This is a genomic window from Enterobacter sp. BIDMC 30, from assembly GCF_000534355.1.
Taxonomy (GTDB): Bacteria; Pseudomonadota; Gammaproteobacteria; order Enterobacterales; family Enterobacteriaceae; genus Enterobacter; species Enterobacter ludwigii.
This window is the reverse complement of the sequence record NZ_KI973169.1, coordinates 1,831,172-2,060,938: the sequence shown is the minus strand read 5'-3', so window position 1 is coordinate 2,060,938 and position 229,767 is coordinate 1,831,172. Positions and strand designations below refer to the sequence as shown.

The following is a 229,767-nucleotide window of genomic DNA, read 5'->3' as shown; positions in this document are numbered from 1 at the left end:
CCCCTGCCATAATCTGCCCGTCAACAAGTAAACCGCCCTGTTGCGATCCGACATTAAGCAGTAAAAGCGTATCAATGTTGCTTTTAAGGTAGTCGACATCCCCCAGACGCAAAAAACGCTGCAGTGCTTTGCGCCAAGCTTCAGGGGTACCTTTCAATAGTCCTTTCGCCTTCAGTGCAGAAAAGCACTCTCGGCTTCTGGCCTGATTCACATCCATGCCGGCAATCGCGAACTCCCGTTCGTCGTCACTGAGGGTCACACGCTCCCCCCAGAGATTAAGCATGATGTCAAAGTCTTGCCCTACCAGAAGAGGAGCAATTAACGTGAGTTCACTTTCAGGCTGAACATTGTAAGGCCCCGGTGAACCCGCCCAGTGGAGCCCCGGAATTTGGTTGAGAAAGAGATCTTTTAGAGATTCAAGTACGCTCTGGGAGACATCCTCCTCTTTTTCGGGAAGACGAGCGTTGCTCACCAGTTGATCAAATGACAGGCTCAGCGGCCATGCGCCGCCAAGCAGATCGAGAATATGCAGCGTCGTGGTATTTTGCGTCGAGAAAAATTTCCCTTCAGCGTTGGTGTGAGCATTGACGATCTCGCCGCGATCGTTGCGGCAACGTCTGAAATCACCGGCCCAGTGCAGCGTGTTTAACCGGGTAAAATCCAGCGCCGCCGCGTTAACAGTATCATCACGGGAAAGCAGGCTGACGCGCTCGCGACGGTTGACGGCAAAATCGAGATATTGCTGCGCGGCAATCGATGCCTGCCCAGATGAGACCAGTGCGTGCAGCTGATGAATTTGCTCGCTAAAGCTCTCACCCGTTTCGTACTGAGGCAGCGCATCCCCCACGTAGCGCAGCCCGCAGGATGAGAGAGTATCGGTGAACTGAAGGAACTGCCCGGAGATGTGCGTGGCGCTTGCCAGGCTCTCAATAAGGGTCGTGTCGTCAACGCGCTCCATCGCGAGCACATAGTCTTTGATCTCCCCTTCCGGCTGGGTCAATGCCAGATAGCTGAGCATACCACGAGCAAAAGCAACCTTCTCATCTGACCGGCCCGCAAGGCGTGCGTGGAAGGCTAACGCATCCTGAACGTATTGTGCCGCGGATTCAGGCGGGGTAAAAATCTGGTGGATGGCAATAATGCCATACGCCGACAGGTGGCGACGACACCACTGCAACAGCGCGTCACGCTCTGGCATGCCTGCAGGAATAAAGTCCCCGCGAATAAGAATGTAATCGAACTCACCCGGTGACACGCTCAGCACATCGTTAAGACCCGCCGCAACCAGTTCAATACTGACGATACCCAGACGCTGCGCCTGCCTCTGCCCCGCTGCAATAGCGTCTTCGTTAATATCAATACCTATCCCGACACAATCAGGCCAGGCCAGCGCAGCGGATAACAACACCTCGCCCTGTCCGCAACCTAAATCCAGGACGCGTGCATTCTCAGGTGCCCCGGCAGGAAACTGATACAGGGCAGCGGCGGCCTGCAGACCCGATAGCGTGAATCGATTATCTGGATACAACATACAGAGAAAGTTCCATGAGTTCAGTGGTTAGCCAAAATAGGTTTGTTGCATCGCAGCTTTATAGTTCTGGTACGCTTCGCCGCCTGATTTTTGCGTGGTCACTGTCCAGCTGAACGTGGCGTCGGTGTAGCGAATATCGATCAGTTTCTCCAGCGGCTCGCGATGAATGGCCATCTGCTCAACAGCAGGCAGTGCATCCAGCGCGACAGAAAGTGCGACCTGGTCGAGGAACCACTCCGCATTGCCGCGGCGTAGATTCCAGTCAATAAATGTCGCAACAAGCGACAGGTATTTACGCGAAAGCATCCCCGGAGCCGTATAGACAAAGCCGGCGGGAACCTGCTCCCATGGCGGTGCGCCGTTACTGTAAGAGAGGACAATTTCCTTATCAGGAAGATGTTGCTTAATATCGGCCCAGTTCTTACGAACGAGACAATCTGCATCAAGAACAATAACTGGAGAGGTGAACACGCTCAGTGCATAGCTGAGGAAAACAAAACGTCTTGAGGCGTACCAGACATTGATACCAAAAACGGGCGCAATCTTTTCGGCTGTCGCCGATATCACCATTCCCGGAAAATGCTGGTGCAGCGAATGAACGTGCGCCTTTGTCTCATCATCAGGGTTATAAAGATGCAGGTGAACGTTAAGCTGGTCGCCGTTGGTATGGAAGATCGAACCTAACAGCGTCAGGGCGTGATCGAAGTAATAGCGTTTGTCGCACGCTACCAGAACCGTTGTTTTTCCGTTTTCCTCTGCCGGAAGAAGCCACTCGTAGTGCGAAAAATCAGGCTCATAATCAGGCATATTCAGGGCGGAGAAATCGATGAACGTTTCAGGGCAGCCACCAAGTTTATGAATCCCCGTGACGATCATTAGCATCGTTAACGCGTCTTCACCAATATGTTCAGGATCGGCGGTCAGCTGCTGGATAAGCGTCTGCATCTGATTAAAATCATCTTCCATCAGGCACACTAACAGCAATATTTTCATCACGGTTGGGGATGGACTCACCACCGCGTAGTAGTTTGAAATCAGGAATAAGGCGGCGTCAATTTCGTTAATACGGAAGAAAACCTGAATACCCGCCACCAGAAGATTTATGCTGTCGTCATGCTGAAGCGCCTCTACGACCCAACCGGTAATGGTTTCACTCAGCTCTTGCGAAAAGGGTGTTGGCTTGCCCTGGTTTTTAAAATCAAACGCGGCGTTTGCTGCAGCGATCGCGCACAGCATGCGCTTAACAGCGAGTTCTTTTTGTGCATCCAGATCGGTCGTTGCGTCCATGATCTGGGGTTCGAGCGTGGCAATATCAGAATTTTTATAGTGCAGGATTTCAGTTACAACATGCGCAGGCAATGCATCCGTTTCTGGCAAAAAGATTAGCCGTGAAAATTCATCACGGTAATACTGATGCAGCGATCGTGTACGCTCGAACTTGTTCATCCCGATTCTCTTAGTAAGATTGCGATTCTTACCCATCGTACAAGGGAATATTCGAGATAATGGAAGGAACACCCCCGGTAATAATGGCTTATTTCGGAGATTGTCTGGCGGGCAAAAAAAAAGGTTGCTGTCTCCAGCAACCTTTATGAAACAGACGCGGCGATTAACGCAGCAGAGACAGCATAGCCTGAGGAACCTGGTTTGCCTGAGACAGTACAGAAGTACCAGCCTGCTGCAGGATCTGCGCGCGAGACATGTTGGAAACTTCGGTAGCGTAGTCAGCGTCCTGGATACGGGACTGAGCAGCAGACAGGTTATTGATAGAGTTGTTCAGGTTGTTGATGGTAGATTCAAAACGGTTCTGAATCGCACCCATGTTAGAACGCGCGGTATCAATTTTCGCGATTGCAGCATCAGCAGCAGAGATAACAGCCTGTGCAGAGGCGTTATCGGAGATTGCAGTGCTCAGACCAGCGCTCAGGGTACCAGAGGTCGCGTTGATCAGCGCGTTGCTGTCTACAGAGATGGTGTCGTTAGCAGAAGTACCAGCACCAACCTGAATTTTCAGCGCGGTAGATACAGAGCCGTCCAGCAGTTTTTTACCGTTGAAGTTAGCTGAGCCCGCGATACGGTCGATTTCAGCCAGACGCTGTTTGATTTCAGTGTTGACGGAAGTCAGGTCAGAAGAACCGTTGGTGTCGGTAGCAGCCTGAACAGACAGCTCACGAATACGCTGTAAGTTGGTGTTGATTTCGTTCAGGTTACCTTCAGCAGTCTGAACCAGGGAGATGCCGTCGTTGGCGTTACGCGCCGCCTGGGTCATACCTTTAATCTGGGAGGTCATGCGGTTAGCAATCGCCTGGCCAGCAGCGTCATCTTTCGCGCTGTTGATACGCAGACCAGAGGACAGACGCTCGATAGCAGTGCCCAGAGAAGACTGAGATTTGTTCAGGTTGTTCTGAGTGGTCAGGGACAACAGGTTAGTATTGATAACTGCCATAATTTTAATTCCTTCAAAAATGGTTTCTAGGGTCGGTGCCTAACACTCACGGCGTCTCTCACCGTCAACAAGGTTATCGACGCTCGAACAGCAGACTTTAGAAAATATCGAAGAAAATATTTAATTATTTGTTTTATAAAGATTTATTTTGCTCTAAAGCGGCTACAGAGTGCATGATTGATAAAAGATTAACGCAAAAAATCACCGTCTTATTCTCTTCGGTATATTTCTTCGTCATGCACCCTGTTGATTTAAAACCCGTCATTTAGGTCGCTTATTCAGCGATATATTTTTTAAGCTTGCCGTAAACTTTTCGTCGAACGGGCCGATAAACGACTGAAACATCCATTAAGAAGGAACACTACATGGCGACTATCAGTAATCTCGGGGTGGGCATGCCCGGCCTGTCAGATCTGTACGATAAGCTGCAGGCAGCAGAAGAAACAAAATTGACGGCTATTGCCAAGCAAAAAACCACCTACGACGCGCAGATTACCGGTTACGGCAAATTACAAAGCGCCCTGACGAATCTGCAAACCGCAGCTGCTAAGCTCGCAAAAACAGATACGTGGAACTCAACTTCCATTAGCAGCACCAATACTGCTTTTTCGGCTATCAGTACCTCCGGCGCTAACGTTGGTGATGTGACAGTCAACGTCAGCAAGATTGCTAAAGGCCAGGTGCTGACAACCACGCCAGGCACTATCGACAGCAATACTAAGCAGTTAGGTGGCACCACGGGCACCAACAGCCGAACCATTACCATTACCCAGGCAGGCGCTGACAGTAAACCACTGACGGTAACCCTGGCCGATGGCGATACCTCCCTGAACGGGATCGCTAAAGCCATTAATGCTGCCAACGGCAGTGTCTCGGCAAGTGTGGTGAAAGCGGATGATGGCGACTATCGTCTGATGCTGACCTCCAAAACCACCGGTACCGATTCTGATATGACGGTAACAGTGACCGGCGACGATACGCTGAAAGGCATCATTGGCAGTGGCGCACTTACCGAACAGGTAAAATCACAAAATGCCGTCGTTAACGTCAACGGTATCCAGATTGTCCGCCAGACCAATACCATCACTGACGCCATTCCAGGGGTAACATTAACCCTGAAAGCACAGAGCACAGCCGATGAAACCCTGACCGTAACCCGCTCTACAGACGATAACAAAAAAGCCATTACAGAATGGGTAACTGCCTATAACTCTCTGCAGTCCACCATTGCCTCATTGACGAAATATGAGCCACCTGCGGTGGGTGCAACCGCCCAGTCTTCGAATAACGGCGTACTGATGGGTGACAGTACTATCCGCGGAGTACAATCCGATCTGCGTGCTTTATTGACCAATGTGCAGAGCGGTTCCTATGCCATTATGGCCCAACTTGGCATCACACAGGACCCGGTCAAAGGCGCGGACGGCGCGGTTGGCAACCTGAAAATTGATGATAAGAAATTAACCAAGATCCTCACGGACGATCCGGCTGGTGTACAGGCCTATTTTGTGGGTGACGGGAAAACGACCGGTTTCGCTACCCAGATGAATAACAAGCTAACCGATATGCTGAGCACGTCTGTCGGCAAAGAAGGCGTTATTCAAAATGCGAAGGACGGTATTAACGCCACGCTCAAATCCATCGGTAAACGTTATGACGCGATGGAGTTGACGATTGAAGCCACGATGGCGCGCTATAAAAAGCAATTTAACGATTTAGATAAGCTGGTCACAAAATTCAACGGCACGGCCACTTATTTGACCCAACAGTTCAGCAGTAAGTAAGAAAGGAAACGATATGTATAGCAAATCTGGTGTACAAGCCTATCAGCAGGTAGGTCTTGAATCTGCTGTCTTGAGTGCCAGCCCGCACCAGTTGGTTGTCATGTTGTTCGACGGTATCCATAGCGCGCTTATCCGGGCGCGCCTTTTCCTTGAGCAGGGAGACATCCCGGCAAAAGGAGAGGCCCTGTCTAAGGCCATTAATATTATCGAAAATGGCCTTAAGGCTGGGTTAAATATGGATGTGGGAGGCGAACTCCCCCGCAACCTTTCTGCGCTTTACGACTATATGGTACGCCGTTTGTTACATGCCAATCTGCGCAATGACATCGAAGCTATTACCGAAGTCGAGGCTCTGCTGCTCAATATTTCCGACGCCTGGAAGCAAATCGGCCCGGGTTATACTCCCAAGCAGGATTAACTTTAATGAACGACTCCAGCTTATCCCTTAAAAAGTGGCATGCTCTTTATGCGCTTAGCAATACAATGCTGAGCCTTGCTCAATCCGGGAAATGGGATGAGCTCATCGAACAGGAGGTTGCATACGTTTCGCTGGTTGAAGAGATCAGCACGACTCCTTTTCCACCCGACAGCAAACACATCCAGGATCAGGCGATGGTGATACTGAATCAGGTGCTGCAGAATGAACTCCTCCTCAAGGATTTGTTGCAGGAAAGAATGAGTGAGTTGAGCGGTCTTATTGCCCAAACCAACAAGCAAAAAAACGTTAACGTTACCTACGGGAAGTTGTCAGGCAACATATTATTTCCCGGAGAGATGAATCATTAATTCACATTAGCGATTCTTGATCCATACTCCAGAAGTCTGCCAAACGGCTTCTGGAGCACGGACGATGAAAAACCCCACCCTGTTACAATGTTTTCACTGGTATTACCCTGCGGGCGGTGAATTGTGGCGAGAGGTCACGGCGTTAGCCCCCAATCTTAACGAAATCGGCATCAATATGATCTGGTTGCCGCCAGCCTGTAAAGGCGCATCCGGCGGGTACTCGGTCGGATACGATACTTACGATCTCTTCGACCTCGGTGAGTTTGACCAGAAAGGCAGCGTCGCCACCAAGTACGGTGACAAAGCTCAGCTGCTGGAGGCCATCGACGCACTCAAAAGTAATGAGATCGCCGTCCTCCTTGACGTGGTGGTTAACCACAAAATGGGCGCAGACGAGAAAGAACCCGTCCGCGTTCAGCGCGTCAACGAACAGGATCGCACGCAGATCGACGATGAGATCATTGAGTGTGAAGCCTGGACACGCTACACCTTCCCTGCCCGTGCCGGGCAATATTCGCAGTTTATCTGGGATTACAAATGCTTCAGCGGCGTCGACCATATTGAAAACCCCGATGAAGACGGCATTTTTAAAATCGTCAACGACTACACCGGTGAAGGCTGGAACGACCAGGTTGATGATGAGATGGGTAATTTTGATTACCTGATGGGCGAAAACATTGATTTTCGCAACCATGCCGTCACCGAGGAGATCAAATACTGGGCCCGCTGGGTCATGGAACAAACTGGCTGTGACGGTTTTCGTCTGGACGCCGTCAAACACATTCCCGCCTGGTTTTATAAGGAGTGGATTGAGCACGTTCAGGAAGTCGCAACGCAACCGTTGTTTATCGTGGCGGAATACTGGTCCCACGAAGTGGATAAACTGCAGGCCTATATTGACCAGGTCGATGGCAAGACGATGCTGTTCGATGCCCCCCTGCAGATGAAATTCCACGAAGCATCGCGCCAGGGTCGGGAATACGACATGAGCCAAATCTTTACCGGCACCCTGGTCGAAGCCGATCCGTTCCATGCAGTAACTCTGGTTGCCAACCATGACACTCAGCCTTTGCAGGCACTGGAAGCGCCGGTTGAAGCGTGGTTTAAACCGCTGGCCTATGCCCTGATCCTGCTGCGTGAAAACGGAGTGCCCAGCGTCTTTTATCCGGATTTATTCGGTGCCAGCTATGACGATACGGGCGGTGACGGCGAAACCTACCATATTGATATGCCGGTCATCGAGCAGCTTCACGAGCTGATCCTCGCCCGCCAGCGTTTTGCCCACGGCGTGCAGACGCTGTTCTTCGATCACCCAAACTGTATCGCCTTCAGCCGCAGCGGCACCGAAGACGATCCTGGCTGTGTGGTGGTGATGTCGAATGGCGATGACGGCGAGAAAGTGATTTGTCTGGGTGAAAACTACGGCAACAAAACGTGGCGTGATTTTCTCGGCAATCGCGAAGAAACGGTCACTACCGCAGCGGATGGCGAAGGTACCTTTACCTGCAAAGGTGGAAGCGTCAGCGTGTGGGTGATTGAGGATGCGTTGTAGTTGTAAAAGCATCTGACGTGAATTGAATGCCGGGTCAGGCGAAGCTGCCACCCGGCAACATGCACTACGGAAGTTTACTCTCAAGCGGATTTTTGCTCAGATAATCTGCGCACTCTACCGTCGGGCGATCGACCTTCTGTAGCTCCATACCATCATACTCAAGAACAGAGCCATCGCGCTCCAGCGGATAAATATCCAGCTTGCGGGTGACGTTATAATAACTGTCTGAACGCAGCATGATTTTACCCGGTACAGCGATCACGCGCTGCCATTGACGGCAGTCCAGCGTATCGCCCTCCTCCGTCACCACCAGCGTGGCAATCGCCTCTGGACTCACCATTTTGCTCTGCGGCCCTTTTGACTGCCAGTACCCTGCCAGATGCGCCGGGACGGGGTGTTTGATCACTTCCTGATAGTTATCCACCTGAACGCACCCGGTCAGTGCCAGCAGCGCGCCAGCAATTGCTATTTTTTTCATCATCTTTCCTGCATTCGAAGAAAAAAATATTGTGGCATTAAAGCGCTTGGGCTGCCAGCGAAGATCGACGGGGCTTAAACCTGCATCCCCATCACATGAGCATACATTTTTCATAAACGACAAAGATCGTCCAAGAGCGCACTAAATAACAGATGGTTAGAGTCGTCGAAAACATTAGTCGTCTAAGTTCACCTTAGAGCGAGTGCTGTTTTGTGTCCCACCCATGCCCCACTGCCCCCTCTTTTCCTCCCTGCCCTATACTTTCAGTCTGACATTTGGCTGGAGGTTTCTATGTGTGGACGATTTGCACAAGCCCAAACCCGTGAAGAATATCTGGCTTACCTGGCCGACGAAGGCGATCGCGACATCGCATATGACCCGGAACCGATTGGACGTTACAACGTGGCGCCCGGTACCAAAGTCCTGCTGTTGAGCGAACGCGACGAGCAGATGCATCTCGATCCTGTTTTCTGGGGCTACGCGCCCGGGTGGTGGGATAAACCGCCACTGATTAACGCGCGCGTAGAGACGGCAGCCACCAGCAGAATGTTTAAGTCTCTGTGGCAGCATGGCCGGGCGATCTGCTTCGCTGATGGATGGTTCGAATGGAAGAAGGAAGGAGACAAGAAACAGCCATACTTCATTCACCGCGCTGACGGCCAGCCGATTTTTATGGCGGCGATCGGCAGCACACCATTCGAATGCGGTGACGAAGCAGAAGGATTTTTGATTGTGACATCTGCAGCTGATAAAGGCCTGGTCGACATTCACGACCGCCGGCCACTGGTTCTGTCGCCAGAAGCAGCCCGGGAATGGATGCGTCAGGAGGTTGGCGGGAAAGAAGCGGAAGAGATTATCGCCGACGGCTCTGTGCCAGCAGAAAAGTTTATCTGGCACGCCGTGTCGCGTGCCGTTGGGAATGTGAAGAATCAGGGGCCGGAGTTAATCGAACCGGTCACTTAACAACGAGAAGATCCGAATATCTTGTCGTATACCGCGGCGATAGCATTTCTCGCTTCATCTGCCATTGCTGCTGTATGCCCTGCCCGGCAAAGTACAGTGTGCCTTTTCCACCTTTGGCATTAAGGCGGTCCAGTATGTTCATCAGTGGTGCGCTGTCGTTGCGCGGTGCGTTTTCATCAAACAGGTTTAGTTGAGCAACACCCTGACTGAAGAAGTCACCGAGCATAATTCCGGCTTTCTGGTACCGGTGACCTTCCTTCCAGATTGCGTCCAGGCAACGTGTGGCAGCGTTGATAATGTCTCTGCTATCCTGCGTGGGGGTTAGCAGCTTAACCGATGCACTGTTGCCGTAATATTGTTCGTTCAGGGCAAAAGGTGACGTCTTCACAAACGTGGAAATGTACCGGCAATACTGATGCTCACCACGCAATTTCTCAGCGCCGCGGGCAGCATAACTGCAGATAGCCTGCCTCATCTGGTCATAATCGGTAATGCGCTCACCGAAAGACCTGCTGCAGACAATCTCCTGCTTTACCGGAGCAAATTCCTCAAGCTCGAGACACGACTCTCCACGTAACTCCCGGACCGTCCTCTCAAGCACGACATTGAAGTGTTTGCGGATCACTGCGATATGAGTATCAGCGAGGTCAAGCGCAGTCTTGATACCCATCGCCTCGAGTTTTTTACTGATGCGCCGGCCAACACCCCACACCTCGTCGACTGGAAGCAACGCCATGAGCTTTCGCTGGCGATCGACGTTAGACAGGTCCACTACACCACCGGTCGCTTTCCACGTCTTTGCCGCGTGATTGGCGAGCTTGGCCAGCGTCTTCGTCTGAGCTATACCAACACCAACCGCTAGACCTGTGTTGCGATAAACGGCATCCTTCAATTCGCGCCCAAACTCTTCAAGAACGCGACAGTTTCGCACTCCAGTAAGATCACAAAAGGCCTCGTCGATTGAGTAAATTTCGACGCGAGGGCTCATTTCTTCCAGCGTGGTCATCACCCGGTTGCTCATGTCGGCGTAGAGTTCGTAATTGGAGCTGAAGCATACCACCCCCTGCTGTCGGAAATAATCCTTACACTTGAAGTACGGATCGCCCATTTTTATGCCGAGAATTTTTGCCGCGGCCGATCTTGCTATTACGCAGCCGTCATTATTCGAGAGCACGACAACCGGCCTTCCCGACAAATCCGGCCTGAATACCGTCTCGCAACTTGCATAAAACGAGTTCACATCTACCAGGGCAAACATCACATCACCGGATTATCATCAACCCATACCGGGCTAATGGTATGAGTTACCACACCAACAAAGCGAACGTCATCAAGCGCATCACCTTCTATGGCCTCTCCATCGTCGGTAATGAGAGCGTCACCAGCCCAATACGCATGCTGCTGGCGGCCGCAAAACCAGATGAGCAATGTATTTCCGCGCTCAAATTGCTCACCTTTCTCAATGACATCATAACCTTCCAGCGTTTCAACAATGCTTGCAGAAGGAGGAGTGAATGGCTCTGCTACCGCAACTAAGGCGGTGCGCATGTCTGCTGTGCGTGGCATGGCAACCTCACATTTAACTGTATACATATACAGTAAAGCAGGTATATGGCATCGATCAAGTAGTGTTTTGATAACCCATAACTGGTACTATTCTTATTAATATTGTTTTCAGTTACATACACCGTCTTGCAGGACCTTGATGAACAGCCTAACAGAAAATCAACACGTATCACTTGAGTCAATGAGGGGTATTGCGGCAATAACTGTCGCTATAGCCCATGTTGTGCAGTTTTTTATCGTCAGGTTCTACCCTGATGCATTTATCTATATAATTTTTGCAGCGCAATCGAGTGTAATGGTTTTTTTCTCGATGTCTGGTTTTCTTATTGGAAAATCCATACAGAGTAACTCATCTAAAAATGACCGCTTCAAGCTCTCAATTTATGCAGCCAGTAGATTTAAGAGAATCTATCCACCATTAATCCTGTCTATAGCTTTAATAATTGTATTGAACTACATTTCACCGTACGTGTTCGAGGCGACGAATTCTCTGCTATCTTCATCTGGAAATAGTACTATGCATGGAAAATTTGATTACACTCCTGCACAGATACTGTCTGCACTAACGTTTACTAATGGTATATCCACGCCGATAATACAATTCAACCAACCGCTATGGAGTCTCCCGCTTGAGGTTTGGTACTATGCCATAGCTGGGTTGCTATTCACAAAAAAACCATTAACGGCCATTACTGCAATTACTATTTTTATATGTATATCAATGTTTAAGCTTGAATTTTTCATATATTCTTTTGTTTGGTTTTCTGGTTTAATTGTTTCTTACATCCCTGCAGCCAAAGGCAAGTATAAAGTATTGGCGCTATCTATTTTGCTGGCACTTGCTTGCGTTTCACTAAAGGTGGGTTCATTATTTGCAGGAAAAGAGGTAATCTTGGCATATTACAACGCCTCTTTTGGCCTTTTCTTTACTGCGTTCATTTATGTGTTTTTAATTATATATGACAATAGAATTTCAATCCTGAATAATACATCAAAATACTCTTACACGCTGTATATTACACACTACCCTATCCTTTATTTTTTCCTTGGGATGTTTGAGTTAAAGGTGAAGGATGATTTAATCATATCAATACTTATTGGGTTTATTGCAATAACCTCTGCACTTTTGTTTGCCAGTTATTCGTCTAGGTTCGTTGAAAACAGAAAATTTATTAGCAGAATAATGTGATTTTATTTGATGAAAAAAGGCCCCAATGGGGCCTAACTTTTAGTTATGCATTGTCACAACTGCAAGAGCGGCGCCAGCACTTAACGTTATGGTAATGTTGTTTCCAGAAAGCGCCGTGTTCACAGTGATAGCTCCGGCGCTATAGGCTACGTTCTGGCTGGTTACTGTCCTTGTCCTTATGTCAATCTCACACGCTCCATAAACTCCGCTAGACTGAGCTATAACGGTCATCTTGCTGTAGTTCCAGTCAGGGCTCTTGTAATTAATTACAGCAGACGTAGCCCCGGCAGTTATCAGGTTCGCGCTCTGACTTTGAGGTAGTTGGTTAAACTCTACAACGGTCATTGATCCTGGCGATATGTTATCTCTGATGTCCATTTTCGTTGGCATCCCCGCTGGAACTCTGTTGCCATAATAAGCAAAGGATGATGATGCATTACCAAAGAAGTTATCATTAATCTTCAATCTGAAGAACCCGTCAACGTTATTGTTCGAGTAGTAAGGATAACTAAAATTGTTATCGGTATACTTAACATCATGAAACGATGCAGATCTCATTTTGCCAGTTGCAGTGCCAGCCCTCTCAATCCCAATAGGGGTATTATAGATTTGAGAAACTTCTACATCTGAATAAAGCGTCTCATTTTGATAAAGAATTTTTGAAGCCCCATTCACATAGCCAGCTTTTACGTTAACTTGCGTGACTCCATAAGCAGCAACTAAAGATGGCTTGACTACATTATCACCACTAAATGAGCCAATTTCTATGTTAAAAACGTTGGCATTTGTTACCCTTATGCCTATAGGGCTGTTATATCCACCAGAAAGCATTGCACCCAAAAAACCAACCTTTATGGTATGAGTACTTACGCTTGTGTTTTCTCCGAAAATCATCAAATGGTTATCAATAACATTCGCGGAATAACCAACCTCAATACGGCAGTTCACCGAACCACCTCTGTTATCACTTCCATTAGGAGCGTTAGTGTCTATTCCATCGAAGTTTATTCCCCGATGATCAGACCCTGCTACACCTCCGCTACCAGTTACTGAGCAATTGCTTGCTTTTAAAAACCCTATGCAGTTGTTATTATATTTGCTGGCGTGTATAGCGTTGTATTCGGTAGACACTTCACCATCTAAAATAACATGGACGTTATATACTCTTGCGTTTACTCGTGTATCTCCATCGCGCCATGGGATAAAATCACCATTGTCAGGGTCGAAGAATTTAGCAAATCCAAGCATTCCGCCAGACTGAGACTTCAATGAATCTGGAATTGAAGGGTCGTTAAACCTACCAATTATTCTGCATCCTTTCTTTATGTGAACTGAGATGTTGTCACGTCCTACATGAGTGCTTCCCAAATGGTATAGCACGCCCTGAGCTTTTATCTCAAAGTTAGACCAGCGCTCATTGCGTAGCATGGTTTGTATTGCATTGCGGTTGTTCCAGGCTGTGACAGGATCATATGTCGCATTAATAATAACACCATGATTTAGATCGGTAGGCTGGCTGATTAGTCTCAGAAATACGCCATTAGAAGCGACCTGGTCACCAAAGCCATCAGGAGTAGTACCGGTTGTCGCGGCAATGTATAGCGCGCCGCCGCCGTCGCCTGCAGCGTAGTAACCGGCTGTGGAGTATGTATGGCCAGGGGAAATTCCACCAAAAGACTTCATGTCCGCCACTGTCTGGAAGCCGCGAGTTACGCCGCCATTGAGTGCGAAAACCTCACCGCGTAAAGTCGCATCGCCTACGCTCAGCCACGCACCTGGACCAATGCCACCTGTAGTTTCAGGCGTTGAGTTCTCTGGCACGTCCTTAGGGAGCGGCCCGTCCCAGCGGTAGTATTCACCTGTAGCCTCAAGATGCAGAACCTGGTTTGGCAGCGTAAGCGTATTCCCGTCCTCGAAGCTGTCCAGAGTGATGTACCCGAACTGGGAAATAGCCTGCTGCGCCAGCCAGCGCAGGCCCTCGATCGTATAATGCTTATTGCCGAAACGGTCAGTGTAAGTCCATCCCATCGAGGTAACGAACTCGTCAATTTTCCCCGCGTTAAACTTCAAATCGCGCGGTGATTCGCTTGGGACAGGCAAATTGGTAGGTTGCGTAGCCATATTGATTCCATAAAAAAACCCGGCGCTATGGCCGGGTCTGGTTGGTCGGGGAAGGTTCTTATTGGTAGATGGCGTCGCTGTATTCCGCGACGGTCAGAGATACCGTGTTATCTGTGTTCGGTTTAATGCTGTTTACCGTCCATAGCTGACTGTCCAGTTCCTCCACCGTCGCTATGAGATAGCGCGACGGTAGCTGCACAGTTTCACCGTTCCATATGTTGAGCTGAATGTTAGGGATAGCCGCGGTGAATCCGTACTTCGTGTCGCTACGGGCGGTGGCCGGATAACGCAGAGTTGGGTTACCCAGGCTGTCGGTAACCAGCACATACATCGAGCCGGTAAACGTGATCGGCTCGCTGGTATCGAAGTCATTCCCGGAGCGGCCGGTGACGTAACCACCCTGCTGGTTGCTGTCGTAGATGTCTGGCATCTGGATGACGCTACCGACCTGGATAATGCCGTCCTCAAACACTTTCGCGTTCATCTTCACGCGCGAGTAGATCAGGCGCTTGGTTTCGCGTAATGCTCGCTCCCGGGCTTGATATTCATTACGGAAGCCGACGATCTCCAGCTTGTTTGGGTTTTCCGCTTCCTGCTCAACGATGGCACCGTTCAGCACGCGGTAGTTGATGTACGTCTTGTTGTTCGTTGTGGGGTGGACGTATGACACCTGCACGCCGTCATAACCGCCTGGGAGAGTGGCCTCGTACGTCATTTTGTACTCGTCCGTCTTCATGTTGGCTCGGTTGAATACGGCCGCCGGGTAGTCAACTTTCTGATCACGGGTAAACGTCAGCACGCCGTCATCCCAGTACGCCACAACCGACGCCGCATTGCAGATCGCCTGCACGCGGTCGCCCAGTGAGTCGTTCTCGTCGTCAAATGTGTAGTCGAAGTAACCCAGTCGATCATCAGGAAGGCTTTCAGCGATCGAATACAGCCCGTACAGGTCAATGCTGCTTACCGGCTGCTCGCCCATAATCAACCAGGTATGAGCCACCGCATCAGCGAACGAGCGCGACGGCCGCAGCGTGTAATCCACCGTTTGCGTGTCGAGGTCGTATGTGATGGTGTGGCGCGTTACCAGCGCGTTGTATTTGCGCTCACGACTGCCAAGAGCGTTCTCAGTCGCCCGGACTTTTACACGCACCAGCGTATCGGTAGGGTGAACGACGTTTGTCCTGATGTTGATGCTGTGGATTTCTTCGACCTTGAGCAGTGATGCGTCGCCGGAGTTATCCGTGCGCTGGAAGCTGACCGCGTACTTCCCGAACCCGCCGGTCGGTGTGATCTTGTCAGTTCGATAAAACACCTCACTCGTCGACTGATGCGGCGTCGTCTGCCGGTACGTAAACGTCTGCTGCGTTCCCGGCACCTGGTTGTAGTCGTCGTCGATTTTCCAGATGACAACCTTCCAGTTGGTCTCCTTCTTCCCTCCGAGGCTGGACTGCGTATGAAGCCACAACTGGGTTGACTCAACTGGAGAGAAGAACGGCCCCACTACCAGCGCCTCGTTATCGTTGAGGATGAATTTCGTGGTGTTGATCGTGGCGTTCGCCGGGATATCCTGCGGCCCATCCAGTTGGTTCATCGTAAACGTGTACCAGCGAACCGGATTCACCACCGCGCCGTCGTTTGTTTCAACGGCGGAGATCAGCGTGCCGGAGAATGTCGCGTCAGTGGTAACGCTGCCGGAAGCAGTGTTGTACGTAACGTTAATGGTGAAGGTAACCGCGTGCGGCAGCACCAGGCCCATGAAGTAATCGAACTCGGCCTGCTTCACGATTTTCATCGCTATCTGGCCACCGGAATACGTGCCGCTTACCACAGTGGTTGCAGTCGCGCTCTCTACCGGGAAATCGCTGGCTTCGTTCTGCCCGGGGACCTCCTGCCCGTCAACGTCATCGAAGCCGTAGCCCTCGACGATCTGCGGGATTACTTCGCCAGGCTGGAAGAACTGGAATTCGGCACCGGCCAGAGAGCCCAGACTGGATTCTGAGTAGCGCACGGACTCGTAGTCGTACTTGCCGATCCCGATGCACATCCACTCTGTAACGTACTTCAGGCCGCCGTCGGTGGACGTCTGGTGCACGTATTCGAACACCGACTCCTGAATCAGATCCGGGAACGAACGAATCTGCCCGTAAATGTCCGGCTTGGCCTTGTAAACGCGCGCGGTGTTTGTCTGACCGGTCAGGCTATTGTTCGGTGAGTCGACGGTATTACCGCCGTTGTTCGCGATTGCCGGCTTCGGCGCCAGGAACGAAAACACCTGGCCCACCACTTTAAAGATCGGGCTTAGGATGTCGCCGACAATACCCTTTGGCTGGTCGAATATCTGGATATGGTCCAGCTCGCTCAACTCAAACGCCAGCTCATCATCGTCGCCCAGCTTTACGCCGTTGCGGACGATCAGCAGGTCGCGGTGGAAAGTAGCGTCATTGGCCGCCAGCCAGTCATAAAAAAGAGTGCCGTTTGGCACCCTGCAAGGCAGCTTAGGCGTTCCTGGGAAGTTCGATATCTCAACCAGCGCCATACGAAAAATACTCCACTTTGGTGAATGCCCGCTGAATGACCAGCAACGAGTCCATGCGTACGCTTCCGTTCTCGCCGCGTGAATGCAGCGCCTGCCTGTTAAGCACCAGTCCAACGTGTGCCGGCTGCGCGCCTCGGTATCCAACGAATATCCCGCCCTCGACCGGCTTATCGGCCTGGCACCAGAAGACGACGTCGCCCTGATAGCAGGTGAAGAAGTCGGCCCCGGCTTCGTAGTCCGGTGTCTGGTGCAGCTCTATACCGAGAACGTGCCGGTAATACAGCACCACCAGCCCCCAGCAATCCACCTTTTCGAACGAACAGGCCCGGTTAGCCCACGGCACGCCGATCACCTGTCTAACAAAATCAGAGGTATTGCAGGCCGGTATATTCCGTTGGGTCATAGAGCCTTCCGATGTTGTTGTTTAGCGGGTTGGTAACAGACAGAGTGACCGATGCGGCGTCGGCATCAATATCCACCGTCTTGACGTAGAGCTGCCACGACTTAATCGGCACCGACACATCGCCGCTGTCGAAGATCTGCCGCGTGGCCGTGATGGCAGTCAGCCTGGCCGCACCCTTCCACTGTTTCATCAGTGCTTTGATATCCGAAGACAGCCGCCCAAGCTTCACCGTCGCGTCGATAACCGGAGTACCACTCTGCTGACTCTCTTCGATTTCAAAGCGCGCTGGCGTGTACGTCTGGCCGCCGAGCGTCTTCGGGAAGAACTGCTTATCGACCAGGCGGACGTAGCCAAAGGATGGATGGTAGAACGTAATGGTGTCGTACAGTCCGCGCGTCGGGCGCTGCTGCTTGTACTCCCTGAAGCTCGGCATTACGGAACCCTCGGAAGACTTTCCGGATCGCGCCCATCCGGATAACCCGTAACCACGATATCCAGCCGTGAGTCCCAAGGCGGCGGCAGCTCAACAATGATGTCGTCAAACTCGTCGTCGGCGTTGTAGAGGTGGTTTGCGATAACGGTTCCTGTCCATGTCACCACCCCGCCGTCGATACTGGTTTGCACTGGCATCTGCGTGAAGTGAAGCTCCTGCAATTGCAGGCCACTGCCGCCAAGATTGATATTCATCCGGAACCAGTTCAGGCCCCGGTTGAGATAGTTCGGGCTGCGTAGCCACTGCTGGAAAGCGCGCTCCTCAACCAACGTGAAGATCCACGTCAGTGACCAGGTCACTTTCAAGTCATCGGTTTGATTCTCGAAGATAGCCGGGCCGACCGCTGGCTGATCAGTCTGGAACCCGGTATCGAGCGTCATGTTTTTGCTGGCCTTCTGCGCCAGCGGCAGCCAGTCGGGATAGTCGATAATTGGCATCAGCCCTGCCCTCTTGGCGTGCGTTTAACATTGAAGTTACTGGTTATACCGTTGCTGATTGGCCCGCCGTTGTTCAGGTCTGCAACAATGACATCAACGGTAAGCCCACCATTTGCATCAGTGCCAGCCTGTGCATCAACGGACGATGGCGTGTAGTTCTGGATGTTGATAACTACCCCTCCGCCGCCAGCAGTCATCTCCTTGTTGCTGATCACCCTGCCGTTGTCGCCCGGTATCATGTATTGCTTACCGGTGCTGGCCTGGTAAATCTCCGGCATGCCGCCTTCACCGACCTGATACATCCCGCCAGCAGAGACAGGCCCGCCGTTCTTGCGTTTGCCTGACAGTGCCAGGATGCCAGCCATCGCGCCAAGACCAATAGCAACAGCACCACCGAATGAAGCCACGGAGGACATGATGGCCGCCGGAGTCCATGCCGCCGTAGTAGCCGCTGCCGCTGCCGTCGAAGTCGCCGTCGTGGTTGCGATGCCTGCTGCCTGTGCCGTGGTGGATGCTGCAACCGCCGCGGTAGTGGCCGTCTGGCCCATAATGGCCGACTTAACCCACTCAATGCCCATCTGAACGAACGAATTAACAACGCTGTTCAGCACGGTCATGCCGATACTGCGCATAGCATCGCTGGCTGACATACTTCCGGTGACAATGCCGGTCAGCGCATTGCTGGCCACCGAGCCAAGGGAGTCGAAAGCCGCCGCTGCTGCCTGGGTGACCGCGTTCTGTTGCGCCCACTCCTCCCACATCGCAGCGTTACGCTGATCACGGTATTGCTGTTCGATAGCGGCACGCGCTGCCTCAGCCTCCCCGATCTTCTGCGGGTAAAGCTGAGCATAAAGCTGGATGTCAGCAATGTCTTTCTGGTACTGGCTATCCAGCCCAGCTGTTTTGCTGGTTTTACCCTGGATGGTACTGAACTTATTGGCAGCCTCTGTGCGCTCGCGTTCAGCCTTAGCCTGCTCACGCAATGCGTTGGCATTGTCCCAGGCTTTGCCTGCCAATTGCCCGGCCAGCATGAGTTGCTCCTGCGTGGCGGTGTTACCGAGAGACTGCTGTGCATTAAGCACGGCCTGAGCCCTGGACAGTTCACCGACACTGCCAGCTGACAGCTCGGCCTTCTGCCTCAGCTCGTCCAGTTTTTGGTTAACAGTTTCCTGCGCTTTAGCGTACTGATCCGCCTCTTTCTGTGCGGCTGACGCTCCACCCTTCGACTTGCTCCCGGTGGTCGTTGCCGTGGTCTTTATCTCGATCGGCTTTGTGTTAGCCGCGGTCTGCGATTCTTTGGTTACAGCCGCCAGGTCGCCAACCAGAATCGCGGCTTTGTTGCTCAGTCCGGCCAGCGCTTTGTTTTGCGCTTCCCAGCCATCAAGCCCCAGCCATGACCAGGTCCGTGCCCGGCGGGTAAACATTTCTGCCGTGCTGTTCAGATCTGAAATCTGCGCATCCGCTGAGATTGCTTTGCCCGCCAGCCTGTCGAGCGCAGCTGTCATTGAATCGATAACCGCAACCAGACCATTGCTAGCTCCTGTTGCCTGGTTAACGGAATCGATCATCGACAGGAATGAGTTTGTCAGTGCGGTATTAGCCTGTGAAAGCGTGCGCGGGAGTTTCTCGAACTCTGCATTCACTGAGCCGGTTTGCTTCTGAATGGCGTTCAGAGCATCTTCTGCCGTCAGCTTCCCGTCCAGCATCAACTGGCGAAGCTCTCCGATACTTACCCCCATCCCGGCGGCAATCTGGCGCGCCAGTTCCGGCATTTGCTCAAGGATGGAGTTGAACTCCTCCGCACGGACAGTGCCGGATGAAATTGACTGGCCGAACTGACGAAGAGCATTCGCCATTTCTTCTGTTGAGGATCCGCCAATGCGACCTATTTTCTGAAGTGTTTCGGTGAGCTGGATTATCTGGCCGTTGGTCGCGCCGGTATCGCGCAACGCCGTGCTGAGAGTTTCCCACAGCTTCGCAGTGTCCTGAAGAGAACCGCCAGTTGCCGAACTGATACGGATCAGATTCTGCATCGTCTGCGAGGCTGTTGTTGCGCTACCAGTAAGCCTCTCTATACGAGCGTTGAGCTGGCTCATGTTGTCAGCAGCAACAAGAAACGCCTTACCCCAGTCAACAACGAGTGATGCGGCAATAGCCCCGGCGACGCGGTTGATATTCGTCTGCAACTCATCCATCTTTTTGGCTGCATTGGTCGCCGAGTTGCCGATGGAGTCGAGCGACTTATTGGCCTTTCCCTGCGCCTTGAGCAAGCCAGATACATCGGCCTCGATGTCGTAATAAATCTCGCCTGCTTTTTCAGACATCATTTTCTCCGGGCATAAAAAAACCCACCTTGTGGTGGGTTAGTTATTCGTGTCGTTTATTGACATCGTTCGGTATAGTCTGGCGGTGGTGGTGTATCTCTTGAGCTCAGGAAATGATCGCCAAGCGTATAGTCGACACCTTTTGAGAACATACCTTTCGATTTCATGTTCAACTCAACGTAGAACGGGTGAAATCCGGCATATGCACCGAAACCGTTCTTGCCGTTTATCTCGCCACAAACTACAGCGATGACGCCACCATCGTCGGAGTCTGTCATCCTGGCAACCTTCATATTGCGAAACTGAGCACTTGAAGGATCAAGCAGGTTAGCGGACACCTCGGATTGCGCCAGAGAGATTGCCTTTTCCTCTCCAGGCTTACAGGCAGCCAGAAGAAGTGGAATCGCCAATGACAACAGTATTTTTTTCACTCTTATCCCCTGAGTTTTATTTCTGAGCCATCTTACGCCAGGCCTGGCGAGTAAGGTATATCCATTATTAACTCAGGCTGCTGTCTTTGCTGATTTTTCGCGCTCAATCATTTCCTGCCACCGGCGTTCATCATCATCCATAACCGCGTCATACTCTTCCCTGGTGAAGCCTTTCTGGTCCGGGTATTTGGAGTTAAGCATCATGGCGAATTCGGTCATGGTTAGCTCCATCGCCTCTTCCTTGCTGATGCCAAAATGATTGCGGGCGGCCATGATGTATTCGGTCGCATGAAACTCAGAAGTCGTTTCCTTGCTTTCGTTCTTCTGCAACGTCCTGACTCTGGCCCGTCCAATAATTCCATGCATCATCAACGACTGAGCAATGAGAATGAGGTTCTCAGGAGGTAGCGAACCGCGGTGCCATACAAAGGTACGTCGTCCAGTACGGGATAGTTCATGCCATCCAGTAAGTTCAGAAACATCCTCATCGCAGCAAGACTGGATGACATTGATCGCGGAGAGTAAAGTTTTACGTAGAAACGCCGCTGAACCTGCAGCTTCAAGCGCCCATCGAGGATGCGTTACGTCTCCAAAGTAGTGGGCGTAAAATCTGCGCTGATGCTCAGGTATAGCGCTGTGAATTTCTCGCGCTGCCTCAAGCATTTTCGCCACGTCATCATTGAAGAGTGCATAAAACGTGCGAACGATATGCTCTGGCTCGCCTATCCGCGTCATGTTACGGAACGACGGCCGGAAGAAAAACTCACGCTCGCCAGCGCCGATAACGCACTCTCCAATTTCTTTCAAAGGGGTCATATCGCTCTCCATAATCAGTATCAAGGGCAGCACGCCGCCCTTTGTAGTGATTACGGTGCGGCAGTTACGGTAACAGCGCAGGTGTCAGTAAAGTCACCATCAGCTGTAGTAGCCGTAATAGTCGCGGTACCAGCAGCAACGGCAGTAACCAGGCCGGTTGAACTGACTGTCGCGATGGAAGGCGCCGAGGTCGTCCAGGTGATCGCCTTGTTAGTCGCATCGACTGGCTGAACTGCGCCGCTCAATTGTTGGGTTGCGCCAACGACCAGAGATGCAGTTGCTGGGGTAACTTCAACGCCAGTTGCGGCGATAGAGTCAGCGACCTCAAACACAACAGTGTCAGCGTCGTAGACCTTCCACTCGCCAGAGAAAGTGGAGATATCGTTGGTACCGAAGTCACCAGACCATGAGGTGGTGTTCATGTAGCCCTGGATATAAGTGCCAGCGTTCTCACCAGCGAAGTCGAAACGCACCCACAGGTTAGGCTGACGGCCTGCCTGTACTTCGTCAAAGATGTACTTCGACAGACGCCACGCACCGATCTCGTTGTCTTTATCCGATTTGCGAAACTCACCTTCACCGGAGATCGTCAGATCCATATTGTTGACCAGGTTCTCCACCAGCCCTTTAGCATCGTCTGCCTCAGAGTTGATGGTGTTCATCGAATAGTCGATGCCCTTGGTCGTCATAGCGCCGAGACGCTTCCACTCGGAAAGCGCTGGCACTGCGTCGGGGCAGCCAAAGGCCATGCGTAGCACAGCTACTTTCCCGATCAGCTTGCCAAAATCATTAGCACAGCCTTGCATGTGTACCTCTCAAATAAAAAAGGCCGCCGGATGGCAGCCTGATGGGTTGGTGATGGGGTTATTCGCCGTATACGCACATAAACTGAAGCCGGAAGACCAGGCGGCCCTCTTCGGTCGGGATGGGTGCCGGCATGTTGCCGAGGTTTTGAATCAGGCCAAGGCATTCATCAGTAATGTCGTTCTGTTCGACATAATTGATGATTTCCTGAGCCTTCTCTGCGGCTGCGCGTCGCTTGTCCTTGGCGGAGATGATATCCACCAGCACGTAGTGATCAGACCCGAGGTCATTTCGGATGTCGGTACCGCCGTTGGGCCGGAATACGATGAATGCGTCAGTTAACTTCGTTGTATCATCCCACGCCAGTAACTGAACGATGAAGCCAGTGGTAAGCCCGGCATCAACGAAATAGTTACGCACGCGCTCGTACATGGCTGGCGTCATACTGAAAGCTCCTTGCGCATTACGGCATCAATCTGGCTGCGGGTGTCTTCAAAGCCTTTAGTGAGGAATTCTTTCTGCGCGGTAGCGCGGCGGAAGGTTTGAGGAACATTCGGATCGTGAACGAACACAGCGTAGTTCGCGGTGTATCCCACCCGACCTGTCAGCCGAACGCCGTTGTTAATCAACTCCCGATACTGGCTATTAAGCAGCGTTGAGGTGTCGATAGGAGTATAAAGCGCAGCCTGTGAGCTGCCGATTATCATTGCTGACTGCAGCGCCCGGACAACCTTGCGCCCTTTCACGTCGTTGATAATGCGGTTGAGTCCGGCTTTCGACTGCTTAACGCCGCGAACTTTTATGCCCATGGCTACACTCCCGTAATAATCGCCCAGTCATCTTCCAGACCGTCGAGAGTGTCGTTCCAGCGCGTTACGTGACGCACCTCATCGGCACCGGCCACGACCGGGTCCGGTTCTGCACTCACACCAATCAGGATGTAATCGCCCTCATCGGCCAGCGCAAACGCAGTAAAGAAGGTGTTTTTTACAACAACCTCTTTACCGATTGAGCCGAGCTTTGCTGACAGGCCGCCGATGTAGTCGCACATAATGGTTTCAGGCGGTTCGTATGGGTCGACAGGATCGCCCCACTCGTCATTACCGCCCGCGCCCTTACGCCATATCGTGCACGGCTTGTTGTATGACCATGACGCAGTAGACGACATCAGCCCCCCTTCCAGCGCAGCACCTTCGCGCCAGTCGCCCGGATGCGCGGGCAGTTAATGAACCACTCGCCGTCCGATTTCACGTAGCCAGTAGTCTCCCGCCCGGTGTCCGTGATCACCCAGACGCGAGTGAAAGAACGGGGCAGGCCGTGCTTAACGGATTTGTACGTCATCATCAGCCACCGACCACCATGAACAGGCCGACACTGTTACCGGCACTGATCGGCAGCTCGCCTGTGCAGCCGCTGGTATCGAGACGGGCCAGCGAGTCACGCAGCCAGGTAATGCTGTCGTCGCCATATTCAAACGAGCGGGACGCGCCTGACGGCGCACCCTGCGATTTGATGCGGCGCGCACCGGACGACGTAGCCATAAGCGCGGCGGCGTACATCAGGATCAGCTTCGCGGTGCACTCGTCATACCCGGCCCCATCGAGGCATGGGATGATTTTGTTCACCACGCAGAGAATCGGATCCAGCAGCGCGCCCGGGATGGAGTAACCCAATTCACCGAGGAACGCCTGCACGTCTGCCGCTGTGATTGGGTCAGCCATGGTTATTTCGCCTTTTTCGATTTAGCGGTGGTGTCTGCCTGCTCTGCCTGCTCTGCCTGCTCTGCCTGCTCTGCCTGCTCTGCCTGCTCTGCAGGTTTATCGTCGGCACCTGGCGTGGCAACTTCAAGCTCCTGCTCTTCAACTTCGCCAACGACCGATACGCGACCAGTGAAAGCAGGTGGCACACCAACCGCAACGAACTCATGGCCCACCGGCAGTTGCTGGAATACGCCGTTAATTGTTCCCCAGCAACCAGCCTTCTCTACTTTTAACTTTTTCATGCTCTCTCCCGAAGAAAAGAGGCCGAAGCCCCTTAACCCTGTGCGTTGAACACTTTAGAGCGACCGTTGAAATCGCGCTTAATCTGCAGACCGACAGCACTCCAGACCAGGGAGTTGTAGTTGTCGAATGGATTTTGACGCGGGATCATGAAGGTACCCACTGGCGCGGCGATGCGGGTCTTGATGTACTGAGAGTTGCGCACGTAAGCGATGAAGTGGTTACCGGTCAGTTTAAAGGTCTGGTTAAACGACTCGATGCGGCCATAGCGCAGGATGTATTCCAGCACAGTGCCTTCTTTGAATCCGGCTGCATCGGAATACGGTCGGTTCAGGTTGCGCATGATGTCCGGCGACGCCCATGCTTTTACCTTTTCCTGCACATAGTTATCGTCCAGCAGTTTCGCGAATGGACCAGTGAAGAAAGCGACAGTTTCGTCAGGCGTAGAGGTAGTCAGATCAATATTCAGACCGGATGCACTCAGATCCACCTGGTTGGTGTTGGCGTGGTTGGTGATACCAGCACCGACATAACCCTTCACCTTCACTTTCCCGTCACCTGAAAGCATGTAGTCAGCCATGTCTTCACGGATAGCGGCAACGTGCGCTTCCTGATCGTCAGCCATCGCGTCGAGGTTTTCCGACTGCATGCCGTTCCATTCGCGCCATTCACGGCCGTAGCCAGTGTTGAAGATCGGAATTGGGTCACCAGCTTCGTCGTAGATGACTTTATCCAGCTCTTCCGGCACGTGGCCCGTCAGTGAGCGATGAACCTTGCCAGCGTCACTGGAAACGCGGTACAGCGCCGCCGTCTTGCCGATAGAAATCGGCGTCCCCAGACCGAGCAGATCATCCAGCAGGCCGTTGCCTTCGTCATTACGGAAGACTCGGGTGGTGATGTTGTCCACTTCACTCCAGTAGTCTTTGGAGATCAGCGCTGCCTGGTTAACTTCCAGCGCACCGCCGTACTGGGCAGCAATGGTGTTCTGGTTGATGTTGAAGGATTCACGCTGCATCAGCAGCTGATTCCATGCCTGCTTCACCTGGTTGTGCTCGGTGATCAGCTTTTTGTTGAATACGATCATGCTCATGCGGTTGCTTTCCCTGATTTGCGAACTTTCACGAGCTGAGCTTCAGCGCCAACGGTGATTTTTTCGCGTGAATAAAAGAGGACCTGGTCGGTAGCTGGCGTTGTTGCCTTGGCAAGCGTGCCGTCACCGGCAGAAACCAGGCCTTCGTTTTCCAGCAACACTTCGCCTGCTTTGACCAGCATGTGGTAATCCACATCGTCTTCGCACATGATGGCCGCGCCGGTATCACCTGCAGGAACCGAGTCGCGAATGTCACCGCCGCCGATATAGTTGTGCTGAAGAGCCAGAGCAACGCCTGCACCACCAGCGACATTGTGAACAGCCAGTTTTCCGGTGCTGTCGAGCATCACCAGTGAGCCGGGTTTCACGGCCGCCGCCATGATTGCTTCAATGACCTGTGGGTCATTCTTACGGGCCGGGCCCGCGATTACCGTATGGAAACGAGGTGCGAGAGCCATTATTCAGGTGCCTCCATGTTAAGGATTTCACTCTGAGCGCCATTCCCCTGGAATGCAGGGTTCAGACCGGTGCTGGTCTGGCACTGTGAGTACAAGTCGTTCAGCGCGTCGCCAGCCAGTGAGTTGATCGCAGCTTCGGTCATGAACGAGAATTTCGCTTTAACCGCGTCACGCTTGGTTTTCAGTTCGCTTTCAGCGTTAGCCTGCAGCTGAGATTTCAGCGTGCTGATTTCATCGGTAAGCGGTTTCAGAGCCAGATTTACTGCTGCAGCAATCGCGTCAGAGTTAATCTGAGCCTGGCCCGTGTCGCCGCCGCCATCTTTCTTCTGCATCTGCTGGTTGTAGGCATCCCAGACCTGATCGTCGGTCAGCCCCTCGGTTTTAACGCCTGCGGCATTGAGCGCGGCGATCATCTTCTCTTTCATCGGGTTTGTTTCTCCGTTGGTTTTGACTTCGTACTCAGTTGGTTTGCGCACGACTTCTACTGGATCGCCGACAAGCGTTACGACCTTGTCAGAGATGAGGTACTTCTGGTCGAAGAGCTTCGGCTTGGCGTTCTCGCCATCCTCTTCGTAAACGAAATGGTCAGGCCAGACGCTGACGACATAGCGCCACTTTTTGTCGTCCTGCTTGATGGACATGCGCAGCGCCTGGTAGATGTCGTCGAAGGACATCTCTGAAGCGTTGCTGATGAAGAACTTCACTTTGTTCCACCAGCCGTCTTTCATGCTGTTGGCTGCATCGATGAGGCTCGTCGCTTCAACATCAGCCTCTTGCCCGTCAGCGTTGACGAACATGCCGACGCCTTCATCCGGCGTGCCAGCGCCGGGCTCATCGAGCAGGATCGCTGTGTGTTCAAAATCAAGATTGTGAGCAACCCAGGAGTGTTTCTTTCCTTTCGACTCACCAGCGCGCTGCTCTTTGTTGAGCAGCAGCCCAGTCGAGACATGGATTGGGTCGATATTCTCCCCAGACATCATGTCGTCAAGGCGCTGAATAAGGCGCTTCCCGTCAGGCTTGGTATCTGCCACGGCCTTATTGACGTAAACATCCATCACGACCTTGTCGTTGGCCTTGCTGACGTTCTGCGCCCATGCCCCGGCATAGTATGTGTTCAGCGCCTCTGGATCGGTCGAAGGAACATACTTCCCGTTAACCATGGGATGCCCGATCGGCATCAATTTACGCTCCATGGTTTTGAAGCTTTTGTTAATCTCCTCAGCCGGGTACAGCCCGCCATTCATGACGATGTCATCCACGATAGGAACAACACCACGAATGACGTAGTGTTCCTGGCCGTTGATGGTGGTCGTTGAGATGTTGGAGGCGTTGATGGCGAGGGATTTAACGTGGATGCTGGATAGCTTCACGTGTTATCCTCTTAAATGATTTAATAAACTGTTATTTAAGGAGTTATCATGGATTACAAAATTTTATTTAAGGGCACCATTAACGGCAAATCCCACAACCTGGATACCGTTATCAACTCGAATACAGCACCTGAAGCAAACTCACCTGCAGTTCGTGCAGCTGCCATGAGAGCCCTTTCCGAATTAATCGAAGGCGAGGAAAAGGTTGTGACTATTGAAGTAAGCATCACGGCTATCCTCCCGATTTAATCTTCCCCTCGCTATCCCATGCTTTTCTCTCTTGGGATAGCTTGTCCGCCAGCCCTTCATTGAAAATTCTGCCATCATCATTGAGCAGCACCGGGATCTGGCTGCAATAACAGTTGTACCGGTTACCGTTTTCAGCGTAGAAGTCCCGCACCTCTTCCGTGGTGTAGACCTTGCCATGACGGCTGGCGTGCCAGGTGCGCGTCGTTGGTTTGAGCGCTGACAGCCACAGCATGCCGGTATTCAGCCCCAGCCGGTCAGCAGCCCAGTCCGTTTCATTCCATTGCGCCTGTCGCAGCGCGCCGACCTGCTCAGTCTGAGCGATGGTCTTGGCCTTCGACATCGATACATCGAGGCGCTTGCTGATAACGCTGGCCGTCTCACGAGGATTCACCCCACGCGCTACCGCATCGGTGATGATGTTGGTTAAATCGCCGCGGGCGGTATCGCTGATGACCTTCCAGTCGCTGAATGTTGTCAGCCTGGCAGCCGCCACCTGATTAAGATGACCGGGGCTGCTTAAAAGCTGCTGTAGCGTTGTCTGGCTGGCGTACACCTGCGACTGCTGCGAGAGGTTGTTGAATGCCTCCAGCGTGCCGCGCTGCGCTTCTGCGACGACGTAATCCATCGCCCAGAGGTTTTGCTCGCCACCTTCAAGCAGGTAATCGTCGAGAATGCCCTGCACCGCTTCCAGCAGGTCAGCCAGTTCCCGCGCCGACATGTCGTAGATGAACTTGCCGGCGTTGACCTGGTAGAGCCGCATGTCCGCGCCGTTGTCGTGGCAAAGGAAATGCCAGTTATGGCTGTTTACCTCTCGCTCTCTCCCGGTCAGGTGCTGATCGAACAGGGCTTTCAGCGCGCGCTTGATGCCGAGATACCGGTCCTCGATATCCCGGAACATCGCACTGACCTGCTTCGCCGATCGCGTCGGGTCAACCTTACTGCGCGGAACTATCGGCAGCCCCACCTTTGCCGTCTGTTCTGGTGTCATCGGCCAGTGGATCATCTGTAGTCACCTTCTCGTCCGGTTTCGGTGGTTCTTTTTGCTCCGGTAGCGGGTCAAGCCCCACAATCTCGCGCAACTCATTTGCGGTAAACGGCGCGTCTCCACCATAGTAAGGCGTGGTTTTCTGCACGATGTCGGCAAGCTTAGAGGCGTTCTCGATCTTCTCTTTCTCGCCTGGTGCTAGCAGGTCGCTCCACGAGATGGTGACCTCGCCTTTGGTTGGCGGGTCGATAATCCCTAGCGTCCAGAAGCGTTCCAACAGCGCGGTGATTCGGTCCGTAAGGAAGCCATTACGCCGTGTGTTTCGACGGATAGCCCAGTCCGTTTTATCCTCATCGCTCGCCAGGCGTCCGGTCTGTTGACCGAACAGGATGGTGAACGGTATCTGTACGGAGGCGGCCAGTTCGTTCGCAGTAACCTCCCACGTCGGCCCCGGGTCGCCTGGTGTAACGCTGAGAACGCGCATCTGCCCTGCCTGCATAACTGCAGCCGCGTCGGTACCGCGGTTCAGCTTGTTGACCTTATCGCCCATCGCTTCGCCGAGATCGGCATAGCCAGCCTTCATAGCCTGTTCTGCCAGCGTGGCCATGTCGGTTTCTTTGCTGAACTCGACGGCAATCTGACGACTGGCATTCTTCAGGAAGCCCTCAGCACCACCGCCAGAAATTTTCTCGATATCGAGGCCTTTGTTGAAACCAGCCTCCAGCAGCGGGATGCCAGACAGAACGTTGTCGTCTTCAGATCCTTCGCAGAACAGGATAACGCGGCTTGGATGCACCGGCTCGCCGCGCATCGGACCGACAAAAGGCTCATCACCAACCGGCTGCTCGTTGAAGTTGAACATCTTCGGCTGACCAAACGTTTCAGACTGACGGTCGTTATCCCATTCGGCGACGGTTAACTGCGGCTCCCATACCGGGATAAGTTTTACCAGAGCTGACTCGCCCAGGGATTTCACCAGCCTGGTATCTACTGGCTCGTTCCATGGCTTATTATCTTTCACCTGCAGCAGAAGCGCTGAGTAGCGCCCTACCATATTGCGGCGATCGGCATCCTTCACCTTGGGCCACAGCTTCTTCATGAACTTGGCGACTTTCTTTTCCCAGGCGTTTGTTTTCTCCGCCTCCTGAGCTTCATCACCGTCAACTATGACCGGATAGTCCTGCCAGCAACCATCCAGCAGACGATGAACCACAGCGAAGCCAGCGGCGTTGCGGCGGTACATGTTGTAGAAATCGTTGAAGGTGATCTCGCGCGGGTAGCCAAATTCCTGGTAAAGCGTCGGGCGCTTCGTGTTCCCACCACCGATGCCGATGGCATTCAGGTAATTTGCTCGCCTCATTTCAGTGGCGAGGTTGTTCACAGCCAGTTGAAGGCCGTTATCTTGTTCGCTCACTGGCGATGCTCCTTAGAAGAATACTGCGCCGACTTGCGCTTTGTGCTTGATGTACCCATCGAGACCATACCGGACGCCATCCCAGCAGTGGTTATTTTTGTCTTCAATAACCGGCAGGACTTCGCCAGTGATACGGTCTGTTTTGTACGAGTAAAGCCGCGCCTCTTTCGCTGTTTCTTTGCAGCGAGGATGGATGATGATCTTCTTAAATCCACGCAGGCAGGTGATGCCGTCCTCTACGCTACCCTGCCACTTCTGAGCGGCGGAGATATTGAACCCCTGCCCTTTGATGTGGCTGATAGTCTCAGGACGTGAGTTATCGGCTTTGATAGGCCATTTACGCGCTTCAGGGATGCCAGGGAATTTAGCCTCATCTGTAACCTTCCAATCGGCAATTTGCTTCGGCGTGGCGTCGGTTTTCCCGGCGTAGAACTTCCACATGTCGTCGAGCTCGACGCCGTTTCCGTAAGCCTCGTATTCGATGTAGAGGTTGTTATCCAGGATAAACATGCGAATAAGCGTGCTTGGATCCTTTGCGAAACCGAAGTCAGCGCCGAACAACAGGCGCTCTGATTTCTGCCAGAGATCGTCTTCGAAGCTCTGCACAACGTATTTGTTAGCCAGCACCTGTTTATCGGAGTTTTCGAGGTAAGCACCTTCCCAGATCCACGCATAGTCTGCGTAATCCAGGTTTGCCAGGTCTTCCTGCCTCTCCTCCTCGAGCACCGCAGGGAACCATGGATTGTCCTCATAGTTCATCTCGACAATCATTGAGCTTTTTGGCGGGTTCTTTCTGAAGAGCTTATCGGTGGCGCTGCCTTCCTTCTCCGGGTTCCAGGTGACCCAAATCTCTGAGCCTTCTTCTCGAACTGTCGGGCGAAGCTTTTTCCATGCAGTGGCTGATACCGACTCAGCCTCATCAACCCAGGCCACAAGAATTCGTGCTTTGGATTTTATGCTGTCGAGGTTATGGCGAAGACCACAGAATACGTAGCTGACCCTGCGGTTCTTTGTCCGGATGTATTTCTCGCCAATGTCGAAGTAATCATCAAGCCACGGAACGGAGCGAATGGCCTGTTTCACCTCCTCCATGGAGGACTCTTCCAAGGAGTTCATGTATTCGCGGGCACAAAGGATCACGCCGCTGATATTGGCCTCTGCCGCCTGGTACGCTTTAACGGCGGTCATAAGTGCAAACGTGCGCGTCTTAGCGGAACCGCGCCCGCCATGAGCACCACGATATCGGATGCCTTCTGTCGCGAATACGGGTACTAGCTTGGCTGGTATCTGGAGGTCAACTTGGCTTTCCATTGGCTGGGTCAACTCCTACCAGGCGAATCGTCGTCGGTCTCGGTGACATACTGCCGTCCGGGCTGGTGTGCTCGACCTTCTGTTTGTTGCTGTAAGCGTCGCCAACTTCTTTAGCGGCCTGCTCCATCAGCGAGGCAGCCAGCGCCATATTTCGCATGCTCTCGGCCTTTGTCATCATCCGGTCTAGCGCGCGGAGACGATAGGCTTTGTTGGCGATCGGGATGTCGCTTAATTCGGTCTGGAAGCGCTTACGGGTTTCGTGAAATAACTCAACCCATTTCTGCGCCAGCCCCCTGCCGTTTGCTTTCGTCGGGTCGTGGGATTCGACCTGCTGACGAGTGATGCTCAGGCCAAATTCTTTTTTGACCAGCTCAACCACCTGGGATGGAGTATCGAAGCAGGCAAGGGACTGAACGATGAAGGCTTTGACCTCACCTTTCAGTGTCGCCATGGATTACCTGCCTGTCATAATCAGTCATATTGTTAGGCCAGCTTTAGCATGCATGTACCGCATGACCTGGCTATATCGATGTGAGCCACTTCTGCTGGCGCATTGGCCGCATCAACAAGCTCCTGTACTTCTTTGCTGGCACCGTATCGACGTACGACACCAGTGAATTCTTCGACGTCGTGGCCGCGCAGTGTAAGCACTGGCTGCCCGGTCTCTTTGTTGAACTTAGGCGCGCCGAAATCGTCGGTGGCCTGGGCGATGTGGTAAAGCTCATGCTCTACCAGAGCGCAGAATTCAAGGTCGCTGCATTGTGAGCAGTAATCGGCCGCCAGCGTGATGATGAACTTCGGGATGCGCCCGAACCATTCATGCATCTGCTGTTCCATTCTGGCTTTCTGCCAGCCACCGGCGCGGAGCATTACCTGTTCAGCCTGACCGAGAACTAAGCGCCCCTTCTTCGCGAACGAATCGGACGCCCACATGAAGCAGAGATCAGCCTCTAACAGGTGTTCGTGGTCAGGATTATGGATGCTGCCGGTATCGCTGAGGATCTGACGGTTTATCCACTCATGTACTTCATTGGCGGGAATCAACCTGGTGTATGGCTGCCAGCTATCTGAGTCGATGAAGTTAACTGGCGGATATGGCCTGTGCTCATCATCGTTAGCCATGGGTTACTCCGTTTTGTATTTTACCGGGTCCGCCTTCACCTTCTGGCTGATGCCGCGCTTTACGATGAACTCAGCAACCTTTCTGTAATCCGGTTCGCAACGCATCATCATGCAGAACAGTGTCAGCGTCCTTAGATAGACAGGAACCCACCACCTGCTCTTGATTTCAACTGACAGTCTGCACGTCGCCATTGGTTTCTTCCTCTTCCGGTACTGGCGAGAACTGCACGCGCTTCACATCGGCAGGCGCAAAATACAGCCACTCTCCCGTCTCGGTAGCCAGCGGCACAAAGCCGTTAACCAGCTCGGGCTGACGTCGTGACATTTTGCCCGTGAAGGTTTCGCCTGTTTGGGTGGTTAGCGTTATTTGGTAGATGTCGGACATTGAGAGCCTCTTTATTTCCGTAGGCGATGCTTTGTCTCTTACAGGAGACAAACTCTCCAGGGTGAATCGTCACCCAATTTAGGTAACACAATAGAAGCCAATGTCTGGCCTCACGTTCACCTAACAAAGAGAGGTTTTATGAGCATCAAGAAATCACTGAACATCGGAATTAAAATTGCTTCACTTACCACGCGAATCATCATTCTTCTTTACTGGCTGAGTAAGCTGCAGCTCGCGAATCTTCTATTCGCCTAATCCCCGCCTTATCTAGATTGCACTGCCCCAGTGCCGTATAGAGCTGAGCGTTTAACTCCAGACTTGCCTGCCACGTGAACGGAACCACCATTCCTGGGATCGGCGTGTCTGCGGTCAGGTCAGCGCTTATCGGTACCACCGGTGCTGGGACGTAAACTGTCTGCGTATTCCCGCAGGCTGTCAGCAGCGGCAGCAGGAACAAGCTGGTTAGCGCACGGATCTCCTTCAAGCGCCTGCCTGATGTAGACAATGCGCGTCTCGCCCTTTTTAGCCAGTTCGTTCTTTGCATTCTTGGTAGCCTGTGAAATGTCACGGATGAGGTTCATCGTGGTGATCACGTTGTTTGTGATCGCCTCTGATGTGTCAGCCCGGACCTTTGCTTTATCGCGCTGGTCTTTGTAGGTGATGGCGTTGTCGCGGTAGTGGTTCACGAAGAACGCCAGCACGCCGATGAAAGCCACCACCAGCAACTGCAGCCAGTAACGTTTTACCAGCGCGCCAATCACGACAAGAACAGAGCGCGCTCCGCCTCACGCCGACGGGTCAGCCCATTCAGGACTTTTCCACCAGCTTTATTCCAGCGCAGGAACTCATCAGCAGCGCCAGCGTAATCCCCGGCGTTGAGTTTTCGCAGAAGGGTCGATGTCGACAAAGACCGGGCGCCGAGGTTATACGTGAAGGACACCAGAGCATCGAATTGCCCTTGAGTCAGACCGACTTTAACCAGGCGGGACACGTCACTTTCGTAGCTGACCAGTCCGGTTTTCAGCAGTCGCTCCGCAGTTTCCTGCTTAATCGTCATCCCTGCGCGGATAGGTTTGCCGTCGACAGGCTGAGTCCAGCCATAGCCAATCGTCCACACTCCTACGCTGTCCTGGTACGCGGTGAGCTTGCAGCCTTCGAACTGCTTGATCAGGGCAATGCCTTTATCACTGGTTTGCATCACCGCCTCCAAAGCGAGAATTAAACACCCGTGACGCCATAACCTTAACCTGCTCTACCCCAACAAACCCGAGGGCGCCACCTATAGCAATAGACAGGGACTGCGGGAGGTTGAAGTAATCAAGGGCTGACACAGCAGTAAGGGTCAGAGCCCCACAGATCGCCCCCTCAAGGAGCATTTTCTTCCAGCCGCCACCGCCGTAAGCGATTCGCAATGCGGCCATGGCAACCGATAGCAATACGGCACCCATCGGCGTTTCGCCACGCCACCAGCTGTGGAGTAGTTCGATAAACTCCGTCCAGGAGTGGGGATCGTTATGCATTTTCATAGTCTCTAACCTCCGGCTTAAAAGCGGGGGCTGTGTGTTTAAAAGGGGTCAGGCCCTCGGGACGATTTAACAAGAAGGCATGTCGATGATGGTTCCCGGGGCCTGGAATAAAAAACCCGGCGACAGGCCGGGAAGATGAGGGTGTGGCAATGTCGGCTCTTCGGCCTAAGGATCCCAGGTAGTGGGTTTGGTTCGCCTGGCTGGAATCGAACCAGCGTTAATCCAACCATGCGTTGGGAGCTTTACCACTTAGCTACAGGCAATAAAAAAGGCCGCCTGAGCGACTTGTTTAATCTGAATCTTTTTTCACAACCCAAGCCAGCGCAGAAAACCCTTAACGCCTTCCGCTTGTCTTTTGTAATGTGAAACACATTCATCAATAACGTCGTGAGCTGTGACTGAGCGAAGTAGCTTATTACCCACTTCTTTGTGCACTTTATCGATGACATTGAAGATGCGGACACTAAAAGCATCATCTACCTTTTTCACTTCGTAACGATAGGTGATGTTGTTAGTGCCACCAACATAAAGTTGAAAGTCCTGCATGATATCTACCCGTTGATTTTGCCTTGCGATAATTCTACATAGCCGAAATTTAATTCATAGGCGATATCTCAACTGCAATGGCAGATTAGCACGAAAAAATAAAGCCCCGCACGATGGCGAGGCTCTTAATTCTTTGTCGACCTGCGAAGCTATGGCGACGATATCAGATTTATAAGAAATGTATGCTATTTAATTGACTTTTGCAACACCCTGCTGCGAAAAAGTCGCCTTTTGTTGTGATCGTGTTCTCATAGTGGAGAGAAGAGAATCGCCATCAAGTCGCTTAAAGATGGCGCACATGGCACGCCAATAATCGGCGTAGTTATGGCACCAGTTATCAGGCTTAACGCCGCTCAGAGCCGCCAGGTCCTGGTGCTGATACACATCCTTGCCCGCCAGTTCCGCTTTGACGTCCTGTGCCGCCAGCCAGATTAGCTTCTTCAGGCGCTCCATCGTCTTGCCAGCCACCTTCTTCGCGCCGAGCTGCTCCCGGAACTCTGCCCACGCCCACTGGGTTATCGCTACCTGGTACTCGAAGCGGATATTCTCGCTGTAGTTCCAGAGCAGCCATGCTTTCTGGTGGTCTTCCAGTGACAGGACAGCGCGGCGCCACGATGCGGTCACGAACTCAACCGGGCCTACAAGTGCGATGGATGAGCCTTTGGCGCGGGACTGGTTGCCGCTCATCGCCGGGCCTTCCGGGTTGACCATGCGCTGCTTATCCTTGTCGAATACCTTTTTCCGGCCCCGGCTGCGCGCAGTAGCGGTGAATTGTGCGTTCTCGGCAAAAGCTACCAACTGCCCTTTCGTCGCCCCGCTCAAATCTGCGGTCGCCACAATGAGCTGCTGACGTACGTATTCCAGTTGCTGACTGTTCATGCGGCTTCCTTATGTGGCTGGTTGGTTTTGGTCTGGCTGTGCTTTGCTACTGGCGGTAGGTTGGCGCGCTTAACGCTTTCTGCCTGGTACCGCAGGAAGTCGGTTTGGTTCATTCGGCCTCCAGTTCGGTTATGGTCAGTTCAAGCCTGCCGCCTTTGACGATTGGCATCCTCTTCACGCTGTAGTAGTCGACTTGTTGGTCATCGAGCCAGAACCCGGATTTCGTCAGGGCGTCGAACGCGGCCTTTTGCAGATTGTCCAGGTCGCGGCGGCGGCGATCCGGCATATGGCACTCAATGCGTATTTTCACGGGTGTAGCCAGGCCGATATCCAGCATTGAGTCTTTGATGATTCTGGCGACACTGTCGCGGTACGCCTGCCCCTCTGTGCTGATGTGCGTGCGCCCGCGGTTATGCCGGTAGTAGCGGTTGTTGCTCGGCGGCCATGGGAGACTGATGCGATATTCATTCATGCTTTTTCCCCTGCATAAAAATCGCCATGCCTTTCCTTGCAGAAAATTGCATAAGCGTCCGCGGCTTCATCTACCGAATCGAAAACGCCAAGATGGTGATTCTTCCCATTAATTTTCGATTGAGCCTGCCATTTGCCAGCATTTTTATTCCAGGTAACACCCTTACGGCCTGATGTGCCATTCCTGCATCTTGACCTATTGCGTTGGTTTTCAGATTTCGTGCAGGCCCTCAGATTGCAAATTCTGTTATTACCTCTATCCCTGTCGATATGGTCTATTTCCCTAGGAATGAACCCATGTGTTATCAGATAAGCCAATCTATGCGCGGCATATCGTCTACCAAGTATCTTTATGTGAACATATCCGTCTGGACTAACACTCCCTGCTTTGTCACCTGCCTTTACCCCTCCGGTTCTGTCTACCTTCCAGAAGAACTGGCCTGTGTCGCTGACGTAAGAAAGGAAATCATTTACTTCTTCTTTGGTTAGCATTTCACGAGCCCCTCTTTCAGCCAGATAACCTGCGTGCGGGCCATTCCTTCAAGCGCGCACTCCTTTGCATATTCCGCATCGACCAGGCGGGTGCGGCGATCAATCTCGTCGTGGCAACTGCTGCATGCGATGGTGGCGATCAGGTCAGGCGGCTTGATTCCGGTTCCGCACAGCCCCGCCAGGCGGATATGAGCCAGTACAGATGTCTCAGGATTTCCGTTGCATACGCCCGGGATGCGTACCAGGCATTCGCGACCGCGTGCCGCTTTGCATAAATTAGCCATGCGTTCTCCTCGCCGCGAGACGCAGCCATTTCTGATCCACCAGGCGGGCGGTGTAGTCTTTCATAGTCGGGATGTCGGACGGCTTAACCGCGGGCTTAGGCTGGCGGCGCGCCGGAACGCGGAAGATTTCGTTGGTGATGACGCGGGAAAGTGGAGTAGACATCAGGCCTCCTGCTTATCGCGCAACTGCTGGTACTCGCAGCCGTTCGGGATAGTGAGGGCCAGGCCGAACTGAGCGCACCACATTTCAACCTTCACCAGGAAGATATGCATTTCCCCGGTATCGAGATCGGCAGTGTGGCGTGGTTCCCAGGTCGTGGTTTTTTCACCGGTGATGAAATCGGTGTAGGTCACCTCTTCGCAGCCGAGATAGGTCTTTTTGAGGTTGCGCTTAACCCATTCTGGGGTTGCGTCAGTGCGCCCGGATTTAACCAGGTATTCGCTGATTTCACCGAGCCACAAATGAAGAAGTGAATTTTGAGACAGGCTGCGCTTCTCGCGCCACGGCTTAACCTGAAGGCGGAGGCATTGCCCGGCATCCAGCAATGGCTGAATCTGCTGGCCGATGGCCGCGAAGTTACCGCGATGGAGTTTGATTCCGTCTACTGGCAGAGTCATACGGCCTCCTTAACGGAAACCGCAGAATGCAGAAAATCGCAGGTGCATTTCTGCATCTGTGACAGGGTGAGGAGTTCAGATTGTGGTCGCATTTAAGTCCCCTTAAATGCGCAGAAGTCACCGGAGTTGTTCAGGCTCCGATGACATGATTATGGCCTAATGATTTTGCAAAATCAAAATTTAGAATCTCGTTAAAGTGATAATTAATTCCCTGCCGATATGAGATCCGTTAGGCGACAGATTGCTGCTAATTGTTCTTGTGCCAGCTATAGCGCTTTTCTGAAGTTCTTCCAGAAAAATACCATTAACCTGATGGATGTTTAGTTTAGGAGAAACTTCGTACATCCCTTGAATTACACTCATATGCTCAGAACCGGAGGTAAATAGTATTAAAGTGTTTACAACCTCCCTCGCTTCCTCAAGAGTATTTATAACCATCCGATCTTCTCTCATTTATCCCCCATTATTTATTTCTTGTTAGCTTCAGCCATCTCAACATAACGCGGATCGGACGATTTAGGCAATGCAACGCTCTGCTCGCGGTAATACCGCACGCGATCCATGAAATACTCGCGCAGATGCTCTGGCTGCTCACGCGCTACTTGCTCAGCGATAACCGGCATATTCAGGCGTTCTTTGTATGCTACGCCGGAGGCCGCCAGGTCAACGTTAACCTTGTCGCGATCCTCCTGCGGCTTTGCTGCAATGTTCCAGTCGGACATAAAAAATCCCCTCGATGATTTGAGGGGATTATACATTACGCCAGCCGCTGCAGGACACCGATTGCCAGCAGCACGAACATTACTGCGTCGAATGGGTTAGGCATTGATATCAACCCTTATAGCGAATACATTCACGGGGTCGTCACCAAAATGCTGATGAATGATTGACTGCAGTTTGTAGCCTCGATAAGGGACATCAATCCTACGCTCAGCATCATCAGCGCGTGGATATCCGCGAGTAATAATCAACCGGTCATATTCCCTGTTAACCAGTCTCTTGCGCCAGTAATCATTGAGTAGTCGATACTCAAACTTTTTCTCTCCGCGCTTCATCTGGTCGAAGTATTCACCGTTAACTGCCAGCTGGAGGTTAGCCATTCTTCACCTCCTGCTGCGGTGCTGCTGCGAGCATCGTGCGATAAGCAGAAGCATGGTAAATGCCATGTGAAACCCAGGCGGCATTAAGCATCGCTGGCGTTGGCTCCTTCGGAACCAGCACCCAACCATCCGGAATCACCGGAGAGTTGCCACCTTCAGGCATCTCCGGCCCCTTGCGGATCGCCTTAGCTAACTCCAGCGGGTCATCGTAAAGCCAGTCTCCTGTATGCGGATGGTTTGCTTCTGCGAGCTGAGCCGCCCATTCAAGGCCGTCTTTGTGCCCCTGCAGATAATCAAGCGGCAACTCATCACGATTACTTACAGGTTCGGCACCCTGAAGCATGGCGGCGCGTTCACGCAGATCGCTTACATATTCAACCAGTGAACCGCCAAGAGGGATTTCACACTCTTCAACCAACTGGAAATAGATATCGGCTGCAGCACGCGTATTACTGTGCTTCGCGTGTCCCATCACTCCTTCACGAAGAGCATCGCGCTCGACTGTAAGATTGACTATTTGCGCGTCTTTGGCTTCCAGCTCATCCAGCAGTGCTTCCATTTCGTCTGCCGTGATAATCAACTTCCCAAGTCGCCTGGCTCGTGCATCGTCTATCAATTCACGAATGACGGACTTAGCCTGTTTGTCGATGTTGCTCATTGGGCAGCCTCCTGGGTTAACTTTTCGAGAATGGCATCAAGAGCCTTCCGTTTTCCGATATACCCGCCACCAATCCACTCTCCACGAAGCAAGGCGTAATATTTCCCATCGTCTTCATGAAACGGCCCACGGATAGACCAATCGGTTGTGATGGCATCGATCGCCTTTTTAGTTTCTGCGAAATCCATCATGCTCATACCCCTACCCTCCCCCAAACCATCAATACCCGCTTCATAGCCGCGCTGTTGCGGCACTCCTGAAATATTCCGTTGGTGCAGCTGCGCGCTGTACAAGCCTGCTCTTCAGGCGTCGCCAGGCGATAAGTCACCGTTCGCCAGACCTTGCTCACACGCACAATCTTCCGGGCCCGCTCCAGATCGATAGCGTTCTTCGTGATGCAGTTGATGGTCATGCCACACTCTGTGGCCACATCCTTCGCAGTGAAAGTCCGGTGCGTTTCGAGATAACGCAGAATTGCCTGTTTGCCTTTCATGCTGCCCCCTTAGAACGGTATGAATCCCAGGTGAATGAGAGGGTGCATCCGCCGCCGTCGCTCATGCGATCAAGAACGCGCTCGCCGATGAATGCAGCCAGTTCTTCCCGGGTCTGGTTGCTTATCAGAATGGTCGGCTTCATACGCTCATATCGGGTGTTGATGATTTCGAACATGATCAACTTTTCGGCGTCGCTTCCGAACTGCACGCCGACCTCGTCGATAATCAGCAGGTCGGGCTTCGTGAAGTAACGGATCACTTCGTCTTCAGTACGGCTTGACCCCTTCGACCATGTCGACTTGTACTCACGGGCAATTTTCAGCGCGGTGGTGAACACAGCTGAGCTTTGGTGCTCGGTGATCGCATGCCGGGCGATAGCCAACGCGAGGTGGTTCTTACCGGTTCCTGGCTTGCCACACATCACCAGTCCACCACCCTTCTGCAAACGCTCAGGCCAGCGGTTGGCGTATGCCTGGCAGACCCTCAGGGCGCGTTTCGCCTCTTCGTTCACCGGTTCATAATTCTCCAGCGAGCAGGATTCGAACCTCGCCGGGATGCTCAGGCCATCCAGCAGTCGCTCGATGTTTCTTTTTCGGGCTGCTTCGTTGATGCTAATTCTTTCCGCCTGCAAGCGGCCTAACTCCTCTTTGAGGCATTCAGGGCAGCAGCTTGGTCGCGGGGGGATCTTCACGACAGAGTTTAAGAAATGCCTTGTCCTGCATTCAAAGGGGCCATGCGTTTCGCAGTTCTCGGTGCTGATAGTTAGCTCGATATCTTCATGCTGAACTGGCGGCTGGCTCAGCTCAGTAATGCGTTTCTCAAGTTGATTGATTTTTTCATCCAGCGTCATGATCAGTCCCTCGCCCATGCAGGAATTTCAGTCTGGCCGTAGTCTTTGCCAGCAAAGTTCTCAGATACGCGAGACGCAGTGCGCACAGGCTGTTTAGAACCCTTCGGCTCAAACAAGCCCTGCCAGCCGTTTGCGATGCTCTGGTTGATGATTTCTTCAGGCTGATATCCGCTGCACTTGCAACGTTCAAGCAGGTTGATGGCCTGGGTAACCGTCTGCTGAGACTTGATCGGTTTCTTCAGGTCACGACGATAATCGACCCATGACTTCCAGACTGAAACTGACAGCCATTCAGGAAGGTCAACACCAGCCGGATCGAACGAAGCCGGTTTGGGGGATTTAGGGGGTTTATTAATATTGTCTTTATTGTCTTTTGTATGTTTGTCTTTTGTGTTTACCTTATTTGGGTAAGTGTCGTTACCTGATTCGGGTAAACATTCCTTACCTGATTCAGGTAAATTTACCTCTTTCAGGTAACGTTTGTTTTCATTACCGGTTTTGGGTAATTTCACCCATTCACTAACCGTTTTGTTAATGCCGACAGATCTCCCGATTTGGGTAAATACTCCACGCTTCACTAACGAGCTTTTAGCAGCAGAGCATTTGTGAGGAAGAATGCCGGTAAGGGCAGATAACTGATCGTTACTAACCCAGTCAGCTTTTTTGTTGAAACCGTATGTTTTACGCATTACAGCCATGAAGACCAGCAACTGATGCTGAGACAATCCAGCCAGCATGACAGCCTCCAGAAGTTCATTGGCAATACGCGTATAGCCATCATCAAGATCTGCCACGCGCGGCTCCACGACCTGCAAATCAGGCCTGATTGGTGAGATATTGTTAATTGCTAAGTTCATCTGCAGCCTCCCCGCCTTTCTTGAAGATAATTTCGACACAAAGCAGAATGCAGTTATCGCAGATAGCAACGCCTGGACCGGCAACTATGGTTTTCACGTCGCTATCAATATTGCTTCTGTCGCAGAAAGAGCATTTATGAGTTGCGTGCTGATTTGCCTTTTCGTTTATTGCTGGCATACTTACTCCCGTTACTTGGCGTAACACAGTGTCTTGAAAGCCGTTGCTGCTACCAACAGCGCGGCTTTCGCCTTTTCAGAGCAGACCAGGCTGCTGCTGCTCACGCTTAACGCGCTTCTTTTCGAACTTGTCTGACGGAACCTGCTGCTTCTCCGCCCAAAGCTTCGCGTGTCGTAACACATCATCGAAAATCCTCCCCTTGCGACTGGCCTGTGACATACGCTTGTACATGTCTACTGCCTGAAATGCCCCCCCCCTGAGCCACTGCTACGGTGAATCCCTGTTTAATCAGTTCATCGCGCACATGCTTCTCGATAAATTCGATGTGGTTCATGGTGTTCTCCGGTTACATGACGCCGAGCATCGACGTGACCATCGTCATCAGCGGTCCTACCTGCTCCGGCATGAGGCGGAACAGCGACGCTATACCCTCGCTTACCTCTTTCAGCTTCTGATGCTCTGGAGCGTCCAGCAGCACGGCCTGTTTAGCTTCGGCGCACTCTTTCATCGCAGAGGCGATCAGCGACATCGTGTCGTTCTGCGGCGCCAGGCGGTTGCGAAATTCCAGTGGAAGTACCGCCATGATTGCGGGCGTCAGCTGGCGCACGTTCTCGCGGTACTGCTCAGAGTCGAAACGGTTATCCAGAAAGCGGAACAGCTTCTGGCGCGCCCGGCTGATGTCTTCCGGAAAGCTGATGGCGGTCCCGCCCTGCTCCCGGTATTCGTTGATGATCAGCGCCGAAACGACGTCTTGATTGTCCAGCGCCGACGACCATGCCCGGACCGCATCGCGGATTTTTTCGTGGTCTGGCGCCGCCTTAGGTTGAGCGCGGTTTATCATCGCTCCCGGGTGTATTCCGGTATTGTGTTGATACGCAAGTGAATGCATTGCTTTCCCTTTCGTTGTTAGGGCCGCCGTTAAGCGACATGGTTGTCAGGGTGTGGAAAGATGGACGGCAGGTCCGGACGGAATTCGTGAGCCTGGATTTCACCGCCAACTGCTTTCACCAGTTCAGGAACGTGAACCGGGGAGATGCGTTTCTTTCCGTTAAGCCAGTCGCAGATAGTGGACTGGGCTTTACCGCAACGTTTTGCCAGTTCTTTCTGGCTGCCAGCGATGGCGATCGCTTTCTCTACTGCGGAGTTCTTCTCTACTGTTGGGGTCTTCATAATCACCTCAGCTATCAGTTTAAAGCGATTATGGTTATCACTTTAGCGAATGTCAATCGCATAGGCGATTTTTTGCTAAATAATCGCTTGAGCGATAGAGTTAAAGGAGTCATTAACAGAGGTGAATATGGGATTCTCGGAGCGCCTGGCGCAGGCAATGAAACATGCTGGATATACACAGGGCCGATTAGCCAAAGATGTCGGCATGGCTCAGTCCAGCGTTAATAAGCTACTCAAGGAAGCAAACGGCTCCCGTAAAACAGTTGAAATTGCCTCTGTTCTGGGTGTGCGGCCGGAGTGGCTGTCTACTGGTGAAGGGGAAATGGCTTCCAGTAGCGCAAGAGAAACGTCTGCGCTATACCAGGTTAAGCCGTCACTGAATGGGATTTACCGCGTGGATGTACTCGACGTTAAAGCCAGCGCTGGTCCGGGCAGCATTGTCACCAGCGATTTCATTGAAACTATCCGAGCCATTGAATACACGACTGAGCAGGCGCGAGCCTTGTTCGGCAACCGCCCAGCTGCGCACGTCAAAGTGATCACAGTTAATGGCGATAGCATGGACGGCACTATTTCACCTGGTGATCAGATCTTCGTTGATACCGGTGTTACTCACTTTGATGGGGATGGGGTATACGTCTTTGTATTTGGGAAGACACTGCATGTTAAGCGCCTGCAGATGCAGCGCGACCGCCTGGCAGTAATATCCGATAACCCGATTTACGAAAAATGGTACGTCGAGCCTGAAGATGAGGACGCGTTCTACGTCATGGCTAAAGTACTGCTTAGACAGTCAGTCGATTATAAAAGATTCGCATAACAAATTTTACACAGTAATTACTCTGGGATGGGAAGATGAAAAGATTAGCAGCTGTCGTTATCGCCTCTGCATTGCTCAGCGCGTGTGCGCAACCACCTTATGCCCGCATTGCTTCTGATTACGATCAGAAGATGGCTGAGGCTAAAAAACATGATGCAGAATTTGCCGAGAAGGTAAGGAATATCAACCTTGAAACAGCCGATGTCGGTGAAAAGCCTAAGAACTATAAAGAGCTGGTTAAGGCAACAATCAAGGATGCCTTAAAGGATCCTGACTCCGCGAAATTCAGCGACTTCTCTCCACTCCGCAAAGAGGTTATGGTTGAGAACAGGAACTTTGTTTATGGTTACTCGACGTGTGTTTTTGTGAACGCAAAAAATTCTTATGGCGGATACACAGGTAAGCAACGCTATTGGGCTTTTATCCGTAATGGACAGGTTCTTAGATTTAAAAATACCAATGACGAGTACGGAGACTTGATCTTCGTAGGCAGGAAAGTTAACTGCAACTGATTACACAGCCGGCGAAAGCCGGTTTTTTTATACCCCCCCTCAACTACCTTCAATTCTCTCCCATCAAACCGCCTTAAACATCACTTTTTTCTACTTCGCTTAAAAAAAATATCGCTTTAACATTCAATAAATTATCACTTTATCGATGATAAATATCGTTTTGGCGATTGACTGAAATAATCGCTTTAGCTATTGTTAGCTCATCGAAACGAAACATCGACAGCTGAGCGAACTTAGCCAGCGGCGGACAGCAAGTCGCCTGCTTCTTTAACAAATCAGACTGAGTGACAGGCAAGCCGTAGCGCTCCTGGCAAAAAGAAATGGCACCCGATGGGATCGAGGTAAGCACTGAGTCCGTATGCGTACGGTAGGTGTAGAGGACCACGCTGCGATGAGCTGATAAGTCACTCAATTTGAAACGCTCCGATGATGGGGCGCTGATTCAACTTAGAGGAGTGATTCCAATGAAGCATTAAAGCGGAAAGACCGCACCTTGATGCCTTATCAGGCAGCGTGACGACGGCGTTAATACGGTCGGGTTCCCACGGCGGCGTAGTGAGGGAAAGGAGGCGTTAAGCATCACTGAGTTACCGGTTAGCGCCCGGTTAACGCGTAAGCAGCTTAAAAGGTGACCGGGCGACCGGCGCTGGCCACTGCGAGAGTGTGGCGAAGTGCTTTGGGCTGGCAGACGGTTATCAGCTAGTTGGTGAGGTAATGGCTCACCAAGGCGACGACGGCCTTCTCTGCTACTTGAAAGTGGAGAGCCAGCACCAAAACATTTCTCCCGCATCAGCGGATAACGACAGAGGGTAAGGCGATGAAAAGTGCATATCCGATGAAAAAGATTGGTCAGGTTTACGAATGCCCACTCGATGGCACCCTTCTTGAGGTCACTTACGCATGGAAAGATGGTAGCTCAATGATGAGGCACTTAAATGGAAGTCGATCTGGCATGGAAGACTGCATTAACGGTCAAAGCATTTTCAAATTGGTGAAAGATGTCGAATAGCACGCTTAGGCGGCCTTTTTTGCGCGCATCAGTTGGTAACTACAGAGGGCAAGAGTATGGGGAATGTTAAAACATACACCGTCGATTATGACTGGAAGGCTGAGCTAACGGTTGAAATAGACCACGACGTAATTACCGATGAAAAGCTGCATGAGATTAACAATTTCTGGTCGAACGCCGATTACCGGCTTGAGCGCCAGGGATCAGTTTTGAATGCGGTGCTGGTCATGCTGGCGAAAGAGGCTCTGCTCATTGCACTGAGTCAAAACTACAACACTTACGGCGTGGTGAGTGAATTCGACTGGTCAAATAGTCAAGGGGTTGAGGGTTGGCCGCCAATGGACGGCAGCGAGGGCATAAAAATAACCCACGTAGACGTTTCAGGAATACTCGATTCAGATGACATCACCATCAAAGCCGCCTAATCAGCGGCTTTTTTCATACCTCAGTCGCTTCACCGAGGCGGCTTAGTTATGACAACCGGCGGCCATCCACCGCCCATTAGCGCAGAAGTCTTGTATTAACCGTTCCGTTCGCCGCGATAAGGCCAAGAGGATTTATGAGCAACAAAACTGGTGGTCCAGCGTTTCCACAATCAGGCGTGTGCACTCCTGAAATTAACTCATGGGATAGCGAAGATTTTGGTGGTCGTGGAATAAGCATACGTGACTACTTCGCGGCTAAGGCTATGCAGTCTGCATTGTTAACTTCAAAGCCCGAGAACCCGCAGGGACGAATGGATATTTTTGCTCAATCAGTAGCTGAAATCTCTTACGAGATGGCTGACGCCATGCTCCGCGCCCGGGAGGCATCATGACAGTCACCCACAACGGCAAGCAGTACACCGTAAAGCGCTGCGCCCTGAACAATAACGAGTGGCGGTTAACGTCAGTCACCAATCCGCGCGAACAGGTCACGCTGAACCGCTGGCAGATGCACGTTGCTGGCTTACTGGCTCAGGTGGAGGGTAAAAAATGATGCACCACTACGGCACTACCCCGCTCATTCGCCAGTGCGTCACGCCCGGCATGATGGCAATGCATGAAGGCCGCACCTATCGCGTCTCAGCAGTCATTCAGGAGCGCAAATGGGTGTATCTGCACACCGATGCAGAAATTATCCGCCTCAGTGACTGCGTGATTGACGTCCTTCTGGACGGTCACGGCAACCCTATCCAGCACTAACCACCCGAATCAACCGATCGGCCTGGCTTAATGCGGGCGGCATCTGCACATCCAAATTTCAGGAGAAACCATGAGCGAAGTAACGGACTTAGTCGTCATTGAGAAACAGAACGCAATGGCGGTATTCACCACCATAGAGCAGCTCGACCCGATTATTGAGGCGATTGAGAAAGAAGCTCGCAGCCTGGTACCGGATGTGTCGACCCGTAAAGGCCGCGACTCTATCGCATCCATGGCGCACAAGGTTGCCCGTTCCAAAACCTACATCGACAACGCCGGTAAAGATCTGGTTGCCGAGCTTAAAGCCCTACCGAAGCAGATCGACGAAAGCCGCCGCATTGTGCGTGAGCGGCTGGACGCGCTGAAAGATGAAGTGCGTAAACCACTCACCGAATGGGAAGCCGAGCAGGAGCGCATCAAGGCAGAAGAAGCCATGAACGCGATGCACGCCGAAGCGCTGGTGATGAACGAAGAGTTCGACCGCCAGCTTGCCGCGCGGATAGAAGCAGACCACGAAATGGCTCTGCTGATGAATGACGCTTTCGACCGTGACCGCGAAGAGCAGCGCCGCCTGGCGGAACAGGCTCAGCGTGAGCACGAAGAGCGATTGAAGCAAGAAGCTGCAGACAAGGCCAAACGCGAAGCCGAAGAGAAACATAAAGCAGATCTGGAAGCTGCAGCTCGTCGTGAAGCTGATGAGAAGGCTCGCGCTGATGCCGCTGAACGTAAGCGCAAAGAAGACGCTGAACATGCTGAGCGCGAAAAGGAAGAAGCCATCGCAGCAGAGAAGCGTAAAGCACAGGAAGAAGCTGATCGTATCAAGCGCGAGACTGAGCAGAAGGAAGCGGCGCGTCTGGCCGAAGAGAAGCGCAAAGCCGACGAACAGGCAAAACGTGAAGCTGACGTGAAGCACCGCAAGACGGTCGGCACCAACATCGTTAACGCGCTAACCAGCCACACCAGCTTAACCCGCGAACAGGCTATCGAAGTGCTCACCGCCCTGAAAGATGACCTGATCCCCTGCGCGAAAATTCATTACTGAGGTGAATCATGAATATCACATGCGAGTGCGTGGACATGCGCACATCCGTCGGCCCCCACAACACCATCAAAGTTGAGATGGAAGGCGTTGTTCTGGCCGGCACCGTTAAAACCCGTGACGTACTACCCCAGCTCGACGGCGCAGAAGTCATCGAGTGGCTGGCTGAACAGGGATACGTCATCACTCATCAGGAGCGTGCAGCATGACGGCGGCAGAACGGTGGGATGAAGAGTCATTCCTGCGCCTTATGCGCGACGTGCTGCCAGAAAAGCCGGAGGGTGATGACGAGCCAGTTAACCTGGCCGCCGAGCGGCAGAACCCGGTCATTAGCTGGGATGAATTTGCGGGGAATTACACATGAACCTTGATGAATTAGATGCGCCATTTGCCAGCGAGGATATTGAGTGGCGCATTCAGCAGGCGGGAAAAAACAATAACGGCATCTGGGCTAAGGTGCTGGCCTACGTAACCAACCGCGCAATCATGAAGCGGCTTGATGAAGTATGCGGCAAGGCTGGCTGGCGTAACGAGTACCGAGATATTCCGAACAATGGCGGCGTTGAATGCGGTATTTCCATAAAAGTCGAAGGCGAGTGGATCACCAAGTGGGATGCGGCAGAAAACACACAGGTTGAAGCTGTGAAAGGTGGCCGCTCTGGTGCCATGAAACGTGCAGCCGTGCAATGGGGTATCGGTCGATACCTCTACAACCTAGAAGAAGGGTTCGCAGTGGTTTCAGCAACACGTGCGCCCGGTTTCCACTACGCAAAATCAAAAGAAGTTGGCGCGTTCTACTGGAAAGCACCAGCGCTCCCCGGATGGGCATTGCCATCAGGAGCACCGATTGAGAAGAACCAGCAACCTCATGATGGTCAACAGCAGGAAGACCAGGCACCTCAGTCAGTGGATGCGGACAAAATCCTCGCCGAATTCACTGCATACGCCAGTTCGGAAAATGATGGCGATCAGCTAAAGCATCGTTATGAAGATACATGGAAATTACTGAGCGGATTTGCTGAGCACCAGGCCAAATGCAAAGACGTTACTGGCATTCGACTTAAAGAACTTAAACAGGCGGCGTAAATGGCTAGCAAAGGCATAAACAAAGTGATCCTCGTCGGTACCCTCGGTCAAGACCCCGAGGTCCGTTACCTCCCATCCGGCGGCGCAGTGTGCAGCGTGACGCTGGCCACCTCAGAGTCATGGCGAGATAAGGCCACTGGCGAGCAGAAAGAGCAAACGGAATGGCACCGCGTAGTTCTCTTCGGAAAGCTGGCAGAGGTGGCCGGTGAATACCTGCGTAAAGGCTCTCAGGTTTATATCGAGGGTCAGTTGCGAACCCGCAAATGGACAGATCAGGCTGGCGTCGAGAAGTACACCACCGAGGTGGTAGTAAACGTCGGCGGCACAATGCAGATGCTGGGTGGCCGTCAGGGCGGTGGAGCGGCATCGGCAGGTGGCATCCCGGCACAGGGCGGAAATCAGTTCAGCGGCGGCGCACGGCCTCGCGCACAGCAGCAGTCGGCACCCGCCCAATCTAACGAACCGCCAATGGACTTCGACGACGATATACCCTTTTGAAGCATCTCCCGGTCAGGAAAAACCAATGAACAAATTTACCCCCGAGTATCGAAAATATCTTCTCCGGCCAATCCCTGACCGGAAGCTTTCACCCTCCGAGCGAGCCGATCGCAAAGAGCTTTACCAAATCATCCAGCAAGAAAGAGCCAACGACGATTCACCCCCTGCCCCATCCAACTACACGCCAGCTGACCCATACCTAAACGACAACCGCAAAGGCCTCGGCGGCGCTTCAAGGAGTGACTAATGACTCACGCTCACGACGACATCAGGGTTGGCACTCTCTGCCTTCCCTTCATTGGTAACGGCTGGCTAATGCCATGGGGTGAAGTGGTCAGCAATCCATTAAAGGCTCAGCGGCTCGCTGAGGAATATCGGGAAAGGCAGGAGGCGGCATGAAATACGGAAGCGTGTGCAGCGGCATCGAAGCTGCCAGTAAAGCGTGGGAACCTCTCAGCTGGAAACCTGCCTGGTTCTCTGAAATCGAACCCTTCCCCTCTGCTGTCCTCGCCAATCACTGGCCGGAAGTAACAAACCTCGGCGACATGACCAAAATCGCGGACGCGGTGCGCGCTGGTGATATCGAGGCGCCTGATATTCTGGTCGGCGGCACGCCTTGCCAGGCATTCAGCATCGCCGGCTTGCGTGAAGGCCTGTCTGATGAACGCGGGCAATTAACCCTCTCTTACGTGGAATTAGCCAATGCAATCGACGCAAAGCGCCGCGAACGCGGTGAGCCAGAAGCAATCATCGTCTGGGAAAACGTCCCCGGCGTACTCAGCAGCAAAGACAATGCCTTCGGGTGCTTTCTGGCAGGACTTGCCGGAGAAAGCAGTGAGCTGCAGTCAGCAGGGGGAAAATGGACGCACGCAGGTTGTGTGTCTGGACCAGAAAGGGTTATCGCCTGGCGCGTCCTTGACGCTCAATTTTTCGGAGTGGCCCAACGACGCAGACGTGTGTTTGTTGTCGCAAGCTCTCGAACCGATATCGATCCCTGCAAAATACTTTTTGAGCTCGGCGGCGTGCGTCGGGATATTGCGCCGAGCAGAAGTGCGGGGAAGGCAGCTGCCAAAGCTGTTGGAAACGGCGTTAAAGTCGGTAGCCACTGGGATGACCCAGCAAACCCACACCCAACGCTCAACCAATCACACAACATTGGAGGAATAGGCCAAAGCAATCAGGAGCTATTCAGCCAGAGAGGCAGTGGAATTATCGCCCAGACAGTAAACGGCGACATTACTCACACATTGAAAGCCGAAGGTTTCGACGGCAGCGAGAACGGCACTGGTCGCGGAACACCGATTATCGCTATGGCTCACGGTCAGGGTGGCGCTGAAATCAAAACCGATGACTCCGCACCTACGCTCACCTGCAACCACGAAGCGCCGATAGCAGCCTATGCATTCAAGGCAGGTCAGGGTGCAAAAGCAGGTGGCATCGGCTACGCAGAAGAGCAATCACCGACACTTACCAGCGCAAATAGCGGGAGCAATCAGGCTCCTGCAATCATGCAAAATATGGCAGTTCGCCGCCTGACTCCTGTCGAGTGCGAACGCCTGCAGGGCTTCCCAGATAACCACACCCTGATCCCGACAGTGAAGCGTAAGAAGATCACCGCTGATGAATTCACATATCTCCGCCATCACTTCCAGAACATGACGGCAGAGGAAGCTTACCGACTGGCTGCCGATGGGCCACGCTACAAAGCAATCGGCAACAGCATGGCGGTACCGGTAATGCGTTGGATTGGTGAGCGCATTGCAGCAGCACTTCCTGCCGAGAAGCTGAACGGTGATTATGGTGGAAGTAAAACCCCTCTCGACCAGCGGGACCTCTGGCGCACTCCACCAGCTTTGTTCGCTGCACTTGATGCTGAGTTTTGCTTCCAACTGGATGCCGCCGCAGCGCCGCATAACGCGCTGTGCCGCAAGTTCATTACAGCCGAGCAGAACACGCTGGAAACGCCCTGGGCTGATTACCTGAGTATTCCCGGCTACGTCTGGCTGAACCCGCCATACAGCGACATCACCCCTTTCGTGAAGAAGGCTGCAGCCGAGAGCGCCAACCAGATCGGCACGGTTATGCTTGTACCCGCTGACACTTCGGTTGGCTGGTTTAAGGAGGCTATCCAGACCGCCAGCGAGGTTCGCTTCATCACTGCCGGACGGCTGGCATTTATCAACCCGGTCACCGGTAAGCCAGTAAGCGGCAACAACAAAGGGTCGATGCTCATCATCTGGCGACCGTATCCGCGTACACACTGCCACTTCGCAACTGTGGACCGGGACGAGTTGATGGCTTTCGGGGCGAAACTTCTCGCCCGCAGGGAGGCCGCATGACACCAGCAAATGAAAACGCCATCCGCGCCGCCTGCCGCCGCTGCACCGAGGAAATCCAGCAGGCCATGCGCAAGAAGCCAAAGCCTAACTGGAACGAAACGGTGCCTCCCATCATCAACAAGCATCACAAGAAAATTGAAGCTCTGGGAGTTAGCCTCCTGGAGTTCGTCGTCAAAACTGGCCGCCTTAACGGGCGGTTTGGAGCCGAACAATGATTCGCCGACAGATCGATACATCAACCCGATTTCTGCTTGATACCGCCTTTCACCGACTTGAAATAATCCGTGATGACGGTCTCTACCGCCACCTGCGCATGAAGCAGCCCGGCACGTCCTGTTATTACTTCGACATTGTCACCTGGCCGGGATATTTGACTGTTACCGGCGACATGGGCACTTGGACATTTTCTCGCATCGCGGACATGTTCGACTTTTTCGGTCCGTGGCAAGACGGGATTAACACTGGTTACTGGTCCGAAAAGCTGGAGGCTGGCGCTGGCTATTCAGCGTGTGAGCTATTGGCGAAAGAGTACGATCATGATGTTTTTTGCCGGAGCCTGAAGGAATCAATGAGCGAATATCTGGAAGATGCTCCAGAAGACCAGCAGGAAGACGAAGACTGGGATGATGAAGACGATACTCCAGACAGTGATAAAGCCAAAGTTCGTGAGGTAGTCCGTGAATTATGCCGCGGTGGGTTTAGCAATGATTGGGAAGCATACCAGGCAGTTTATAACGCTGACTGGCCCGAAAGTTGGAGTTCGTGGGATGTCTGCGACGGATTGACATTCAAGACCTACACCAGCCACTTCCGCTGGATACTCTTTGCCATCACCTGGTCGATCTCCAAGTACCACAACACAAAGCTGGTCGACAAGGCGATGGGAACCCTTCTTGCTTTCAAAGGAGCAACCCAATGATCGAAAAGAAATGGGGTCATAACGAGCTTGCTCATGACCTTGCAGAGCATTTGCGCCAGAACACAGCGCGCATCTGCTGGGAAGACATGCAACTCGGGCCCGCCGGTACGTGCCGACCTGATGTCTACTCTATTGCTCACAGCTACAGCAAGTTCTGCCCTGTCGTTTATGAGGTCAAAGTCAGCGTAAGTGATTTCCGGGCTGACGTTACAGCAGGCAAATACACCAAATACTTCAACTACGCAGGCGGCGTTGTTTTTGCAGTTCCTGAAGGCATGCTCAAGAAAAGCGACATCCCAGATGGTTGCGGCTTGATGATCCGGAAGGAAACTGGATGGCATACCCTCAAGGGGCCGACAATGCGCCAGATTGATACCCTTCCTCGCGATGCCTGGATGAAGCTGCTTATGGATGGCATGACCCGGCAGGCAGAGAGAACTCAAATAAAAAGCCGCGTAATCAACACCTACCTCAGCGACCAAAAACTAATGAAGCGACATGGCAACGAAATCGCCGATCTTGTTCGTCGAGCACATCGGTCGAAGGAGCGCCTTGAGCAGCACATTAGGGATAACGATGAAAGGCTGAAGACCCTGCGTCAGGAAAGTGAAGAGGAGTTGCAACGCCGACGTAAGCGCCGGGAGGAATCTGAGGAAAGGTTAACTGACGCTCAGCAAGATTTGGCGAAAGCGCTTGGCCTCGACCCGAATGTCCCTATGTATGTTCTTACAAGGACGCTATGGGAAGCAACACGCCGACTCAGCGCGGATGAAGAGATAAAGAGGCTGCGAGGAATAATGTCCAACCTTGAGCGCACGCTGAATGACGGTCTTAAACCATTACCCGGGGAGAATGCCGCATGAACAGAGCCTCACCAGTTGATTTGAGAAAAAGCCTCGAAATAGCCAACCACCTTGCGCACATCGGGATTCGTTTTGTGCCGATACCGGTGGCGACCGAGGAAGAATTCCAGACGCTGGCCGCAGAGTTATCGCGACGGCTTGAGCAGATGGCAGTCGAAGCCGAGAAGAATGAAGGCGGTGCAGCATGAAGGCACTAATCACCCAGGAGCTTAAGGCTCCTTTTTTATTGCTGGCGTTCACCTTCAACCGTATTAACCGACAGTTCCGGGAGCATTGATCATGGCCGACATCATCGATACCGCAGCAGAGATTGAAGAGCTTCAGCGTAACGCTGCCCTTTCCGCTCACCGCCTCAACCGCAGTGCCGTATCAGCTGAGCATTGCGAAGAGTGCGGAGAAGGCATCCCGGCGCAGCGGCGCGCTGCCGTTCCCGGCTGCCAGACGTGCGCGGATTGCCAGTCTCTAATCGAACTTAAGCGCAGGCAAAATGGACGTTAGATAGACTCTATGCCACTTTAAATATTAGCTTGATAATAACTTATTGATACTTATGAGATATTTACATACGAACCCTTTCCTTAACGTTTCGTAGTGGTACATTGAATGTGCGACGAACTACTAAGCGGAGGCATTATGAGTATTGACGATCTTTATATGAGGCAAGAAGAATGGGCGCTTGAAATGCTTGGAAGATCGGGTGCTTTAACACCTTGTACACATCATGAAGGTGTGTATATCGATGAGGGCATTGAATTATCTGAGGCGTACAAATATGCCATGACGGCATATAAAAATAGCAACGGTAAATCGCCATTTGAAAGCGCCAGCGAAATGACTGATGCCATAAAAAGCGCCTATGAAGAACATGGAGGAAATGACCTTTGTCCTTTATGCGCAAGTCATGTAGACGATTAGCAATATGAATCAATAACAAGCCTCGCATCTGCGGGGCTTCTTTTTGCCTGGAGGCACCCATGAGCGAAATGAACTTAATCGTGCCCAACGACTGGGTAACCGAAGAAAAGCTCGTCGAGATTACCGGCCTTCGCCCGGGCACTATTCAGCGGGCCCGCAAAAAATGCTGGATGGTCGGTCGGGAATATCTGCATGTTTCCCCGGACGGCGTGCCGAAGAAAAACAGCGAATGCATGTACAACCGAAAGGCTGTCGACCAGTGGGTTGAGAGCATGTCAAAGAAACAGCCGGGTGCGCGCCAATGAAGATCCGTTTATGCTTAGCGGGCTCTTGGACGTCAGGAGGGAATAATGGCTAAGTCAGCATACCCAACAGGCGTGGAGAACCACGGCGGAACACTCCGCATATGGTTCCTCTATAAAGGTAGCCGGGTGCGTGAAAGCCTCGGCGTGCCGGATACACCAAAAAACAGGAAGGTCGCTGGCGAGCTGCGCGCGTCGGTGTGCTTTTCGATAAAGACCGGCAACTTCAACTATGCCGCACAGTTCCCGGACTCGCCGAACCTGAAAAGGTTTGGGGTGGAGAGTAAGGAAATCACCGTGCTGGAGCTGGCGAATAAGTGGCTGGAACTGAAACGCATGGAGATCAGCACCAACGCAATGTCACGCTATGCGTCTATAGCGCGCAACATGGTGCCCAGGATTGGCGGGGACAGGCTTGTATCTGCGGTAACGCAGGAAGATCTGCTGTTTATCAGAAAGGAATTGCTGACCGGTTATCATACCCTGAAAGCTGGGCAGAAAACGCCGGTTAAAGGCCGCTCGGTCAGAACGGTCAACAACTACATGAAGATAATGGGCGGGATGTTTAAGTTTGCTGCTGACAGTGGGTATGTCAGGGTGAACCCGTTCACCGGAATCGCCATGCTTAAGCGGTCGCGCTGCGAACCTGACCCGCTGACGCGTGAGGAGTTTGTCAGGATGATTAACGCCTGCGCTCACCAGCAGCTGAAAAACATGTGGTCGCTGGCCGTGTACACCGGAGTGCGCCACGGCGAACTCGTGTCGCTGGCCTGGGAAGATATCGACCTGAAAGCGGGTACGATGATGATCCGCCGGAACCATACGTTAACGAAGGAGTTCACCCTTCCGAAAACGGAGGCCGGGACGGACCGCATCATCAACCTCATTCAGCCGGCGATCGACGTGCTGAAGGGTCAGGCTGAATTAACACGCCTGGGTAAGCAGTATCAGGTTGAGGTGAAGCTGCGAGAGTATGGCCGTACCGATGTGCATCCGTGCACGTTCGTGTTCAACCCGCAGATCGCATCACGTAATGGCCGTGCCGGGCATCATTACGCAGTGGGGTCCATTAACCAGTCGTGGGAAGCGGCAATGCGACGCGCCGGGATTCGCTATCGCAGAGCATACCAGTCCCGACACACGTATGCATGCTGGTCGTTAGCTGCCGGTGCTAACCCGAACTTCATCGCGAAGCAAATGGGCCACACCGACGCGCAAATGGTTTACCGGGTATACGGATCCTGGATGGCTGAAAATAACCAGGACCAGGTACTCATCCTCAACCAGAAATTGAGTGAGTTTGCCCCATCCATGCCCCACGCCGTGGGATCGGATGGTTATTAATTATAAATATCATTAGGTTAGGCAACCTAAACCTGCATGCCCATCACTTCCTGATAAGCAGACACAAGCTTGTTACGCACCTGAATCCCCATCTGCAGGGAAACCGAGGCTTTTTGCAAATCGGTCATCACATCATTCAGTGCCACGCCCGGCTCGCCGAGGGTGAACTTCTCCGCCTGAGTACGTGCGGCGGTCTGGGTATCGCTGATACGGTCAAGCGCGGCGTGCAGTTGTCCTGCAAAACTGATGCTCGGTTGTTCTGCCACATTCTGATTACGGGCCGTCATCGCCGTTGCCTGCAACTGACTGATCACCCCTTCAATACCCTGTATAGCCATGACTCTCCCCTGAATGGTTTTTTACGGGGTCAAGACTAACAGCTTGTCAATAAGATAATGGCGGTAAATAGCGTGAAAAAACCAGGTTATTTGACGCATAGAAAATCCTGAATCATCAAATAATGGCAGGGCCATCAATATGGAACTTTTGTCGTGTTTGCCGACCCGGGAGTCAGTTTTGTTTCTCTACACGAATAACGTAAACCACCAGGATTTAAGAGGTGCGCAATGAGTGCAACAGCATCGACAGCGCCACAAAATAAATCACTCGAGTGGATGAACCGCCTTCGCGCGAATCCTAAAATCCCGTTGATCGTGGCAGGCGCTGCCGCAATTGCGATCCTTGTAGCGATGGTCTTGTGGGCGAAAAGCCCTGATTACCGCACGCTTTACAGTAACCTTTCCGATCAGGATGGCGGTGCCATCGTCACCCAGCTTACCCAGATGAACATCCCTTATCGCTTTGCGGATAACGGCGGTGCGCTGGAGGTACCGGCTGATAAGGTGCACGAACTTCGTCTGCGCCTGGCGCAACAGGGACTGCCAAAGGGCGGTGCGGTTGGTTTTGAACTGCTGGATCAGGAAAAATTCGGTATCAGCCAGTTCAGCGAGCAGGTGAACTACCAGCGTGCGCTGGAAGGTGAGCTGGCCCGTACGATTGAAACATTGGGTCCGGTGAAGAGTGCCCGTGTGCACCTGGCCATGCCTAAGCCCTCCCTGTTTGTCCGCGAGCAGAAATCCCCGTCGGCCTCCGTCACCGTTAACCTCCAGCCTGGCCGTGCAATGGATGAAGGACAAATCAGCGCGGTGACCCATCTGGTCTCCAGCGCCGTTGCCGGTCTCCCGCCGGGTAACGTGACGCTGGTTGATCAAAGTGGTCATCTGCTGACCCAGTCCAATACCGCAGGCCGCGATCTGAATGACGCGCAGCTGAAATATGCCGCGGATGTGGAAGGTCGCGTGCAGCGTCGCATCGAAGCCATCCTTGGCCCGGTCGTGGGTAACAGCAACGTGCATGCGCAGGTTACCGCGCAGATTGACTTCTCTAATAAAGAACAGACCGAAGAGCAATACAGCCCGAATGGCAACCCGGCTCAGGCGGTAATGCGCTCTCGTCAGGTCAATGAAAACGAACAGGTTGGCGGCGCATACCCAGGCGGTGTGCCGGGCGCACTGTCTAACCAGCCAGCACCGGCTAACGCGGCGCCAATCTCAACGCCACCGGCTAATCAGCAGAACGGTCAGCAAACGAATCAGCAGACCACATCAACAGCCAGCACCGCCGGTCCGCGTACCAGCAGTCGTAACGAAACCACCAACTACGAAGTGGACCGTACTATCCGCCACACCAAACTGAACGTGGGCGATGTACAGCGTCTGTCGGTTGCGGTGGTGGTGAACTACAAGACGCTGGCGGATGGCAAGCCGTTGCCGTTGACCGCCGAGCAGATGAAACAGATTGAAGACCTGACCCGTGAAGCGATGGGTTACTCCGAGAAGCGCGGCGACACGCTCAACGTGGTGAACTCACCGTTCAACTCGGTTGAAGAGTCAGGTGGCGAACTGCCGTTCTGGCAACAGCAGGCGTTTATCGATCAGCTGCTGTCCGCAGGTCGCTGGCTGCTGGTTCTGATCGTCGCGTGGCTGCTGTGGCGTAAGGGTATTCGTCCTCAGCTCCAGCGTCGTGCTGAAGCTGAAAAAGCGGCGCGCGAACAGGTCAGTACCCGTCAGGAAGTGGAAGATGCGGTTGAAGTTCGCCTCAGCAAAGACGAACAGATGCAGCAACGCCGTGCTAACCAGCGTATGGGCGCCGAGGTCATGAGCCAGCGCATTCGCGAAATGTCAGATAACGATCCGCGCGTCGTGGCGCTGGTCATCCGCCAGTGGATGGGTAACGAACATGAGTAACACGCTTTCAGGCACCGATAAAAGCGTCATCCTGCTGATGACCATTGGCGAAGACCGTGCGGCCGAGGTGTTCAAACACCTCTCGCAGCGCGAAGTACAGATTCTCAGTGCGGCAATGGCAAACGTACGCCAGATCTCTAACAAACAGCTGACGGAAGTGCTGTCTGAATTTGAGCAGGAAGCCGAACAGTTTGCCGCGCTCAACGTCAACGCCAACGACTATCTGCGCTCCGTGCTGGTCAAGGCGCTGGGCGAAGAGCGTGCTGCCAGCCTGCTGGAAGACATTCTGGAAACGCGCGATACCGCCAGCGGTATCGAGACGCTCAACTTTATGGAACCGCAGAGTGCCGCCGACCTTATCCGCGACGAGCACCCGCAGATTATCGCCACCATTCTTGTCCACCTGAAACGTGGCCAGGCGGCCGATATTCTGGCGTTGTTCGAAGAGCGCCTGCGTCACGATGTGATGCTGCGTATCGCGACCTTCGGTGGTGTCCAGCCAGCCGCGCTGGCGGAGCTGACCGAAGTGCTGAACAACCTGCTCGATGGCCAGAACCTCAAGCGCAGCAAAATGGGCGGCGTGAGAACGGCGGCAGAGATCATCAACCTGATGAAAACGCAGCAGGAAGAAGCGGTCATTACCGCCGTTCGCGAATTCGACGGCGAGCTGGCACAGAAAATTATCGACGAGATGTTCCTGTTCGAAAACCTGGTCGAAGTGGACGATCGCAGCATCCAGCGCCTCCTCCAGGAAGTGGACTCCGAGTCGCTGCTTATCGCCCTCAAAGGTGCCGAGCAGCCGCTGCGCGAGAAGTTCCTGCGCAACATGTCTCAGCGTGCGGCAGATATCCTGCGCGACGACCTTGCCAACCGTGGCCCGGTCCGTCTGTCTCAGGTGGAAAACGAACAGAAAGCCATCCTGCTTATCGTTCGTCGTCTGGCGGAAACCGGCGAGATGGTGATTGGCAGCGGAGACGACACCTATGTCTAATGAACTGCCGTGGAAGCGCTGGACGCCCGACGATCTGGCGCCTCCCCTGTCAGAGTTCACACCCGCCGTGCTGTCGCCCGAAGAGGGCGACCCGGATGTCGAGCAGCCTGAGCTGAGCGAAGAAGAGCAGCGCGCGCAGATGCTGGCCCAGCTGCAGATGCAGGCCCATGAGCAGGGCTACACGGCTGGCCTGAACGAAGGACGCCAGAAAGGCCACGATCAGGGGTATCAGGAAGGTCTGGCCAAAGGGTTAGAACACGGCATTGAACAGGCGCGCCAGCAACAGGCTCCACTTCACGCCCGTATGCAGCAGCTGGTCAGCGAGTTTCAGCACACGCTGGATGCGCTGGACAGCGTCATTGCCTCAAGGCTGATGCAGATGGCGCTGGAAGCCGCCCGTCAGGTGATCGGCCACGCGCCGGCGGTGGACAACACCGCGCTGATTAAACAAATTCAGGGCCTGCTTCAGCAGGAGCCGCTGTTCAGTGGGAAACCGCAGCTGCGCGTGCATCCGGACGACCTCCAGCGCGTGGAAGAGAGTCTGGGCGCGACGCTGAGCCTGCACGGCTGGCGTCTGCGCGGCGACCCGTCGCTGCATCACGGAGGCTGCAAGGTCTCTGCCGATGAAGGCGACCTGGATGCCAGCGTTGCGACCCGCTGGCAGGAACTGTGCCGCCTGGCAGCACCGGGAGTCGTCTGATGACTGCACGCCTCACCCGCTGGCTCAACACGCTCGATAATTTTGAAGCGAAGATGACGCAGCTGCCGTCCGTTCGCCGTTACGGACGACTCACGCGTGCCACCGGCCTGGTGCTGGAAGCCACTGGCCTGCAGCTTCCGCTGGGAGCCACCTGCGTGATTGAGCGTCAGGATGGACTAGAGACGCGTGAAGTTGAGAGCGAAGTCGTCGGCTTTAATGGCCAGCGCCTGTTCCTGATGCCCCTTGAAGAAGTTGAAGGCATCCTGCCCGGGGCGCGCGTGTATGCGAAAAACATCAGCGGCGATGGACTGCAAAGCGGGAAACAGCTCCCGCTTGGCCCTGCCCTGCTTGGCCGCGTACTGGACGGAAGCGGTAAACCGCTGGACGGTCTGCCCTCGCCGGACACCACCGAAACCGGCGCGCTGATCACCCAGCCGTTTAACCCCCTTCAGCGTACCGCCATCGAACATGTCCTCGACACCGGCGTGCGCCCGATTAACGCCCTGCTGACCGTAGGCCGCGGGCAGCGTATGGGCCTGTTTGCCGGCTCAGGGGTGGGCAAATCCGTCCTGCTTGGCATGATGGCACGCTACACCCAGGCCGATGTCATCGTCGTGGGTCTGATCGGTGAACGTGGTCGCGAAGTAAAAGACTTTATTGAAAACATTCTCGGTGCAGAAGGCCGTGCCCGCTCGGTGGTCATCGCCGCACCGGCGGATGTCTCACCGTTACTGCGTATGCAGGGTGCTGCGTATGCCACCCGTATCGCGGAAGATTTCCGTGACCGCGGCCAGCACGTGCTGCTGATTATGGACTCCCTGACCCGCTATGCGATGGCGCAGCGTGAAATCGCTCTCGCCATCGGAGAACCTCCGGCGACCAAAGGTTATCCGCCTTCGGTCTTTGCCAAGCTCCCGGCGCTGGTCGAACGTGCAGGAAACGGCATCAGCGGCGGCGGCTCAATCACCGCTTTTTATACGGTTCTGACCGAAGGCGATGACCAGCAGGACCCTATTGCCGACTCCGCGCGAGCGATCCTCGACGGTCATATTGTGTTATCGCGCCGTCTGGCCGAAGCCGGTCACTACCCGGCAATTGATATCGAAGCATCAATCAGCCGTGCAATGACGGCATTGATTACAGAGAAGCACTACGCCCGCGTGCGTAACTTCAAACAACTCCTCTCCAGCTTCCAGCGCAACCGCGATCTGGTGAGCGTGGGGGCGTATGCCAAAGGCAGCGACCCGATGCTCGACAAAGCGATTAGCCTGTGGCCGCAGCTGGAGGCGTTTCTGCAACAAGGTATTTTTGAACGCGCCGACTGGGAAGACTCACTCCAGGCACTGGAGCTGATTTTCCCGCAGGTGTAACACAGGTGGAGGGCGAAGGTCATGGCGCAAAACAGCGCGTTATCAACGCTGAAAGATCTGGCTGAGAAAGAAGTTGATGATGCCGCATTGCAGCTCGGCGCAATGCGACGCGGGTGCCAGCAGGCTGAAGAGCAGTTGAAGATGTTAATCGACTATCAGCATGAATATCGCACCAACCTCAATACCGATATGACACAGGGCATTGGAAGCCAGCGCTGGATTAACTATCAGCAGTTTATTCAGACACTGGAAAAGGCGATTGAACAGCATCGCCAGCAGCTTAACCAGTGGACCCAGAAAGTCGACACCGCGCTAAATTTCTGGCGCGAGAAAAAGCAGCGACTGCAGGCCTGGCAGACCTTACAGGACCGACAGATCGCGGCAACGACCCTGGCGGAAAACCGTCTGGATCAGAAGAAAATGGATGAGTTTGCCCAGCGCGCATCAATGAGGAAACCGGAATGATCACATTGCAACAACTGCTGATGACCGACAGCGACCTGTCGGGCGGCATGCAAACAGGGAAAGGCACCGACGGTGCACAAGACTTTCTTTCTCTGCTGGCAGGCGCCCTGACGGACGCAACAGGCCAGGGCAACGATGCGCCGCTGACGCTGGCTGACCTGAAAGCAGCCGGCAGTAAGCTGTCAAAAGTTGCTCAGGAAGCCGGGGGAGAGAACACCCTGCAGGACAAAATAGCCAACCTGCTCTCGCGTCAGCCAGCCCTGACAGGCGATGAACCGACAGCAGCCACCCCGCTGGAAACCCTCGTTTCCGGGCTGGTGCCGGTTTCAAAAGGTGATGCCCTGAAGACCCTGAGCGCGGTGAAAACGCAGGATGACAGCAAAAGCGAGCTGAGCGAAGAAGAGCTGGCAGGGTTGAGCGCGCTGATGGCGATGCTGCCCCACCAGCAGGCGGCAACGCCGGTGGCCTCTGGCGCGACAGGCAATGGCGTGACGGCGAAATCAACGCTGAACGCTGCCGCGCTTTCGCAAAATGGTGTAGGTCAACAGTCCATGAGCACCCTGCTGTCGGGCCATGAAAAAGTGCAACAAGCGTCGACTTATCAGGCGCAGGCGCAAAACGCCGATCCGTCTCAACCGGTCAACGCACCGGCGACCCCGATCGTGGCCGCCGCCGCTGAGAAGCAGGATCTCGCCAGTTCATCCTCTTCAACAGCCCCGACCGCAACGCTTGCGCCCGTCATTTCCAGCAACGTCACAAGCCACGCTGCCGCAACCGTTGCCACGGCACCGGTATTGAGCCAGCCGCTGGGAACCCAGGAGTGGCAGCAATCCCTGAGTCAGCACATTACGTTGTTCACGAAACAGGGCCAGCAGACCGCAGAGTTGCGTCTGCACCCGGAAGATCTGGGCCAGGTCCAGATTACCCTGAAACTGGATGATAACCAGGCACAGCTGCAAATGGTGTCGGCGCACAGCCACGTGCGTGCTGCCCTGGAAGCTGCACTGCCGGTCCTGCGCACGTCGCTTGCTGAGAGTGGCATTCAGCTCGCGCAAAGCAGTGTCAGCAGCGAGAGCTTTGCCGGACAGCAGCAGTCCTCCTCTCAACAGCAGCAACAGGCTTCACGTTCCGGTAATACCGGCGGTTTTAATGAGGAGAGCGATGAGTTACTGCCTGCCCCTGCCGCCCTGCAATCCGCGGCGCGTGGCAACAGTGCCGTAGACATCTTTGCCTAAACGCCAGAGGTAGCGTGATTATCCCCGTCTTTTCCACGCTTTGACGACAGCAGGACACGGGATAATCACCTTATTAAGCTGTACCGAAACAGGAAGCTCGTATCAGATGACTGACTCCGCGATCACCAAAAAAAGCAAGCGTTCCATCTGGATCCCGCTGCTGGTGTTAATCACGCTCGCCGCCTGCGCTACCGCGGGCTATAGTTACTGGCGTATGCAGCAGGAACCTTCTACCGCTGCGGCCAAAGCCGAACCGCCTCCTCCGCCGGCACCGGTATTCTTCCCACTGGATACCTTCACCGTGAATCTGGGTGATGCGGATCGTGTGCTGTATGTGGGTATTACGTTACGCCTGAAAGATGAAGCCACGCGTGCGCGCCTGAATGATTATCTTCCTGAAGTGCGTAGCCGTCTGCTGCTGCTGTTCTCTCGTCAGGACGCCTCAACGCTTGCTACCGATGACGGTAAGCAAAAGCTGGTCGACGCCATTAAACAGACGCTGGCGACCCCGCTGGTAAACGGTCAACCCAAGCAGGAAGTCACTGACGTTCTGTATACAGCCTTCATACTGCGGTAACGACATGGGCGACAGTATTCTTTCTCAGGCAGAAATCGACGCGCTTCTTAACGGCGACAGCGATAAGAACGATGATCCGCAACCGGGTATTGGCGGCGATAGCGATATTCGTCCTTATGATCCCAATACCCAGCGCCGCGTAGTACGTGAACGTCTACAGGCGCTGGAGATCATTAACGAACGTTTTGCACGTCAGTTCCGTATGGGGCTGTTTAACCTGCTGCGTCGTAGCCCGGATATCACGGTCGGTGCGATCCGCATCCAGCCGTATCATGAGTTTGCCCGCAACCTGCCGGTGCCAACGAACCTTAACCTGATCCACCTGAAACCGCTGCGCGGCACAGGTCTGGTGGTGTTTTCGCCAAGCCTGGTGTTCATTGCGGTGGATAACCTGTTTGGTGGCGACGGGCGTTTCCCAACCAAAGTGGAAGGGCGTGAATTTACCCACACCGAGCAGCGCGTCATCAACCGCATGCTGAAGCTGGCGCTGGAATCTTACAGCGACGCGTGGAAAGCGATTAACCCGCTGGAAGTGGAGTACGTACGTTCTGAGATGCAGGTGAAATTTACCAATATCACCACCTCCCCGAACGATATCGTCGTGAATACCCCGTTCCATGTGGAGATCGGTAACCTGACCGGTGAGTTCAATATCTGCCTGCCGTTCAGCATGATCGAACCGCTGCGTGAACTGCTGGTCAACCCGCCGCTGGAGAACTCACGCAACGAAGATCAGAACTGGCGTGAAAACCTGGTGCGCCAGGTTCAGCATTCTCAGCTTGAGCTGGTGGCGAGCTTCGCGGATATCCCGCTGCGCTTATCCCAGATCCTGAAATTACAACCCGGCGATGTTTTGCCGATAGAAAAACCCGACCGCATTATTGCCCATGTGGATGGTGTCCCCGTGCTGACAAGTCAGTACGGCACAATTAACGGTCAGTATGCGTTACGCGTTGAGCACTTGATCAACCCGATATTGAATTCGCTGAATGAGGAACAGCCCAAATGAGTGACATGAACAATCCGTCCGATGAAAACAGCGGAGCACTGGACGATCTGTGGGCTGACGCGTTAAACGAGCAAAAAACGACTCCGGCCAAAAGTGCAGCGGATGCTGTGTTCCAGCAGCTCGGCGGCGGCGATGTCAGCGGTACGCTGCAGGATATTGATCTGATTATGGATATCCCGGTTAAGCTGACCGTGGAACTGGGCCGTACCCGCATGACCATTAAAGAGCTGCTGCGTCTGACGCAGGGTTCCGTGGTGGCCCTTGACGGTCTCGCCGGCGAACCGCTGGATATTCTGATCAACGGTTATCTCATTGCCCAGGGTGAAGTCGTGGTGGTTGCCGATAAGTACGGCGTGCGCATCACCGACATTATTACGCCATCTGAACGTATGCGTCGTCTGAGCCGTTAAGCATGAAAACCCAGGCAACAATATCACAGCCCTCTGCCGTTCCCGGCTCTCCGCTGCTCCAGGTGAGTGGCGCGTTGCTCGGTATTATTGCCTTTATTCTTATCGTCGCATGGCTGGCGAAGCGCTTCGGCCTGGCGGGTAAAACCGCCGGCACCCGCGGTCTGAAGGTCAGCGCCAGCACGACACTGGGGCCACGCGAGCGCGTGGTCGTTGTCGATGTGGAAGATGCACGGCTGGTGCTGGGCGTGACTGCCTCCAGCATCAACGTCTTGCATAAACTGCCGCCAGCCCCGGCAACGGGTGACGAGCGCGCAGAAGTCCCTGCGGATTTCCAGTCCGTCATGAAGAGTTTGCTTAAGCGTTCCGGGAGATCCTGATGCGCCGTTTGTTATCCCTTACGCTTGCGGGCGTCGGCCTGTTTGCCCCTGCGGTTTACGCGCAACTGCCCGGTCTGGTCTCAACCCCTCTTGCAGGCGGCGGGCAAAGCTGGTCGCTGCCGGTGCAGACGCTGGTTTTCATCACCTCGCTGACGTTTATTCCGGCGATCCTGCTGATGATGACCAGCTTCACCCGAATCATCATCGTCTTTGGTCTGCTGCGCAATGCGCTGGGCACCCCGTCCGCGCCGCCTAACCAGGTACTGCTGGGTCTGGCGCTGTTTTTAACCTTTTTCATTATGTCGCCGGTTATCGACAAGATTTATACCGACGCATACCAGCCGTTTAGCGAAGATAAAATCTCCATGCAGGAGGCGCTCGATAAAGGGGCTCAGCCGCTGCGGGAGTTCATGCTCCGCCAGACCCGGGAAGCGGACCTGGCACTCTTCGCCCGCCTGTCCAATACCGGCGAGCTTCAGGGACCGGAAGCCGTTCCGATGCGTATTCTGCTGCCTGCGTATGTCACCAGTGAGCTGAAAACGGCCTTTCAGATTGGCTTTACCATCTTTATTCCGTTCCTGATTATCGATCTGGTGATCGCCAGCGTTCTGATGGCGCTCGGGATGATGATGGTGCCCCCGGCCACCATTGCCCTGCCCTTTAAGATCATGCTCTTTGTACTGGTCGATGGCTGGCAACTGCTGGTCAGTTCGCTGGCGCAGAGTTTCTACAGTTAAGGAGCCGTAATGACGCCAGAATCGGTCATGATGATGGGCACGGAAGCGATGAAAATCGCGATAGCCGTTGCCGCGCCGTTACTGCTTGTCGCGCTGGTGACCGGTCTGATTATCAGTATCCTGCAGGCCGCCACGCAGATTAACGAAATGACGCTGTCATTTATCCCAAAAATCATCGCCGTGTTCGTGGCGATTATCGTTGCCGGGCCGTGGATGCTGAACCTGTTGCTGGACTATATGCGCAACCTGTTTACCAATCTGCCGTACATCATCGGCTGACCCGACGATGCTGCACTTCACCAGTGACCAGTGGGTTCAATGGCTTGGCGTCTATTTCTGGCCGATGCTGCGTATCCTGGCGCTGATTACAACGGCCCCCATTCTCAGTGAGAAAACGATACCCAAGCGCGTCAAAGTGGGGCTGGGCATCATCATCACCATTATCGTCGCCCCTTCTCTCCCACCCGTGGATATTCCGATCTTCTCGGCGAAAGCGGTGTGGGTTGCACTGCAACAGGTGATGATTGGCGTGGCCGTAGGCTTTACCATGCAGCTTGCCTTCGCGGCCGTGCGGACCGCCGGCGAACTGATTGGCCTGCAAATGGGTTTATCATTCGCCACGTTTGTGGATCCCGGTAGCCACCTCAACATGCCGGTTCTGGCGCGCATTATCGATCTGCTCGCCATGCTGCTGTTCCTGTCGTTCAACGGCCATCTGTGGCTCATCTCCATGCTGGTGGATACTTTCCATACGCTGCCGATTGGGGAAAACCCGGTGAACAGCAACGCGTTTCTGGCGCTTACGCGTGCGGCCGGGCTTGTTTTCCTGAACGGCCTGATGCTGGCGCTGCCGATCATCACCCTGCTGCTGACCGTGAACCTCGCCTTAGGCTTACTCAACCGAATGGCACCGCAGCTCTCAGTGTTCGTCATTGGTTTTCCGCTGACACTGACGGTCGGTATTTTATTAATGTCATTACTGATGCCCCTTATCGCCCCCTTCTGTGAGCACTTATTCGGCGAGATATTCAATCTGTTAGCAGATATTGTCAGTGAGCTACCGCGTAAATAATAGCCCTCACAGTTGATATTGTCTTTCTGAGGATATTCCTAAAATAAAACGTGAAAAACATCTTCCAGGATATATCTGACGCGGTTTAATTGTTTCTAACCACCTCACAATACTTAATATTTACTTTACTTTAAGAAGATTCCTGGCAAATTATACGTAACTTTACGGGATAGTGAGTCCGCCTGAAAGTCTTTGTCATGCTCACAGGTTTATTAATTTTTTCCATCCCGTATGGCTGTTATGAGCTCTCAGGCAGATGGTGAATTATCGTTACGCATTGAGTGAGGGTATGCCATGTCAACGATCATTATGGATTTATGCAGCTACACCCGGCTAGGGTTAACCGGGTACCTGGCAAGCAGAGGGGTAAGAAAGAGAGACATCAACGATGCACACACCGTTGACGAACTCGCAGCCGCTTGTGACGAACTTAAACCAGGCGTGGTGTTTATTAATGAGGACTGTTTCATTCACGATCCAGCCAACAGTCAGCACATTAAGCAAATCATTAATCAGCATCCAAAAACCCTGTTTATTGTTTTTATGGCGATCGCGAATATCCATTTCGATGAGTATTTGTTGGTTCGTAAAAATTTATTGATCAGTTCTAAATCGATTAAACCAGAGTCGCTGGATGACATTCTGGGTGATTATTTGAATAAAGAAGTTAAAAATGTAGGAGCGGTTAACTTACCCACCCTATCATTAAGCAGGACTGAATCAAGCATGCTGCGAATGTGGATGGCAGGGCAAGGGACTATTCAGATCTCAGACCAGATGAATATTAAAGCCAAAACCGTTTCGTCACATAAAGGAAATATTAAAAGGAAAATTAAAACGCATAATAAGCAAGTGATCTATCACGTGGTACGCCTCACCGATAATGTGACGAACGGGATTTTCGTCAACATGCGTTAGTCACCAAAAAAACCCTTTGCACCCTACCTTTGATCTCTGGCCTGGCCAGAGATTTTTGCTTCTGTGGACAGTGTCGGGCGCGCCAGTCGCCACCCGACGCCATGCTATTGCGCTTTCTCTACAAAGATGCCATCCGGGTGTCCCAGTTCGTTAAAAAACCAGATGCCGAGCGGGTAGTCTTCAAGTGATACCAGGTACATCGTGCCTTCACTAAACTCTTCAATTGCCAGGACCACACCCGGGCGGCGCGGCCCACCGTCCGTTTTAACGGTTACCCGATCGTTGACCTTCATACGTTCCTCCTCTGGTTTTGAGCCAGTGTAGAACAAAACGCCTTAACTGGCATCGCTGCCCGGTGTGAATGGCGTTTTTGTGCGCAGTCTATACTTACGGTTGGAGACGGTAAAATGAGGTACCCCGTAATGAAGACCGACAAAGAGTACAGCGACACCATCAAACGCGAGGTTGAGGTGGATGTCGATGCCCTGCTGGCCGCCATCAATGAGATCAGTGAGTCAGAAGTCCGTCGTTCGGACGACAATTCAGACAGGGTCATTGTGAACGGAAGGGATTATCACACCTACCGTGAACTGGCGGAGGCCTTCGAGCTTGATATACACGATTTTAGCGTGTCTGAAGCAAATCGTTAGGACGAAAAAAATCCCGGTCATGGGGATGGCCGGGATCAAAACTTGCTTATGCAAGAAGCACTTGAAAATTCGTTACACCAGGAAATCTGATGTACACAAAACACTATCCTCAACCATTTTGTATGACAAGCATATATTCTCATGGCGAATATAATATTTGGTACATAATAAATTTAGTTATGAGGGACAACATACGCCGCATGCGGGTTTGGCAGGAGAGATACCCTTTTGCCTCACTTAAGCGTTAGGAATTTTTTTAGGAATATTCTTAGGTGGCAGTTTGTCAGTTATCAGGAGTCGTTATGCCTTCACTGCAGGATAGCCTGCTGATCTTTTCCGATCTCGACGGCTCGTTGCTCGATATTCATACGTACGAGTGGCAACCGGCCATGCCCTGGCTGGACACCCTCCAGGATAATCAGGTGCCGGTTATTCTCTGCAGCAGCAAGACCGCGGCAGAAATGCTGGATATCCAGCAGGATCTGGGTCTGGAGGGGTTACCCTTCATAGCTGAGAATGGCGCGGTAATTCAGCCCGACGTGCGCTGGGAGACAGGTCAACGCCACATCAGGGGGATGACGCACCGTGACATTCGCCCGCTGATCGACCAGATTCGCCAGCAGCGGGGCTTTAAATTCACCACCTTTGATGACGTCGACGAACGGGTTATCAGCGAGTGGACGGGGCTGACGCGCTATCGTTCGACCCTCGCGCGCCGACACGAAGCCTCCGTCACGCTCATCTGGCGCGACAGCGATGAAAAAATGGCGCAATTTGACGAGGCGCTGGCGCAGTGCGGCCTGAAATGCCTGCAGGGAGCCCGCTTCTGGCATGTTCTGGATGCTCGCTGCGGTAAAGACGTTGCGGTTGACTGGCTGATTGAGCAGTACCGTGCGCGGGAAGGCATTGTGCCGGTCACTCTGGGGCTTGGCGATGGTCCAAATGATGCCCCGCTGCTGGACAGCGTGGACTACGCCGTGGTGATCAAGGGTATTAACCGGCAGGGCATCACGTTACGTGACGATAACCCCGCCCGGGTGTACCACACGCAACAGCCCGGACCCGCGGGCTGGCAGGAGGGGCTGGATCACTTCTTATCCTGATCGTGCCAGAACACCCGGTTGCGCCCGCACTGCTTGGCCTGATACAACCGGGCATCCGCCACTGACTGCAGCTGTTCGAAATCGTAATTGTCCTTTTCCTGGGCGCTACTTACCCCCAGTGAGGCACTGATACGCACGGTGGTACTCTTTTTCACCAGGATCTCTTTACTGTTGATGCGTGAGCGAATGCGTTCCGCAATCCCCCTCGCCTCTTCAAGCCCGCTACCGGGCAGTACCACGCAGAACTCTTCCCCACCCACGCGTCCGGCAACATCATTCTTGCGCAGTGCGCTGCCAATCAGGCCCGCGGCATGGGAAAGCACTTTGTCCCCGGCCTGATGGCCAAAGCGATCGTTAATGCTTTTAAAATGGTCGAGATCGATTTGAATCACAGAGAACGGCAGCGACTGCTGCCGACATTTTTCCGACAGCATTTTGGCACGCTCAAACAGGGCACCACGGTTATTCAGGCGGGTGAGCGGATCGTGCCAGGCCTGCCACTGCAAAGAGTGCTGAAGCGTGTACATATTGCTGACCATCCGACGGATAACCAGCCACGAGATAAGAAGCATGGCGGTGAAGAGTGCCCAGAGCAGCGCCAGCACGATACTGATACTGCCGAAGTCCCCCTTCACGCCTTCATGCAGGGTATGAACGCGTAAAATCACACCATCGAAGTGATCGAGCCGCTCCCAGCTGATAAAGCGGCTTCCGAGGCGGATCCCCCCGCCGGTATCGTTCTCGATTGCGTGTGCTATCTGCGCCGTTTCGCGTTCGTCAAACCGGTTCACCAGGCTCCCGGCCTCTTCTGACGTGGCAATCATATTCAGCCGGGTGTCGTACAGCTGATATTCCCCCTCTGTACGCTCTTGCGTTGCCTCTTCCAGCAGATGTTTCATGGTCTTCAATGAGAAATCCATCGCCACAACGCCATACCAGTAATGGTCAAAATAGATCGGCACGCTGGCCGTGATCATCCGTTCACCACTGGTCCAGGGTGACGGGCTGGAGATAAACCAGCGCACCGCGCGAGCGCGATTGTTACGTTCAGACTGCTGGGTAAACCACGGCTGGGTAACCAGATAGTAATAGCGCTGGCTAATATCACTCGTCTGTTCAGGCGTGTCCGTCGCGAGGTAAAACCCGGCGCGTGACGCATAGATAACCCGCTCTTCACTTTGCCCCACCGAGGACGCCAGTCGGAGTAAATACCCCACTTCGAGGGCGGCAGAAATTTCATTGCTGATACGCTCAGGGTCACGATTCAACAGCGTGGTTTTTTCGACGAACGCATCCGACACGCCGTTAATGGGGAGAGTGCGTTTTTTATCAACGGCGAGCTGCCAGCTGGGGCGCGTGCGAAAGGCGTTAAAGCGTGAAATCGCTTCATACAGGACATCAAAGGCCAGCGGCGTCTGGATGGCATCACGCATGCTTTTGCGGAAAAACAGCATTTTATCCACGCTGTACTGTAACTGCCGGTCCAGCGAAGTGGCTACCGTTTCCAGATGATTACGCTGGCTGGAGATATACGCATCTTCCAGTACCACCACCTCTCGCCAGGTCAGGAGCGTGGAAAATATCAGTACGATGAGAAAACAGAGATTAACAATCACCCCCGGATTGCTACGCATATGCAGCCATTGCAGAAAAGATCGTCTTACAACAAAGGTCTCGCGCTGCACACACACTCCCTGATTACTGCCCGACGCCGGATACGGAAGGTAAAAACGCCCGGCAAAGCCGGGCGTTATGTCATTAAGCCTTGTCTCGCTTGCGCTGCCCGTCTCCCGGCTGAAGCTCATCTTCACGGAACGCTTCCCGCTTGATGCTATAACCGTCGTGCCACCGGCATTCCACCATACCGCTGGAATACCCGGTGACAATCATACGTGGGCCGCCCTTCTTAGGCTTAACTTCATCACTGACCAAAAAGACCATACCTGCCTCCTGTATCAGGGTGAAACGTTTTCAATTTAGACGAGGAATGATCTTTTTGCACCCCGCAACAGGTAACAATTAGTGCGACGTTCCGCGGATTTTTTCGACCAGTTTTACGGCCCCAACCACGATAATGCCAATGATAAAGCCCAGCACAAGATTAAGCAGCGTGGGCAGAATTGCCGCCACTATGCTGACCTGCGCCGAGGCGAAATGTTCAATAGCATGGTGCAGCGGCGCGATACCGTGAACCACAATACCGCCTCCGACAAGGAACATCGCCAGCGTGCCAACCACTGACAGGCTCTTCATCAGCCAGGGCGCGGTCACCAGCAGGCTTTTACCGATACCTTTGGCGATAGCGCTCGATTTTTCTTCCAGCCAGTAGCCGATATCATCCAGCTTAACGATAAGCCCCACCAGCCCGTACACCCCCACCGTGACCAGAATGGCGATCCCGGAGAGGATCAGGACCTGGTTCAGAAGCGGTGCTTCAGAGACAATACCTAACGTAATGGCCACGATCTCCGCCGACAGAATAAAGTCGGTACGAATGGCACCTTTCACCTTATCACGCTCGAAGGTTTTAGGATCCTGCGCGGCCAGCGCCTCAAGACGCTGCTGGCGCATTTCCGGCGTGTCGCGGTTCTTACGTGCGGCGAACGAGTGCAGGATCTTCTCAGCGCCTTCGAAGCATAAAAATGCGCCGCCAATCATCAGCAGCGGCGTGATCGCCCATGGGATAAACGCGCTGATCAGCAGCGCAAGCGGCACCAGGATCACCTTATTCAGGAATGAGCCTTTCGCTACGCCCCATACCACCGGTAATTCACGGTTGGCCCGAACGCCGCTCACCTGCTGGGCGTTGAGCGATAAATCGTCTCCCAGAACCCCGGCGGTTTTCTTCGCCGCCAGTTTTCCCATCACCGAAATGTCATCCAGTAAGGTGGCAATATCATCCAGTAATGTTAATAAGCTACTTCCTGCCAAAATCTCATTCCTTCTTTTTTTGGTAATTAAGTGAATAGTATGGAGCAAAAGTGTTAACCCGGAAACAGGCACCTCGCGTCAACAAAAAATTCACATCAACTACACAATTAAAGCGCTCGCCAGGCCGATAGTTTTGGCGTTTACTGTCAGCGACCTTTTCATTTTGTCGCGAGGGATTATGCGTTTCCGGCAACTGCTACCGCTCATTGGGGCACTTTTTTCGCTGTATATCATCTGGGGTTCCACCTACTTTGTCATTCGTATCGGCGTGGAGAGCTGGCCGCCGCTCATGATGGCGGGCGTACGCTTTCTCTCGGCGGGCGTGTTACTGATGGCCTTCCTGCTGTTACGGGGCCATAAGCTGCCTCCGCTTCGCCCGATGCTCAATGCCGCTCTGATTGGCCTGCTGCTGCTGGCCATAGGGAATGGGTTTGTGACGGTCGCCGAGCACCAGAACGTGCCGTCCGGAATCGCCGCCGTCGTGGTCGCGACCGTCCCGCTGTTTACCCTGTGCTTTAGCCGTCTTTTCGGCATCCGCACCCGCAAGCTCGAATGGGTAGGGATTGGGATCGGGCTTGCCGGGATCATCCTGCTCAACAGCGGCGGTAACCTGAGCGGAAATCCGTGGGGCGCAGTGATTATCCTGATCGGCTCGATGAGCTGGGCATTTGGGTCGGTATACGGTTCACGAATTGAGCTACCGACTGGCATGATGGCGGGCGCGATTGAGATGCTCGCGGCGGGAATTGTGCTGCTGATTGCCTCAACGCTGACGGGCGAAAAACTGACAGCCATGCCGGACCTTTCGGGCTTCCTGGCCGTGGGTTACCTGGCATTATTTGGCTCTGTCATCGCCATTAACGCCTATATGTTCTTGATCCGCAATGTCTCGCCGGCGATCGCGACCAGCTACGCTTACGTGAACCCGGTGGTTGCCGTACTGCTGGGCACCAGCTTTGCGGGCGAAACGTTGTCTCCGGTGGAATGGCTGGCGCTGGGCGTGATTGTCTTTGCCGTTGTGCTGGTAACGCTGGGGAAATATCTGCTTCCTGCGAAGCCGGTTGTTACGCCGTGTGAGGTGGAGAAACCGTAAGCGGGTGAATACCCTGGGTGTCGATCTGCGCGGCCTGCCCGCCGCCGCAGATCCACTCTTCCAGCCGTTCTGTCAGGTCGGCATCGGTACGTCTTAATCTGCCGCGCAGCGCGCACTCCCAGACAATCAACACCCGCCAGCCCTGCGCGAGAAGCGTGCTAAGGTCACGGTTGTCCCGCGCAACGTTCTTGCCAATCTTCTCCAGCCAGAAATCCGTACGCGTCGCGGGAACCTTAAACAGGTAGCAGTCGTGGTGATGCCAGAAACAGCCGTGGGTAAAGATGATGCATTGATACGCATCGATAACGAAATCCGGACGGCCCGCAAGCGCGGCATCCTGCACGCGGAAATCAAACCCCGCCTCGGTCAGCAGCCCGGCTAGCCGCTTTTCAATGGCGGTATCACGCGTGCCGATGGCACGCATGTTTTTACTGCGCGTCGCCTTATTGTGAACATCCGTCATTGACGGCCTCACTCTCACGTAACGCCACGGCCTGTCTGATGCGGGAGGCCAGCAGTTTTGCCACCGCCGCAAACGCGGGAACGACCACCGAGTTACCAAACTGCCGATAAGCCTGGGTGTCCGACACCGGAATGCGGAAGGTATAACCCTGCGGGGTCTCAAACCCCATCAGCCGAGCGCATTCACGTGGCGTTAAGCGGCGCGGACGGTGACGCTGGTTATCGGGATCGTCAAAATCTTTCTCCCCCAGCGCTTTATCCCAGCCCCGGTCGATCAGGATCTCTGCGCCATCTTTATAGTAGCGAGCGGACAACGTGCGCGTCACACAGTGCGGATCGTTCGGATTAACCATCCCGAAGCCAAAACCGTTGCCTTTGGCCTGGTGTTTTTTCGCATAGCGGTAGAGGTATTTCCACAGCACCTGGGTGAGGATAAATTTCGCGTCGACGACAGGTTCCAGCAGGTTGGGCGACGCGCAGGGTATAAAGAGGGAATATCCCGCAGGGTAAAATCCCCCTTCAGGTTGAGGTCGCGGCGAAAACCAACCAGCACAATGCGTTCGCGGTGCTGTGGCAGGAAATGTTTACCGTCGATGATTTTCGGGTCATCCGCGCCCATATGCTGAGCATCCGCTACGTCATACCCCAGCTCATCGAGCGTTTGCATGATAATGCGGAAGGTCTTTCCGCCGTCATGGCTCTTGAGATTTTTGACGTTCTCCAGCACGAAAATCGCCGGACGACGGGCGTCGATAATGCGGACAACATCAAAGAACAGCGTGCCTTGCGTATCGCAGGCAAAACCGTGGGCGCGTCCGAGGGCATTCTTTTTCGACACGCCGGCCAGCGAGAAAGGCTGGCACGGGAAACCCGCCAGCAGGACATCATGGGCCGGAATTGACTGGCGAATGTGCTCAGCCGCCTCTTCATCACTCACGCCGCTTTTGTGGCTCAGCGTAACATCACGGATATCGGCGTTGAAACGGTGTTCATGGGGATCGCAGTACCAGTTGGCTTTGTAGGTACGGACCGCATGTTTGTTCCACTCGCTGGTAAACACACACTGCCCGCCAATGGCCTCAAACCCGTGTCGAATGCCGCCAATGCCGGCAAACAGATCGATAAAACGGAAGGCATAGTTCGGGTGCGCGGCTGAAGGACGCGGAAGCAGGTTTTGCAGGTAACGAAACTCGCCCTCACTCAGACGCTGCCCTGCCCGCTCGCTGGTCAGCAGTCTCTTCAGGATTGCCGGGCTCCAGTGGCTCTCACCGTGCGCCACCAGCTGATTCGCCAGCGTTTTAGCATCATAGATATCCAGCAGCTGGCGCAATAAAGCCTGCACCGTTGCCGTTGATTTCTCAGCCTGCTCTGGCGCGGGCTCACTCACTGATCGATTTTCCTGCATTCTTTTAACCGGAGAATAAAGACTGGAAACAGATTACCACAGTTCACTCGCTCAAACTGCGACGGAAGCGGCTCAACACCTGGCTATCCAGCCCCAGGCAGTCGCCCTGTAATTCGGCACTTAATTTCGCCATAAACTGGATGAGAAAATCGGCGTTGTGTTGCGCAAGTTCGCGCCCCACGTCTGTGTGCATTGTATCAGGCAAGCGCAGCAGCTTGGTCTGAAAATGGTCGAGGGCAAAGGCGCGATCATTAAGGGTGCGCGCGTCGGCAAACGGGTCTTCTGCGTTAAAGAGCGCCACGCCCAGCGCCCCCGATACCGCAAAGACGCGCGCAAGACCGATAGCACCAAGCGCTTCCAGCCGGTCAGCATCCTGAACAATTTTGGCTTCAAGACTGTGCGGCACAATACCGGCGCTAAAACTGTGCGCTTCAATGGCATGCTCCACGGCCGCATAGCGTTCAGAGGAGAAATCCGGAAAATCGCGACGCAGAATATCGAGCGTCTTGCTGGCCGCCAGACGTGATGACTGGCTGCGTTGGGGATGGTTTTTCGGCAGGCTGACAATGTCATGGAAATAACAGGCGGTCAGTACCACCAGTGAATCGACCGCCTGGTTCGCCATGATTGTTTGCGCCGTCATCCAGACACGACGAAAGTGCGAAATATCATGCGCGGCGTCGTGGGTCGCGTGGTTTTCATCGAGCCAACGCTCAAAGCGAGACTGCCACTGCGTAAGTTCCATCATCACGTCCTGTTGTTAAAACGGCTACAATAGCAACTTTCCCCGCCGCTATCACGGCTTGTCCTGACAGGGACGCGTGTACCCTGCATTCCCGAGGAAATATATTTAATATCAATTGGAGATATTAAATAATACTGCCGCTAAATACTTAATGATAATTTATTTCTATATATCCTAAACTCTAATTCACCAGAAAAATAAAGCGACAGATAGAAATGTTTTGCAATATTTCTACGATTTTAATTACATTTATTTTTGAACCAAAATGACATTGCGTAGAATAGTATCAATTCTGTAATGACAGAGAGTGATTACATATATTCATATTAATTATCTTTAAAGGGAATATATAATGAAAAGAAAAGTTCTGGCAATTCTCGTACCCGCGTTATTAATGGCTGGCGCAGCACATGCAGCTGAAATGTATAACAAAAATGGCAATAAAGTTGATCTGTACGGTAAGATCGATGCGCGTCATACCTTCTCTGATCACCCTGGGGATGATGGCGATGAAACCTATGTACAAATTGGTTTCAAAGGCGAAACACAAATCACTAACGATGTTATTGGTTATGGCCAGTGGGAATATAAAACCTACGCCAATAATACTGAAGACGCCGGTGATACTTCATTTAACCGTCTGGCGTACGCTGGCCTGAAATATGGCGAATACGGTTCATTCGATTACGGTCGTAATTACGGCGTCGTGTATGATGTTGAAGCCTGGACCGATATGCTGCCCGTATTTGGGGGCGATTCTTATACCTGGACCGACAACTTCATGGTCGGCCGTGCAAACGGTGTGGCGACCTACCGTAATGCCGATTTCTTCGGCCTGGTTGAGGGTCTGAACTTTGCGCTGCAGTATCAGGGGGCAAACGAAGGTCAGGACGCAACAGAAGATCAGGAAGGGACCAAGAACGGTCATAACGACGTGCGTTTCCAGAACGGTGACGGCTTCGGTATGTCCACTAGCTATGATTTCTCCGGCGATCTGTCTGGCCTGACCTTAGGTGCGGCCTACTCCTCTTCTGACCGTACCAATGAGCAGGAAGCGAAGGGTATACAAGACAGCGCACGTTTCGCCGGCGGTAAGACTGCGGAAGCGTGGACCGTTGGCGCGAAATATGATGCCAACAGCGTTTATCTGGCGATGATGTATGCGCAAACCCGTAATATGACGCCATATGGCGATACCGGGATTGCGGATGAGACGCAGAACTTTGAAGCCGTGGCGCAATACCAGTTCGACTTCGGCCTGCGTCCGTCCCTGGCATGGGTTTACTCCAAAGGCAAGGACATGACTTATCCTGGCAATGCGGGTAACCCACAGGGCCAGCATGGCGACATGGATCTGGTTAACTATATCGACGTCGGTATGACCTACAGCTTTAACAAAAACTTCTCCACCTATGTTGATTACAAAATCAACATGCTGGACAACGACGAAAGCTTCTACGAAGCAAACGGCATCTCTACAGATGACATCGTTGGCGTAGGTATGACGTACCAGTTCTAACTTCCCACTATGATAAAAGCCCGCATCGCGGGCTTTTTTTATTCAACAGAGAAATGTTACGGAGCTTCCTGCAGTGCCAGACGAATAAAGCCGTTGTTCTGCGCCAGCAGTTCATGCGCCTTCCAGGCATCCAGCCCTGTCAGCACCATCAGCACCGCTGTTTTACAGTTATGGTTGCAGCTCTCCAGCGCGGCTTTCGCCGCTGACCGGGTGCATCCCCCCGCTTCCATGACGATGGCAATTTGTCGTTCAGACCATTTGGTGTTGCTGGCGTCCAGATCCACGCGCAGGTTGCTGAACACGCGTCCGGTTCGAACCGCCAGGCCGGTGGTTATCATGGTCAGGATCATTTTTTGTGCGATCCCGGCTTTGGTATTGATATAACCCGCGATCGCGTCCGCGCCAAGCTCCGGGGCAATCACCATGCTCGCCAGCTGCGCGGCTTCACTTTGCGCGTCATCCGTAATAGCCGCGACCGGGGAACCCAACGACCACGCATGGCGCATCGCGCCCCAGACCCACGGTGTTTTGCCGCTGACGGTGACCGCCAGCATCATATCCTGTTCACCAAATTTGATGTCCTGCAGGTCGGCGACACCGCGCTCGTAGCTGCCCGCCTCCTCTCCCGCCGTTATGGCGATCACAGGCGTTTTTCCCGGGGCATACTCATCGGCTGCCTGCTGCGCGACACGGCCTGACGGGCCGGCGCCAACAATGACCAGACGACCACCGTGACTCAGGGTCGCAGCGGCGTTATCCACCACGCGGGCGATCGTTGTTAAACATGGGGTTATTGCAGCGGAGATGAGGGCATCATCCTGGTGAATGACTTTCAGCATGTCCAGCGTGGACAATCTATCGATATTCATCGTGCTGGCGTGCCGTCTTTCCTTGACCGAACCGGTAAGCGTAATGCTCATAAACAACCTCCTTATTATGAGTACCCCTACACTATAAAGTGTTTTAGACAGGTGACCTGCGAGGAGGGTCACGAAAAGAGGACCGAATCCATGCCTTTACATGGCTTTAAGAAACGCGCGTCATCGGCGATAATTACCCCTTTCTTAATCATCGCGGAGTTTTGATGAGCGATTTGCAGCCCTTCCCCCTGACGCGCAAGCGCCCCATGAAACTGAACACCCTGGTCACGTTAATGGTGTGCGCGATTATCGGTTCTGTGCTGCTGTTGGTATTTGCGCTCTATTCCGTCCAAATCACCCGTGCCACCCGCGACGATGTTAAGGATACGGCCCTTGGGATCGCGCGAACGCTGGCCGACAGTCCCGAAATCCAACGCGGTCTGATGCAGGCTCCCCAGGCGGATATTATTCAGCCTATCGCCCAGGCGGTCACCAGGCGCAACGACCTGCTCTTCACCGTGGTCACCGACATGCGCGGTATTCGTTACTCGCACCCGAACGAAGCCCTGCTAGGTCTGCACTTTATCGGCGATGACCTGACGCCCGCGCTGGAAGGAAAGGAGCATGTCGCCGTTAACCGGGGTGCCCTCGCGGAAGCGCTTCGCGTCTTCACTCCCGTCTTTGATAGCCAGCACGAGCAGATCGGCGTGGTGGTGGTCGGTATCTCCCTTAAAAAAGTGGAAGATCAGATTGCCCGTGGGCGGCTTAACGCCGTCTGGACCATATTATTCAGTATATTGATGAGCTCGCTGGCCATCTGGGGCCTGGTTCGCGTGCTCAAACGTATCCTGTTCGGCCTTGAGCCGTATGAGATCTCGGCGCTGTTCGAACAGCGGCAGGCGATGCTGCAGTCGCTTCGCGAAGGGGTACTGGCCGTGGATATTCAGGGTCGGGTGACGATGATTAACCACACCGCCAGAGAAATATTGCTTCTGCCTTCCGGCAAACAGACCGAAAATGCCAGTGCTCCCCTGCTGGCAAGCCTGCGGGAAGTCTCGAAGAGCGGCATTGCGCGCAAGGATCAGGAGATCAGCTGCAACGGGCGACTCTTGCTGTGCAACATGGTGCCTGTTAAAAGCCAGGAGCGGGTTATTGGTGCCATCACCACTTTTCGCGATAAAACGGAAATCAGCCAGCTGATGCAGCGTATCGATGGCATGGTCAATTATGTCGATGCCCTGCGCTCCCATACGCACGAGTTTATGAACAAACTGCACGTGATCCTCGGTCTGCTGCATATGAAGCGCTACGACAAACTTGAAGAGTACATCATCCAGACGGCGCATAATTATCAGACCGATATTGGTACCATTCAGAGCAAAGTTAAATCTCCGGTGATAGCCGGGTTCCTGCTGGGTAAAATCAACCGGGCTAAGGAAGCAGGGATCGCCCTGACGCTGGCCGATGAGTGCCAGATACCGGATACCGCCAACGAAGAGCAGGTTGCGGTGCTGATTACCGTGCTGGGTAACCTCATTGAAAACGCGCTCGACGCGATGGAAGGACAGCAGGAAGGCGAAATTGGCCTGCTGCTACATTATCAGAATGGCTGGCTCAGTTGCGAAGTCAGCGACGATGGCCCCGGTATTGATCCGGCTCAGCTCGAGGCTGTTTTTACAAAGGGCTTCTCAACCAAAGGCGAAAATCGCGGCGTTGGGCTGTTCCTTGCTCGTCAGCAGATCCAGAACCTGGGCGGAGACATTACCGTCGAGTCTGAGCCTGGTGTATTTACCCAATTTTTTGTTCACATCCCCTGGGATAGCGAGAGGAATATCGCGTGATAAATGTGTTAATTGTCGATGATGACGCCATGGTGGCCGACCTCAACCGTCTGTATGTCAACCGTGTTGAAGGCTTTAGCTGCTGCGGCGTCGCCTCCACGCTCAACCAGGCCAGGGCCATCATTAACGACCCCAGCCAGCCTGTCGATCTGGTGCTGCTGGATGTCTATATGCAGCAGGATAACGGGCTGGATCTCCTTCCCGTCATCCGTGCCTCAGGCCGGCCGATTGATGTCATTATGATCTCCTCCGCCGCCGATGCCGCCACCATCCAGACCTCCATCCATTACGGTGTGGTGGATTATCTGATTAAACCGTTCCAGTTCCCGCGTTTTGAAGAGGCGCTGAACGGCTGGAAGGCAAAGCACAGCCTGATGGGATCGCATCAGTACTATGAGCAGGCCGACGTCGACAGATTGATCCACGGCGGTGCGCCGGAACTGGCGGACAGTAAAAAACTGCCGAAAGGGTTAACGCCGCAAACGCTGCGTACGATTTGTCAGTGGATTGATGCGCACCCGGAGACGGAGTTTTCCACCGATGATCTGGCAAACGCGGTTAATATCTCACGCGTGTCCTGTCGGAAATACCTGATCTGGCTGGCGCAAATTAACATTCTGTTCACCAGCATTCACTACGGTGCCACCGGGCGGCCAGTGTATCGCTATCGCCTGCAGCCCGAGCAGACGGCACTGCTCAAGCAGTACTGTCAGTAACGCGGTAGCTGTTATCCAGCAAGGTAAAGCGGAAGTGGTGCGCTGAAGAGAGCACCACTTCTTTTGTTTTGGTCACGAAGATTGCTTCAATGTCGGGTCGTGCACGCAGCGCTGAACAGCCTTTACTGACGCCCATGCCGAACATCAGCGTGGTCCAGATATCACCGTCAATGGAGTTTTTCGAAATGATGGTGACGCTGTCCAGTTCGTTATCCAGCGGATAGCCGGTACGCGGGTCAAGTATGTGGTGATAACGCCTGCCGTTCTGCTCAAAAAAGCGTTCGTAGGTACCCGATGTCACCACCGACATGTTCTCTACGGCCATCGTACCGATCAGTGCCTCCCCGGCGAACGGTTTTTTGAGCCCCACGCTCCAGCCCCCTTCCGGTGAACCCAGCGTCTGGATATTACCGCCAAGATTAATAAGCCCCAGTTGAGCACCCTCTTTACGCAGGTAATCGCGCACTCTGTCGGCGATATAGCCTTTGGCGATGGCCCCCAGATCAATCTCCATGCCCGCCCGGGTCAGGAACACGCTGCTGCTGGCCTCATCAAGGACCACATCCTCAGGATGGGTAATGGCGAGCAACGACGCGATTTCATCGGCAGGCGGAACGCTATCTCCCCGAAAACCGATTTTCCAGCGTTTCACCAGCGGGCCGATGGCCAGGTTAAATGCGCTCTCCTTGAGCTGGCTTGCCGCTTTCGCACAGCGGATAAGCTCAAAAACCGGGCGACTGACGGTGACAGGATGCTGGCCGGCAGCATGGTTGATATCCATCACCTGCGAGCTGGCACGGTTGACGGTCAGCAGGTCTTCATACTGTTTAATCAGTCTAAAAACGCGAGAAGCGAGGGCTTCATCATGAGAGAAAAGCTTCAGGAGAATGGGCGATCCCATCAGAACGGCGGAGTAACTGTAGACGCGGTGGTCAGAAGACATGGTGCAAGCTCCCTGGTTGAAATGCCGGATACACGGGGCGTATCCGGCATACCCTTATGGCTGACTTACGCCCTTTTCGCGCGCATCGCCGCCTGATGTCCGGCAAGCGTACCAAAAATAATGATATCTGCCACCGCGTTACCCCCGATGCGGTTACCACCGTGGATACCACCAACCACTTCACCAGCCGCAAATGCCCCTGGCAGTACGTTGTGGTTGCTGTCCAGTACGCAGGTTTCGGTGTTAATGGTTACACCGCCCATGGTGTGGTGCACGCCCGGCGCAATCTGAATGGCATAGAATGGCCCTTCGTTGATTGGTGCACGCAGCGCGGTCGTACGGCCAAAATCGTCATCGTGCTGTTTTTCAACAAAGCCGTTGTAACGCTCCAGGGTCGCCAGGAAAGCGTGGTAATCCATACCCAGGGCTTCAGCCAGCGCTTTAGGTGAGCTGGCGCTGGTGACAAACCCTTTGGCGATGTACTCATCTGCCGCTTTGTTTTTGGCGCGGACATGCTCATCAAAGACGATGTAAGCGTATTTCTCCGGCAGGGCGATAATTTGTGCAGAGACTTTATCGCGGGTTTCCATCTCGTTGAAGAAACGGTTCCCCTGCTGGTTCACCAGAATCGCCCCGCCACCGCGGATGGATTCGGAAATCAGGTACGAGGTTTTCTGCTCAACGGTTGGGTGGATCTGGATTTCCCCCATATCGACCGTACCGGCGCCAATACGCTCCAGCAGCGCGATACCGCCCCCTGTCGCCCCTTTGTGGTTGGTGGTCACGAAACCTTCCAGGTCAGGACGGTACTTCACCACCATCTGGCTATTGGCGCTGAAACCACCGGTAGCCACAATGACGCTTTTGGTTGCTACGGTAAGGGTTTCGTTTTCTTCCGTGGTCAGACGTACGCCGGTGACTTCGCCGTTCTCGAAGAGAATGTCGCTGACCGACGTATCGAGCATGACCTCGATGTTGCGTTTGTTGACGTTACGCACCAGGCCGCTAATCAGATAGCCGCCCACCGCAGAACCGTCTTTTGGACGGTGAGTACGGTCGATGCTCATCCCGCCGGTGGTGGTGATGTCGTTGAGCATAATGCCGCGGGTCGCCAGCCACTCGATCGCCTGCGGGGCATTTTCCACAAAGCGGCGCAACAGTTCCGGGTTGTTCTTGTTTTTACCGCCTTTCAGGCTTTCCTGATAGAACAGCTCTTTGCTGTCCTGAATTCCTTTCACCCGCTGGAAGCGTGTTTCCGCGGCGTTCATCCCCGCAGACGCTTTAATGGTGTTACCGCCGATGGAGGGCATTTTCTCGACAATCAGCACGCTTGCGCCTTCGTCATGCGCCTGGATTGCTGCGGCCAGACCCGCGCCACCGCTACCGACCACCACAACGTCAACGCTTCGGGTCTCGTTCGGGTCGACACCCTCTTCGGCTGCCAGCGCTTTGCTGGATTTCAGCATGGCTTTAGACACCGCTTTTTTGACCGCTTCACTCTGGCTGGTTGCACCGGTAATGGCATCCACGTGCGGGGTGTTTGCATCCAGAATACGGGTGCGGATCTCTTCGAAGCTGGTGACAAACTCAACGTCCTGGGTCGGGCCAGAAGCCAGTTCAATGTCGGCGATGCGGTCGGTCTCCAGGCTGACGTTAATCACCAGTTCATTGCTATCGTCCCGAACATTCTCAATAAACATGCCCGGTTTAAATTTCGATTCACCCATGCTCATATCGCGGATCATCGCCTCCACCAGCGAGAAACGCCACAGCGGCTCAGGGATGCTTAGCGCTTCGCGTCGGGTGCTGTCCATAAACAGTTCCAGCGTTTCTCCCGCCGCGATGCGGTCTGTCCAGTCTGGATAGGCGATGGTGGCGCGGCCTACGGCGATAAGATCGTAGCCATGTTCCAGCGCCTCGTTCGCATCCGCGGCATTGACCACGCCACCGACGCCCATGACCGGCACCTGCGCCAGCGTGTCAGAACGCATTGCGCGGTATTTTTCGATAAGCGGGGTCGGATCCTGCGTGTCGACAATAGAAGGACGCAGGGTTGCGCCAACGGAGAAGTGCAGATAATCCACACCGCGCGCGGCCAGCTTTTCCAGCAGGTACATGGTGTCTTCAAAGCGGATGCCCGGCTCTTCCAGCTCTTCAGGGGAGAAGCGATAGCCGATGATAAAGGCGTCATCGGCGTACTGGCGCACCATTTTATGGGTGATGTCGAGCACGGCCAGCGGGAATTTCGCGCGGTTATCGCGGCTGCCACCCCACTCGTCGTCACGCTGGTTAGAGTTTGGAGAGTAGAACTGCTGAATCAAATAGGTGTTGGCCCCATGGATTTCAACGCCATCGAAACCCGCCTGAATCGCACGGCGTACTGCTTCACCGAACTTACCGATCATCCCTTCGACTTCTTCCCCCGTCAGGGCAACCGGCGTGGCGGCGCCGTCACGTGGCGCGGCAACGGCACTTGGCCCCACCGGGGTGCGGCCACCGATCAGTTTCGGATCAACCATGCGGCCGCCGTGGTAGATCTGCAGCAGCGCTTTAGATCCTTTGGACTTAATCGCCTCAGCGATCTTCGCCAGCCCGGCGATTTTCTCGTCGTTATCAATGCCAATCGCACCCGGGAAGGCGAGACCGAGATCGTCAACAAAGCAGCACTCAACAATAATGGTACCAATACTGCCTGAGCGGGCGCGATAGTACTCAACCAGCTCGCTGGTCACCGTACCGTCGTAATAACCGGTACAGGTCGTCATAGGGGCCATTAACAAACGGTTTTTCAGTTCGGTACCATTCGGTAATGTGAAGGGGCTTAGAATACGTTCGTTAGTGCTCATAATAGAAACTCCAAACTTTAAAATTAAGAATTCGTTATCGGGCTCAGTTTTATTTCGATTTTTTATTCCGATGTCATAATACTAATATAATGATTTTTTTAGTTTCTAAAGCTATTACGTTAGTTAAAAAACTATTTAATCCCCTCAATAACATTAATAACACATTGGTGTTAGCAATATTAATTACTCCATTCACAATCCTTTAAACACTGTTAACGTATCAATGACCTTTTCACGATCCCAAGAGACAAAGACAAACCATTAAAAACAAAGAGTTATATGAAAATGGTTATTTGAAATGTTAACAACATTGAGTAAAATCCATATCAAAATAAATAATACCCACATACGCCAGAGTGGTTATTATCAACTGAACAAAAACACCATCGCAATTCTATTTTTTTGATCGCGATCAAGCATCGAGACAGTCAAAGGCGCAATATATAAATATCATCAATTTTTAATTTAGCGCATCAAAAATGCGTTAAGTCGCTATTACTGAAATAGCAAATGCGCACCTTTGGTAACTAAAGAAAATAAAAACAAACTAAAGAAAGCAAATGAATATTTCAGCGCATAACCGAATTCCTGACAACTTAAGACGCGAAACTATGAATACAAAAACTGCTGTAACGCCCCCTGTGGCGAGTCACGCATCCAACGGAAAGGCAAAACGTCTGCTAATGATGGCATTGCCCGTTGTCGTTGCCGTGCTGTTACTGTTTGTTCCGGTCCCGGAAGGGCTTCCTCCTTACGCGTGGCACTATTTCGCTATCTTTGTCGGCGTGATCGTCGGTTTGATCTTCGAACCGCTGCCAGGCGCGGTCATTGGCCTGACCGGCGTCGTGGCGATTGCGCTCTGCAGCCAGTGGGTGTTGTTCAGCCCGGAACAATTGGCCGACCCGAAATTCAAACTGGCGGGTGCCTCCTTTAAATGGGCCGTGAGCGGTTTTGGTAACTCTACCGTATGGCTGATTTTCGGTGCCTTCATGTTTGCCGCAGGCTATGACAAAACCCGCTTCGGCCGCCGTCTGGCGCTGATTCTGGTGAAATATCTGGGTCGTCGCAGCCTGACGCTCGGTTACGCTATCACCTTCGCGGACCTGCTGCTGGCACCGTTTACACCTTCCAACACCGCGCGTAGCGGCGGGACCATCTATCCAATTATCGCTAACCTGCCGCCGCTGTATGGTTCAAAACCGAACGATCCAAGCGCGCGTAAAATTGGTTCTTACCTGATGTGGGTGGCGATCACCGCGGCCTGTATTACCAGCTCAATGTTCCTGTCCGCCCTCGCACCGAACCTGCTGGCGCTGGCGCTGGTGAAAAGCACCGTGGGGATCGACATCTCCTGGGGCACCTGGTTTATCGCATTCCTGCCGCTGGGCGTGCTGCTGATTCTGACCATGCCGCTGCTGGCCTACTGGTTCTACCCGCCTGAAGTTAAAGTGAACAACGAAGTGCCACTATGGGCGACCCGTGAACTGGAAAAACTGGGCAAACTGTCCCGTAACGAAATCCTGCTGCTGATTTTCGTCTGCTGCGCGCTGCTGATGTGGATTTTCGCCGCCGCGTGGATTGAACCGGCAATGGCTGCACTGTTAATCGTGGGTCTGATGCTGTGGACCGGGGTGCTGGAGTGGAACGATATCACCGGGAATAAAGCCGCCTGGAACACCTTCGTCTGGTTCGCCACCCTGGTTGCACTGGCGGATGGCCTCTCCTCCACGGGCTTCATTAGCTGGCTGGGTAAAGAAGGCGGTCTGCTGATGAGCGGTATCTCGCCGGGTGTTGCCACCATCGTACTGCTGCTGGCGTTCTACCTGCTGCACTACCTGTTTGCCAGCACCACCGCACACACCACGGCGCTACTGCCAGCGATGCTGACCATCGCCTCTACCATTCCGGGCATGAATATGGAGGTGTTCGTCCTGCTGATGGTGACCTCCCTGGGTGTCATGGGGATTATCACCCCTTACGGTACCGGCCCTAGCCCTATCTACTACGGTAGCGGCTACCTGCCAACCAAAGACTACTGGCGCCTCGGCACCATCTTTGGTGCCATCTTCCTGGCGGCCCTGCTGCTGATTGGTTATCCGTGGATGTCCATGATGTTCTGATCCCTGACCGCCGGACTACCCCTCCGGCGGTTTTATTTTTTTGGAGCAATACGCTATGTCAAACAAACCGTTTTACTACCAGAACCCCTTCCCTCTTGCACACGACGATACCGAATACTATCTGCTGACCAAAGAACACGTCTCTGTTGCCGAATTTGAGGGTCAGGAGATCCTGAAAGTGGAACCCGAAGCGCTGACGCTGCTGGCACAGCAGGCCTTCCACGATGCCGCCTTTATGCTGCGCCCTTCGCATCAGAAACAGGTTGCCGCGATTCTTAACGACCCACAAGCCAGCGAAAATGATAAATACGTTGCCCTGCAGTTCCTGCGCAACTCTGAAATTGCGGCCAAAGGCGTGCTGCCCACCTGCCAGGATACCGGCACGGCGATCATCATGGGTAAAAAAGGCCAGCGCGTCTGGACCGGTGGCGGTGACGAAGCCGCGCTGAGTCAGGGTGTCTATAACACCTACATCGAAGATAACCTGCGTTATTCCCAGAATGCCGCGCTGGATATGTATAAAGAGGTCAATACCGGCACTAACCTGCCTGCGCAGATCGATCTCTACAGCATCGACGGGGACGAGTATAAATTCCTGTGCATGGCAAAAGGCGGCGGTTCCGCGAATAAAACCTATCTCTATCAGGAAACCAAAGCGCTGATTACCCCGGCGAAGCTGAAAAACTATCTGGTTGAGAAAATGCGTACCCTGGGTACCGCGGCCTGCCCGCCTTACCATATTGCCTTCGTGATTGGGGGAACCTCGGCTGAAGCGACGCTGAAAACCGTTAAGCTCGCCTCAACGCGCTATTACGACGCGCTGCCCACCGAAGGCAACGAACACGGTCAGGCGTTCCGTGATGTTCAGCTCGAACAGGAACTGCTTCAGGAAGCACAGAACCTCGGCCTCGGCGCGCAGTTCGGCGGGAAATACTTTGCCCACGATATCCGCGTGATCCGCCTGCCGCGCCACGGTGCCTCCTGCCCCATTGGCATGGGCGTCTCCTGCTCCGCTGACCGCAACATCAAAGCCAAAATCAACCGCGACGGTATCTGGATTGAAAAACTGGAGCACAATCCAGGCCAGTATATTCCTGAATCCCTGCGTCAACAGGGTGAAGGCGACGTGGTCAGCATCAATCTGAATAAGCCGATGAAGGAGATCCTGGCCCAGCTTTCTGCGCACCCGGTCTCTACCCGCCTGTCGCTGAACGGCACCATCATCGTGGCGCGCGATATTGCCCACGCGAAGCTGAAAGAGCTGCTCGACAACGGTGAAGAACTCCCGCAGTACGTCAAAGACCATCCAATCTACTACGCAGGCCCGGCCAAGACTCCGGAAGGCTATGCATCAGGCTCTCTCGGCCCAACCACGGCTGGACGGATGGATTCGTACGTCGACCTGCTGCAGTCTCACGGTGCGAGCATGATCATGCTGGCGAAAGGCAACCGTAGCCAGCAGGTGACCGATGCCTGTCATAAGCACGGCGGTTTCTACCTCGGCAGCATCGGCGGCCCGGCGGCGGTACTGGCACAAAACAGCATCAAGCGTCTGGAGTGCGTGGCCTATCCTGAACTGGGTATGGAAGCCATCTGGAAAATCGAAGTGGAAAACTTCCCGGCGTTTATCCTGGTGGATGACAAAGGTAACGACTTCTTCCAGCAGATCCAGAATCAGCAGTGCAATGGGTGTTCACAGCGCTGAGTTTTTCCACAACGCCGGTAACAGCGACAGCGTTTCAGCGATCCTCTCTCGCTTGTCGCTTCCCGGCTTCCAGATGGTCACCATCGTCTGACTTATCCCCTGGCTGCCCACTTCGGTGTGCAGCCTTTTTACCTTTTTCCACCCGGTCGGCTGGAAATGCGTCGGTAAAAATCCCCAGCCGCATCCCTGCTCCAGCAGGCCCCGCAACATCTCCAGCTCATTGGTGAAAAGGGTGTGCCCCGAAATCTGCAGACGACGTGCCACCGGCTCATCCGAGGCGGCGTGCATAATCACCTGCGGCACCAGCGATAACTCAAGCAGCGACAGCGGCTGCGTGGTTTCAGCGAACAGCGTGTTGCAGGCGTAGAAATCCATATCGATCGCCCCGAGCGCCCGCCACTCCATTTCATTACCCACACTGCGATTACGTGCCTGGCAAATGCCCAGATCCGCCTGCCCGCTGGCCAGCATCGCTTCAGCCTCATCCCGGGAGGCGCTGACCAGGCTCAAACGTAAATGTCGCTTCGCCATCTCGCCAATCAGCGCCTGCAAAAATGGCCTTGAGGTAAAGGGATCGTAAACCAGCGTGATGTCCTGCGTAGCACGATCCGGCACCGCGCTGGCAAATGCCTCAAAGGCTTTCACCTGGCGCATCAGCAGGTGCGCCTGCCGCTGCAGCTGCTCGCCCTCAGAGGTCAGACGCAGCGTGCGTCCTTCACGCACAAACAGCCTGTACCCTAATCCATCTTCGAGAAAATCAATCAGGTCGCGCAGCGTCGTACGATCTTTCCCGAGCTTCATCGCCGCTTTTGCCAGGCCACCGTATTCCACCACGGCGGTAAACGCTTCCAGTTGGGCAAAGGAATAAATTACCGTCGTCACGCCACTCTCCATTCAGTTTTCGGGGGGAATTTCCCCCATTACGCGTTTTTTATTATAAGTCGCGGGTTCTTAAACTGAAGGCGTTCCTAATCACAGCGAGAAAAATGATGAATTATCCTTCACTGAACCGCACGCTGCTGGCGGGCGTTGTAATTAGCCTGTGCAGCGGTCTGTTTGCGCCTGTCGCGCTGGCGGCCTGCGACGATACTGACCTGAACACCTGCCCTGCTCCGTTCGACAAACAGCTTCCTGACACGCACAAGATGCTCACCTGGAGTCAGGCGGATCGCGTGGTCGGCTTTCGAAATGACTACCGCAACTACGCGGGAGATGTGTTCCATCACGGCAACGCCACGCCGCTGCCCAGCGCAGAGAAACCGCTCACTGACGCCCGCTATCAGGTCAATGGCAAGACCTATAACCTGCAGGACTACCTGAAACGTCAGAACGTGAGCGGCATGCTGGTACTGAAAGACGGCAAAATCGCGTGGAAATATCTCGGCGAAGGCAATACGGATACGACGCTCTGGACCTCCCGTTCGGTCGGGAAATCCGTGGTCTCAACGCTGGTTGGCGTGGCTCTCAAAGAGGGAAAAATTCGCTCACTCGACGACCTGGTCACGCAATACGAGCCAGACCTGAAAGGCACCGCCTGGGACGGCGTGACGTTAAAACAGCTGATCACCCACACCTCCGGCGTGGCATGGAACGAAGACTACACTAATCCCGCCTCCGATTTCGCGCAGCTCACCGAGTGCGAAGCGAAACCAGGCACCTATGACTGCGTGCGTAAGCTGGTGTCGGGGCTGAAACGCGAACACCCGGCAGGCCAGCACTGGTCTTACTCCTCCGGTGGCGCCTGGCTGTTGGGTGACGTGCTTGAGCGTGCAACGGGCATGACCCTGGCCGCCTATCTTGAGAAGAGCATCTGGCGGCCGTACGGCATGGCGAGCGACGGTGTATGGCATGCCTACCGTAAAGGTCAGCATGATGTCGGCGCGCATGGCTTTAACGCCACGCTGGAAGACTGGGGACGCTTCGGGGAATTTATCCTGCATAACGGCACACTACTGAACGGTAAACAGATCCTGCCCGACAACTGGGTGAAAGACGCCTCACGCTGGACGCAGGCTGATGGCTCTGTCTCTGACGCACACCCGACCGGCTTGTACGGCTATCAGTGGTGGAACAACGAAGTGCCCGTCACGGCTACGAAGGTGGTGCCCGCGGCGAATGAGTCGCTGCAAGGCTCGCTCTGGGCGCTGGGGATCTTTGGGCAGATGATCATGGTAAACCAGGCGGAAAATCTGGTGATCGTTCAGTGGTCCACCTGGCCGCAGGCCGAACCGTCGTTTAGCGCACAGCCGCTGGAAGCCTCACTGATGTTCAGTGCGATTGCCAACGCGTTGCGGTAAGTCGCGGTAAGTGATAGTTAACAGCCAGGCATCGCCTGGCTTTTGTATTTTCTGCAAACAAGGGAGCCTCTGCGCGATGTCACAAAACGGCAATATCAGTGACTTACCCAAACTGGTGAATAAAAAATCAATTAATTGTTAAGTTGTTGTTACGACAATCACTCCCGATCGGCTCTTCGCCATTGATGCGTTAAATGCATCAGTCCATGTATTAATTGCGCTTATAAATTTGGGGTTCTTGATCCAGTTTTCAGACACAGACGAGCAAAACGTCAACAATAAACTGGAGATAACCATGTTTTCCTCAACCTCACCTGCAACCGTTCGCTCGAAAGCGGGCGCGATACTTCGCGTGACGTCCGGCAACTTTCTCGAGCAATTCGACTTCTTTCTCTTCGGCTTTTATGCGACCTACATCGCGCATACCTTTTTCCCGGCGAGCAGTGAATTTGCTTCCCTGATGATGACGTTTGCCGTCTTCGGCGCAGGATTTTTAATGCGCCCCATCGGGGCAATCGTACTGGGTGCCTATATCGACAAGGTTGGGCGCAGAAAAGGACTCATCGTGACCCTGTCGATTATGGCGGCGGGTACCTTCCTGATCGTACTTATTCCGTCTTATCACAGCATAGGTCTGTGGGCACCGTTACTGGTTCTGACTGGCCGACTGTTACAGGGTTTTTCTGCCGGAGCGGAGCTGGGTGGCGTATCGGTCTATCTGGCTGAAATTGCCACGCCCGGCCGCAAAGGTTTTTACACCAGCTGGCAGTCCGGCAGCCAGCAGGTCGCGATTATGGTTGCGGCAGCCATGGGGTTTGCGCTGAATGCGCTGATGGCAGAGAGCGCCATTCGTGAATGGGGCTGGCGTATCCCGTTCCTGGTCGGTTGTTTAATCGTACCGTTTATCTTTTTCCTGCGCCGCAAGCTGGAGGAGACAGAGGAGTTCAACGCACGCCGCCATCATCTGGAGATGCATCAGGTCTTTAAAACCCTGCTCGGTAACTGGCAGGTGGTCATTGCCGGCATGCTGATGGTGGCAATGACCACCACGGCCTTTTATCTGATCACCGTTTACGCGCCGACTTTCGGGAAAAAAGTGCTGATGCTCAGCGCTTCGGACAGCCTGCTGGTTACGCTTCTGGTGGCAATTTCCAATTTTATCTGGCTGCCGGTAGGCGGTGCGTTGTCGGACCGCTTTGGGCGTAAACCGGTGCTTATCGCCATGACGCTGCTGGCTCTGGCGACGAGCTACCCGGCACTGACGCTGCTGGCGCAGGCACCGAGTTTCTCAATGATGCTGAGCGTCCTGCTGTGGCTCTCTTTCCTCTATGGCCTGTACAACGGTGCGATGATCCCGGCGCTCACGGAGATCATGCCTTCTGAAGTTCGCGTGGCGGGGTTCTCTCTGGCCTACAGTCTGGCAACGGCGGTATTTGGGGGGTTCACGCCGGTAATGTCTACCGCGCTGATAGAATATACCGGGGATAAAGCCTCTCCCGGCTACTGGATGAGTTTCGCCGCGGTGTGCGCCCTGCTGGCAACGCTCTACCTGTACCGTCGTCGTGCAGTGACGCTGCAAAACACCGTGAAATCAGAGGGGGCGGCATGAGACTGATTCCTCGACTGACCACCGGCGCGTTGATACTGACCGCCCTGAGCTTCAGTGCCTCAGCGAAAGAGGTGACGGTCATGATCTCAGGCGGTTTTAAAGCCGCCCTTGAAAAGCTGGCACCGGAATATGAACGCCAGACCGGAGATAACATTGTGCTCATTCCCGGCCCGTCTATGGGAACGACTCCGCAGGCAATTCCTAACCGGCTTGCGCGCGGGGAAAAAGCCGACGTGGTGATCATGGTGGGCGATGCGCTGGCAACACTTGAAAAGGACAACCTGACTCAGCCTGGCTCGCGCACGGAACTTGCGGACTCCCCTGTCGGTATGGTGGTAAAAAAAGGCGCTGACGTCCCGGATATCAGTAACAAGGCGAAACTTCGCCATACGCTGCTTCAGGCGGAGTCCATCGCCTACTCCGACAGCGCCAGCGGCAGATACGTCAGCCAGACGCTGTTCAAAACGCTGGGGATTGAAAAAGAGGTGATGGGTAAAGCAACGAAGGTTGAGCGCATTCCCGTCGCCGAAGAAGTGGCGAAAGGGAAATACGCGGTAGGTTTCCAGCAGGTCAGCGAACTGCTGCCGATTCCGGGAGTGACGTTTATTGGCAAACTCCCGGACAACCTGCAATACATCACCCGCTTTGCTGGCGCCGTGACCCGCCACGCCGACCATCCTGGCGAAGGGAAAGCGCTGCTGGATTACCTTTCCTCGACACAGTCCAGCGCCGTGATTCGCGACACGGGGATGAGCCCCGTCACGTCCCGCGGTACTGCTCAGTAATGTGTTTTTCCAGTTCAGCCGCAATGTAAGACTGGATGCGCCCCCGGCGTCGAATCAGCCCCACAGTGCGTTTCACCTCCGGTGCCACGAGCGGGACAGACGTCAGGAGCGAGTGCTCTGACGTCGGCATCGACATGGCGGGCACGGCAGCAATGCCGATGCCCGCCTCTACCATACCGAGCATCGTGGTCACATGGCGCGTTTCGCAAACGCTGGGACGCGCAGGCACGATATCCCCCAGCATCCGGTCGAGCAGGTTACGGTTGCCTGACGTTTTGTCGAGGATGATATAGTCCTGCTGATAAAACGCCTGCCACGTCAGGTGAGTCGTTTTTGCCAGAGGGTGATCGCGCCTGCACGCGGCGACATAGCTATCTTCCACAAGGGGGAAAAACTCGATTTCAGAGGGCAAACTCCCGGCGAAACAGATCCCGAAATCCGCCTGGCTACGGGCAACCGCGTCAATGACATTCCCCGCGCTGCTGTCGATGAGCTTAATCCGGACACGCGGATAACGGGACTGAAAGCGACGAATGACATCCGGCATAAAGTAATAGGCCGCAGACGGTACCGTAGCGACGGTAATCAGCCCGGTCCGCTCTTCACTCACTTTATCAATATCAGCCAGCATGGACTCAACGTTATCGAGCAACTGGGCTGAACGTTCAGCAAAGTTCTGCCCGTACAGTGTCAGAGCCACGTGGCGGGTGGTCCGGTCAAACAGCTTCGCTCCCAGCGCCGCCTCCAGTTTTTCAATCCTGCGGCTCAGTGCTGACGGGGACAAACAGATAGATTCAGCAGCAACCCGAAAGTTGCCGTATTCCACTAACGCTCTGAAAGCATAAAGATCGTTAAGGTCAAAATTTACGGGCATAGCGTCTGAATGTCCTGTCTGGCAATACGAACGAAAGTCAAAAATAATAGCGGCTTATTGTCCTGCCGCAACCGGTGAAGCGCCGAAATCCCTTAAGGAGTTGGTTTTCACGCTGACCATAATGGGGTAAGTGTCATAAGATTAGGCTTCGACTGAGTTCACAAAATGAAGGTGATACCAGCAAACCGCTATCCACCGTTACGTACGAAGTGATAGTTTATCCAGGCTGGAATTGAAGCAATGACCGAATGTCTGGCATTTTAACAGAACCTTACCTTCCCCTTTTGTTCAAGTGACGAGTTTGCGAGCAAAGCGATGATTAAGTGGCCCTGGAAAACGAATGACGCTGGCCGAAATATGGCGCTGCCGTGGGATGAAGCGCTGGCGATCCCTGTTCTGGCTAATCTTCAGCCGGATGAACAATCAAAACTGGTTCAACTGGCGGATCGCTTTTTGCAGCAAAAACGTCTGGTTCCGCTGCAGGGCTTCGAGCTGGATCCCCTGAAAAACGCGCGTATCGCCCTGCTTTTCTGTCTGCCGGTACTGGAACTCGGTATTGAGTGGCTGGATGGCTTCCATGAAGTACTCATCTACCCAGCACCGTTTGTGGTGGACGATGAATGGCAGGACGATTTCGGCCTGGTGCATAACCAGCGGGTGGTGCAGTCCGGGCAAAGCTGGCAGCAAGGACCGATCATTCTGAACTGGCTTGATATTCAGGACTCGTTCGACGCATCAGGCTTTAACCTGATCATTCACGAAGTGGCGCATAAGCTGGATACCCGCAACGGCGATCGTGCCAGCGGTGTACCGCTGATCCCGCTTCGTGAGGTTGCAGGTTGGGAACACGATCTGCATGCGGCAATGGATAATATCCAGGATGAGATAGATCTGGTGGGCGAAAGTGCCGCCAGCATCGATGCCTATGCGGCAACCGATCCTGCGGAGTGCTTTGCGGTGCTGTCAGAATATTTCTTTAGCGCGCCTGAGCTTTTCGCCCCCCGTTTCCCGGCCCTGTGGCAACGGTTCTGTCAGTTTTATCAGCAAGACCCTCTGCTGCGTCTGCGGCAAAATGAGGATCCTGTCGGCAATTCATCTCACCAGCTCCATTAAGACGGGTCGACATGGGTACGATTGACCGCCCGTACCCATAGGCTCATCACCAGAAACATCAGCGCCATCACCCAGGCGGCCTGCGTTAAAAATACCTCGCCAAATAAACGCGTGACGACAGGCACCAGCAGCGCACTCAGGCCGTAGCCCAGCGTGTGGCTGGTGGCAATCACTCCCGCCCCTTTTCCGGTGGTCAGCCGTTCATTCAGCAGCAGCTGGTATCCCGGCGTCGCCATGGCGGCTCCCAGCGACGTCATGACAATTCCCACGTAGAACAACACCAGACCGGCAATACACATTAGCCCCAGTCCCGTCACCATCAGTACCGCGGCCAGGCAGAGCAATGTCACCGGGCTGAAATGCTGCGGACGGACCACTAGAAATTGCGCAGCGAGGGTTGCCAGCGCGGCCAGACTCAGCAGCAGCGCGACATGATGGCTCACCTCTCGTGGGTTACCGTCCAGCAGAGGGCTGAGATGCGGTGACAGGCCAAGCTGCATCAGGCTCACCAGTGCGGCCAGAAGCAACGCCAGCACAAGGTACGGCAGCATTGAAACCTGCACACGCGTCGCCTGATGCGCGACCGGCGGCAGCGGCGGATCGGCGACCTCTCGAAGGACCAGCAGGAGAGCGATAAACGGTGCAATCGCCATCAACCAGAGGGGTGCCACCGGATTGACGCTAAGCATCATCGCCGCCAGCGGCGGCCCCAGCAGACGACCGCAGCTGAGGCCGGAGCTAATGGTCGCCAGCGCGGCCATGCGTTTATCCAGACCCGCGCGCTGAATGGCCCATGTCTGAGCCGCGGGCACCAGCCCTGAGACGGTCAGGCCGTACAGCGTACGCGAGAGGATCAGGCCCGCCAGCCCCCAGACAGCACTCATCATCCCGCTTGCCATCGCCCAGACCACCAGCGCCATCACGACGAAACTCGCCAGATAGCCACTTAGCGAGGCCTGCATCACGACCTTACAGCCGTGTCGCTCACTCTGGCGTCCCCACCACGGCGATGCGGGTAAAAAGAGCATGGAGCCGAACATTAACAGCCCCGCCCAGACGGAGAGCGATAACCCGGTCAGGGTGACCAGTTGCGGCAGCATGACCAGCAAACCGTTTTGCCCAATACCTAACAATCCGGCGCATAACGCCAGTGGCCAGTTCGCTTTCGGGGTGAGGTTTTCCGTCAGTGTTTCAGGGTAAGTGCGCATGAGAATGTGAACATAGTGTCAATAAATGTGTGGAAATCATGAAGTTTATGAAAACAAATATTGCAAAAATAGTTGCGACTGTAAACAGAATGCATATCATAACGATAATTATTATCAATCATGGAATGAGGTACACCTATGCGTACTCTGCCCCGCTCCGCCGGTACAGACGTTGCGGCCCAGTGTTTTTTGAACGCCCTGTTGCGTGAAACGAAGGACTGGCGCTATCTCCCCGCTACCGTTGCGGATGAGCTATCGCAGATTCATATTCCGCTCTCTTCAACCCAGGCCATTCGGGTTCCGGTACGCTATTTCTCACCGACTCAGCATCATCAGTATCACTTTCCGGCGATGCTTATCCAGCGCGACAGCGACAGCGGTGACGCCGTCACTTTCACGCAACTGATTGACTTAATTCTGGAAAAACCTTCAGTTAAAGGCTCACTCGATACCGAAACGCTGGCTCGCTTTAAGCAACGCGCCCTTGAAAGCCATGCCCACACCTGGCAGGCCATAGATCTGCGCCACAACTGGGCAAACCTGCGTGACAAACCGCTGAATTTTGCGCAAGCAGAACAGGCGCTGCTGGTGGGGCATGCGTTTCACCCGGCCCCCAAATCTCACGAGCCGTTTAACGAAAGTGAAGCGCGCCGCTATTTGCCTGATTTTGCCTCCCGCTTCCCGCTGCGCTGGTTTGCGGTTAAGCGTGAATTGATTGCCGGCGACAGCCTGGCCGTCTCTCTTCGCGAACGCCTGCTGCGCTTCGCAGCGCAGAGTGCCCCTGAGCTCCTCGGTCACTTCACCGATACCTGCTGGCTGCTGCCGATGCATCCGTGGCAGGCCGAGCATCTGCTGGGTCAGGCCTGGTGCCAGCGTCTTGTGGCTAACGGCGACCTGCAGGATTTGGGCGAAGCGGGCGCGCAGTGGCTGCCCACCAGTTCCTCACGCTCGCTGTACAGCGAAACCAACAGCGACATGATCAAGTTTTCCCTCAGCGTGCGCCTGACCAACTCCGTGCGCACGCTGTCGGTGAAAGAGGTTAAACGCGGTATGCGCCTGGCGCGTCTGGCTAAGACAGCGCGCTGGCAGACCTTACAGGCACGCTACCCGATCCTGCGTGTTATGCAGGAAGACGGCTGGGCGGGGCTGCGTGATGAAAATGGCATCATCCAGGAAGAGAGCCTGATGGCCCTGCGCGTGAACCTGCTGTTCGAGACGCCAGAGAGCCAGACCAACGTACTGGTGAGCCTGACGCAGGCGGCCCCGGACGGAGGTGACAGTCTGCTGGTTGCGGCGGTACGTCGTCTGAGCCAGCGCCTGGATTTACCCCTCGCCGAGGCTGCGCGCTGCTGGGTGCAGGCGTATTGCGATCGCGTTTTACTTCCGCTGTTTAGCGCGGAAGCGGATTACGGCCTGGTTCTGCTGGCGCACCAGCAAAATATCCTCGTTGAGATGCAGCAGGATTTCCCCGTCGGGCTGATCTACCGCGATTGTCAGGGCAGCGCCTGGACTGAAGGGGCCGATGAATGGCTAAAAGAGGCGGGTGAACATGATGTGGAAAACCGTTTTGGCGAAAGCCAGCTGCTGCGCTACTTCCCCTACTACCTGCTGCTGAACTCAACGCTTGCCGTGACTGCCGCCCTCGCCGCCGCCGGTTTCGACAGCGAAGAGAGCCTGATGGCGCAGGTGCGTGACGCACTGGCCGAATTACGCAAAACAGCGAAACAGACCCGCTGCCTCGACTACGTGCTCGACAGCCCAACCTGGAACTGTAAAGGCAACTTTTTCTGCTACCTGCACGATCGCAACGAAAACACCATCGCCGATCCGGCAGTGATCTATTTCGACTTTAGCAACCCGTTTTACAAGGAGAAGGCGTGATGGCAAACGCGAATATCGTCCATTCTGGTTATGGCTTTCGCTGCACCGCAACGGAGAACACTCTGCCCCTGACGTTAGGTCTCGACGGCAGCGCAGTGCTTGAGCGCGTGGGTGGTATCCCGGAAGGCTGGTTAGTCGACGCGCTGGATCAGCTGTTTATCGCCGCACCGGCACTGACCGGCGTCACGCTCCCCTGGTCCGCCTGGCAGGATGAACCGCAGGCGCAGGCGCTGTTTACGCTTGCCAGCGGAGATTATCTGGCGCGCGAAACGTTCTGGCAGTTACCCCTGTGGCTGCAGGGAGAACGGCCCCAGAACCACGGCGGCATGCAGTTCGATGAAAGCCGTCAGCTTTACTTCCCGCTGCGCCCTCACCGCCCGCAAGGTGAAGTCTATCGCCGTTACGACCCGCAGATTAAACGCATCCTGAGTTTCCGCGTGGCCGATGTGGCGCAGGACGGCGAACGTTTCACCCGCTGGATGAACACCCCACGCGTTAACGCCTTCTGGGAGATGGCCGGCCCGCAGGCGGAGCAGGAAAATTACCTGCACCGTCAGCTCGACTCGACCTATTGTTATCCGCTTATCGGCTGCTTTGATGACCAGCCGTTCGGCTACTTTGAAATTTACTGGGCGGCGGAAGACCGTATTGGCCGTCACTATCGCTGGCAGCCGTTTGACCGCGGCCTGCACATGCTGGTTGGGGAAGAAAACTGGCGCGGCGCGCAGTATATCCGCAGCTGGCTGCGCGGTCTGAGCCATTATCTGTGGCTGGATGAGCCACGCACAACACGCATCGTTGCCGAGCCGCGTTTCGACAACCAGCGCCTGTTCCGCCATCTTTCGTCTGCCGGTTTCGAAACCGTGAAAGAGTTCGACTTCCCGCATAAACGCTCGCGCCTCATCATGAACCAGCGTCACCGCTTCTTCAGCGAGGTGGGACTGTGAACGTGTACTGGCAGAAAGTGAACCGCGACATGGTGGCGAAGATCCTCGCCGAACTGGAATATGAACGCACCCTGAGCGCCCGGCAGCTGGCAGACAATCGCTGGCAAATCACCATGAGCGCGGAGACCTGGCAGTTCCAGGCCACGCGCGGGTTCTGGGGCTGGCTGCATATCGACCCCGCGAGCCTGACCACCGTCAGCGGTAAGGCAGTGGACGCAGAAACTGCACTGCTGCAGCTTGCGACGGTACTGGAGATGAGCGACGCGCAGACCGCGGAGCATCTGGAAGATCTCTATGCCACGCTGCGGGGTGATATTCAGCTGTTACAGGCGCGCGAAACGCTGGATGCTGATGCGCTCATTCATCTCGACCCGGACGAATTACAGTGCCTGATGAGCGGCCATCCTAAGTTTATCTTTAACAAGGGACGCCGCGGCTGGGGGCTGGATGCGCTACGCCAGTATGCTCCGGAATACCGTGGCCGTTTTCGCCTGCACTGGGTCGCCGTGCAACGTGCGCACCTGGTCTGGAGCAGCGATGTTGATTGCGATATCAATACCCTGCTGGCGAGCGCCATGGATAACGCCGAGCGCGCCCGGTTTGATGCCCGCTGGCAGGCGCTGGATCTTGATGATAACTGGCTGCCCGTGCCGCTGCATCCGTGGCAGTGGCAACAAAAGATTGCTGTCCATTTCCTGGCGCAACTCGCGCGCGGCGAAATGGTTGCGCTGGGCGAGTTTGGCGACGAGTACCTGGCGCAGCAATCGTTGCGTACCCTCACCAATGCCAGCCGCCGCGCGCCGTTTGACATCAAGCTGCCGCTGACCATTTACAACACCTCCTGCTATCGCGGTATTCCGGGTAAGTACATTGCCGCTGGCCCGCTGGCCTCACGCTGGTTACAGCAGCAGTTCGCCAGCGATGCCACGCTTATTCGCTGTGGCGCGCAGGTGCTTGGCGAGCCCGCGGCCGGGTATCTTTCCCACCCGGGTTACGCCGCGCTGCCGAAAGCGCCTTACCGTTATCAGGAGATGCTGGGGGTTATCTGGCGCGAAAATCCGTCCTGTTATCTTCAGCAGGGTGAAGAAGCGGTGCTGATGGCTGCGTTGATGGAGAGCGATAACGCCGGACGCCCCTTGATTGACGCATGGATCGCCCAATCCGGTTTGACCGCTGAAGCCTGGCTGGAAAAGCTCTTTGACGCGACGGTCATCCCCTTCTATCACCTGCTCTGCCGCTACGGCGTGGCGCTTATCGCCCACGGCCAGAACGTGACGCTGGTGATGAAAGACGCCACCCCGCAACGCATCCTGCTGAAAGATTTCCAGGGGGACATGCGCCTGGTGGATGAAGATTTCCCGCAGGCAGCAAGCCTGCCTGAACAGGTGAAGTCCGTCACGGCGCGCCTGAGTGCGGATTACATCATTCACGATCTGCAAACCGGTAACTTTGTCACGGTGCTGCGGTTTATTTCACGCCTTACCCTGCAAAGCGGCGTCAGCGAAACCCGTTTCTACCAGATCCTGGCCGAGGTATTGCGCCGCTATATGGCCGCGCATCCCGATCTCGCCGAACGCTTTGCGAAGTTTGATCTGTTTAAGCCGCAAATTATTCGCGTGATCCTCAACCCGGTCAAACTGACCTTCTCCGAACACGACGGCGGCAGCCGCATGTTGCCGAACTATGTCACCGATCTTGATAACCCTCTTTTTCTGGTCTCCCAGGAGTCAGCGCAATGAAAACGTATGATTTCATCGGCATTGGTATTGGCCCGTTTAACCTCAGCATCGCCGCACTGGCTGAGGGACTGGACGGTTTTAGTTCGCTGTTTCTTGAACGCAAGCCGCATTTCTCCTGGCACCCTGGCATGATGGTGCCGGACTGCCATATGCAAACCAGCTTCCTGAAAGATCTGGTGAGCGCCGTGGAACCCACCAATCGCCACAGTTTTCTTAACTATCTGGTGCAGCGTAAAAAGTTCTATCGTTTTCTGACCACCGAGCAGCGTACCGTCTCTCGCGAAGAGTTTGCCGATTACCTGTGCTGGGCCGCGGAAAACCTCACCAACCTGTCCTTCAGCCAGCAGGTACAGCAGGTCAGTTTTGATGAAAAAAACGGTCTGTTCGACGTGGTGACTCAGCGCGATCGCTTCCTGGCGCGTCACGTCTGCGTGGGAATTGGCAAACAGATTAACCTGCCTGACTGCGCTCCGGCGCAGGATGACAGCTGCTTCCACGCCAGCGAGATGATGCTGCGCACGCCGGACTTAGCGGGCAAGCGCGTCACCGTCGTCGGCGGAGGTCAGAGTGGTGCAGATCTTTTTCTGAATATCTTCCGCGGGGAGTGGGGTCAGCCACTGAGCCTGAACTGGGTTTCCCGACGCAACAATTATAACGCGCTGGATGAAGCGGCTTTCGCCAACGAGTATTTCACGCCGGAATATGTAGACAGCTTCTCCACGCTTGGCGAAGAGGCGCGTCGTCAGATGCTGCACGAGCAGAAGATGACCTCCGACGGCATCACCACGGAGTCTCTACTGGCGATTTATCGCGCCATGTATCACCGCTTCGAAGTGCTGCGGGAAAAACCGTGGGCACACCTCCTGCCCTCTCGCTCGGTCACCGCGATCGCGCAGCAGGAGAACGGTAAGCGCCTGACGTTACAGCATCACCTTGACGGCGGCCGTGAACAACTCGATACCGACGTGGTGATTTTCGCGACCGGCTATCGCACCGTGCAGCCTGCGTTTCTGGCACCGCTCTCCCATCGCCTGCGTCTGGACGCCGACGAAACCTTCTGCATCAACAATGATTTCACCCTTGAATGGGACGGTCCGCAGAGCAACCGCCTGTTCGCCGTGAATGCCGGGATGCACCGTCTTGGCATTGCCGAACCCCAGCTCAGCCTGATGGCCTGGCGCGCCGCGCGAATTCTGAATCGCGCGCACGACGACGAGCCGTTTGAGCTGGCCACCACCCCTGGCGTGATCCACTGGCGAAGCACTCCCCGCCCGGACAGCAGCCAGGTTTATCAATCTTTAGCAAGAACCACCGAGTACTGACACACACATTCAGGAACTACATAACAATGAAACGTTCTCATCTTTGGGTTTTAAATCCTTGCTTGCTTGCAATGCTTTCTACCTCTGCGTGGGCGGAAGAACAAAAGGAAGAAAATATTGTTGTCTCCGCCAGCCGCGCGCACCGCAGCGTGGCGGAGATGGCGCAGACTACCTGGGTTATTGAGCGTGCTGAGATTGAACAGCAGGTTCAGGGTGGAAAAGAGATTAAAGAGGTACTGGCGCAGTTGATCCCGGGCATGGACGTCAGCAGCCAGGGCCGCACCAACTACGGTATGAACCTGCGCGGTCGTTCCATGATGGTGATGGTGGATGGCGTGCGTCTTAACTCCTCCCGCAGCGACAGCCGCCAGCTCGACTCTATCGATCCGTTCAACATTGACCGTATCGAAGTGATCTCAGGTGCCACCTCGCTTTATGGTGGTGGCAGTACCGGCGGTCTGGTGAATATCGTGACCAAAAAAGGCCAGCCTGATACCGAAGTGGAGTTCCAGACCGGAGCAAAGAGTGGCTTTAACAGCCATAACGATCACGATGAGAACGTGTCAGCCGCGGTGAGCGGCGGCAACGACAATGCCTCTGGCCGGTTGTCAGTATCGTATCAGCGCTACGGCGGCTGGTACGACGGCAAAGGCAGCGAGGTGATTATTGATAACACCCAGACCGGATTACAATATTCCGACCGTCTGGATGTGATGGGAACAGGCACCCTCAACATCGACGATCACCAGCAGCTGCAGCTTACGACGCAATACTACAAGAGCGAGTCCGACGGGAAGCACGGCCTGTTCCTCGGGGAAAACTTCTCCGCGGTTACGGGTGATGCCAAAGCCTACAATAAAGGCAACCTGAACTCTGACCGCCTGCCGGGCACAGAGCGGCATCTGATTAACCTGCAGTACTCCAACACCGATTTCTGGGGCCAGGATCTGGTCGCACAGATTTACTATCGTGACGAAAGCCTGACCTACTACCCGTTCCCGACACTGACCAAAGGCGTGGTGAGCAGCATCGGTGCGTCGCAGCAGAAAACCGATTTTTACGGCGGCAAGCTGACGCTGAACAGCAAACCGATGGATGATTTAACGCTGACCTGGGGTGTGGATGCTGACCACGAAACCTTCGACGCTAACCAGCAGTTCTTCAACCTGGATAAAGCGGCAGCAAGCGGCGGCATGGATCTGGAGAACGCCTATAACGTGGGCCGTTACCCGGGTTACAGCATTACCAACCTCGCCCCGTTCCTGCAGGCCAGCTACGACATTGATGCCATTACCCTGAGCGGCGGCGTGCGCTATCAGTACACCGAAAACAAGGTGGATGACTTCGTTGGTTATACCCAGCAACAGGCCATCGCTAACGGGAAAGCCACATCGGCTGATGCGGTACCGGGCGGGAAAACCAATTACAACAATTTCCTGTTCAACGCCGGGATCCTTGGCCGTCTGACCGAACAGCAGCAGCTGTGGTTTAACTTCTCCCAGGGCTTCGAAATTCCGGACCTGGCGAAGTACTACGGCTCCGGTACTTACCAGCTTGTCGACGGGCACTATCGCCTGCTGAACAGCGTGAACGTGAACGACTCGACGCTGGACGGCATTAAGGTTAACGCGTATGAGCTGGGCTGGCGCTACACCGGCGACAACCTGCGCACGCAGGTTGCGGCGTATTACTCGCTCTCGGACAAAACCATCACCATCAACAAAACGGACATGACCATCAACCTCGAAGACGACAAGCGTCGTATCTACGGGATTGAAGGCCAGGTGGACTATTTCTTCACCGACAGCGACTGGAGCACCGGCGCGAACTTTAACGCCATTAAGTCTGAAACCCGCGAGAACGGTAAATGGGAGAAGCTGACGGTAGACAGCGCCAGCCCGTCGAAAGCCAGCGCCTGGGTCAACTGGGCGCCGGGCGACTGGACCCTGCGCGTGCAGAGTACGCAGACCTTTGACGTGTCAGATGCCGACGGTAAGAAGATCGATGGCTATAACACGGTCGACTTCCTGGGCAGCTACGACCTGCCGGTGGGTAAAGTGAGCTTCAGCGTGGAAAACGTGCTGGACAAAGACTACACCACCGCCTGGGGTCAGCGTGCGCCGGGGCTGTATAGCCCAACCTACGGTGCACCAGGTCTGTATACTTATAAAGGCCGTGGCCGTACGTTTGGTCTGAACTACTCCGTACTGTTCTAATCCTGCGCGCCGCCTGCGGGCGGCGCAATTTGCTGTGTAATTTCAGCGCGAATTTGCTATAAAATCAGCGATTTGCTGAAATTGTCGGCAAACGAACGAAAAGTGCGTTTTCCCCCTTTGACAAGACGAACTGAGGTCGATACTATGCGCCTCGTTCACACGATTCCTCTGTAGTTCAGTCGGTAGAACGGCGGACTGTTAATCCGTATGTCACTGGTTCGAGTCCAGTCAGAGGAGCCAAATTTGAAAAGCCTGCTTTTAAAGCAGGCTTTTTGCTTTTCTGTTAGCCATTACTTTCCACAGCCCCTGTCAACTGACGCCAGGCCGCCACTTCCTCATCCAGCCACTCACTAAAGAGAGCCACCTCCGGTTTCGCTTCCCTTAACTGCGATGTCACCAGCCAGTAAGGCCAGGGATAAGGTGCAGTGAAAGAGGTAAGCTGGACCAGCTCGCCCCGGGTGATGGCATCCTGTACCAGAGAGCGACGCTCCAGCGCGATACCTTTACCGAGTCTGACAGCCTCAAGGACTAAATTTGAGTCGTTAATGCATAACCCGCCGGGCACAATATCTTTTTCCAGTCCCGCATTGAAACACCAGGTTTTCCACGACTCCATGGAGAATATGATTTTACTCTTCGCCACCTCAGTTGGCGTTACCGGGAGGACGCCGCCGTTATAACCGGGTGCTGCAACCACAATCAGTTCATCTGAAAAAAGATAATGGCAGTCGCTTCCTTCCCAATTACCTTTCCCCATGCGTATCGCCACATCTATCCCTTCCTGCTGCATGCGGGTGATCGTCAGACTGGCCTGGATCCGCAGCGTGATGTGTGGATATTTTTCCCGAAACCGCTCCAGACGCGGCAACAACCAGTGACAACCAAAAGACGGCACCATCGCCAGCGTCAGTTCCAGTATTCTCGGTTTCACCTGCACTAACCGGGTGGCATCTGCGATATGATTCAGCGCTTCGCGCACCTGTAACGCGTAGAGACGCCCCTCTTCGTTGATCTGCACCCCTCGCCCATAACGGATAAACAGCTTCACCCCCACCATTTCCTCCAGCACTTTAATCTGCTGGCTGCCTGTCGGGAATGGAACGCGCTGCTGGAAGCCCGTCCGGAAAACGCGGTGGCCGATCAGGTTGCTGTCACCAGTACGGTTATCTGGACATTTATTCAGTCAATGATCCCTCACGTCGTTAACGCCGGGGATTTTAAAAAGATTCAAGCGGTAGCCGACGTTTTCGAAAACCAGGCGGCATTTAAAAAATACCCTTTTAGTTAACGCTTCGCTCGGCGTGTTATAGGGCTTTTCAGCCCCTTTTTTTTGCCGCACGCGAGTATTATCATCATCTAAAAGAATCATATTTCTTTATTTATTCTTATATGTAACCCAATGGAAAACATGAGAAACATTTCAATATAAAGCAATATTATGACGTCACAAGGTATCGTTATTCATCAGGGTATTCTTGAGAACCAGCGGTCAGGAAATTAAACGGTTTCAATAAAAAAGCCTGCTTTAATTGCAGGCTTGTGCTTCTTGTCGACGGCGACGGGTGCTATAAGGGGCTTAAATCTGATAATCAATCGCCACTTCTTCTGGCTCCATCACCTGACGTTTAATCTCCTCCACGGACAGCCCGGCGTTGCAGAGTTCGATAAAGCGCCACACATAGTTGCGCTGCAGTTGTCCACGCTTCAGGCCGAGCCATACGGTATTGGCATCAAAGAGATGACGCGTATCCAGTCGTACCAGGTTCTCCGTCTCGCGTTCACCACCGGACTGTTCCGCCACCAGACCAATGCCCAGCCCCAGCTCGACGTAGGTTTTGATTACATCAGAGTCCTGTGCACTCAGCACCACATCCGGCGTTAAGCCTTTGCGGTTAAAGGCTTCATCAATGCGCGAGCGTCCGGTAATACCCTGCCGGTAGGTAATCAGTGGCCATTTCGCGATATCTTCCAGCGTCAGTGGCGTAACCTGATTCAGCGGATGGTCGACGGGAAGTAACAGACTGTGGTACCAGCGAAACCACGGGAAAGCCACCAGCTGCGGATCGTTGCTCAGGCGTTCACTGGCAATGCCGATATCTGCCCCACCGTTTTGCAACAGCACGTCAATTTCCTGCGGTGTGCCCTGGATAAGCTCCAGACGGACGTCAGGGAAAAGTTCACGGAAGGCTTTAATCACCGACGGCAGGCTGTAACGCGCCTGGGTGTGGGTGGTGGCGATAGTGAGGACGCCCGAGGCGTCATTGGTAAAGAGATCCGCCAGGCGACGCACATTGCTGGCCTCGTTGAGGATCCGCTCCGCGATGGTCAGCAAGGCTTTTCCCGGCTCCGTCATGCCAAGCAGACGCTTGCCGCGACGGATAAAAATCTCTATCCCCAGTTCTTCTTCCAGCTCGCGGATATGGCGACTGACGCCGGACTGAGAGGTATAAAGCATATTGGCGACCTCGGTCAGGTTGTAGTCCCGCCTGGCCGCCTCACGGATAATTTTAAGTTGCTGGAAATTCACGATTCACTCCGGCGCATCTGACATAACGCTATTGTTAGAGTCAGCCGACCTGCAGAACAAATAATAAAAACCAGCATCTTATGCTTTTATGGAATATCAACTCACCAGCTGCAACTCACGGTTCTCCAGAGACGGTTTGCTGACCAGCGACATCAGAATCTCTTTTACCGCCTGCGCCTGAGGTGACAGCGATCCGCGCGCGGACATATTCAGCGACAGCGGTAAGCTCATGGAAGGCGTGGTGATGCGCGCCATCCAGCCGTTGGCCGCGCTGCACAGCGAACGTGCTGCGGATTCTGGCAGAACGGTCACACCCATACCGCTGGCTATAGCGGCGGTTAGCGTGGAGATGGAATCAATTTCACCGATAATTTTTGCCGTCAGGCGGCGCAGGGAAAACGCTTCATCCACACGCACGCGCACCGCGCTGTAGTCACGTGGCAGGAAAAGATTCATTTCTGCAACGGCCGTCAGATCGACGCTCTGCCCCGGACAGTCGCGGGTGCCCACAAGGTAGAGATCTTCTTTCAGCAGCGGCTGGCTGGTGATCCCGGCCACCGGTGAGCGGTCGTACAGCACCGCCATATCCAGCTGGCCGCTAAGAAGTTTGTCATTCAGCACAGAACCGCTGTTCTCATGCAGGTAAACCAGCACTTCTGGCAGCTCTGCGCGGACGGCCTGCAGCAGCGGCATGGTAATAGAGGACGCGGCCGTTCCCGGAGCCAGCCCAATGGATACGTGGCCGCTCAGCGTCTGGCCCACGTTATTCACCGCCAGCTGCGCCTGTTCGCACTGGCGAAGGATGGTGCGCGCATGGGTATACAGGATTTTGCCTGCTTCCGTTGGCGTCACGCCACGTTTGGTGCGGATCAACAGCTGCTGATCCATCTCGCCTTCCAGAGTAGCCACCTGCTGGCTCAGCGCAGGCTGCGCGATATGCAGCACTTCCGCCGCTTGAGTCAGGCTGCCGATATCGACGATTTTTACGAAGTATTTCAGTCGTCTTAAGTTCATTTTGCCCCCTGTTCGAAATGCTGTGCCGGTACTGGCTTTTCATTGTTGATAGGGTTTTGCAATATGAATGCCAGTTTTACGAAGAGGTCTGATTTGTCGCTAAGCGGCTGAAAATAAGGAAAGCTAATCATAAGCAGCGGTTTTATTACTGAAACAGCAGTTTATGATCTGCCCCATTAGGGGTATGTGCGCACCATTACGGTGCATTCCGGCGTCAAAAACGCCATTTTGCTGATTTTGTCAGCAAACGATCAAAAGGCGTTGATCCACCCTTTGACAAGGCCGGCTGACGTCGATAATATGCGCCCCGTTCACACGATTCCTCTGTAGTTCAGTCGGTAGAACGGCGGACTGTTAATCCGTATGTCACTGGTTCGAGTCCAGTCAGAGGAGCCAAATTTGAAAAGCCTGCTTTTATAGCAGGCTTTTTGCTTTTCTGGTGCAGGTAAAATAGCCCTCAGTTGCTGAGCTTAACCGGCATCCCTGACCGACGTTCCAGTTCCGCGCCCGCCCCCTCGTTGACAAGCTCGGTTCGCAGCGAGGCTGATATCGGCAAAGGCACTTTCCGGGTCGATTCAAATTCCGCCCGGTTCCGTGATAGCGGTTCATGCACCTCTACCCAGCGGCTGCCGTCCGGCTCTGTCGTCACTTTAACGGGCTGATCGATAAGCTGCACACGGGTGCCTACCGGGACGTTATCGAAAAGATATTTAATGTCGTTATTGCGCAGACGAATACACCCCTGGCTCACCCGCAGTCCGATGCCAAAATTGGAGTTTGTCCCGTGAATGGCATACAGCCTGCCAATATAAATCGCATACAGTCCCATTGGGTTATCGGGTCCAGCGGGCACGAATGCAGGCAGCGTTTTCCCCTCTGCCGCATAGGCACGGCGCGTATTCGGCGTAGGAGACCAGGTGGGGCCTTCCTGCTTACGTTCTACCGCCGTGACCCAGTTTCGCGGGGTTTCGCGCCCGGCCTGACCAATGCCGATGGGTAACACTTCAACGGTATTGCTGCCTGGTGGGTAATAGTAGAGGCGCATTTCTGCCGCATTAACGATAATTCCCTCGCGGACGGTGTCAGGCAAAATCAGCTGCTGGGGTATCACCAGTTGCGTACCGGATTTAGGCAAAAAAGGATCCACGCCCGGGTTCGCTTCCAGCATATTGCTCAGACCCTGCCCGTATTGCGCGGCAAACGCTTCGAGCGGTAGCGTATTGTGATCCGGCACGGTAATGGTTTGCGAAGTGCCCACCAGCCGACTGCCTGTCGGCGGTAAAGGATAACTTACCGCCTGAACGCTCTGGCTGATAAGTAATGCAGCAAGACAACTCAACACATTTATACGACACATATTCCCTTCCTCAGTCGCACCTTGATTTGCTAAGCATAGCGTAGCCGCTTTGCATTACCCATCAGGAAATAAAATCAGTTTGCACACGCGCCCTGGCGCGGTAGTCTCATACGTTCCGTTTATATGACGGTGGCTATGTGAGTGACCTTTTCTTATACCAATAATTAGAAATACGTGCAGACAGGACAACTATGGACTCCACTCTCACCTCCACACATCCCAACGAGGAGACACCTTCGCTCAATCGTGCCCGCCGCGCAGCCCTCGGCAGCTTCGCGGGTGCCGTCGTCGACTGGTATGATTTTCTGCTTTACGGCATTACTGCCGCGCTGGTGTTTAACCGCGAATTCTTCCCCCAGATTAGCCCGGCAATGGGTACGCTCGCCGCGTTTGCCACCTTTGGCGTCGGCTTCCTGTTTCGTCCACTGGGCGGAGTGATCTTCGGCCACTTCGGTGACCGTCTCGGTCGCAAACGCATGCTGATGCTCACCGTCTGGATGATGGGCATCGCCACCGCGCTGATTGGCGTTCTCCCTTCATTTTCCACCATTGGCTGGTGGGCGCCGGTGCTGCTGGTTACGCTGCGCGCCATTCAGGGCTTCGCGGTAGGCGGCGAATGGGGTGGCGCGGCGCTGTTATCCGTTGAGAGTGCCCCAAAGAACAAGAAAGCGTTTTACAGCAGCGGCGTGCAGGTGGGCTATGGCGTAGGTCTGCTGCTCTCCACCGGGCTGGTGTCGCTGATGAGCCACTTCACCACCGATGAACAATTCCTGAGTTGGGGCTGGCGCATTCCGTTTATCTTCAGCATCGTGCTGGTTGTCGCTGCCCTGTGGATCCGCAACGGCATGGAAGAATCTGCTGAGTTCGAACAACAGCGGCAAGAACCGCCCGTTGCCAGAAAACGGCTGCCGGTGATGGAAGCGCTTGTCCGGCATCCTGGCGCTTTTCTGAAAATTATTGCCCTGCGCCTGTGCGAACTGCTGACGATGTATATCGTGACCGCGTTTGCCCTCAATTATTCAACGCAAAATCTCGGTCTGCCCCGCGAGCTGTTCCTGAACATTGGCCTGCTGGTCGGCGGGATCAGCTGCCTGACTATCCCCTGCTTCGCCTGGCTGGCGGACAGGTTTGGTCGCCGTCGCGTCTATATCACCGGGGCGCTGATTGGCACCCTCAGCGCCTGGCCGTTCTTCATGGCGCTGGAGGCACAGTCGATCTTCTGGATTGTCTTCTTTGCCATCATGCTCGCTAACATCGCCCACGATATGGTGGTCTGCGTGCAGCAGCCCATGTTTACCGAACTGTTCGGGGCGAGCTATCGCTACAGCGGCGCGGGCGTAGGCTATCAGGTGGCAAGCGTGGTAGGGGGCGGGTTTACGCCATTTATTGCCGCCGCGCTGGTGACCTTCTCCGGGGGCAACTGGCACAGTGTGGCACTTTATCTGCTGGCCGGTTGCCTGCTGTCAGCGGCGACGGCGTTATTGATGAAAGAGACGAGCCACACCTGATCTCACTTTTGTTTCACAGGCGTGTGACATACTATCGGGTAGAGTCGCACACCTGTGGAACAAGGAGACAGAGATGAATAATAAGGGCTCCAGCCTGACCCCGGCTCAGGCACTGGAAAAACTCGATGCACTGTATGAACAGTCCGTCAACGCGCTGCGCAGCGCCATCAGTGAGTATATCGAAACAGGGAAACTCCCCGACGAAAAGGCCAGAAGTAAGGGCCTTTTTGTTTATCCATCGCTTTCCGTCACCTGGGACGGCAGCGCGACTAACACGCCGAAAACGCGCGCCTACGCACGCTTTACCCACTCCGGCTGCTACAGCACCACCGTCACCCGCCCTGCACTGTTCCGCCCTTATCTTGAAGAGCAACTCACGCTGTTGTATCAGGATTACGGCGCGCACATTGCCGTTGAACCTTCACAGCATGAGATCCCGTATCCGTATGTGATTGACGGTTCAGCATTAACCCTTGACCGCTCCATGAGCGCGGGGCTGACGCGCCATTTCCCGACCACCGAGCTGTCGCAGATTGGCGATGAGACGGCGGATGGTATCTACCACCCGGCAGAATTTTCACCGCTGTCGCACTTTGATGCCCGCCGCGTGGATTTCTCTCTGGCGCGCCTGCGTCACTACACCGGGACGCCCGTCGACCATTTCCAGCCCTTTGTACTGTTTACCAACTACACCCGCTATGTCGACGAGTTTGTCCGTTGGGGCTGTAGCCAGATCCTCGACCCGGATAGCCCTTACATCGCGCTGTCTTGCGCCGGCGGGATCTGGATCACCGCGGAAACCGAGGCACCCGAGCAGGCCATCTCCGACCTGGCGTGGAAAAAACACCAGATGCCTGCCTGGCACCTGATCACCGCTGACGGCCAGGGGATCACCTTAATTAACATCGGGGTTGGTCCGTCAAATGCCAAAACCATCTGCGACCATCTGGCGGTATTGCGCCCGGACGTGTGGCTGATGATTGGACACTGCGGCGGCCTGCGTGAAAGCCAGCTGATTGGCGACTACGTGCTGGCCCACGCCTATCTGCGTGATGACCATGTGCTTGACGCTGTGCTTCCACCGGATATTCCTATCCCGAGCATCGCCGAAGTGCAGCGTGCGCTGTATGACGCCACCAAAGAGGTGAGCGGTATGCCGGGTGAAGAGGTTAAACAGCGTCTGCGTACCGGTACGGTAGTGACGACGGATGACCGCAACTGGGAGCTGCGTTACTCCGCCTCCGCGCTGCGTTTCAACCTCAGCCGTGCCGTCGCGATTGATATGGAAAGCGCCACCATCGCCGCACAGGGATATCGCTTCCGCGTCCCTTACGGCACGCTGCTGTGCGTTTCCGACAAACCGCTGCACGGCGAAATTAAGCTTCCGGGTCAGGCCAACCGTTTCTATGAAGGGGCTATCTCCGAACATCTGCAAATCGGCATTCGCGCCATTGATTTACTGCGTGCGGAAGGTGACAGGCTGCATTCCCGTAAATTACGTACCTTCAACGAGCCGCCATTCCGCTAACCAGAACAAGGAATAACCATGCACACCCCATCACGCTTATCGGCCCTGCGCCGATGGCTACAGGAAAACAATCTTGATGGCATGATCGTGCCGCGCGCGGATGCCTGGCAGAGTGAGTATTGCGCGCCGTACGATGAAAAGCTGGCCTGGCTGACGGGCTTTGATGGCTCCGCAGGTCTGGCGCTGATACTGAAAAACACAGCCCTGCTATTTGTCGATGGCCGCTATCAGGTTCAGGCTCGCCTTCAGGTCAATATGGATGAAATTGAAATCCACCATCTGCACAATGAACCGCTGGCCGAATGGCTCACAGCCAACGTGGGGTCTGGCATGCGTATTGGGTTTGAAGCACTGCTGATGACCAATACGGAGTTCGGGCAACTGTCTGCAACACCCTGTGAACTGGTTCCGCTCAGTCAGTCGCCGTTTGATACCTTATGGCACGATCGCCCTGCCGCGCCGGCGGGACGTATTCGAGAAATGCCGGTGGAGGTCAGTGGCAAAAGCAGCCTCGCCAAACGCCAGCGCGTTGCCGCCGTGCTGGTCGCACACGATGCCGATTATCTGGCCGTGACTCTGCCGGATAACATCGCCTGGCTGTTGAACGTGCGTGGCGCCGACATTCCATCCAGTCCTGTTCCCCTCTCCTTTGCCCTTCTTGATCGTGACGGTAGCGTGGAGTGGTTTGTTAACGACAATAAGCTCAGCGAGCTACCCGAGAGCGTGAGAAACGCGTTCAGGATTGCGCCACAGGATGCCTTTATCGAACGCTGCCAGCGCCTGTCACAAGGCAAGCGGGTGATGGTTGATGCCGATTCCGCGCCGGTCGCCCTGCGCTTTGCCATTGAGCCAGAGGGCGAAATAGTCTGGCGAACCGATCCCATCACTCTGATGAAAGCCACTAAAAACCCGGTCGAACTTGCCGGGTATCGCGAGTGTCATCACCAGGACGGTGCTGCCTGGGTGAATTTCCTGGCCTGGCTAAGCCGTGAAGTCCCCCTGCGTGAGGCGGCGGGAAAACCGCTGACGGAGCTGGAAGCGCAGGCGCAACAGCTTGCGTTCCGTAAACAGCAGCCTGGATTTATTGAGCAAAGTTTTGCCACCATCTCCGCCTCCTCCAGTAATGCGGCGATGTGCCACTATCACTCAAGCGAAGCCAGCAATAAGCCCATCGGTCATCATCATTTTTACCTTAATGATTCCGGCGGTCAGTACCATAACGGCACCACTGACGCCACGCGTACGCTGGCATGGGGTAGCGTGCCGCCACAGCAGAAGTTGCACTATACCGCCGTACTGAGAGGGTTCCTGTCGTTGATAACCTTACCGTTCCCCTCCGGCAGTCAGGGCCATCAGCTTGATGCCTTCGCGCGTCGTCCGCTGTGGGAAATGGGGCTGGATTACGATCACGGGACAGGGCATGGCGTAGGACATCAGTTGCTTATCCATGAGAACCCGCATCGTCTCGCCAAAAAGGTTAACCCGTGGCCCCTGGTGGCCGGCACCATCATGACTATCGAGCCTGGATATTATCTGGCGGACAGCCATGGGATCCGCATTGAAAACCAGGTGGAGATTGTCGAAAGCCGTCCGGGATTCTGCACGTTTTCCTCACTGACGCTGATCCCGATCGACCTGAGCCAGGTCGAGTTACAGCTGTTGAACGAAGAGGAAAAACAGTGGCTGGATGAGTATCATCAGCAGGTGCGTGAGGCCCTGTTACCGTTGGTCGACAGCGACGCGCGGCAATGGTTGCTTGAGGCGACGAAGCCGGTTGGGGTTAACCACTAGAAATGTCAATGGATGCCGGGCGGCGGTTTCGCCTGACCCGGCTGTAAGCCCGTCGCATCGGACCTTTTCAGGACGCAGAAAAGCAAAAAGCCTGCTATAAAAGCAGGCTTTTTAAATTTGGCTCCTCTGACTGGACTCGAACCAGTGACATACGGATTAACAGTCCGCCGTTCTACCGACTGAACTACAGAGGAATCGTGTGAACGGGGCGCATATTATCGATGCTCCCCGATGATGTCAAAGGCAGAATGCATATTTCTGACTGTTTGCCGAATTATTCTCCACTTCGCGCATTTGTCAGGCATTCTGTTGATTCTGTGGTCGTCGGTTCCTGTTTTATTCGCGGGTATTTCCAGAGCCAGCGCCCACTGACCATACGCCAGTAGAACAACGCCCCACGCACCGCCCAGTCAAGGAACATCCCCAGCCAGACGCCGACTACCCCCATGCCAAGCATGACCCCGAGCGTGTAACCCACCACCACGCGGCAACCCCACATGCCGAGCATCGATACCCACATCGCGAAGCGTGCATCGCGTGCCCCTTTCAGCCCGGCAGGCAGAACCCATGAAGCCGCCCAGATGGGCATAAAGGCCGCGTTCAGCCAGATCAGGATCTTAACGACCTCTTTGACATCATCTTCGTGGGTATAAAAAGAGGCCATAAGCCCGGCAAAGGGGGCGCTTCCCCAGGCGATCAGCGTCAGGCCAATGGTTGACAGCCAGAAAACGTGCCGCAACTGCCGTTCCGCCTGCCCTATCTGCCCTTTTCCCAGCCGTTTACCGGTGATGATGGTCGACGCCGAACCGAGGGCGTTGCCCGGCAGGTTTATCAGGGAGGCGATGGAGAAGGCGATAAAGTTACCGGCGATAACGTCAGTCCCCATCCCGGCGACAAACATTTGCGTCAGCAGCTTGCCCCCGTTAAACAACACGGATTCAATACTGGCGGGAATACCAATTCCCATCACTTCCCAGATAATGGCGAAGTTAAAGGGGCGGAAATAGCTCTTCAACGTAAGGCGCAGTGACGGCGTGATCCCCGCCATCAGCACCCCGAGAATGGCGGCCGCACCGATATAACGTGAAATCGTTAACCCCAGCCCGGCCCCCACGAACCCGAGCCCGTCCCAGGAGAAGACGCCGTAGATCAGCACGCTGCTGATAATAATATTCAGGATGTTCATCCCGCCGTTTATCAGCAACGGAATTTTGGTGTTGCCCGCCCCGCGCAGCGCGCCGCTGCCAATCAGCGCGATGGCTGCAGCCGGATAACTCAGAACCGTCATTTCCAGGTAGGTCAGCGCGAGGTCTTTAACTTCATTTGTGGCCTCACCGGCGACAAAATCGATAATTTCCCTGCCGAAATAGTGGATCACCGCCGCCAGCACGATCGAGAAAATGGTCATGATCATCAGCGACTGTCGGGCAGCCTCGCGCGCACGTTTAGGATCGAGCTTACCGAGGCTAAAGGCGACGACAACCGTCGTCCCGAGGTCAATGGCGGCAAAAAAAGAAATAACCACCATGTTAAAGCTGTCCGCCAGCCCGACACCGGCCATCGCCTCTTTACCCAGCCAGCTGACCAGGAAGGTACTCAGCACCCCCATCAACAGAACGCAGGTGTTTTCCAGGAAAATAGGCACGGCAAGGGGGGTGATTTCACGCCAGAACAGAACACGATAGCTTTTACGCTTTGCATACCATGGCGTGCGCATAATCGCCTGGCGTAGGGGGGCAGTGACGTTCAAAATGGACCTTAACGAGAAAGTTGAAACTCCATTTCAAATGATGGGGGAGAAATGCTAAACCTGCAAAGTATTTTCCATAAAAAGATGTGTGGATTTACAACAAACTGTCGACAGAATCATCAATCGATCGCCAATCGCTAAGATCAGGTTTGACAAAACTTTTTTCGCCGCTAAGATAAGCCTCCACAACGATTCCTCTGTAGTTCAGTCGGTAGAACGGCGGACTGTTAATCCGTATGTCACTGGTTCGAGTCCAGTCAGAGGAGCCAAATTTAAAAAGCCTGCTTTTATAGCAGGCTTTTTGCTTTGCTGGTGAGGGAAAATGAACGCTCTGTTTGTCTACGGCACGCTACGCCCGGGTCACGCGAATGCACATATTCTTGAAAACATCGGTGGCGAATGGCAGGCCGGTTTTGTCACCGGGACGTTTTACGAACGTGGCTGGGGCGCGGCGGCAGATTTTCCGGGGATAGTGCTGCACCCTGACGGCCCACGCGTGGAGGGCTTTCTGTTTATCTCTGATAGCCTGAGTGCACACTGGCCAATGCTGGACGAATTTGAAGACGGCTACGATCGGGTTGAGGTCAATGTGACCACGCCGGATGGAAAACAGGTCAACGCCTGGATTTATCAGCTACAACCGCGTACTGCGTAATAAAAAAGGCTCTCTGTCACCAGAGAGCCTTTTTTGTATTCATCGGCGATTACTCGCTTTTGGCTTCACCGTTTTTGATTTCGCCCATTACTTTCAGTTTCTTGGAGATATCACGGCGTTCTTTAGACAGTTCAGCGTTTTTGATGATGTAGTCATCAACGCGGTCTTCGTAGTCGCTCTTCATGCTGGCGATGATGCCCTGAATAGCCTCAACGCTCATGCCTGGCTTAATGTAGTCGCTCAGGTTATCGAGCAGCAGGACACGTTTTTGGTTGTCACGGATCTTCTTCTCAACGTCCTGGATTTCACGCTGCAGTTTGTTTTTGCGGCGGAACAGGCGGACGAATTCCAGAACATCCTGGAACGAAGGCTTGGTAGTTTCCATTTTTACACCCCTGATAATGTGAGATTCGGATTCGTTAAAGCAACCGTTGTAACAATAACCTTACTGACAGCGGCTGCGAATGACAATGAGTATATCGTTTAAAGCTATCATAACCCCAATTGATGCTGAATCGAAGCAGCAGGCGTCACATATGGAGATAGCTGCTCTTTATTTGCGCAGCGCCCGGCAAATGAGATGCGACAGTAGCTCCAGCTGCCGCGCCAGCTCCATGCTCAGCCAGACATAACCATGAATAGGCGTTTCCGCGACGTTATCGCTCTGACGCTCATTCATTAACTGCTTCAGCTCAGCAACGATCTCATTCAGACGTTCACTGTTCGCCAGGATGGGCTGCGGGTTACCTTCATAAAGCGCGTGGGCGATGGTGAGCAGCGTTTGCTGCGTCATCTGCTGCGTCTCTTTTAAGGTATGGGCGTTGAGCATTAAAAGGTGGCTGGGACGAGAAGCCCAGTGCGCGTTGATTTGCAGCTCAAGCATGCATACCAGATTGCGGCTTACCGTCTGAATGGCTTCAAAAATAGATTTCTGGATATGGGTTTCTTTGCTGGCCGGGGTAATCAGCCCGCGCATCCTGACCACATCGTTGAGGATCGTTTGCAGATGTTTTTCCAGCCGGGGACGTTCAACCAGGTTAGGGGAAAATCCGGCCTGATAGACACGGTTGAATGCGGTGACATAGTTAGCCATCTGAATACGCCAGTGCAGAAAAGCACGCTGTGGCCAGATGCCGGTAAAGAGCATAGCCAGCAGTGAGCCGAGGATAACGTCCCCGCTTCGCCACAGGGCAGTCGTCATATCCCCCGCCGGTGCACCGACCACCACCGACAGCGTGATACCAATCAGCAGCGCCTGATAGGGCCTTTTGCCTAATGCCAGCCAGCCGCAAAGGAACATCGCGACACCGCACCAGATCAACATAACCGGAAACGAGATAAGCTCAAGCTTCAGCGCGATAAGCCCCAGGGCAGAGCCTAAAACGGTACCGCCAATGCGCTCGAAGGCGCGTGGAACAACGTTCCCCCAGAACGAAATAGGCCCCATCACGACCACCAGCGTGATAAGCGGCCATGTTCCCTCAGGAACATCCAGCAAACGAACCAGCACAAACGTCAACACAAAGGCCAGCGCGATACGGCACCCATGTACCACGCGGTAGTGTTTGTACAGACGAATTTCAAAAGGGGTTAATGATTTGTCGGGACGCACACCCGCTCTCCAGCTACACGGCAAATCACAATTGTACTGTGTTTTCAGCCGGGCGGATCACACCCGGCTGAAAAACCCTGTAATAACCAGGCTTAACCCGCTTTGTGCTCTACACCAATATACATTTCGATGTCCCAGTAACCGTCCGCGTTACCATCATTAAGGTAGCGCTCGAAGCAGGGTTTAGGGGCCATCTGGTAGCTGTTGTCCTGCAAGAGGGAATTAAAGAACTGGTTCCATGGGGTCGCGAAGTCATGGTTTTCAACGCGCGCCGTCGCCACCGCATACTCTCCAGCGGCGATTTCCGTCATCATGACGCCTTCGCTGTTTTCAGGAATGACAAAATCGTCCGGGACCGTTACGGCCGTATCACAGCGCAATTTTTCTGCCGGGACCTCGTCCGGATTATCGTAGTAAACCGCAACCCACTCCAGCGGCTGAATGTGACGTCCATCCACCCACATGACTAACTGTTCGAAGCCCTGTTTAACCGTTTTGTCCCACGGCCCGACCAGATGAAAGCCGGCGATTTTACGTTTCTGTTGCTGCTTGATGCTGTAGTCCATGCTGCCTCCTTTTATTACTGTATATTTATACACTATAAAGCAGGTTTTAACTGTTCAGCAAACGAGGAGTGTTTATTATGTGAGCAGACTCGCAACCGCGCCAGTCTGCTCATGTGCTTTAACGCAGGCCGTTACAGCGTGTGATGCAGATAATCGCTCAGACGGGAGAAGAGGCCGCCTTTATTTACCGCTTCAAGCGTCACCAGCGGCCAGTGCGCCACGACTTTGTCACGGTCGTAAAGCTGGATCTCCCCTACCCGCTGATGAGCCGCAATCGGCGCTTCCAGCTCTTTTTTATCCAGCACGTACTTGGCTTTGATGTTAGGAACTTCTGTTTTAGGCAAGGCCAGCCAGAAATCCTGGTCGGTGCCCAGTTCAACCTGCTCTTTATCGCCGTACCAGATACGCTCTGTTCCCACTTTTTTGCCGTTATGCAGGATCTGCACCGTATCAAAGTTCTGCTGCCCCCAGTGCAGCAGCTTCCGGGCCTGTTCCTCACGCCCTTTCGGGCTGTCAGCGCCCATCACCACCGCGATTAAACGACGCTGACCGTCAACCGCTGACGCAATCAGGTTAAAGCCCGCTCCCGACGTGTGCCCCGTTTTCAGGCCATCAACGTTCATGGTTTTATCCCACAGCAGGCCGTTACGGTTTTGTTGGGTGATCCCGTTCCAGGTAAGGCTCTTTTCGCTGTACATGTGGTAGAACTCTGGCTCACCGTGAATGATAGCCCGGGAGAGCACGGCCAGGTCATAGGCAGAGCTGTGCTGGCCCGGCGCGTCCAGACCGTGGACGGTTTCAAAGTGGGTATCGCGCAGGTTCAGCTTTTGTACATAGTCGTTCATCATCTTCACAAACTGCGGCTGACCACCCGCTACGTGATCCGCCAGCGCCACGCAGGCGTCGTTACCGGAATCCACAATCAGTCCACGGCTTAGGTCACGCACCGAGACGCGATCGCCCTCTTTCAGGAACATCAGCGACGATCCTTCAAACACCGGGTTCCCTTTTGCCCACGCGTCGCGGCCAACGGTAACGATGTCATCCGGGGTAATGCGGTGGCTGTCGATGGCCCGATCGACAACGTAGCCCGTCATCAGCTTGGTCAGACTCGCCGGATTACGTTGTTGATGTTCGTTGCCCGCCGTTAAGATCTGACCAGTCGTGTAATCCATTAGCACCCAGGAGCCCGCCTGAATGGCCGGAGGTTGCGGCGAAAAATCCAGCGGATCGGCCGCGAAGGCAGAAGAGACACTCGAAGCGAGTAAAGAAACAGCAATAAACAGACGGCGTTTCAACGGTATATCCTCAGGTCATTAAAAATCGATGACCTTTTTACGGGAGTTCTGTTGTCGTTACCTGGCTTAATTGCAAAAAAATGTGACAGAAAGCAGATTTTACGCTGAAGCGGCCTCGCAAATTTGCACGGTGATGGCGCTTTTTATTCGGACTGACCTGCACAATCGTTTACCATAGAGACGTCATTTTTTAACAGGATGGTATTACTGGTGTCTGATTCAGCCGCGCGCCCTACATTTTTGTTCCACGACTACGAAACCTTTGGCACCCACCCGGCGCTGGACAGACCGGCACAGTTTGCGGCCATCCGTACCGACGACGAATTCAACATCATTGGCGAGCCTGAGGTCTTTTACTGTAAGCCGGCCGATGACTACCTGCCCCAGCCCGGCGCGGTAATGGTCACCGGGATCACCCCACAGGAAGCCCGGGACAAAGGCGTGAACGAGGCCGCATTCGCCCGGCGCATTCACGACCTCTTCACCGTCCCGAATACCTGCGTGGTCGGTTACAACAACATCCGTTTCGATGACGAAGTGACGCGCAATATCTTCTACCGCAACTTCTACGATCCTTATGCCTGGAGCTGGCAGAACCGCAACTCGCGCTGGGATTTGCTCGACATTATGCGTGCCTGCTATGCGCTGCGCCCGGAAGGCATCAACTGGCCTGAGAATGATGAAGGGCTGCCGAGTTTCAGACTGGAACACCTGACGCGCGCAAACGGTATTGAGCACAGTAATGCCCACGATGCGATGGCCGATGTCTACGCCACCATTGCTATGGCAAAGCTGGTGAAAACTGCTCAGCCGCGGCTGTTTGACTATCTGCTGAGCCACCGCAGCAAGCACAAACTCACCACGCTGATTGATGTGCCGCAGATGAAACCGCTGGTACATATCTCCGGTATGTTTGGCGCCTGGCGCGGCAATACCAGTTGGGTCGCTCCGCTGGCCTGGCATCCGGATAACCGTAATGCCGTGATTATGGTGGATTTAGCCGGTGATATTACACCGCTGCTCGATCTCGACAGCGATACGCTGCGCGAACGGCTCTATACCCCAAAAGATGAACTCGGCGATCTGCCCGCGGTGCCGGTCAAACTGGTCCATATCAATAAATGTCCGGTCCTGGCCCAGGCCAATACGCTGCGCGCAGAGGATGCCGACAGGCTGGGGATTAACCGTCAGCGTTGCCTGGATAACCTCAAGGTGCTGCGTGAAAACCCGCAGGTGCGTGAGAAAGCGGTGGCGATCTTTGCCGAAGCCGAACCCTTTGTTCCGTCAGACAACGTCGATGCACAATTGTACAACGGCTTTTTCAGCGACGCAGACCGTGCGGCAATGAATATTGTTCTGCAAACCGAACCGCGTAACTTACCCGCGCTGGATATTACCTTCGCGGACGCACGTATCGAAAAACTGATGTTTAATTACCGCGCGCGCAACTATCCCGGCACGCTGGATGAAACCGAACAGGCGCGCTGGCTTCAGCATCGTCGTAATGTGTTTACACCGGAGTTTCTGCAGAGCTACGCGCAGGAGCTGGAGATGCTGTATAGCCAGTATGAAGGAAATGCTGAAAAGCAGGCGCTGTTAAAAGCGCTGTATCAGTATGCGCAGGAAATCGTCTGACAGATTTTGGGCGAAAAAAAACCGGAGGCGATGGTCTCCGGTTTTTTTTACTTAGCTCTTACGCAACGTCTTCGTACTGAGGAACCGGGTTACGGAAGCTCTTCGTGACGCACGCCAGGTAAACCAGGCCGATACCCGCCCAAATCAGGCCAAGCACCATGGAGCTCTCTTCCAGGTTAACCCACAGCGCACCCACGGTCAGCGCACCACACATCGGCAGGAACAGATACTGGAAGTGGTCTTTCAGCGTTTTATTACGCTTTTCACGGATCCAGAACTGAGAAATAACCGACAGGTTAACAAAGGTGAACGCCACCAGCGCACCGAAGTTAATCAGCGCAGTTGCCATCACCAGGTCAAAGTTAATCGCCAGCAGAGCAATAGCGCCGACGAGGATGATGTTCATCGCCGGCGTACGCCAGGTTGGGTGAACGTAGCCGAAGAAGCTTTTCGGGAATACGCCGTCACGACCCATTACGTACATCAGACGTGCAACGCCTGCATGCGCGGCCATGCCGGATGCCAGTACCGTGATGGTGGAGAAGATCAACGCGCCAACCTGGAACGCTTTACCCGCCACATAGAGCATAATTTCTGGCTGAGAGGCATCCGGATCCTTAAAGCGAGAGATATCCGGGAAGTACAGCTGCAGGAAGTAGGTCGCAAAGATAAAGATCAGACCACCAATCAGCGCCGTCAGGAAGATAGCACGCGGGATAACACGCTCTGCGTCCTTGGTCTCTTCAGACAGGTTGCTGATGCCGTCAAAACCGGTAAAGGAGAAGCACAGAATGGTTGCCCCAGTAATCATTGGGATCACATGCGCATCACCAGACCAGAAAGGCTTGCTGCTCGCCAGGGTACCTGCACCTTCACCGTGGAAGACACCAAAGATAACCATGCCCAGAATCACGGCAATCAGGATGACCTGAAGCACAACAATAACGGAGTTAAAGTTCGCAACGGACTTGATGCTGCGCAGGTTGAACGCCGTCATAAAGGCCACCAGCGCCACGACGAACATCCACGAAGGGATCGACGGCACCAGTGCTTCAAAATAAATTTTAGCCAGCAGAATGTTGATCATCGGCGCGAACAGATAGTCGAGCAGCGAAGACCAGCCCACCATAAAGCCAACGGTCGGGCTGATGGATTTCTGGGCATAGGTGTAGGCGGAACCGGCAGACGGATAGCGACGGACCAGTTTACCGTAGCTCAGCGCGGTAAAGAGGATCGCAATCAGCGCGAAGGCGTAAGCCGTCGGCACATGACCGTCTGTGAGGCCTGATACGATACCGAATGTATCGAACAGCGTCATTGGCTGCATATAGGCAAGGCCCATCATAACAACCGGAACTAACGTAAGGGTTTTACGTAATTCCACGCGAGAGGTGTTTGGAGTTGCGTTATGCGACATAGTTATTCTCCTTTACGGTGATAACCGCCACGTAAGCGAAAAATTGCCCCATTTCTGTATTCCTCAGCGACAACAACTGTCGGATTTTAGTAAATATCTATCCGGTACGAAGCCCGGCCTCTTGGTTTTTAGTTTCGTTTCATACGTGCAAAAAAAAATAACCGACGCCTTTTATATCGTCGATTATTCATTTGGTTGCAGCGGCGCATTTTGCCCCACATCGGATACAAAAGGCAATACTTTGCAACGCCCGGGGCGATTTTCTTTTTTCTAACTGGCTGATTTCTCGACGCTGCTTTGCGAGTAAACGGCAGCAATAGCACTATTTGCTAAAATTTCGTCCCGCCACCACGCGCTTGCCAGCCCCGCAGTTTGTTCATTCCAGCCGACCCACACCGATTCATTGCTGCTTTGTGCAAGCACCTGTTTTTCAACAAGCGCACCGCTGTCTAAAAACCGCTGTGCCAGATAGCGGGGTAAATAGCCGCACCCCAGGCCACTGATTTGCAGCTCCAGCTTGGTTTTATAGTCGAACACCGTGATCGCCTCCTGCTCATCAAGCAACTGCGTGGAGGCCGCACAGTCGGGACGCGAGCTGTCACCGACCACAATGGCGCGGTAGCCTTTAATCGTGCGCCGGTTAAGGGGTTCCGGCTCCTGCGCGAGCGGATGGTGTGGCGCGACGGCGAAAACCTGCTCCAGCATACCCAGCCGGGCGAAACCGAAATCGCTTAACTGGGGCGGTTCATGCAGCGCACCGACAAAAATATCTGCCCTGCCCTGAGTTAAGGCATCCCATGAATCGCCCAGCACGCCATTAATGAAGATTAATCGGGTTACGCTGTGGTGCTGATAGAACGCCTCAATCAGCGGCGTCAGAAGAGAAAACGGAAAAGTATCATCAACGCCGATGACCAGTTCATTCTCCCATCCCTGGTGCAGTTTGACGGCCTGTTTTTCCAGTTCGCGAACGGTATGCAGGACGTCGCGCCCCTTCTCCAGCAGCATCTGCCCGGTACGGGTAAAACGGGCGCGGTGACCAGAGCGATCGAGGATCTGGATATTAAGATCGCTTTCCAGTTTATGAACGGTATAGCTCAGCGCCGACGGGGTTTTGAAGAGCTTTGCCGAAGCAGCGGCAAAGCTCCCCTCTTTTTCCAGTGCATCCAGAATAATAAGAACATCCAGCAGCGGTTTCATGTTCGCCCCCTTCCGGTGTGCGATCGTTTCCGCTGAGAAACTTATTCCATCGGCATCACCAGCGGATCGGGATATTGATACTCAAACCCCAGCTCATGACAAATGCGATTGCCATCAACAATTTTGCCTTTACTTTCGTCCTTTGCTTCACCAAAAACAGGCGGAACCAGACCCAGCTGGCGTGCCATCAGCGGGTAAAACGTGCTACGCGCTGGATGAGAAGGCGCACATATATTATAGATGTGCCCACCTTTTGGAGCCTGTAAGAGTAGTTCTATTGCGGCAATTACGTCATCAAGATGCACAAGATTGACGCCATGTTGTCCGTCTGGCGCGGATTTTCCCGCGAAGAAGCGCCCTGGATGTCGCCCGGGGCCAACCAGACCTGCCAGCCGTACGATATCGACCTGGGTGCCGGGAAGATGATGCAGCCAGTCTTCCAGCTCTTTCAGCACTTTACCGCTCGCGGTAACGGGATGACGCTCAGAGGTCTCTTTCACCACGCCGTCAACATCGCCGTAGACCGAGGTTGAGCTGGTAAAAATAATGCGTGGGACGTGATGCGCCAGCGCGCTGTCGACAATCTCCTGCATCGCCTGCAGGTAAAATGATTCGCCCGGGCCACTGCGCCGTGCCGGTAACGTAATCACCAGCGCATCAACGTTCATCAGCGTGTCCAGATCGTCAGCATCACACACCAGTTCAGGTTCCAGACGCAGCTCGACGCCGTCAATACCGCACATGCGCGCCGCTTCTACCCCATCCGCCGTGGTTTTGCTTCCGGTCACCTGCCAGCCTTTTGCGGCTAATGACATCGCCAGCGGCATTCCCAGCCAACCTAAACCGACAATCGCGACCTTTTTCATGCGAATTCTCCTGACTTTTACTCGTCTTTCTTAAGGCTACGCCAGCCCGACAGAACACACAATTCATAGCGTCAATATGAAATGAATTAATGATCAAAAAAAGCCCTTGCAATCAGTCATACAACTGGTTTAGGTTAAAAGACATCAAATGAATAAGCATTCATCGAGAATTTTATGACACGCGTTCAATTTAAACACCACCATCATCACCATCATCCTGACTAGTCTTTCAGGCGATGTGTGCTGGAAGACGCTTGGATCTTCCAGTGGTGCATGAACGCATGAAAAAGCCCCCGGAAGATCTTCTTCCGGGGGCTTTTTTTTGGACCAAATTCAGACAGGTTAAAACAGGTTAACGAGGAAAACAGAATGTTAGATAACTCACGTTTACGCATAGCTATTCAAAAATCAGGCCGTTTGAGTGATGATTCACGCGAACTGCTCGCCCGCTGCGGGATTAAAATCAACCTGCACACCCAGCGCCTGATTGCCCTGGCTGAAAATATGCCCATCGACATTCTGCGCGTGCGTGATGACGATATTCCCGGCCTCGTGATGGATGGCGTTGTTGACCTCGGCATCATCGGTGAAAACGTGCTGGAAGAAGAGCTCCTGACCCGCCGTGCCCAGGGTGAAGATCCACGCTATTTTACCCTGCGTCGTCTGGACTTCGGTGGCTGCCGCCTGTCGCTGGCCACGCCTGTCGATGAAGCCTGGGACGGCCCGGCCGCGCTGAACGGCAAACGTATCGCCACCTCCTACCCTCACCTGTTAAAACGTTACCTGGATCAGAAAGGCGTGCAGTTTAAATCCTGCCTGCTGAACGGCTCTGTTGAGGTGGCGCCGCGCGCGGGTCTGGCTGACGCCATCTGTGACCTCGTCTCTACGGGCGCCACGCTGGAAGCGAACGGTCTGCGCGAAGTGGAAGTGATTTACCGCTCCAAAGCGTGCCTTATCCAGCGCGACGGCGAAATGGCCGATGCGAAACAGCAGTTGATCGACAAACTGCTGACCCGTATTCAGGGCGTGATTCAGGCCCGTGAATCGAAATACATCATGATGCACGCGCCAACCGAACGTCTTGATGAGGTCATTGCCCTGCTACCAGGCGCAGAGCGCCCGACCATCCTGCCTCTGGCCGGTGATCAGCAGCGCGTCGCCATGCACATGGTCAGTAGCGAAACCCTGTTCTGGGAAACCATGGAAAAACTGAAGGCGCTGGGCGCAAGCTCAATTCTGGTGCTGCCAATTGAGAAGATGATGGAGTGATGGCCATGAGCTTTAACACAATCATCAACTGGAACGATTGTTCGCAAGAACAACAGCGCGCGCTGCTGATGCGTCCGGCGATTTCCGCCTCAGAAAGCATTACCCGCACCGTGGCCGAGATCCTTGATAACGTCAAAGCCCGTGGCGACGATGCGCTGCGGGAATACAGCGCAAAGTTTGATAAAACCGAGGTTGGCGCTTTAAAGGTAACCGAACAGGAAATCACGGACGCGGAAAGCCGCCTCGGTGACGAGATCAAACAGGCGATGGCCGTCGCGGTGAAAAACATTGATACCTTCCACACCGCGCAGATATTGCAGGCGGTCGATGTGGAAACCGTGCCCGGCGTACGCTGCCAGCAGGTCACGCGTCCGGTTGCGTCGGTGGGGCTTTACATCCCCGGTGGTTCCGCCCCGCTGTTCTCTACCGTATTAATGCTGGCAACCCCGGCACGCATCGCCGGTTGTCAGAAAGTAGTACTGTGCTCGCCGCCTCCGATTGCCGATGAAATTCTCTATGCGGCAAAACTGTGTGGCGTACAGGCGGTGTATAAAGTGGGAGGTGCACAGGCAATTTCCGCGCTGGCGTTTGGTACCGAATCCATTCCTAAAGTGGACAAAATTTTTGGCCCGGGCAACGCGTATGTGACCGAAGCAAAGCGTCAGGTCAGCCAGCGTCTGGACGGTGCCGCAATTGATATGCCTGCCGGTCCTTCTGAGGTACTGGTGATTGCCGACAGCGGTGCAACGCCGGACTTCGTCGCCTCCGATCTGTTATCCCAGGCAGAACATGGCCCGGACTCACAGGTTATTTTGCTGACGCCGGATGCGGATATGGCAAGACGCGTGGGTGAAGCCGTTGAACGTCAGCTTGCCGACCTGCCGCGCGCCGACACGGCACGCCAGGCACTCTCAGCAAGCCGCCTGATTGTGGCGCGCGATCTGGCGCAGTGCATTGCCATCTCCAACCAGTACGGCCCGGAACACCTGATTATCCAGACCCGCAATGCGCGCGATCTGGTTGACAGCATTACCAGCGCAGGTTCGGTCTTCCTTGGCGACTGGTCACCGGAATCCGCCGGCGATTACGCTTCCGGCACCAACCACGTTCTGCCAACCTACGGCTATACATCAACCTGTTCGAGCCTCGGGCTGGCGGATTTCCAGAAACGCATGACCGTACAGGAGCTGTCCCGCGAGGGGTTTGCCTCTCTGGCCTCCACCATTGAGACCCTGGCCACTGCCGAACGTCTGACCGCCCACAAAAACGCCGTTACGCTGCGCGTTGCAGCCCTGAAGGAGCAAGCATGAGCATTGAAGAATTAGCCCGCGAAAATGTCCGTCGCCTGACGCCTTATCAGTCTGCTCGTCGTCTGGGTGGCAACGGTGATGTCTGGCTGAACGCCAACGAATACCCGACGGCCGTACAGTTCGAGCTGTCGCAGCAAACGCTGAACCGCTATCCGGAATGCCAGCCGAAAGCGGTTATCGAAAATTACGCCCGGTACGCAGGCGTAAAGCCTGAGCAGGTGCTGGTCAGCCGGGGTGCAGATGAAGGCATTGAACTGCTGATCCGAGCCTTCTGCGAACCGGGGAAAGACGCGGTGATGTACTGCCAGCCAACCTACGGAATGTACAGCGTCAGCGCAGAAACCTTTGGCGTGGCGTGCCGTAACGTGCTTTCGCTGGAAGACTGGCAGCTCGATCTGCAGGGGATTGCCGACAATCTTGACGGCGTGAAAGTGGTGTTCGTCTGCAGTCCAAATAACCCGACCGGGCAGATTATCAACCCGCAGGACATTCGAACCCTGCTGGAGATGACGCGCGGTAAAGCGCTGGTGGTGGCTGACGAAGCCTATATTGAGTTCTGCCCGCAGGCGACGCTGGCTGGCTGGCTCGAGGAGTACCCGCACCTGGTTGTACTGCGTACGCTGTCAAAAGCTTTCGCTCTCGCTGGCCTGCGCTGCGGCTTTACGCTGGCCAATAAAGAAGTCATCGACCTGCTGATGAAAGTGATTGCGCCATATCCACTCTCTACGCCGGTTGCCGACATTGCGGCGCAGGCTTTGGCCCCTCAGGGGATCAAGGCAATGCGCGAACGCGTGGCACAAATTCTTGAAGAACGGCAGTATCTGGTCACTGCCCTGAAAGATATTCCCTGCGTGGAGCAGGTATTCGACTCTGAAACCAACTACATCCTGGTACGCTTTACCGCGTCGAGTGCCGTATTTAAATCTTTATGGGATCAGGGCATTATCTTACGAGACCAAAATAAACAACCATCCTTAAGCGGCTGTTTGCGTATTACCGTAGGCACCCGTGCAGAAAGTCAGCACGTGATTGACGCCCTGAAAGCGGAGAAAGTATGAGCCAGAAGACCCTCTTTATCGATCGTGACGGTACCCTTATTTCGGAGCCGCCAACCGATTTTCAGGTCGATCGTTTCGACAAACTGGCTTTTGAACCCGATGTAATCCCGGTGCTGCTCAAGCTGCAGAAAGCCGGCTATAAGCTGGTGATGATCACGAACCAGGACGGGCTGGGTACCGACAGTTTCCCGCAGGCAGATTTTGATGGCCCGCATAACCTGATGATGCAGGTGCTGACCTCTCAGGGCGTTGAATTTGATGAGGTGCTGATCTGCCCACACCTGCCTGCCGATGAATGTGACTGCCGCAAGCCTAAGGTAAAGCTGGTCGAACGCTACCTGGCGGATGACGTGCTGGATAAAGCCAATAGCTATGTCATTGGCGATCGCATGACCGATATTACGCTGGCGGAGAACATGGGTATCTCCGGGCTGCGCTATGACCGTTCCACCCTTAACTGGGCAAAAATTGGTGAGCAGTTGACCCAGCGTGACCGCTACTCGCACGTTGAGCGCAACACCAAAGAGACGCAAATCGACGTTAAGGTCTGGTTGGATCGTGAAGGCGGCAGCAAGATCCACACCGGTGTGGGTTTCTTTGACCATATGCTGGACCAGATCGCGACCCACGGTGGTTTCCGCATGGAGATCGCCGTGAAAGGCGATTTGTATATCGACGATCACCACACCGTGGAAGATACCGGCCTGGCGCTGGGTGAAGCGCTGAAGCTGGCACTCGGCGACAAACGCGGCATCAACCGTTTTGGTTTTGTGCTGCCGATGGACGAGTGCCTGGCACGCTGCGCAATGGATATCTCCGGGCGCCCACACCTGGAATACAAAGCGGATTTCACCTACCAGCGCGTGGGCGACCTCAGCACCGAAATGGTTGAACACTTCTTCCGTTCATTGTCCTACACCATGGGCCTGACGTTGCACCTCAAGACCAAGGGCAAGAACGACCACCACCGCGTGGAAAGCCTGTTCAAAGCCTTTGGCCGTACCCTTCGCCAGGCGATTCGTGTGGAAGGTGACGCCCTGCCCTCATCGAAAGGAGTGCTGTAATGAATGTGGTGATTCTGGATACCGGATGCGCCAACCTGAACTCCGTAAAATCGGCAATTGCCCGTCACGGCTATGTACCGGACGTGAGTCGCGACCCGGACGTCGTACTGCGCGCCGATAAGCTTTTTCTGCCCGGCGTAGGGACAGCGCAGGCGGCGATGGATCAGATCCACGAGCGTGAACTGGTGAGTCTCATCAAAGCCTGTACTCAACCGGTGCTGGGAATTTGTCTGGGCATGCAGCTGCTGGGCCGACGCAGTGAAGAGAGCAACGGTGTTGATCTGCTCGGGATTATCGACGAAGACGTGCCGAAAATGACCGATCACGGTCTGCCTCTGCCGCACATGGGCTGGAACCGTGTTTATGCCAAAGCCGGTGACAGACTGTTTCGCGGCATTGAAGACGGGGCCTATTTTTACTTCGTGCACAGCTACGCCATGCCGGTAAATACGTACACCATTGCCCAGTGCAATTACGGCGAAGCATTTACCGCGGCGGTGCAGAAAGATAACTTCTTCGGCGTGCAGTTTCACCCGGAACGTTCGGGTGCCGCAGGCGCACAGTTGCTGAAAAACTTCCTGGAGATGTAATGATTATTCCCGCTTTAGATTTAATCGACGGCACGGTTGTCCGTCTCCATCAGGGCGATTACGGGCAGCAACGCGACTACGGTAACGACCCCTTGCCACGTCTGCAGGATTATGCCGCCCAGGGCGCGCAGGTGTTGCACCTTGTGGATTTGACTGGCGCAAAAGATCCGACAAAACGTCAAATCCCACTTCTTAAAAAACTGGTGGCCGGCGTGGATGTGCCCGTCCAGGTAGGCGGTGGCGTGCGTACGGAAGATGACGTTGCGGCGCTGCTGGACGCTGGCGTGGCGCGTGTGGTCGTCGGCTCGACTGCCGTTAACGATCCTGAAAAAGTTAAAGCCTGGTTCCGCCGCTTTGGCGCTGACGCGCTGGTGCTGGCGCTGGATGTTCGTATCGACGAACAGGGTAACAAGCAGGTTGCAGTCAGCGGCTGGCAGGAAAATTCCGGGGTGACGCTGGAAGAGCTGGTTGAGAGGTATCTGCCCGTTGGCCTGAAGCACGTGCTGTGCACCGATATCTCCCGCGACGGCACGCTGGCAGGCTCTAACGTTTCTTTATACCAAGAAGTCTGCGCACGTTATCCGCAGGTGGCCTTCCAGTCGTCGGGCGGTATTGGTGATATCACTGATATTGCCGCGCTGCGCGGAACGGGCGTACAGGGCGTGATTGTGGGCCGGGCCCTGCTGGAAGGTAAATTTACTGTGACGGAGGCGATTCAATGCTGGCAAAACGGATAATCCCTTGCCTGGACGTACGTGACGGCCAGGTAGTGAAAGGCGTGCAATTCCGCAACCACGAAATCATTGGCGATATCGTCCCGCTGGCAAAACGCTACGCTGAAGAAGGCGCAGATGAGCTGGTGTTTTACGATATCACCGCCTCCAGCGATGGACGCGTTGTGGATAAAAGCTGGGTGGCGCGCGTGGCAGAAGTGATTGATATTCCCTTCTGCGTGGCAGGTGGGATTAAATCTGCGGAAGACGCGGCAAAAATCCTCTCCTTTGGTGCCGATAAGATTTCCATTAACTCCCCTGCTTTGGCAGACCCGGAGCTGATTACCCGTCTGGCCGATCGCTTTGGCGTGCAGTGCATTGTCGTGGGGATCGACACCTGGTATGACGCCGCAACGGGTAAATACCATGTCAACCAGTACACCGGCGATGAAAACCGGACCCGCGTCACCCAATGGGAGACGCTGGACTGGGTGCAGGAAGTCCAGAAACGTGGCGCAGGCGAAATTGTGCTGAACATGATGAACCAGGACGGCGTGCGTAACGGTTACGACCTGGAGCAGCTGAAAAAAGTCCGCGCGGTTTGTCATGTCCCGCTGATAGCCTCCGGCGGTGCAGGCACCATGGAACATTTCCTGGAAGCCTTCCGCGATGCAAACGTTGACGGCGCGCTGGCGGCCTCCGTGTTCCACAAACAGATTATCAATATTGGTGAGTTAAAAACGTACCTGGCCGACCAGGGCGTGGAGATCAGGGTATGTTAACAGAGCAACAACAGGCGCAGCTGGACTGGGAAAAGACTGACGGATTATTGCCGGTAGTTGTACAGCATGCCGTTTCAGGTGAAGTGCTGATGCTGGGGTATATGAACCAGGACGCGCTGGCAAAAACGCTCGACAGCGGCAAGGTCACCTTTTTTTCGCGTACCAAACAACGCCTGTGGACCAAAGGGGAAACTTCTGGCCATTTCCTGAATGTGGTCAGCATTACGCCGGACTGCGATAACGATACGCTTCTGGTACTGGCGAATCCGATCGGCCCAACCTGCCACAAGGGCACCAGCAGCTGCTTCGGCGACGCAAGCCACCAGTGGCTGTTCCTGTATCAGCTGGAACAGTTACTCGCTGAGCGTAAAACGGCGGATCCTGAAAGTTCGTATACGGCGAAACTCTACGCCAGCGGAACCAAACGTATCGCGCAAAAGGTGGGGGAAGAAGGCGTTGAGACAGCGCTGGCCGCGACCGTGCATGACCGCGAGGAGCTGACGAACGAGGCGTCGGATTTGATGTATCACCTGCTGGTACTGCTGCAGGATCAGGAGCTTGATTTAACGGCGGTGATTGAGAATTTACGTAAGAGACATAAATAAAAAAACCGGGGAATGTCCCCGGTTTTTTTATCTGATGAGAATTACGCTTTTGGTTTGTAGTTCCGCAATGCGTTGCGGCCCAGCACCACACCCGAACCGATAATCCCGCCAAGCAGGACAGCAAGGATCAGAGTGATGGCCTTTTTCGGACTGTCACGTTTGATCGGTAAATCTGGCTTCATCACATAACGGTAGACGTGGATAGTGTCAGGGTTAACGTTCAGCTTTTCGATATCCAGCAAGTTCTGCTTGGTCTGGTAGTACGCTCCTGAGAACACCAGCGGACGAGACGCTTCGTTTTCAATCATCGATTTTAACGCTTCGCTGCCCAGCAGGAACATAGTTTCCTGCGTCACGTCCTGAGTTTGCTGAATCTGTGGAGAAGTGATTTTAGCCGCTTCAGCGTTCTTCAGCGCTTCCGTAATCTGTTTAATGCGCAGATCTTTTTGCTCCTGAGAGACTTTCTCCTGGTTTTCCAGCGAGTCATTCAGTGTTGTGATCTGCTGCTTAATGTTATCTTTAAGGTCTACGGTTAACTCTTTCGCGGTTTGCTCGTCAACCTGTTGAATATACTGGGCTAGCTGCTTTTGAGCTGCTTCAGCAGATTCACCAACATAGCTGACGGTCAATGGAAATGCTTGTCCCTTAACCGTGGTATCGATGGTCAGCTTTTCCGGAATCTCCTGGTTTTCAAGCGCCTGCGCTAATGCTGAAAAAGATGAATTAAAACGACTAATTGCACGAGTTTGGATATCCAGAATCGATGGTGCGGCTCCACCATAAAGGATATTCAACGCGTTTGCATACGTTGCAATCTGCGCGGCATCCGGCTGGGCTATGATGGCGGACGATGTCCATTTCTCTTTTGCTACAGTGATGTAGATCCCAGCCAATATGATAAATACAGCAACAAAAGCTCCAACAACCCACTTTCCACGCCACAGTTGCAGCACTAAATCAAGTAAATCAATTTGCTCCGGGTCATTACTTCTGCTGACCAGGTTATTGTTGTTCTGCGTCATACAATCCCTAACAGATGATAAAGGGCAAAAATAAACATGTTCACATAGTGTATCTGTTGCTATGAATTTTTCTATAAGAATCCGATGAGTTAAATCGGAAAGATGGGTTATGTAACTGGCATCCGCCGCGCTATGATAGACGCAATGTGATGCGTGATGGCATCAGTAAGAACACATATTTATGAGGGAAGGTATGAAATTTCTGGTAACGGGTGCAGCAGGCTTTATCGGCGCAAATGTCAGCAAACGACTCCTGGATGCCGGTCATCAGGTCGTCGGTATTGATAACCTGAATGACTACTATGATGTCAATCTTAAGCTGGCACGTCTGGATCTGCTGACATCTGACAGTTTCGCCTTCCACAAGCTGGACCTGGCCGACCGTGAAGGCATGGCCACACTGTTCGCCCGTGAGAAATTTGATCGCGTCATCCACCTGGCCGCACAGGCAGGTGTACGCTACTCGCTTGAAAACCCTCACGCCTATGCAGATGCCAACCTGGTAGGGCATCTCAACGTGCTGGAAGGCTGTCGCCATCACAAGGTACAACATCTTCTGTATGCGTCTTCCAGCTCCGTTTACGGTCTGAATCGCAAGATGCCTTTTTCGACTGACGATTCGGTCGATCACCCTGTCTCACTTTATGCCGCGACCAAAAAAGCCAATGAACTGATGTCGCATACCTATTCCCACCTGTACAACCTGCCCACGACGGGACTGCGCTTCTTTACCGTGTACGGTCCGTGGGGTCGTCCGGATATGGCGCTGTTTAAGTTCACCAAAGCGATGATTGAAGGCAAAAGCATTGATGTCTACAACTACGGTAAGATGAAGCGTGATTTCACCTATATTGATGATATCGCCGAAGCCATTATCCGTCTGCAGGATGTTATCCCTCAGGCCGATGCAAACTGGACCGTTGAAACCGGTTCACCGGCAACCAGCTCTGCGCCTTATCGCGTCTATAACATCGGAAACAGCTCTCCGGTTGAACTGATGGATTACATTACGGCTCTTGAAGAGGCGCTCGGGAAAAAGGCAGAGAAGAATATGATGCCAATCCAGCCGGGTGACGTACTGGAAACCAACGCAGATACTAAAGCGCTGTATGACGTTATTGGCTTCAAACCGCAGACTTCCGTTAAAGAAGGCGTGAAGAATTTCGTTGACTGGTATCGCGACTTCTACAAAGTATAAAAACAAAAAAACCGGCAAGTGCCGGTTTTTTTATGCGCCTTAAGCAGAGACTCAGTCGCTACCAAACAGATCGCGGGTATACACTTTATCCGCCACGTCGGCCAGTTCTTCCGCCATACGGTTAGAGATAATCACATCAGCTTCCTGCTTGAACGCATCAAGGTCACGAATCACACGAGAATGGAAGAATTCATCCTCCTGCATCGCTGGCTCATAAATAATTACCTGAACGCCTTTGGCCTTAATACGCTTCATGATCCCCTGAATGGAAGAGGCGCGGAAGTTATCAGAACCGCTCTTCATGATCAGGCGATATACACCCACCACTTTCGGCTGACGCGCGAGAATGGAATCAGAAATGAAATCTTTACGCGTACGGTTTGCATCAACAATCGCTGAAATCAAATTGTTTGGCACAGCCTGATAGTTCGCCAGCAACTGTTTGGTATCTTTTGGCAGGCAGTAGCCGCCGTAACCAAACGACGGGTTGTTGTAATGGTTGCCGATACGCGGGTCGAGGCAAACACCTTCGATGATCTGACGGGTGTTCAGGCCCAGACTCTCGGCATAGCTGTCCAGCTCGTTGAAATAAGCCACGCGCATTGCCAGGTAGGTATTCGCGAACAGCTTGATCGCTTCGGCTTCGGTAGAATCGGTAAACAGCACCGGGATATCTTTCTTGATTGCGCCTTCCTGAAGGAGAGCAGCAAAACGCTCCGCACGCTCAGAGCGCTCACCGATCACGATACGGGATGGGTGCAGGTTATCGTATAACGCCCTGCCCTCGCGCAGAAACTCTGGCGAGAAGAAGACATTATCAATACCCAACTCTTCTTTGATTGATTTAGTAAAACCGACCGGAATGGTCGACTTAATCACCATCACCGCGTTTGGATTGATTGCGATAACGTCTTTAATAACCGCTTCAACGGTAGAGGTGTTGAAATAGTTCGTTTTTGGGTCGTAATCGGTTGGCGTCGCGATGATGACATAATCCGCATTGCGGTAGGCATCTTCTTTATCCGTCGTTGCACGGAAATTCAGAGGCTTGCTTGAAAGATAATCCTGGATCTCTTTATCCACAATCGGCGATTGTTTCTGATTAAGCATGTCCACTTTGGCCTGCACGATGTCCAGCGCGACCACTTCATGGTTCTGCGCAATCAAGATACCGTTTGAAAGGCCAACATAGCCTGTTCCGGAAATGGTTATTTTCATTCGTTTGGCTTCTTCAGTATGAGTTTCTGGTGACATCTAAGGGTCACCACAATGAATAACTGGTGGTTTTTTATCGCTAATGCTAATTCACTGTCAAGGTGCATGCCTGGCTGAAGAATACGTTGACTCCACAGATATCGTTATCACAACAGAGCATGAAGTACCGGGTTTCCAGCTATAGTGGGGCACTTAACGCTTATAGACCCATAAAATGGATAAATAGCGGACTGACTCAAATCAGACTAATCCCTTGGTAAGGTTAAGCAGATATTGACCATATCCCGTCTTTTTAAGTGGCTCTGCAAGCAGCAGAAGTTGTTCCGCATTAATAAATCCCCTACGAAAAGCGATTTCCTCTGGGCAAGAAACCTTTAGTCCCTGTCGCTCCTCTATCGTTGCGATAAAATTACTCGCCTCAATCATACTTTGGTGTGTTCCGGTGTCCAGCCAGGCGTATCCTCGTCTCATCATTGCGACAGACAATCTGCCCTGTTGCATATAAAGACGGTTGATATCGGTGATTTCCAATTCACCCCTATCCGATGGGCTCAAACTTTTAGCCATCTCAATGACATCATTGTCATAAAAATAAAGACCGGTTATGGCGTAATTACTTTTGGGTTGTTGAGGTTTCTCCTCAAGGCCAATTACGGTCCCTTCTTTGTCAAATTCAACAACACCATAACGTTCCGGATCGCTGACATGATAGGCAAAAACGGTCGCCCCTTCTTCCTGACTTGCAGCCCCTTCAAGCAGTCGCGGAAGGTCATGTCCATAGAAAATGTTATCCCCTAACACCAGAGCACAGTTGTCGTTTCCGATAAACTCTTCGCCAAGGATAAAGGCCTGAGCAAGCCCGTCGGGGCTCGGTTGCACTTTATACTGCAGACGCAGCCCCCACTGGCTACCATCACCCAGCAGTTGCTCAAAACGCGGCGTATCCTGTGGCGTGCTGATAATAAGGATGTCCCTGATGCCAGCAAGCATCAGTGTTGATAGCGGATAATAGATCATCGGCTTATCGTAAATCGGCAACAATTGTTTACTTACCGCCATCGTGACGGGGTAAAGACGTGTGCCAGATCCGCCAGCTAAAATGATACCTTTACGCTTAATCATTACTTACGTTCCCCATAATTCTGATCAATCCAGCTTTTATAGGCGCCACTTTTAACATTTGAAACCCATTTCTGATTGTTCAAATACCACTCAACGGTTTTGCGAATACCACTTTCAAAGGTTTCAAGCGGTTTCCAGCCCAGTTCGGCACTGATTTTGTGAGCGTCGATCGCGTAACGGCGGTCGTGCCCTGGACGGTCAGTTACATAAGTAATTTGTTCCCGATAGGATCGTTCCTTGGGCACGATTTCATCCAGCAGATCGCATATGGTGTGTACAACCTCGATATTTTTCTTCTCGTTGTACCCTCCAATATTATACGTTTGCCCCACGACACCCGTTGTCAGAACGGTATAAAGTGCACGCGCATGATCTTCCACGTATAACCAGTCGCGGACCTGATCGCCCTTACCGTAAATGGGTAAGGGTTTACTTTCCAGAGCATTCAGGATGACAAGTGGAATGAGTTTTTCCGGAAAATGGTAAGGCCCATAGTTATTGGAACAGTTTGTCACAATTCCCGGCAGGCCGTAGGTACGTATCCACGCGCGCACTAAATGATCGCTGGAAGCTTTTGATGCTGAGTAAGGGCTACTTGGTGCATATGCCGTTTTTTCAGTAAAGAGTGGCAACGGAGTAGCTTCATGATATTCGTCTGGATGAGGCAAATCACCATAGACTTCATCAGTTGAAATGTGATGAAAACGAAATGCAGATCTTGCTGCTCCGTTCAGTGACGACCAGTAAGAACGGCTGACCTCTAACAAAACATAGGTGCCAACAATATTGGTTTCAATGAATTCAGCCGGTCCAGTAATAGAACGGTCAACATGGCTTTCAGCCGCCAAATGCATCACCGCGTCAGGCTGATGAGTGGCAAATATACGTTCTATGGCATTTTTATCGCATATATCAGCATGCTCAAAAACGTAACGTTCACTATCACTTACTTCACGCAAGGATTCCAGGTTACCGGCATAGGTTAATTTATCAACGTTAACAACGCTATCCTGAGTATTGCTAATAATATGTCGTATAACCGCGGAGCCAATAAACCCGGCACCGCCAGTAACTAGAATTTTCACGCAGTCTATTCCGTTAAAGTGAGTTGAGTGGATTTTACAAGATAAAAAAGCCCGGTATCGCTACCGGGCTTTATGGAATGGCAGAATCAGATTAATCCAACCATTCTGTGTGGAACACGCCTTCTTTATCAGTGCGCTTGTAGGTATGCGCGCCAAAATAGTCGCGCTGCGCCTGAATCAGGTTCGCAGGCAGAACGGCAGCGCGGTAGCTGTCGTAGTACGCCACTGCTGCGGAGAAGGTTGGTACTGGAATACCGTTCTGAACGGCATAAGCAACCACATCGCGCAGCGCCTGCTGGTATTCGTCGGCAATCTTCTTGAAGTATGGCGCCAGCAGAAGGTTAGCAATACCCGCGTTTTCCGCATAAGCATCGGTGATTTTCTGCAGGAATTGTGCACGAATGATGCAACCTGCGCGGAAGATCTTCGCGATTTCGCCGTAGTTCAGATCCCAGTTGTTCTCGTCTGACGCGGCACGCAACTGAGAGAAGCCCTGCGCGTAGGAGACGATTTTGCCCAGGTACAGAGCGCGGCGAACTTTCTCGACGAATTCAGCTTTATCACCGGCTGGTTTAGCCTGTGGGCCAGACAGCACTTTGGATGCCGCAACACGCTGCTCTTTCAGAGAAGAGATATAACGCGCAAAGACGGATTCGGTGATCAGAGAGAGCGGTTCACCCAGATCCAGAGAGCTCTGGCTGGTCCATTTACCGGTGCCTTTGTTCGCTGCTTCATCCAGGATCACATCGACCAGGTATTTACCCTCTTCATCTTTCTTAGTGAAGATATCTTTGGTGATGTCAATCAGGTAGCTGTTCAGTTCGCCTTTGTTCCACTCGGTAAAGGTTTCTGCCAGCTCTTCGTTAGAGAGTTTCAGGCCGCCTTTCAGCAGAGAGTAAGCCTCCGCGATCAGCTGCATGTCGCCGTATTCGATGCCATTGTGAACCATCTTCACGTAATGGCCTGCACCGTCTGGACCAATATAGGTCACACACGGCTCGCCATCTTCCGCAACAGCAGCGATTTTAGTCAAGATTGGCGCAACCAGTTCGTATGCCTCTTTCTGACCACCAGGCATGATAGATGGGCCTTTCAGTGCGCCCTCTTCACCACCGGAAACACCGGTACCGATGAAGTTGAAACCTTCAGCAGAAAGCTCACGGTTACGACGAATTGTGTCCTGGAAGAAGGTGTTACCGCCATCAATGATGATGTCGCCTTTTTCGAGGTATGGTTTCAGAGAGTCGATAGCAGCATCGGTACCTGCGCCCGCTTTCACCATTAACAGGATACGACGAGGCGTTTCCAGAGACTCAACAAACTCTTTCACCGTATAGAAAGGAACCAGTTTCTTGCCCGGGTTCTCGGCAATCACTTCTTCGGTCTTATCACGGGAGCGGTTGAATACGGAGACGGTATAACCACGGCTTTCGATGTTGAGCGCCAGGTTGCGCCCCATCACTGCCATACCGACAACGCCGATCTGTTGTTTGGACATTACATACTCCTGTCAGGTGTGGTCACCGCGACTTATGCGCGGCTTGAAATGTATGCCTGATGTTAATCTATGAATATCATTTTAACCAGTGGTTAAGACATGAAAAACGCACACAATGGAAAATATAGGCATGTGACAAGATGACTATTTCCTGAGCGCCTTATATACAAGACCTAATAATGGGGTAGGTAATAATCGAGGAACTATTCTCATGACTGAACAAACAAAAATATTGAAAATATTATCAATTTTTAATTCGTATTTTAATTTTGCAAGGCGGATCTCGCTTTTAACGTAAGTCAGTCCCCTTCTACGACTAATCATGTTTTGACCAGCACGAACATTCACGAGTACTTTATTCAAATTAAGGGTTTCATGCCCAGCAGCAATTACTCTCAACCATAAATTATAATCTTCCATTAAAAAATGATGCTGATAGCCACCGACGCTTTGAATGACATTTTTTTTAAAGGCAACAGTCATATGGTTAAATGGGCTTCTTTTTTTGGCATATTCTTTTATTTGCTCATGACTACATACTGAAAAACGGATCCCTTGAGAACATGTCATATCCTCACTGAATTCACTAATGGCTCCTCCAGATAAAGCAACGTTCGGATGTTGTGTCATAAGAGAAACTTGATGTTCAAAACGATCCGGCAGGCAAACATCGTCAGTATCCATTCGTAACACCAAATTATTCTGACAAAAATTCATTCCATGATTAAGAGCCTTGCCCAACCCAACATTTTCAGGCAATTCAACAATATTTATATTAAGTAGTGGAATAAATTCATTCACAACTGCTGAAAGATCTTCACCAACCGGACCGTCGTAAACTATAACAACTTGGTCAGGTTTAAGTGTATTATTATTAATGCTTTGTAAACACTGATAAAGTTACTCTGGTTTTTCTTTATAGTATAAAGAAAGTAGCACTGTGAATTTCATATTATGACACATCCGGATAAATATTCATGGCTGATAGTTAATTAAAACATATCAGCACATGTAATTAAAAAAGCAAAAACACTAGGCATCCATTTCCAAGATGTCAGCAATCCTTTTGCTCGCAAATCCATCGCCATATGGATTACTCGCTTTACTCATATTATTATATTCATTCTTATCATCAAGTAATTTTCTGAACGCGTTATAAATAACATCTTCATTAGTACCTACTAATTTCAGCGTACCTGCATCAATACCCTCAGGTCGTTCGGTAGTATCGCGCATGACAAGAACAGGCTTGCCCAGACTTGGGGCTTCTTCCTGAATGCCGCCACTGTCAGTTAAGATGATGAACGATCGCGAGAGGAAATTATGGAAGTCAAAGACTTCGAGTGGTTCGATTATTCTGACACGATCGCAGTCACCAAGGATCTCTTGTGCCGCTTTTCTGACGTTCGGATTCAAATGAATCGGATAAATAGCTTTAATATCAGAGGTTTCGTCAATAATGCGTTTAATTGCGCGGAACATATTACGCATTGGTTCACCCAAATTCTCTCTGCGGTGTGCCGTAATCATAATAAGCCGGCTATCGGACGCCCATTCCAGATGTTCATGTGTATAGCTATCTTTAACAGTAGTCTTTAGGGCATCGATAGCTGTGTTACCTGTCACATGAATTGAAGAAGCTTTTTTCCCTTCCTGCAACAAGTTTTCCCGCGAAGTATTGGTAGGTGCAAAATGATATTTCGCTACAATCCCAACAGCCTGTCTATTAAACTCCTCCGGGAATGGGGAATCAATATTATAAGTTCTTAATCCAGCTTCAACGTGTCCAACTGGAATTTGCAGATAGAAACATGCGAGTGCAGTTGCAAAGGTGGTTGTCGTATCCCCATGAACCAAAACAATGTCAGGTCTAACCTCAGCTAAAATAACCTTCATTTTATCAAGGATATTTGCGGTTACATCGAACAAAGTTTGCTGATCTTTCATTATAGAAAGATCATAATCCGGGACAATTTTGAACGCACTTAGAACCTGATCAAGCATCTGACGATGCTGTCCAGTAACACAAACAATCGTTTCAATTTTATTTCTTGTTTTTAATTCCTTAACCAAGGGGCACATTTTAATTGCTTCAGGTCTGGTGCCAAAGACAACCATTACTTTTTTCATTATTTTCCCTTAAAACTTTTAAGCAAACGCTTTATATACCCACTGATTTTTGGGCCCAGAAAAACAGCGATTCTGTGTTTTAATTTATCAGATTTAGAATACCAAGAAGCGGAAAAATGATGAATTGTATGCGTATTTTCAGTTACGACAATTTCACCTGTCCGCCATTGCTTAGCACAAAATACATCAAATGGATAAATAGCTAACCCTTCACTGAGATGCTGGAGTTCATTTTTAGGCTTCCAGCCAAAATCGCGGATAGTTAAGTCTGTTATTACACCTGTATTGGGTGTTTTATCAAAGTTTCCATCAGGTAAGATAAACGTTCTGGTATCATAACCGGATAAAAGATCGCCAATCCATTTATGACCTTTTACTGAAGCCATTGTGCCAGTTACACACATCATGTCATCTTCACAACCGGTAAATGCATCATGCATCAAGAAAGGATCCAATGATTTTACCACTTCAACATCGGTATCCATGTAGATGCCACCATGATGATAAAGCGCATAAAGCCGTACATAATCTGTAACGAAAGCAAACTTTCTCGATTCATAGGCCTCTTTGACATACCTGTTGCTATTTATGTCAAACGAATCTTCATTCCATTCTACGATCTCGTAATCAGGAAGTTTTTCTTTCCATGACTTAATACAATTTAAAGCCAACTCAGGCATTTGCCCACGCCCAAACCAACAATAATGAATTTTTTTAGGAATCACACAAAACCTCATAATAAAATTTTAGTATATGCATATATAATAAAAATCACAATTCACTAAGCAATATTTTATTTTTTATCAAACTGGAATTAATCGCTGTAGAATTATAAGTTAGCCCAACATCAAACTGAATATTATAGATTGCCAATAATTCAAAGGGGAATTTTCCATTAATGCGGTGAACACCTTCTTTAATATAGATATCTTCTTTTTCTCTGGGGTGTAATTTCAAATAAACATCAAAATTATTTTCTTTGAGTTTTATTATCTGTTCGTTGAAAAGGGCTGCTAGTTCTTCTTTAGAATGCATACCATAAAGATAAGTTGGCTGAGTTAAAACGATAGCTTTTTTAGACTTATCAGATGAGAAATCGCAATCAAAATCCTTGAAGAATATAGCTTTAATTATATCCTTATCATAATCAGATAAACTTTTAATGGCTTGAATATCATTAATTTCTTTAATTGGGAATTTGTATGTAAAATCTTTCTTTTCCGAAAATATTTTTTTAAGGCGTTTTTCATCTCTGACATAAAAACCCGAAATGTCATTAATAGAATTTTTCGGGACAGAGAGTGTTTTTTTTATGAAGGTATTTATAATGCTTTTTAATTGTGGCTTTACTTTTTTTTCAAAAAGCACATCATCGCAATATGTACTTTCCCCTTCCTCATAAAAGAAAATTTTATTCGGCCGACCTAAATTTGATAAGATTAAGGGATAGTAACCAACAAAACCATCAAGATAAAAATTAATGCTATGCTTATTCTTTCTAAAAGGGTAAAGAGATATTCTTTTTAAGACATTGAAGAAATATTCAGTTACATTATTCTTGAAGAGAATAACATCAGTAATCTTATCTAACCTCCTAAGTTCAAGCAAGCTTGCATAGAGGTCATTACAATCCTGAGTATTGATTACTAGTATATTTCTCTCGTCTTTGCTCATCAATGAGTATACAAATGGAAATTTATTATAATTCCATAAAAAGAAATAGTTTACATTCATTATCTATTTATCCCAACCACTGCTTTTTTCATAAGGCTGTAAGCCATATAGGCAATGAATATTGCATAAGTTCTTGGTTCAAAGAAAAGATTTATATCGCCCTGGGCTACGACTCGAATGATTAACTCAAGGATAGGCCCTAAAAAAAGAAATGAAAGAACATCACCACTTTCAAATGATGCAAGGATATCCCTTTTTATGGCTATAATAATGCTGCCAAAGATAACCAAGAATATTGTGACGCCTGTATATCCAAAGTAATAATATCCTATAGCTGGGAACCCATTTGCAAGACTTCTCCCACGGTCCTCTGTTGAGCGCCATTCGTCTAGCGTTTTAGGCGGAACCACAACATTCATAAGCTCATTCATTCCCTGATCAAATTTATTATTTCCCGCAGAAAAGTTTTGCGTGAATTTATCCCAACGAATTTTTTCAGGTACCTGACTATGGTCATTAATAACCCACCAAACTTGCCCAGCAGCTTCAATACGCTTTTGAATTTTTTGGATTGCTGATGTACCGCTGTCGTAATTTTCGACCGTTTGATAGTTGATAAATATTACTGAAAAAATACCGACTACGAAAAATAATAATGTCGTCCGTATTTTTTTATAAAGCTTTTGCTTCTCGGCTTCTGCATACCTTGTTGCATAATGAAGGGTAATAGGCAAATAAAAACAGTACAGGATTATTAATAACTCGCCACCCTTGATCGAACATAAGATATGGTAAAGAACGATAAGCACAAAGTAGATTAAATAACGTTTGTATTTAGTATTAAAGTAATACATACCCAGAGCCAAGCAAACGAAACTTAATCTCCCCTTGATCAAATTGACATAGCCGGGCACTATAGAACTAAAATATACAGTTCGGTGAGTACCATTAAAAAGAGGCACGCCTGTTTTCAGAAATGTTGCATATAATATGACGATACATGTAATAATTATTATCTCTATATAAAATCGATTAATTTTCAAAACTAATTTTGAATGATTGGGCGCAAAATTTACCAACAAAAACTCGATAAAAATCATTGAAAAAAACAAATTAACTATAAATGTGCCATTCCAATAGCTATATGCGTTTATTTCAAAAAGATAAGTTCCACTTTCAATCAAAGCCCCGCCAATTAGCATGGCTATAAGGATAACAAAAAAAATCAAATTATTGGCAAATTCAATTGGACGATAATAAAATACGACGAATAAATAAATGAATAAAACAATAACCCCTGCTATATTTACATCTTGTCCAAAAGCGTTAATTAGGGCAAGAATACCTGTCAAAGACAGCAAAATCATTCTGTAAAACAAGAATACGCTTATATTCACCAGGTATATCCTTAAATATAGTAAAGGTGTATTATGGTGTTTTAAAAAAGTTTTTATAAAAGGCAATACAACGATTCAGTATGTATGTAGCATTACGCTTTTTTAAAGATGTTCCATGATACAAGTTTTAATTGCCAAACAAGAGTCCATGTAGCAATAAATCTTATACACATTGATATTGAAAAAGCCATAGCAACACCAATTATCCCATTGGTTTTCATCATTATGAGTAAAAGCACAATGTTAAATACCCCACAACTAATCGTAATGATCGATAAGCGGCCAGTCTTTTTTGCATAAAACAGATAGTTTGTAACCATCAAATACATTCCGTTAAACGCTTGTCCAAGACAGAGCCATCCTATTACGCTCGTTGCTTTCTGGTATTGAGGGCCTGCGAATAAACTTACGACAAACGGGCCAATCCAAAAAGATAAAATTCCAAGAAAAGATAAAAGAACAAAATAGCAATATGAAAATTTAACCAGTTTTCTTAGTTTAACTACATCATTAACGGACAGGATTCTAAAGAGCCATGGAACCAAAGCCTTGTTAATTGCATCAAATACTACGACCATTCCAAGACTTAATTGAACCCCCAGCATGTAAACCCCGGCTTCCTCTATGCCAAGCTTACCGCTAATCAGTATTCGGTCAATCGCGCTTAGAAAGAAAATTCCAACAATATGAGGAACGAGAGGTATACCAAACTTCAGTGCATCTTTAATATAAGAGATATTGAAGGTCGTAATTGTCAATAGATGCTCTTTAAAGAGAGTGAATAAAGAGACCAGAACATAGACTAACGTGCCAAAGAGCAAAGCATTGATTCTACTAACTGCGCCTTGCTTAACCAAGAAAAGAAGAACTAATGTTAATACGAAAATTAAGATACTTTGTGTTACTTGCAGAAAACCATAACTCCAGGCTCTCTCACGAATTTGCCATTGCGCTAATCGTAACTGAATTATAAATGTTCCTGCTGAAACAATTATCGCTAAGTAAATCCAATAGGATGGTATATTTAACAAATCACTTAATTGCGTGCTGAATAATGCCGCAACTAAAAAAAGTATTATCGAGCTTAACAGAAGTACGTGTATACATGCCCCATTGTAGATACTAAGTTCCTCTTGAGTCTGGACATCATAAAAGCGGCGATTTGCAGCACCGATCGTATTGAGTCCTGTTAGGGCTGCCAGTCCACTTACAAGAGTCTGAAACATAGCAATCTGACCATAATCTCCCGGATTGAGATTATGTGTTAAGATTGGTAGCAATAGGAAAGGTACTAACGCATTTAATATATTCGAGGATAAATATATCGTTGAATTCCTGACCAAACTCATTTTCGAGGACCAACGTTTAGAATAAAGTTATAGATCATAAAAGTCCTTGTATTCAGAACTTTGATTTCTCATGAAATCTTTTATGACTGTCAATGCTGCTTTCAAAACATCATTTTTATAATAAGGATTTTTTGCCGTTTTAATTTTCTCAAGGAAATCACTTCCTTGACTTGCATTGATCGCTTGAATAATTTCTTCGGTATTGCATATGCAATCAATGACGCTCTCTCCACGGACCCTCCCTTTCTGGCGATCGCCAATATTGATGGTTGGGATATGTAAAGACGGAATTTCAATCAAGCCGGATGAAGAGTTACCTATAAGGCCCTGCGAATATTTATTCAGCGCAAGATAATCTTCAGGTTTTACAGAAGTAAAAATCCTTGAATGCGTAGAATGACAAAACGCGGTTATTTTTGCCATTATTTCCTCTGAACCAGTATCTGAGTTTGACCCTATAAATATATAATCATAGTTATTGCTAAATTTTTGTAATGCATTGAGTAGCTGCGTAACTTGATAACCTGGTGAAACTGAATTTAAAGTTTCAGGATGGAAGACAACTACAAAATAAGGTCTGTTTAAAGAACCGAAATTCTCTTCAAGTTCAACTTTTGAAGGCAAATTCATGGAAAGCGCATTTTCTGCCCCAAGTGCTCCAACATTAATCACACTTTCAGGATGCTCTCCCATCTGAATTATTCTATTCCGGTACTCCTCAGTAGAGGCCAAATGAAGACGAGCCATTTTGGTTATAGCATGCCGTATAAATTCATCATAATTTCCTAAGGTTTTTTCTCCACCATGAAGATGAATAATAGGCATATTATGCATAGCGGCTGCTACCGCGACAGAGAAAATCTCATAACGGTCTCCAAGAATCATCACCGCATCAAATTTATTATCTTGAAAATATAAACCAAATTCTTCTTGGCAAACAGACATTGCGCTAATGACATCAGCGTTAGTTGAACTAATAATGTTGATATTAATAAGTTTGTTAACAACCAACCCATCATTTTCAATATTTTTATAGGTCAAGCCATATTTTTCATCACAATGCATTCCAGTCGCAACGATTGTTAATTCTATATCTTCGTCATCTCTCAGAGCCAAAAGAAGGCGCTTCATGATACCATATTCGGCTCGTGAGCCAGTAACATACAGAATTTTCTTTTTCATTCTAAATAACTCAAAATTAATTTTTCAAGGCACTCATACGCTTTATTACTAAAATGTAATCCGTCATTTGTAAATTCAATATTTAGATTGCCGTAGGCATCATAAAATTCTTGGCTTAACTGAAGCCATTTAATATTGTGTTTACTTTCAATACCGGTTTTGAGAACTTGGTTCAGATTTTTTATGATATTGTTATTGCGTTCTATTCTACCAATGACGGGTGGGACGCTAAGCACATAGATTTGAACGTTTGGATTTAAATTCAATAAATAGTGGATAGTCTCATTAACCCAATGCACGGTATCATAAGGACTCCATCCATCGATAACAATATCGTTGGTACCAGCCATAATAAATGCGACATTACCAACAGTATCGATTAAACCATTTTTCAATACCAGGTTATAATATTGCTCTGACGTAATTCCAGCTATACCAAAATTACTTACCTTTTTGTTAGCTAAAAGATCAATATCCCAAAAATCGAAAATTGAATGACCAATTAATGTCACTGGTTTGCAATGTTTAAACGCGTCTTTCTTTTCATGTATACGCCTGTTTACTGAATTTAATAAGAGTTTGTCTTTAACTCTTTTATTCATCAGCATAATTGCAACATCAAAATCAAGCCTATCATCAATATCAACAGAATCCTCTTTCGACATAATATATGCTATGCTGTCAGCGCCAAAAAAATGCTTCTGTCGGAGGTAATCGTCATTATAACCAATAAATATGGCTCCATTAGGAGTATATTGTTTGTAATTCTGGCGTCTGTAATTACTAAAATCTAAATCAAAATTGGCCATGCTTAACGATTCGGATATCGGCTTTATTAAATCAATACTTTTACTGCTTTCGACAACCGATGAAAGAAATTTAGCATGCGTTGCTTTTTCAAAGAGATTCACAGCCTCACTAATATGTTCGGCTGTGCGGAAAGGTGATGTTGGTTGTAATAATACAAAGTAATCAAAGCCTTTATATTTTTGCAGTACGTCTTCTACAACCATAAAAGAGGTAGCTGCATCAGAAGATAATTCCTCACCGCGCATCACAACCTCTGCTCCATAATACTCGGCGATGGCTTTATATTCATAAGAATCAGTCGAAACGATGATATGTTCGAATAATTCAGATTTTTTTGCCGCTTCAATAGTATAAGCTATTAATGGTCGATCTATCAGCATTAATATATTTTTATTAACTAATCCTTTAGATCCAGAGCGTGCAGGAATGATTGCTATCTTCTTTAACATTCCAAACTATACCTCTTGTTCTTTAAAACCAGAATGTACAATCAACTGATCTTCTTCAAAATCTGTTTCTGCGGTTTGGCCTAATAAATCATACCAATACATAGGGCTAATTCCATTCCCAGGACGTTTTGTTGTAACATTTTCGGTAGAGAATACTTCACCTTTTTTGATTTTGCAGTTTGCAACAATAGACTTCCTTGCTACTATTTTATTTTTTCTTTCTGAAGGCGTTACTAATTTTTCAAAACTGCCTAAGGACTGCTCAACCGCTCGAATTCCTTCACATAATAATTTCAATTCGTCTGGCGTGACCGATGCCTTGTGATCTGGGCCTTCGAAATCTTTATTAAGAGTAAAGTGTTTCTCAATGAAAGTGATGCCATATGGAACAGATGCGATACCCGCAAAATATCCAGGAGAATGATCGGAGAAACCGATATTATAATCACTGAAGATTTTTTTAAATCCTGCGATAGTGTTCAGGTTCACATCTTCAAAAGGTGTTGGATATTCCGTGTTACAATGAAGTATTGTAATATCCGAAGATGAGATGCCATTATCACCAAGCACCTTGAGTGCCATTTTAATTTCTTCAGTAGTTGCCATTCCCGTAGAAATAACTATTTTTTTATCTTCGATGGGCAGCCGTGCAATTTTTTCCAGATATGGTAAATTAAGCAATTCACCAGAAGGAATTTTCCAAATCTTTTGAAGCCTTGACGCGAGGAAATCAATAGAATCAAAATCAAAGGGAGTAGAGAAAACATCCAGGCCTAATGATTTGGCATAATCTTCAAGCTTAATAAACTCATCATACGGCAGTTCCAGCTTCCTTGTCATATCCAACTGTGATTCATCATTACCGGTAACTTTAATTTGATATTCAGCTTTCGGTGCATATTTCGAAATCAGTTGATCAGCTTTGAAAGTTTGAAACTTTACAGCATCAACGCCTGCCTTCTTTGCTTCATCAACCATTTGCTTAGCTAATTTAAAATCACCATTGTGATTGCAACCGATTTCAGCGACAATATAAATATTAGCCATTTTTATTCCTTTCTTTTAATAATCGAGTTGGGGACCCAGCGACAACCACATTATTGGGTATATCACGTATAACGACCGAACCTGAGCCAACTATGGTTGAGTTTCCGATAGTTAATTGTCCATTAACGACTGTACAACTACCGATAAATGTTTTTTCACCAACACGAACATCACCATTGAGGACGACATTAGTGGAAATATTTGAGCAGTAGGAAATATGGTTGCCGTGTTCAACCAAGGCGCGTGTATTTATAACAACTCCGTCTTCGAGGTAAGAGTCGCAATTTACAATGGCCATTTTTCCGATATATATACAGGTTCCCAAAGTGGAGCGAGAAGATACGATAGACGTTTCATCTATTACATTGATTGTTTCAAGCTCAGCATCTTTAATTTTCTGGAACCAGAATGCCCTGTCATCGGGATCCCCGATTGCAATAAAATACTTATAATCTTTACACTGCTGAATATCATCCAACGAATGCCCCAAAATCGGATATCCTTGATGGGTTCCCGACTTCATGCTGTCCAAAAAGCCTTCTAAAGCGAACTGATTATGATCCAGGCTATCAATTACAGCTTTAGCAAATCCCCCAGCCCCAATAATGATCAATTTATTTTTCATTTAGCACCATTATATAGATAAACCCGGGCCAAATCAGAAGGTGATATGGATAAAATCCATGCTACCGCCCCTGGCTTTACAGCTACCAGTGCACTGAACCGCTTCCGGGCATATGTCATAACGCATGAAACCGAATCTAACCAAAAACAAGATTCGATTGTGATCCTAAGGTGCAACAGATACAAGTGAAAACATGCTTTCTATCGCACAGAAATTAGACATAGAATGCAGTTGCTATACGTAACAAATGACAACAAATATTCTTATGTAATATACACTTATAGAATATCCGTTGTCATTCAGTTAGTTTAGATTTGTACTGGGGAAGTTAATCTTTTACCAGCAACTTCTCAATCCGGCTTCTGAACTTCTGACCTTCCTTCAGGTTACGCAGGCCATACTTCACAAACGCCTGCATATACCCCATTTTCTTACCGCAGTCGTAGCTGTCACCGGTCATCAGCATCGCATCAACAGACTGCTTCTTAGCCAGTTCAGCAATCGCATCGGTCAACTGGATACGGTCCCAGGCACCCGGCTCGGTTTTTTCCAGCTCGGCCCAGATATCCGCGTTGAGAACATAACGGCCAACGGCCATCAGGTCAGAATCCAGCGTCTGCGGCTGATCCGGTTTCTCGATAAACTCAACGATGCGGCTCACCTGCCCTTCCGTCTCCAGCGCTTCTTTAGTCTGGATAACAGAGTACTCGGAGAGATCGCCTTTCATGCGCTTAGCAAGCACCTGGCTACGGCCCGTTTCGTTGAAGCGCGCCACCATTGCCGCCAGGTTGTAACGCAGCGGATCGGCAGATGCGCTATCGATAATGATATCCGGCAGAACAACGATGAACGGGTTGTCACCCACGACCGGGCGCGCGCAAAGAATGGAGTGGCCCAGACCCAGCGGCTGCGCCTGACGCACGTTCATGATGGTTACGCCAGGAGGACAGATAGACTGCACTTCAGCCAGCAGCTGGCGTTTTACGCGCTGCTCAAGCAACGCTTCGAGTTCGTAAGAGGTGTCGAAGTGGTTTTCTACCGCATTCTTGGAGGAGTGCGTAACCAGGACGATTTCTTTGATCCCTGCAGCAACAATTTCATCGACAATGTATTGAATCATCGGTTTGTCGACAATCGGCAGCATCTCTTTAGGAATGGCTTTTGTGGCTGGCAACATATGCATGCCCAGGCCTGCTACCGGAATGACTGCTTTCAAATTAATCATTATTTCTTCCACCTTAAAATGGTTGACGAATTATAGCTCTTTAACCTGTTTTCGCCAGCATGATTTGCCGTGATTCTTATATGATGTTAGGGGACCACATCACAAAAAACAGTAGTTGTAATCTGAATAGATCGCGTTTCTGTGCCAGGAATAGTCGCAAAAAAAGACAATTGTCGATTATCTGTGCGGGAGCGCAAAATTCAGCCGCTCCGTATTCACCACCTGCTGGTCCACGCGGTCAATATCCACGGAGCTCTGCCCTTTCTCATTCACAGCCTTGATGTTCGCCAGCGACAGTAAGGTCTCATCTTTAGCCATAAACTTGCCTCGGACATCCTTACGCAGGTCGAAATTCATCTTCAGCGCCGGGCCGACGGCAGCTTCCTGCATCACGTTGATATTACGCAAGAAGAGGTGCTGCGGTTTGTTGTGCAACTCAAGCGTAGCCCGCTGCATCTCAACGTTGGTGATGGCCACAAAGGAGGTGGCGTTGCCGGAGGAAATTTGTATTCCGCGCAGTTTGTACGCAAGCTGGCGATTATCCAGGCGAATGTCGTTCAGCTTAAAGTTCTGAGGTATCGAGAGATAGTCGCCCTTTATTACACCGTAGCCGATCAGCATGCCGGCACTATTGACCATATCGACATTATCAATTATGAAATTATCACAGCCATAAATGGCTACCGTGGCGTTGTCTATTCCCGCCTTCTTGCTGAAGTCAGGAGTGATATTCTTGGCCTTAATATTGCGAATAATAAAGTGCTTACCGTTTTCGACGTGGACTAACTGACGACAGTTGCTGCCGGTGATATTTGCCACCACGAAGTTCTTCACGGTTTGCTTTTCCGGATAATCGTTGTCGTAGGTGCTGCCGGCGAGACCAATGCCAATGCCCCAGTTGATCTTGCCGTTCGTACAGTTAATGTTGTCAATCACATGATCGGAGATCAGGATGTTACGGTCATTAATGGCGACGTTCCACTCAATCGCGTCGCCCTGGAGATGGCTGAATTTACTGTTGGTGATGCGCGCGCCATCTATCTGATTATGGAATCCCTGGCGCAGGATGGCGTAGTTCGCCTGGCTTACGCTGATGTTATCAATCAGCAGGTTGCGCATGACGCGCGGCTTTTTGCCGCCAATGTAGATCTGCGTCACCGGTCCAAAGCCGCTCATTGCCAGCCCTTTGATCACACAGTCTGAACCGCGAATGTCCAGCGTAATGTTCTCCGTGCGGCCGTCACCTTCACCAATCACTTTACTGCCTTCCTGCAGCACGAAGCGTCCGCGACCATTTCCCGTTAACGCACCGCGGATCAACAGCGTTTTACCGTCAGGAATGAAAATGCCCGTATTGATGTTTTTACAGGTGAGCCCGGCAGGGACAACAACGGTGTCGCCTTCGTTAAATGCCTGCTTAAAGGCGGCGATCCAGTCGTTGTTGTTGTACTGGTTAACAGAGACCGTCTTTCCGGTTGCCGCCCGCGCAATGCGGGACGACAGCAGCGGCGTAGCCGCCAGGACGGATAATGAAGAGACAAAGGTGCGTCGGGTAATCTTTTTCAGCATACAACCTCGGCGTTACAACGTTTGCAGCAGGCTCGCTAACTGGCGATTAATCACCTGCTGGTTAAAATCTGCTTCAACTTTTTGTCGGGCGTTGTGGATAACGGGCTCCAGCGCCTGTTGGTCGATGCCGCTAAATTCGGCTAAACGATCCGCAAGGGCCATCGCATTATTCTCCGGTACCAGCCAGCCGGAGTAATCAGACTTGATTAACTCCGGGATCCCGCTGTGCAGGGTCGACACCACCGGAATACCGACGGCCATCGCCTCCATTAACGCAACCGGGATCCCCTCCATATCGCCATCAGCGCCGGTCACGGAAGGCAGCAGGAATACATCCGCCTCATCCAGCATGGCCTTCACCTCATGGCTTGGCTTAAAGCCTGGCATCTCCACGTAATCTTCCAGCTGATACTGTTCGATAAGCGTGCGAAGACGACGCTCCCACGGGCCAATACCGAGAATGCGATAGCGGAAATCCACGCCGCGCGCTCGCAGCTGGCGGCAGGCTTCGATGGCCACGTGCAGACCTTTTTTCTCCGTCAGACGCGCAACAGAGATTATCTGCAGCGGTTTTCCCGGCACCTTGACCGGGCGGCGGGTAAAGCGCTCTAAATCCACGCCCATACGCGAAACGGTGATTTTTTCCTGCGGACAGCCCATGTTTTTCAGACGCCCGGCCCACAGGTCGCTGATGGGCAGCATCATGTCGCCACGGCGGAAAAGCTGCTGATACTCCGGCGTGTAGTGGTTCAATACTTCGCGGCTGGAGATGTCGATACCGTGGAAGATGGTCGCAATCTTACCGTCAATCACCCCCAGCTCACGCAGTTTGGCGGCGGTCACGCCCGCCGGGCCAAAGTGAGCAATAAACACATCGGCGCGGTACGGCTGCGCCGTTTGACCACAAATGGCGGACAGGATCAGGTTGCGAGATTCCGCGCCATAGCGGGAAACATTCAGCGCGCGCCAGGTCGACGCACGATGGATCCCGCGTAAGGTCTGGCTGGCCCGGTGGCGCAGCTTATTTACTCTTCCTGAGGGCTCGTCCTGCAGCCAGCGGGTTTTCGCCTCCAGTCCATACTGCGTATACGCCGCATGGGTATTTTGTGTATCGCCCTTTTGCAGGGCGATGATCTCCACGTCGTATCCCATATCGATAAACGCGGTGATTTGGTTCAGCACAAAGGTTTCAGACGACAGCGGAAATTTCAGTAAGAAGAAACCAACCTTCATTTCCCCTCCCGGACGCGGTCGAGCACCGATTTCACCATCCCAATTCCCTTCTCGCGCTCGGCTTTCACCGCGACGGCCAGGCGTTCATTGATGGCAGGCAGTTGCCCCAGGGTATCGCCCACCATCGCGCCAAGCGAACCATCCAGCAGATGACGAATATCAACGGCCATTTCAGGCATGCCAAGCTGCTGCATAATACCGGCTGACTTGTGCTCGTAGTTAATCGCAATGGCCGGCGTGCCAAAGTTCATCGAAATGATCGCCGAGTGCAGACGCGTGCCCACGGTGAGGTCACAGGCTGAGAGCAATTTGCCCATCTCGAGGTCGTTCAGTTCGTCCATTACTACGTGATAACGGGACGGATCGTTTACCAGGTTGCGCAGGTTCAGCGCCACCATGCGGTCATCTTTGTTATAGCTGTCGATGCCGGTACAGGTTGAAAGCGCCAGCACCTGGTATCCGCTGTCCAGCACACGGTTAACCACGTCAGCAAACGCTTTCTCATACGCCGCCTGGGTGGTGCCTAAACGTTTATCAAACGGTGCAAGTTCGCGCAGGGTGATGGCGACCGTTTTCTGTTTCGCCGCCACGTCCAGCCAGTGCTGCACTGCGTAGCTCGCCTGGAAACTGTCGTCCTGATGATCCACCAGCCAGGCGGTGTCCACCCCGTGTTCGACTTTCGAAGTGTCAATCTCGCTGCGTTTCATCATATCGAGGCTTACCGACTCACGCAGGATCAGGGCATCGCAGTGGCCGAAGACATAGTTTGCCAGCTGGTTAAACTGCGGATCCTGGAACGGCCCGACGCTGTGACCAATCATAAACAGCGGTTTTTTCGCCATGAATGTGCAGAGTGCGTGCTCAAACTGCGGCACACCGTAAAGATCGACGAAGAACGATCCGCCGACCTGAATAATGGCGTCGTAGCCCGACAGCAGTCGAACGAAATCCGTGAAGCCCTGAGCAATGGCGATGTTACGCAGCTTGCCGGTATCAGTTACACGGGACAGCAACACCTGGTGCTGATAGCGACGGCGCAGAACTTTCTTCACGCGTCCCATCACGCCGGCAGCGTTGTTGTGCTGCTTCATCTGGCTGTAGAGCGGGTCGCCCATTACCGGGCGGTTCAATAACCAGGAAGAGCTGACCGGATAACGGCTCATCACGTCCACTTCAGTCTCAGGCTTAAGGGTGTTAATCGCATCCAATAAACCGCGCAGAATGGCGCTGTCGCCACGGTTGCCGCAGGTATGGTTGCCAAGAATAAGTAATTTCATAATGGCCTCTTAAATAACTAGCCTGCGCGAAGCAGCGTTTTCATTTTTTCGTTACGGCAAAACTGGCGCTTCATCTCCACCACCAGCGCATTACGTGACAGCACAATCATCACGCCAAACGCCAGTGCACCTGCTGCGACCTGTATTGCCAGCATGGCCGCGAGCGGCAGATGGCCAGTGAGCACGATGCCCAGGCCATAGCTCACCGCAAGGGTAGGCAGTGACAGATAAAACGGCAGCCACAGGCTCAGAATGTACTGCCGGTAGCTGGAGCCCAGCACCGGCTTGATCATCACGAAGTAGCTCAGAACGGTGTTGATGATCTGCACCAGCAGAAAACCAAGCGTGACCCCAATGGCGCCGGCCATATGTCCACCGACGATAATCGCCGGAATAAACAGGAACGTTTTAAACACGTTGAATTTGAAGCTGATATCAACCCGCGCTTTAGCCATCAGCAGTGAGCCAATCGGGTTGCCAACGGATCGCAGCAGCCCCACCACGCACAGCAGCTGCAGGATCGGGATAATGCTGTTCCACTTCTCGCCAAACACCAGCGGCACGAAGTTGCTCGAGACCACCATCAGCCCCAGCAAAACCGGGAAATTGATAATGCCCACCACAGAGAGCAGCTTGTAAAAATTGACGCGCAGCTTCTCGGTGTCGTCCTGAATTTTGGCGAACGCCGGGAACAGTACGCGGGTGATAATCGGGTTGAGCTTCATCGGTGGTACTACCGCGACGTTGTACGCCAGGTTGTACCCGCCCGCGACGCTCGCGCCGAGGATGCGTGCCAGCACCAGCGTGGAGAGGTTGGTGTTGACATAGTTGATGATGCTGTCGGCGGTGAGCCACGCGCCAAAACGCAGGTTGGATGACACCGAAGCGAGAGAGAAATGCAGCCCAGGACGGTAAATCTTGCGGCCAAAGTAGCCGAACAGCAGCGTACGCACGGCAGAGTTAACCAGATACCCGAGGATAGCGGTCATGGCCAGCGGCCAGAAATGGGCGCTGACCACGGTAAAGGTAAACCCTGCGAGAACAGCGCTGGTCTCGATCATCCCAATCTTGTTGAATTCCAGCTCTTTCTGCATCAGCGCGCGGAACTGTTGCCCGTGCGGGATCACCACAAAAGCAAACGAGAGCGTACGCATCAGCGGTGCCAGATCGGGGTTGTGCAGCACGCTGGCGATGGTATCGCTCAACAGGAACACCAGCACGAAAACGAACACCCCCAGCCCAACGTTCAGCCAGTAGAGCGTGGTCAGTTCCAGATGGCTGATCTCTTTGCGCTGGATAATCGAGTTAGCAATGCCGAAGTCAGACAACGTATCGGCCAGCGCGATAATCACCAGCGAGACGGTCAGCAGACCGAACTGGTGGTTATCGATAATGCGCGCCAGCACCGTCATCTGCACCAGGCCGAGGCCAATGATGACAATGGTCGCCATCGCTGACCATTTGGCGCCGCTGATGGTTTTTTCACGTAAGCTCATCTTAGTACGCCGCTTTGTTCACGAAACCTTTGAAGATGGTCAGAAAGACGATCTTGATATCGAACCAGAGGCTCCATTCACGGATGTACTCCAGGTCGAATTCGATGCGTTTTTCCATTTTTTCCAGCGTGTCGGTCTCGCCGCGCCAGCCGTTGATCTGCGCCCAGCCGGTAATGCCTGGCTTCACTTTATGGCGCAACATGTAGCCTTCAATCAGCGAGCGGTACTGTTCGTTGTGAGCCACGGCATGGGGACGGGGGCCGACAATCGACATGCCACCGGTAAAGACGTTGATAAACTGCGGCAGCTCATCCAGCGAGGTACGGCGCAGGAAGTTCCCCACCCGCGTAACACGAGGATCGTTCTGCGTCGCCTGGGTCACGACCTTGTCGTTCTCCATCACCTTCATCGAGCGGAATTTCCACACCATGATGGGCTTACCGTCCATGCCGTAGCGGGTCTGACGGAAAATAACCGGGCCCGGGGAGCTCAGCTTCACCGCCAGGGCAATGCAGCACAGCACCGGGGAGATCAGCAGTAAGATCAGTGAAGAGAGCACGATATCTTCCAGGCGCTTGAGCACGCGGTTGATACCCGACAGCGGGGTGTCATACAGCGGCACGACCGGCACGCCGTTCACTTCTTCAATACGGGAGTGGAGGATGTTAAAGGTAAAGACGTCCGGGATCAGGATCACCGAACAGGTGGTATCGGCCAGTTCACGCATCAATTTCTTGATGCGGGATTCATCTTTCATCTGCATCGCGATGTAGACGTTATGAATTTTGCCGGCTTTGGCGTCCTCAATAAGCTGTTCGTAATTACCGGCCCAGTCTGAAGGCACGCCGCCAGGCTTCGCGTCGTGATAAATCCCGACCACTTCAAAACCTAACCATGGCTCTTTGCGGAAGCTATCGAGAAGCACCTTCCCTACCGGCAAATCCCCCGCCACGGCGACAAAGCGACGGTTATAACCGCGGTTACGCAGCCAGCCGGCACCAAAACGGATCAGGGTGCGGCATACGACCATGCCGACGCTGGTAATCAGGTACCAGCACAGATACGTCACCAGGCGATTATCAAAATCATGGCTGAATGCCACCAGCCCTGCGCTGAAGATCAGGCTTAATGTCCAGTTCTGCAGCAACAGCATCAGTTCGGTGGTCATTTTCACACCACGCCACGAACGGTAGAAGTCGGTCATCCCCCCGATCATCTGGAACACAACCAGCGCAATCAGCGCCATGAGCAGATGCATGTAGAAGAAGGATTGCCCGCTTACCCAACTCACCACCCATAATCCGCCGACCATGATGGTGATATCAGAAAAACGCTGCACCATGGAGATTAACGATGCATTCGTTCTCGCTCGTTCGCGTTTTTTTAGATTCGTCATCGTTGTTCCTTTAGTTCAACACCTGCCCCCTCACCCCACATCAGGGTGAGGGGGAAAGCTATTTACTGATTCAACAGCGCCAGAATGTCCTTCGTTCGCGCTTCCATCAGCGCGGTATCCGCGCGGGATTCCACGTTCAGGCGCACCACCGGCTCGGTATTTGAAGAGCGCAGGTTAAAACGCCACTGCGGGAACGCCATGCTGATGCCGTCGGTACGGTCAATTTCCAGCGCATGGAGGGCAAAATGCTGCTCCACGCGGGCAATGGCCTCGGCCGGCTGCGCCAGTTTGCTGTTGATTTCGCCACTTGCCGGGAAGGCCGCCATGCGGTCGCGTACCAGCTCGCCAAGGGTCTGCCCTTTCAGACACAGCAGCTCGGTCACCAGCAGCCACGGGATCATCCCGCTGTCGCAGTAGGCAAAATCGCGGAAATAGTGGTGGGCGCTCATCTCGCCGCCATAAATGGCGTCTTCTTCGCGCATACGCTCTTTGATGAAGGCATGACCGGTTTTGGACATCACCGGCTGGCCGCCCGCGGCGTTCACCACATCCACGGTGTTCCAGGACAGACGCGGATCGTGAATAATCTTCGCGCCCGGGTTCTTCTCGAGGAACGCTTCCGCCAGCAGACCGACAATGTAGTAGCCTTCGATGAACTGGCCTTTTTCGTCGAACAGGAAGCAGCGGTCGAAATCGCCGTCAAAGGCGATACCCATATCGGCACCGTGTTCGATGACCGCGTTACGGGTGTCGTCGCGGCACTCCGGCAGCAGCGGGTTCGGGATACCGTTCGGGAAGTTGCCATCCGGGGTGTTATGGACCTTAACGAAGGTTACTGGCACGTTCAGGGCCTTAAAGCGGGCTTCGAGCGCATCCACCACCGGGCCGGCCGCGCCGTTACCGGAGTTGATCACCAGCTTCAGCGGTTTCAGGTTTGCAACGTTGATGTAGCCCAGCAGGTGGTCGATGTACGCTTTACGCAGGTCGATCTGCTTATAGCTGCCGCGTTTCGCTTCATTCACCGGCGGGAAATCGTTAGCTTCGGCGAGACGCTGCACGTCACGCAGACCGGTATCGCCGCTGATAGGACGCGCGCCCTTGCGCACCAGCTTCATACCGTTGTAGTCCATTGGGTTATGGCTGGCCGTCACTTCGATACCGCCGTCCACGCCGAGGTGGAAGGTGGCAAAGTAAATCTCTTCGGTGCCGGACAAGCCGATATCCAGCACGTCCACTCCCGCATCCTGCAGCCCTTTTGCCAGCGCCAGCTTCAGGGACTCACTGGTCAGACGCACATCGCCGCCCAGGACAATCGTTTGTGGCTTAAGATATTCGCCGTATGCGCGGCCAATGCGCCACGCAATGTCTTCATTCAGCTCTTCGCCCAGCTTGCCGCGAATATCGTAGGCTTTAAAACAGGTTAATTTTTCCATGATGACCCCTTTTTCAGGCAACAGTTGGCCCGCCCGATTAACAGGCAAATTTGTTTTTATTCATTCGCAGGCCGGATGCGCGAAACGCTATCCGGCTTTAGAGACGGCGCTATACCCGCCCGTAACGGTCCTGGAAACGGACAATATCGTCTTCTTCCAGGTACGAACCGGAGCGCACTTCAATTAAGTCGAGAGGAATTTTCCCCGGGTTTTCCAGACAGTGCGTGGCTCCCAGCGGAATATAGATTGACTCGTTTTCACCCAGCAGTTTCACTTCGCCATCAATCGTGACTTTGGCGGTACCCGCCACCACGACCCAGTGCTCGGCACGGTGGTGGTGCATCTGTACCGACAGCCCCTCACCCGGTTTCACGGTGATGCGTTTCACCTGGTAACGTTCACCGGCATCGATGGAGTCATATTTGCCCCACGGACGATACACTTCGCGGTGGATATGGTGTTCATGGCGACCATCGGCCTTGATCTTCTCCACCACTTTTTTAACGTCCTGCACGGCATTACGGTCAGCAATCAGCACGGCGTCTTTCGTCTGTACGACCACCAGATCCTTCACGCCAACTGTGGTCACCAGACCGGACTCGGCGTAGACATAGCTGTTTTCCGTTTTGTGGCTGATAACATCACCGTGGTGGACGTTACCCTCCGGGGTATGGGCGCTGATCTCCCACAGGGAGGACCAGGAGCCAACATCACTCCAGCCCGCATCCATCGGTACCACAACGGCATCGGCCGTGCGTTCCATTACCGCATAGTCAATTGACTCTTCCGGGCAGGCGAGGAAAGACGCTTCGTCAACACGGATAAAATCGAGATCCGGATCCACTACCGCCATCGCTTTCTCGCAGGCGTCCAGAATATCCGGGCGATATTTGCGCAGCTCTTCCAGGTAGCGGCCAGCGCGGAACAGGAACATCCCGCTGTTCCAGTAATATTCACCGCTGGCCACATACGCCTGCGCGGTTTCCAGATTCGGTTTTTCGACAAACTGCGCCACGTCAAACGCTACGCTGTCGCCTTCGCCCGGGGTCACATTGCCACGACGAATATACCCGTAGCCGGTTTCCGGAAGGTCCGGCACGATGCCGAAAGTCACCAGTTTGCCGTTTTCGGCGTAAGGAATAGCTGCGCGTACCGCCTCGCGGAACGACTCTTCCTGTTGAATAACATGGTCTGCCGCCAGAACCAGCATCAGCGGATCGCAATCCGGGCTGCTGCGTTTGGCCGCCAGCGCCGCCAGCGCAATCGCGGGGGCGGTGTTACGTCCGGCAGGCTCCAGAATGATATTTTCTGTGAGTTTGTTCAGCTGGCGCAGCTGCTCGGCGACAATAAAGCGGTGTTGTTCGTTACAAATCACCACCGGGCTTTCACACTCCACACCCTGCAGGCGGTTAACCGTCGTCTGCAGCATGGTGAGCTCCCCTTTCAGGCAGAGGAACTGTTTTGGATAGAGCACGCGGGACAGCGGCCACAACCGGCTACCAGAGCCACCTGCCATCACAACCGGATACAAAGTGGTTTGACTCATGATTTATCCCCGTATATCTGCAATAAATTGGCTCAGCACGTTCTCTTTCTCGAGCGTGCGTTCGGCATATTCACGTGCCACCGTGTTCGTTTTTGGCATGGCAAGTGCCCGTTCAATGCCAGTGACCAGCGCCGGGACCGATTCCGGTTCCACACAAACGGCGATCCCCGGATAGCTGTCGCACAGCTGGCCTAATTCTGTTTCGGCTTCCGCCGTGATCACCGCGTTACCGCCCACTGCCAGAATGTTGGTCAGCTTGGACGGCAGCACCGCGTCTGCCGCGCCGCGCTTTTGTACCACCAGATGGCAGTCGCCCATCTTCAGCAACGCAGGCAGTGCCTCGTAAGACTGAAGCGGGAAAAATTTCACGTTCGTCAGGCCGCGCTCGCTGGCCATTTTTTCCAGTCGCGCTTTTCCGCCGCCCTGCCCGACGATGACAAACATCCAGGGTTGATGGCTCAGTTGCTGTGCGGCATCGATGACGCTCTCAAGCCCCTGCTTCTCGCCGATGTTGCCTGAATAAAGAATGATTTTTTGGTCGTCAGGCAGACCGAGCTGAGCGCGTAGCGCCTGAGCATCACTGTCTGTCACGTCGCGAAAACGCGCCACTTCAGACCAGTTGGGGAAAAAGATCACTTTTTCCGCCGGTACGCCCTTCTCCTGCGCTTTGTTCATCATTGAGCGCGAGATGGTCGAGACATAATCCACGTTATGCAGGCCGCTGCGCTCGAAGGCGCTGGCGAGTTTCGCCACCTTCCCGCTCTTACCTTTGCCGGCCATTCCCAGGCCGAGCATGGCGTCCACTTCATAATCCTGAATGTGAAGCAGCGTGCGCGCGCCGGAGAGTTTGCCCAGCAGGCGCATGCCTGGGGTGCAGAACAGCGTTGGCACCACACCGATAATGCGATCCGGCTTCCAGCGACGTTGCGCCATCAGCGGGAAGAAACTGCTCAGGGCAAAGCTGCCCAGATGAAGTAACCGCTTCAGCGTTGAGGGCTGTTTCGGCACGTACAGCGGGCAACGCCAGACGGTCGCTGCGCCCTCTTCACGACGGTAGCGCCAGCCTGAATAGCGCTCACCTACTTTCCATTCCGGGTAGTATGGCGGCGCGGTAATGACCCGCACGTCATGTCCCTGGCTCGCCATCCACTCGACCATTTCGCCGGTGTATTTACCGATGCCGGTTAACTCCGGCGAATAGTTGATTCCGTACACCAGAATTTTCATAAGCCCGGCACTCCGGACTGACGATCGGCCAGGAAATAGGCACGACTGTTGTCATGCACATTGTCACTGGCCAGCAACGCCTCTGGCGTCTGCCAGCGGTAGTCGTCATGCTGAGAATCAGGCAGACGCAGGTCTGCCTCACTCACCTTCAGGCGAAAACCGAGCACCACATAGTGCGTGGTGAAACCGGTGCCCGAAAAGTTATCGTCATAGAAGTGCTGCCAGACCCCGTAAAACTGGCCTGCCGCCATCGGCAATTGCAGGCCCAGTTCCGCCAGAGTGAGACGCTCAAAAGCATTTTCCAGCGTCTCATCCTTCTGCACGCGCCCGCCGGGCACGAACCAAAAGCCCTGTGCAGGACGGTTGGTTCGTTTTCCCAGCAAGAACTCGCCGCGTTCGTTTTCCACCACCAAATCAATTGAGATGAGCGGAGTGGAACGCACTACCGTGGCAAAATCTTCCTGACTTAAAAACATCATTACCCCCGGAAGCGGTGCTGGTTTTCAAGGAACCACTGGTAGGTGCTTGCCAGCCCCTGCTCCAGTGATACCTCGTGATACCAGCCCAGCTGATGCAGACGGGTCACGTCCAGCAGTTTGCGCGGCGTGCCGTCCGGTTTGGTGGCGTCAAAGACCACGCGGCCTTTGTAACCCACCACCTGCGCGATGGTTTGCGCCAGCTCACGAATGGTGCAATCCACGCCAGTACCGACGTTAATGTGCGACAGCATCGGTTCGGTGTTTTCCTGCCACACCTCACGATCCAGCTCCATTACGTGGATGCTGGCAGCCGCCATGTCATCCACATGCAGGAATTCACGCATTGGCGTCCCGCTGCCCCACACCACCACATCCGGTGCATTTTCGGCCGTTGCTTCGTGGAAACGACGCAGCAGCGCCGGGATCACGTGCGAATTGCTCGGGTGGAAGTTGTCATGCGGTCCGTACAGGTTGGTCGGCATCACCGAACGATAGTCGCGGTTATACTGACGGTTGTAGGATTCGCACAGCTTGATCCCGGCAATCTTGGCAATCGCATACGGCTCGTTGGTTGCTTCCAGCGTGCCCTGCAGCAGTTCGCTCTCAGCGATCGGCTGCTTCGCCATTTTCGGGTAGATACAGGATGAGCCGAGGAACAACAGCTTATTCACGTTGTGCAGATGCGCTGCGTGAATGATGTTGCTCTCAATCATCATGTTCTCGTAGATGAAATCCGCCGGATACGTGTTGTTGGCAACAATGCCGCCCACTTTCGCCGCCGCCAGATACACCTGGTCAATACGTTCACTGGCGAAGAAGTCCTGTACCGCTTTGCTGTCGAGCAGGTTCAGCTCGTCACGGGTACGGACAATCACGTCGACATCACCGCGCTGTTCAAGCTGGCGAACAATCGCGGAACCCACCATTCCGCGATGACCCGCGACAAAAATACGTTGTTTTGTCATTCTCAGGACTCCAGCGCGATGGCAACCTCGTAGCCATGAGACTTGAGCAGGGAGTGTTTTTTCGCTGCTTCAAGATCTTTGGCAACCATCTCGGAAACCATCTCCTGCAGAGTCGTTTCTGGTTTCCAGCCCAGTGTTTCGTGTGCTTTGGTTGGGTCGCCCAGCAGGGTTTCCACTTCAGCAGGACGGAAGTAACGTGGGTCAACCTGTACAATCACGTCGCCCGGTTTCACGCCCGGTGCGTCATGGCCCGTTACGGAAACCACGATGCCTTTCTCTTCCACGCCGGTACCTTCGAAGCGCAGTTTGATACCCAGCTGAGCGGCAGCCATCTCAACGAACTGACGTACGGAGTACTGCACGCCGGTTGCGATAACGAAGTCTTCTGGTTTTTCCTGCTGCAGCATCATCCACTGCATTTTTACGTAGTCTTTGGCATGGCCCCAGTCACGCAGGGAATCCATGTTGCCGAGGTGCAGGCAAGATTCCAGACCCTGTGCGATGTTAGCGATAGCGCGGGTGATTTTACGGGTAACGAAAGTTTCACCACGACGTGGGGATTCGTGGTTGAACAGAATGCCGTTACAGGCATACATGCCGTAGGATTCACGGTAGTTCACGGTGATCCAGTACGCGTACAGTTTCGCCACCGCGTACGGAGAACGTGGGTAGAACGGGGTAGTCTCTTTCTGAGGAATTTCCTGCACCAGACCGTACAGCTCAGAGGTGGATGCCTGGTAGAAACGGGTTTTCTTCTCAAGGCCGAGGAAGCGAATCGCTTCCAGCAGACGCAGCGTACCCATTGCGTCAACGTCAGCGGTGTATTCCGGAGATTCGAAGGAGACCGCAACGTGGCTCATCGCGCCCAGGTTGTACACTTCATCCGGCTGCACTTCCTGCAGAATACGGGTCAGGTTGGAAGTATCGGTCAGGTCGCCGTAGTGCAGATGGAATTTCGGGTTCGCCGCATGAGGATCCTGATAAATGTGATCCACACGTTCGGTGTTGAATGAAGAAGCACGACGCTTAATACCGTGTACTTCATAACCTTTTTCCAGCAGCAGTTCTGCCAGGTAAGAACCATCCTGTCCGGTAACGCCGGTGATGAGAGCGACTTTAGACATGTTTATATTCCTCTACTTATGAATTTAATCAGTTTCAACGCGTTCGCGTATCACCACTGCGGGGTTGCCACGGCAAATTTTATTTGCCGGTAGCGATTTAAAAACGCTGCTGCGGGCACCGACTACCGTGCCATCGCCAACAGAAACACCAGGTGCAACAAAAACATCTGTCGCCAGCCAGCATTTTTCGCCAATCACAATCGGAGTGGCGGTAATATCAAAATGCTGACTCATAAAATCGTGACTGCCGGTGCACAAATAACACTTCTGTGAAACCACTGAATTTGCGCCAATCGTAATATCGCCAAGGGTATATAACACCGCGTCATCCCCTACCCACGCATAATCCCCAAGCGTTAATTTCCACGGGTAGGTAATTTTTACCGACGGGCGAATGACTACGTTTTTTCCGATTTTTGCGCCAAACAGTCGCAATAAAAAAGCTCGCCAGCGGTACAGTATTTGCGGTGACCAGGCAAATAAGGTGGCCTGTACGGCCCACCACAACTGCACTTTAATACCGCTCCCGCCCCGAAAGCCTTTCGGCACGGAGAAACCTTTAAGATCCTGCATTACGTTTCCTTATATTCAGGCTTTGTTATATAAGGTTTTCGTTTTACCGGTGGTACGCAGACGTAATAAATAAGATAATTCCGCCCAGAACCCCGGCACGCCTAATATTTTACGCTGCACATTTCTGGCATCCTGGCACAGTTCCAGATTATTAGACGTTGACACGCCGCCCATTGAAAATTCAGATACCAGCCCTTTAATTCGACGGAACGGGTAACCTGATTTATACAGGCTGGCAGTCAGCGCATAATCTGAAGAAACTTTATACTGCAGATCGTAAGGCTGTTTTTTCAGACCTTTTACCGGGAAGAAAATGGCCTGATGGCTGGCAGGCAAACTGTGGTAGATATACCAGCCGGGTTTCGCACTGCGGCAAACTTTATGGCCATCGCCAAAATCGAGCAGCGCGTCGCCAATGTACATCGCATCCTCTTTCTGGCGCGCCAGCTGACGGGCAAATAACGCCACATCCTCATGGAATACGTCACCGGAATTCAGGAAGATGGCATAACGGCCTTGCGCCATGTCGATGCCTTTATTCATCGCATCGTAGATGCCTTTATCTTTCTCGCTGATGAAACGTAAGTTGAACTCACCGTTGAGTTTTTCCAGAAACTCCGCCGTACCATCGTTCGAGCCGCCATCGACCACAATCCACTCAAAGGTGAGGCTTGGATCGCGCGCCAGGTTACGCAGCGAGCGCCAGGTTTTTACCACCCCTTCGTAATTACGAAAAGCGACAGTAATGACGCTAAGAAACATAAATCACCTCATTTCGTCATACGTTCGTAATATTAAGCGCTTTGCGCAGAATAAACGGACAGACAATCAAGAAAGCATATTCCGGGCTAAATATTGACCCGGTAAAAAACAACGACACCGGTGTAAACAGATAAAGCTGCACGCGAAAGTTCTGGTTATCACCAAACGCGTTAATCATCATTTTGAAAACTTTAAACAGATACCACAGTGTCAACAGTACGGCGAACCACGAAAAATAGATAATTAACAGATACAGGCCATTGTCTATGGTTTTACCGACATCCGCACCGTTAAAGATTCCGAATGATGCAACATATTCGTAAAGTGAGCCGAATCTTACTACACCATCGATATGGGTTAAGGAATAACCCACCATCACCAGTGGACCAATGATACGATAATAGGATGACGAGCCTTCGGTTCCCAAATCTCCCAGGCGTTCTGAGATGTATGGGAAGGCAAATATCACGCCAACCATAAATACTGTCAGAGAGATAATCGCCAGCGGCAGTTTTTTCTTAATCGCATCTTTGTTCAGGTACTGGAACGCCCACTCCAGCAGGTAAAACAGGATAAATGTCATTACCCCTGAGAACGATCCTGACAGAACAATTCCTGCAAGAATCATAGCATCGGTCTTAGGGGTTTTGATACCAAACTGTTTGATGCTGAGCCAAATTGAGATTAGTGCCAGAGCAAAAAACGCCGGTTCAAAATAGAGGGCTGTCGTACGCTTTCCGCCAAACTTGATGAAGTTCAATACATAGCTGTTACTGTAAATGAGATATTTCGAAATTATCTCCATCAGGCTACTGCCACCGGTCAGAATAATTTGCGCCATTTCCAGTGCAGCAAGCATAACAATTAACGCAACGGCAATATAAAAGAACCTAAGGATTTTCCGATAATTGTGTGGCGAAATAACCTTGAAACGAATACTCCAGACCATGCCAATAATAATGACGATATAAACAAACAGCATGGTGGAGGTGACGTATTTACTGGCATCCAGAGACTGACCAAAGATGTAGTTAAATAGCGTCAGACCCACGCCCAGCCCTAAGGCCATCATCAGCTTCTTGAGGTTGATTTTGTCGACATACAGCAGAAGCAGAACGGGCAAGAAGGTCACTATGGTTATCGGGAAGCTTTCGCCAAGCTGGGCAATTTTGACGTTGACCAGCAGGTAAATCAGCGGCAGCAGCAGATAACTACAGACTCTGATAGAACGAGACATATTCCTCCAGCATCTGTTGTCCACTGTAGGCCTTGCGGCTGCGGTTGCGGAACGATTCCAGGTCGGTACCAAAAACGGCCTGCGCGATCTGCGCCTTCGGCAGTTGCACCAGAGGCAGCACCTCATGCTCCGCAAACGTGGTCCCGCCCGATTTTTCCAGCACTTCACGTGCCGCATCGCTGTGGGTGGCAATCACCGGCACACCGATGGAGAGCGCTTCGCACAGGATCAGCGGGTAGTTATCCACGCGCGAACTGAATACCAGCGCATCCATCCCATTGAGGGCGCTCATCAGTTTGCGCTTGTCTGTTTCAAACCCGTGATTCACCACGTTAGCCCCTTCGAACGGCGAGAACTTGCCGAAGGTGTGCAGTTCAATCTTGTCACCCAGCGCCATCATGTCGCGCACCAGCTGCTGATTGGTTTTGCCGTCGTAACGCAGGTCATGCGCAACGATAGCGATTTTTGGTTTACCCGGGGTTTCTGCAACCGGGGTAAGTTCGGCCAGAATCGCTTCCGTCGCCACGTCGATACCGTTATTGATGATCTGACAGCGCCCTGCCCCATACAGACTGTTAAAGGCATCGGCCACGTGCTGGCTTGGAGAGATAAACGTACAGCCGAGCGAGAGCATGTCGCGGAACAGCTGGCGCTTTCCGGCCACCAGCTGATGGGCACGATCCACTTTCACCGGCGGATAGTTGCTCAGCGTCGGGCACTTCTGGCAGTTGCTTTTCCAGCCTTCACACCCGTCGGTAAAGGCGCAGCGACCGGTCACGCTCCAGTGATCGTGCAGCGTCCAGACGAAGCGGGTATCCGGTTTGTGGGCCTGCACCTTCTGACAAAACGCCACCACCTCTTCCAGATTCAGCCAGTAGCTGTGAAGCACGTGGAAATGCAGCACAACCGGCCCCTGGGAGCGCGTCACGGTGCGATAAAGGGTATTAAGATTGCCAAACAGATCGCGGTTAAACAGGCGGAACAAGGCAATGTTGGCCACGGAAGTCAGGCGCGGCGTGTGCTTATGCACCTGCGGGTAGTTATCGTGGCTGACGCTTTTCTTACCGCCTTTGCCATAACCGTAAATAAAACGAGACTGAAGTCCTTTTTGCAGCGCGCGCTGGTGAAGATCCAGCGCCACACCGGCCGCCCCGCCCTCTGCGAGACGGACGTTAAATTGCAGAATGTTCATTTGATCACCTTCACGCGGGCTTTCTCACCCACCACCAGCGCGTTATCCGGAATACTGTCCAGCACCACGCTCCCTGCGCCTATCGTGACGTTGTTACCAATCGTGATGTCGCCAATGATGACCACGTTCGCGCCCAGCTCGACGTTATTGCCAATCACCGGGCAGGCCAGGCTGTCGGGCCCACGGTTACCGATGGTGACCGCATGGCGAATAGTGAAATCATCACCGGCTACAACGAATTTGTTGATCACCACGGCATAACCGTGATGAATGGTAAAACGGCGACCAATGGTGGCAGCGGCCTGAATTTCATAACCAAAAAAACATTCAGTAATGATGCGGTACAGCACCAGCACCGGTGCTGCCCAGAGATTGTTTAAAACATTTTTCTTGCGCCACACCGAGCAAAAATGCGCGATGCGGTACGCCAGAACCATGCAGCACGGGCGCAGGCTCCAGCTGTTAGCGCGGCAATCTTCCAGAAACATTATTTCCCCCGAAGTCCATCAGCCAGACGCTTGCCGTTACGCACGGACAACAACGTGAGCAGCGTGCGCCAGTTCATGCGCTTATTGCGGATCTGATAGAGGGTAAACAGCTGATACTTCCGGCTGGCACGGTCGAACTTGTCCTTGTGCTTGCGGTAAAAGTGGAAGTAACCAGAGAATTTCTTCGGCGACGAGGTGATTTGCATCTCCCCGTGATTGATATGCAGGATCTGCGTCGCCTCTTCCACCTTCCACGGCTCGCCATACTCCATCACCATGCGCAGGAAGATGTCGTAATCTTGCGCAGCCTTCAGCTCGGTATCGAACAGGCACTCCTTAAAGCGCCACGCCCAGGTAAAGACCTGATTACCAATGATGTTGCGTTTAAAGAACAGGCGGCGTGAGTAAGGCGATTTCGGGTACAACGGCAGGCTGGCAGGCTGCGAGTAAACTTCACCCTGACAGACATAGTCGTTGGCATACAAAAACGCATGCGTCACCAGCTGTGCTTTGTGCGACAGGAAGATCGACAGACGGTTCGGCGTCCATTCGTCATCGTCGTCGATGCCGGTCAGATACTGGCCTTTAGCCTGCATAATCGCCTGGTTACGCACCGCGCACGCACCGGAGTTAATCTCGTTGTGCGTGTAAACCACGCGCGGGTCGTTAAGGTCAGTCACAAACTTTTGCAGCTGTTCGTATGAGGAAGAACAGTCATCAACGATGATCAGTTCCCAGTTATCGTAATCCTGTCGCAGCACAGATTTTATTGCGCGGATCGCCAGCTGCTGACGATTCCATGTCGGCATATAAATAGAAACTAAAGGGCGTTGTGTAGTCATGGTCTTCCCCGAAAGCTAACGATTAGTGACTGTCAGACTTGTATTCGTACTCGTAGTAACCGTAGTCCTGGTAACCGGTCGCACGACGGAAGATGGAGTTCAGGATCACCCCTTTCACTTCAATTCCGTTTTGCTCGAAGCGGCTCAGGCTGGTTTCCACTTCCTTCAGCGTGTTCACCGCGTAACGCGCCACCATCAGCGTGGTGCCGGCATGGCGGCCCACAATGGCGGCATCGGTCACCGCCAGAATTGGTGGGGTATCAATCAACACCAGGTCATAGTTTTTGCTCGCCCACTCCACCAGCTCGCTAAAACGTTCACTCATCAGCAGCTCTGATGGATTTGGCGGCACCTGACCACGCGGAATAAGGTCAAACTTCGGCACCGTCGTCGGTTTTGCACTCTGGCTAATCTCACCTTTGCCCAGCAGGATTTCCGACAGCCCGTTGACGTTATTGGTACCCAGCAGTTCGTGGGTATAGCCCTTACGCATATCACAGTCGATCAGCAGCACCCGTTTATTGGTCTGGCTCACCACCGCCGCCAGGTTGGCACAGACAAAGGTCTTACCAATTGACGGGCTGACACCGGTCAGCATCAGGACGTTGTTTTTGGCCTGCATCATGGCGAAGTGCAGACTGGTACGCAGACTACGAATCGCTTCGATGGCCAGATCGGTTGGGTTACCCACGGCCAGCAGCTGGCTTTGTTTGTAACGCTTAACGCCTTTGGTGGTTTTGACGCTGTCACGCGATTTTTGCCACTCCGACAGCGGGATGCTGGCGTAGACGTTGATACCGCTCTCTTCCAGTGCCTGCGGGCTTTCGATTCCACGGTTGAACAGCGAGCGAAGCAGCACGCCAACGATGGAGAGGATAAGACCCAGAATAATGCTGCCGAGAATGATGAGGGCTTTCTTCGGCTTCAGCACCCCTGGCTGGGTGATGGCCGGGTCAACGATGCGCACATCACCAACGGTACTGGCTTCGGTAATTTTCAGCTCCTGCTGTTTATTCAGCAGCTGCATGTACACCTGCTGTCCGGATTCCACATCGCGGGTCAGACGTACGATTTCCTGCTGCGTTTTAGGCATCGCAGTGACGCGATCGTTGAGTTTCGCCTTCTCTTCTTCCAGCGTGCGGCGTTTCTCCAGCAGCGTACGGTAGGCCGGGTGACGCTTGGTATAAAGCTTGGAAATCTCCGCCTCTTTGAAGGTCAGCTCGTTAAGCTGGGCATCAATGTTAACCATCGAGTCGAGAACGGATTTCGCTTCCAGTGGCAGGTCGACAGAGTCTTTATCCTGACGATAGGCGTTCAGCTTGTTCTCGGCATCATCCAGACGGGCGCGGACTTCCGGAAGCTGTTTGGCGAGGAATGCCAGGCTTTTCGCTGCTTCAGCCGATTTACGCTCAACGTTCTGCTCAAGATAGTTACGGGTGATGCTGTTGAGGATGTCGCGGATCTGATCCTTATCTTCACCGGTAAAGGTCATGCTCAGGACACCGGTGTCCTTGCCGTTTTCGGTGACGGTCAGGTTGTTCTGCAGATTGTTAATCATTCCCAGCGTGGAGAATTTGGTCACGGTAAATTCACCGCCCTCCTGGGCGTGGATCGCGCTGACCATCATGCTGACACCCTCTTTCGTCAGCATCTGCCCCACTTCACCGCGCGCGCTAAAGCCCGCATCGCTGGTTAACTGGTACTGTTTTGGGCCTAACACCGTCAGGGTAAAGGTCTGATCCGCGCTTCCTTTTGGCAGCACAAAGTCAGTCACTTTGACCGTGTCGTTGCTGCGTCCCATCAGACGGTCCCAGCCGGCACCAAAGATCGGGAAGGTATTTTTGGTGACGGAGATATCAAGGCCGAGGTCGTGAACGGTTTTACCCAGAACCAGGCGCGACTGGATCAGCTGAATTTCCGCATCGGAGGCCGGCGGTTTGTTCGCCAGTGCGGAGCCAATGTCCTGCACCAGCGAGTTACCGGTATTCTGCTCAATCTGCACCAGCGCATCGGCACTGTAGATGGGCGTCGCAAACAGCGTATAGACGACGGCCGCCGCGGCAAACACGGCGGTGATCCCAAGCACCCACCACTTTGCCTCTACGACGGTGCCGACCAGGCGACCAATATCGATTTCATCACTGCCCGAAGTCGGGGCGGCAGAAGGTTTTGTTTTTTCTGTCATTGTTATCCCTGCTGAGCTTTCAGTGCCTGCGCCCACTGACGGGCAGACTGGTCAAGTAAGGTGTATACCGCCTCGAAGGCCTCATGGCTTTTGCGATATGGATCGGGGATTTCGCGTTCATTGTCCCAGTGACCAAACAGCATCACCTTGCCGCGCATCTCCGGTGCGATATCACACAGCGCATGGATATGGCGTTTTTCCATCGTCAGGATCAGGTCATACTCCCGGCACATACGGCCGGTGACCTGACGGGCGATGTGCCCGTCGAGCGAAAGGTTATGATCGCGGGCCACGCTCGTTGCGCGCTCATCGGCACCTTTACCGACCAGCGCACCCAGCCCTGCGGATTCAACGGTCAGTTCGGGCTGGTAGAGTTTCAGCAGCCGTTCAGCCGTGGGGGAACGGCAAATGTTCCCCACGCATACCACCAGAATTTTGTTAAACATCGCGGATTACCAGGTATGAATGTCGCGCGCCGTATCCGTCATGTAGCGAACGCCACTGATGGTTGGCAGCAACTGGTTGATCAGACGGTTCCAGCGGGCAACCGGTGCGGTGGTGACATACACCACATCGTATGGCTGGAGACGGAACTCCGTTGCCATCACCAGAGACGTCGCATCGGACATATCCAGCTGGTAGATGTTGGCAATCTTGCCTTTCGCACTGCCCTCACCTTTCAGCGGACGGATCACGAAGATACCGGTGGCGTTGGAGGTGGTCAGATCAATACCCTCTGCATTACCCAGCGCTTCGGTCAGGGTCATGCCGCTGAAGTCCATTTTGAGGGTGCTCTGTTTCTTAACTTCGCCCATCACGAACACTTTCAGATCGTCATTGCGCGGTACGTAAAGAATGTCGCCCGGATAGAGCAGACGGTTCTGAGTCAGGTCACCGTTTTGCATCAGCGCCTGCAGCGAAATGCGCTGCTCTTTGCCGTTGTGCGTCAGAACCACGTTGCGCCAGTCGGCACCGTCGGTTAAACCGCCGGCGGCGTTAATGGCATCCAGAACGGTCAGCGGTACGTTGGTGATGGCCTGTTGACCGGATTTATTCACCTGTCCGGAGATATAGGCTTTTTGCGAGCGGAATGCGGCGATATTAACGTCCACCTGCGGATCGGCGATGTACTGCGCTAAGCGGCCGGTAATATCACTGCGGATTTCGGCGAGCGTTTTCCCGGCAACGTGTACCTTGCCAATATAGGGATAGAACATGGTGCCGTCTGACTGTACCCAGTTACCGGTGTCGCTTGAGCTACGGTACTGGCCCGCTGGGGTGGTCAGTTCAGGGTGGTCCCAGACGGTGACGTTGATGACATCACCCGGCCCCACGCGGTACTGGTAGGAGGCAATCTCCTGATCCAGAGACATATTCGGCTGAGCAACATTCGGACGTGGGCGTAATTGTTCGACCAGACGTGGCGTGAGTGGATAAACATTCACCATTTTGTCGAGATCAAAATCGGCATCCTGCTGCTTGATCACATCCTTACCCATTGTTGACATATTGCTGCCGGGAAAGACCGTACAACCACTCATCAAGGTCACAGACACCAATAATGGCATCAATTTCATTTTGGATTTCATCATTGATTATTTATCACTTTGGCAGAGTAATTATCCTGTGCAATTTAAAATAAGCCGGGTCGTATTGGGTTTCAGCATGCAGTTAATCAAATAGAAATATAACTGGCATCAGTCCTAAAAAAAGCTTATTCATCCATTGGCTATTGACAGAATAATCGAGGCTGATTCACACGCTTTCAGGCACGCTACCGCCCTTGGCTTTCAGTTACCAATCCACTGACTAAACAATGTGTTATGGATAGACACCCTCTTGAACAAGGTCTTCTGGAAATATATCAGCCGCAAAAACGCCCGACGGATAATCAATAACCATTCCTGAAGACCGAAACAATAATAGCAACAAGGAGATTTAACATTTGATGCTGGAGGAATTGTTGCAGCTAACCTAATAGCAGGCAAGGAGACAACTGTCCTAATAACTGTTTTTAAGATTAATATTAAGAGCAAAGTTTTGACCTTTTAGGATTTTCTTTATATTGACAAAGCAACAATAAAAACCATTAATTGCGATATATCCTAAAATGTACTGTGCGTAATAAAATATACGTAATTACCTTATTTACAGCGCCAGCGTATTGCTCTCTTTTTGTTCGGCCTTATTAAGAGAAATCTCAGCCCGGCATTGCAATTTCCCGCCGCTTTATCCATGATCGAAGTGTGACATTCGTCATATAACAGAAGGTATTGCTATTACTATGGAATGGATTGCCGATCCATCAATCTGGGCCGGACTGGTGACGCTGGTTGTCATCGAATTGGTGCTCGGTATTGATAATCTGGTCTTTATCGCCATCCTCGCCGAAAAACTGCCCCCTTCTCAGCGTGACCGCGCTCGCGTAACGGGCCTGCTTTTGGCGATGGTGATGCGGTTGCTGCTGCTGGCCTCTATCTCCTGGCTGGTCACGCTCACACAGCCTCTGTTCTCCGTTCACGGCCTGAGCTTCAGCGCCCGTGACCTGATCATGCTCTTCGGTGGCTTGTTCCTGCTGTTTAAAGCGACGGTTGAACTTAATGAGCGGCTCGAAGGCAAAGACAGTGAAAACCCGACCCAGCGACGCGGGGCAAAATTCTGGCCTGTGGTGGCGCAAATCGTGGTGCTGGACGCCGTCTTCTCACTGGACTCGGTGATCACCGCCGTCGGGATGGTTGACCACCTGGCCGTGATGATGGCCGCAGTGATCATTGCCATTACGCTGATGGTGATGGCAAGTAAAGCCCTGACCCGGTTCGTTAACAGCCACCCGACCATTGTTATTCTCTGCCTGAGTTTCCTGCTGATGATTGGCTTTAGCCTGGTGGCAGACGGGTTTGGATTCCACATTCCGAAAGGCTATCTGTATGCCGCCATTGGTTTCTCAGTAATGATTGAAGCGCTGAACCAGCTGGCGATATTCAACCGTCGCCGCTTCCTCTCAGCGAATCAGACGTTACGTCAACGCACGGCCGACACGGTCATGCGCCTGCTGAGCGGGAAAAAAGAGGATGCAGAACTGGATGCGGAATCCGCCGCGATGCTTGCCGATCACAGTGACGGGCTGATCTTTAATCCGCAGGAGCGACTGATGATTGAGCGGGTGCTCAATCTTAATCAGCGGACGGTCAGCAGCATCATGACATCACGGCATGACATCGAGCATATCGACCTGACGGCACCGGAGGAGCACATTCGCGCCCTGCTGGATAAAAACCAGCACACCCGCGTGGTTGTCACCGGTGGTGAAGAGGAAGAGGAGTTGCTTGGCGTGGTGCACGTCATCGACCTGCTGCAACAGCAGCTGCACGGTGAAGCACTCAATCTGCGCGCCCTGGTGCGCCAGCCGCTGGTCTTCCCTGAAGGACTGCAGCTGCTTTCTGCCCTTGAGCAGTTCCGTAATGCACGCACTCACTTTGCCTTCGTGGTGGATGAATTCGGTTCCGTTGAAGGACTGGTCACGCTCAGCGACGTCATGGAAACCATCGCCGGTAATTTGCCCAACGAGGTGGATGAGATTGATGCGCGCCACGACATCCAGAAAAATGCCGACGGGTCGTGGACGGCGAACGGTCATATGCCGCTGGAAGACCTGGTGCAATATGTGCCGTTGCCGCTGGATGAAAAACGCGAGTATCACACTATTGCCGGTCTGCTGATGGAATATTTGCAGCGTATCCCGCAACCGGGAGAAGAGGTTCAGGTGGGCGACTATCTGCTTAAAACGTTGCAGGTTGAGAGCCACCGTGTACAGAAGGTGCAGCTCATTCCACTGCGGGATGAAGAAGAACTGGACTATGAGGTTTAGTGAGTTGTTTTGCCCGGTAGCATGTGCGCTACCGGGCGCTCGGGCATCAAAGCTTATCTAACAGCTTCTTCACATCCTTCCCTGACTGAGAATCTTTATTCCGATCCGCCCAGTCGTTCAGACGACGTTTCGCTTCGTCCTGCAGATGTTTGCGCAGGATCTGATCCACCTGAAGGCTGTAATTCAGCGCCTGCCATTTGCCATAGACAGTGAGTGGAACCGGCGTCTCTTTAAGGAAGTCGATCAGTTTACTTTCACCCTGCCAGCCGGAAAGTACCCGCACGTTAAATCGGGTATCCGCCGTCTCTTTCACCAGATCCAGCTTACCTTCACCGGTTAACGACAGGAGTGAAGAGGTTCCCTGCATTCCGTCGAGGGTGAGCTGCCCGTTATCCAGCGTCAGGTCAGTGGTAAAGCTGTCGAGGCGCGTTGCGCTGTCGTAGTTTTCCTGGGCTTTGACATCACTGCTGCGCTCCACCGCCTGCTGCACCAGCTGCTGGAAGTTAAGCCCTTCCATACGGGAATCTTTCAGATCAAGATGGGCCTGCCCCTGCCATTCGCGGCGGAAAGCCTCAGCATCAATCTTCGTCCCCGAGAAGTCACCCGCCAGCGTCAATTGGCCCGTTAAGGAGATTGGGTAATTAAAGGCTTTAAGGATGGTACCAATCTCAACGTTGTCGAGACGCGGCTGGAATTCGGCGCTGGCCGTCTCTTTACGCACGTCCAGCGTGCCCGGCAGAGAAAGATGTCCAGCGCCCATTTTGCCGCTCAGTTCGGAGATCACCAGCAAACCGTTATGGTTAAACATCTGGCTGCTCACGTCGGTAAAATCGATACCGCGCCAGCGCAGGCTGTTAGCTTTCAGTAAGATATCAGCCGTGAATCCGCGCAGACCGTTATAGTCTGGCTGATCAAGACTCGAGGAGATGACCGGACGCGGCTTGGACGGCTGGCTTTGCCCATTCTGAGCAGCGTTACCGTCGGTTGCACCTGCTGGCTGAGGCGGAAGTAAGTTCTCCAGATTGAGCTTGTCAAACTGCAGATTCATTACCCACTTCGGCTTCTCCTCAAGCGTGACGCTCGCCTGCCCTGTCAGACTGCTGTCGTTCGCCTGCAGGTTGAGATTATCCAGCTCAAGCTGTTTTTGTTCTTCGCGCCACACGGCCTGCAGCGTTCCCTGACCGGTGATCCCCTGGGCAGGAAGATCGGCTCCCGTCAGTTGCCAGTTCAGCTGCTGAATATCCGCCGTGAGCTGATGGGGGTAATCTGAGGCATTCACGTTGGCGTTCAGCGACAAATTGAGATCGCGCTGATCGCGGTTCAGCCTTCCGCTAAACTCCAGCGAGGCAATATGATGGGCGTCCTGCTCCATCTTCAGGTTGATGTTACGGACGGTTACCTGCTCGTCGGACTCATGCTGGAAAACCAGCACGCTGTCGGCGACTTTCAGTTTGGCTATATCAAATGACCAGCCCGTATCCGTCGGCTCGTCGGGCAGCGTATTTTCCCGCGGGGCGACCGGCGCATCCGAGTCACGCACGGCTTCAGTTTGCGGCGTCAGCTGAATCACCGCCCCTTTCAGCATCACCTGGTCGACCTGCAACTGGTGTGAAAAGAGCGGGATCAACGCCACATCAAGACGCATGTTATCGGCAGAGACCAGCGGCTGGGAGGCACCCGGCGCGGTTAACGACATGCGGCCTGAGAGAATGCTGAGTTGCGGCCAGACGTGCCAGCGCAGCGGCCCATCAAGCTTCAGTTGATAACCACTACGCGCTTCGACCTGCCGCACCATGTAAGCACGGAAATCATTAGGGTTAACAAGCAGGACTAACGCCGAAAGGCCAGCAACCAGAACCACCAGCAAAATCATCAGCGTTGTCAGAACTCTTCTCATAGCATCCTCAGTGGACTAACGATCAGTCTTTATCAATACGGCTCGCGACCGCACCCTGCTGGTCGCGATATTTAGCATCCTGACGGCGGTTATAAGGACGATCTGCCGGACCGGTTAGCGGTTCAAAACTCAGCGCACCGATCATCATCCCTGGACGCAGTGCCAGAGGCAGTTTACCGGCATTGAAGAACTCGAGCACGATACGGCCCGACCAGCCTGGATCAATACGGTGCGCGGTCACGTGAACCATCAGCCCCAGTCGCGCCAGAGAAGAACGGCCATCGAGCCAGCCGACCAGGTCCGCAGGCAGCGTCACGGACTCATAGGTCACCGCCAGCGCCAGTTCACCCGGATGCAGATAAAAGGCTTCGCCCTCGTCAATAACGATTTCATCACTCATCACGCGATCAAGCGCGGCGCTGACTTCATCCTTCGGCCCGCTAAGGTCGATGAACGGTGCGGTATGGCCGCTAAAAGTGCGGAATTTATTTCCCAGGCGCACATCAACAGTCACACCATTGATACGCTCCACGGGTGGACGTGGTGTAATAGACAGACGGCCTTCATCCAGCCAGGCTTCAATATCGCGATCACAAAGACGCATCGCACTTTCTCCTTTCATGCATCGTACCCTGAAGCCATAAAGACTCAGGGCAAAACCAGGTTATCCCTGAACGGTACACAATTCGCGCGGCTTATTCAAAAAACTGGCTGATTTTCGCTTTTAAGATATCAATGGCTATGCGGTTTTTACCGCCGCGAGGCACGATGATATCGGCGTATTGCTTGGATGGTTCAATGAATTGCAGGAACATCGGGCGGACAGTTTTCTGGTATTGCGCCATCACGGAGTCCATTGAACGTCCACGCTCATTCACGTCACGCTTAATGCGGCGCATCAGGCAGATATCCAGCGGCGTATCGACGAAAATCGAGAAGTTCATTGATTCACGCAGACGGGAGTCGGTCAGAAGCAAAATACCTTCAAGGATAATGACCTTCTTCGGTTCGATACGGATCGTTTCCTGCGTACGGGTATGTTCTACATAACTATAGACGGGAAGTTCAATTGCCTGGCTGCTTTTAAGTGCTTCTAAATGCTGGAACAGTAAGCTGTGATCCATCGCATTAGGATGGTCATAGTTAGTTTTTACGCGTTCTTCCATCGACAGATGGGATTGATCTTTGTAATAGCTGTCTTCGGGAATGACGCCGATATGCTCATCACCAACTTGTTCACGCAGTTCGCGGTAAAGCGTACTGGCAATAAGACTTTTACCTGAAGCCGATGCGCCGGCGATGCCTATAATGACGCACTGATGAGACTTATCAGTCATAAATTTAGCGACCTGATTAACCTGGATGTTAAGGAAGGACGACGCCGGAGCGTCAAACGCGGCAATTATAGGGATTTCGCGGGCATGATACCAGTCGAAAGCGCAGGTTCTGCGAGACAGGGTGAAAAGCGACGAAATGATCCCTTTGTGAAATTTAAACGCACGTTTTTTCAGCGTTTGCCGGGGATTTTTTACCGAGTAACTATTTAATAAGTCTATGATGTCAAATTATGAGCAGTCGCCATATGAATTGTAAATTGTTTGTACTAGCATAAACCAAATTATCAAATTCACTCGTCCGGACTTCTCTCCTGACGGCATGGCGTCTCTGGATAAAGCGGTAATGAATAAACAATACCAGCGGGTTTTGGTTACCACCCCACATCCTTTATTGCGACTTGTCTGTCTGGGCCTGGTCACCTTTATCTTTACCTTATTTTCGCTGGAGCTGACCCGCTTCGGCACCCTGCTCGCCCCGCTCTGGTTCCCTACCGCCATCATGATGGTGGCCTTCTACCGTCATGCGGGAAAGATGTGGCCGGGTATCGCTCTGGCCTGCTCGTTTGGCAATATCCTGGCCGCGTGGATGCTTTTCTCCTGGTCGTCGATCAACCCGACCTATACCGCTATCAACGTGGTTGAAGCCGTGATTGGCGCGGTGTTACTGCGTAAACTGCTCCCGTGGTATAACCCCCTGCAGAATCTGAATGACTGGATCCGTCTGTCCATCGGCAGTGCGCTGGTGCCACCGCTGGTTGGCGGGGTGCTGGTGTATCTTCTGGTGCCGGGTCCGGAGCCGCTGCGTAATTTCCTCGTCTGGGTGTTATCAGAAGCCATTGGCGCGCTGGCGCTGGTGCCGTTAGGGTTACTCTTTAAACCACATTATCTACTGCGTCACCGCAACCCAAAATTGCTGCTGGAAACGCTGGCCACCATGGCCGTGACGCTGGCTCTCAGTTGGATGGCGATTACCTGGCTGCCGTGGCCCTTCACCTGCGTTATCGTTCTGCTTATGTGGAGCGCCGTGCGCCTGCCGCGAATGGAGGCGTTTCTGGTGTTTCTGGTCACCGTGATGATGGTCTCGCTGATCATGACGCGTAACCCTGCATCCATGACGCCGCAAAACCTGCTGGTGACGCTAAACGCGCCCTGGCTGCCCTTTTTGATGATGCTGTTGCCGGCCAATATTATGACCATGGTGATGTATGCCTTTCGCGCCGAACGCAAACATATCACCGAAAGTGAAGCGCGTTTTCGTAACGCAATGGAGTATTCCGCCATCGGCATGGCGCTGGTCAGCATTGAGGGGCAGTGGCTTCAGGCCAATAAAGCCCTGTGTAACTTCCTGGGATACAGCCAGACGGAGCTTCAGGCCCTCACCTTCCAACAGTTAACCTGGCCGGAAGATTTGAATACCGATCTCGAACAGCTGGAGCAGCTGGTCAACGGCGACATCAACACCTACACCCTTGAGAAGCGTTACTACACCCGCAATGGTGAAGTGGTCTGGGCCCTGCTTGCCGTCTCCGTGGTGCGCCACACCGACGGTTCACCGCTCTATTTTATCGCCCAGATTGAAGATATTAACGACCTGAAGCAGACCGAGTGGGTCAATAAACGCCTGATGGAGCGCATCACCCTCGCCAACGAAGCGGGCGGTATCGGCATCTGGGAGTGGGATCTAGAGCCAGACATTATCAGCTGGGATAAGCGGATGTTTGAGCTGTATGAGATCCCACCGCACATCAAGCCCACCTGGCAGCTCTGGCACGAAACGATGCTCCCGGAAGACCGCGCTCACGCTGAAAAGGTGCTCCGGGATTCCCTCATTTCACGTTTGCCGTTTAAGCTTGAGTTCCGCATTCGTGTTAAAGAAGGCGTGCGCCATATACGCTCTCTGGCGAACCGGGTACTGAACAAACAGGGTGAAGTCGAACGCCTGCTCGGCATCAACATGGACATGACCGAGGTGAAGCAACTCAACGAAGCGCTGTTCCAGGAAAAAGAGCGTTTGCACATTACCCTCGATTCCATCGGCGAAGCGGTGTTGTGTACCGATATCGACATGAATGTCACCTTTATGAACCCGGTTGCCGAGAAGATGAGCGGCTGGCTGCAGACCGAGGCTATCGGGCAGCCTGTCCTGAAAGTGTTGCACATCACCTTTGGTGAAAAGGGACCGCTGATGGAGAATATTCACAGCGGCGATATGTCCCGTTCCGATATAGACCAGGACGTGGTGCTGAACTGCCGTACCGGCGGCAACTACGATATCCACTACAGCATCACCCCGCTCAGTACGCTGGACGGGCAAAACATTGGCTCCGTGATCGTGATTCAGGACGTGACGGAATCGCGCAAAATGCTGCGTCAGCTCAGTTACAGTGCCTCGCACGATGCCCTCACCCACCTCGCAAACCGGGTCAGTTTCGAAAATCACCTCAAACGGCTCTTACAGACTGTACAGGAGACACGCCAGCGTCATGCGCTGGTGTTTATCGATCTCGATCGTTTTAAAGCCGTCAACGACACCGCAGGCCATGCGGCGGGTGATGCTCTGCTGCGGGAGCTTTCGTCATTAATGTTGACTATGCTCCGCTCCAGCGACGTGCTGGCTCGTCTCGGCGGGGACGAATTCGGGTTGTTGCTCCCGGACTGCAATATCGAAAGCGCGCGTTATATTACCGGCCGCCTGATTAACACCATCAATGACTATCACTTTATGTGGGAAGGACGTCTGCACCGGATCGGCGCCAGCGCGGGTATCACTCTGATTGATGAAAATAACCATCAGGCTTCGGAAATCATGTCACAGGCGGATATCGCCTGTTACGCCTCGAAAAACAGCGGACGCGGCGTCGTCACGGTTTACGAACCCCAGCAGGAACGGGACCACGGCATGCGCAGCATGATGTCGCTTGATGAGCAGTGGCACATGATTAAAGACAATCACCTGATGATGATTGCCCGCAGCGTCGCGTCTCCACGGATACCGGAAAGCTGCAACTTCTGGCTGATTTCATTACGCCTGTGGACCAGCCAGGGCGAAGTGCAGGAAGAGCATGCGTTCCGCTCCGGACTTGCGGAGCCTGAACTGTTGCACGCCCTTGACAGACGTATCTTCAACGAGTTTTTCCGCACCTCCGCCGCACAGGTCGCCCACAAAGGCATGGGGGTCGCGCTTCCGCTTTCTGAAGCAGGTTTAGCAAGCGTCACGCTGGTTGATGAACTTGTCGACCTGCTGGAGAAGAGTCCCATGCCGGGCCGTCTGCTGCATCTGGTTATCGCTGCCGACGTGGTATGTAATCCGGATGAGAACCTGCAGCAGGGCCTGCAAAAGCTTCGCCATGCTGGCTGCCGTGTCGTGCTCAGCCAGGTGGGACGCGATATGAACGTCTTTAGCCACCTCAGCGCCAATATGGCCGATTATCTGATGCTTGATACGGAAATGGTGACGAATGTTTATGGCAACCTGATGGATGAGATGATGGTGACGATCGTTCAGGGGCACGCCCAGCGCCTGGGCATGAAAACCATCGCCGGTCCGTGTAACCAGCCCATCATGATGGACACGCTCTCCGGCATCGGCATTGATTTTATTTACGGCGACACCATCGCCGAGCCGCAGCCGTTGGATCTACTGCTTAATACCAGCTATTTCGCCATCAACTGATGGCGCCCAGCCATCGGTATACCAGATGTGCAGCAACGCATACGAACGCCAGGGCTGCCAGCGCTGGGCGTAGCGCCGAATTTGCGCAGGCGTCATCCCGGCAAAACGTTGCTTTATCAGATAATCATCCGGCAGAAAAACGTCCTTCGCCTGCCAGCCACGCAGGGCCAGGTAGTTTGCCGTCCAGCGTCCTATTCCGGGCCGCTGCTGTAAGGCCTTCATTCCCGCCTCAATATCCGCAGGAGGGGAAAGCGGAAACGTCCCGTCCACCACAGACTGAGCCAGATGAACGATCGACTCCGCCCGCTTTACCGGCATTCCAAGCGCTTTCAACGCCAGCGGGTCCGCTGCGGCCAGCGCGTGCGGGGTCGGGAAGCAGAGATAACCCGGGGCGTCTTCAACCGGCTCCCCGCACAGGGCGACAACGCGGGAAGCCAGCTTTGCCGCCATCGCCACGCTAACCAGTTGCCCGAGTATCGCCCGCACACCCTGCTCCCAGGCATCCATCGCCCCCGGCAACCGTAAGCCTGGCCGAGCGGCCCCCAGATCCCCCAGTGTCGAGCGGATCGCCTGAGGATCGCAGTCAAGATCGAAAAGTCGCCCGATACGCTCAAGACAGCTCTGCGCAACCGGAATCAAGCCCGGGCTGAGCGTCACGGTAAGCGTAGGGGTTTGGCTGTCCGGCGTAACGCGAAATATCCCCTGATGCCCCTCACAGGCGAAACTGCGCTCGTAATAGTGGTCCGTGACGGTCTCTACGCCCGCTACCGCACGTGCGCCAAGGAAACCAAACATCCATTGCCAGTCGTAAGGGGGTTGCCAGGTCAGGGTATACATCATCGCTCCTTTTTTGTTCCCCTCAGCATAAACCGAAAGGCCTTGTTTCGCCTTGCTTTCATATTCCTGTTGTCGCCAGGCAGACATTTCGCTAAAGTCTCGCCCCTTCTCACTGGCATGGGGACTAATCGTGTTTATTGGATTTGACTACGGTACGGCAAACTGTTCGGTTGCCATTATGCAAAACGGGCAACCACAGCTCCTGAAGATGGAAAACGAGAGCACGCTGCTGCCATCAATGCTCTGCGCACCCACTCGCGAAGCGGTCAGCGAATGGCTGTTCCGTCATCATCAGGTTCCCACTACCGCGGCGGAAACCCAGGCGCTGCTGCGCCGTGCGGTCAGTTTTAACCGCGACGAAGATATCGACGTGACCCCTTCCAGCGTGCAGTTTGGCCTCTCATCGCTGGGCCATTACATTGACGATCCGGAAGAGGTTTACTTCGTTAAATCACCGAAGTCGTTTCTGGGCGCCAGCGGGTTAAAACCACAGCAGGTGGCGATGTTCGAAGACCTGGTGTGCGCCATGATGCTGCACATCCGTAACCAGGCGCAGACCCAGGTACCCGATCCCATCACGCAGGCCGTTATTGGTCGTCCGATCAACTTCCAGGGTCTGGGCGGTGAAGAGGCTAACCAGCAAGCGCAGGGGATCCTCGAGCGCGCCGCACACCGAGCCGGTTTCCGTGACGTGGTCTTCCAGTATGAGCCGGTAGCGGCAGGACTGGATTTTGAAGCCACATTAACGCAAGAGCAACGCGTGCTCGTTGTGGATATCGGCGGGGGCACCACCGACTGCTCTTTACTGCTGATGGGGCCACAATGGCATCAGCGTCGTGACCGCGAAACCAGCCTGTTGGGCCACAGCGGCTGCCGCGTAGGCGGTAACGACCTGGACATTGCTCTGGCATTTAAAAGCCTGATGCCGCTGCTCGGCATGGGCGGACAAACCGAAAAAGGCATTGCCCTGCCAATTCTGCCCTGGTGGAACGCCATCGCCATCAACGACGTTCCGGCGCAGAGTGATTTTTACAGCACCGCGAACGGGCGCTTTCTGAACGATTTGGTACGCGACGCGCAGGACGCGGATAAAGTCGCCCTGCTCTATAAAGTGTGGCGTCAGCGTCTCAGCTATCGCGTAGTGCGTATCGCTGAAGAGAGCAAAATCGCCCTCTCTGACCGTGCTGAACACGCTGTCTCATTACCTTTTATCAGTGATGAGCTGGCGACCGCGATATCGCAGGAAGGGCTGGAAACGGCACTCGCCCAGCCGCTGCAGCGGATCCTCGAGCAGGTGCAACTGGCGCTGGAGAATGGTAAAGAGAAGCCGGATGTGATTTACCTGACCGGCGGTAGCGCCCGTTCACCGCTTATCAAGAAAGCGCTGGCGGAACAGCTTCCGGGTATTCCGATTGCCGGTGGCGATGACTTTGGCTCCGTAACGGCAGGTCTGGCCCGCTGGGCACAGGTGATGTTCCGTTAAGCCCCGACGGAAGCCCTCGAAATGCGCAGGGCTTCCGTCGTTTACAGCGCGTTAAAACGCACATTTTCCTTTTTACCTGGCAGCACGCTGCCCTTTTTGCATGCCGCTTCTCTTGTCGTCGGCTGGCTTTGCTCGACAAATCGCCGGAAATCAGCGAACGGCACCGGGGGCAGGAAATGATACCCCTGCAGGTAATCCACCTGTTTGCTGATAAGCCACTCTCGCTGATAAGCGTACTCCACCCCTTCCGCCACGGTACGCAGCCCCAGAATCATCGCCAGATTAATAATCGATTCCAGCATCGGCAGCGGTTGGTTATCAGCCTGGATAGCGTTGATAAAGGTCTTATCAATTTTTATGACATCCAGTTCGAGTTCATTCAGATAGCATAAATTCGCGTATCCTGTACCAAAGTCATCCAGAGCAAACATCACCCCGCGATTACGCAGTGAACGTATCAGTTCTTTTATTGCAGGCGTCACGGCCAGCGTTTGATTTTCGGTGATCTCAATCATGAGCTTCACCGGTAACGATTCTGTCAGCTCTAAAAAATTGAGGCACTCCCAATAAAACACCGGGTTACTTAACGTGGTTGGACTGACATTAAACGCCACAAACAGCGGTGTATTTAACCCGTTATTCTTTTGCTTTAAGTCACTGGCAACTTTATGCATTAAATAGCTGGTGAGTTCATTAATCAGGCCACAGCTTTCTGCCAGCGGAATAAATTCTCGCTGCGAAATCGTGTAATTATGCCCTAATGGCCAGCGGGCCAAAATCTCTATACCACACAGCTCACCACCTGCACCGACAACGGGTTGATAATAAGGTAAAATTTCATCATTTTTGAGTGCCAGACTCAGACGCCCCGCATCATTATTATCATAACTACGCCCGGTGGATTTGCGCATTAACGTACTGTTCTGCCCCACATCTCTTTCAGTCAGGAAACCATTGCGGATAAGAAAAATAATAGATTCAATAAAATTTTTAAAACCAAGCCTGTGCGTTATTTTATCCCGGTAGCGATACAGGGATTTTGTGGTCAATGAATTTGCCCGGCAGAATTCGGCCTGCCCCTCTTTCGTCATCATGGCATTAAGCATGTCTGCCTCAAATTCGGTTAACGCGAAAACGTCCAGCTCATCTGATTTTACGCGTGATTCCGGTTGCGGGGTGGTCATCAGTATACGCGTGAGTATATCGATGACGGTCGTATAATGCAGTGTTACATCAATTGAGGTACTGTATTCATAGCCTCGATTAATACACTCATTTTCGCTCAACCTGAGAACAACGCTGTTTACCATGATAAACTGGCTACTGTTACGATGTAGCCATTTCTTCACCAGGAAAAAGGGCATCCGGTTATCAACAATTAACAGACAGGAGTTGTATTGCTGAAAAGAAAGGTCTGACTCTGATATAAATGTCTGACTGTCGACCAGTACCAGATTAGGCAAAAAAGCCCTAAGCCCGGCGAAAAGATAAATGTCATAACTGAGCAGGAAGACCTTTTTCTTATTCATAATAATCACCATCACGTTTTCATTGTAAAACGCAGCCTTCCCGAACAGGAAAGTGTATTCACAATTGACCTGGTATTCACATAGACTTAAGGTAAAACAAATAAAATGCCTTTAGATTGCATAATGTGTAGTAGCTCATCCCCCTTGCAACAAAACTGAGCGCAGGGGAAATGATAAGAATATTCTTGCTGTATCGGTAGCGAATTCTGAGGTCCGAAATGAGTACAAACTTATGCGCTTATATTCACATTCAGACAAACTTTAGTGATAACAAACCCGATTCTAACAGAATAAAAAACCATAAGCACTGCGACATATAGGTTATTATTTCAGAATAAGACGATACCCTATTCTGAGGATTACGCTGCCCGACACACCAACAGGGTGCGTCGCAAATCGCGTATACCGTACACATTGTGCGCAATATGCATTATTTTATAATAGAAGTTGTGTTGCTTAGACATAATTAATCCCGTGATCTCATCAGGCAAATCATCATTATCATTTTTGATCACAGAAACCCGTTGGGTACGTATGTAGCCGTCACTATCATTACCTAAAAATTTAAGCATCGTGGAACGGTTAATGGCGTAACTTTTCCCATTAACATTAATCACGCCCACTTGTGACAATACCCCCTCTTCAGCAGATGATATCCTGAAAACCAGCAATACCTCCCCTTCGATGTGCATACCTGTTTTTTGCGTATTGAGCACAAGATGGTTCTTCGCTGAGCATACCAGCGCTGCCGGAACCTCATGACGTTTAAATAAAAACAAAAAAATGATAACAAGCGCTACGGCAAGACTAAAATACATAATTTTCGCACGCATGTGCAACTCCCCGGGAGCCTAACGTACAAATACTGAAAAATGATTCCTTTAGTTTATTACCTGCAGACAATCCATTGTCATCATAAAACACAATGACCTTATTTCTTCCCTTACAGATAGATTTGAATTGCTGCCATCGGGATGAATTCAAAAAAGTGGATATTTTCTCAACTGAATTATCATCTGTCGTAAATATTTCACAGGAACCGGATTTTTGTACATGCACGACACCATCGGTATCTCGTAATAATTTTGGCAGAAGGACAAAGCCAGATATCACCAGGCTGATGCCTAACATTCCGCCAACGATCGTTTTACCGTATCGCCTTAACCCGGGTTTGGTGGCGGAGGTTAATGCAGTGATGCTATGCGGCAACGCATCTTCTTTTACGTTTTCGATCTGCGCCTGAAAAACAAATCCTTCTCGGGGGATAGTTGCGATCAGATTATCCATTCCCAGTTCTGCTAACGTTTTGCGCAAAATACTGACATTTTTATTCAGACTGTGACCTGATGGGATCAACCCATACCTTCCCCACACTTCTTCTATAATCAGATCCCGATGTAATTGTTTGCGGTTATTCGCAATAAAGAGCTCCAGTAATCTTGCCGTTGCAGCGGACAGAACCACTCTTTCTCCCTGTACACTTAGCGCTCTGGTCTCTGAATCGTATACAATATGATCATTGATTATCTTTTTCATCCGGGAACTCTTTTATTATCGGCGGCAATGCCAGCACGCAGTACAGAATATATTCCCAGAGTTCAGTTAGCAATATAAGAACTGTTTCTTTAAACTTTAACTGTTATTTTTAAAACAACCATCGCCTATCGGTATATATTTTTTCAACGCAACGATGAATTTTTTATTTTTAGTGTTTAACGCGCTGCTTCGGTAGGTCTCTCCAGGCAGCAGGTAGCGCATCGTCGCCTCGTCATCGGTTGACTGGCATCCCTTGTGTACGATGATCCTGAAAAACGTATTGCCGGTATTTGTCAGCGCCCCTTTTTGCTCATCCAGAGTATAACCTAGCGTCAGCTTTCTGGGCCTGACCACCAGTATCGTATCCAATGCAATAGCGGGCACAGCTTCACTTGCTTTGCCTGAATGACGTTCAGCAAACAGCGTTACCGGCATCTCGCGAAACTGAATCCGGTAGTAACGCTCTTTGTCATCCTCGGGCCCGCGATAGAAGATCTTAAAATACTCCCCGGCGTCCGGGGCGAGCGAAAACGTGAGCGGTGTAAACAGCAACTCCCCGTCCTCTATTGGCAGACGCTTTTCCCCACCCGGTCCTGGACGGTCGATTTTAATCGCCGAAATGCTGTACACATTCTGTTTGTGGCTGTCGTTGTAAATACGTTTGCTAATGAACGACCGCTCTGCGGGGATATCATAGATCGTGGAGTCCAGATACAGCGCGTGGGCAGAAAGCGTGTAAAGCGCAATGCAGAGTCCCACCACACCCTCCGCGACCTTCCGCCAGCGCATCATTTTGTTACTCCCAGCCAGTTCGCGGTGACTTTGATTTCACCACTGGCGCTGACCACGCCTTCCCAGTCAGCACCAGCCACCGTCAGTGCTGAGCGGGAATCATTCATCGGGAACAGCAGCGTTAAGTTGGTGCTGAAAAAGCTGCCATCATCCGTGTTGTTGGCATCCCATGGCACCTGTTGCCATAACGCATCGTTCAGACTAATGGCATTTTCACTGCAGCTGTTCCTCACCTGAGTAGGGCTTCCCGACGCGGTGTTGTATTGCAGATAGGCAGGGACAGGCACGTTTATCCCCCCCTGGGCCGACGTAAACAGGCAGTAAGGGGTATCGTTGATTGTCGTGCTGTCCCCGATAACCTGGGCCGTAATACTGTCAGCCTGACGGGGTCCCGATACGGTGACGACGTAATCCATCTCGATCGGCGCGTCATCTCCGATGGTGCCGCTTCCACTGGCAGAGGCCGTATTATTCGATGAGACAATGCTAATCCCATACTCCTTCGGCACAATATTGAGCTGCAAAGAGGGGGTAAACTGGTAATAGCCTGACTCCGGGGTTAATGCATTCGTAAACGCAAACGTAAAGGGCTGGCTGTTGGTAATACTGACGCCTGCATCCACCAGATTCTTAAGGAATGTTTTCGACAAAAAGACATAGATATACTGGCCAGATGTCGAAAAGACATTGTAATACGCCGTCGAGGCGCTGAAGTTATACCATGTCGAGCCATTTCCCGAATATTTCACGGTGGTTGCGGAAGGGGTAAAACCCAGTGCAGCAGAATCGATATACGCTCTGAACGTCAACGATGCCGTCAAATTTTGCGTCTGCTCAAGGTTGTATTTGACCATTTTACAAATTACGCCATCAACGTTACTGACGACACCCAGCTCACAGGATCCGGAATCATTTGTGATGCTTGGGGTTCCATCACTGGCGATCCACAGCTCCTGAAAGGCACTTGTTGATTCCAGCGCCAGATGTCCCCGCTTGTTTAACGTGTAATTGATGTAATTCCAGCGACCTGTTGTCTGATCCTTACAGCGTTGTCCTGAGGCGTAATCATAGTTAACCGAGGTATAGCAGCGGTTAAAAACATAGGTTTCGCTGCCCCCCGTCGGCATATTACGGAAATACTCATAGGCTGAGTTGCTCAGCGAAGCAAAGCCATACGCTCCGCCAATAACCCCCGCCACGGATCCAACCTGCGCGTGGTAAAAACCATTGTTATCCACCCCCTGCCCGGCAATGTAGCCCGTCGTCGGACACTGCGAACCTCGGTAGCAGCGTATTCCGGTGAAAGGAGCATCAATGGGCGAATTATCAATCCACATATCCTGATAATTATTGGCCGGCGCAGTCCAAATGACATAACCCAGGTAACCGAGGCTGACCTGGGAGGTACCGTATTTAACCCAGGTATTTGACCCGCTGAAACGGGGATCTAACGCGGACGGCGTAATGAAATACTCACCGTCAATGTCGTTCTCGATAAATAAAAACGTGTTGTTGATCGCCCCTGACGATGAGGCGGTCAGTGCCCTTGCGGAGAAGGGAATTAACCCCGCCAAAAACAGGAGCGAAATAAAAACGGAAGCACTTTTTTTCATAGCATTATCTCTGCGCCATCGTGGTTTGTGGTGCACATTTAACATCCCCTACCCACGCAGCGCCCCTGGCTTTTTCCAGATCTAAATCCGCTTCGCAGATATTACCGTTGGCGGACACCAGGGTAATAACGGGATACTTCTTATCAATATCAATGGCGAACTCACCTTTCGCGTCGGTGCGCGTTTTGCCAATGTGGTTATGGATGTCCGTATTTGACGCCAGTTCACCATTGGGATATCGCACCCGGCCAAACACGGTCACCATGCTTTTCACCTCAGGTGACACCACGCCGACGTTACCGGGGTAAAGGTTAAGCGCCTGTTTACGGCCGGAGACAATGTCAAAACTGTCTTCAGAGTTTTTATCATTCATAATTTCCAGCTTGTATTGCGCGTAAGGCGGGAGTGCAATAAAGCTCGATTTGCCGCTAAGAATATAATTTCGGTTATTTATTTTTGCGGCCAGCTTTCCATCACCCACAAGATCGGTTTTCACAATAATGCCCGAGCGCTGTCGCTCTTTGCTCAGACCAAAATCCCCACCCGCCCAGGCAACGGAACCCTGAGAGGAGAAGTTCATATTGGTCGAGTTGTCCGCTGAACGGGTCACCGAAACCGTACCGCCGTTATAGCGGGTGTCATAACTCAGGTTGCCATTTACAGCGTAATTGTTGTCGTAGTTCTGCTCTCCACTCAGGCGCGTCGAGGCGGAAATGCCTGCAGACGTAATGACGCTATCCTCAAATTGTTTACGCGCGCTGATATTGCCCTGTGTTGCGCCGTAGCGATCGCGTGAAACCCCGACACTCATCCACGAGGCCAGCGGCAGCGATAAATCCAGGCTGACATAGCGTTCCTGACGTCCGTCATCATTCGTATTGTTGTAGTAATAGCGCTGTACCCCGGCCCGTAACCCCACTGTAGCGTACCGTCCCGCATAGAGGGTGGTACTGTAATCCAGGTTTCGGTAGGTATTACCGGAATAGCGGTTTTCGGTCTGGCTGACCGTTAACGTGCCACCGTGCGGAATAAACCGGCTCAGGTTCAATGTTGCGCCAACCGAATAGTTATCCCGCTCCTGCACCGGCAGACGGTTACCGATTTTGCTGTCTTCCCGCGACGCCCACAGCGATCCAAACCCGCCTGGAGCATTAAGACTGGCGCTGCTGACGTTGCGCCATGTTCCGTCGTTCGCCACCAGCGTTTGTGTCCCGACGCTGACATATTCGTTGACGTTAAGAGTAATGTCCGTTTCATTGACGGCATTGTCATCAAACCCATAACCTGTCGTTTTCAGGGTTAGCCCGGAGAGCATTGCCAGGGTTAACGAGGCCGCACCACCCGCAATCCAGGTCTGTTCACTGCCGGCATCACGGTAATGATTGCGTTTATAACTCACGCGGTCGTAATCAAGTGAACCGCCAAAAATTTGCCATGCGACTTCATGCAGGCCTGCGGCCTGCTGGCGGGCAAAAATTTTATTCACCCGACTGACGCGGGTGTTCACCGTCCGGCCATTTACCACGACATCCACCGTGACGTCATACACACCGTATGGGAACCGGCTGGTGTCAATTTCGTAGCTGCCCATGTTGAAGTTCTGAACGCTTAACAAGCGCCCATCACGAAACACATGCACTTCACCGGCAGACGGTAAAAATATGGTTATTGGGACCAAGGACAGGGAGGTGTTTTCAACCACCGTACTGCCTTTATTGCCGTAGCTGACGCCGTAGATCTTGCCGCCATTCAGCGCATTGAGGCTGGCGATCGACTGAACGTTCCAGGTGTCGAGCATGCCCAACGCCAGACGATAACCCTCATAATCGCGCTCATACATGGCACGATACAGTTTGCTGGAGCGGTTACTCTCGCCAATACCATAGACCGAGCCATTGATATTGAGGTGGTGCTCTCTCAACGAGGTGGTGTTATCCAGGGTTAAATAACTGCGAGAGCTGCTGCCATTGCGGTAGTCATTGTAATAGGTGCCAAAGTTGTAATTCAGCACAGTAGACAGTCGATCAACGCTGGACGGTCCCAGCAATGAACTGCGGGCGACCACCGCTTCAGTCAGGGCATCCCGGCTGACAATCATCTCCAGATGAAAAGAGGAGACGTTTAATTTCAGCCGTGCGTCTCGCGAAAGGGCAAGAGAGGTATTGTCGATAAATTTCGCATCGCCTATTTTTTCCACCATCTCGCGCGTTTTCTCTGAAAGCACCGCGTTATTGGGCAAATCGGCAATCATAATGGATTTTACAACGATATTTCCCTCAACCAGCGAGATGACCGCATCAGCAATTTTTTGTTGGCTTTTTGTATCCGTCTCCTGGTAGCGGATATAAACGGGGACCGTCATCCCCTGTTCAAGAGAACGCGCGAATGCCCCTGGAATAACATAATTACCAATCTTAACCGGTGCAGAATGCGCAACCCCTGATGTTAGCGCATAAGAGAGTAATAAACTCCCTCCTATAAGATATTTAAAAGACATACGCATCCTTACTTTTCGGTATTTTTATTACTGGTACCGGAAATGACGCCGTGTATTACTTCACTGTAATAAATTGCTTGCCATGCCAAATCCCAATGCGGGTGCGACTGTTTGACACATCGCTTTTCTGCAATCTTATTTTTGTACCTGGCATGACGTAATAACGCTCGCGACACCCGCGTCCCCGATCCTGTGACGCCTCTTTGCAGGCTCCGTAAGCAATGACCCGAAACGAGACGTTGCCTTTGTTGGTGATGACATCCCCGTCACGACCGTATTCAAATCGTTCCTTGCGTGGCGCCACGACCAGAATTGTCCCGATTTCTGCCGACGCCGTCGCAATCGCGGCTTTGCCAGCCTTAGTCGATGCGCTTTCGCTTACGGGTTCGTCAACCCACTGCAGCCGGTAATAACGTTCTTTGTCATCTTCAGGGCCCTTATAGAAAAAGCGAAAAACATCTTTCGCCTCACCGGGTAAAATAAGGCTCGCCGGTGTAGAAAGTAATTCTCCCGACGTTTCAAATTGCATTTCTGTTCCGTCAGGCAGCGGTGAAGAGAGCCTTTTTACGGTAACGCTCACATAGCGGGCGGAATCAGTGGTGTTGATAATTTCTTTTGATAACGCGTTTTGATCGGCCGTCATTATCGACGTGATATCACCCACATTAATCGCCAGACTGGAAAAGGATATAGCCATCCCTGCCAGCGCTGCGAGTGGCAAATATTTCTTCATCAGTGCATTCCTGAGAAATTCGGGAGAGAGCCTCTCCCGAATTAATATTCATTACGCTGGAGTGGTCCAGGTTGCATTGAACTGAACTTTTACGTCACCCGTCCAGTAACCATCCGGCAGCGCAGAATAGTCAGTTACAGCAGTCGAACCGTCTGAAGTCGCTGAAGCGATGGAGAATTTGAAGCTGGACTGATCGCTTACACGCTCAGCGCCGTTATAGGCGCCATCGGCCAGCAGGCTTTCCAGACCTGAAGTGGAAGCCGCATTCACCAGAACGGTTTCGGCAGAGTTAGACAGCGCCTGACCATTCCATGCCACGCCCACATTCAGGGTAGATGCATCACCGCTTGCATTGGTCAGCGTATTGCTGATGACCTGAGCAGTCAGTTCAAAATCGGTTGCACTTTCCTGTCCCTGAATCGTCACATCAAAAGCGCCATCCTGAGTGTTAAACCCATTCAGGCCCTCTGCATACTGGAACGTCAGCGAGTTCAATGGGGTCACGACCAGCAGGCTGGTTGTATCTTTCGTGGCCGTTGCATCCCATGATGCGGTGGCAGATGCCGTAACATCAGCCATAGCATTTGCAGCAGCAAATACAGAAACCAGAGAGGCCACCAGTAATAATTTTTTCATTTTCATCTCCTGAGAACAAACGTACTGCCAGGTGCCATTTAATAAATAACCTGGAAGCTCCATTTAAATGCGAACGGGATTTACCGCGCCAAAAAAGTATTATTTGAATTATGTTTCAGGACAACCAAGCGAATGACGAAAAAACCCTCCGCTGTTAGGATTTTTCTCATAATCATTCATGACGAGATCGCTTAAATAAAAACATAAAACCATTTAAATAACATTTTTAAAATAAAAATCTATAATTATCGCAATTTTAGGCAATTTGAACTGTTTTAGCTTTTTGATACAAATCAAAAGTGGTGCATTGAAGGGAATAACAAAAACATATTTCAAATCAAATAAATACGTCACATTGCAAAAAATCATTAGTTTGTTAATGATTTGATAACAAGATGAAAAATATTGGTATATCAGAGAATATTCCGATCCTTACATGATGAATAATGAAATTTTCCTAAAGACAAATTAAATAATAAAACCAATTGTTATCTTTCTCCGTTTCTCACCCGGCAGATAAATAATAAGAATATTTCAGGTGGCAGGGAATATTCCTGGTAAATTATGCACTGGCAATTGATCCGATTTGAAGGCCGTCTCACGCCGCGCCCCTCCCCCTGCCAATCAGACAAATCCAGACAGTCTTCCATATTTCCTCCATTTTTCTGCCGTGTTGCCTGACTAAACTAGTATCATTCCCCGAAGTATTCAGGCTGAGAACGTATAACGATGAAAGGCAGTAACAAATCCCGCTGGGCAATCGCCGCTGGCATCATTGTGGTGGCTCTTGCCGCCGCCTGGTTCTGGCACAATCACTCTTCTGACACTTCCGCAGGTGCCAGCAGCCCATCACAGCGTCCCGCGAGTGGCGGACGTCACGGCATGCGCGGCGGTGCGCTGGCTCCCGTTCAGGCGGCTACTGCGGTAAATAAAGCGGTGCCCCGTTATCTCTCCGGGCTGGGAACCATTACCGCCGCCAACACCGTTACGGTTCGCAGCCGTGTGGACGGGCAACTGATGGCGCTTCACTTCCAGGAAGGCCAGCAGGTTAAAGCCGGGGACTTACTGGCAGAAATTGACCCAAGCCAGTTTAAAGTCACCCTCGCGCAGGCGCAGGGCCAGCTCGCGAAAGACAAGGCCACGCTCGCGAACGCCCGACGCGATTTGGCACGCTACCAGCAACTGGTGAAAACCAACCTGGTATCGCGTCAGGAACTGGATACGCAGCAGTCTCTGGTCAGCGAAGCGCTGGGCACCCTTAAAGCTGACGAAGCCGCCGTGGCCAGCGCACAGTTACAGCTCGACTGGAGCCGCATCACCGCCCCGATTGACGGCCGCGTCGGTCTGAAGCAGGTTGATATTGGCAACCAGATTTCCAGCGGCGATACCACCGGTATCGTGGTCATCACCCAGACGCATCCTGTCGATTTAGTCTTTACCCTGCCGGAGAGCGACATCGCAACCGTGGTTCAGGCGCAAAAAGCCGGCAAAGGGCTGGTTGTGGAGGCCTGGGATCGCACCAACAAGCAAAAATTGAGCGAAGGCACCCTGCTCAGTCTGGATAACCAGATTGACACCACCACCGGCACCATCAAGTTAAAAGCCCGCTTTAACAATCAGGATGATGCGCTTTTCCCGAATCAGTTCGTGAATGCGCGGATGCTGGTCGCGACACAAGAAAATGCGGTCGTTATCCCGACGGCGGCGCTGCAGATGGGCAACGAAGGGAATTTTGTCTGGGTGCTTAACAGCGAGAATAACGTCAGCAAGCATCTGGTGAAAACCGGCATTCAGGACAGCCAGACGGTGGTGATCAGCGCCGGCCTTTCCGCAGGTGACCGCGTGGTTACCGACGGCATTGATCGTCTCACCGAGGGGGCGAAAGTCGAAGTGGTAGAAGGCCAGCAACAGCCTGCTAAGCAGGGAGCGACTTCCTGATGCAGGTTATGCCACCGAGCTCTACAGGTGGGCCTTCACGCCTGTTTATTCTGCGCCCTGTTGCCACCACGCTGTTAATGGTGGCAATCCTGCTGGCCGGGATTATTGGCTATCGCTTCCTGCCCGTCTCGGCGCTGCCGGAAGTGGATTATCCCACCATCCAGGTGGTCACACTTTATCCGGGTGCGAGCCCGGATGTGGTGACGTCGGCCATCACCGCGCCGCTGGAGCGCCAGTTTGGTCAGATGTCTGGCCTGAAGCAAATGTCCTCGCAAAGCTCCGGCGGAGCATCCGTGGTGACGCTGCAGTTCCAGCTTACGCTCTCACTCGACGTTGCCGAACAGGAAGTACAGGCCGCGATTAACGCAGCCACCAACCTGCTGCCATCGGACCTGCCCAATCCACCGGTCTACAGCAAAGTAAACCCGGCGGATCCGCCGATCATGACGCTCGCCGTCACCTCCTCCGCCATGCCGATGACTCAGGTCGAAGACATGGTCGAAACGCGCGTGGCACAGAAAATTTCACAGGTCTCTGGCGTGGGGCTGGTTACGCTTGCCGGGGGTCAACGTCCGGCGGTGCGCGTGAAGCTCAATGCCCAGGCCATTGCCGCGCTGGGCCTCACCAGCGAAACCATCCGCAGCGCCATCAGTAACGCCAACGTCAACTCGGCGAAAGGCTCGCTTGATGGCCCAACCCGGGCCGTGACCCTTTCGGCGAACGATCAAATGCAGTCCGCGGATGAATATCGACAGTTGATCGTCGCGTACCAGAACGGTGCGCCGGTGCGTCTGGGCGATGTGGCAACCGTTGAGCAAGGTGCGGAAAATAGCTGGCTCGGCGCCTGGGCCAACAAACAGCAGGCAATCGTGATGAACGTCCAGCGCCAGCCGGGTGCCAATATCATTGAAACCGCAGACAGCATTCGCACTATGCTGCCGCAGCTGATTGAAAGCCTGCCCAGGTCAGTTAGCGTGAAAGTGCTGTCTGACCGGACCACCAATATTCGCGCGTCCGTGACTGACACCCAGTTTGAACTGATGCTGGCGATTGCGCTGGTGGTAATGATCATCTACCTGTTCCTGCGTAACGTCCCGGCAACCCTCATTCCTGCCGTCGCCGTGCCGCTCTCACTGGTGGGAACATTTGCCGTCATGGTGTTCCTCGATTTTTCGATAAACAACCTGACGCTGATGGCCCTTACCATTGCCACCGGCTTTGTGGTCGATGACGCTATCGTTGTTATCGAGAACATCTCGCGCTATATCGAAAAAGGTGAAAAACCGTTAGCCGCGGCGCTGAAAGGGGCGGGCGAGATCGGCTTTACCATTATCTCCCTCACCTTCTCACTGATTGCGGTACTGATCCCACTGCTGTTTATGGGCGATATCGTCGGGCGTTTGTTCCGCGAATTTGCCGTGACGCTGGCCGTCGCCATTCTGATTTCCGCCGTGGTGTCACTGACCCTCACGCCAATGATGTGCGCCCGTATGCTGAGCCACGCCTCCCTGCGCAAGCAAAACCGCTTCTCGCGCGCCTCTGAGCGGATGTTCGAACGCATTATTGCCGCTTACGGACGGGTGCTGGCGAAAGTGCTTAACCATCCATGGGCAACCCTTGGCGTGGCGCTTGGTACGCTGGCGCTCAGCGTTATGCTGTGGATTTTCATCCCGAAAGGCTTCTTCCCGATTCAGGACAATGGCATTATCCAGGGCACGCTTCAGGCACCGCAGACGGTCTCCTTCGCTAACATGGCGCAGCGTCAGCAGCAGGTGTCAGAGATCATCATGAAAGATCCGGCAGTAGAGAGCCTGACCTCGTATGTCGGTGTCGATGGCACCAACCCGTCGCTGAACAGTGCCCGCCTGCAGATCAACCTTAAACCGCTTGACGATCGCGACGACCGCGTGCAGACGGTAATCGACCGCCTGCAAACTGCCGTAGCGCGCGTCCCGGGTATTGAGCTGTACCTCCAGCCGATTCAGGATTTAACCATCGATACCCAGGTGAGCCGTACCCAGTACCAGTTCACGCTGCAGGCCACCACCCTTGATGCGCTCACCACCTGGGTACCGCAACTGGTGGATAAACTCAACGCCCTGCCGCAGCTCTCGGACGTCAGCAGCGACTGGCAGGACAAAGGGCTGGCGGCGTATGTGAACGTCAACCGCGATACCGCCAGCCGGCTTGGGATCACCATGGCCGACGTGGATAATGCGCTGTATAACGCATTCGGTCAGCGTCTGATCTCCACCATCTATACCCAGGCGAATCAGTATCGCGTGGTGCTGGAACACAACACGGAAAACACGCCCGGCCTGGCCGCGCTCGATTCGGTGCGCCTGACCAGCAAAGACGGGGGCATCGTGCCCCTCAGCGCCATCGCGACGGTGGAAGAGCGCTACACACCGCTGTCGATTAACCATCTGGATCAGTTCCCGTCCACCACCATCTCGTTTAACGTACCGGACGGTTATTCGCTGGGCGAAGCGGTGGAGTCCATTCTGGCCGCAGAGAAGACGCTGAACTTCCCGTCCGATATTCAGACCCAGTTCCAGGGCAGCACGCTGGCGTTCCAGGCCGCGCTGGGCAACACCATCTGGCTGATTGTCGCGGCCGTGGTGGCGATGTATATCGTGCTCGGTGTGCTGTATGAAAGCTTTATTCACCCTATTACCATCCTCTCCACCCTGCCAACGGCGGGCGTGGGGGCACTGCTGGCATTGATGCTGGCGGGGAGCGAGCTGGACGTGATTGCCATCATTGGGATCATCCTGCTTATCGGGATCGTGAAGAAAAACGCCATCATGATGATCGACTTTGCCCTTGCCGCCGAGCGCGAGCAGGGGATGTCGCCGCGCGAGGCAATTTTCCAGGCCTGCCTGCTGCGTTTTCGCCCGATCCTGATGACCACGCTCGCCGCCCTGCTAGGTGCCCTGCCGCTGATGCTCAGTACCGGTGTTGGTGCCGAGCTGCGTCGTCCGCTGGGGATTGGTATGGTCGGTGGCCTGCTAGTTAGCCAGGTCCTGACCCTGTTCACCACGCCGGTCATTTATCTGCTGTTTGACCGTCTGGCGCTGTGGACGAAAAGCCGCTTCCCGAAACGTGAAGAGGAGGCGTAAATGAAGTTTTTCGCCCTCTTCATTTATCGCCCGGTGGCGACGATTTTACTCTCACTCGCCATCACCCTGTGCGGCGTCCTGGGCTTCCGGCTGCTGCCGGTGGCCCCGCTGCCGCAGGTGGATTTCCCGGTGATCATGGTCAGCGCCTCGCTGCCCGGTGCATCACCGGAAACCATGGCCTCGTCGGTTGCCACACCGCTGGAACGTTCACTCGGGCGAATTGCCGGGGTCAACGAGATGACCTCCAGCAGCTCGCTTGGCAGCACGCGTATCATTCTGGAATTCAGCTTCGACCGGGATATTAACGGCGCCGCGCGCGATGTGCAGGCGGCGATCAACGCCGCGCAGAACCTGCTACCGAGCGGGATGCCGGGCCGTCCGACATACCGTAAAGCGAACCCGTCCGATGCGCCGATCATGATCCTGACGCTTACCTCGGACACCTATTCGCAGGGGCAACTGTACGATTTCGCCTCCACCCAACTGGCGCAGACCCTCGCCCAGATTAACGGCGTGGGTGATGTCAGCGTTGGCGGAAGCTCTCTGCCCGCCGTGCGCGTGGGCTTAAACCCGCAGGCGCTGTTTAACCAGGGTGTTTCACTGGACGATGTGCGCTCCGCCATCAGCAATGCAAACGTGCGCAAACCGCAGGGGGCCATTGAGAACAGTAGCCACCGCTGGCAGATCCAGACTAACGATGAGCTGAAAACCGCTGCGGAATACCAGCCGTTGATCATTCACTACAACAACGGTGCGGCGGTGCGCCTGAGCGATGTCGCGAGCGTCACCGACTCGGTGCAGGACGTGCGTAACGCCGGGATGACCAACGCCAAACCGGCCATTTTGCTGATGATCCGCAAACTGCCGGAAGCCAACATTATTGAGACGGTGAACGGTATCCGCGCGAGATTGCCGGAACTCCAGCAGACCATCCCGGCGGCGATCGATCTGCAGATTGCCCAGGATCGTTCCCCCACCATTCGCGCCTCGCTTGAAGAGGTGGAGCAGACGCTTGTGATCTCCGTTGCGCTGGTGATTCTGGTGGTCTTCCTGTTTCTGCGTTCAGGCCGGGCCACGCTGATCCCCGCGGTGGCAGTGCCTGTCTCGCTGATAGGGACTTTCGCGGCGATGTACCTGTGCGGATTTAGCCTTAACAACCTGTCGCTGATGGCGCTGACGATTGCCACCGGCTTCGTCGTGGATGACGCCATTGTGGTGCTGGAGAACATCTCGCGCCATCTGGAGGCGGGGATGAAACCGCTGCAGGCCGCGCTGCAGGGAACGCGTGAAGTGGGCTTTACGGTACTGTCGATGAGCCTGTCGCTGGTGGCGGTGTTCCTGCCGTTACTGCTGATGGGCGGCCTCCCTGGCCGGCTGTTACGGGAATTTGCCGTCACGCTCTCGGTCGCCATCGGTATTTCATTGATCGTGTCCCTCACGCTCACGCCGATGATGTGCGGCTGGATGTTAAAACGCAGCAAGCCCCACTCTCAGCCGCGCCGTAAGGGGTTTGGTCGCTTCCTGCTGGCGATGCAGGAAAGCTATGGCAAGTCCCTGAAGTGGGTGCTGAGGCATACGCGCATCGTCGGCCTGGTGCTGATTGGCACCATCGTGCTCAACGTCTGGATGTACATTACTATCCCCAAAACCTTCTTCCCGGAGCAGGACACCGGGGTGCTGATGGGCGGGATCCAGGCAGACCAGAGTATTTCGTTTCAGGCCATGCGCGGCAAGCTGCAGGACTTTATGAAGATCATCCGCGAAGATAAAGCGGTAGATAACGTAACCGGCTTTACCGGCGGTTCGCGGGTGAACAGCGGGATGATGTTTATCACCCTGAAGCCGCGTGACGAGCGCAATGAAACCGCCCAGCAGGTTATCGACCGCCTGCGCGTGAAGCTCGCCAAAGAGCCGGGCGCTAATCTGTTTTTGATGGCCGTTCAGGATATCCGCGTCGGCGGGCGTCAGGCTAACGCCAGCTATCAGTACACGTTACTCTCTGACGATTTAGCCGCCCTGCGCGAGTGGGAGCCTAAGATCCGCAAGGCGCTGGCCGCCCTGCCACAGCTGGCGGACGTTAACTCCGATCAGCAGGACAACGGCGCAGAAATGGCGCTAACCTACAATCGTGAAACCATGTCACGTCTGGGGATTAACGTCGATGCCGCCAACAGCCTGCTGAACAATGCCTTCGGCCAGCGTGAGATTTCCACCATCTACCAGCCCATGAACCAATACAAGGTGGTGATGGAGGTGGACCCACGTTACACCCAGGACATCAGCGCGCTGGACAACATGTTTGTGATTAATAACGACGGTAAGGCGATCCCGCTCTCTTACTTTGCCAGCTGGCAGCCGGCGAACGCGCCGCTGTCGGTGAACCACCAGGGCCTTTCGGCGGCATCGACCCTCTCCTTTAACCTGCCAGCCGGTTCGTCCCTCTCTGAGGCCAGCGATGCGATCAACCGTGCGATGACCCAGCTTGGCGTGCCGTCCACGGTACGCGGCAGTTTTGCCGGTACCGCGCAGGTGTTCCAGGAGACGATGAATTCGCAGGTGATTTTGATTCTGGCCGCCATTGCGACGGTCTATATCGTGCTGGGCGTGCTTTATGAAAGCTACGTCCATCCGCTGACCATTCTCTCCACGCTGCCGTCGGCGGGCGTCGGGGCGCTGCTGGCGCTGGAGCTGTTCGGCGCACCCTTCAGCCTGATTGCGCTGATTGGTATCATGCTGTTAATTGGCATCGTGAAGAAAAACGCCATTATGATGGTGGACTTCGCGCTGGACGCCCAGCGAAATGGCAACCTGACGCCAGAAGAGGCCATATTCCAGGCCTGTCTGCTGCGTTTTCGCCCGATCATGATGACCACGCTGGCGGCGCTGTTTGGCGCGCTGCCGCTGGTGATTTCCGGCGGCGACGGCTCAGAATTGCGCCAGCCGCTGGGGATCACCATTGTCGGGGGGCTGGTGATGAGCCAGCTGCTGACGCTCTACACCACGCCGGTGGTCTATCTGTTCTTTGACCGCCTGCGGGTGCGTTTTTCGCGTAAAAACAGAACGACGGTAACCGAATAAATGACCGACCTCCCACGTCACGTGCGCTGGCAGCTGTGGATTGTCGCCTTCGGCTTCTTTATGCAGTCGCTGGATACAACCATCGTCAATACCGCCCTCCCCTCGATGGCAAAAAGCCTGGGGGAGAGTCCGCTGCATATGCATATGGTGATTGTCTCCTATGTATTAACGGTGGCCGTTATGCTTCCGGCCAGCGGCTGGCTGGCGGACAAAGTGGGCGTGCGGAATATCTTTTTCACCGCCATCGTGCTGTTTACCACAGGCTCGCTGTTTTGCGCCCAGGCGAATACGCTGGATCAACTGGTGATGGCCCGCGCGTTACAGGGCATTGGCGGGGCGATGATGGTGCCTGTCGGGCGGCTGACGGTGATGAAGATTGTGCCCCGCGAGCAGTATATGGCCGCGATGACCTTCGTCACCCTGCCCGGCCAGGTCGGCCCGCTGCTTGGCCCGGCGCTGGGTGGAGTGCTGGTGGAGTATGCCTCCTGGCACTGGATCTTCTTAATCAACCTGCCGGTGGGCATCATCGGCGCGATTGCCACCCTGATGCTGATGCCTAACTACACCATGCAGACCCGGCGCTTCGATTTCCTGGGCTTTATCCTGCTGGCAGCGGGGATGGCGATGCTCACCCTCGCGCTTGATGGCCAAAAAGGCCTCGGGATTTCCGCCCTGACGCTTGGCCTTCTGGTGGCGCTCGGCATTACCGCTATCCTGTGGTATCTCTGGCATGCCAGAGGTAACGAGAGCGCGTTGTTCACGCTCGATCTGTTTAAAAACCCCACCTATCGTCTGGGCCTGTTCGGGAGCTTTGCCGGGCGCGTCGGCAGCGGCATGTTGCCCTTTATGACGCCGGTCTTTTTGCAGATTGGAATGGGATTTTCACCGTTTCACGCCGGGTTGATGATGATCCCGATGGTACTTGGCAGCATGGGAATGAAACGTATCGTGGTGCAGGTGGTTAACCGTTTTGGTTATCGCCACGTTCTGGTTGCCGCGACGCTTGGGTTGGCCCTGGTGAGCCTGCTGTTTATGGCCGTGGCGCTGCTGGGCTGGTACTACGCGCTGCCGCTGGTGCTGTTCTGTCAGGGCATAATTAACTCTGTGCGCTTTTCGTCAATGAATACCCTGACGTTAAAAGCACTCCCGGATGACCTGGCGAGCAGCGGAAACAGCCTGCTGTCGATGATCATGCAGCTCTCCATGAGCGTAGGGGTGACCCTTGCCGGTTTACTGCTCGGCATGTACGGACAGCATCATCTCAGCGTCGACACGCCGGTCGCCCATCAGGTCTTTTTGTATACCTATCTCAGCATGGCGGTGATTATCGCCCTGCCCGCGTTCATCTTCGCCAGAGTGCCGGATGATACCCGTAAGAACGTCGTTATCCGACACGGCAAAAGGAGTGCACCATGAAATTCTGGCGTCCGGGCATTACCGGTAAACTCTTTGTGGCGATATTTGCCACCTGTATCGTGCTGCTGGTCACCATGCACTGGGCCGTGCGGGTCAGTTTCGAACGGGGTTTTATTGATTACATCAAGCATGGTAATGAACAGCGTTTACAGGGGCTGAGCGATGCGCTGAGCGATCAGTATGCCCTGCACGGTAACTGGCGTTTTCTGCGCAATAACGACCGCTTCGTATTCCAGATCCTGCGCTCGCTTGAGCATGATACCGGTGACGATCGCCCGGGGCCCGGGATGCCGCCGCACGGCTGGCGCACCCAGTTCTGGGTGATAGACCAGGATATGCGCGTACTGGTTGGCCCGCGCGCGCCCATTCCGCCAGATGGCACAAAGCGGGCGATCACAGTGAATAACGCCACCGTAGGCTGGGTGATCGCCTCGCCGGTTGAACGCCTGACGCGCAACACCGATATCAACTTTGATCGCCAGCAGCGCCGCACCAGCTGGTTGATTGTCGCGCTCTCCACCCTGCTGGCCGCGCTCGCGACCTTCCCGCTGGCCCGCGGTCTGCTCGCGCCGGTTAAACGGCTGGTGGAAGGGACGCATAAGCTGGCCGCCGGGGATTTCTCCACCCGCGTCGATACCCGTAGCCAGGACGAACTCGGCAAGCTGGCGCAGGACTTTAACCAGCTCGCCAGCACCCTGGAAAAAAACCAGCAGATGCGACGCGATTTTATGGCCGATATTTCCCATGAACTCCGCACGCCGCTGGCGGTGCTGCGCGGCGAGCTGGAAGCTATTCAGGACGGCGTGCGTCAGTTCACTCCCGAATCGGTGGCCTCGCTGCAGGCGGAAGTGGGCACGCTGACCAAACTGGTCGATGACCTCCACCAGCTCTCCATGTCGGACGAAGGCGCGCTGGCCTATCAGAAAGCACCCGTCGATGTGATAAACGTGCTGGAGGTGGTAAGCGGTGCCTTCCGCGAGCGTTTCGCCAGCCGCAACCTGAAAATCGATCTCTCACTGCCTGACAGCGCCGTGGTGTTTGGCGACAAAGACCGCCTGATGCAGCTGTTCAACAATCTGCTGGAAAATAGCCTGCGCTACACCGACAGCGGCGGTGGCCTGCATATTTCCGGCAAACAAGAAAACGTGCATTTTGCCCTGACCTTTGCGGATTCCGCCCCCGGCGTGCAGGATGCACAGCTGGAAAAACTGTTTGAGCGATTTTATCGCACCGAAGGCTCCCGCAATCGCGCCAGCGGCGGGTCCGGTCTGGGACTGGCGATTTGCGTAAACATCGTCGAGGCCCATAATGGCACGATCCGCGCCGCCCATTCGCCTTTTGGCGGGGTAAGCATTACAGTAGAGTTACCTCTGGAACGGGATTTATCGAGAGAAGCATGACCGAGTTACCGATTGACGAAAACACGCCACGCATTTTGATTGTCGAAGACGAGCCGAAGCTCGGGCAGTTACTGATCGACTATTTACGCGCGGCAAGCTATGCCCCCACGCTTATCAGCCATGGCGATCAGGTGCTGCCTTATGTGCGCCAGACGCCGCCGGACCTGATCCTGCTGGATCTGATGCTCCCCGGAACCGATGGCCTGACCCTGTGCCGGGAAATTCGTCGCTTCTCAGACGTGCCGGTGGTGATGGTGACGGCGAAAATCGAAGAGATCGACCGCCTGCTGGGCCTCGAAATTGGCGCGGATGATTACATCTGCAAGCCATACAGCCCGCGTGAAGTGGTCGCGCGCGTAAAAACCATTCTGCGCCGCTGTAAGCCCCATCGTGAACTGCAGGTACTGGACGCGGAAAGCCCACTTATCGTCGATGAAAGCCGTTTCCAGGCGAGCTGGCGCGGCAAGCTGCTGGATCTCACCCCCGCCGAATTCCGCCTGTTGAAAACCCTCTCCCACGAGCCGGGGAAGGTCTTCTCCCGCGAGCAACTGCTGAACCGTCTGTATGATGATTACCGCGTCGTGACTGACCGTACCATCGACAGCCATATTAAAAACCTGCGCCGCAAGCTGGAAGCGCTCGATGCGGAGCAGTCATTTATCCGCGCGGTGTATGGCGTGGGATACCGATGGGAAGCCGATGCCTGCAGGATAGCCTGAGCATTTAGTTTACCGAACCCGCCTGCTGGCGGGTTTTTCATTTCTGGAAAGCAACGAAGAATCAACCATACTCACATTACCGGTTCGCTTATTGATAACTGGTGCAGATAATTCCACTTCGTTCAAGGAGTTCCTATGTCTGGTTGGTTCGAGTTAAACAAAAGCAGTGATGGTCAGTTCAGGTTTGTTCTCAAAGCAGGAAACGGAGAAACGATCCTGACCAGTGAGCTTTACACCACCAAAAATTCCGCCGAAAACGGTATCGCCTCCGTTCGCACCAATAGCCCTTCTGATGAACGTTATGAGAAGAAAGTGGCCACCAACGGTAAATTCCACTTCAATCTGAAGGCCGGGAATCATCAGGTTATTGGCAGCAGCCAGATGTATGCCTCGGAACAGTCGCGAGATAAAGGCATCGCGTCGGTCAAAACTAACGGTTCAAGCCAGACGGTAAAAGACAATACCTGACGACACGCCTCCGGCCGGGTTAGCGATGGTACGACCCGGCGCTTTACCTCCCTGTCCCTCAGCGCTACAATGCCCGCCCTTAAAGTGGGGGATCTCCCCTTACCGCTGCACCTGGTGCATGCGGATCTGACCTGTCATCAGAACGAGAACAAACATGTTTAAACCGGAACTCCTTTCCCCGGCGGGAACGCTGCAAAATATGCGTTACGCTTTCGCCTATGGTGCTGACGCCGTCTATGCTGGCCAGCCGCGCTACTCACTGCGCGTGCGTAACAATGAATTCAACCACGAGAACCTGCAGCTCGGCATTAACGAAGCACATGCCCTGGGCAAAAAATTCTACGTGGTGGTCAACATTGCGCCGCATAACGCCAAGCTGAAAACGTTCATTCGCGATCTGAAGCCGGTGGTTGATATGGGACCGGACGCACTGATCATGTCGGACCCGGGTTTAATTATGCTGGTTCGGGAGAACTTCCCGGAGATGGATATTCACCTCTCCGTTCAGGCCAACGCCGTTAACTGGGCAACGGTGAAATTCTGGAAACAGATGGGGCTGACCCGCGTCATTCTGTCTCGTGAACTTTCGCTGGAAGAGATTGAAGAGATCCGCACGCAGGTGCCGGATATGGAAATCGAAATCTTCGTTCACGGCGCGCTGTGCATGGCCTACTCCGGTCGTTGCCTGCTCTCGGGATACATCAACAAGCGTGACCCGAACCAGGGTACCTGCACCAACGCCTGCCGCTGGGAATATAACGTTGAGGAAGGCAAAGAAGACGACATCGGCAATATCGTCCACAAACATGAGCCTATCCCGGTGACCAACGTGGAGCCAACCTTAGGCATCGGCGCGCCAACTGACAGCGTGTTCATGATTGAAGAGGCCAAACGTCCGGGTGAGTACATGACCGCCTTTGAAGACGAGCATGGCACTTACATCATGAACTCCAAAGACCTGCGTGCGATTGCGCACGTTGAGCGTCTGACGCAGATGGGCGTGCATTCCCTGAAAATTGAAGGCCGTACCAAGTCCTACTACTACTGCGCGCGTACTGCTCAGGTGTACCGTAAAGCCATCGACGATGCCGCTGCCGGCAAGCCGTTCGATACCAGCCTGCTGGAAACCCTGGAAGGCCTGGCGCATCGCGGTTATACCGAAGGCTTCCTGCGTCGTCACACCCATGACGATTACCAGAACTACGAACACGGCTATTCCGTTTCCGAGCGCCAGCAGTTTGTCGGTGATTTTACCGGTGAGCGCAAAGGTGCGCTGGCCGCCGTTGCGGTCAAGAACAAATTCACCAAAGGCGACAGCCTGGAGTTAATGACCCCGCAGGGCAACATGAACTTCACCCTGGAACATCTGGAAAACGGTAAAGGCGAAGCAATTGACGTGGCGCCAGGCAACGGCCATACCGTCTGGCTGCCGGTACCCGAAGAAGTGGAGCTGGAGTTTGCGCTGCTGATGCGTAATTTCAACGGTGAAAGTACCCGTAACCCGCACAGTAAATAATCAAGCAGGGAAATTTTTTCGCGCTGGGATAATTCTTAGAATCGGATCACATACCGCTTCGTTCAATACGGGTATTATCCCCCCGCTGAAAAACATAACCCATAAATGCTAGCTGTACCAGGAACCACCTCCTTAGCCTGCGTAATCTCCCTTACGCGGGCTTATTTTTTGCCTTTCATCCTGTTCTTACCCGCTTTTTTCCTCCCTGCTATACACTCTTACTAACGCTAAAAAAGGGAGCAGCGCGGATGGCAATCTATCCAGACAGTTTATTGATTCTCAATGGCAAAAGTGCGGGCAACGATTTGTTGCGCCAGGCAGTGACGGATTTGCGTGAAGACGGTGCACGTATACACGTACGAGTGACGTGGGAAAAAGGTGATGCGGCACGCTATATCGACGAAGGCCTGAAGCTCGGGGTCGAAACCATTATTTCTGGCGGGGGCGATGGCACCATTAATGAAATTGCTGGCGCTCTGATAGATCTTCCCGCAACCGACCGCCCGGTGATGGGCATTTTGCCGCTCGGTACGGCCAACGATTTCGCCACCAGCGCCGGCATCCCCGAAGAGCTGGGAAAAGCCTTGCAGCTGGCTATCCTCGGCAAAGCCACCGCCGTGGATATTGCTCAGGTGAATGAAAAAACCTGTTTTATTAATATGGCGACCGGTGGATTCGGGACGCGCATTACCAGCGAAACCCCTGAAAAACTGAAGGCAGCGCTGGGCGGCGTCTCGTATCTGATCCACGGCCTGATGCGCATGGATACCCTGAAGCCGGACCGCTGTGAGATTCACGGCGAGAACTTTCAGTGGCAGGGTGATGCGCTGGTGATTGGTATCGGCAATGGCCGTCAGGCCGGTGGCGGACAGCAGTTATGCCCGGAGGCGCTGATCAATGATGGTCAGTTACAGCTGCGTATTTTCACGGGTGATGGCCTGCTGCCTGCGCTGTTTACCACCCTGACCCAGCCAGAAGAGAGCCCGAATATTATTGCCGGTAAATCCGCGTGGTTTGAAGTGAATGCCCCACACGGCATGACGTTTAATCTTGACGGGGAGCCGCTGAGCGGGAAGCAGTTCCGCATTGAGGTGTTACCGGGCGCGCTACAGTGCCGGCTGCCACCGGACTGCCAGCTTCTGCGTTGACAGTGTGGCCGGGCGGCGGTAACGCCTGACCCGGCCAGCGTTTTACAAAAAGTCTTAAGCGATAGTCACTTTGCTGTCCAGGTACACATCCTGCACGGCATTGATCAGCTTCACGCCGTCCGCCATCGATTTTTTAAACGCCTTACGGCCCAGGATCAGCCCCATACCGCCCGCGCGCTTATTGATAACCGCCGTGCGCACCGCATCGGAGAGATCGGTGTCGCCACCCGCCGCACCACCGGAGTTAATTAACCCGGCACGTCCCATATAGCAGTTCGCCAGCTGATAACGCACCAGGTCGATAGGGTTTTCGCTGGTCAGTTTGCTGTAGACCCGGTCATCGGTGTAACCGAAGTTTACCGCTTTATAACCGCCGTTATTTTCCGCCATCTTCTGCTTCACGATATCCGCGCCAATGGTCGCCGCCAGATGGTTCGCCTGGCCGGTCAGGTCGGCAGAAACGTGGTAGTCCACTCCGTCTTTCTTGAATGCGGAGTTACGCAGATACGCCCACAGAACGGTGACCATACCCAGCTCATGCGCGCGTTCGAAGGCAGCAGAAATTTCTTCAATCTGGCGACGCGACTGCTCAGAACCAAAGTAGATCGTCGCCCCAACCGCGACCGCACCCATATTGAACGCCTGCTCTACGCTGGCGTAAAGCGTCTGATCGTATTCGGTCGGGTAGCTCAGGGTTTCGTTGTGATTCAGTTTGACGAGGAATGGAATACGGTGGGCATAGCGACGCGATACGGAGGCCAGTACGCCATAGGTGGACGCCACGCAGTTACAGCCCGCTTCTATCGCCAGTTCGACGATGTTCTTCGGATCGAAATACAGCGGGTTCGCCGCAAAGGAGGCGCCCGCGGAGTGCTCAACGCCCTGGTCAACCGGCAGAATAGAAAGATACCCGGTTCCCCCCAGTCGCCCGGTATTATAGAGGGTCTGCATATTTCGCAGTACCGCAGGCGGACGGTTGTTATCAACCATCACGCGGTCGACGTAATCATGGCCAGGCAGATAAAGCTGGTCGGCTGGAATGGTCATACAACGATGCTGTAAAAGGCTGTCGGCGTCTTTGCCAAGCAACTGCGCAATATCAGTCATGTGATGCTCCCGTAAGCCCGACGTAATGTCGGTGAGTGTTTATCCAGACCCATAGCGTTATGGGCAGACTAAGCCTGGTACTGACTTAACAGATTTTCCACCATTTGCATTTTTTTTCAGCACAATCTGCTGGCTCGATTCGTGTACAACAAAACTGTTACATTGATCAAACAATCACCGCAAAGGTATTTAAAAGGTATTATTAAGTGGTATGTTAAAGGCGTACCCTCTCTGACATGCAGGATTAAACAATGAAAACGAAAGTCCAACTGTCATTCATGATGTTTGTTGAATGGTTTATCTGGGGCGCGTGGTTTGTACCGCTGTGGCTGTGGCTGAGCAAAAGCGGTTTTACCGCCGGGGAAATTGGCTGGTCTTATGCCTGTACCGCGATTGCCGCGATCCTCTCCCCCATTCTGGTGGGTTCACTGACCGACCGCTTTTTCGCTGCGCAGAAAGTACTGGCCGTACTGATGTTCGCCGGTGCCATCGTGATGTACTTCGCCGCACAGCAAACCCAGTTCAGCACCTTTTTCCCGCTGCTGCTGATTTACTCCCTGACCTATATGCCGACCATTGCGCTGACCAACAGTATTGCCTTCGCCAATGTGGATGATGTGGAGGCTGATTTCCCGCGTATCCGCGTGATGGGCACCCTCGGCTGGATCGCCTCAGGACTGGCGTGCGGTTTCCTGCCGCAGATGATGGGCTATAACGACATTTCCGATACCAATATTCCGCTGCTGATGACGGCGGGCAGCTCCGCGCTGCTCGGTGTCTTTGCGCTGTTCCTGCCGAACACCCCGCCGAAGAGTACCGGCAAGATGGATTTCAAAGTCATGCTGGGGCTGGATGCGCTGATCCTGCTGCGCGATAAAAACTTCCTGGTGTTCTTCTTCTGCTCATTCCTGTTCGCGATGCCGCTGGCCTTCTATTACATCTTTGCTAACGGCTATCTCACCGAAGTGGGGATGAAAAACGCCACCGGCTGGATGACGCTCGGCCAGTTCTCCGAAATCTTCTTTATGCTGGCGCTGCCGTTCTTCACCAAACGCTTTGGTATTAAGAAGGTCTTGCTGCTGGGCCTGCTCACCGCCGCCATCCGCTATGGCTTCTTTGTTTACGGTGGTGCCGATCAGTACTTCACCTATGCCCTGCTGTTCCTCGGCATTCTGCTGCATGGCGTGAGCTACGACTTCTACTATGTGACCGCGTATATCTACGTGGATAAAAAAGCGCCGGTGCATATGCGCACCGCCGCACAAGGCCTGATTACGCTGTGCTGTCAGGGGTTTGGTAGCCTGTTAGGTTACCGCCTGGGCGGCGTGATGATGGAAAAAATGTTCGCATACAAAGAGCCGGTGAATGGGTTGACCTTCAACTGGGCCGGAATGTGGGCATTCGGAGGGATCATGATTGCCGTGATCGCCGTGCTGTTTATGCTGTTTTTCCGCGAATCGGACAAAGAGATCACCGCAATTGAGGTGGTTGAAGGCGATACCGCGCTGACACGAGGGGAAGTTAAATGAAACAAGAACGTGTTCTCGGTGCCCTTTACGGGCAAGCGTTAGGGGATGCGATGGGCATGCCGTCGGAGCTTTGGCCGAGAAAGCGCGTCAAAGCGCACTTCGGCTGGATCGACCGTTTTTTACCCGGACCGGCTGAAAATAACGCCGCCTGCTATTTTAAGCAGGCAGAATTCACCGACGATACGTCAATGGCGTTATGCCTGGCGGATGCGATTATCGAATGCGACGGGCAGGTCAACGCGGATGTTATCGGCAAACATATTCTGCACTGGGCGGAGTCGTTCGATGCGTTTAACAAGAATGTGTTAGGTCCGACATCGAAGATTGCGCTTAACGCCATTCGTGACGGCAAGCCGGTCAGTGAACTGGAAAACAACGGCGTCACCAACGGTGCGGCGATGCGCGCCTCTCCGCTGGGCTGCCTGCTGCCGGCCACGCGTCTGGAGCACTTTGTCGCAGAGGTGGCGCTGGCCTCAAGCCCGACCCATAAATCCGACCTCGCGATTGCCGGCGCGGTGGTGATAGCCTGGGCGGTGTCGCGTGCCATTGACGGTGAACGCTGGCAGAACATCGTCGATGCCCTGCCAGGCATTGCCCGCTACGCACAGGAAGCGAAAACAACCACCTTCAGCGCATCGCTGGCGGCACGGATTGAGCTCGCCCTTAAGACCGTGCGTGAAGCCAACGGCATCGATTCCGCCAGCGAGCAGGTTTACCAGCTTATTGGCGCGGGCACCAGCACGCTTGAGTCGGTTCCAGCGGCGATTGCGATGGTCGAACTGGCAGGCACCGACCCGAACCGCTGCGCCATTTTGTGCGCCAACCTCGGCGGTGATACGGACACCATCGGCGCGATGGCGACGGCAATCTGCGGTGCGCTTCACGGCGTACAGGCGATTGACCCGGCGTACAAGGAGGAACTCGACGCCGTAAACCGCCTCGACTTTAACCACTACTGTGAAAAACTGCTGCACTTCCGGGAGCAAAGGGAGGGCGTATGAGTGCTTTTGCTGCACGCCTTGAAACACTGCACGCCACTCGCCCGGTCACGGTGTTGGGTGCTGCGGTCATCGACGTGATCGCCGACGCCTATGCCCTGCCCTGGCGCGGGTGTGATATCGAACTCAAACAACAGGGTGTCAATATCGGCGGCTGTGCGCTGAATATTGCTATTGCGCTGAAACGGCTCGGGATCGCCGCGCAAAACGCGCTCCCTGTCGGTCACGGAGTGTGGGCAGACATCATCCGTAACGCCATGGCCAAACAGGATCTGCACAGCGTCATCGAAGTAGAAACGGGCGACAACGGCTGGTGTCTGGCGCTGGTCGAACCGGACGGTGAGCGGACCTTTATGTCGTTTAGCGGCGTGGAGAACCAGTGGCAACAGCGCTGGCTGGATGCGCTGCACGTGCCGTCTGAAAGCCTGGTCTACCTCTCAGGCTATCAGCTGGCGTCACCGTGCGGAGAGCGTCTGACGGCCTGGCTGGAAGGCCTGGAAAACATTACCGCGTTTATCGACTTTGGGCCGCGCATTGCCGATATTCCTGATGCGCTGATGGCGCGGATCATGGCCTGTAAGCCGATGGTATCGCTTAATCGCCAGGAAGCCGAGATGGCAGCGGGACGATTTGGCATGGAAGCTGAAACACTCGGCCCGCAGTGGCTACAGCGTTTTGGTTCTGCGCTGATTATTCGCCACGATAAAGACGGTGCCGCCTGGTATGAGGGTGATAAATCGGGCTACGTTCCGGCGTTTCCCGCAACCGTCGTCGACACGATCGGTGCGGGCGACAGCCACGCCGGTGGCACGCTTGCCGGGCTGGCGGCAGGATGGTCGCTGGCTGATGCCGTTACGCTTGGCAATGCAGTGGCAGCCTGGGTCGTTAGCCACCGCGGCGGCGACTGCGCGCCAGGGCGCGAGGCGTTACTCCTCGCACACAAAGACGTATAAATCGCTACGGCAGTAGCTGATGCTGAACTCAATGGGCCGGTTCTGCTGATCAAGTGCAACCTGCTTGATCACCAGCACCGGGATTTTGTCATCCATGCGGATATGCGTCTGAAACTCGCTGTCCGGCATGCGGGCACTGACGCGTGAGCGGGTGCGTTGCGGGAAGATATTCTGGCTACGGAAGTAGTCATACAGGGAAATCCCAATTGCATCCGGATCGTGAATCAACCCTACCGGCACCCAGGACTCCTCAATCGATACGGCGTCATCATCCACATAGCGGATGCGCTTAAGCAAAAAGACCTCGCTCTCCGGCGGTACTGACAGCTGGCTGGCCACCTCTTCCGGGCATTTCACCACCCGTTTATTCACCCACAGCGTGTTGGGCTTTTTGCCGCGCAGCACCACCTGCTGAGAAAAACCGCGCGCTTCCTTGAGCGAGTATTCAAAGATGTTATTGATTTGCGTCCCGTAGCCGCGGGCGCGCGTCACTACGCCCTCGGCTTCCAGAGCCTGCATCGCTTTGCGCACGGTAATGCGCGACACGCCGGTTAACTGACTGAGATCGCGCTCGCCGGGCAGTATATTCCCATGCTCCAGCACCCCGTTGCGTACCGCGTTTTTTACCGTTTCGGCAAATTTCAGATACAGCGGCGTGTTGTCCGGGGCGGCAATGCGTTCATTCAGTTGGTCGATTAACCGGGTATGCGCTTGTTCCATCTCTGTTTTTCTCAGGCCTGGTGTGTGTTGCCAGTATACGGCTTACCACCAGGCATGAAAATGGTGTACCGGACCAATACCGTGACCAACCTCGAGAGTATCGGCTTTTGCCAGCGCTTCAGAGAGCCAGATTTTAGCGTCGCGGACCGTATCCCCCCAGTTGTCACGACGGGGGCGCAAAGCCGCCAGCGCGGCAGAGAGTGTGCAGCCGGTCCCGTGGGTGTTTTTGGTCTGTACCCGCGGGGCCGTGAAACGCAGCGCACCGTCGTGGGTAAACAACCAGTCAGGGCTTTCTTCATCATCAAGATGACCACCTTTCATCAGCACGGCGCCGCAGCCCATCGCCAGGAGCGCATTCCCCTGCTCTTTCATTTCGCGCTCATTCTGCGCGTGCGACGCATCCAGCAGCGCAGCGGCTTCAGGCAGATTTGGCGTGATAAGCGCAACCTGCGGCAGCAGCTTATTTCGCAGCGTCTCGACGGCGGAGGCGGACAGCAGCGGGTCACCGCTTTTTGCCAGCATCACGGTATCCAGCACCACGTTTTGCACCTGGTAACGTTGAAGCCGTTCTGCCACCGCTTCAACAATGTCGGTCTCGGCCAGCATCCCAATCTTGGTGGTGTCGATTCGCACATCGCTGAAAACCGAATCCAGCTGTGCGGCGACAAAGTCCGGCTCAATGCGGTAAACCGACTGCACGCCACGCGTATTTTGCGCCACCAGCGCGGTAATCACCGAGCAGCCGTACGCCCCGAGTGCGGAGAAAGTTTTCAAATCAGCCTGAATGCCCGCGCCGCCGCTTGGGTCGGTACCGGCAATGGTAAGGGCGTTAATCCGTTTCATACCCGTTCCTCCAGAGTGTAGAGCGCGTCGAGGAACGCGCTGGCAAAACTGCCGGGACCACTAGACCGGGCGACGGCCGCCGTTCCGGCACGTTTCATCCATCCGCAAGCGGCGGCGATGTTATCCAGCCGGTCACCGGGAAGCGAGCAGCTCGCCGCCACGACTGCCGAGAGCGCGCATCCCGTTCCCACCACGCGGGTCATTATCGGGTCACCGCCCACTACCGTGCGGGTGCGCTGCCCGTCGGTGACGTAATCCCGTTCACCGGTGACCACCACAATGGCATTCGTCTGGCGAGCCAGCGCCTGCGCGGCAGGCAGCGCAGCCGCCGCCGTGTCGGTGGTATCGACGCCGCGCCCGCCCGCACTCATCCCGGCAAGGGCGAGAATTTCCGAGGCATTGCCGCGAATGGCCGCCGGTTTCAGGGCGAGGATTTGGTGGCAAAAACGGGTGCGGAACGTCAGCGCCCCTACGGCAACCGGGTCAAACGTCCAGGGTTTCCCTGCTGCCACTGCACTCTCAATCGCCCGGCGCATCGACTGGGCGCGCGGCGCCGTCAGCGTCCCGACGTTAATCAGCAGGGCATCTGCGAGCGCGGCAAACTGCTCGGCCTCTTCGGCTTCAATCACCATAGCCGGAGAAGCGCCAAGCGCCAGTAACACATTGGCCGTAAAGGTCTGTACCACATCGTTGGTCATACAGTGGGTAAGCGGGGAACGGGTTCGAAACTGATGTAAAACGTGTAAATCGAGCAGGTCAGGCTGCATGGTATCGCTCCTGCCGTGCGTGAAGAAGCGATGACCGGGAAGGCATCTGACTTCCCTACGCTGGCATTATCCAGATCAGGTAATACGGGTATTTCTCAGCCTTCACAAAGAAGGGCACCCCGAGTCAAATAAAAAAAATCAAAAGCTTGCGATTAATGCTCCTCATTAATCCCTGATCAGGATAGTAATGCCAGCGGGAAGTCTTGTAAACGGCAAAAGCGGCCCTTTTGGTCTATGTGTGACAGGTTGAGTGACACAATGTGTGCCATGTAGAATGCTCTTATGTCGTCAACTACCGCATAAAAAAAAGAGGTCGTGATGGATTTACAAGCATGGGATAACATTATCTCTATCGCTTCGAATGCTGTAACAGCGTTGAGTGTGGTTGGCGGCGTCATCTTCGGAGGGGTTAAACTTCAGGAGATTGTGAAGACGAGAAAAATGGAGCAAGCTTTCGCCTCTGCAATAGCGCTTAAAGATGAGATTGATGCTACGAGGGGCCGTTATAATCGTATGCGTTTTGACCTTACACGCATAATGACATTTATCGACACGCTCGCAAAGACTGGTCAAAAAGTAGATCAAGAAAGCTACTATCAGATTCAAGGTTCCTTGAGAGATATGGCGGAAAACACCTTTTGTATTGGTAGCTGTTTCGTCAAAGTTCGTCACTATAACGTTGCCATTAAACAACCAGCCTGGGAACCATTCAACGCTCTTCTACACTCTGCTGGTGAAACGCAAATAGCTATATCAAAATTAGTAAACCTCATCATGCAGGCCTTGCTTAAAGAGCAGATAACAGCGGAGGAATTCGAGACAATTCGTAATCTTTATGATGAACATGGTGAACGGATGAAAGGCGTTAATTACGCTATCGCCGGGATAGATATTATTAAGTTCGATGATTTGTTTGACTTCAGCAAAGTTAACAAAAAAAGCCGGGATTAACCCGGCTCTCATGTTTTATTCTTTCTCAATTTCAACAACGCTTCACTAATAGCCTTCTCAAGCCCGTTTTGTTCAACGTCCATCATGAATGAGGAGCGCGGAACCTTCAGGAACCGACACACGGCGCTAACGTTCAGAAAATCTAAAACGCGCTCGTCTGCAACTGTCAGCAACGGGAAGCCGTTGTTAGTCTGAAATTGAATTTTCATAGTAATCACCTCTTCTTTGCCTCGCCTTTTCAGGCCATTCTTCACGGTGGGGCCAAATAGTCAGCCCCAAAATCCGCTGTCTTATGCTGCGTCGTTCGTCAGTCGTGTAGTGAAATCCGGACGATACACCACAGGCAATGACCTGCCCCCTGTATTAGATACAACCTTCAGTTAGTAATGTCGGTTGATTTTTCTTCATGTTTTCCGTTTCGCCAGCCTGCTGCAAATTCAGATGGCGTCTGGTAATTCAGCGATGAATGAGGTCTGGACTCGTTATAGTCCTGTCGCCACTCATTAATGATTTTCCGGGCATGAAGAACATCGCTGAACCAGTGCTCATTCAGGCATTCATCCCGAAAGCGACCGTTTAAACTCTCAATAAATCCGTTCTGAGTTGGCTTGCCCGGCTGGATTAAGCGCAACTCAACACTATGTTCAAAGGCCCATTGATCCAGCGCGCGGCAGGTAAATTCCGGGCCCTGATCGGTTCTTATCGTCGCAGGATATCCTCGAAACAGCGCAATGCTGTCCAGAATACGCGCGACCTGAACACCTGAAATCCCGAAAGCGGCGGTGATCGTCAGACACTCCTTCGTAAAATCATCCACACAGGTCAGGCACTTAATCCGGCGGCCGCTGGCAAGTGCATCCATGACAAAATCCATCTACCAGGTCAGGTTCGGCGCATCCGGGCGAAGAAGCGGAAGCCGTTCAGTCGCCAGACCCTTACGGCGGCGCCTGCGTTTTACACCCAGACCGTTAAGGTGATAGATGCGGTAAACCTGCTTGTGGTTGACGTGAAGGCCCTCCCGTCGCAATAACTGCCAGATACGCCGGTAACCAAATCGCCTGCGTTCAAGTGCCAGTTCTGTGATGCGTAGAGACAGTTGCACGTCAGCAGCCGGACGCTGGGCCGGATAACGGCAGGTTGAAAGTGACAGACCGGCCAGCCTGCAGGCACGGCGTTGCGACAGACCCGTTGCCTCACACATGGCCTCCACGGCTTCCCGCTTCTGGTCTGTCGTCAGAACTTTCGGCCCAGAGCCACCTGAAGCGCCTCCTTATCCAGCATGGCTTCAGCGAGCAGCTTCTTGAGACGAGCGTTATCCTCTTCAAGCGACTTGAGCCGCTTCACCTCGGGGACCTCCATGCCGCCGAACTTCTTGCGCCAGGTGTAAAAGGTGGCGTCTGAAATGGCATGCTTGCGGCAGAGTTCCCGGGCTGAAACACCGGCTTCTGCCTCGCGGAGAATACTGATGATCTGTTCGTCGGAAAATCGCTTCTTCATAGGGATGTCCTCATGTGGCTTATGAAGACATTACTAACATCACGGTGTATTAATCAACGGGGAGCAGGTCAATTAGCCTCGCATTATAATAATTAATCACTCATCTTAGAAATAAGATAATTACTGAATGCACTACAGATGACTAACATATAACGAGCCTCTTCTAAGGTTGGCTCTTCACTTCCATCCATTAAAGCGTGACGTATTCCACCCTGGTCACTTGTATATCCGTATAGTTGTTGGAAGGCTCGTTTCATTGCTGGATGAATATGGCCTTTATCCTCAATGGTTTTAAGACAGTCCCCAAGTGTTCCTTTATCATTACCAGAGATTTTTTTGCAGAGGGATTCAATAGCAGAAATAGATTCTTTAATTGAGTTTCTAAAGTCAGGTTGTTCCCTGTTAGATAGTAACTCTAATGCACATTCGAAATGTTTTCTTGAAGAATCACTGCCAGTGTCAATCCCTTCTTGTATGCTTTCAACCTCAACAGGGGTGGACACAGGAACAACCATACCCTCAATAATGGAGTACGCTAATCCTTCAGATTTGAAAACAGAATTCAAATAGATTGATAAATCATCGAAGCTTGTCCCTTGAGTTTCATTAACAATAAACTCAATAAGGTCGTAAACATGATACCAAGGAGCGCTAATTATAGCCCTCTTAACCTCCCCTACTAAATCTGGGGCACCTACGGTAGATCGGTATATTGGTACTTTAGACGAATCATTTTTTAAAAAATTAATCCATACACTTCTAACAATATTTTCCACAGCATCGTTGCTCTGACTTTTATACCTCAATAGCTCCTCATGGATGCAGTTCCATATAACCATTCTGGAGTCTTTAGAAATACTCTCCAGCTGAATTACTTCTTCAACTTTAACGTGTCCATATCTTTGAGAGAACGGTCTAGCCATCGCTTATGTGCCTTATCGCTGTGTTAGTTATGAAGCGTTTAACGCCAGTCAAGTCCATCAATGATATGGCATACAACCGATAGAGGGAAGGTGTGGAGATATCGTCTTGTTATCCCCGTACCGGTTTTCTCATGACCTATGACCTGTTGAAGGTGAGTAATGTCATTCATCCAACCGGAGGCCACAGTGACAACGCTATGCCTGAAGCTGTGAACAATACGCCGTTGATTTTGGATATCCCTGTATGGGATGTGTAAAGCGTCCCTAATATCAGACAACACCTTACCAATCTTAGCCATGTTACTTCCTGCCACTTCCGGAAACAGCTTATCAGCTTTCCCCATAACAAATTCTAAGAACCCCAAATCAATTAGATGCTGATGCAAAGGAACCTGTCTCCCTGCGTTATCGGTCTTCCCTTCTTTGATTAGAAGATAGTGACGATTACTATCATCATCAATGCGCACTTGGGATGTGGTGAGGGTGGCTAGCTCTCCCCTTCTAGCTCCAGTGTATGCTAGCAATAAGATAATCCATTTAAGCCAATCCTGTTTAGCCTCTTCGATTTCATACCTAACCAAAGATTTCATTTCGCTATTGGTGTAAGCCCCATATCTCGCAGACGATGGAGGGGCTGTTACGCCGTCAGTAGGAGATACTGAAAGTACGCCTTTATCCTCGGTCAGGTGTGTTTTGAAAAGAGATTTGTAGATTTTAAGATGCTTATGGATTGCCTCAGTTCCTAGCAAATGCTCCTCGGGGATGTCATCACAGGATAAGAGTTGCTCTATTGTCATTGAGCGGTATGGCTGAACAACACGTTTGGGGAGGCCAGTAACAGCTTCCATAACATGTTTGATGTCTTGCCTTGTGATACTTCTTACTTCCCTCTCTGCGCCTAATACAGTTAACATCACCTCCATGTAACGCTCATTAGCGGAGTGAATTGCCGCAGTCCAAGACTTTCCCCTCTCCTTAACGTACCGCTCCCAAGCTTCCCCTAAGGTGAGTACGCTTCTACCCACGGTAATTACATCCACATTATTGATTGGTGCGGTGATGGTGGGCTTTGTATACAAATCAGGTGAAACTCTTGCAGCCCTATAGAGCATTCTGGTCTGGGTGAGTTCTTCAATCCGGCTAGATAGATTTTCCGGGGGACACGTCCCCGCTTTAACATTAAGCACGGAAGGCATTAAAGCTATCATCAATGTATTAGCTTCCCTATGGCTATCCGTAGCAAGGGAACGTCTAAACATTTTACCGTCTGGTAAACAGAATTGGACGTAGTAAATGGAATCGCGGAGGAAGGTGTAACGAATGCGTTTAGTAATCAAAATCAACACAGCCTCTGTCTCAGTGATGAAAGTCAAGTAGACAGAAGAACATTTAACCGATTGAAATATATAAATAATTAACGCCATATGCTGGCATTATCCAGATCAGGTAATACGGGTATTTCTCAGCCTTCATTTAAGAAGGGCACCCCGAGTCATTGGTAAGAATTCACTTACATTTGGCAGATTAGGGGAAGAGTACCAGTGATGCAAGGCCTGTTGATTTCTCGCTTTCATGATTTTGTTATACCAATCAGATGTAATGAGAAGCCTGTAACCGCTATGTCCGGGAATAAAAACAACCTGTCGTGACCCCGGTATTTTGCAGGTAATGTCGAGATAATGCGCTTAAAGGGGCTATCTGCCCCCCTTAACGTCCCTCAATGGCACGATTTGTCACACACTTTCCTCTCTTTTTACAGTCCTGACAAAATACGCGTAACCGGCTGTTTTTGTTTGGCATAAAGCGCAATTTTCATTCTTAAAATGAGGATATTCCCTCCCCCGTACCGCATGTCATAAAACAGTAAACAAATTAACCATTGAGCCTCGTGACAAAAGGCTCTATATTGGCGGCGTTTTTTTCAGGCCCCCATCTGTTTTTTAACTTTTTATTCAATCGTTGCTCATAACGAAGCGGCGGTTGTAGGAGTGATATGATGACGGATAAAGTCCGTATTGACACCGTAGATGCCCACAAAAGCAACGAAACCTATCTGGCCCGTCAGGCCGAGTTTGAATCTAACGTCAGGAGTTATCCGCGCAAACTGCCTTTAGCAATCACTAAAGCAGAAGGCGTGTGGATCACCGATGCAGATAATAAAGAATACCTTGACTGTTTAGCAGGCGCAGGCACCCTTGCGCTTGGACATAACCATCCTGATGTGCTGAAAAGCATCCAAAATGTCATTACCAGCGGCTTGCCGTTACATACTCTGGATCTGACTACGCCTCTGAAAGACGCGTTCTCAGAATATCTGCTCTCTCTGCTGCCTGGTCAGGGCAAAGAGTACTGCCTGCAGTTCACCGGTCCATCCGGTGCTGATGCCGTTGAAGCAGCGCTGAAACTGGCGAAAAAAGTGACCGGTCGTAGCGGTATCATCAGCTTCTCTGGTGGTTACCACGGTATGACTCACGGCGCACTGGCCGTTACCGGCAACCTGTCTCCGAAAGAAGCGGTTAACGGTATGATGCCAGAAGTGCAGTTCATGCCTTACCCACACCAGTACCGTTGCCCACTGGGTATCGGCGGTGAAGCGGGTGTGAAAGCGCTGACCTACTATTTCGAAAACCTGATCAACGACGTTGAAAGCGGCGTGCGTAAACCTGCGGCAGTGATCCTTGAAGCCGTTCAGGGTGAAGGCGGCGTGAACCCGGCTCCGGTTGAGTGGCTGCAGCGCATCCGTAAAGTGACTCAGGAACACGGCATTCTGCTGATCCTCGACGAAGTTCAGGCTGGCTTTGCCCGTACCGGTAAATTCTTCGCCTTCGAACACGCGGGCATTGAGCCAGACATCATCGTGATGTCTAAAGCGGTTGGCGGCGGTCTGCCACTGGCGGTACTCGGCATCAAAAAACAGTTCGATGCGTGGGCACCAGGCCACCACACCGGTACCTTCCGCGGCAATCAGCTGGCAATGGCAACCGGTCTGACAACGCTGAAAATCCTGAAAGACCAGAACATCGCGGGCAAAGTGGCCGCACAGGGCGAATGGCTGAAAGGCCAGCTGAACGAGATGGCGAAACGCTATCCGGTTATCGGCCACGTTCGCGGCCTGGGCATGATGATCGGGATTGAGATCGTTAAACCACACGAAGCGGCAGACCACATGGGTTGCTACCCGGGTGATGGCGAGCTGTCTGCACTGATTCAGAAGAAGTGCTTCGAAGCCGGCCTGATTCTGGAGCGCGGTGGTCGCAACGGTATTGTTCTGCGTCTGCTGCCTTCCCTGCTGATCAGCGATGATGAGCTGAAAGTCTTCCTGGATAAATTCGAGCAGGCGCTGCTTGCTGCGGGCGTTCGCCCGGCGTAACCGGAGTTGTTGAACACGATGTCAGATTCAAACCCAATTTTGTTCTCCTCTGCACAGAGCATTGAAGCTTACCAGCAGGCGATTGAACAAAGCACTCAGGCTGTGATGCAGTGGCTGAAACAGCCTGAGATGTATCAGGGCAAAACGGTCGCGGAACTGCGCGACCGTATTAAGCTGGATTTCAACCCGAAAGGGCTGGGCAACGAAGCGGCGATTGAACGCGCCGTGGAGTTCTTCCTGAAAGACAGCCTGTCCGTTCATCACCCGCAGTGTGTGGCGCACCTGCACTGCCCAAGCCTGGTGGTTAGCCAGGCGGCGGAAGTGCTGATTAACGCCACTAACCAGAGCATGGACTCCTGGGATCAAAGCCCGTCCGCAACCATCATTGAGATCAAGCTGATCGAATGGCTGCGTACCCGCGTGGGTTATCAGGCTGGCGACGCCGGTGTGTTCACCAGCGGCGGCACGCAGAGCAACCTGATGGGTCTGATGCTGGCCCGTGATGCGTTCTTCGCGCGTCAGGGTCATTCCGTTCAGCAGGACGGCCTGGTTGGCGATCTGCGTAAAATCCGCGTGCTGTGCTCTGAAAACGCACACTTCTCCGTGCAGAAGAACATGGCGCTGATGGGTCTGGGCTACCAGTCCGTCGTGCAGGTGAAAACGGATGAATTTTCGCGCATGGATCTCAACGATCTGGCAGCGAAAATTGAGCAGTGCAATGCTAACGGCGAGCAGATCCTGGCGATTGTTGCCACTGCCGGTACTACCGATGCAGGTGCAATCGATCCGCTGCGTGCCATTGCTGAACTGGCGGCGAAACAGAATATCTGGGTACACGTGGATGCGGCCTGGGGCGGCGCACTGCTGATGTCTGAGCAGTATCGTCACTACCTGGACGGTATCGAGCTGGTGGATTCCGTTACTCTGGACTTCCACAAGCAGTTCTTCCAGACCATCAGCTGCGGTGCGTTCCTGCTCAAAGAAGCGCGCCACTATGAGCTGATGCGCTATCAGGCGGCCTATCTGAACTCTGAGTTCGATGAAGAAGCTGGCGTGCCTAACCTGGTGTCCAAATCTCTGCAGACGACCCGTCGTTTCGACGCGCTGAAGCTGTGGATGAGCCTGGAAGCGCTGGGTCAGGAACAATACGCGGCGATCATCGATCACGGTGTTACGCTGGCACAGCAGGTTGCGGCTTACGTGAAAGAGCAGCCTGCTCTGGAACTGGTTATGCAACCGCAGCTGGCAAGCGTACTGTTCCGCTTCCGTGGACAGGTACAGATGGACGACGCGGGTATCGCCCTGCTGAACCAGAAAATTGGTGATGCGCTGCTGGAATCCGGCCGTGCTAACGTCGGCGTGACCGAGCATAACGGCGTCACCTGCCTGAAGCTGACTCTGCTGAACCCAACCGTGACCCTGGAGGACATTAAAGTCCTGCTGTCGCTGGTTGAGCGTACCGCACAGGAAGTTCTGGCGAAGTAATATCCAGCCCCTCTTCCGCCGGAAGAGGGGCTCTCTTTACAGCCCTGCCCACCACAGTCTGAGCTTCATTCCCCAGTAACTTGTCCACCCCGTGGTGGTACTGACCACTTTCCCCTTCGACACGATCACCAGCGTCGGTGTTACGCTCACCTGCCACGCCTGTGACAGCGCACCGTTGGCATCGTTGACCACCGGCATGACCAGCTGTTTCTTGTCGACCCAGCGCGCCAGCTTTGCATCGTCGCCGGAACGCATGGCGATACTCACGACGTTGCCACCCTGTTCTGCCAGCGTATTGACCGAGGGCGTCGTAAACCGGCAGATGCTGCACCAGGTTGCCCATACGTATATCAGCAGCGGGCGTTCCTGGCTGAGTGCCGTTATATCGTGGATCTTTCCGTCGATGCTGTGCATCGGTGCAGCGCTAAAGCTGGCGGGGAGTGTGGGCTTGCGGTATTGATCCACGCCCCACATGACGGCCAGCGCGAGCAGAAAGAAGATGATCCCTTCCCGCGCCCAGCGGCGCAGTCGACTGAATTTGCGGTTTTCCATTGTGACCTCTTGATGAATCGACGGTCATCTTAGCGAGCAATGCGCCATCACGCTGTAAAGAAGTGTCGGGTCATTTCGTTCGCAACGTGTCGGCCATCAGCGTAAAGCAGGATTCGATAAGCGGAGGAAGCGGCTGCGGGGCACGCATTAACGCCACCGTGCGGGCCAGGGCCGGTTGTTGAAGATGTACCACCCTGAGCTGCGGGTCCTGGAGGTGCGTGGTATAGAGCTGCGGTAAAATCGCCACGGCGAGTTTCGAGCGCACCAGACCATACAACGTTTCGATGTAGTCCACCTGATAGCGTGTCGGCAACGACAAACGGTGGCTTTCCGCGAGCGCCGCAACCAGACGCTGAATATTGCCTTTTGAGAACACGGCGATATCTCGCCCTGCCAGTTGCTTCCAGGGCAGGTGCGCCGACGCGGCCAGCGGATCGTCGCTGTGAATGACCGCGACAAACGGATCATCCTGTAAGGGAAACACGTTCAGCTGGTCGGGAACAGAGTTATCGAGCGCACCAATGCCGAAATCAATCTGCCCTTTCAGCAGCTGGACCACCAGCGCATCGTTGGTTTGATCGTGAAATTCCACCCTGAGGCGGGGAAAAGCCTGCGCGAGCGTCCGGGGCAACAAGGGGAACAGCAGCGAACTCACGGAAGGGATCAGCCCGATACGCACCGTACCTTCTCCGCCCGCCTGAACAATGTGCTGCATGTCGTCAAACGCAAGCTGCGCCACGCTGAGCACCCGCTGCGCGTGCGGCAGGATGGCATTGCCAAGCTCCGTCAACGTCACGGCCGAGGCGGTCCGGTTAACCAGTTTGCCCCCAAGCACCGTCTCGATTTGCCGCAACGCACTGCTGAGCGCCGGCTGGCTGATAGCCAGTTTGCTGGCGGTATCAGTAAAATGACGCAGCTGCGCCAGAGTGACAAAATACTGTAGCTGTCGAAGAGAGAGCGCGGGCAAGCGCTGCCAGGGTTCCGTCATGATTATCCATTACACGCGTCACAGAATAACCCGGGGTTATCGGGCGATAAATTTTATCAGCTGGGCAAACGTTTGCCGTGTGCATAGAGTAGCGTCATTATTTTGATGCTGGAACTGTTAATTGCATGACTGCTGAAACCCGACGCCGCGCCGTTCAGGCTGCACGAGGCGAAATGCCCTTTGACCTGCTGCTCACCGATACCCGTATTGTGGATATGGTCACCGGTGAGATCCGCGAAGCGGATGTTGGTATCGTGGGCTCACTGATTGCCAGCGTCCATCCGCGCGGCAGCCGCAAGGACGCGTATGAGACCCACGCGCTGAACAACCAGTTTCTGTCGCCAGGGCTGATGGATACCCACGTCCACCTTGAAAGCTCCCATCTTATGCCCGCCCGCTACGCGGAGATTGTGCTTGCACAGGGCACCACGGCGGTCTTCTGGGATCCGCATGAACTGGCCAACGTGCTGGGCATTGACGGCGTCCGTTTTGCCATTGAGGCCAGCCGCAATCTGCCGCTGCAGGTGATGGTCGCCGCGCCTTCAAGCGTGCCCTCAACGCCCGGCCTGGAAATGTCCGGGGCGGATTTTGCCGGAGACGAGATGAACACCCTGCTCGGCTGGCCGGAAGTGCGCGGTGTGGCTGAAGTGATGGACATGCACGGGGTGCTTAATGGCAGCCAGCGTATGCTTGAAATTATGCAGGCCGGGCTCGACAGCGGAAAGCTGATTGAAGGCCATGCCCGCGGTCTCAGCGGTGCGGATTTACAGGCTTATCTGGCAGCAGGCGTGACTTCTGACCATGAGTTAACGTCAGCTGACGATGCGCTGGAAAAACTGCGTGCCGGGCTGACGCTGGAGATCCGCGGTTCGCACCCTTATCTGCTGCCCGATATTGTCAGCGCCCTGAAAACGCTCCCCCATCTTTCGTCTCACATCACGGTTTGTACCGATGATGTTCCGCCAGACATCCTCATGGAAAAAGGCGGGATCATCGCGCTGCTGAACCTGCTGATTGAACATGGATTAGCGGCCACCGACGCACTGCGTTTTGCAACGCTCAATGCGGCCATTCGCCTGCAGCGTAACGACCTTGGGCTGATTGCCGCCGGGCGTCGCGCGGATCTGGTGGTGTTTGACTCGCTGGATAAACTGACGGCGCGCCAGGTCTACGTCGCCGGAAAGCTGATTGCCCGGGACGGGGCAACGCTCGAACCTGTTGCTGATACGCCTCTTACGTTGCCGCGTGATACCGTACGGTTGTCTGCCCTGACCGCTGATGATTTTTACATGTGCATTGGCAACGCGAACCATGGCGTGGCTCGCTTGCGCCACATCTGCGGCGCGCGCTTTACCCGCTGGGGTGAAACAGATGTTCAGGTGCGCAACGGGTGCGTGCAGATCCCGGACGGCTTTAGCCTGATCTGGGTTCAGCATCGCCATGCCCGTCATGCAGCAAAACCGCAAATTGCCCTGCTTGAAGGCTGGGGGGAACTGCGCGGGGCGATTGCCACCAGCTACTCGCACGACTCTCACAACCTGGTGGTTCTGGGCCGCGATCCGAACGATATGGCACTGGCTGCCAATACGCTTATCAACAGCGGTGGTGGCATGGCGCTGGCGCAACAGGGTGACGTGATTGCCCACGTTGCCATGCCGATTGCGGGCATGCTGTCGGAACTGCCACCTGCCGAGCTGGCGCTGCAGTTCAGGACGCTGCGCGATCGCAGCAGTCTGATTGCCGACTGGGAACCGCCGTATCGGGTCTTTAAGGCCATCGAAGGAACCTGCCTTGCCTGTAATGCCGGGCCACATTTGACCGATCTTGGACTGACCGATGGCAGCACGCGCCAGATTGTCGATCCGCTGATTTCTTACCGGGAAACCCCGGACAACACACAATAATACCGAAGGAGAGCCGGATAATGGCCGACAATACCGTGAATTCGCCAGCACCAGGGCGCTGGCTTGAACGTCGTTTTGCACTCCGTGCACGCGGGAGCACCGTGCGCACCGAGTGCCTGGCGGGTATCACTGGTTTTCTCGCCGCCGCCTATTTGCTGGTGGTGATCCCGGGGCTGCTGGCCGTGGGAGGAATGGATAAAGGCGCCGCGACCACGGGCACCATTCTGGTCTTCGTTGCCGGGACGCTGCTGATGGCGTTTTACGCCAACCTGCCGTTTATCGTCGGGCCAGGAATTGGTGGCTCGGTGCTGGTCGGGGTGACGCTTGCGGGCAGTGAAAGCATTGGCTGGCAAATTGGTCTGGGTATCGCCTGCTGGTCGGGGATTTTATTCTTTCTGCTGACCCGGTTTGGCCTGCGTGAAGTGGTGACCCGCTCGGTGCCACAGTCCATCAAGCTGGGGCTGACGGCCTCCATCGGTCTGTTTGTCGCCGTACTCGGTTTCCGCAACGCCGGGCTGGTGCTGGCGAATGCCAAAACGAACGCACTGATGTTGGGAGATTTTTTGTCACCCGGTGCACTGGTGGCGTTACTCGGCCTGTTCCTGGCTATCGGCCTGCAGGCTCGTCGTATTCCGGGTGCGATCCTGTGGGCTATCCTGCTCGCGACCCTCGTGGGTATTCCGATGGGCGTCACGAAATTACCCGCCAGTTTTATCGATGTGCCCCACTCCATTGCTCCCGTC

The 229,767-nt window shown here is 53.1% G+C and carries 227 protein-coding genes, 5 tRNA genes, 6 pseudogenes, 2 riboswitches and 1 other annotated feature (2 of these 241 only partly in view); of the genes and pseudogenes, 99 read left to right on the top strand and 139 right to left on the bottom strand.

The window, feature by feature from the left end:
• The 3 genes from L466_RS12510 to L466_RS12520 form a co-directional block, all read right to left on the bottom strand.
• Positions 1–1,531: the beginning of a bifunctional class I SAM-dependent methyltransferase/glycosyltransferase gene (locus L466_RS12510; RefSeq protein ID WP_032680747.1), read on the bottom strand. 1,805 nt of this gene lie to the left of the window's left edge; only the first 1,531 of its 3,336 coding nucleotides appear in the window; the start codon lies at positions 1,529–1,531; its stop codon lies off the left edge, out of view.
• Between the two features lie 27 nt (positions 1,532–1,558).
• A complete protein-coding gene (locus tag L466_RS12515) occupies positions 1,559–2,977 on the bottom strand; it encodes a hypothetical protein (RefSeq protein WP_032680746.1) in 1,419 nt (472 codons plus the stop codon).
• A gap of 163 nt (positions 2,978–3,140) precedes the next feature.
• Positions 3,141–3,977 carry a flagellin N-terminal helical domain-containing protein gene (locus L466_RS12520; protein WP_028013689.1) on the bottom strand — a complete coding sequence of 279 codons (837 nt, stop codon included), beginning with the start codon at positions 3,975–3,977 and terminating at the stop codon, positions 3,141–3,143.
• A gap of 365 nt (positions 3,978–4,342) precedes the next feature.
• On the opposite strand from L466_RS12520, the gene fliD reads away from it, so the two are divergent.
• The 4 genes from fliD to amyA all read left to right on the top strand — a co-directional run bounded on the left by fliD (position 4,343) and on the right by amyA (position 8,099).
• Entirely contained in the window at positions 4,343–5,761 is a 1,419-nt protein-coding gene (gene fliD, locus L466_RS12525) for a flagellar filament capping protein FliD (RefSeq protein ID WP_032680745.1), read from the top strand.
• 13 nt (positions 5,762–5,774) lie between these two features.
• Entirely contained in the window at positions 5,775–6,179 is a 405-nt protein-coding gene (gene fliS / locus L466_RS12530) for a flagellar export chaperone FliS (RefSeq protein ID WP_014170724.1), read from the top strand.
• A 5-nt stretch (positions 6,180–6,184) separates the two neighbouring features.
• A complete protein-coding gene (gene fliT, locus L466_RS12535; RefSeq protein ID WP_014170725.1) occupies positions 6,185–6,547 on the top strand; it encodes a flagella biosynthesis regulatory protein FliT in 363 nt (120 codons plus the stop codon).
• Positions 6,548–6,611: 64 nt separating this feature from the next.
• Positions 6,612–8,099, top strand: coding sequence for an alpha-amylase (gene amyA, locus L466_RS12540; RefSeq protein ID WP_020883341.1), 1,488 nt, complete (start codon positions 6,612–6,614; stop codon positions 8,097–8,099).
• A 64-nt stretch (positions 8,100–8,163) separates the two neighbouring features.
• Here amyA and yedD read toward each other — a convergent pair whose 3' ends face one another.
• Positions 8,164–8,577: a lipoprotein YedD gene (gene yedD / locus L466_RS12545; protein WP_020883340.1), complete on the bottom strand. Its 414-nt coding sequence runs from the start codon at positions 8,575–8,577 to the stop codon at positions 8,164–8,166.
• Between the two features lie 291 nt (positions 8,578–8,868).
• On the opposite strand from yedD, the gene L466_RS12550 reads away from it, so the two are divergent.
• Positions 8,869–9,540 carry an SOS response-associated peptidase gene (locus L466_RS12550; RefSeq protein WP_032680744.1) on the top strand — a complete coding sequence of 224 codons (672 nt, stop codon included), beginning with the start codon at positions 8,869–8,871 and terminating at the stop codon, positions 9,538–9,540.
• Here L466_RS12550 and L466_RS12555 read toward each other — a convergent pair.
• The gene (locus L466_RS12555) at positions 9,533–10,798 is read right to left on the bottom strand and encodes a Y-family DNA polymerase (protein WP_032680743.1); all 1,266 of its coding nucleotides are present in this window, start codon (positions 10,796–10,798) and stop codon (positions 9,533–9,535) included. The two genes, L466_RS12550 and L466_RS12555, sit on opposite strands and share 8 nt — an antisense overlap.
• On the bottom strand, positions 10,798–11,106 hold the full coding sequence (locus tag L466_RS12560; protein ID WP_155962760.1) for a hypothetical protein: 309 nt from the start codon (positions 11,104–11,106) through the stop codon (positions 10,798–10,800). The genes L466_RS12555 and L466_RS12560 overlap by 1 nt, the downstream gene beginning before the upstream one ends.
• Before the next feature lie 139 nt (positions 11,107–11,245).
• On the opposite strand from L466_RS12560, the gene L466_RS12565 reads away from it, so the two are divergent.
• Positions 11,246–12,295 carry an acyltransferase family protein gene (locus L466_RS12565; protein ID WP_032680741.1) on the top strand — a complete coding sequence of 350 codons (1,050 nt, stop codon included), beginning with the start codon at positions 11,246–11,248 and terminating at the stop codon, positions 12,293–12,295.
• Between the two features lie 39 nt (positions 12,296–12,334).
• Here the strand turns inward: L466_RS12565 and L466_RS23950 are convergent, their stop codons facing one another.
• From L466_RS23950 to L466_RS12655, 17 genes are all read right to left on the bottom strand, one after another.
• The gene (locus tag L466_RS23950; RefSeq protein ID WP_032680740.1) at positions 12,335–14,416 is read right to left on the bottom strand and encodes a tail fiber/spike domain-containing protein; all 2,082 of its coding nucleotides are present in this window, start codon (positions 14,414–14,416) and stop codon (positions 12,335–12,337) included.
• 58 nt (positions 14,417–14,474) lie between these two features.
• Positions 14,475–16,952, bottom strand: coding sequence for a host specificity factor TipJ family phage tail protein (locus tag L466_RS12575; protein ID WP_032680739.1), 2,478 nt, complete (start codon positions 16,950–16,952; stop codon positions 14,475–14,477).
• Entirely contained in the window at positions 16,939–17,355 is a 417-nt protein-coding gene (locus L466_RS12580) for an NlpC/P60 family protein (protein WP_050594871.1), read from the bottom strand. The genes L466_RS12575 and L466_RS12580 overlap by 14 nt, the downstream gene beginning before the upstream one ends.
• Positions 17,318–17,788: a hypothetical protein gene (locus L466_RS12585; protein WP_032680736.1), complete on the bottom strand. Its 471-nt coding sequence runs from the start codon at positions 17,786–17,788 to the stop codon at positions 17,318–17,320. The genes L466_RS12580 and L466_RS12585 overlap by 38 nt, the downstream gene beginning before the upstream one ends.
• Positions 17,788–18,285: a hypothetical protein gene (locus L466_RS12590; protein WP_032680735.1), complete on the bottom strand. Its 498-nt coding sequence runs from the start codon at positions 18,283–18,285 to the stop codon at positions 17,788–17,790. The genes L466_RS12585 and L466_RS12590 overlap by 1 nt, the downstream gene beginning before the upstream one ends.
• Positions 18,285–20,609 carry a tape measure protein gene (locus L466_RS12595; protein WP_032680734.1) on the bottom strand — a complete coding sequence of 775 codons (2,325 nt, stop codon included), beginning with the start codon at positions 20,607–20,609 and terminating at the stop codon, positions 18,285–18,287. Before L466_RS12595 ends, L466_RS12590 begins: the two co-directional genes overlap by 1 nt.
• 56 nt (positions 20,610–20,665) lie before the next feature.
• The gene (locus L466_RS12600) at positions 20,666–21,040 is read right to left on the bottom strand and encodes a hypothetical protein (RefSeq protein ID WP_032680733.1); all 375 of its coding nucleotides are present in this window, start codon (positions 21,038–21,040) and stop codon (positions 20,666–20,668) included.
• 72 nt (positions 21,041–21,112) lie between these two features.
• Complete coding sequence (locus L466_RS12605) at positions 21,113–21,856, bottom strand: DUF6246 family protein (protein WP_032680732.1); 744 nt, start codon at positions 21,854–21,856, stop codon at positions 21,113–21,115.
• Positions 21,857–21,906: 50 nt separating this feature from the next.
• Positions 21,907–22,662 carry an Ig-like domain-containing protein gene (locus L466_RS12610; protein ID WP_032680730.1) on the bottom strand — a complete coding sequence of 252 codons (756 nt, stop codon included), beginning with the start codon at positions 22,660–22,662 and terminating at the stop codon, positions 21,907–21,909.
• Positions 22,663–22,720: 58 nt separating this feature from the next.
• On the bottom strand, positions 22,721–23,104 hold the full coding sequence (locus L466_RS12615; protein WP_032680729.1) for a phage tail termination protein: 384 nt from the start codon (positions 23,102–23,104) through the stop codon (positions 22,721–22,723).
• On the bottom strand, positions 23,101–23,469 hold the full coding sequence (locus L466_RS12620) for a hypothetical protein (protein WP_014883994.1): 369 nt from the start codon (positions 23,467–23,469) through the stop codon (positions 23,101–23,103). The genes L466_RS12615 and L466_RS12620 overlap by 4 nt, the downstream gene beginning before the upstream one ends.
• Before the next feature lie 2 nt (positions 23,470–23,471).
• The gene (locus L466_RS12625) at positions 23,472–23,828 is read right to left on the bottom strand and encodes a hypothetical protein (protein ID WP_023300379.1); all 357 of its coding nucleotides are present in this window, start codon (positions 23,826–23,828) and stop codon (positions 23,472–23,474) included.
• 175 nt (positions 23,829–24,003) lie between these two features.
• Positions 24,004–24,381 (bottom strand): DUF7370 family protein, encoded by a 378-nt coding sequence (locus L466_RS12635; RefSeq protein WP_032680728.1) that lies wholly within the window; start codon positions 24,379–24,381, stop codon positions 24,004–24,006.
• Positions 24,382–24,383: 2 nt separating this feature from the next.
• Positions 24,384–24,662 (bottom strand): hypothetical protein, encoded by a 279-nt coding sequence (locus tag L466_RS12640; protein ID WP_032680727.1) that lies wholly within the window; start codon positions 24,660–24,662, stop codon positions 24,384–24,386.
• 32 nt (positions 24,663–24,694) lie between these two features.
• Entirely contained in the window at positions 24,695–25,750 is a 1,056-nt protein-coding gene (locus L466_RS12645) for a major capsid protein (RefSeq protein ID WP_032680726.1), read from the bottom strand.
• Positions 25,747–26,208, bottom strand: coding sequence for a hypothetical protein (locus L466_RS12650; protein WP_023294167.1), 462 nt, complete (start codon positions 26,206–26,208; stop codon positions 25,747–25,749). Before L466_RS12650 ends, L466_RS12645 begins: the two co-directional genes overlap by 4 nt.
• A complete protein-coding gene (locus L466_RS12655; protein ID WP_032680725.1) occupies positions 26,208–27,578 on the bottom strand; it encodes a hypothetical protein in 1,371 nt (456 codons plus the stop codon). The genes L466_RS12650 and L466_RS12655 overlap by 1 nt, the downstream gene beginning before the upstream one ends.
• A 48-nt stretch (positions 27,579–27,626) precedes the next feature.
• Between L466_RS12655 and L466_RS12660 the strand changes: the two genes are divergently transcribed.
• A complete protein-coding gene (locus L466_RS12660; protein ID WP_032680724.1) occupies positions 27,627–27,827 on the top strand; it encodes a hypothetical protein in 201 nt (66 codons plus the stop codon).
• Here L466_RS12660 and L466_RS12665 read toward each other — a convergent pair.
• The 29 genes from L466_RS12665 to L466_RS12795 all read right to left on the bottom strand — a co-directional run bounded on the left by L466_RS12665 (position 27,811) and on the right by L466_RS12795 (position 43,167).
• Positions 27,811–28,830, bottom strand: coding sequence for a phage minor head protein (locus L466_RS12665; RefSeq protein WP_050594870.1), 1,020 nt, complete (start codon positions 28,828–28,830; stop codon positions 27,811–27,813). The two genes, L466_RS12660 and L466_RS12665, sit on opposite strands and share 17 nt — an antisense overlap.
• Positions 28,763–30,226, bottom strand: a complete 1,464-nt coding sequence (locus tag L466_RS12670) for a DUF1073 domain-containing protein (RefSeq protein WP_032680722.1) — start codon at positions 30,224–30,226, stop codon at positions 28,763–28,765. Before L466_RS12670 ends, L466_RS12665 begins: the two co-directional genes overlap by 68 nt.
• 12 nt (positions 30,227–30,238) lie before the next feature.
• Positions 30,239–31,537 carry a PBSX family phage terminase large subunit gene (locus tag L466_RS12675; protein ID WP_032680721.1) on the bottom strand — a complete coding sequence of 433 codons (1,299 nt, stop codon included), beginning with the start codon at positions 31,535–31,537 and terminating at the stop codon, positions 30,239–30,241.
• The gene (locus tag L466_RS12680) at positions 31,521–31,988 is read right to left on the bottom strand and encodes a DUF2280 domain-containing protein (protein WP_032141944.1); all 468 of its coding nucleotides are present in this window, start codon (positions 31,986–31,988) and stop codon (positions 31,521–31,523) included. Before L466_RS12680 ends, L466_RS12675 begins: the two co-directional genes overlap by 17 nt.
• Positions 31,989–32,020: 32 nt before the next feature.
• The gene (locus L466_RS12685; protein WP_032680720.1) at positions 32,021–32,659 is read right to left on the bottom strand and encodes a putative metallopeptidase; all 639 of its coding nucleotides are present in this window, start codon (positions 32,657–32,659) and stop codon (positions 32,021–32,023) included.
• A 166-nt stretch (positions 32,660–32,825) separates the two neighbouring features.
• A complete protein-coding gene (locus L466_RS12695) occupies positions 32,826–33,044 on the bottom strand; it encodes a hypothetical protein (RefSeq protein ID WP_032680717.1) in 219 nt (72 codons plus the stop codon).
• Between the two features lie 374 nt (positions 33,045–33,418).
• Positions 33,419–33,805 (bottom strand): DUF2570 domain-containing protein, encoded by a 387-nt coding sequence (locus L466_RS12700; protein WP_050594869.1) that lies wholly within the window; start codon positions 33,803–33,805, stop codon positions 33,419–33,421.
• The gene (locus L466_RS12705) at positions 33,802–34,245 is read right to left on the bottom strand and encodes a lysozyme (RefSeq protein ID WP_102046760.1); all 444 of its coding nucleotides are present in this window, start codon (positions 34,243–34,245) and stop codon (positions 33,802–33,804) included. Before L466_RS12705 ends, L466_RS12700 begins: the two co-directional genes overlap by 4 nt.
• Complete coding sequence (locus L466_RS12710) at positions 34,229–34,570, bottom strand: phage holin, lambda family (protein WP_023311421.1); 342 nt, start codon at positions 34,568–34,570, stop codon at positions 34,229–34,231. Before L466_RS12710 ends, L466_RS12705 begins: the two co-directional genes overlap by 17 nt.
• 188 nt (positions 34,571–34,758) lie before the next feature.
• Positions 34,759–34,833, bottom strand: a tRNA-OTHER gene (locus L466_RS12715).
• Between the two features lie 43 nt (positions 34,834–34,876).
• Positions 34,877–35,116: a hypothetical protein gene (locus L466_RS12720; RefSeq protein WP_032680715.1), complete on the bottom strand. Its 240-nt coding sequence runs from the start codon at positions 35,114–35,116 to the stop codon at positions 34,877–34,879.
• Between the two features lie 189 nt (positions 35,117–35,305).
• Positions 35,306–35,995, bottom strand: a complete 690-nt coding sequence (locus L466_RS12725; RefSeq protein WP_032680714.1) for a bacteriophage antitermination protein Q — start codon at positions 35,993–35,995, stop codon at positions 35,306–35,308.
• Positions 35,992–36,108, bottom strand: coding sequence for a hypothetical protein (locus L466_RS23940; protein ID WP_155962758.1), 117 nt, complete (start codon positions 36,106–36,108; stop codon positions 35,992–35,994). The genes L466_RS12725 and L466_RS23940 overlap by 4 nt, the downstream gene beginning before the upstream one ends.
• Entirely contained in the window at positions 36,105–36,467 is a 363-nt protein-coding gene (rusA, locus tag L466_RS12730) for a crossover junction endodeoxyribonuclease RusA (protein ID WP_032680713.1), read from the bottom strand. The genes L466_RS23940 and rusA overlap by 4 nt, the downstream gene beginning before the upstream one ends.
• Positions 36,464–36,958: an HNH endonuclease gene (locus L466_RS12735; protein ID WP_032680712.1), complete on the bottom strand. Its 495-nt coding sequence runs from the start codon at positions 36,956–36,958 to the stop codon at positions 36,464–36,466. Before L466_RS12735 ends, rusA begins: the two co-directional genes overlap by 4 nt.
• Positions 36,952–37,242 carry a DUF1364 domain-containing protein gene (locus L466_RS12740; RefSeq protein ID WP_032680711.1) on the bottom strand — a complete coding sequence of 97 codons (291 nt, stop codon included), beginning with the start codon at positions 37,240–37,242 and terminating at the stop codon, positions 36,952–36,954. The genes L466_RS12735 and L466_RS12740 overlap by 7 nt, the downstream gene beginning before the upstream one ends.
• Entirely contained in the window at positions 37,235–37,405 is a 171-nt protein-coding gene (locus tag L466_RS12745; protein WP_032680710.1) for a NinE family protein, read from the bottom strand. Before L466_RS12745 ends, L466_RS12740 begins: the two co-directional genes overlap by 8 nt.
• Positions 37,405–37,860, bottom strand: a complete 456-nt coding sequence (locus tag L466_RS12750) for a YbcN family protein (protein ID WP_032680709.1) — start codon at positions 37,858–37,860, stop codon at positions 37,405–37,407. Before L466_RS12750 ends, L466_RS12745 begins: the two co-directional genes overlap by 1 nt.
• A 467-nt stretch (positions 37,861–38,327) precedes the next feature.
• Positions 38,328–38,582, bottom strand: a complete 255-nt coding sequence (locus tag L466_RS12760; protein WP_032680707.1) for a DNA polymerase III subunit theta — start codon at positions 38,580–38,582, stop codon at positions 38,328–38,330.
• A 96-nt stretch (positions 38,583–38,678) separates the two neighbouring features.
• Entirely contained in the window at positions 38,679–38,960 is a 282-nt protein-coding gene (locus tag L466_RS12765; protein ID WP_032680706.1) for an ASCH domain-containing protein, read from the bottom strand.
• Positions 38,953–39,618, bottom strand: a complete 666-nt coding sequence (locus L466_RS23935; protein ID WP_255344410.1) for a hypothetical protein — start codon at positions 39,616–39,618, stop codon at positions 38,953–38,955. Before L466_RS23935 ends, L466_RS12765 begins: the two co-directional genes overlap by 8 nt.
• Positions 39,615–39,815: a hypothetical protein gene (locus L466_RS12770; protein ID WP_032680705.1), complete on the bottom strand. Its 201-nt coding sequence runs from the start codon at positions 39,813–39,815 to the stop codon at positions 39,615–39,617. The genes L466_RS23935 and L466_RS12770 overlap by 4 nt, the downstream gene beginning before the upstream one ends.
• A complete protein-coding gene (locus L466_RS12775; RefSeq protein WP_032680704.1) occupies positions 39,812–40,111 on the bottom strand; it encodes a hypothetical protein in 300 nt (99 codons plus the stop codon). The genes L466_RS12770 and L466_RS12775 overlap by 4 nt, the downstream gene beginning before the upstream one ends.
• A complete protein-coding gene (locus tag L466_RS12780; RefSeq protein WP_032680703.1) occupies positions 40,108–40,980 on the bottom strand; it encodes an ATP-binding protein in 873 nt (290 codons plus the stop codon). The genes L466_RS12775 and L466_RS12780 overlap by 4 nt, the downstream gene beginning before the upstream one ends.
• Positions 40,965–41,819, bottom strand: coding sequence for a replication protein (locus tag L466_RS12785; protein WP_032680702.1), 855 nt, complete (start codon positions 41,817–41,819; stop codon positions 40,965–40,967). Before L466_RS12785 ends, L466_RS12780 begins: the two co-directional genes overlap by 16 nt.
• Positions 41,803–41,997 carry a ClpX C4-type zinc finger protein gene (locus L466_RS23075; protein ID WP_047721649.1) on the bottom strand — a complete coding sequence of 65 codons (195 nt, stop codon included), beginning with the start codon at positions 41,995–41,997 and terminating at the stop codon, positions 41,803–41,805. Before L466_RS23075 ends, L466_RS12785 begins: the two co-directional genes overlap by 17 nt.
• Before the next feature lie 75 nt (positions 41,998–42,072).
• A complete protein-coding gene (locus tag L466_RS23810) occupies positions 42,073–42,228 on the bottom strand; it encodes a hypothetical protein (protein ID WP_181013011.1) in 156 nt (51 codons plus the stop codon).
• 115 nt (positions 42,229–42,343) lie between these two features.
• A complete protein-coding gene (locus tag L466_RS12790; protein WP_032680701.1) occupies positions 42,344–42,886 on the bottom strand; it encodes a toxin YdaT domain-containing protein in 543 nt (180 codons plus the stop codon).
• Positions 42,887–42,915: 29 nt separating this feature from the next.
• Positions 42,916–43,167, bottom strand: a complete 252-nt coding sequence (locus tag L466_RS12795) for a transcriptional regulator (RefSeq protein WP_032680699.1) — start codon at positions 43,165–43,167, stop codon at positions 42,916–42,918.
• Between the two features lie 127 nt (positions 43,168–43,294).
• Here L466_RS12795 and L466_RS12800 point away from each other — a divergent pair, with 127 nt between their 5' ends.
• The 22 genes from L466_RS12800 to L466_RS12890 all read left to right on the top strand — a co-directional run bounded on the left by L466_RS12800 (position 43,295) and on the right by L466_RS12890 (position 55,997).
• Positions 43,295–43,987: an XRE family transcriptional regulator gene (locus tag L466_RS12800; protein WP_032680698.1), complete on the top strand. Its 693-nt coding sequence runs from the start codon at positions 43,295–43,297 to the stop codon at positions 43,985–43,987.
• A gap of 35 nt (positions 43,988–44,022) precedes the next feature.
• The gene (locus L466_RS12805) at positions 44,023–44,499 is read left to right on the top strand and encodes a putative periplasmic lipoprotein (protein WP_032680697.1); all 477 of its coding nucleotides are present in this window, start codon (positions 44,023–44,025) and stop codon (positions 44,497–44,499) included.
• A 1,065-nt stretch (positions 44,500–45,564) separates the two neighbouring features.
• Complete coding sequence (locus L466_RS12815) at positions 45,565–45,933, top strand: DUF2528 family protein (RefSeq protein WP_032680695.1); 369 nt, start codon at positions 45,565–45,567, stop codon at positions 45,931–45,933.
• Between the two features lie 134 nt (positions 45,934–46,067).
• A complete protein-coding gene (locus tag L466_RS0122400) occupies positions 46,068–46,325 on the top strand; it encodes a hypothetical protein (RefSeq protein ID WP_032680694.1) in 258 nt (85 codons plus the stop codon).
• Positions 46,322–46,486 carry a hypothetical protein gene (locus L466_RS23805; RefSeq protein ID WP_032680693.1) on the top strand — a complete coding sequence of 55 codons (165 nt, stop codon included), beginning with the start codon at positions 46,322–46,324 and terminating at the stop codon, positions 46,484–46,486. Before L466_RS0122400 ends, L466_RS23805 begins: the two co-directional genes overlap by 4 nt.
• Positions 46,483–46,692, top strand: a complete 210-nt coding sequence (locus L466_RS12825) for a hypothetical protein (protein WP_001514158.1) — start codon at positions 46,483–46,485, stop codon at positions 46,690–46,692. Before L466_RS23805 ends, L466_RS12825 begins: the two co-directional genes overlap by 4 nt.
• A 70-nt stretch (positions 46,693–46,762) precedes the next feature.
• Entirely contained in the window at positions 46,763–47,734 is a 972-nt protein-coding gene (locus L466_RS12830) for a hypothetical protein (RefSeq protein WP_032680692.1), read from the top strand.
• An 8-nt stretch (positions 47,735–47,742) separates the two neighbouring features.
• The gene (locus L466_RS12835) at positions 47,743–47,940 is read left to right on the top strand and encodes a hypothetical protein (protein ID WP_001303341.1); all 198 of its coding nucleotides are present in this window, start codon (positions 47,743–47,745) and stop codon (positions 47,938–47,940) included.
• Positions 47,937–48,095: a hypothetical protein gene (locus L466_RS23800; RefSeq protein WP_157959561.1), complete on the top strand. Its 159-nt coding sequence runs from the start codon at positions 47,937–47,939 to the stop codon at positions 48,093–48,095. The genes L466_RS12835 and L466_RS23800 overlap by 4 nt, the downstream gene beginning before the upstream one ends.
• On the top strand, positions 48,092–48,817 hold the full coding sequence (locus L466_RS12840) for a Rad52/Rad22 family DNA repair protein (RefSeq protein ID WP_032680691.1): 726 nt from the start codon (positions 48,092–48,094) through the stop codon (positions 48,815–48,817). Before L466_RS23800 ends, L466_RS12840 begins: the two co-directional genes overlap by 4 nt.
• Positions 48,818–49,315 (top strand): single-stranded DNA-binding protein, encoded by a 498-nt coding sequence (locus tag L466_RS12845; RefSeq protein WP_032680690.1) that lies wholly within the window; start codon positions 48,818–48,820, stop codon positions 49,313–49,315.
• Between the two features lie 25 nt (positions 49,316–49,340).
• A complete protein-coding gene (locus L466_RS12850; protein WP_032671017.1) occupies positions 49,341–49,562 on the top strand; it encodes a hypothetical protein in 222 nt (73 codons plus the stop codon).
• Positions 49,562–49,714: a DUF1317 family protein gene (locus L466_RS12855; RefSeq protein WP_006809793.1), complete on the top strand. Its 153-nt coding sequence runs from the start codon at positions 49,562–49,564 to the stop codon at positions 49,712–49,714. Before L466_RS12850 ends, L466_RS12855 begins: the two co-directional genes overlap by 1 nt.
• Complete coding sequence (locus L466_RS0122395) at positions 49,711–51,654, top strand: phage N-6-adenine-methyltransferase (RefSeq protein WP_071993100.1); 1,944 nt, start codon at positions 49,711–49,713, stop codon at positions 51,652–51,654. Before L466_RS12855 ends, L466_RS0122395 begins: the two co-directional genes overlap by 4 nt.
• The gene (locus L466_RS12860; RefSeq protein ID WP_032680689.1) at positions 51,651–51,869 is read left to right on the top strand and encodes a hypothetical protein; all 219 of its coding nucleotides are present in this window, start codon (positions 51,651–51,653) and stop codon (positions 51,867–51,869) included. The genes L466_RS0122395 and L466_RS12860 overlap by 4 nt, the downstream gene beginning before the upstream one ends.
• Positions 51,866–52,573, top strand: coding sequence for a hypothetical protein (locus tag L466_RS12865; RefSeq protein WP_032680688.1), 708 nt, complete (start codon positions 51,866–51,868; stop codon positions 52,571–52,573). Before L466_RS12860 ends, L466_RS12865 begins: the two co-directional genes overlap by 4 nt.
• Complete coding sequence (locus L466_RS22750; protein ID WP_050594868.1) at positions 52,570–53,436, top strand: MmcB family DNA repair protein; 867 nt, start codon at positions 52,570–52,572, stop codon at positions 53,434–53,436. The genes L466_RS12865 and L466_RS22750 overlap by 4 nt, the downstream gene beginning before the upstream one ends.
• On the top strand, positions 53,433–53,624 hold the full coding sequence (locus L466_RS12870; protein WP_022650956.1) for a DUF1382 family protein: 192 nt from the start codon (positions 53,433–53,435) through the stop codon (positions 53,622–53,624). The genes L466_RS22750 and L466_RS12870 overlap by 4 nt, the downstream gene beginning before the upstream one ends.
• A gap of 91 nt (positions 53,625–53,715) precedes the next feature.
• Entirely contained in the window at positions 53,716–53,934 is a 219-nt protein-coding gene (locus tag L466_RS12875) for a TraR/DksA family transcriptional regulator (protein WP_032680687.1), read from the top strand.
• Between the two features lie 135 nt (positions 53,935–54,069).
• On the top strand, positions 54,070–54,351 hold the full coding sequence (locus L466_RS12880; RefSeq protein WP_032680686.1) for a hypothetical protein: 282 nt from the start codon (positions 54,070–54,072) through the stop codon (positions 54,349–54,351).
• 59 nt (positions 54,352–54,410) lie between these two features.
• Positions 54,411–54,656: an excisionase family protein gene (locus L466_RS12885; RefSeq protein WP_032680685.1), complete on the top strand. Its 246-nt coding sequence runs from the start codon at positions 54,411–54,413 to the stop codon at positions 54,654–54,656.
• 45 nt (positions 54,657–54,701) lie between these two features.
• Positions 54,702–55,997 carry a tyrosine-type recombinase/integrase gene (locus tag L466_RS12890; RefSeq protein WP_032680684.1) on the top strand — a complete coding sequence of 432 codons (1,296 nt, stop codon included), beginning with the start codon at positions 54,702–54,704 and terminating at the stop codon, positions 55,995–55,997.
• A gap of 26 nt (positions 55,998–56,023) precedes the next feature.
• Here L466_RS12890 and fliE read toward each other — a convergent pair whose 3' ends face one another.
• Positions 56,024–56,335 carry a flagellar hook-basal body complex protein FliE gene (fliE, locus tag L466_RS12895; protein WP_014170728.1) on the bottom strand — a complete coding sequence of 104 codons (312 nt, stop codon included), beginning with the start codon at positions 56,333–56,335 and terminating at the stop codon, positions 56,024–56,026.
• A gap of 228 nt (positions 56,336–56,563) precedes the next feature.
• Between fliE and fliF the strand changes: the two genes are divergently transcribed.
• The 14 genes and pseudogenes from fliF (at position 56,564) to rcsA (ending at position 68,104) form a co-directional block, all read left to right on the top strand.
• The gene (gene fliF / locus L466_RS12900; protein ID WP_014170729.1) at positions 56,564–58,243 is read left to right on the top strand and encodes a flagellar basal-body MS-ring/collar protein FliF; all 1,680 of its coding nucleotides are present in this window, start codon (positions 56,564–56,566) and stop codon (positions 58,241–58,243) included.
• A complete protein-coding gene (gene fliG / locus L466_RS12905; protein WP_014170730.1) occupies positions 58,236–59,234 on the top strand; it encodes a flagellar motor switch protein FliG in 999 nt (332 codons plus the stop codon). The genes fliF and fliG overlap by 8 nt, the downstream gene beginning before the upstream one ends.
• Entirely contained in the window at positions 59,227–59,934 is a 708-nt protein-coding gene (gene fliH / locus L466_RS12910) for a flagellar assembly protein FliH (RefSeq protein WP_032678466.1), read from the top strand. The genes fliG and fliH overlap by 8 nt, the downstream gene beginning before the upstream one ends.
• Positions 59,934–61,304 (top strand): flagellar protein export ATPase FliI, encoded by a 1,371-nt coding sequence (gene fliI / locus L466_RS12915; protein WP_032680683.1) that lies wholly within the window; start codon positions 59,934–59,936, stop codon positions 61,302–61,304. The genes fliH and fliI overlap by 1 nt, the downstream gene beginning before the upstream one ends.
• 21 nt (positions 61,305–61,325) lie before the next feature.
• Positions 61,326–61,769 (top strand): flagellar export protein FliJ, encoded by a 444-nt coding sequence (gene fliJ, locus L466_RS12920; protein ID WP_014170734.1) that lies wholly within the window; start codon positions 61,326–61,328, stop codon positions 61,767–61,769.
• Positions 61,766–63,004: a flagellar hook length control protein FliK gene (gene fliK / locus L466_RS12925; protein ID WP_032680682.1), complete on the top strand. Its 1,239-nt coding sequence runs from the start codon at positions 61,766–61,768 to the stop codon at positions 63,002–63,004. Before fliJ ends, fliK begins: the two co-directional genes overlap by 4 nt.
• Before the next feature lie 106 nt (positions 63,005–63,110).
• Positions 63,111–63,581, top strand: a complete 471-nt coding sequence (gene fliL, locus L466_RS12930) for a flagellar basal body-associated protein FliL (RefSeq protein ID WP_020883336.1) — start codon at positions 63,111–63,113, stop codon at positions 63,579–63,581.
• A 4-nt stretch (positions 63,582–63,585) separates the two neighbouring features.
• A complete protein-coding gene (gene fliM, locus L466_RS12935; RefSeq protein WP_014170737.1) occupies positions 63,586–64,590 on the top strand; it encodes a flagellar motor switch protein FliM in 1,005 nt (334 codons plus the stop codon).
• Positions 64,587–65,000, top strand: a complete 414-nt coding sequence (gene fliN / locus L466_RS12940; RefSeq protein ID WP_014170738.1) for a flagellar motor switch protein FliN — start codon at positions 64,587–64,589, stop codon at positions 64,998–65,000. Before fliM ends, fliN begins: the two co-directional genes overlap by 4 nt.
• 2 nt (positions 65,001–65,002) lie before the next feature.
• A complete protein-coding gene (fliO, locus tag L466_RS12945) occupies positions 65,003–65,377 on the top strand; it encodes a flagellar biosynthetic protein FliO (RefSeq protein ID WP_014170739.1) in 375 nt (124 codons plus the stop codon).
• Entirely contained in the window at positions 65,377–66,114 is a 738-nt protein-coding gene (gene fliP, locus L466_RS12950; RefSeq protein WP_008500316.1) for a flagellar type III secretion system pore protein FliP, read from the top strand. Before fliO ends, fliP begins: the two co-directional genes overlap by 1 nt.
• A 9-nt stretch (positions 66,115–66,123) precedes the next feature.
• Positions 66,124–66,393, top strand: coding sequence for a flagellar biosynthesis protein FliQ (gene fliQ, locus L466_RS12955; protein WP_008500315.1), 270 nt, complete (start codon positions 66,124–66,126; stop codon positions 66,391–66,393).
• A gap of 7 nt (positions 66,394–66,400) precedes the next feature.
• A pseudogene (gene fliR, locus L466_RS12960) lies at positions 66,401–67,202 on the top strand (flagellar biosynthetic protein FliR).
• Positions 67,203–67,480: 278 nt separating this feature from the next.
• Positions 67,481–68,104 (top strand): transcriptional regulator RcsA, encoded by a 624-nt coding sequence (gene rcsA, locus L466_RS12965; protein WP_008500313.1) that lies wholly within the window; start codon positions 67,481–67,483, stop codon positions 68,102–68,104.
• Between the two features lie 104 nt (positions 68,105–68,208).
• On the opposite strand, the gene dsrB is transcribed toward rcsA, so the two are convergent.
• Positions 68,209–68,397, bottom strand: a complete 189-nt coding sequence (dsrB, locus tag L466_RS12970; protein WP_020883333.1) for a protein DsrB — start codon at positions 68,395–68,397, stop codon at positions 68,209–68,211.
• A 129-nt stretch (positions 68,398–68,526) separates the two neighbouring features.
• Between dsrB and yodD the strand changes: the two genes are divergently transcribed.
• The gene (gene yodD / locus L466_RS12975; protein WP_008500310.1) at positions 68,527–68,754 is read left to right on the top strand and encodes a YodD family peroxide/acid resistance protein; all 228 of its coding nucleotides are present in this window, start codon (positions 68,527–68,529) and stop codon (positions 68,752–68,754) included.
• A gap of 302 nt (positions 68,755–69,056) precedes the next feature.
• Positions 69,057–69,857 (top strand): mannosyl-3-phosphoglycerate phosphatase-related protein, encoded by an 801-nt coding sequence (locus tag L466_RS12980; RefSeq protein WP_032680681.1) that lies wholly within the window; start codon positions 69,057–69,059, stop codon positions 69,855–69,857.
• On the opposite strand, the gene dgcQ is transcribed toward L466_RS12980, so the two are convergent.
• The 3 genes from dgcQ to L466_RS12995 all read right to left on the bottom strand — a co-directional run bounded on the left by dgcQ (position 69,842) and on the right by L466_RS12995 (position 72,788).
• A complete protein-coding gene (gene dgcQ / locus L466_RS12985) occupies positions 69,842–71,542 on the bottom strand; it encodes a cellulose biosynthesis regulator diguanylate cyclase DgcQ (protein ID WP_032680680.1) in 1,701 nt (566 codons plus the stop codon). The genes L466_RS12980 and dgcQ overlap by 16 nt on opposite strands.
• Positions 71,543–71,615: 73 nt before the next feature.
• Positions 71,616–71,798: a YodC family protein gene (locus L466_RS12990; protein ID WP_014170745.1), complete on the bottom strand. Its 183-nt coding sequence runs from the start codon at positions 71,796–71,798 to the stop codon at positions 71,616–71,618.
• A 78-nt stretch (positions 71,799–71,876) separates the two neighbouring features.
• Positions 71,877–72,788 carry a DUF808 domain-containing protein gene (locus L466_RS12995; RefSeq protein ID WP_032680679.1) on the bottom strand — a complete coding sequence of 304 codons (912 nt, stop codon included), beginning with the start codon at positions 72,786–72,788 and terminating at the stop codon, positions 71,877–71,879.
• Positions 72,789–72,966: 178 nt separating this feature from the next.
• Between L466_RS12995 and yedA the strand changes: the two genes are divergently transcribed.
• Complete coding sequence (yedA, locus tag L466_RS13000) at positions 72,967–73,881, top strand: drug/metabolite exporter YedA (RefSeq protein ID WP_020883329.1); 915 nt, start codon at positions 72,967–72,969, stop codon at positions 73,879–73,881.
• On the opposite strand, the gene L466_RS13005 is transcribed toward yedA, so the two are convergent.
• The 3 genes and pseudogenes from L466_RS13005 to L466_RS13010 all read right to left on the bottom strand — a co-directional run bounded on the left by L466_RS13005 (position 73,853) and on the right by L466_RS13010 (position 76,493).
• Entirely contained in the window at positions 73,853–74,344 is a 492-nt protein-coding gene (locus L466_RS13005; RefSeq protein WP_020883328.1) for a very short patch repair endonuclease, read from the bottom strand. The genes yedA and L466_RS13005 overlap by 29 nt on opposite strands.
• Positions 74,325–75,748, bottom strand: a pseudogene (locus tag L466_RS0122380) (DNA cytosine methyltransferase). The gene L466_RS13005 and the pseudogene L466_RS0122380 overlap by 20 nt, the downstream one beginning before the upstream one ends.
• Before the next feature lie 43 nt (positions 75,749–75,791).
• Positions 75,792–76,493 carry a phosphohydrolase gene (locus L466_RS13010; protein WP_032680678.1) on the bottom strand — a complete coding sequence of 234 codons (702 nt, stop codon included), beginning with the start codon at positions 76,491–76,493 and terminating at the stop codon, positions 75,792–75,794.
• A gap of 352 nt (positions 76,494–76,845) precedes the next feature.
• Between L466_RS13010 and ompC the strand changes: the two genes are divergently transcribed.
• Positions 76,846–78,012 carry a porin OmpC gene (ompC, locus tag L466_RS13015; protein WP_032680677.1) on the top strand — a complete coding sequence of 389 codons (1,167 nt, stop codon included), beginning with the start codon at positions 76,846–76,848 and terminating at the stop codon, positions 78,010–78,012.
• A gap of 56 nt (positions 78,013–78,068) precedes the next feature.
• Here ompC and L466_RS13020 read toward each other — a convergent pair whose 3' ends face one another.
• Positions 78,069–78,932 (bottom strand): N-acetylmuramic acid 6-phosphate etherase, encoded by an 864-nt coding sequence (locus tag L466_RS13020; RefSeq protein WP_032680676.1) that lies wholly within the window; start codon positions 78,930–78,932, stop codon positions 78,069–78,071.
• 164 nt (positions 78,933–79,096) lie between these two features.
• Between L466_RS13020 and L466_RS13025 the strand changes: the two genes are divergently transcribed.
• Both L466_RS13025 and dcuR read left to right on the top strand, forming a co-directional pair.
• Positions 79,097–80,713, top strand: a complete 1,617-nt coding sequence (locus tag L466_RS13025) for a sensor histidine kinase (RefSeq protein ID WP_020883323.1) — start codon at positions 79,097–79,099, stop codon at positions 80,711–80,713.
• Positions 80,710–81,429: a two-component system response regulator DcuR gene (gene dcuR / locus L466_RS13030; RefSeq protein ID WP_014170753.1), complete on the top strand. Its 720-nt coding sequence runs from the start codon at positions 80,710–80,712 to the stop codon at positions 81,427–81,429. Before L466_RS13025 ends, dcuR begins: the two co-directional genes overlap by 4 nt.
• Here dcuR and L466_RS13035 read toward each other — a convergent pair.
• Together L466_RS13035 and L466_RS13040 are read right to left on the bottom strand one after the other, a co-directional pair.
• A complete protein-coding gene (locus L466_RS13035) occupies positions 81,410–82,372 on the bottom strand; it encodes an FAD:protein FMN transferase (RefSeq protein WP_032680675.1) in 963 nt (320 codons plus the stop codon). The genes dcuR and L466_RS13035 overlap by 20 nt on opposite strands.
• Positions 82,373–82,437: 65 nt before the next feature.
• The gene (locus L466_RS13040; protein ID WP_014170755.1) at positions 82,438–85,218 is read right to left on the bottom strand and encodes a flavocytochrome c; all 2,781 of its coding nucleotides are present in this window, start codon (positions 85,216–85,218) and stop codon (positions 82,438–82,440) included.
• A gap of 611 nt (positions 85,219–85,829) precedes the next feature.
• On the opposite strand from L466_RS13040, the gene L466_RS13045 reads away from it, so the two are divergent.
• A complete protein-coding gene (locus L466_RS13045) occupies positions 85,830–87,338 on the top strand; it encodes an anion permease (protein ID WP_073396077.1) in 1,509 nt (502 codons plus the stop codon).
• A 55-nt stretch (positions 87,339–87,393) separates the two neighbouring features.
• The gene (gene fumA, locus L466_RS13050) at positions 87,394–89,043 is read left to right on the top strand and encodes a class I fumarate hydratase FumA (protein WP_032680674.1); all 1,650 of its coding nucleotides are present in this window, start codon (positions 87,394–87,396) and stop codon (positions 89,041–89,043) included.
• Here fumA and L466_RS13055 read toward each other — a convergent pair.
• Complete coding sequence (locus L466_RS13055; protein ID WP_032680673.1) at positions 89,032–89,937, bottom strand: LysR family transcriptional regulator; 906 nt, start codon at positions 89,935–89,937, stop codon at positions 89,032–89,034. The two genes, fumA and L466_RS13055, sit on opposite strands and share 12 nt — an antisense overlap.
• Positions 89,938–90,032: 95 nt before the next feature.
• Here L466_RS13055 and L466_RS13060 point away from each other — a divergent pair, with 95 nt between their 5' ends.
• The 3 genes from L466_RS13060 to L466_RS13070 all read left to right on the top strand — a co-directional run bounded on the left by L466_RS13060 (position 90,033) and on the right by L466_RS13070 (position 93,734).
• Positions 90,033–91,340 (top strand): serine hydrolase domain-containing protein, encoded by a 1,308-nt coding sequence (locus tag L466_RS13060; RefSeq protein WP_032681974.1) that lies wholly within the window; start codon positions 90,033–90,035, stop codon positions 91,338–91,340.
• Between the two features lie 295 nt (positions 91,341–91,635).
• Entirely contained in the window at positions 91,636–92,949 is a 1,314-nt protein-coding gene (locus tag L466_RS13065; RefSeq protein WP_032680672.1) for an MFS transporter, read from the top strand.
• Complete coding sequence (locus tag L466_RS13070; protein ID WP_032680671.1) at positions 92,946–93,734, top strand: substrate-binding domain-containing protein; 789 nt, start codon at positions 92,946–92,948, stop codon at positions 93,732–93,734. Before L466_RS13065 ends, L466_RS13070 begins: the two co-directional genes overlap by 4 nt.
• Here the strand turns inward: L466_RS13070 and L466_RS13075 are convergent.
• On the bottom strand, positions 93,709–94,608 hold the full coding sequence (locus L466_RS13075) for an L-proline-binding transcription factor PsrA (protein WP_032680670.1): 900 nt from the start codon (positions 94,606–94,608) through the stop codon (positions 93,709–93,711). The two genes, L466_RS13070 and L466_RS13075, sit on opposite strands and share 26 nt — an antisense overlap.
• 315 nt (positions 94,609–94,923) lie before the next feature.
• Between L466_RS13075 and mtfA the strand changes: the two genes are divergently transcribed.
• Positions 94,924–95,721, top strand: a complete 798-nt coding sequence (gene mtfA, locus L466_RS13080) for a DgsA anti-repressor MtfA (protein WP_032680669.1) — start codon at positions 94,924–94,926, stop codon at positions 95,719–95,721.
• Here the strand turns inward: mtfA and L466_RS13085 are convergent.
• Entirely contained in the window at positions 95,718–96,929 is a 1,212-nt protein-coding gene (locus tag L466_RS13085; RefSeq protein ID WP_032680667.1) for an MFS transporter, read from the bottom strand. The genes mtfA and L466_RS13085 overlap by 4 nt on opposite strands.
• A 138-nt stretch (positions 96,930–97,067) precedes the next feature.
• Here L466_RS13085 and L466_RS13090 point away from each other — a divergent pair, with 138 nt between their 5' ends.
• The 6 genes from L466_RS13090 to L466_RS13115 all read left to right on the top strand — a co-directional run bounded on the left by L466_RS13090 (position 97,068) and on the right by L466_RS13115 (position 105,274).
• Positions 97,068–98,810, top strand: coding sequence for an IucA/IucC family protein (locus L466_RS13090; RefSeq protein ID WP_032680666.1), 1,743 nt, complete (start codon positions 97,068–97,070; stop codon positions 98,808–98,810).
• Entirely contained in the window at positions 98,810–99,757 is a 948-nt protein-coding gene (locus L466_RS13095; protein ID WP_032680665.1) for a GNAT family N-acetyltransferase, read from the top strand. The genes L466_RS13090 and L466_RS13095 overlap by 1 nt, the downstream gene beginning before the upstream one ends.
• Positions 99,754–101,496, top strand: a complete 1,743-nt coding sequence (gene iucC, locus L466_RS13100; RefSeq protein ID WP_032680664.1) for an IucA/IucC family protein — start codon at positions 99,754–99,756, stop codon at positions 101,494–101,496. Before L466_RS13095 ends, iucC begins: the two co-directional genes overlap by 4 nt.
• Positions 101,493–102,818 carry a lysine N(6)-hydroxylase/L-ornithine N(5)-oxygenase family protein gene (locus L466_RS13105; protein ID WP_020883310.1) on the top strand — a complete coding sequence of 442 codons (1,326 nt, stop codon included), beginning with the start codon at positions 101,493–101,495 and terminating at the stop codon, positions 102,816–102,818. Before iucC ends, L466_RS13105 begins: the two co-directional genes overlap by 4 nt.
• Positions 102,819–102,844: 26 nt before the next feature.
• On the top strand, positions 102,845–105,034 hold the full coding sequence (locus L466_RS13110) for a TonB-dependent siderophore receptor (RefSeq protein WP_032680662.1): 2,190 nt from the start codon (positions 102,845–102,847) through the stop codon (positions 105,032–105,034).
• A gap of 164 nt (positions 105,035–105,198) precedes the next feature.
• Positions 105,199–105,274 (top strand) — tRNA-Asn (locus tag L466_RS13115).
• Positions 105,275–105,317: 43 nt separating this feature from the next.
• Here the strand turns inward: L466_RS13115 and L466_RS13120 are convergent.
• Positions 105,318–106,118: pseudogene (locus L466_RS13120) on the bottom strand (LysR substrate-binding domain-containing protein); the annotation flags it as partial.
• Here L466_RS13120 and L466_RS0122375 point away from each other — a divergent pair.
• Positions 106,107–106,322: pseudogene (locus L466_RS0122375) on the top strand (glutathione S-transferase); the annotation flags it as partial. The pseudogenes L466_RS13120 and L466_RS0122375 sit on opposite strands and share 12 nt — an antisense overlap.
• A gap of 288 nt (positions 106,323–106,610) precedes the next feature.
• Here L466_RS0122375 and cbl read toward each other — a convergent pair.
• Together cbl and nac are read right to left on the bottom strand one after the other, a co-directional pair.
• Positions 106,611–107,561: an HTH-type transcriptional regulator Cbl gene (gene cbl, locus L466_RS13125; RefSeq protein ID WP_032680661.1), complete on the bottom strand. Its 951-nt coding sequence runs from the start codon at positions 107,559–107,561 to the stop codon at positions 106,611–106,613.
• A gap of 96 nt (positions 107,562–107,657) precedes the next feature.
• Positions 107,658–108,575 (bottom strand): nitrogen assimilation transcriptional regulator NAC, encoded by a 918-nt coding sequence (gene nac, locus L466_RS13130; protein ID WP_014170773.1) that lies wholly within the window; start codon positions 108,573–108,575, stop codon positions 107,658–107,660.
• 320 nt (positions 108,576–108,895) lie between these two features.
• Here nac and L466_RS13135 point away from each other — a divergent pair.
• Positions 108,896–108,971: transfer RNA gene (locus L466_RS13135), tRNA-Asn, on the top strand.
• Positions 108,972–109,032: 61 nt separating this feature from the next.
• On the opposite strand, the gene ldtA is transcribed toward L466_RS13135, so the two are convergent.
• Positions 109,033–109,932 carry a L,D-transpeptidase gene (ldtA, locus tag L466_RS13140; protein ID WP_032680660.1) on the bottom strand — a complete coding sequence of 300 codons (900 nt, stop codon included), beginning with the start codon at positions 109,930–109,932 and terminating at the stop codon, positions 109,033–109,035.
• A gap of 191 nt (positions 109,933–110,123) precedes the next feature.
• On the opposite strand from ldtA, the gene shiA reads away from it, so the two are divergent.
• The 3 genes from shiA (at position 110,124) to L466_RS13155 (ending at position 114,759) form a co-directional block, all read left to right on the top strand.
• Positions 110,124–111,440: a shikimate transporter gene (gene shiA, locus L466_RS13145; protein WP_032680659.1), complete on the top strand. Its 1,317-nt coding sequence runs from the start codon at positions 110,124–110,126 to the stop codon at positions 111,438–111,440.
• Positions 111,441–111,513: 73 nt separating this feature from the next.
• On the top strand, positions 111,514–112,968 hold the full coding sequence (locus L466_RS13150) for an AMP nucleosidase (RefSeq protein WP_014170778.1): 1,455 nt from the start codon (positions 111,514–111,516) through the stop codon (positions 112,966–112,968).
• Positions 112,969–112,986: 18 nt separating this feature from the next.
• Positions 112,987–114,759, top strand: coding sequence for an aminopeptidase P family protein (locus L466_RS13155; protein WP_032680658.1), 1,773 nt, complete (start codon positions 112,987–112,989; stop codon positions 114,757–114,759).
• A 118-nt stretch (positions 114,760–114,877) separates the two neighbouring features.
• Here the strand turns inward: L466_RS13155 and L466_RS13160 are convergent.
• The 3 genes from L466_RS13160 to L466_RS24105 all read right to left on the bottom strand — a co-directional run bounded on the left by L466_RS13160 (position 114,878) and on the right by L466_RS24105 (position 116,696).
• Positions 114,878–114,953 (bottom strand) — tRNA-Asn (locus L466_RS13160).
• An 80-nt stretch (positions 114,954–115,033) separates the two neighbouring features.
• The gene (emmdR, locus tag L466_RS13165) at positions 115,034–116,509 is read right to left on the bottom strand and encodes a multidrug efflux MATE transporter EmmdR (protein WP_071605454.1); all 1,476 of its coding nucleotides are present in this window, start codon (positions 116,507–116,509) and stop codon (positions 115,034–115,036) included.
• A 94-nt stretch (positions 116,510–116,603) separates the two neighbouring features.
• On the bottom strand, positions 116,604–116,696 hold the full coding sequence (locus L466_RS24105) for a DUF5951 family protein (RefSeq protein ID WP_219811144.1): 93 nt from the start codon (positions 116,694–116,696) through the stop codon (positions 116,604–116,606).
• Between the two features lie 6 nt (positions 116,697–116,702).
• Here L466_RS24105 and L466_RS13170 point away from each other — a divergent pair.
• Positions 116,703–116,778 (top strand) — tRNA-Asn (locus L466_RS13170).
• Between the two features lie 53 nt (positions 116,779–116,831).
• Positions 116,832–117,164 (top strand): gamma-glutamylcyclotransferase family protein, encoded by a 333-nt coding sequence (locus L466_RS13175; protein ID WP_032680657.1) that lies wholly within the window; start codon positions 116,832–116,834, stop codon positions 117,162–117,164.
• 49 nt (positions 117,165–117,213) lie between these two features.
• On the opposite strand, the gene L466_RS13180 is transcribed toward L466_RS13175, so the two are convergent.
• The 4 genes from L466_RS13180 to dacD form a co-directional block, all read right to left on the bottom strand.
• Positions 117,214–117,549 carry a DUF496 family protein gene (locus L466_RS13180; protein WP_008499467.1) on the bottom strand — a complete coding sequence of 112 codons (336 nt, stop codon included), beginning with the start codon at positions 117,547–117,549 and terminating at the stop codon, positions 117,214–117,216.
• 168 nt (positions 117,550–117,717) lie between these two features.
• Entirely contained in the window at positions 117,718–118,776 is a 1,059-nt protein-coding gene (locus tag L466_RS13185) for an FUSC family protein (protein WP_032678500.1), read from the bottom strand.
• A gap of 92 nt (positions 118,777–118,868) precedes the next feature.
• The gene (sbmC, locus tag L466_RS13190; protein ID WP_032678501.1) at positions 118,869–119,342 is read right to left on the bottom strand and encodes a DNA gyrase inhibitor SbmC; all 474 of its coding nucleotides are present in this window, start codon (positions 119,340–119,342) and stop codon (positions 118,869–118,871) included.
• A 131-nt stretch (positions 119,343–119,473) separates the two neighbouring features.
• Entirely contained in the window at positions 119,474–120,640 is a 1,167-nt protein-coding gene (gene dacD / locus L466_RS13195) for a serine-type D-Ala-D-Ala carboxypeptidase DacD (RefSeq protein ID WP_014170783.1), read from the bottom strand.
• A 198-nt stretch (positions 120,641–120,838) separates the two neighbouring features.
• Between dacD and sbcB the strand changes: the two genes are divergently transcribed.
• On the top strand, positions 120,839–122,275 hold the full coding sequence (gene sbcB / locus L466_RS13200) for an exodeoxyribonuclease I (protein WP_369797150.1): 1,437 nt from the start codon (positions 120,839–120,841) through the stop codon (positions 122,273–122,275).
• A gap of 58 nt (positions 122,276–122,333) precedes the next feature.
• Here the strand turns inward: sbcB and plaP are convergent, their stop codons facing one another.
• The 4 genes from plaP to L466_RS13215 all read right to left on the bottom strand — a co-directional run bounded on the left by plaP (position 122,334) and on the right by L466_RS13215 (position 125,758).
• The gene (gene plaP / locus L466_RS13205; protein ID WP_014170786.1) at positions 122,334–123,692 is read right to left on the bottom strand and encodes a putrescine/proton symporter PlaP; all 1,359 of its coding nucleotides are present in this window, start codon (positions 123,690–123,692) and stop codon (positions 122,334–122,336) included.
• Positions 123,682–123,744 carry a membrane protein YoeI gene (gene yoeI / locus L466_RS23630; RefSeq protein ID WP_099458931.1) on the bottom strand — a complete coding sequence of 21 codons (63 nt, stop codon included), beginning with the start codon at positions 123,742–123,744 and terminating at the stop codon, positions 123,682–123,684. The genes plaP and yoeI overlap by 11 nt, the downstream gene beginning before the upstream one ends.
• Positions 123,745–123,962: 218 nt before the next feature.
• Positions 123,963–124,892, bottom strand: a complete 930-nt coding sequence (locus L466_RS13210; RefSeq protein ID WP_032680655.1) for a LysR substrate-binding domain-containing protein — start codon at positions 124,890–124,892, stop codon at positions 123,963–123,965.
• A 41-nt stretch (positions 124,893–124,933) separates the two neighbouring features.
• The gene (locus tag L466_RS13215; protein WP_014170788.1) at positions 124,934–125,758 is read right to left on the bottom strand and encodes an SDR family oxidoreductase; all 825 of its coding nucleotides are present in this window, start codon (positions 125,756–125,758) and stop codon (positions 124,934–124,936) included.
• Between the two features lie 174 nt (positions 125,759–125,932).
• Here L466_RS13215 and hisL point away from each other — a divergent pair, with 174 nt between their 5' ends.
• From hisL to hisIE, 9 genes are all read left to right on the top strand, one after another.
• Positions 125,933–125,983, top strand: a complete 51-nt coding sequence (gene hisL, locus L466_RS23625) for a his operon leader peptide (RefSeq protein WP_001364200.1) — start codon at positions 125,933–125,935, stop codon at positions 125,981–125,983.
• Positions 125,959–126,082: a sequence feature (His leader region), on the top strand. (Overlaps the previous gene by 25 nt.)
• 45 nt (positions 126,083–126,127) lie before the next feature.
• On the top strand, positions 126,128–127,027 hold the full coding sequence (gene hisG / locus L466_RS13220; protein ID WP_000886595.1) for an ATP phosphoribosyltransferase: 900 nt from the start codon (positions 126,128–126,130) through the stop codon (positions 127,025–127,027).
• 5 nt (positions 127,028–127,032) lie between these two features.
• Complete coding sequence (gene hisD, locus L466_RS13225; RefSeq protein ID WP_032681970.1) at positions 127,033–128,337, top strand: histidinol dehydrogenase; 1,305 nt, start codon at positions 127,033–127,035, stop codon at positions 128,335–128,337.
• On the top strand, positions 128,334–129,395 hold the full coding sequence (gene hisC, locus L466_RS13230) for a histidinol-phosphate transaminase (protein WP_032680654.1): 1,062 nt from the start codon (positions 128,334–128,336) through the stop codon (positions 129,393–129,395). The genes hisD and hisC overlap by 4 nt, the downstream gene beginning before the upstream one ends.
• Positions 129,392–130,459 (top strand): bifunctional histidinol-phosphatase/imidazoleglycerol-phosphate dehydratase HisB, encoded by a 1,068-nt coding sequence (hisB, locus tag L466_RS13235; protein ID WP_032678505.1) that lies wholly within the window; start codon positions 129,392–129,394, stop codon positions 130,457–130,459. Before hisC ends, hisB begins: the two co-directional genes overlap by 4 nt.
• The gene (gene hisH, locus L466_RS13240; protein ID WP_032680653.1) at positions 130,459–131,049 is read left to right on the top strand and encodes an imidazole glycerol phosphate synthase subunit HisH; all 591 of its coding nucleotides are present in this window, start codon (positions 130,459–130,461) and stop codon (positions 131,047–131,049) included. Before hisB ends, hisH begins: the two co-directional genes overlap by 1 nt.
• Positions 131,049–131,786: a 1-(5-phosphoribosyl)-5-[(5-phosphoribosylamino)methylideneamino]imidazole-4-carboxamide isomerase gene (hisA, locus tag L466_RS13245; protein WP_025203708.1), complete on the top strand. Its 738-nt coding sequence runs from the start codon at positions 131,049–131,051 to the stop codon at positions 131,784–131,786. The genes hisH and hisA overlap by 1 nt, the downstream gene beginning before the upstream one ends.
• Positions 131,768–132,544 carry an imidazole glycerol phosphate synthase subunit HisF gene (hisF, locus tag L466_RS13250; protein ID WP_032680652.1) on the top strand — a complete coding sequence of 259 codons (777 nt, stop codon included), beginning with the start codon at positions 131,768–131,770 and terminating at the stop codon, positions 132,542–132,544. Before hisA ends, hisF begins: the two co-directional genes overlap by 19 nt.
• A complete protein-coding gene (gene hisIE, locus L466_RS13255; RefSeq protein ID WP_032680651.1) occupies positions 132,538–133,149 on the top strand; it encodes a bifunctional phosphoribosyl-AMP cyclohydrolase/phosphoribosyl-ATP diphosphatase HisIE in 612 nt (203 codons plus the stop codon). Before hisF ends, hisIE begins: the two co-directional genes overlap by 7 nt.
• 41 nt (positions 133,150–133,190) lie before the next feature.
• Here hisIE and wzzB read toward each other — a convergent pair whose 3' ends face one another.
• On the bottom strand, positions 133,191–134,171 hold the full coding sequence (gene wzzB / locus L466_RS13260) for an LPS O-antigen chain length determinant protein WzzB (protein ID WP_032680650.1): 981 nt from the start codon (positions 134,169–134,171) through the stop codon (positions 133,191–133,193).
• A gap of 193 nt (positions 134,172–134,364) precedes the next feature.
• Between wzzB and L466_RS13265 the strand changes: the two genes are divergently transcribed.
• The gene (locus tag L466_RS13265; RefSeq protein ID WP_032680649.1) at positions 134,365–135,369 is read left to right on the top strand and encodes an NAD-dependent epimerase; all 1,005 of its coding nucleotides are present in this window, start codon (positions 134,365–134,367) and stop codon (positions 135,367–135,369) included.
• 51 nt (positions 135,370–135,420) lie between these two features.
• Here L466_RS13265 and ugd read toward each other — a convergent pair whose 3' ends face one another.
• The 35 genes and pseudogenes from ugd to L466_RS13435 all read right to left on the bottom strand — a co-directional run bounded on the left by ugd (position 135,421) and on the right by L466_RS13435 (position 174,793).
• The gene (gene ugd, locus L466_RS13270) at positions 135,421–136,587 is read right to left on the bottom strand and encodes a UDP-glucose 6-dehydrogenase (protein ID WP_032680648.1); all 1,167 of its coding nucleotides are present in this window, start codon (positions 136,585–136,587) and stop codon (positions 135,421–135,423) included.
• Between the two features lie 237 nt (positions 136,588–136,824).
• The gene (gene rfbA, locus L466_RS13275) at positions 136,825–137,706 is read right to left on the bottom strand and encodes a glucose-1-phosphate thymidylyltransferase RfbA (RefSeq protein WP_032680647.1); all 882 of its coding nucleotides are present in this window, start codon (positions 137,704–137,706) and stop codon (positions 136,825–136,827) included.
• On the bottom strand, positions 137,706–138,791 hold the full coding sequence (gene rfbB / locus L466_RS13280) for a dTDP-glucose 4,6-dehydratase (RefSeq protein WP_032680645.1): 1,086 nt from the start codon (positions 138,789–138,791) through the stop codon (positions 137,706–137,708). Before rfbB ends, rfbA begins: the two co-directional genes overlap by 1 nt.
• A gap of 91 nt (positions 138,792–138,882) precedes the next feature.
• On the bottom strand, positions 138,883–140,289 hold the full coding sequence (gene gndA / locus L466_RS13285; protein ID WP_032680644.1) for an NADP-dependent phosphogluconate dehydrogenase: 1,407 nt from the start codon (positions 140,287–140,289) through the stop codon (positions 138,883–138,885).
• 144 nt (positions 140,290–140,433) lie between these two features.
• Positions 140,434–141,177: pseudogene (locus tag L466_RS0122370) on the bottom strand (glycosyltransferase); the annotation flags it as partial.
• Between the two features lie 144 nt (positions 141,178–141,321).
• Positions 141,322–142,419 (bottom strand): non-hydrolyzing UDP-N-acetylglucosamine 2-epimerase, encoded by a 1,098-nt coding sequence (gene wecB / locus L466_RS13290; protein WP_032680643.1) that lies wholly within the window; start codon positions 142,417–142,419, stop codon positions 141,322–141,324.
• Entirely contained in the window at positions 142,419–143,144 is a 726-nt protein-coding gene (locus L466_RS13295) for a glycosyltransferase family 32 protein (protein WP_032680642.1), read from the bottom strand. The genes wecB and L466_RS13295 overlap by 1 nt, the downstream gene beginning before the upstream one ends.
• A 46-nt stretch (positions 143,145–143,190) precedes the next feature.
• Positions 143,191–144,153: a polysialyltransferase family glycosyltransferase gene (locus L466_RS13300; protein WP_127341415.1), complete on the bottom strand. Its 963-nt coding sequence runs from the start codon at positions 144,151–144,153 to the stop codon at positions 143,191–143,193.
• The gene (locus tag L466_RS23930) at positions 144,153–145,490 is read right to left on the bottom strand and encodes a DUF6418 domain-containing protein (RefSeq protein ID WP_032680639.1); all 1,338 of its coding nucleotides are present in this window, start codon (positions 145,488–145,490) and stop codon (positions 144,153–144,155) included. Before L466_RS23930 ends, L466_RS13300 begins: the two co-directional genes overlap by 1 nt.
• A 92-nt stretch (positions 145,491–145,582) precedes the next feature.
• Positions 145,583–146,839, bottom strand: coding sequence for a lipopolysaccharide biosynthesis protein (locus tag L466_RS13310; RefSeq protein ID WP_032680637.1), 1,257 nt, complete (start codon positions 146,837–146,839; stop codon positions 145,583–145,585).
• 27 nt (positions 146,840–146,866) lie between these two features.
• A complete protein-coding gene (gene neuC, locus L466_RS13315; protein WP_032680636.1) occupies positions 146,867–148,021 on the bottom strand; it encodes a UDP-N-acetylglucosamine 2-epimerase in 1,155 nt (384 codons plus the stop codon).
• Complete coding sequence (locus tag L466_RS13320) at positions 148,018–149,280, bottom strand: cytidylyltransferase domain-containing protein (RefSeq protein ID WP_032680635.1); 1,263 nt, start codon at positions 149,278–149,280, stop codon at positions 148,018–148,020. Before L466_RS13320 ends, neuC begins: the two co-directional genes overlap by 4 nt.
• A 6-nt stretch (positions 149,281–149,286) precedes the next feature.
• Entirely contained in the window at positions 149,287–150,327 is a 1,041-nt protein-coding gene (neuB, locus tag L466_RS13325) for an N-acetylneuraminate synthase (RefSeq protein WP_032680634.1), read from the bottom strand.
• Positions 150,320–150,952, bottom strand: a complete 633-nt coding sequence (locus tag L466_RS13330; RefSeq protein WP_032680632.1) for an acetyltransferase — start codon at positions 150,950–150,952, stop codon at positions 150,320–150,322. The genes neuB and L466_RS13330 overlap by 8 nt, the downstream gene beginning before the upstream one ends.
• A 328-nt stretch (positions 150,953–151,280) precedes the next feature.
• Positions 151,281–152,177 carry a GalU regulator GalF gene (galF, locus tag L466_RS13335; RefSeq protein ID WP_032680631.1) on the bottom strand — a complete coding sequence of 299 codons (897 nt, stop codon included), beginning with the start codon at positions 152,175–152,177 and terminating at the stop codon, positions 151,281–151,283.
• 177 nt (positions 152,178–152,354) lie between these two features.
• Positions 152,355–153,746, bottom strand: a complete 1,392-nt coding sequence (gene wcaM, locus L466_RS13340) for a colanic acid biosynthesis protein WcaM (protein WP_025203690.1) — start codon at positions 153,744–153,746, stop codon at positions 152,355–152,357.
• A 12-nt stretch (positions 153,747–153,758) separates the two neighbouring features.
• A complete protein-coding gene (wcaL, locus tag L466_RS13345) occupies positions 153,759–154,979 on the bottom strand; it encodes a colanic acid biosynthesis glycosyltransferase WcaL (protein WP_014170810.1) in 1,221 nt (406 codons plus the stop codon).
• Positions 154,976–156,256 carry a colanic acid biosynthesis pyruvyl transferase WcaK gene (gene wcaK / locus L466_RS13350; protein ID WP_024908095.1) on the bottom strand — a complete coding sequence of 427 codons (1,281 nt, stop codon included), beginning with the start codon at positions 156,254–156,256 and terminating at the stop codon, positions 154,976–154,978. The genes wcaL and wcaK overlap by 4 nt, the downstream gene beginning before the upstream one ends.
• Positions 156,257–156,273: 17 nt before the next feature.
• The gene (gene wzxC / locus L466_RS13355; protein WP_014170812.1) at positions 156,274–157,752 is read right to left on the bottom strand and encodes a colanic acid undecaprenyl disphosphate flippase WzxC; all 1,479 of its coding nucleotides are present in this window, start codon (positions 157,750–157,752) and stop codon (positions 156,274–156,276) included.
• 1 nt (position 157,753) lies between these two features.
• Positions 157,754–159,148 (bottom strand): undecaprenyl-phosphate glucose phosphotransferase, encoded by a 1,395-nt coding sequence (wcaJ, locus tag L466_RS13360; RefSeq protein WP_014170813.1) that lies wholly within the window; start codon positions 159,146–159,148, stop codon positions 157,754–157,756.
• Positions 159,149–159,210: 62 nt separating this feature from the next.
• Positions 159,211–160,581 (bottom strand): colanic acid biosynthesis phosphomannomutase CpsG, encoded by a 1,371-nt coding sequence (cpsG, locus tag L466_RS13365; protein ID WP_032680630.1) that lies wholly within the window; start codon positions 160,579–160,581, stop codon positions 159,211–159,213.
• Between the two features lie 109 nt (positions 160,582–160,690).
• A complete protein-coding gene (cpsB, locus tag L466_RS13370; protein WP_014170815.1) occupies positions 160,691–162,127 on the bottom strand; it encodes a mannose-1-phosphate guanyltransferase in 1,437 nt (478 codons plus the stop codon).
• A 3-nt stretch (positions 162,128–162,130) separates the two neighbouring features.
• On the bottom strand, positions 162,131–163,354 hold the full coding sequence (gene wcaI, locus L466_RS13375; protein ID WP_025203687.1) for a colanic acid biosynthesis fucosyltransferase WcaI: 1,224 nt from the start codon (positions 163,352–163,354) through the stop codon (positions 162,131–162,133).
• The gene (locus L466_RS13380) at positions 163,351–163,830 is read right to left on the bottom strand and encodes a GDP-mannose mannosyl hydrolase (protein WP_072126435.1); all 480 of its coding nucleotides are present in this window, start codon (positions 163,828–163,830) and stop codon (positions 163,351–163,353) included. Before L466_RS13380 ends, wcaI begins: the two co-directional genes overlap by 4 nt.
• 2 nt (positions 163,831–163,832) lie before the next feature.
• The gene (locus tag L466_RS13385) at positions 163,833–164,798 is read right to left on the bottom strand and encodes a GDP-L-fucose synthase (RefSeq protein WP_014170818.1); all 966 of its coding nucleotides are present in this window, start codon (positions 164,796–164,798) and stop codon (positions 163,833–163,835) included.
• A 2-nt stretch (positions 164,799–164,800) separates the two neighbouring features.
• Positions 164,801–165,922 carry a GDP-mannose 4,6-dehydratase gene (gene gmd, locus L466_RS13390; protein ID WP_014170819.1) on the bottom strand — a complete coding sequence of 374 codons (1,122 nt, stop codon included), beginning with the start codon at positions 165,920–165,922 and terminating at the stop codon, positions 164,801–164,803.
• Positions 165,923–165,946: 24 nt separating this feature from the next.
• Positions 165,947–166,495, bottom strand: a complete 549-nt coding sequence (gene wcaF, locus L466_RS13395; RefSeq protein WP_020883264.1) for a colanic acid biosynthesis acetyltransferase WcaF — start codon at positions 166,493–166,495, stop codon at positions 165,947–165,949.
• Between the two features lie 15 nt (positions 166,496–166,510).
• Positions 166,511–167,257 carry a colanic acid biosynthesis glycosyltransferase WcaE gene (gene wcaE, locus L466_RS13400; RefSeq protein WP_014170821.1) on the bottom strand — a complete coding sequence of 249 codons (747 nt, stop codon included), beginning with the start codon at positions 167,255–167,257 and terminating at the stop codon, positions 166,511–166,513.
• A 16-nt stretch (positions 167,258–167,273) separates the two neighbouring features.
• Positions 167,274–168,494 carry a colanic acid polymerase WcaD gene (wcaD, locus tag L466_RS13405; RefSeq protein ID WP_020883262.1) on the bottom strand — a complete coding sequence of 407 codons (1,221 nt, stop codon included), beginning with the start codon at positions 168,492–168,494 and terminating at the stop codon, positions 167,274–167,276.
• Positions 168,469–169,686 carry a colanic acid biosynthesis glycosyltransferase WcaC gene (wcaC, locus tag L466_RS13410; protein WP_014170823.1) on the bottom strand — a complete coding sequence of 406 codons (1,218 nt, stop codon included), beginning with the start codon at positions 169,684–169,686 and terminating at the stop codon, positions 168,469–168,471. Before wcaC ends, wcaD begins: the two co-directional genes overlap by 26 nt.
• Positions 169,683–170,174, bottom strand: a complete 492-nt coding sequence (gene wcaB / locus L466_RS13415) for a colanic acid biosynthesis acetyltransferase WcaB (protein WP_014170825.1) — start codon at positions 170,172–170,174, stop codon at positions 169,683–169,685. The genes wcaC and wcaB overlap by 4 nt, the downstream gene beginning before the upstream one ends.
• Complete coding sequence (gene wcaA / locus L466_RS13420; protein WP_032680629.1) at positions 170,174–171,016, bottom strand: colanic acid biosynthesis glycosyltransferase WcaA; 843 nt, start codon at positions 171,014–171,016, stop codon at positions 170,174–170,176. The genes wcaB and wcaA overlap by 1 nt, the downstream gene beginning before the upstream one ends.
• 22 nt (positions 171,017–171,038) lie before the next feature.
• Complete coding sequence (wzc, locus tag L466_RS13425; RefSeq protein WP_032680628.1) at positions 171,039–173,201, bottom strand: tyrosine-protein kinase Wzc; 2,163 nt, start codon at positions 173,199–173,201, stop codon at positions 171,039–171,041.
• Positions 173,202–173,203: 2 nt separating this feature from the next.
• Positions 173,204–173,647, bottom strand: a complete 444-nt coding sequence (wzb, locus tag L466_RS13430) for a low molecular weight protein-tyrosine-phosphatase Wzb (protein ID WP_014170828.1) — start codon at positions 173,645–173,647, stop codon at positions 173,204–173,206.
• Positions 173,648–173,653: 6 nt separating this feature from the next.
• Positions 173,654–174,793 carry a polysaccharide export protein gene (locus tag L466_RS13435; RefSeq protein ID WP_014170829.1) on the bottom strand — a complete coding sequence of 380 codons (1,140 nt, stop codon included), beginning with the start codon at positions 174,791–174,793 and terminating at the stop codon, positions 173,654–173,656.
• A 692-nt stretch (positions 174,794–175,485) separates the two neighbouring features.
• Between L466_RS13435 and L466_RS13440 the strand changes: the two genes are divergently transcribed.
• Positions 175,486–177,069 (top strand): TerC family protein, encoded by a 1,584-nt coding sequence (locus L466_RS13440; RefSeq protein ID WP_020883259.1) that lies wholly within the window; start codon positions 175,486–175,488, stop codon positions 177,067–177,069.
• A 46-nt stretch (positions 177,070–177,115) separates the two neighbouring features.
• Here the strand turns inward: L466_RS13440 and asmA are convergent, their stop codons facing one another.
• The 3 genes from asmA to udk all read right to left on the bottom strand — a co-directional run bounded on the left by asmA (position 177,116) and on the right by udk (position 180,303).
• Positions 177,116–178,966, bottom strand: a complete 1,851-nt coding sequence (gene asmA, locus L466_RS13445) for an outer membrane assembly protein AsmA (protein WP_032680627.1) — start codon at positions 178,964–178,966, stop codon at positions 177,116–177,118.
• Between the two features lie 22 nt (positions 178,967–178,988).
• Positions 178,989–179,570: a dCTP deaminase gene (gene dcd / locus L466_RS13450; RefSeq protein ID WP_020883257.1), complete on the bottom strand. Its 582-nt coding sequence runs from the start codon at positions 179,568–179,570 to the stop codon at positions 178,989–178,991.
• 91 nt (positions 179,571–179,661) lie between these two features.
• Positions 179,662–180,303, bottom strand: a complete 642-nt coding sequence (udk, locus tag L466_RS13455) for a uridine kinase (RefSeq protein ID WP_032680626.1) — start codon at positions 180,301–180,303, stop codon at positions 179,662–179,664.
• 343 nt (positions 180,304–180,646) lie between these two features.
• Here udk and L466_RS13460 point away from each other — a divergent pair, with 343 nt between their 5' ends.
• Positions 180,647–183,976 carry a diguanylate cyclase gene (locus L466_RS13460; RefSeq protein WP_032681969.1) on the top strand — a complete coding sequence of 1,110 codons (3,330 nt, stop codon included), beginning with the start codon at positions 180,647–180,649 and terminating at the stop codon, positions 183,974–183,976.
• Here the strand turns inward: L466_RS13460 and alkA are convergent.
• Positions 183,941–184,813: a DNA-3-methyladenine glycosylase 2 gene (gene alkA / locus L466_RS13465; RefSeq protein ID WP_032681967.1), complete on the bottom strand. Its 873-nt coding sequence runs from the start codon at positions 184,811–184,813 to the stop codon at positions 183,941–183,943. The two genes, L466_RS13460 and alkA, sit on opposite strands and share 36 nt — an antisense overlap.
• Positions 184,814–184,943: 130 nt before the next feature.
• On the opposite strand from alkA, the gene yegD reads away from it, so the two are divergent.
• Positions 184,944–186,296: a molecular chaperone gene (gene yegD, locus L466_RS13470; protein ID WP_032680625.1), complete on the top strand. Its 1,353-nt coding sequence runs from the start codon at positions 184,944–184,946 to the stop codon at positions 186,294–186,296.
• Positions 186,297–186,337: 41 nt separating this feature from the next.
• Here the strand turns inward: yegD and L466_RS13475 are convergent, their stop codons facing one another.
• From L466_RS13475 to L466_RS13510, 8 genes are all read right to left on the bottom strand, one after another.
• On the bottom strand, positions 186,338–187,825 hold the full coding sequence (locus tag L466_RS13475) for an EAL domain-containing protein (RefSeq protein WP_229216795.1): 1,488 nt from the start codon (positions 187,823–187,825) through the stop codon (positions 186,338–186,340).
• Between the two features lie 359 nt (positions 187,826–188,184).
• Positions 188,185–188,658, bottom strand: coding sequence for a hypothetical protein (locus tag L466_RS13480; protein WP_020883251.1), 474 nt, complete (start codon positions 188,656–188,658; stop codon positions 188,185–188,187).
• Positions 188,633–189,361, bottom strand: coding sequence for a winged helix-turn-helix domain-containing protein (locus tag L466_RS13485; RefSeq protein ID WP_014170839.1), 729 nt, complete (start codon positions 189,359–189,361; stop codon positions 188,633–188,635). Before L466_RS13485 ends, L466_RS13480 begins: the two co-directional genes overlap by 26 nt.
• A 96-nt stretch (positions 189,362–189,457) precedes the next feature.
• Complete coding sequence (locus L466_RS13490) at positions 189,458–190,153, bottom strand: fimbrial biogenesis chaperone (RefSeq protein ID WP_032680624.1); 696 nt, start codon at positions 190,151–190,153, stop codon at positions 189,458–189,460.
• Entirely contained in the window at positions 190,150–191,766 is a 1,617-nt protein-coding gene (locus L466_RS13495) for a fimbrial protein (protein WP_072255707.1), read from the bottom strand. Before L466_RS13495 ends, L466_RS13490 begins: the two co-directional genes overlap by 4 nt.
• A gap of 4 nt (positions 191,767–191,770) precedes the next feature.
• Complete coding sequence (locus L466_RS13500) at positions 191,771–194,263, bottom strand: TcfC E-set like domain-containing protein (protein ID WP_032680623.1); 2,493 nt, start codon at positions 194,261–194,263, stop codon at positions 191,771–191,773.
• A 55-nt stretch (positions 194,264–194,318) separates the two neighbouring features.
• Complete coding sequence (locus L466_RS13505; RefSeq protein ID WP_032680622.1) at positions 194,319–194,996, bottom strand: EcpB family pilus assembly chaperone; 678 nt, start codon at positions 194,994–194,996, stop codon at positions 194,319–194,321.
• A gap of 51 nt (positions 194,997–195,047) precedes the next feature.
• On the bottom strand, positions 195,048–195,632 hold the full coding sequence (locus L466_RS13510; RefSeq protein ID WP_020883247.1) for a common pilus major fimbrillin subunit EcpA: 585 nt from the start codon (positions 195,630–195,632) through the stop codon (positions 195,048–195,050).
• Between the two features lie 729 nt (positions 195,633–196,361).
• Here L466_RS13510 and L466_RS13515 point away from each other — a divergent pair.
• The 9 genes from L466_RS13515 (at position 196,362) to yegS (ending at position 210,437) form a co-directional block, all read left to right on the top strand.
• Positions 196,362–197,570, top strand: a complete 1,209-nt coding sequence (locus tag L466_RS13515; RefSeq protein ID WP_020883246.1) for an MdtA/MuxA family multidrug efflux RND transporter periplasmic adaptor subunit — start codon at positions 196,362–196,364, stop codon at positions 197,568–197,570.
• Positions 197,570–200,692 (top strand): MdtB/MuxB family multidrug efflux RND transporter permease subunit, encoded by a 3,123-nt coding sequence (locus L466_RS13520; protein WP_032680621.1) that lies wholly within the window; start codon positions 197,570–197,572, stop codon positions 200,690–200,692. Before L466_RS13515 ends, L466_RS13520 begins: the two co-directional genes overlap by 1 nt.
• Positions 200,693–203,770, top strand: coding sequence for a multidrug efflux RND transporter permease subunit MdtC (mdtC, locus tag L466_RS13525; RefSeq protein ID WP_032680620.1), 3,078 nt, complete (start codon positions 200,693–200,695; stop codon positions 203,768–203,770).
• Complete coding sequence (locus tag L466_RS13530; RefSeq protein WP_014170850.1) at positions 203,771–205,186, top strand: MFS transporter; 1,416 nt, start codon at positions 203,771–203,773, stop codon at positions 205,184–205,186.
• Positions 205,183–206,586, top strand: a complete 1,404-nt coding sequence (gene baeS, locus L466_RS13535; RefSeq protein WP_032680619.1) for an envelope stress sensor histidine kinase BaeS — start codon at positions 205,183–205,185, stop codon at positions 206,584–206,586. Before L466_RS13530 ends, baeS begins: the two co-directional genes overlap by 4 nt.
• The gene (baeR, locus tag L466_RS13540) at positions 206,583–207,305 is read left to right on the top strand and encodes an envelope stress response regulator BaeR (RefSeq protein ID WP_014170852.1); all 723 of its coding nucleotides are present in this window, start codon (positions 206,583–206,585) and stop codon (positions 207,303–207,305) included. The genes baeS and baeR overlap by 4 nt, the downstream gene beginning before the upstream one ends.
• 135 nt (positions 207,306–207,440) lie before the next feature.
• The gene (locus L466_RS13545) at positions 207,441–207,773 is read left to right on the top strand and encodes a YegP family protein (RefSeq protein WP_014170853.1); all 333 of its coding nucleotides are present in this window, start codon (positions 207,441–207,443) and stop codon (positions 207,771–207,773) included.
• Between the two features lie 154 nt (positions 207,774–207,927).
• On the top strand, positions 207,928–209,289 hold the full coding sequence (yegQ, locus tag L466_RS13550) for a prephenate-dependent tRNA uridine(34) hydroxylase TrhP (protein WP_032680618.1): 1,362 nt from the start codon (positions 207,928–207,930) through the stop codon (positions 209,287–209,289).
• 248 nt (positions 209,290–209,537) lie between these two features.
• Entirely contained in the window at positions 209,538–210,437 is a 900-nt protein-coding gene (gene yegS, locus L466_RS13555) for a lipid kinase YegS (RefSeq protein WP_014170856.1), read from the top strand.
• Positions 210,438–210,491: 54 nt separating this feature from the next.
• Here the strand turns inward: yegS and fbaB are convergent, their stop codons facing one another.
• A complete protein-coding gene (gene fbaB / locus L466_RS13560) occupies positions 210,492–211,544 on the bottom strand; it encodes a class I fructose-bisphosphate aldolase (protein WP_014170857.1) in 1,053 nt (350 codons plus the stop codon).
• Positions 211,545–211,795: 251 nt separating this feature from the next.
• Between fbaB and L466_RS13565 the strand changes: the two genes are divergently transcribed.
• The 3 genes from L466_RS13565 to L466_RS13575 are packed head-to-tail and all read left to right on the top strand — an operon-like array spanning position 211,796 to position 215,024.
• Positions 211,796–213,073 carry a nucleoside permease gene (locus tag L466_RS13565; protein ID WP_020883238.1) on the top strand — a complete coding sequence of 426 codons (1,278 nt, stop codon included), beginning with the start codon at positions 211,796–211,798 and terminating at the stop codon, positions 213,071–213,073.
• Positions 213,070–214,074, top strand: a complete 1,005-nt coding sequence (locus L466_RS13570; RefSeq protein WP_032680617.1) for an ADP-ribosylglycohydrolase family protein — start codon at positions 213,070–213,072, stop codon at positions 214,072–214,074. Before L466_RS13565 ends, L466_RS13570 begins: the two co-directional genes overlap by 4 nt.
• Positions 214,071–215,024, top strand: a complete 954-nt coding sequence (locus tag L466_RS13575; protein ID WP_032680616.1) for a PfkB family carbohydrate kinase — start codon at positions 214,071–214,073, stop codon at positions 215,022–215,024. The genes L466_RS13570 and L466_RS13575 overlap by 4 nt, the downstream gene beginning before the upstream one ends.
• Here the strand turns inward: L466_RS13575 and L466_RS13580 are convergent.
• Genes L466_RS13580 through thiM form a run of 3 tightly spaced genes read right to left on the bottom strand, consistent with a single transcriptional unit; the run spans position 214,998 to position 217,354 of the window.
• Positions 214,998–215,744, bottom strand: a complete 747-nt coding sequence (locus L466_RS13580) for a GntR family transcriptional regulator (RefSeq protein ID WP_014170861.1) — start codon at positions 215,742–215,744, stop codon at positions 214,998–215,000. The two genes, L466_RS13575 and L466_RS13580, sit on opposite strands and share 27 nt — an antisense overlap.
• A gap of 42 nt (positions 215,745–215,786) precedes the next feature.
• The gene (gene thiD, locus L466_RS13585; protein ID WP_032680615.1) at positions 215,787–216,587 is read right to left on the bottom strand and encodes a bifunctional hydroxymethylpyrimidine kinase/phosphomethylpyrimidine kinase; all 801 of its coding nucleotides are present in this window, start codon (positions 216,585–216,587) and stop codon (positions 215,787–215,789) included.
• Positions 216,584–217,354, bottom strand: a complete 771-nt coding sequence (gene thiM, locus L466_RS13590; protein WP_032680614.1) for a hydroxyethylthiazole kinase — start codon at positions 217,352–217,354, stop codon at positions 216,584–216,586. The genes thiD and thiM overlap by 4 nt, the downstream gene beginning before the upstream one ends.
• Before the next feature lie 35 nt (positions 217,355–217,389).
• Positions 217,390–217,486: riboswitch (TPP riboswitch) on the bottom strand.
• Positions 217,487–217,672: 186 nt separating this feature from the next.
• Between thiM and L466_RS13595 the strand changes: the two genes are divergently transcribed.
• On the top strand, positions 217,673–218,305 hold the full coding sequence (locus tag L466_RS13595; RefSeq protein WP_020883233.1) for a hypothetical protein: 633 nt from the start codon (positions 217,673–217,675) through the stop codon (positions 218,303–218,305).
• A gap of 8 nt (positions 218,306–218,313) precedes the next feature.
• Here L466_RS13595 and L466_RS13600 read toward each other — a convergent pair whose 3' ends face one another.
• From L466_RS13600 to L466_RS13620, 4 genes and pseudogenes are all read right to left on the bottom strand, one after another.
• Positions 218,314–218,514, bottom strand: coding sequence for a hypothetical protein (locus L466_RS13600; RefSeq protein ID WP_020883232.1), 201 nt, complete (start codon positions 218,512–218,514; stop codon positions 218,314–218,316).
• A 167-nt stretch (positions 218,515–218,681) separates the two neighbouring features.
• A pseudogene (locus L466_RS23620) lies at positions 218,682–219,802 on the bottom strand (IS3 family transposase).
• A gap of 92 nt (positions 219,803–219,894) precedes the next feature.
• Positions 219,895–220,725 (bottom strand): AbiJ-NTD4 domain-containing protein, encoded by an 831-nt coding sequence (locus L466_RS13615; protein WP_020883229.1) that lies wholly within the window; start codon positions 220,723–220,725, stop codon positions 219,895–219,897.
• A 38-nt stretch (positions 220,726–220,763) separates the two neighbouring features.
• Positions 220,764–222,062 carry a tyrosine-type recombinase/integrase gene (locus L466_RS13620; RefSeq protein ID WP_032670002.1) on the bottom strand — a complete coding sequence of 433 codons (1,299 nt, stop codon included), beginning with the start codon at positions 222,060–222,062 and terminating at the stop codon, positions 220,764–220,766.
• 66 nt (positions 222,063–222,128) lie between these two features.
• Positions 222,129–222,225: riboswitch (TPP riboswitch) on the bottom strand.
• A gap of 493 nt (positions 222,226–222,718) precedes the next feature.
• Between L466_RS13620 and L466_RS13625 the strand changes: the two genes are divergently transcribed.
• Together L466_RS13625 and L466_RS13630 are read left to right on the top strand one after the other, a co-directional pair.
• Positions 222,719–224,095, top strand: coding sequence for a diaminobutyrate--2-oxoglutarate transaminase (locus L466_RS13625; protein ID WP_014170865.1), 1,377 nt, complete (start codon positions 222,719–222,721; stop codon positions 224,093–224,095).
• Between the two features lie 18 nt (positions 224,096–224,113).
• On the top strand, positions 224,114–225,580 hold the full coding sequence (locus L466_RS13630; protein WP_025203662.1) for a pyridoxal phosphate-dependent decarboxylase family protein: 1,467 nt from the start codon (positions 224,114–224,116) through the stop codon (positions 225,578–225,580).
• A 36-nt stretch (positions 225,581–225,616) separates the two neighbouring features.
• On the opposite strand, the gene L466_RS13635 is transcribed toward L466_RS13630, so the two are convergent.
• The gene (locus L466_RS13635; RefSeq protein ID WP_032680611.1) at positions 225,617–226,132 is read right to left on the bottom strand and encodes a protein disulfide oxidoreductase; all 516 of its coding nucleotides are present in this window, start codon (positions 226,130–226,132) and stop codon (positions 225,617–225,619) included.
• Positions 226,133–226,202: 70 nt separating this feature from the next.
• Positions 226,203–227,123 (bottom strand): LysR family transcriptional regulator, encoded by a 921-nt coding sequence (locus L466_RS13640; protein WP_175556439.1) that lies wholly within the window; start codon positions 227,121–227,123, stop codon positions 226,203–226,205.
• A 122-nt stretch (positions 227,124–227,245) separates the two neighbouring features.
• On the opposite strand from L466_RS13640, the gene L466_RS13645 reads away from it, so the two are divergent.
• Both L466_RS13645 and L466_RS13650 read left to right on the top strand, forming a co-directional pair.
• Entirely contained in the window at positions 227,246–229,024 is a 1,779-nt protein-coding gene (locus L466_RS13645; protein ID WP_032680608.1) for an adenine deaminase, read from the top strand.
• 20 nt (positions 229,025–229,044) lie between these two features.
• A protein-coding gene (locus L466_RS13650) for an NCS2 family permease (RefSeq protein WP_032680607.1) crosses the window boundary here: on the top strand, positions 229,045–229,767 show its 5' portion. It continues 621 nt past the right edge of the window; 723 of the gene's 1,344 nt are visible here — the first part of the coding sequence; the start codon lies at positions 229,045–229,047; its stop codon lies off the right edge, out of view.

What these genes read in the sequence shown, in the direction of transcription:
- L466_RS12515 (WP_032680746.1), bottom strand. Translation starts at nt 2,977, where the DNA reads ATGAACAAGTTCGAGCGTACACGATCGCTGCATCAGTATTACCGTGAT.
- L466_RS12520 (WP_028013689.1), bottom strand. Translation starts at nt 3,977, where the DNA reads ATGGCAGTTATCAATACTAACCTGTTGTCCCTGACCACTCAGAACAAC.
- fliD (WP_032680745.1), top strand. Translation starts at nt 4,343, where the DNA reads ATGGCGACTATCAGTAATCTCGGGGTGGGCATGCCCGGCCTGTCAGAT.
- fliS (WP_014170724.1), top strand. Translation starts at nt 5,775, where the DNA reads ATGTATAGCAAATCTGGTGTACAAGCCTATCAGCAGGTAGGTCTTGAA.
- fliT (WP_014170725.1), top strand. Translation starts at nt 6,185, where the DNA reads ATGAACGACTCCAGCTTATCCCTTAAAAAGTGGCATGCTCTTTATGCG.
- amyA (WP_020883341.1), top strand. Translation starts at nt 6,612, where the DNA reads ATGAAAAACCCCACCCTGTTACAATGTTTTCACTGGTATTACCCTGCG.
- yedD (WP_020883340.1), bottom strand. Translation starts at nt 8,577, where the DNA reads ATGAAAAAAATAGCAATTGCTGGCGCGCTGCTGGCACTGACCGGGTGC.
- L466_RS12550 (WP_032680744.1), top strand. Translation starts at nt 8,869, where the DNA reads ATGTGTGGACGATTTGCACAAGCCCAAACCCGTGAAGAATATCTGGCT.
- L466_RS12555 (WP_032680743.1), bottom strand. Translation starts at nt 10,798, where the DNA reads ATGTTTGCCCTGGTAGATGTGAACTCGTTTTATGCAAGTTGCGAGACG.
- L466_RS12560 (WP_155962760.1), bottom strand. Translation starts at nt 11,106, where the DNA reads ATGCCACGCACAGCAGACATGCGCACCGCCTTAGTTGCGGTAGCAGAG.
- L466_RS12565 (WP_032680741.1), top strand. Translation starts at nt 11,246, where the DNA reads ATGAACAGCCTAACAGAAAATCAACACGTATCACTTGAGTCAATGAGG.
- L466_RS23950 (WP_032680740.1), bottom strand. Translation starts at nt 14,416, where the DNA reads ATGGCTACGCAACCTACCAATTTGCCTGTCCCAAGCGAATCACCGCGC.
- L466_RS12575 (WP_032680739.1), bottom strand. Translation starts at nt 16,952, where the DNA reads ATGGCGCTGGTTGAGATATCGAACTTCCCAGGAACGCCTAAGCTGCCT.
- L466_RS12580 (WP_050594871.1), bottom strand. Translation starts at nt 17,355, where the DNA reads ATGACCCAACGGAATATACCGGCCTGCAATACCTCTGATTTTGTTAGA.
- L466_RS12585 (WP_032680736.1), bottom strand. Translation starts at nt 17,788, where the DNA reads ATGCCGAGCTTCAGGGAGTACAAGCAGCAGCGCCCGACGCGCGGACTG.
- L466_RS12590 (WP_032680735.1), bottom strand. Translation starts at nt 18,285, where the DNA reads ATGCCAATTATCGACTATCCCGACTGGCTGCCGCTGGCGCAGAAGGCC.
- L466_RS12595 (WP_032680734.1), bottom strand. Translation starts at nt 20,609, where the DNA reads ATGTCTGAAAAAGCAGGCGAGATTTATTACGACATCGAGGCCGATGTA.
- L466_RS12605 (WP_032680732.1), bottom strand. Translation starts at nt 21,856, where the DNA reads ATGACCCCTTTGAAAGAAATTGGAGAGTGCGTTATCGGCGCTGGCGAG.
- L466_RS12610 (WP_032680730.1), bottom strand. Translation starts at nt 22,662, where the DNA reads ATGCAAGGCTGTGCTAATGATTTTGGCAAGCTGATCGGGAAAGTAGCT.
- L466_RS12615 (WP_032680729.1), bottom strand. Translation starts at nt 23,104, where the DNA reads ATGACGCCAGCCATGTACGAGCGCGTGCGTAACTATTTCGTTGATGCC.
- L466_RS12620 (WP_014883994.1), bottom strand. Translation starts at nt 23,469, where the DNA reads ATGGGCATAAAAGTTCGCGGCGTTAAGCAGTCGAAAGCCGGACTCAAC.
- L466_RS12625 (WP_023300379.1), bottom strand. Translation starts at nt 23,828, where the DNA reads ATGTCGTCTACTGCGTCATGGTCATACAACAAGCCGTGCACGATATGG.
- L466_RS12635 (WP_032680728.1), bottom strand. Translation starts at nt 24,381, where the DNA reads ATGGCTGACCCAATCACAGCGGCAGACGTGCAGGCGTTCCTCGGTGAA.
- L466_RS12640 (WP_032680727.1), bottom strand. Translation starts at nt 24,662, where the DNA reads ATGAAAAAGTTAAAAGTAGAGAAGGCTGGTTGCTGGGGAACAATTAAC.
- L466_RS12645 (WP_032680726.1), bottom strand. Translation starts at nt 25,750, where the DNA reads ATGAGCATGATCGTATTCAACAAAAAGCTGATCACCGAGCACAACCAG.
- L466_RS12650 (WP_023294167.1), bottom strand. Translation starts at nt 26,208, where the DNA reads ATGGCTCTCGCACCTCGTTTCCATACGGTAATCGCGGGCCCGGCCCGT.
- L466_RS12660 (WP_032680724.1), top strand. Translation starts at nt 27,627, where the DNA reads ATGGATTACAAAATTTTATTTAAGGGCACCATTAACGGCAAATCCCAC.
- L466_RS12665 (WP_050594870.1), bottom strand. Translation starts at nt 28,830, where the DNA reads ATGATCCACTGGCCGATGACACCAGAACAGACGGCAAAGGTGGGGCTG.
- L466_RS12675 (WP_032680721.1), bottom strand. Translation starts at nt 31,537, where the DNA reads ATGGAAAGCCAAGTTGACCTCCAGATACCAGCCAAGCTAGTACCCGTA.
- L466_RS12680 (WP_032141944.1), bottom strand. Translation starts at nt 31,988, where the DNA reads ATGGCGACACTGAAAGGTGAGGTCAAAGCCTTCATCGTTCAGTCCCTT.
- L466_RS12685 (WP_032680720.1), bottom strand. Translation starts at nt 32,659, where the DNA reads ATGGCTAACGATGATGAGCACAGGCCATATCCGCCAGTTAACTTCATC.
- L466_RS12695 (WP_032680717.1), bottom strand. Translation starts at nt 33,044, where the DNA reads ATGTCCGACATCTACCAAATAACGCTAACCACCCAAACAGGCGAAACC.
- L466_RS12710 (WP_023311421.1), bottom strand. Translation starts at nt 34,570, where the DNA reads ATGAAAATGCATAACGATCCCCACTCCTGGACGGAGTTTATCGAACTA.
- L466_RS12720 (WP_032680715.1), bottom strand. Translation starts at nt 35,116, where the DNA reads ATGCAGGACTTTCAACTTTATGTTGGTGGCACTAACAACATCACCTAT.
- L466_RS12725 (WP_032680714.1), bottom strand. Translation starts at nt 35,995, where the DNA reads ATGAACAGTCAGCAACTGGAATACGTACGTCAGCAGCTCATTGTGGCG.
- L466_RS23940 (WP_155962758.1), bottom strand. Translation starts at nt 36,108, where the DNA reads ATGAACCAAACCGACTTCCTGCGGTACCAGGCAGAAAGCGTTAAGCGC.
- rusA (WP_032680713.1), bottom strand. Translation starts at nt 36,467, where the DNA reads ATGAATGAATATCGCATCAGTCTCCCATGGCCGCCGAGCAACAACCGC.
- L466_RS12735 (WP_032680712.1), bottom strand. Translation starts at nt 36,958, where the DNA reads ATGCTAACCAAAGAAGAAGTAAATGATTTCCTTTCTTACGTCAGCGAC.
- L466_RS12740 (WP_032680711.1), bottom strand. Translation starts at nt 37,242, where the DNA reads ATGGCTAATTTATGCAAAGCGGCACGCGGTCGCGAATGCCTGGTACGC.
- L466_RS12745 (WP_032680710.1), bottom strand. Translation starts at nt 37,405, where the DNA reads ATGTCTACTCCACTTTCCCGCGTCATCACCAACGAAATCTTCCGCGTT.
- L466_RS12750 (WP_032680709.1), bottom strand. Translation starts at nt 37,860, where the DNA reads ATGACTCTGCCAGTAGACGGAATCAAACTCCATCGCGGTAACTTCGCG.
- L466_RS12760 (WP_032680707.1), bottom strand. Translation starts at nt 38,582, where the DNA reads ATGTCCGACTGGAACATTGCAGCAAAGCCGCAGGAGGATCGCGACAAG.
- L466_RS12765 (WP_032680706.1), bottom strand. Translation starts at nt 38,960, where the DNA reads ATGGCTAACCTCCAGCTGGCAGTTAACGGTGAATACTTCGACCAGATG.
- L466_RS23935 (WP_255344410.1), bottom strand. Translation starts at nt 39,618, where the DNA reads ATGAGCAACATCGACAAACAGGCTAAGTCCGTCATTCGTGAATTGATA.
- L466_RS12770 (WP_032680705.1), bottom strand. Translation starts at nt 39,815, where the DNA reads ATGAGCATGATGGATTTCGCAGAAACTAAAAAGGCGATCGATGCCATC.
- L466_RS12775 (WP_032680704.1), bottom strand. Translation starts at nt 40,111, where the DNA reads ATGAAAGGCAAACAGGCAATTCTGCGTTATCTCGAAACGCACCGGACT.
- L466_RS12780 (WP_032680703.1), bottom strand. Translation starts at nt 40,980, where the DNA reads ATGGGCGAGGGACTGATCATGACGCTGGATGAAAAAATCAATCAACTT.
- L466_RS12785 (WP_032680702.1), bottom strand. Translation starts at nt 41,819, where the DNA reads ATGAACTTAGCAATTAACAATATCTCACCAATCAGGCCTGATTTGCAG.
- L466_RS23075 (WP_047721649.1), bottom strand. Translation starts at nt 41,997, where the DNA reads ATGCCAGCAATAAACGAAAAGGCAAATCAGCACGCAACTCATAAATGC.
- L466_RS23810 (WP_181013011.1), bottom strand. Translation starts at nt 42,228, where the DNA reads ATGTACAAGCGTATGTCACAGGCCAGTCGCAAGGGGAGGATTTTCGAT.
- L466_RS12790 (WP_032680701.1), bottom strand. Translation starts at nt 42,886, where the DNA reads ATGCATTCACTTGCGTATCAACACAATACCGGAATACACCCGGGAGCG.
- L466_RS12795 (WP_032680699.1), bottom strand. Translation starts at nt 43,167, where the DNA reads ATGAAGACCCCAACAGTAGAGAAGAACTCCGCAGTAGAGAAAGCGATC.
- L466_RS12800 (WP_032680698.1), top strand. Translation starts at nt 43,295, where the DNA reads ATGGGATTCTCGGAGCGCCTGGCGCAGGCAATGAAACATGCTGGATAT.
- L466_RS12805 (WP_032680697.1), top strand. Translation starts at nt 44,023, where the DNA reads ATGAAAAGATTAGCAGCTGTCGTTATCGCCTCTGCATTGCTCAGCGCG.
- L466_RS12815 (WP_032680695.1), top strand. Translation starts at nt 45,565, where the DNA reads ATGGGGAATGTTAAAACATACACCGTCGATTATGACTGGAAGGCTGAG.
- L466_RS0122400 (WP_032680694.1), top strand. Translation starts at nt 46,068, where the DNA reads ATGAGCAACAAAACTGGTGGTCCAGCGTTTCCACAATCAGGCGTGTGC.
- L466_RS23805 (WP_032680693.1), top strand. Translation starts at nt 46,322, where the DNA reads ATGACAGTCACCCACAACGGCAAGCAGTACACCGTAAAGCGCTGCGCC.
- L466_RS12825 (WP_001514158.1), top strand. Translation starts at nt 46,483, where the DNA reads ATGATGCACCACTACGGCACTACCCCGCTCATTCGCCAGTGCGTCACG.
- L466_RS12830 (WP_032680692.1), top strand. Translation starts at nt 46,763, where the DNA reads ATGAGCGAAGTAACGGACTTAGTCGTCATTGAGAAACAGAACGCAATG.
- L466_RS12835 (WP_001303341.1), top strand. Translation starts at nt 47,743, where the DNA reads ATGAATATCACATGCGAGTGCGTGGACATGCGCACATCCGTCGGCCCC.
- L466_RS23800 (WP_157959561.1), top strand. Translation starts at nt 47,937, where the DNA reads ATGACGGCGGCAGAACGGTGGGATGAAGAGTCATTCCTGCGCCTTATG.
- L466_RS12840 (WP_032680691.1), top strand. Translation starts at nt 48,092, where the DNA reads ATGAACCTTGATGAATTAGATGCGCCATTTGCCAGCGAGGATATTGAG.
- L466_RS12845 (WP_032680690.1), top strand. Translation starts at nt 48,818, where the DNA reads ATGGCTAGCAAAGGCATAAACAAAGTGATCCTCGTCGGTACCCTCGGT.
- L466_RS12850 (WP_032671017.1), top strand. Translation starts at nt 49,341, where the DNA reads ATGAACAAATTTACCCCCGAGTATCGAAAATATCTTCTCCGGCCAATC.
- L466_RS12855 (WP_006809793.1), top strand. Translation starts at nt 49,562, where the DNA reads ATGACTCACGCTCACGACGACATCAGGGTTGGCACTCTCTGCCTTCCC.
- L466_RS0122395 (WP_071993100.1), top strand. Translation starts at nt 49,711, where the DNA reads ATGAAATACGGAAGCGTGTGCAGCGGCATCGAAGCTGCCAGTAAAGCG.
- L466_RS12860 (WP_032680689.1), top strand. Translation starts at nt 51,651, where the DNA reads ATGACACCAGCAAATGAAAACGCCATCCGCGCCGCCTGCCGCCGCTGC.
- L466_RS12865 (WP_032680688.1), top strand. Translation starts at nt 51,866, where the DNA reads ATGATTCGCCGACAGATCGATACATCAACCCGATTTCTGCTTGATACC.
- L466_RS22750 (WP_050594868.1), top strand. Translation starts at nt 52,570, where the DNA reads ATGATCGAAAAGAAATGGGGTCATAACGAGCTTGCTCATGACCTTGCA.
- L466_RS12870 (WP_022650956.1), top strand. Translation starts at nt 53,433, where the DNA reads ATGAACAGAGCCTCACCAGTTGATTTGAGAAAAAGCCTCGAAATAGCC.
- L466_RS12875 (WP_032680687.1), top strand. Translation starts at nt 53,716, where the DNA reads ATGGCCGACATCATCGATACCGCAGCAGAGATTGAAGAGCTTCAGCGT.
- L466_RS12880 (WP_032680686.1), top strand. Translation starts at nt 54,070, where the DNA reads ATGAGTATTGACGATCTTTATATGAGGCAAGAAGAATGGGCGCTTGAA.
- L466_RS12885 (WP_032680685.1), top strand. Translation starts at nt 54,411, where the DNA reads ATGAGCGAAATGAACTTAATCGTGCCCAACGACTGGGTAACCGAAGAA.
- L466_RS12890 (WP_032680684.1), top strand. Translation starts at nt 54,702, where the DNA reads ATGGCTAAGTCAGCATACCCAACAGGCGTGGAGAACCACGGCGGAACA.
- fliE (WP_014170728.1), bottom strand. Translation starts at nt 56,335, where the DNA reads ATGGCTATACAGGGTATTGAAGGGGTGATCAGTCAGTTGCAGGCAACG.
- fliF (WP_014170729.1), top strand. Translation starts at nt 56,564, where the DNA reads ATGAGTGCAACAGCATCGACAGCGCCACAAAATAAATCACTCGAGTGG.
- fliG (WP_014170730.1), top strand. Translation starts at nt 58,236, where the DNA reads ATGAGTAACACGCTTTCAGGCACCGATAAAAGCGTCATCCTGCTGATG.
- fliH (WP_032678466.1), top strand. Translation starts at nt 59,227, where the DNA reads ATGTCTAATGAACTGCCGTGGAAGCGCTGGACGCCCGACGATCTGGCG.
- fliI (WP_032680683.1), top strand. Translation starts at nt 59,934, where the DNA reads ATGACTGCACGCCTCACCCGCTGGCTCAACACGCTCGATAATTTTGAA.
- fliJ (WP_014170734.1), top strand. Translation starts at nt 61,326, where the DNA reads ATGGCGCAAAACAGCGCGTTATCAACGCTGAAAGATCTGGCTGAGAAA.
- fliK (WP_032680682.1), top strand. Translation starts at nt 61,766, where the DNA reads ATGATCACATTGCAACAACTGCTGATGACCGACAGCGACCTGTCGGGC.
- fliL (WP_020883336.1), top strand. Translation starts at nt 63,111, where the DNA reads ATGACTGACTCCGCGATCACCAAAAAAAGCAAGCGTTCCATCTGGATC.
- fliM (WP_014170737.1), top strand. Translation starts at nt 63,586, where the DNA reads ATGGGCGACAGTATTCTTTCTCAGGCAGAAATCGACGCGCTTCTTAAC.
- fliN (WP_014170738.1), top strand. Translation starts at nt 64,587, where the DNA reads ATGAGTGACATGAACAATCCGTCCGATGAAAACAGCGGAGCACTGGAC.
- fliO (WP_014170739.1), top strand. Translation starts at nt 65,003, where the DNA reads ATGAAAACCCAGGCAACAATATCACAGCCCTCTGCCGTTCCCGGCTCT.
- fliP (WP_008500316.1), top strand. Translation starts at nt 65,377, where the DNA reads ATGCGCCGTTTGTTATCCCTTACGCTTGCGGGCGTCGGCCTGTTTGCC.
- fliQ (WP_008500315.1), top strand. Translation starts at nt 66,124, where the DNA reads ATGACGCCAGAATCGGTCATGATGATGGGCACGGAAGCGATGAAAATC.
- rcsA (WP_008500313.1), top strand. Translation starts at nt 67,481, where the DNA reads ATGTCAACGATCATTATGGATTTATGCAGCTACACCCGGCTAGGGTTA.
- dsrB (WP_020883333.1), bottom strand. Translation starts at nt 68,397, where the DNA reads ATGAAGGTCAACGATCGGGTAACCGTTAAAACGGACGGTGGGCCGCGC.
- yodD (WP_008500310.1), top strand. Translation starts at nt 68,527, where the DNA reads ATGAAGACCGACAAAGAGTACAGCGACACCATCAAACGCGAGGTTGAG.
- L466_RS12980 (WP_032680681.1), top strand. Translation starts at nt 69,057, where the DNA reads ATGCCTTCACTGCAGGATAGCCTGCTGATCTTTTCCGATCTCGACGGC.
- L466_RS12990 (WP_014170745.1), bottom strand. Translation starts at nt 71,798, where the DNA reads ATGGTCTTTTTGGTCAGTGATGAAGTTAAGCCTAAGAAGGGCGGCCCA.
- yedA (WP_020883329.1), top strand. Translation starts at nt 72,967, where the DNA reads ATGCGTTTCCGGCAACTGCTACCGCTCATTGGGGCACTTTTTTCGCTG.
- L466_RS13005 (WP_020883328.1), bottom strand. Translation starts at nt 74,344, where the DNA reads ATGACGGATGTTCACAATAAGGCGACGCGCAGTAAAAACATGCGTGCC.
- L466_RS13010 (WP_032680678.1), bottom strand. Translation starts at nt 76,493, where the DNA reads ATGGAACTTACGCAGTGGCAGTCTCGCTTTGAGCGTTGGCTCGATGAA.
- ompC (WP_032680677.1), top strand. Translation starts at nt 76,846, where the DNA reads ATGAAAAGAAAAGTTCTGGCAATTCTCGTACCCGCGTTATTAATGGCT.
- L466_RS13020 (WP_032680676.1), bottom strand. Translation starts at nt 78,932, where the DNA reads ATGAGCATTACGCTTACCGGTTCGGTCAAGGAAAGACGGCACGCCAGC.
- L466_RS13025 (WP_020883323.1), top strand. Translation starts at nt 79,097, where the DNA reads ATGAGCGATTTGCAGCCCTTCCCCCTGACGCGCAAGCGCCCCATGAAA.
- L466_RS13035 (WP_032680675.1), bottom strand. Translation starts at nt 82,372, where the DNA reads ATGTCTTCTGACCACCGCGTCTACAGTTACTCCGCCGTTCTGATGGGA.
- L466_RS13040 (WP_014170755.1), bottom strand. Translation starts at nt 85,218, where the DNA reads ATGAGCACTAACGAACGTATTCTAAGCCCCTTCACATTACCGAATGGT.
- L466_RS13045 (WP_073396077.1), top strand. Translation starts at nt 85,830, where the DNA reads ATGAATACAAAAACTGCTGTAACGCCCCCTGTGGCGAGTCACGCATCC.
- fumA (WP_032680674.1), top strand. Translation starts at nt 87,394, where the DNA reads ATGTCAAACAAACCGTTTTACTACCAGAACCCCTTCCCTCTTGCACAC.
- L466_RS13055 (WP_032680673.1), bottom strand. Translation starts at nt 89,937, where the DNA reads ATGGAGAGTGGCGTGACGACGGTAATTTATTCCTTTGCCCAACTGGAA.
- L466_RS13060 (WP_032681974.1), top strand. Translation starts at nt 90,033, where the DNA reads ATGAATTATCCTTCACTGAACCGCACGCTGCTGGCGGGCGTTGTAATT.
- L466_RS13065 (WP_032680672.1), top strand. Translation starts at nt 91,636, where the DNA reads ATGTTTTCCTCAACCTCACCTGCAACCGTTCGCTCGAAAGCGGGCGCG.
- L466_RS13070 (WP_032680671.1), top strand. Translation starts at nt 92,946, where the DNA reads ATGAGACTGATTCCTCGACTGACCACCGGCGCGTTGATACTGACCGCC.
- L466_RS13075 (WP_032680670.1), bottom strand. Translation starts at nt 94,608, where the DNA reads ATGCCCGTAAATTTTGACCTTAACGATCTTTATGCTTTCAGAGCGTTA.
- mtfA (WP_032680669.1), top strand. Translation starts at nt 94,924, where the DNA reads ATGATTAAGTGGCCCTGGAAAACGAATGACGCTGGCCGAAATATGGCG.
- L466_RS13085 (WP_032680667.1), bottom strand. Translation starts at nt 96,929, where the DNA reads ATGCGCACTTACCCTGAAACACTGACGGAAAACCTCACCCCGAAAGCG.
- L466_RS13090 (WP_032680666.1), top strand. Translation starts at nt 97,068, where the DNA reads ATGCGTACTCTGCCCCGCTCCGCCGGTACAGACGTTGCGGCCCAGTGT.
- L466_RS13095 (WP_032680665.1), top strand. Translation starts at nt 98,810, where the DNA reads ATGGCAAACGCGAATATCGTCCATTCTGGTTATGGCTTTCGCTGCACC.
- L466_RS13105 (WP_020883310.1), top strand. Translation starts at nt 101,493, where the DNA reads ATGAAAACGTATGATTTCATCGGCATTGGTATTGGCCCGTTTAACCTC.
- L466_RS13110 (WP_032680662.1), top strand. Translation starts at nt 102,845, where the DNA reads ATGAAACGTTCTCATCTTTGGGTTTTAAATCCTTGCTTGCTTGCAATG.
- nac (WP_014170773.1), bottom strand. Translation starts at nt 108,575, where the DNA reads ATGAACTTAAGACGACTGAAATACTTCGTAAAAATCGTCGATATCGGC.
- ldtA (WP_032680660.1), bottom strand. Translation starts at nt 109,932, where the DNA reads ATGTGTCGTATAAATGTGTTGAGTTGTCTTGCTGCATTACTTATCAGC.
- shiA (WP_032680659.1), top strand. Translation starts at nt 110,124, where the DNA reads ATGGACTCCACTCTCACCTCCACACATCCCAACGAGGAGACACCTTCG.
- L466_RS13150 (WP_014170778.1), top strand. Translation starts at nt 111,514, where the DNA reads ATGAATAATAAGGGCTCCAGCCTGACCCCGGCTCAGGCACTGGAAAAA.
- L466_RS13155 (WP_032680658.1), top strand. Translation starts at nt 112,987, where the DNA reads ATGCACACCCCATCACGCTTATCGGCCCTGCGCCGATGGCTACAGGAA.
- L466_RS13175 (WP_032680657.1), top strand. Translation starts at nt 116,832, where the DNA reads ATGAACGCTCTGTTTGTCTACGGCACGCTACGCCCGGGTCACGCGAAT.
- L466_RS13180 (WP_008499467.1), bottom strand. Translation starts at nt 117,549, where the DNA reads ATGGAAACTACCAAGCCTTCGTTCCAGGATGTTCTGGAATTCGTCCGC.
- sbmC (WP_032678501.1), bottom strand. Translation starts at nt 119,342, where the DNA reads ATGGACTACAGCATCAAGCAGCAACAGAAACGTAAAATCGCCGGCTTT.
- sbcB (WP_369797150.1), top strand. Translation starts at nt 120,839, where the DNA reads ATGGTATTACTGGTGTCTGATTCAGCCGCGCGCCCTACATTTTTGTTC.
- plaP (WP_014170786.1), bottom strand. Translation starts at nt 123,692, where the DNA reads ATGTCGCATAACGCAACTCCAAACACCTCTCGCGTGGAATTACGTAAA.
- L466_RS13210 (WP_032680655.1), bottom strand. Translation starts at nt 124,892, where the DNA reads ATGAAACCGCTGCTGGATGTTCTTATTATTCTGGATGCACTGGAAAAA.
- L466_RS13215 (WP_014170788.1), bottom strand. Translation starts at nt 125,758, where the DNA reads ATGAAAAAGGTCGCGATTGTCGGTTTAGGTTGGCTGGGAATGCCGCTG.
- hisG (WP_000886595.1), top strand. Translation starts at nt 126,128, where the DNA reads ATGTTAGATAACTCACGTTTACGCATAGCTATTCAAAAATCAGGCCGT.
- hisD (WP_032681970.1), top strand. Translation starts at nt 127,033, where the DNA reads ATGAGCTTTAACACAATCATCAACTGGAACGATTGTTCGCAAGAACAA.
- hisC (WP_032680654.1), top strand. Translation starts at nt 128,334, where the DNA reads ATGAGCATTGAAGAATTAGCCCGCGAAAATGTCCGTCGCCTGACGCCT.
- hisB (WP_032678505.1), top strand. Translation starts at nt 129,392, where the DNA reads ATGAGCCAGAAGACCCTCTTTATCGATCGTGACGGTACCCTTATTTCG.
- hisH (WP_032680653.1), top strand. Translation starts at nt 130,459, where the DNA reads ATGAATGTGGTGATTCTGGATACCGGATGCGCCAACCTGAACTCCGTA.
- hisA (WP_025203708.1), top strand. Translation starts at nt 131,049, where the DNA reads ATGATTATTCCCGCTTTAGATTTAATCGACGGCACGGTTGTCCGTCTC.
- hisF (WP_032680652.1), top strand. Translation starts at nt 131,768, where the DNA reads ATGCTGGCAAAACGGATAATCCCTTGCCTGGACGTACGTGACGGCCAG.
- hisIE (WP_032680651.1), top strand. Translation starts at nt 132,538, where the DNA reads ATGTTAACAGAGCAACAACAGGCGCAGCTGGACTGGGAAAAGACTGAC.
- wzzB (WP_032680650.1), bottom strand. Translation starts at nt 134,171, where the DNA reads ATGACGCAGAACAACAATAACCTGGTCAGCAGAAGTAATGACCCGGAG.
- L466_RS13265 (WP_032680649.1), top strand. Translation starts at nt 134,365, where the DNA reads ATGAAATTTCTGGTAACGGGTGCAGCAGGCTTTATCGGCGCAAATGTC.
- ugd (WP_032680648.1), bottom strand. Translation starts at nt 136,587, where the DNA reads ATGAAAATAACCATTTCCGGAACAGGCTATGTTGGCCTTTCAAACGGT.
- rfbA (WP_032680647.1), bottom strand. Translation starts at nt 137,706, where the DNA reads ATGATTAAGCGTAAAGGTATCATTTTAGCTGGCGGATCTGGCACACGT.
- gndA (WP_032680644.1), bottom strand. Translation starts at nt 140,289, where the DNA reads ATGTCCAAACAACAGATCGGCGTTGTCGGTATGGCAGTGATGGGGCGC.
- wecB (WP_032680643.1), bottom strand. Translation starts at nt 142,419, where the DNA reads ATGAAAAAAGTAATGGTTGTCTTTGGCACCAGACCTGAAGCAATTAAA.
- L466_RS13300 (WP_127341415.1), bottom strand. Translation starts at nt 144,153, where the DNA reads ATGAATGTAAACTATTTCTTTTTATGGAATTATAATAAATTTCCATTT.
- L466_RS13310 (WP_032680637.1), bottom strand. Translation starts at nt 146,839, where the DNA reads ATGAGTTTGGTCAGGAATTCAACGATATATTTATCCTCGAATATATTA.
- neuC (WP_032680636.1), bottom strand. Translation starts at nt 148,021, where the DNA reads ATGAAAAAGAAAATTCTGTATGTTACTGGCTCACGAGCCGAATATGGT.
- L466_RS13320 (WP_032680635.1), bottom strand. Translation starts at nt 149,280, where the DNA reads ATGTTAAAGAAGATAGCAATCATTCCTGCACGCTCTGGATCTAAAGGA.
- neuB (WP_032680634.1), bottom strand. Translation starts at nt 150,327, where the DNA reads ATGGCTAATATTTATATTGTCGCTGAAATCGGTTGCAATCACAATGGT.
- L466_RS13330 (WP_032680632.1), bottom strand. Translation starts at nt 150,952, where the DNA reads ATGAAAAATAAATTGATCATTATTGGGGCTGGGGGATTTGCTAAAGCT.
- galF (WP_032680631.1), bottom strand. Translation starts at nt 152,177, where the DNA reads ATGATTAATTTGAAAGCAGTCATTCCGGTAGCAGGCCTGGGCATGCAT.
- wcaM (WP_025203690.1), bottom strand. Translation starts at nt 153,746, where the DNA reads ATGCTGAAAAAGATTACCCGACGCACCTTTGTCTCTTCATTATCCGTC.
- wcaL (WP_014170810.1), bottom strand. Translation starts at nt 154,979, where the DNA reads ATGAAGGTTGGTTTCTTCTTACTGAAATTTCCGCTGTCGTCTGAAACC.
- wcaK (WP_024908095.1), bottom strand. Translation starts at nt 156,256, where the DNA reads ATGAAATTACTTATTCTTGGCAACCATACCTGCGGCAACCGTGGCGAC.
- wzxC (WP_014170812.1), bottom strand. Translation starts at nt 157,752, where the DNA reads ATGAGCTTACGTGAAAAAACCATCAGCGGCGCCAAATGGTCAGCGATG.
- wcaJ (WP_014170813.1), bottom strand. Translation starts at nt 159,148, where the DNA reads ATGACGAATCTAAAAAAACGCGAACGAGCGAGAACGAATGCATCGTTA.
- cpsG (WP_032680630.1), bottom strand. Translation starts at nt 160,581, where the DNA reads ATGGAAAAATTAACCTGTTTTAAAGCCTACGATATTCGCGGCAAGCTG.
- cpsB (WP_014170815.1), bottom strand. Translation starts at nt 162,127, where the DNA reads ATGAGTCAAACCACTTTGTATCCGGTTGTGATGGCAGGTGGCTCTGGT.
- wcaI (WP_025203687.1), bottom strand. Translation starts at nt 163,354, where the DNA reads ATGAAAATTCTGGTGTACGGAATCAACTATTCGCCGGAGTTAACCGGC.
- L466_RS13380 (WP_072126435.1), bottom strand. Translation starts at nt 163,830, where the DNA reads ATGTTTTTAAGTCAGGAAGATTTTGCCACGGTAGTGCGTTCCACTCCG.
- L466_RS13385 (WP_014170818.1), bottom strand. Translation starts at nt 164,798, where the DNA reads ATGACAAAACAACGTATTTTTGTCGCGGGTCATCGCGGAATGGTGGGT.
- gmd (WP_014170819.1), bottom strand. Translation starts at nt 165,922, where the DNA reads ATGTCTAAAGTCGCTCTCATCACCGGCGTTACCGGACAGGATGGTTCT.
- wcaF (WP_020883264.1), bottom strand. Translation starts at nt 166,495, where the DNA reads ATGCAGGATCTTAAAGGTTTCTCCGTGCCGAAAGGCTTTCGGGGCGGG.
- wcaE (WP_014170821.1), bottom strand. Translation starts at nt 167,257, where the DNA reads ATGTTTCTTAGCGTCATTACTGTCGCTTTTCGTAATTACGAAGGGGTG.
- wcaD (WP_020883262.1), bottom strand. Translation starts at nt 168,494, where the DNA reads ATGTCTCGTTCTATCAGAGTCTGTAGTTATCTGCTGCTGCCGCTGATT.
- wcaC (WP_014170823.1), bottom strand. Translation starts at nt 169,686, where the DNA reads ATGAACATTCTGCAATTTAACGTCCGTCTCGCAGAGGGCGGGGCGGCC.
- wcaB (WP_014170825.1), bottom strand. Translation starts at nt 170,174, where the DNA reads ATGTTTCTGGAAGATTGCCGCGCTAACAGCTGGAGCCTGCGCCCGTGC.
- wcaA (WP_032680629.1), bottom strand. Translation starts at nt 171,016, where the DNA reads ATGACTACACAACGCCCTTTAGTTTCTATTTATATGCCGACATGGAAT.
- wzc (WP_032680628.1), bottom strand. Translation starts at nt 173,201, where the DNA reads ATGACAGAAAAAACAAAACCTTCTGCCGCCCCGACTTCGGGCAGTGAT.
- wzb (WP_014170828.1), bottom strand. Translation starts at nt 173,647, where the DNA reads ATGTTTAACAAAATTCTGGTGGTATGCGTGGGGAACATTTGCCGTTCC.
- L466_RS13435 (WP_014170829.1), bottom strand. Translation starts at nt 174,793, where the DNA reads ATGATGAAATCCAAAATGAAATTGATGCCATTATTGGTGTCTGTGACC.
- L466_RS13440 (WP_020883259.1), top strand. Translation starts at nt 175,486, where the DNA reads ATGGAATGGATTGCCGATCCATCAATCTGGGCCGGACTGGTGACGCTG.
- asmA (WP_032680627.1), bottom strand. Translation starts at nt 178,966, where the DNA reads ATGAGAAGAGTTCTGACAACGCTGATGATTTTGCTGGTGGTTCTGGTT.
- dcd (WP_020883257.1), bottom strand. Translation starts at nt 179,570, where the DNA reads ATGCGTCTTTGTGATCGCGATATTGAAGCCTGGCTGGATGAAGGCCGT.
- udk (WP_032680626.1), bottom strand. Translation starts at nt 180,303, where the DNA reads ATGACTGATAAGTCTCATCAGTGCGTCATTATAGGCATCGCCGGCGCA.
- L466_RS13460 (WP_032681969.1), top strand. Translation starts at nt 180,647, where the DNA reads ATGAATAAACAATACCAGCGGGTTTTGGTTACCACCCCACATCCTTTA.
- alkA (WP_032681967.1), bottom strand. Translation starts at nt 184,813, where the DNA reads ATGTATACCCTGACCTGGCAACCCCCTTACGACTGGCAATGGATGTTT.
- L466_RS13475 (WP_229216795.1), bottom strand. Translation starts at nt 187,825, where the DNA reads ATGAATAAGAAAAAGGTCTTCCTGCTCAGTTATGACATTTATCTTTTC.
- L466_RS13480 (WP_020883251.1), bottom strand. Translation starts at nt 188,658, where the DNA reads ATGCGTGCGAAAATTATGTATTTTAGTCTTGCCGTAGCGCTTGTTATC.
- L466_RS13485 (WP_014170839.1), bottom strand. Translation starts at nt 189,361, where the DNA reads ATGAAAAAGATAATCAATGATCATATTGTATACGATTCAGAGACCAGA.
- L466_RS13490 (WP_032680624.1), bottom strand. Translation starts at nt 190,153, where the DNA reads ATGATGCGCTGGCGGAAGGTCGCGGAGGGTGTGGTGGGACTCTGCATT.
- L466_RS13495 (WP_072255707.1), bottom strand. Translation starts at nt 191,766, where the DNA reads ATGAAAAAAAGTGCTTCCGTTTTTATTTCGCTCCTGTTTTTGGCGGGG.
- L466_RS13500 (WP_032680623.1), bottom strand. Translation starts at nt 194,263, where the DNA reads ATGTCTTTTAAATATCTTATAGGAGGGAGTTTATTACTCTCTTATGCG.
- L466_RS13505 (WP_032680622.1), bottom strand. Translation starts at nt 194,996, where the DNA reads ATGAAGAAATATTTGCCACTCGCAGCGCTGGCAGGGATGGCTATATCC.
- L466_RS13510 (WP_020883247.1), bottom strand. Translation starts at nt 195,632, where the DNA reads ATGAAAAAATTATTACTGGTGGCCTCTCTGGTTTCTGTATTTGCTGCT.
- L466_RS13515 (WP_020883246.1), top strand. Translation starts at nt 196,362, where the DNA reads ATGAAAGGCAGTAACAAATCCCGCTGGGCAATCGCCGCTGGCATCATT.
- L466_RS13520 (WP_032680621.1), top strand. Translation starts at nt 197,570, where the DNA reads ATGCAGGTTATGCCACCGAGCTCTACAGGTGGGCCTTCACGCCTGTTT.
- mdtC (WP_032680620.1), top strand. Translation starts at nt 200,693, where the DNA reads ATGAAGTTTTTCGCCCTCTTCATTTATCGCCCGGTGGCGACGATTTTA.
- L466_RS13530 (WP_014170850.1), top strand. Translation starts at nt 203,771, where the DNA reads ATGACCGACCTCCCACGTCACGTGCGCTGGCAGCTGTGGATTGTCGCC.
- baeS (WP_032680619.1), top strand. Translation starts at nt 205,183, where the DNA reads ATGAAATTCTGGCGTCCGGGCATTACCGGTAAACTCTTTGTGGCGATA.
- baeR (WP_014170852.1), top strand. Translation starts at nt 206,583, where the DNA reads ATGACCGAGTTACCGATTGACGAAAACACGCCACGCATTTTGATTGTC.
- L466_RS13545 (WP_014170853.1), top strand. Translation starts at nt 207,441, where the DNA reads ATGTCTGGTTGGTTCGAGTTAAACAAAAGCAGTGATGGTCAGTTCAGG.
- yegQ (WP_032680618.1), top strand. Translation starts at nt 207,928, where the DNA reads ATGTTTAAACCGGAACTCCTTTCCCCGGCGGGAACGCTGCAAAATATG.
- yegS (WP_014170856.1), top strand. Translation starts at nt 209,538, where the DNA reads ATGGCAATCTATCCAGACAGTTTATTGATTCTCAATGGCAAAAGTGCG.
- fbaB (WP_014170857.1), bottom strand. Translation starts at nt 211,544, where the DNA reads ATGACTGATATTGCGCAGTTGCTTGGCAAAGACGCCGACAGCCTTTTA.
- L466_RS13565 (WP_020883238.1), top strand. Translation starts at nt 211,796, where the DNA reads ATGAAAACGAAAGTCCAACTGTCATTCATGATGTTTGTTGAATGGTTT.
- L466_RS13570 (WP_032680617.1), top strand. Translation starts at nt 213,070, where the DNA reads ATGAAACAAGAACGTGTTCTCGGTGCCCTTTACGGGCAAGCGTTAGGG.
- L466_RS13575 (WP_032680616.1), top strand. Translation starts at nt 214,071, where the DNA reads ATGAGTGCTTTTGCTGCACGCCTTGAAACACTGCACGCCACTCGCCCG.
- L466_RS13580 (WP_014170861.1), bottom strand. Translation starts at nt 215,744, where the DNA reads ATGGAACAAGCGCATACCCGGTTAATCGACCAACTGAATGAACGCATT.
- thiD (WP_032680615.1), bottom strand. Translation starts at nt 216,587, where the DNA reads ATGAAACGGATTAACGCCCTTACCATTGCCGGTACCGACCCAAGCGGC.
- thiM (WP_032680614.1), bottom strand. Translation starts at nt 217,354, where the DNA reads ATGCAGCCTGACCTGCTCGATTTACACGTTTTACATCAGTTTCGAACC.
- L466_RS13595 (WP_020883233.1), top strand. Translation starts at nt 217,673, where the DNA reads ATGGATTTACAAGCATGGGATAACATTATCTCTATCGCTTCGAATGCT.
- L466_RS13600 (WP_020883232.1), bottom strand. Translation starts at nt 218,514, where the DNA reads ATGAAAATTCAATTTCAGACTAACAACGGCTTCCCGTTGCTGACAGTT.
- L466_RS13615 (WP_020883229.1), bottom strand. Translation starts at nt 220,725, where the DNA reads ATGGCTAGACCGTTCTCTCAAAGATATGGACACGTTAAAGTTGAAGAA.
- L466_RS13625 (WP_014170865.1), top strand. Translation starts at nt 222,719, where the DNA reads ATGATGACGGATAAAGTCCGTATTGACACCGTAGATGCCCACAAAAGC.
- L466_RS13630 (WP_025203662.1), top strand. Translation starts at nt 224,114, where the DNA reads ATGTCAGATTCAAACCCAATTTTGTTCTCCTCTGCACAGAGCATTGAA.
- L466_RS13635 (WP_032680611.1), bottom strand. Translation starts at nt 226,132, where the DNA reads ATGGAAAACCGCAAATTCAGTCGACTGCGCCGCTGGGCGCGGGAAGGG.
- L466_RS13645 (WP_032680608.1), top strand. Translation starts at nt 227,246, where the DNA reads ATGACTGCTGAAACCCGACGCCGCGCCGTTCAGGCTGCACGAGGCGAA.